At 43.8% G+C, this 230,686-nt stretch carries 219 protein-coding genes, 2 tRNA genes and 6 pseudogenes (1 of these 227 cut by a window edge); 98 read left to right on the forward strand and 129 right to left on the reverse strand.

Annotation, left to right across the window (positions count from 1 at the left end):
• Positions 1–126: 126 nt before the first annotated feature.
• Positions 127–615: pseudogene (locus VME0621_RS06020) on the forward strand (IS630 family transposase); the annotation flags it as partial.
• A 198-nt stretch (positions 616–813) separates the two neighbouring features.
• Here the strand turns inward: VME0621_RS06020 and VME0621_RS06025 are convergent.
• Positions 814–1,929: a TDT family transporter gene (locus VME0621_RS06025; protein ID WP_062457701.1), complete on the reverse strand. Its 1,116-nt coding sequence runs from the start codon at positions 1,927–1,929 to the stop codon at positions 814–816.
• Positions 1,930–2,016: 87 nt separating this feature from the next.
• Between VME0621_RS06025 and VME0621_RS06030 the strand changes: the two genes are divergently transcribed.
• From VME0621_RS06030 to VME0621_RS06040, 5 genes and pseudogenes are all read left to right on the forward strand, one after another.
• Positions 2,017–2,715 carry a sigma-70 family RNA polymerase sigma factor gene (locus VME0621_RS06030; RefSeq protein ID WP_062457698.1) on the forward strand — a complete coding sequence of 233 codons (699 nt, stop codon included), beginning with the start codon at positions 2,017–2,019 and terminating at the stop codon, positions 2,713–2,715.
• 80 nt (positions 2,716–2,795) lie between these two features.
• A pseudogene (locus tag VME0621_RS06035) lies at positions 2,796–3,095 on the forward strand (transposase family protein); the annotation flags it as partial.
• 348 nt (positions 3,096–3,443) lie between these two features.
• Positions 3,444–3,569 carry a hypothetical protein gene (locus VME0621_RS26975; protein WP_256200712.1) on the forward strand — a complete coding sequence of 42 codons (126 nt, stop codon included), beginning with the start codon at positions 3,444–3,446 and terminating at the stop codon, positions 3,567–3,569.
• Positions 3,566–3,718, forward strand: a complete 153-nt coding sequence (locus VME0621_RS26545) for a hypothetical protein (protein ID WP_156750260.1) — start codon at positions 3,566–3,568, stop codon at positions 3,716–3,718. Before VME0621_RS26975 ends, VME0621_RS26545 begins: the two co-directional genes overlap by 4 nt.
• A 42-nt stretch (positions 3,719–3,760) precedes the next feature.
• Entirely contained in the window at positions 3,761–4,138 is a 378-nt protein-coding gene (locus VME0621_RS06040) for a DUF4345 domain-containing protein (RefSeq protein WP_062457695.1), read from the forward strand.
• 159 nt (positions 4,139–4,297) lie between these two features.
• Here the strand turns inward: VME0621_RS06040 and VME0621_RS06045 are convergent, their stop codons facing one another.
• A complete protein-coding gene (locus VME0621_RS06045) occupies positions 4,298–4,522 on the reverse strand; it encodes a hypothetical protein (protein ID WP_062457692.1) in 225 nt (74 codons plus the stop codon).
• Between the two features lie 300 nt (positions 4,523–4,822).
• Here VME0621_RS06045 and VME0621_RS06050 point away from each other — a divergent pair, with 300 nt between their 5' ends.
• The gene (locus tag VME0621_RS06050) at positions 4,823–5,098 is read left to right on the forward strand and encodes a hypothetical protein (RefSeq protein WP_062457689.1); all 276 of its coding nucleotides are present in this window, start codon (positions 4,823–4,825) and stop codon (positions 5,096–5,098) included.
• Positions 5,099–5,161: 63 nt separating this feature from the next.
• Positions 5,162–6,442 carry a H(+)/Cl(-) exchange transporter ClcA gene (gene clcA / locus VME0621_RS06055; RefSeq protein ID WP_062457686.1) on the forward strand — a complete coding sequence of 427 codons (1,281 nt, stop codon included), beginning with the start codon at positions 5,162–5,164 and terminating at the stop codon, positions 6,440–6,442.
• Positions 6,443–6,512: 70 nt separating this feature from the next.
• Here clcA and VME0621_RS06060 read toward each other — a convergent pair whose 3' ends face one another.
• The 8 genes from VME0621_RS06060 to VME0621_RS06095 all read right to left on the reverse strand — a co-directional run bounded on the left by VME0621_RS06060 (position 6,513) and on the right by VME0621_RS06095 (position 12,100).
• A complete protein-coding gene (locus tag VME0621_RS06060; RefSeq protein ID WP_082795491.1) occupies positions 6,513–6,947 on the reverse strand; it encodes a universal stress protein in 435 nt (144 codons plus the stop codon).
• A 42-nt stretch (positions 6,948–6,989) separates the two neighbouring features.
• Positions 6,990–7,457: an HAD family hydrolase gene (locus VME0621_RS06065; protein WP_062457682.1), complete on the reverse strand. Its 468-nt coding sequence runs from the start codon at positions 7,455–7,457 to the stop codon at positions 6,990–6,992.
• Positions 7,432–8,391 carry a cation diffusion facilitator family transporter gene (locus VME0621_RS06070; protein ID WP_062457679.1) on the reverse strand — a complete coding sequence of 320 codons (960 nt, stop codon included), beginning with the start codon at positions 8,389–8,391 and terminating at the stop codon, positions 7,432–7,434. The genes VME0621_RS06065 and VME0621_RS06070 overlap by 26 nt, the downstream gene beginning before the upstream one ends.
• Before the next feature lie 2 nt (positions 8,392–8,393).
• On the reverse strand, positions 8,394–9,656 hold the full coding sequence (locus VME0621_RS06075; RefSeq protein ID WP_082795490.1) for an Nramp family divalent metal transporter: 1,263 nt from the start codon (positions 9,654–9,656) through the stop codon (positions 8,394–8,396).
• A complete protein-coding gene (locus VME0621_RS06080) occupies positions 9,653–10,504 on the reverse strand; it encodes a cation diffusion facilitator family transporter (RefSeq protein WP_062457676.1) in 852 nt (283 codons plus the stop codon). The genes VME0621_RS06075 and VME0621_RS06080 overlap by 4 nt, the downstream gene beginning before the upstream one ends.
• Before the next feature lie 70 nt (positions 10,505–10,574).
• On the reverse strand, positions 10,575–11,240 hold the full coding sequence (locus tag VME0621_RS06085; protein ID WP_062457673.1) for a ferritin family protein: 666 nt from the start codon (positions 11,238–11,240) through the stop codon (positions 10,575–10,577).
• A 27-nt stretch (positions 11,241–11,267) separates the two neighbouring features.
• Positions 11,268–11,771 (reverse strand): DUF1269 domain-containing protein, encoded by a 504-nt coding sequence (locus tag VME0621_RS06090; RefSeq protein ID WP_062457671.1) that lies wholly within the window; start codon positions 11,769–11,771, stop codon positions 11,268–11,270.
• Between the two features lie 8 nt (positions 11,772–11,779).
• On the reverse strand, positions 11,780–12,100 hold the full coding sequence (locus VME0621_RS06095) for an HPF/RaiA family ribosome-associated protein (RefSeq protein ID WP_062457667.1): 321 nt from the start codon (positions 12,098–12,100) through the stop codon (positions 11,780–11,782).
• A gap of 384 nt (positions 12,101–12,484) precedes the next feature.
• Between VME0621_RS06095 and VME0621_RS26550 the strand changes: the two genes are divergently transcribed.
• The 7 genes from VME0621_RS26550 to VME0621_RS06135 all read left to right on the forward strand — a co-directional run bounded on the left by VME0621_RS26550 (position 12,485) and on the right by VME0621_RS06135 (position 18,313).
• On the forward strand, positions 12,485–12,835 hold the full coding sequence (locus VME0621_RS26550; RefSeq protein WP_062457664.1) for a hypothetical protein: 351 nt from the start codon (positions 12,485–12,487) through the stop codon (positions 12,833–12,835).
• 31 nt (positions 12,836–12,866) lie between these two features.
• Positions 12,867–13,949 carry a BamA/TamA family outer membrane protein gene (locus VME0621_RS06105; protein ID WP_157769569.1) on the forward strand — a complete coding sequence of 361 codons (1,083 nt, stop codon included), beginning with the start codon at positions 12,867–12,869 and terminating at the stop codon, positions 13,947–13,949.
• Positions 13,950–14,064: 115 nt separating this feature from the next.
• A complete protein-coding gene (locus tag VME0621_RS06110; protein WP_062457658.1) occupies positions 14,065–14,631 on the forward strand; it encodes a cytochrome b/b6 domain-containing protein in 567 nt (188 codons plus the stop codon).
• A gap of 619 nt (positions 14,632–15,250) precedes the next feature.
• A complete protein-coding gene (locus tag VME0621_RS06115) occupies positions 15,251–16,135 on the forward strand; it encodes a sigma-70 family RNA polymerase sigma factor (protein ID WP_062457656.1) in 885 nt (294 codons plus the stop codon).
• Between the two features lie 255 nt (positions 16,136–16,390).
• On the forward strand, positions 16,391–16,792 hold the full coding sequence (locus VME0621_RS06125) for a glycine zipper family protein (RefSeq protein ID WP_231892922.1): 402 nt from the start codon (positions 16,391–16,393) through the stop codon (positions 16,790–16,792).
• A gap of 9 nt (positions 16,793–16,801) precedes the next feature.
• Positions 16,802–17,407, forward strand: a complete 606-nt coding sequence (locus VME0621_RS06130) for an outer membrane beta-barrel protein (protein ID WP_062457649.1) — start codon at positions 16,802–16,804, stop codon at positions 17,405–17,407.
• A gap of 33 nt (positions 17,408–17,440) precedes the next feature.
• A complete protein-coding gene (locus VME0621_RS06135; protein WP_062457646.1) occupies positions 17,441–18,313 on the forward strand; it encodes a DUF302 domain-containing protein in 873 nt (290 codons plus the stop codon).
• A gap of 128 nt (positions 18,314–18,441) precedes the next feature.
• Here the strand turns inward: VME0621_RS06135 and VME0621_RS06140 are convergent, their stop codons facing one another.
• The 9 genes from VME0621_RS06140 to VME0621_RS06180 all read right to left on the reverse strand — a co-directional run bounded on the left by VME0621_RS06140 (position 18,442) and on the right by VME0621_RS06180 (position 24,931).
• A complete protein-coding gene (locus tag VME0621_RS06140) occupies positions 18,442–18,867 on the reverse strand; it encodes a universal stress protein (protein ID WP_062457643.1) in 426 nt (141 codons plus the stop codon).
• Positions 18,860–19,402 carry an HPP family protein gene (locus tag VME0621_RS06145; protein ID WP_062457638.1) on the reverse strand — a complete coding sequence of 181 codons (543 nt, stop codon included), beginning with the start codon at positions 19,400–19,402 and terminating at the stop codon, positions 18,860–18,862. Before VME0621_RS06145 ends, VME0621_RS06140 begins: the two co-directional genes overlap by 8 nt.
• Before the next feature lie 58 nt (positions 19,403–19,460).
• On the reverse strand, positions 19,461–19,880 hold the full coding sequence (locus VME0621_RS06150; protein ID WP_062457636.1) for a hypothetical protein: 420 nt from the start codon (positions 19,878–19,880) through the stop codon (positions 19,461–19,463).
• 69 nt (positions 19,881–19,949) lie between these two features.
• Positions 19,950–20,189 (reverse strand): LPP leucine zipper domain-containing protein, encoded by a 240-nt coding sequence (locus VME0621_RS06155; RefSeq protein ID WP_062457633.1) that lies wholly within the window; start codon positions 20,187–20,189, stop codon positions 19,950–19,952.
• Between the two features lie 17 nt (positions 20,190–20,206).
• The gene (locus VME0621_RS06160) at positions 20,207–20,623 is read right to left on the reverse strand and encodes a hypothetical protein (protein ID WP_062457630.1); all 417 of its coding nucleotides are present in this window, start codon (positions 20,621–20,623) and stop codon (positions 20,207–20,209) included.
• Between the two features lie 192 nt (positions 20,624–20,815).
• On the reverse strand, positions 20,816–21,586 hold the full coding sequence (locus tag VME0621_RS06165; protein WP_062457628.1) for an OmpP1/FadL family transporter: 771 nt from the start codon (positions 21,584–21,586) through the stop codon (positions 20,816–20,818).
• Positions 21,587–21,969: 383 nt separating this feature from the next.
• Entirely contained in the window at positions 21,970–23,166 is a 1,197-nt protein-coding gene (locus VME0621_RS06170; RefSeq protein ID WP_197498249.1) for an NHL repeat-containing protein, read from the reverse strand.
• A 69-nt stretch (positions 23,167–23,235) separates the two neighbouring features.
• The gene (locus VME0621_RS06175) at positions 23,236–24,207 is read right to left on the reverse strand and encodes a hypothetical protein (RefSeq protein WP_062457622.1); all 972 of its coding nucleotides are present in this window, start codon (positions 24,205–24,207) and stop codon (positions 23,236–23,238) included.
• 58 nt (positions 24,208–24,265) lie between these two features.
• A complete protein-coding gene (locus VME0621_RS06180; protein ID WP_062457619.1) occupies positions 24,266–24,931 on the reverse strand; it encodes an AbiV family abortive infection protein in 666 nt (221 codons plus the stop codon).
• Between the two features lie 199 nt (positions 24,932–25,130).
• Here VME0621_RS06180 and VME0621_RS26885 point away from each other — a divergent pair, with 199 nt between their 5' ends.
• The gene (locus VME0621_RS26885) at positions 25,131–25,346 is read left to right on the forward strand and encodes a hypothetical protein (RefSeq protein ID WP_231892923.1); all 216 of its coding nucleotides are present in this window, start codon (positions 25,131–25,133) and stop codon (positions 25,344–25,346) included.
• An 11-nt stretch (positions 25,347–25,357) separates the two neighbouring features.
• Here VME0621_RS26885 and ltrA read toward each other — a convergent pair whose 3' ends face one another.
• Together ltrA and VME0621_RS26790 are read right to left on the reverse strand one after the other, a co-directional pair.
• A complete protein-coding gene (ltrA, locus tag VME0621_RS06185; RefSeq protein ID WP_062457616.1) occupies positions 25,358–26,830 on the reverse strand; it encodes a group II intron reverse transcriptase/maturase in 1,473 nt (490 codons plus the stop codon).
• Positions 26,831–27,053: 223 nt separating this feature from the next.
• On the reverse strand, positions 27,054–27,209 hold the full coding sequence (locus tag VME0621_RS26790) for a hypothetical protein (RefSeq protein ID WP_167542826.1): 156 nt from the start codon (positions 27,207–27,209) through the stop codon (positions 27,054–27,056).
• A gap of 1,059 nt (positions 27,210–28,268) precedes the next feature.
• Between VME0621_RS26790 and VME0621_RS06190 the strand changes: the two genes are divergently transcribed.
• The 5 genes and pseudogenes from VME0621_RS06190 to VME0621_RS06210 all read left to right on the forward strand — a co-directional run bounded on the left by VME0621_RS06190 (position 28,269) and on the right by VME0621_RS06210 (position 31,528).
• Positions 28,269–28,475, forward strand: coding sequence for a MerR family transcriptional regulator (locus tag VME0621_RS06190; RefSeq protein WP_062457740.1), 207 nt, complete (start codon positions 28,269–28,271; stop codon positions 28,473–28,475).
• A gap of 2 nt (positions 28,476–28,477) precedes the next feature.
• Positions 28,478–29,704 carry a site-specific integrase gene (locus VME0621_RS06195; protein ID WP_065311671.1) on the forward strand — a complete coding sequence of 409 codons (1,227 nt, stop codon included), beginning with the start codon at positions 28,478–28,480 and terminating at the stop codon, positions 29,702–29,704.
• 580 nt (positions 29,705–30,284) lie between these two features.
• A complete protein-coding gene (locus tag VME0621_RS27035; RefSeq protein ID WP_062457613.1) occupies positions 30,285–30,551 on the forward strand; it encodes a hypothetical protein in 267 nt (88 codons plus the stop codon).
• Positions 30,503–31,030 (forward strand): annotated as a pseudogene (locus tag VME0621_RS26100) (molybdopterin dinucleotide binding domain-containing protein); the annotation flags it as partial. The gene VME0621_RS27035 and the pseudogene VME0621_RS26100, both read left to right, overlap by 49 nt.
• 255 nt (positions 31,031–31,285) lie before the next feature.
• On the forward strand, positions 31,286–31,528 hold the full coding sequence (locus tag VME0621_RS06210; protein WP_006071766.1) for a hypothetical protein: 243 nt from the start codon (positions 31,286–31,288) through the stop codon (positions 31,526–31,528).
• A 62-nt stretch (positions 31,529–31,590) separates the two neighbouring features.
• On the opposite strand, the gene VME0621_RS06215 is transcribed toward VME0621_RS06210, so the two are convergent.
• Entirely contained in the window at positions 31,591–32,349 is a 759-nt protein-coding gene (locus tag VME0621_RS06215) for a phytanoyl-CoA dioxygenase family protein (protein ID WP_006071768.1), read from the reverse strand.
• A gap of 204 nt (positions 32,350–32,553) precedes the next feature.
• Between VME0621_RS06215 and VME0621_RS06220 the strand changes: the two genes are divergently transcribed.
• Positions 32,554–33,414: a helix-turn-helix domain-containing protein gene (locus VME0621_RS06220; protein ID WP_006071770.1), complete on the forward strand. Its 861-nt coding sequence runs from the start codon at positions 32,554–32,556 to the stop codon at positions 33,412–33,414.
• Positions 33,415–33,416: 2 nt separating this feature from the next.
• On the opposite strand, the gene VME0621_RS06225 is transcribed toward VME0621_RS06220, so the two are convergent.
• The 7 genes from VME0621_RS06225 to VME0621_RS06255 all read right to left on the reverse strand — a co-directional run bounded on the left by VME0621_RS06225 (position 33,417) and on the right by VME0621_RS06255 (position 40,226).
• Entirely contained in the window at positions 33,417–33,752 is a 336-nt protein-coding gene (locus tag VME0621_RS06225; RefSeq protein WP_006071772.1) for a PTS fructose transporter subunit IIB, read from the reverse strand.
• A gap of 101 nt (positions 33,753–33,853) precedes the next feature.
• Positions 33,854–34,531, reverse strand: a complete 678-nt coding sequence (locus tag VME0621_RS06230) for a fructose-6-phosphate aldolase (protein WP_006071774.1) — start codon at positions 34,529–34,531, stop codon at positions 33,854–33,856.
• Positions 34,532–34,595: 64 nt separating this feature from the next.
• Positions 34,596–35,453, reverse strand: coding sequence for an SDR family oxidoreductase (locus VME0621_RS06235; RefSeq protein WP_062457608.1), 858 nt, complete (start codon positions 35,451–35,453; stop codon positions 34,596–34,598).
• Between the two features lie 2 nt (positions 35,454–35,455).
• The gene (locus VME0621_RS06240; protein WP_062457604.1) at positions 35,456–36,367 is read right to left on the reverse strand and encodes a [formate-C-acetyltransferase]-activating enzyme; all 912 of its coding nucleotides are present in this window, start codon (positions 36,365–36,367) and stop codon (positions 35,456–35,458) included.
• Positions 36,333–38,633 (reverse strand): formate C-acetyltransferase, encoded by a 2,301-nt coding sequence (locus VME0621_RS06245; RefSeq protein WP_256200711.1) that lies wholly within the window; start codon positions 38,631–38,633, stop codon positions 36,333–36,335. Before VME0621_RS06245 ends, VME0621_RS06240 begins: the two co-directional genes overlap by 35 nt.
• Before the next feature lie 132 nt (positions 38,634–38,765).
• On the reverse strand, positions 38,766–39,089 hold the full coding sequence (locus tag VME0621_RS06250; protein ID WP_062457599.1) for a PTS fructose-like transporter subunit IIB: 324 nt from the start codon (positions 39,087–39,089) through the stop codon (positions 38,766–38,768).
• A gap of 63 nt (positions 39,090–39,152) precedes the next feature.
• Positions 39,153–40,226 (reverse strand): PTS fructose transporter subunit EIIC, encoded by a 1,074-nt coding sequence (locus VME0621_RS06255; RefSeq protein ID WP_062457596.1) that lies wholly within the window; start codon positions 40,224–40,226, stop codon positions 39,153–39,155.
• 486 nt (positions 40,227–40,712) lie between these two features.
• Here VME0621_RS06255 and ptsP point away from each other — a divergent pair, with 486 nt between their 5' ends.
• The 4 genes from ptsP to VME0621_RS06275 all read left to right on the forward strand — a co-directional run bounded on the left by ptsP (position 40,713) and on the right by VME0621_RS06275 (position 47,817).
• Complete coding sequence (ptsP, locus tag VME0621_RS06260; protein WP_062457594.1) at positions 40,713–43,214, forward strand: phosphoenolpyruvate--protein phosphotransferase; 2,502 nt, start codon at positions 40,713–40,715, stop codon at positions 43,212–43,214.
• Positions 43,215–43,365: 151 nt separating this feature from the next.
• Positions 43,366–43,854 (forward strand): heme-degrading domain-containing protein, encoded by a 489-nt coding sequence (locus VME0621_RS06265; protein WP_062457591.1) that lies wholly within the window; start codon positions 43,366–43,368, stop codon positions 43,852–43,854.
• Between the two features lie 5 nt (positions 43,855–43,859).
• Positions 43,860–44,522 carry an HAD-IA family hydrolase gene (locus VME0621_RS06270; protein WP_062457588.1) on the forward strand — a complete coding sequence of 221 codons (663 nt, stop codon included), beginning with the start codon at positions 43,860–43,862 and terminating at the stop codon, positions 44,520–44,522.
• A 331-nt stretch (positions 44,523–44,853) separates the two neighbouring features.
• Positions 44,854–47,817, forward strand: coding sequence for an EAL domain-containing protein (locus VME0621_RS06275; protein WP_156750262.1), 2,964 nt, complete (start codon positions 44,854–44,856; stop codon positions 47,815–47,817).
• Positions 47,818–47,945: 128 nt separating this feature from the next.
• On the opposite strand, the gene VME0621_RS06280 is transcribed toward VME0621_RS06275, so the two are convergent.
• The 5 genes from VME0621_RS06280 to VME0621_RS06300 all read right to left on the reverse strand — a co-directional run bounded on the left by VME0621_RS06280 (position 47,946) and on the right by VME0621_RS06300 (position 55,379).
• The gene (locus tag VME0621_RS06280) at positions 47,946–48,515 is read right to left on the reverse strand and encodes an aldolase/citrate lyase/malate synthase family protein (RefSeq protein ID WP_062457582.1); all 570 of its coding nucleotides are present in this window, start codon (positions 48,513–48,515) and stop codon (positions 47,946–47,948) included.
• Positions 48,516–48,817: 302 nt separating this feature from the next.
• Complete coding sequence (locus VME0621_RS06285) at positions 48,818–49,702, reverse strand: radical SAM protein (protein WP_062457579.1); 885 nt, start codon at positions 49,700–49,702, stop codon at positions 48,818–48,820.
• Positions 49,703–49,782: 80 nt separating this feature from the next.
• Positions 49,783–51,759, reverse strand: a complete 1,977-nt coding sequence (gene uvrB, locus VME0621_RS06290; RefSeq protein ID WP_062457576.1) for an excinuclease ABC subunit UvrB — start codon at positions 51,757–51,759, stop codon at positions 49,783–49,785.
• Between the two features lie 75 nt (positions 51,760–51,834).
• Positions 51,835–53,622 (reverse strand): ABC transporter ATP-binding protein, encoded by a 1,788-nt coding sequence (locus tag VME0621_RS06295; protein ID WP_062457573.1) that lies wholly within the window; start codon positions 53,620–53,622, stop codon positions 51,835–51,837.
• The gene (locus VME0621_RS06300) at positions 53,616–55,379 is read right to left on the reverse strand and encodes an ABC transporter ATP-binding protein (RefSeq protein WP_062457570.1); all 1,764 of its coding nucleotides are present in this window, start codon (positions 55,377–55,379) and stop codon (positions 53,616–53,618) included. The genes VME0621_RS06295 and VME0621_RS06300 overlap by 7 nt, the downstream gene beginning before the upstream one ends.
• 179 nt (positions 55,380–55,558) lie before the next feature.
• Between VME0621_RS06300 and VME0621_RS26105 the strand changes: the two are divergent.
• Positions 55,559–55,950, forward strand: a pseudogene (locus tag VME0621_RS26105) (hypothetical protein); the annotation flags it as partial.
• Positions 55,951–56,405: 455 nt separating this feature from the next.
• On the opposite strand, the gene VME0621_RS06305 reads toward VME0621_RS26105, so the two are convergent.
• Positions 56,406–58,166 (reverse strand): alkyl sulfatase dimerization domain-containing protein, encoded by a 1,761-nt coding sequence (locus VME0621_RS06305; protein WP_062457568.1) that lies wholly within the window; start codon positions 58,164–58,166, stop codon positions 56,406–56,408.
• Positions 58,167–58,291: 125 nt separating this feature from the next.
• The gene (locus tag VME0621_RS06310; protein ID WP_231892924.1) at positions 58,292–58,549 is read right to left on the reverse strand and encodes a hypothetical protein; all 258 of its coding nucleotides are present in this window, start codon (positions 58,547–58,549) and stop codon (positions 58,292–58,294) included.
• Positions 58,550–58,913: 364 nt separating this feature from the next.
• On the opposite strand from VME0621_RS06310, the gene secD reads away from it, so the two are divergent.
• From secD to VME0621_RS06340, 6 genes are all read left to right on the forward strand, one after another.
• On the forward strand, positions 58,914–60,701 hold the full coding sequence (secD, locus tag VME0621_RS06315; RefSeq protein WP_062457561.1) for a protein translocase subunit SecD: 1,788 nt from the start codon (positions 58,914–58,916) through the stop codon (positions 60,699–60,701).
• Complete coding sequence (gene secF, locus VME0621_RS06320; protein WP_062457558.1) at positions 60,701–61,603, forward strand: protein translocase subunit SecF; 903 nt, start codon at positions 60,701–60,703, stop codon at positions 61,601–61,603. Before secD ends, secF begins: the two co-directional genes overlap by 1 nt.
• A 219-nt stretch (positions 61,604–61,822) precedes the next feature.
• Positions 61,823–62,914, forward strand: coding sequence for a calcium:cation antiporter (locus tag VME0621_RS06325; protein WP_062457555.1), 1,092 nt, complete (start codon positions 61,823–61,825; stop codon positions 62,912–62,914).
• A 71-nt stretch (positions 62,915–62,985) separates the two neighbouring features.
• Entirely contained in the window at positions 62,986–63,642 is a 657-nt protein-coding gene (locus tag VME0621_RS06330) for a DedA family protein (protein ID WP_062457552.1), read from the forward strand.
• A 45-nt stretch (positions 63,643–63,687) separates the two neighbouring features.
• The gene (locus VME0621_RS06335) at positions 63,688–65,079 is read left to right on the forward strand and encodes a magnesium transporter (RefSeq protein ID WP_062457549.1); all 1,392 of its coding nucleotides are present in this window, start codon (positions 63,688–63,690) and stop codon (positions 65,077–65,079) included.
• Positions 65,080–65,116: 37 nt separating this feature from the next.
• Positions 65,117–65,767: a MarC family NAAT transporter gene (locus tag VME0621_RS06340; protein WP_062457546.1), complete on the forward strand. Its 651-nt coding sequence runs from the start codon at positions 65,117–65,119 to the stop codon at positions 65,765–65,767.
• Positions 65,768–65,866: 99 nt separating this feature from the next.
• Here the strand turns inward: VME0621_RS06340 and VME0621_RS06345 are convergent, their stop codons facing one another.
• Entirely contained in the window at positions 65,867–66,541 is a 675-nt protein-coding gene (locus VME0621_RS06345) for a hypothetical protein (RefSeq protein ID WP_062457543.1), read from the reverse strand.
• 351 nt (positions 66,542–66,892) lie between these two features.
• On the opposite strand from VME0621_RS06345, the gene VME0621_RS06350 reads away from it, so the two are divergent.
• Positions 66,893–67,822, forward strand: a complete 930-nt coding sequence (locus VME0621_RS06350) for a LysR family transcriptional regulator (protein ID WP_062457541.1) — start codon at positions 66,893–66,895, stop codon at positions 67,820–67,822.
• Positions 67,823–67,927: 105 nt separating this feature from the next.
• Here VME0621_RS06350 and VME0621_RS06355 read toward each other — a convergent pair whose 3' ends face one another.
• From VME0621_RS06355 to VME0621_RS06365, 3 genes are all read right to left on the reverse strand, one after another.
• Positions 67,928–69,742 (reverse strand): mechanosensitive ion channel family protein, encoded by a 1,815-nt coding sequence (locus VME0621_RS06355; RefSeq protein ID WP_231892925.1) that lies wholly within the window; start codon positions 69,740–69,742, stop codon positions 67,928–67,930.
• A 94-nt stretch (positions 69,743–69,836) separates the two neighbouring features.
• On the reverse strand, positions 69,837–70,877 hold the full coding sequence (locus VME0621_RS06360; RefSeq protein ID WP_062457538.1) for an alpha/beta hydrolase: 1,041 nt from the start codon (positions 70,875–70,877) through the stop codon (positions 69,837–69,839).
• Between the two features lie 1,041 nt (positions 70,878–71,918).
• Positions 71,919–73,358, reverse strand: a complete 1,440-nt coding sequence (locus tag VME0621_RS06365; protein ID WP_167542825.1) for a DUF1214 domain-containing protein — start codon at positions 73,356–73,358, stop codon at positions 71,919–71,921.
• Positions 73,359–73,814: 456 nt separating this feature from the next.
• On the opposite strand from VME0621_RS06365, the gene VME0621_RS06370 reads away from it, so the two are divergent.
• From VME0621_RS06370 to VME0621_RS06380, 3 genes are all read left to right on the forward strand, one after another.
• Positions 73,815–74,573 carry a hypothetical protein gene (locus VME0621_RS06370; RefSeq protein WP_062457532.1) on the forward strand — a complete coding sequence of 253 codons (759 nt, stop codon included), beginning with the start codon at positions 73,815–73,817 and terminating at the stop codon, positions 74,571–74,573.
• Positions 74,574–74,583: 10 nt separating this feature from the next.
• The gene (locus tag VME0621_RS06375) at positions 74,584–75,360 is read left to right on the forward strand and encodes a hypothetical protein (RefSeq protein ID WP_062457529.1); all 777 of its coding nucleotides are present in this window, start codon (positions 74,584–74,586) and stop codon (positions 75,358–75,360) included.
• A 145-nt stretch (positions 75,361–75,505) separates the two neighbouring features.
• Positions 75,506–76,432: a LysR family transcriptional regulator gene (locus VME0621_RS06380; RefSeq protein WP_062457526.1), complete on the forward strand. Its 927-nt coding sequence runs from the start codon at positions 75,506–75,508 to the stop codon at positions 76,430–76,432.
• A 281-nt stretch (positions 76,433–76,713) separates the two neighbouring features.
• Here the strand turns inward: VME0621_RS06380 and VME0621_RS06385 are convergent, their stop codons facing one another.
• The gene (locus VME0621_RS06385) at positions 76,714–77,628 is read right to left on the reverse strand and encodes a hypothetical protein (RefSeq protein WP_062457523.1); all 915 of its coding nucleotides are present in this window, start codon (positions 77,626–77,628) and stop codon (positions 76,714–76,716) included.
• Between the two features lie 770 nt (positions 77,629–78,398).
• Between VME0621_RS06385 and VME0621_RS06390 the strand changes: the two genes are divergently transcribed.
• On the forward strand, positions 78,399–78,653 hold the full coding sequence (locus tag VME0621_RS06390) for a hypothetical protein (RefSeq protein ID WP_006071801.1): 255 nt from the start codon (positions 78,399–78,401) through the stop codon (positions 78,651–78,653).
• A 59-nt stretch (positions 78,654–78,712) separates the two neighbouring features.
• Here VME0621_RS06390 and VME0621_RS06395 read toward each other — a convergent pair whose 3' ends face one another.
• From VME0621_RS06395 to VME0621_RS06460, 14 genes are all read right to left on the reverse strand, one after another.
• Positions 78,713–79,711 carry a succinylglutamate desuccinylase/aspartoacylase family protein gene (locus VME0621_RS06395; protein ID WP_062457519.1) on the reverse strand — a complete coding sequence of 333 codons (999 nt, stop codon included), beginning with the start codon at positions 79,709–79,711 and terminating at the stop codon, positions 78,713–78,715.
• A gap of 194 nt (positions 79,712–79,905) precedes the next feature.
• Positions 79,906–80,892 (reverse strand): murein tripeptide/oligopeptide ABC transporter ATP binding protein OppF, encoded by a 987-nt coding sequence (oppF, locus tag VME0621_RS06400; protein ID WP_062457732.1) that lies wholly within the window; start codon positions 80,890–80,892, stop codon positions 79,906–79,908.
• Positions 80,893–80,897: 5 nt separating this feature from the next.
• Entirely contained in the window at positions 80,898–81,869 is a 972-nt protein-coding gene (locus VME0621_RS06405) for an ABC transporter ATP-binding protein (RefSeq protein WP_062457516.1), read from the reverse strand.
• Between the two features lie 19 nt (positions 81,870–81,888).
• A complete protein-coding gene (gene oppC / locus VME0621_RS06410; protein ID WP_062457513.1) occupies positions 81,889–82,791 on the reverse strand; it encodes an oligopeptide ABC transporter permease OppC in 903 nt (300 codons plus the stop codon).
• Positions 82,792–82,802: 11 nt separating this feature from the next.
• Positions 82,803–83,723 carry an oligopeptide ABC transporter permease OppB gene (gene oppB, locus VME0621_RS06415; RefSeq protein WP_031495785.1) on the reverse strand — a complete coding sequence of 307 codons (921 nt, stop codon included), beginning with the start codon at positions 83,721–83,723 and terminating at the stop codon, positions 82,803–82,805.
• Positions 83,724–83,810: 87 nt separating this feature from the next.
• Positions 83,811–85,445, reverse strand: coding sequence for an ABC transporter substrate-binding protein (locus tag VME0621_RS06420; protein WP_062457510.1), 1,635 nt, complete (start codon positions 85,443–85,445; stop codon positions 83,811–83,813).
• A gap of 185 nt (positions 85,446–85,630) precedes the next feature.
• A complete protein-coding gene (locus VME0621_RS06425; protein ID WP_088877549.1) occupies positions 85,631–85,924 on the reverse strand; it encodes a hypothetical protein in 294 nt (97 codons plus the stop codon).
• Positions 85,925–86,307: 383 nt separating this feature from the next.
• The gene (tkt, locus tag VME0621_RS06430; RefSeq protein ID WP_062457505.1) at positions 86,308–88,311 is read right to left on the reverse strand and encodes a transketolase; all 2,004 of its coding nucleotides are present in this window, start codon (positions 88,309–88,311) and stop codon (positions 86,308–86,310) included.
• A 15-nt stretch (positions 88,312–88,326) separates the two neighbouring features.
• The gene (locus VME0621_RS06435) at positions 88,327–89,073 is read right to left on the reverse strand and encodes a phosphatase (RefSeq protein WP_062457502.1); all 747 of its coding nucleotides are present in this window, start codon (positions 89,071–89,073) and stop codon (positions 88,327–88,329) included.
• 19 nt (positions 89,074–89,092) lie between these two features.
• Complete coding sequence (locus VME0621_RS06440) at positions 89,093–89,824, reverse strand: nucleoside/nucleotide kinase family protein (RefSeq protein WP_062457499.1); 732 nt, start codon at positions 89,822–89,824, stop codon at positions 89,093–89,095.
• Positions 89,825–89,833: 9 nt separating this feature from the next.
• A complete protein-coding gene (locus VME0621_RS06445; protein WP_006071819.1) occupies positions 89,834–90,352 on the reverse strand; it encodes an MltR family transcriptional regulator in 519 nt (172 codons plus the stop codon).
• Positions 90,353–90,410: 58 nt separating this feature from the next.
• Positions 90,411–91,682 carry a zinc-binding dehydrogenase gene (locus tag VME0621_RS06450; protein ID WP_006071821.1) on the reverse strand — a complete coding sequence of 424 codons (1,272 nt, stop codon included), beginning with the start codon at positions 91,680–91,682 and terminating at the stop codon, positions 90,411–90,413.
• A 48-nt stretch (positions 91,683–91,730) separates the two neighbouring features.
• Positions 91,731–93,134, reverse strand: coding sequence for a PTS mannitol transporter subunit IIBC (locus VME0621_RS06455; RefSeq protein WP_096443658.1), 1,404 nt, complete (start codon positions 93,132–93,134; stop codon positions 91,731–91,733).
• A 13-nt stretch (positions 93,135–93,147) separates the two neighbouring features.
• Positions 93,148–93,591 carry a PTS sugar transporter subunit IIA gene (locus tag VME0621_RS06460; RefSeq protein ID WP_038222468.1) on the reverse strand — a complete coding sequence of 148 codons (444 nt, stop codon included), beginning with the start codon at positions 93,589–93,591 and terminating at the stop codon, positions 93,148–93,150.
• Between the two features lie 611 nt (positions 93,592–94,202).
• Between VME0621_RS06460 and VME0621_RS06465 the strand changes: the two genes are divergently transcribed.
• Positions 94,203–94,574, forward strand: coding sequence for a c-type cytochrome (locus VME0621_RS06465; protein WP_062457496.1), 372 nt, complete (start codon positions 94,203–94,205; stop codon positions 94,572–94,574).
• Positions 94,575–94,638: 64 nt separating this feature from the next.
• On the opposite strand, the gene cyoE is transcribed toward VME0621_RS06465, so the two are convergent.
• The 6 genes from cyoE to VME0621_RS06495 all read right to left on the reverse strand — a co-directional run bounded on the left by cyoE (position 94,639) and on the right by VME0621_RS06495 (position 100,676).
• Positions 94,639–95,505 carry a heme o synthase gene (gene cyoE, locus VME0621_RS06470; protein WP_062457493.1) on the reverse strand — a complete coding sequence of 289 codons (867 nt, stop codon included), beginning with the start codon at positions 95,503–95,505 and terminating at the stop codon, positions 94,639–94,641.
• 7 nt (positions 95,506–95,512) lie between these two features.
• Positions 95,513–95,824: a cytochrome o ubiquinol oxidase subunit IV gene (cyoD, locus tag VME0621_RS06475; protein ID WP_006071828.1), complete on the reverse strand. Its 312-nt coding sequence runs from the start codon at positions 95,822–95,824 to the stop codon at positions 95,513–95,515.
• Positions 95,821–96,420 carry a cytochrome o ubiquinol oxidase subunit III gene (gene cyoC / locus VME0621_RS06480; protein WP_062457490.1) on the reverse strand — a complete coding sequence of 200 codons (600 nt, stop codon included), beginning with the start codon at positions 96,418–96,420 and terminating at the stop codon, positions 95,821–95,823. Before cyoC ends, cyoD begins: the two co-directional genes overlap by 4 nt.
• Complete coding sequence (gene cyoB / locus VME0621_RS06485) at positions 96,410–98,446, reverse strand: cytochrome o ubiquinol oxidase subunit I (RefSeq protein WP_062457487.1); 2,037 nt, start codon at positions 98,444–98,446, stop codon at positions 96,410–96,412. The genes cyoC and cyoB overlap by 11 nt, the downstream gene beginning before the upstream one ends.
• A gap of 5 nt (positions 98,447–98,451) precedes the next feature.
• On the reverse strand, positions 98,452–99,333 hold the full coding sequence (gene cyoA / locus VME0621_RS06490; protein WP_062457483.1) for a ubiquinol oxidase subunit II: 882 nt from the start codon (positions 99,331–99,333) through the stop codon (positions 98,452–98,454).
• Between the two features lie 476 nt (positions 99,334–99,809).
• Positions 99,810–100,676: a LysR family transcriptional regulator gene (locus VME0621_RS06495; protein WP_006071838.1), complete on the reverse strand. Its 867-nt coding sequence runs from the start codon at positions 100,674–100,676 to the stop codon at positions 99,810–99,812.
• Positions 100,677–100,823: 147 nt separating this feature from the next.
• Here VME0621_RS06495 and VME0621_RS06500 point away from each other — a divergent pair, with 147 nt between their 5' ends.
• Complete coding sequence (locus VME0621_RS06500; RefSeq protein ID WP_062457480.1) at positions 100,824–102,083, forward strand: adenylosuccinate synthase; 1,260 nt, start codon at positions 100,824–100,826, stop codon at positions 102,081–102,083.
• A 95-nt stretch (positions 102,084–102,178) separates the two neighbouring features.
• Here VME0621_RS06500 and VME0621_RS06505 read toward each other — a convergent pair whose 3' ends face one another.
• Positions 102,179–103,249 (reverse strand): class I SAM-dependent methyltransferase, encoded by a 1,071-nt coding sequence (locus tag VME0621_RS06505; RefSeq protein ID WP_006071841.1) that lies wholly within the window; start codon positions 103,247–103,249, stop codon positions 102,179–102,181.
• Positions 103,250–103,277: 28 nt separating this feature from the next.
• Positions 103,278–103,670 (reverse strand): hypothetical protein, encoded by a 393-nt coding sequence (locus VME0621_RS06510; protein ID WP_062457477.1) that lies wholly within the window; start codon positions 103,668–103,670, stop codon positions 103,278–103,280.
• A gap of 70 nt (positions 103,671–103,740) precedes the next feature.
• On the opposite strand from VME0621_RS06510, the gene VME0621_RS06515 reads away from it, so the two are divergent.
• The 22 genes from VME0621_RS06515 to VME0621_RS06620 all read left to right on the forward strand — a co-directional run bounded on the left by VME0621_RS06515 (position 103,741) and on the right by VME0621_RS06620 (position 128,435).
• Entirely contained in the window at positions 103,741–104,409 is a 669-nt protein-coding gene (locus VME0621_RS06515; RefSeq protein WP_062457474.1) for a beta-ketoacyl synthase chain length factor, read from the forward strand.
• A gap of 15 nt (positions 104,410–104,424) precedes the next feature.
• Complete coding sequence (locus VME0621_RS06520; protein ID WP_062457471.1) at positions 104,425–105,213, forward strand: lysophospholipid acyltransferase family protein; 789 nt, start codon at positions 104,425–104,427, stop codon at positions 105,211–105,213.
• Positions 105,214–105,223: 10 nt separating this feature from the next.
• Positions 105,224–105,484 (forward strand): phosphopantetheine-binding protein, encoded by a 261-nt coding sequence (locus VME0621_RS06525; protein ID WP_006071847.1) that lies wholly within the window; start codon positions 105,224–105,226, stop codon positions 105,482–105,484.
• 15 nt (positions 105,485–105,499) lie between these two features.
• Positions 105,500–105,757 carry an acyl carrier protein gene (locus VME0621_RS06530; protein ID WP_006071849.1) on the forward strand — a complete coding sequence of 86 codons (258 nt, stop codon included), beginning with the start codon at positions 105,500–105,502 and terminating at the stop codon, positions 105,755–105,757.
• On the forward strand, positions 105,757–106,314 hold the full coding sequence (locus tag VME0621_RS06535; RefSeq protein ID WP_062457468.1) for a COG4648 family protein: 558 nt from the start codon (positions 105,757–105,759) through the stop codon (positions 106,312–106,314). Before VME0621_RS06530 ends, VME0621_RS06535 begins: the two co-directional genes overlap by 1 nt.
• Before the next feature lie 24 nt (positions 106,315–106,338).
• On the forward strand, positions 106,339–107,718 hold the full coding sequence (locus VME0621_RS06540; RefSeq protein ID WP_062457729.1) for an AMP-binding protein: 1,380 nt from the start codon (positions 106,339–106,341) through the stop codon (positions 107,716–107,718).
• A gap of 70 nt (positions 107,719–107,788) precedes the next feature.
• Complete coding sequence (locus tag VME0621_RS06545; protein ID WP_062457465.1) at positions 107,789–108,157, forward strand: ApeI family dehydratase; 369 nt, start codon at positions 107,789–107,791, stop codon at positions 108,155–108,157.
• On the forward strand, positions 108,150–109,928 hold the full coding sequence (locus tag VME0621_RS06550; protein WP_062457462.1) for a glycosyltransferase family 2 protein: 1,779 nt from the start codon (positions 108,150–108,152) through the stop codon (positions 109,926–109,928). Before VME0621_RS06545 ends, VME0621_RS06550 begins: the two co-directional genes overlap by 8 nt.
• Positions 109,912–111,450 carry an HAL/PAL/TAL family ammonia-lyase gene (locus VME0621_RS06555; RefSeq protein WP_062457460.1) on the forward strand — a complete coding sequence of 513 codons (1,539 nt, stop codon included), beginning with the start codon at positions 109,912–109,914 and terminating at the stop codon, positions 111,448–111,450. Before VME0621_RS06550 ends, VME0621_RS06555 begins: the two co-directional genes overlap by 17 nt.
• Positions 111,451–111,535: 85 nt before the next feature.
• Positions 111,536–111,988, forward strand: a complete 453-nt coding sequence (locus VME0621_RS06560) for an acyl-CoA thioesterase (RefSeq protein ID WP_062457457.1) — start codon at positions 111,536–111,538, stop codon at positions 111,986–111,988.
• Entirely contained in the window at positions 111,978–112,631 is a 654-nt protein-coding gene (locus VME0621_RS06565) for an outer membrane lipoprotein carrier protein LolA (RefSeq protein WP_231892926.1), read from the forward strand. The genes VME0621_RS06560 and VME0621_RS06565 overlap by 11 nt, the downstream gene beginning before the upstream one ends.
• Entirely contained in the window at positions 112,603–114,975 is a 2,373-nt protein-coding gene (locus tag VME0621_RS06570; RefSeq protein ID WP_062457454.1) for an MMPL family transporter, read from the forward strand. Before VME0621_RS06565 ends, VME0621_RS06570 begins: the two co-directional genes overlap by 29 nt.
• Complete coding sequence (locus tag VME0621_RS06575) at positions 114,972–115,643, forward strand: DUF3261 domain-containing protein (protein WP_096443682.1); 672 nt, start codon at positions 114,972–114,974, stop codon at positions 115,641–115,643. Before VME0621_RS06570 ends, VME0621_RS06575 begins: the two co-directional genes overlap by 4 nt.
• A 9-nt stretch (positions 115,644–115,652) precedes the next feature.
• Positions 115,653–116,858 (forward strand): beta-ketoacyl-[acyl-carrier-protein] synthase family protein, encoded by a 1,206-nt coding sequence (locus VME0621_RS06580; protein WP_062457451.1) that lies wholly within the window; start codon positions 115,653–115,655, stop codon positions 116,856–116,858.
• A complete protein-coding gene (locus VME0621_RS06585; RefSeq protein ID WP_062457448.1) occupies positions 116,851–117,315 on the forward strand; it encodes a hotdog family protein in 465 nt (154 codons plus the stop codon). The genes VME0621_RS06580 and VME0621_RS06585 overlap by 8 nt, the downstream gene beginning before the upstream one ends.
• Positions 117,312–118,037 carry a 3-ketoacyl-ACP reductase FabG2 gene (locus VME0621_RS06590; RefSeq protein WP_062457445.1) on the forward strand — a complete coding sequence of 242 codons (726 nt, stop codon included), beginning with the start codon at positions 117,312–117,314 and terminating at the stop codon, positions 118,035–118,037. The genes VME0621_RS06585 and VME0621_RS06590 overlap by 4 nt, the downstream gene beginning before the upstream one ends.
• Positions 118,034–119,260: a beta-ketoacyl-ACP synthase gene (locus VME0621_RS06595; RefSeq protein WP_062457442.1), complete on the forward strand. Its 1,227-nt coding sequence runs from the start codon at positions 118,034–118,036 to the stop codon at positions 119,258–119,260. The genes VME0621_RS06590 and VME0621_RS06595 overlap by 4 nt, the downstream gene beginning before the upstream one ends.
• Positions 119,261–119,523: 263 nt before the next feature.
• Complete coding sequence (locus tag VME0621_RS06600) at positions 119,524–121,518, forward strand: alkyl/aryl-sulfatase (RefSeq protein ID WP_062457439.1); 1,995 nt, start codon at positions 119,524–119,526, stop codon at positions 121,516–121,518.
• Between the two features lie 270 nt (positions 121,519–121,788).
• Entirely contained in the window at positions 121,789–122,679 is an 891-nt protein-coding gene (locus VME0621_RS06605) for a LysR family transcriptional regulator (protein ID WP_038225694.1), read from the forward strand.
• An 87-nt stretch (positions 122,680–122,766) separates the two neighbouring features.
• Positions 122,767–123,849: an efflux RND transporter periplasmic adaptor subunit gene (locus VME0621_RS06610; protein WP_062457436.1), complete on the forward strand. Its 1,083-nt coding sequence runs from the start codon at positions 122,767–122,769 to the stop codon at positions 123,847–123,849.
• An 11-nt stretch (positions 123,850–123,860) separates the two neighbouring features.
• Complete coding sequence (locus VME0621_RS06615; RefSeq protein ID WP_062457433.1) at positions 123,861–126,935, forward strand: efflux RND transporter permease subunit; 3,075 nt, start codon at positions 123,861–123,863, stop codon at positions 126,933–126,935.
• 3 nt (positions 126,936–126,938) lie between these two features.
• Positions 126,939–128,435, forward strand: coding sequence for an efflux transporter outer membrane subunit (locus tag VME0621_RS06620; RefSeq protein ID WP_062457430.1), 1,497 nt, complete (start codon positions 126,939–126,941; stop codon positions 128,433–128,435).
• Positions 128,436–128,517: 82 nt separating this feature from the next.
• On the opposite strand, the gene VME0621_RS06625 is transcribed toward VME0621_RS06620, so the two are convergent.
• The 8 genes from VME0621_RS06625 to VME0621_RS06660 form a co-directional block, all read right to left on the reverse strand.
• The gene (locus tag VME0621_RS06625) at positions 128,518–129,906 is read right to left on the reverse strand and encodes a DUF1501 domain-containing protein (protein ID WP_503169818.1); all 1,389 of its coding nucleotides are present in this window, start codon (positions 129,904–129,906) and stop codon (positions 128,518–128,520) included.
• A 375-nt stretch (positions 129,907–130,281) separates the two neighbouring features.
• On the reverse strand, positions 130,282–131,778 hold the full coding sequence (locus tag VME0621_RS06630) for a DUF1800 family protein (protein WP_062457425.1): 1,497 nt from the start codon (positions 131,776–131,778) through the stop codon (positions 130,282–130,284).
• A gap of 327 nt (positions 131,779–132,105) precedes the next feature.
• Positions 132,106–132,489, reverse strand: a complete 384-nt coding sequence (locus VME0621_RS06635; RefSeq protein WP_038225699.1) for a hypothetical protein — start codon at positions 132,487–132,489, stop codon at positions 132,106–132,108.
• A 184-nt stretch (positions 132,490–132,673) separates the two neighbouring features.
• Entirely contained in the window at positions 132,674–133,018 is a 345-nt protein-coding gene (locus tag VME0621_RS26795) for a hypothetical protein (protein WP_160171207.1), read from the reverse strand.
• Positions 133,019–133,373: 355 nt separating this feature from the next.
• Positions 133,374–133,742 carry a winged helix-turn-helix domain-containing protein gene (locus VME0621_RS27040; protein WP_038225702.1) on the reverse strand — a complete coding sequence of 123 codons (369 nt, stop codon included), beginning with the start codon at positions 133,740–133,742 and terminating at the stop codon, positions 133,374–133,376.
• Between the two features lie 633 nt (positions 133,743–134,375).
• Positions 134,376–134,452: transfer RNA gene (locus tag VME0621_RS06650), tRNA-Val, on the reverse strand.
• A gap of 40 nt (positions 134,453–134,492) precedes the next feature.
• Positions 134,493–134,569: transfer RNA gene (locus tag VME0621_RS06655), tRNA-Val, on the reverse strand.
• A gap of 171 nt (positions 134,570–134,740) precedes the next feature.
• Complete coding sequence (locus VME0621_RS06660) at positions 134,741–135,400, reverse strand: DUF2726 domain-containing protein (RefSeq protein WP_062457419.1); 660 nt, start codon at positions 135,398–135,400, stop codon at positions 134,741–134,743.
• Positions 135,401–135,547: 147 nt separating this feature from the next.
• On the opposite strand from VME0621_RS06660, the gene VME0621_RS06665 reads away from it, so the two are divergent.
• Positions 135,548–136,087: a lipocalin family protein gene (locus VME0621_RS06665; RefSeq protein ID WP_062457416.1), complete on the forward strand. Its 540-nt coding sequence runs from the start codon at positions 135,548–135,550 to the stop codon at positions 136,085–136,087.
• Here VME0621_RS06665 and VME0621_RS06670 read toward each other — a convergent pair.
• The gene (locus VME0621_RS06670) at positions 136,084–136,845 is read right to left on the reverse strand and encodes an MBL fold metallo-hydrolase (protein WP_062457413.1); all 762 of its coding nucleotides are present in this window, start codon (positions 136,843–136,845) and stop codon (positions 136,084–136,086) included. The genes VME0621_RS06665 and VME0621_RS06670 overlap by 4 nt on opposite strands.
• Positions 136,846–136,954: 109 nt before the next feature.
• Between VME0621_RS06670 and VME0621_RS06675 the strand changes: the two genes are divergently transcribed.
• Positions 136,955–137,671: a glycerophosphodiester phosphodiesterase family protein gene (locus VME0621_RS06675; protein WP_062457410.1), complete on the forward strand. Its 717-nt coding sequence runs from the start codon at positions 136,955–136,957 to the stop codon at positions 137,669–137,671.
• On the opposite strand, the gene VME0621_RS06680 is transcribed toward VME0621_RS06675, so the two are convergent.
• On the reverse strand, positions 137,655–138,581 hold the full coding sequence (locus VME0621_RS06680) for a LysR family transcriptional regulator (protein ID WP_062457409.1): 927 nt from the start codon (positions 138,579–138,581) through the stop codon (positions 137,655–137,657). The two genes, VME0621_RS06675 and VME0621_RS06680, sit on opposite strands and share 17 nt — an antisense overlap.
• Before the next feature lie 102 nt (positions 138,582–138,683).
• On the opposite strand from VME0621_RS06680, the gene VME0621_RS06685 reads away from it, so the two are divergent.
• Positions 138,684–139,616: a DMT family transporter gene (locus tag VME0621_RS06685; protein WP_062457406.1), complete on the forward strand. Its 933-nt coding sequence runs from the start codon at positions 138,684–138,686 to the stop codon at positions 139,614–139,616.
• Positions 139,617–139,726: 110 nt separating this feature from the next.
• The gene (locus VME0621_RS06690) at positions 139,727–140,833 is read left to right on the forward strand and encodes a M20/M25/M40 family metallo-hydrolase (RefSeq protein WP_062457403.1); all 1,107 of its coding nucleotides are present in this window, start codon (positions 139,727–139,729) and stop codon (positions 140,831–140,833) included.
• A 53-nt stretch (positions 140,834–140,886) separates the two neighbouring features.
• Here the strand turns inward: VME0621_RS06690 and VME0621_RS06695 are convergent, their stop codons facing one another.
• The 3 genes from VME0621_RS06695 to VME0621_RS06705 form a co-directional block, all read right to left on the reverse strand.
• Positions 140,887–141,240, reverse strand: a complete 354-nt coding sequence (locus VME0621_RS06695; RefSeq protein ID WP_062457400.1) for a ribosome recycling factor family protein — start codon at positions 141,238–141,240, stop codon at positions 140,887–140,889.
• Complete coding sequence (locus VME0621_RS06700) at positions 141,219–141,656, reverse strand: DUF3859 domain-containing protein (protein WP_062457397.1); 438 nt, start codon at positions 141,654–141,656, stop codon at positions 141,219–141,221. Before VME0621_RS06700 ends, VME0621_RS06695 begins: the two co-directional genes overlap by 22 nt.
• 76 nt (positions 141,657–141,732) lie before the next feature.
• Positions 141,733–142,101, reverse strand: coding sequence for an ATP-binding protein (locus tag VME0621_RS06705; RefSeq protein WP_062457393.1), 369 nt, complete (start codon positions 142,099–142,101; stop codon positions 141,733–141,735).
• A 182-nt stretch (positions 142,102–142,283) separates the two neighbouring features.
• On the opposite strand from VME0621_RS06705, the gene metA reads away from it, so the two are divergent.
• Positions 142,284–143,225, forward strand: coding sequence for a homoserine O-acetyltransferase MetA (metA, locus tag VME0621_RS06710; protein WP_062457390.1), 942 nt, complete (start codon positions 142,284–142,286; stop codon positions 143,223–143,225).
• A gap of 93 nt (positions 143,226–143,318) precedes the next feature.
• On the opposite strand, the gene VME0621_RS06715 is transcribed toward metA, so the two are convergent.
• Positions 143,319–143,570, reverse strand: coding sequence for a DUF3081 domain-containing protein (locus VME0621_RS06715; protein WP_006073778.1), 252 nt, complete (start codon positions 143,568–143,570; stop codon positions 143,319–143,321).
• A gap of 94 nt (positions 143,571–143,664) precedes the next feature.
• Positions 143,665–145,332 carry an AMP-binding protein gene (locus tag VME0621_RS06720; protein ID WP_062457387.1) on the reverse strand — a complete coding sequence of 556 codons (1,668 nt, stop codon included), beginning with the start codon at positions 145,330–145,332 and terminating at the stop codon, positions 143,665–143,667.
• Between the two features lie 250 nt (positions 145,333–145,582).
• Here VME0621_RS06720 and pilW point away from each other — a divergent pair, with 250 nt between their 5' ends.
• Positions 145,583–146,308 (forward strand): type IV pilus biogenesis/stability protein PilW, encoded by a 726-nt coding sequence (gene pilW, locus VME0621_RS06725; RefSeq protein WP_062457384.1) that lies wholly within the window; start codon positions 145,583–145,585, stop codon positions 146,306–146,308.
• Here pilW and rlmF read toward each other — a convergent pair.
• The 13 genes from rlmF to rpiB form a co-directional block, all read right to left on the reverse strand.
• Positions 146,300–147,358, reverse strand: a complete 1,059-nt coding sequence (gene rlmF / locus VME0621_RS06730) for a 23S rRNA (adenine(1618)-N(6))-methyltransferase RlmF (protein WP_062457381.1) — start codon at positions 147,356–147,358, stop codon at positions 146,300–146,302. The two genes, pilW and rlmF, sit on opposite strands and share 9 nt — an antisense overlap.
• On the reverse strand, positions 147,342–147,851 hold the full coding sequence (locus VME0621_RS06735) for a M48 metallopeptidase family protein (RefSeq protein ID WP_062457378.1): 510 nt from the start codon (positions 147,849–147,851) through the stop codon (positions 147,342–147,344). The genes rlmF and VME0621_RS06735 overlap by 17 nt, the downstream gene beginning before the upstream one ends.
• 155 nt (positions 147,852–148,006) lie before the next feature.
• On the reverse strand, positions 148,007–149,119 hold the full coding sequence (gene ribB / locus VME0621_RS06740) for a 3,4-dihydroxy-2-butanone-4-phosphate synthase (RefSeq protein WP_062457375.1): 1,113 nt from the start codon (positions 149,117–149,119) through the stop codon (positions 148,007–148,009).
• Positions 149,120–149,132: 13 nt separating this feature from the next.
• A complete protein-coding gene (locus tag VME0621_RS06745) occupies positions 149,133–149,975 on the reverse strand; it encodes a sugar phosphate isomerase/epimerase family protein (RefSeq protein ID WP_006073790.1) in 843 nt (280 codons plus the stop codon).
• A 16-nt stretch (positions 149,976–149,991) separates the two neighbouring features.
• Positions 149,992–150,900 carry an AEC family transporter gene (locus VME0621_RS06750; RefSeq protein ID WP_062457372.1) on the reverse strand — a complete coding sequence of 303 codons (909 nt, stop codon included), beginning with the start codon at positions 150,898–150,900 and terminating at the stop codon, positions 149,992–149,994.
• A gap of 2 nt (positions 150,901–150,902) precedes the next feature.
• On the reverse strand, positions 150,903–151,679 hold the full coding sequence (locus VME0621_RS06755; protein ID WP_062457369.1) for a triose-phosphate isomerase: 777 nt from the start codon (positions 151,677–151,679) through the stop codon (positions 150,903–150,905).
• Positions 151,676–152,308, reverse strand: a complete 633-nt coding sequence (gene dhaL, locus VME0621_RS06760; protein ID WP_062457366.1) for a dihydroxyacetone kinase subunit DhaL — start codon at positions 152,306–152,308, stop codon at positions 151,676–151,678. Before dhaL ends, VME0621_RS06755 begins: the two co-directional genes overlap by 4 nt.
• Positions 152,309–152,310: 2 nt before the next feature.
• Positions 152,311–153,312 (reverse strand): dihydroxyacetone kinase subunit DhaK, encoded by a 1,002-nt coding sequence (locus VME0621_RS06765; RefSeq protein ID WP_062457364.1) that lies wholly within the window; start codon positions 153,310–153,312, stop codon positions 152,311–152,313.
• A 17-nt stretch (positions 153,313–153,329) separates the two neighbouring features.
• Positions 153,330–154,340, reverse strand: a complete 1,011-nt coding sequence (locus VME0621_RS06770; RefSeq protein WP_062457361.1) for a 4-hydroxythreonine-4-phosphate dehydrogenase PdxA — start codon at positions 154,338–154,340, stop codon at positions 153,330–153,332.
• An 18-nt stretch (positions 154,341–154,358) separates the two neighbouring features.
• Positions 154,359–155,642 carry a TRAP transporter large permease gene (locus tag VME0621_RS06775; RefSeq protein ID WP_006073799.1) on the reverse strand — a complete coding sequence of 428 codons (1,284 nt, stop codon included), beginning with the start codon at positions 155,640–155,642 and terminating at the stop codon, positions 154,359–154,361.
• Positions 155,639–156,214, reverse strand: coding sequence for a TRAP transporter small permease (locus VME0621_RS06780; protein WP_231892927.1), 576 nt, complete (start codon positions 156,212–156,214; stop codon positions 155,639–155,641). Before VME0621_RS06780 ends, VME0621_RS06775 begins: the two co-directional genes overlap by 4 nt.
• A gap of 56 nt (positions 156,215–156,270) precedes the next feature.
• Entirely contained in the window at positions 156,271–157,254 is a 984-nt protein-coding gene (locus VME0621_RS06785) for a TRAP transporter substrate-binding protein (RefSeq protein ID WP_006073802.1), read from the reverse strand.
• A 39-nt stretch (positions 157,255–157,293) separates the two neighbouring features.
• A complete protein-coding gene (gene rpiB, locus VME0621_RS06790; RefSeq protein WP_006073804.1) occupies positions 157,294–157,740 on the reverse strand; it encodes a ribose 5-phosphate isomerase B in 447 nt (148 codons plus the stop codon).
• 432 nt (positions 157,741–158,172) lie between these two features.
• Between rpiB and glpX the strand changes: the two genes are divergently transcribed.
• From glpX to VME0621_RS06805, 3 genes are all read left to right on the forward strand, one after another.
• A complete protein-coding gene (glpX, locus tag VME0621_RS06795; RefSeq protein WP_062457358.1) occupies positions 158,173–159,180 on the forward strand; it encodes a class II fructose-bisphosphatase in 1,008 nt (335 codons plus the stop codon).
• A gap of 40 nt (positions 159,181–159,220) precedes the next feature.
• A complete protein-coding gene (locus VME0621_RS06800) occupies positions 159,221–160,195 on the forward strand; it encodes a sugar-binding transcriptional regulator (protein WP_062457356.1) in 975 nt (324 codons plus the stop codon).
• 176 nt (positions 160,196–160,371) lie between these two features.
• Positions 160,372–160,620, forward strand: coding sequence for a hypothetical protein (locus VME0621_RS06805; RefSeq protein ID WP_006073808.1), 249 nt, complete (start codon positions 160,372–160,374; stop codon positions 160,618–160,620).
• Between the two features lie 94 nt (positions 160,621–160,714).
• Here the strand turns inward: VME0621_RS06805 and VME0621_RS06810 are convergent, their stop codons facing one another.
• Positions 160,715–161,899, reverse strand: coding sequence for a D-alanyl-D-alanine carboxypeptidase family protein (locus tag VME0621_RS06810; RefSeq protein ID WP_038225797.1), 1,185 nt, complete (start codon positions 161,897–161,899; stop codon positions 160,715–160,717).
• A gap of 394 nt (positions 161,900–162,293) precedes the next feature.
• Complete coding sequence (locus VME0621_RS06815) at positions 162,294–163,571, reverse strand: sensor domain-containing diguanylate cyclase (protein ID WP_062457354.1); 1,278 nt, start codon at positions 163,569–163,571, stop codon at positions 162,294–162,296.
• A gap of 273 nt (positions 163,572–163,844) precedes the next feature.
• Here VME0621_RS06815 and VME0621_RS06820 point away from each other — a divergent pair, with 273 nt between their 5' ends.
• The 6 genes from VME0621_RS06820 to VME0621_RS06850 all read left to right on the forward strand — a co-directional run bounded on the left by VME0621_RS06820 (position 163,845) and on the right by VME0621_RS06850 (position 169,233).
• A complete protein-coding gene (locus VME0621_RS06820; protein ID WP_038225800.1) occupies positions 163,845–164,129 on the forward strand; it encodes a hypothetical protein in 285 nt (94 codons plus the stop codon).
• A 551-nt stretch (positions 164,130–164,680) separates the two neighbouring features.
• Positions 164,681–165,859: an ABC transporter substrate-binding protein gene (locus VME0621_RS06830; protein ID WP_062457348.1), complete on the forward strand. Its 1,179-nt coding sequence runs from the start codon at positions 164,681–164,683 to the stop codon at positions 165,857–165,859.
• A 22-nt stretch (positions 165,860–165,881) separates the two neighbouring features.
• Positions 165,882–167,588 (forward strand): ABC transporter permease, encoded by a 1,707-nt coding sequence (locus VME0621_RS06835; RefSeq protein ID WP_062457345.1) that lies wholly within the window; start codon positions 165,882–165,884, stop codon positions 167,586–167,588.
• Positions 167,554–168,201 (forward strand): ATP-binding cassette domain-containing protein, encoded by a 648-nt coding sequence (locus VME0621_RS06840; RefSeq protein ID WP_038225808.1) that lies wholly within the window; start codon positions 167,554–167,556, stop codon positions 168,199–168,201. The genes VME0621_RS06835 and VME0621_RS06840 overlap by 35 nt, the downstream gene beginning before the upstream one ends.
• Positions 168,195–168,800: a CDP-alcohol phosphatidyltransferase family protein gene (locus VME0621_RS06845; protein ID WP_062457342.1), complete on the forward strand. Its 606-nt coding sequence runs from the start codon at positions 168,195–168,197 to the stop codon at positions 168,798–168,800. The genes VME0621_RS06840 and VME0621_RS06845 overlap by 7 nt, the downstream gene beginning before the upstream one ends.
• 85 nt (positions 168,801–168,885) lie before the next feature.
• Positions 168,886–169,233, forward strand: a complete 348-nt coding sequence (locus tag VME0621_RS06850; protein WP_006073826.1) for a YajD family HNH nuclease — start codon at positions 168,886–168,888, stop codon at positions 169,231–169,233.
• Positions 169,234–169,291: 58 nt separating this feature from the next.
• Here the strand turns inward: VME0621_RS06850 and dkgB are convergent, their stop codons facing one another.
• The 3 genes from dkgB to zwf all read right to left on the reverse strand — a co-directional run bounded on the left by dkgB (position 169,292) and on the right by zwf (position 173,335).
• Positions 169,292–170,098, reverse strand: coding sequence for a 2,5-didehydrogluconate reductase DkgB (dkgB, locus tag VME0621_RS06855; protein ID WP_062457339.1), 807 nt, complete (start codon positions 170,096–170,098; stop codon positions 169,292–169,294).
• A gap of 190 nt (positions 170,099–170,288) precedes the next feature.
• Positions 170,289–171,737: a decarboxylating NADP(+)-dependent phosphogluconate dehydrogenase gene (gene gnd / locus VME0621_RS06860; protein ID WP_006073836.1), complete on the reverse strand. Its 1,449-nt coding sequence runs from the start codon at positions 171,735–171,737 to the stop codon at positions 170,289–170,291.
• A gap of 95 nt (positions 171,738–171,832) precedes the next feature.
• Complete coding sequence (gene zwf, locus VME0621_RS06865; protein ID WP_006073838.1) at positions 171,833–173,335, reverse strand: glucose-6-phosphate dehydrogenase; 1,503 nt, start codon at positions 173,333–173,335, stop codon at positions 171,833–171,835.
• A 355-nt stretch (positions 173,336–173,690) separates the two neighbouring features.
• Here zwf and VME0621_RS06870 point away from each other — a divergent pair, with 355 nt between their 5' ends.
• Positions 173,691–175,061, forward strand: a complete 1,371-nt coding sequence (locus VME0621_RS06870; protein ID WP_062457336.1) for an L-serine ammonia-lyase — start codon at positions 173,691–173,693, stop codon at positions 175,059–175,061.
• 63 nt (positions 175,062–175,124) lie between these two features.
• Here the strand turns inward: VME0621_RS06870 and VME0621_RS06875 are convergent, their stop codons facing one another.
• From VME0621_RS06875 to VME0621_RS06900, 6 genes are all read right to left on the reverse strand, one after another.
• The gene (locus tag VME0621_RS06875) at positions 175,125–176,843 is read right to left on the reverse strand and encodes an ABC transporter substrate-binding protein (RefSeq protein ID WP_062457334.1); all 1,719 of its coding nucleotides are present in this window, start codon (positions 176,841–176,843) and stop codon (positions 175,125–175,127) included.
• Positions 176,844–176,971: 128 nt separating this feature from the next.
• The gene (locus VME0621_RS06880) at positions 176,972–177,244 is read right to left on the reverse strand and encodes a DUF2160 domain-containing protein (RefSeq protein WP_006073669.1); all 273 of its coding nucleotides are present in this window, start codon (positions 177,242–177,244) and stop codon (positions 176,972–176,974) included.
• An 11-nt stretch (positions 177,245–177,255) separates the two neighbouring features.
• Entirely contained in the window at positions 177,256–178,074 is an 819-nt protein-coding gene (locus tag VME0621_RS06885) for a carbohydrate ABC transporter permease (RefSeq protein ID WP_006073671.1), read from the reverse strand.
• Positions 178,075–178,086: 12 nt separating this feature from the next.
• A complete protein-coding gene (locus VME0621_RS06890) occupies positions 178,087–178,950 on the reverse strand; it encodes a carbohydrate ABC transporter permease (RefSeq protein ID WP_062457331.1) in 864 nt (287 codons plus the stop codon).
• Positions 178,950–180,050, reverse strand: coding sequence for an ABC transporter ATP-binding protein (locus tag VME0621_RS06895; RefSeq protein WP_006073674.1), 1,101 nt, complete (start codon positions 180,048–180,050; stop codon positions 178,950–178,952). Before VME0621_RS06895 ends, VME0621_RS06890 begins: the two co-directional genes overlap by 1 nt.
• Positions 180,051–180,056: 6 nt before the next feature.
• Positions 180,057–181,145: an ABC transporter ATP-binding protein gene (locus tag VME0621_RS06900; protein WP_062457328.1), complete on the reverse strand. Its 1,089-nt coding sequence runs from the start codon at positions 181,143–181,145 to the stop codon at positions 180,057–180,059.
• Positions 181,146–181,461: 316 nt separating this feature from the next.
• Between VME0621_RS06900 and VME0621_RS06905 the strand changes: the two genes are divergently transcribed.
• On the forward strand, positions 181,462–183,357 hold the full coding sequence (locus tag VME0621_RS06905) for a sigma-54-dependent Fis family transcriptional regulator (protein ID WP_062457325.1): 1,896 nt from the start codon (positions 181,462–181,464) through the stop codon (positions 183,355–183,357).
• Positions 183,358–183,388: 31 nt separating this feature from the next.
• Here VME0621_RS06905 and VME0621_RS06910 read toward each other — a convergent pair whose 3' ends face one another.
• Positions 183,389–184,345, reverse strand: a complete 957-nt coding sequence (locus VME0621_RS06910; RefSeq protein ID WP_062457322.1) for an NAD(P)H-dependent oxidoreductase — start codon at positions 184,343–184,345, stop codon at positions 183,389–183,391.
• Positions 184,346–184,471: 126 nt separating this feature from the next.
• On the opposite strand from VME0621_RS06910, the gene VME0621_RS06915 reads away from it, so the two are divergent.
• Positions 184,472–185,374 (forward strand): LysR family transcriptional regulator, encoded by a 903-nt coding sequence (locus VME0621_RS06915; RefSeq protein WP_062457319.1) that lies wholly within the window; start codon positions 184,472–184,474, stop codon positions 185,372–185,374.
• Positions 185,375–185,426: 52 nt separating this feature from the next.
• A complete protein-coding gene (locus VME0621_RS06920) occupies positions 185,427–186,047 on the forward strand; it encodes an HAD family hydrolase (RefSeq protein WP_062457719.1) in 621 nt (206 codons plus the stop codon).
• Between the two features lie 69 nt (positions 186,048–186,116).
• On the opposite strand, the gene VME0621_RS06925 is transcribed toward VME0621_RS06920, so the two are convergent.
• The 4 genes from VME0621_RS06925 to VME0621_RS06940 form a co-directional block, all read right to left on the reverse strand.
• Positions 186,117–187,136, reverse strand: coding sequence for a YcjF family protein (locus VME0621_RS06925; RefSeq protein ID WP_062457315.1), 1,020 nt, complete (start codon positions 187,134–187,136; stop codon positions 186,117–186,119).
• Positions 187,133–188,506, reverse strand: a complete 1,374-nt coding sequence (locus VME0621_RS06930) for a YcjX family GTP-binding protein (protein WP_062457312.1) — start codon at positions 188,504–188,506, stop codon at positions 187,133–187,135. The genes VME0621_RS06925 and VME0621_RS06930 overlap by 4 nt, the downstream gene beginning before the upstream one ends.
• Before the next feature lie 114 nt (positions 188,507–188,620).
• A complete protein-coding gene (locus VME0621_RS06935) occupies positions 188,621–188,806 on the reverse strand; it encodes a hypothetical protein (protein ID WP_006073687.1) in 186 nt (61 codons plus the stop codon).
• Between the two features lie 107 nt (positions 188,807–188,913).
• Positions 188,914–190,434, reverse strand: coding sequence for a fumarate hydratase (locus tag VME0621_RS06940; protein ID WP_038225844.1), 1,521 nt, complete (start codon positions 190,432–190,434; stop codon positions 188,914–188,916).
• 178 nt (positions 190,435–190,612) lie between these two features.
• Between VME0621_RS06940 and pabB the strand changes: the two genes are divergently transcribed.
• Positions 190,613–191,983 carry an aminodeoxychorismate synthase component I gene (gene pabB / locus VME0621_RS06945; RefSeq protein ID WP_062457716.1) on the forward strand — a complete coding sequence of 457 codons (1,371 nt, stop codon included), beginning with the start codon at positions 190,613–190,615 and terminating at the stop codon, positions 191,981–191,983.
• On the opposite strand, the gene VME0621_RS06950 is transcribed toward pabB, so the two are convergent.
• The 4 genes from VME0621_RS06950 to VME0621_RS06965 form a co-directional block, all read right to left on the reverse strand.
• Positions 191,984–193,690 (reverse strand): ATP-binding protein, encoded by a 1,707-nt coding sequence (locus VME0621_RS06950; RefSeq protein WP_062457310.1) that lies wholly within the window; start codon positions 193,688–193,690, stop codon positions 191,984–191,986.
• Positions 193,691–193,697: 7 nt separating this feature from the next.
• Positions 193,698–194,237, reverse strand: coding sequence for a heme NO-binding domain-containing protein (locus VME0621_RS06955; RefSeq protein WP_062457307.1), 540 nt, complete (start codon positions 194,235–194,237; stop codon positions 193,698–193,700).
• A 155-nt stretch (positions 194,238–194,392) separates the two neighbouring features.
• Complete coding sequence (locus VME0621_RS06960; RefSeq protein ID WP_197498250.1) at positions 194,393–195,829, reverse strand: hypothetical protein; 1,437 nt, start codon at positions 195,827–195,829, stop codon at positions 194,393–194,395.
• 24 nt (positions 195,830–195,853) lie between these two features.
• Positions 195,854–197,827, reverse strand: coding sequence for an EAL domain-containing protein (locus VME0621_RS06965; protein WP_062457302.1), 1,974 nt, complete (start codon positions 197,825–197,827; stop codon positions 195,854–195,856).
• A 159-nt stretch (positions 197,828–197,986) separates the two neighbouring features.
• Between VME0621_RS06965 and VME0621_RS06970 the strand changes: the two genes are divergently transcribed.
• Both VME0621_RS06970 and VME0621_RS06975 read left to right on the forward strand, forming a co-directional pair.
• The gene (locus tag VME0621_RS06970) at positions 197,987–198,340 is read left to right on the forward strand and encodes a hypothetical protein (RefSeq protein ID WP_062457299.1); all 354 of its coding nucleotides are present in this window, start codon (positions 197,987–197,989) and stop codon (positions 198,338–198,340) included.
• 108 nt (positions 198,341–198,448) lie between these two features.
• Positions 198,449–198,829 carry a hypothetical protein gene (locus VME0621_RS06975; RefSeq protein ID WP_062457296.1) on the forward strand — a complete coding sequence of 127 codons (381 nt, stop codon included), beginning with the start codon at positions 198,449–198,451 and terminating at the stop codon, positions 198,827–198,829.
• Positions 198,830–198,843: 14 nt separating this feature from the next.
• Here the strand turns inward: VME0621_RS06975 and VME0621_RS06980 are convergent, their stop codons facing one another.
• Positions 198,844–199,713: a sigma-70 family RNA polymerase sigma factor gene (locus VME0621_RS06980; protein WP_038225860.1), complete on the reverse strand. Its 870-nt coding sequence runs from the start codon at positions 199,711–199,713 to the stop codon at positions 198,844–198,846.
• Between the two features lie 309 nt (positions 199,714–200,022).
• Here VME0621_RS06980 and VME0621_RS06985 point away from each other — a divergent pair, with 309 nt between their 5' ends.
• From VME0621_RS06985 to VME0621_RS07000, 4 genes are all read left to right on the forward strand, one after another.
• Positions 200,023–200,358 carry an Hpt domain-containing protein gene (locus VME0621_RS06985; RefSeq protein WP_062457293.1) on the forward strand — a complete coding sequence of 112 codons (336 nt, stop codon included), beginning with the start codon at positions 200,023–200,025 and terminating at the stop codon, positions 200,356–200,358.
• Between the two features lie 18 nt (positions 200,359–200,376).
• Positions 200,377–200,970 carry a CoA pyrophosphatase gene (locus VME0621_RS06990; RefSeq protein WP_062457290.1) on the forward strand — a complete coding sequence of 198 codons (594 nt, stop codon included), beginning with the start codon at positions 200,377–200,379 and terminating at the stop codon, positions 200,968–200,970.
• A gap of 227 nt (positions 200,971–201,197) precedes the next feature.
• Positions 201,198–202,448, forward strand: coding sequence for an aromatic amino acid transport family protein (locus tag VME0621_RS06995; protein ID WP_062457288.1), 1,251 nt, complete (start codon positions 201,198–201,200; stop codon positions 202,446–202,448).
• Between the two features lie 89 nt (positions 202,449–202,537).
• A complete protein-coding gene (locus tag VME0621_RS07000) occupies positions 202,538–203,899 on the forward strand; it encodes an L-serine ammonia-lyase (RefSeq protein WP_006073710.1) in 1,362 nt (453 codons plus the stop codon).
• Positions 203,900–203,980: 81 nt separating this feature from the next.
• Here the strand turns inward: VME0621_RS07000 and queD are convergent, their stop codons facing one another.
• From queD to VME0621_RS07020, 4 genes are read right to left on the reverse strand one after another with little or no spacing between them, the layout of a single operon-like run.
• The gene (gene queD / locus VME0621_RS07005; RefSeq protein ID WP_006073712.1) at positions 203,981–204,343 is read right to left on the reverse strand and encodes a 6-carboxytetrahydropterin synthase QueD; all 363 of its coding nucleotides are present in this window, start codon (positions 204,341–204,343) and stop codon (positions 203,981–203,983) included.
• Positions 204,344–204,402: 59 nt separating this feature from the next.
• On the reverse strand, positions 204,403–205,536 hold the full coding sequence (locus tag VME0621_RS07010) for a hypothetical protein (protein ID WP_062457285.1): 1,134 nt from the start codon (positions 205,534–205,536) through the stop codon (positions 204,403–204,405).
• Positions 205,529–206,554 (reverse strand): glycosyltransferase family 2 protein, encoded by a 1,026-nt coding sequence (locus VME0621_RS07015; protein WP_031494411.1) that lies wholly within the window; start codon positions 206,552–206,554, stop codon positions 205,529–205,531. The genes VME0621_RS07010 and VME0621_RS07015 overlap by 8 nt, the downstream gene beginning before the upstream one ends.
• Positions 206,544–207,131, reverse strand: coding sequence for a hypothetical protein (locus VME0621_RS07020; RefSeq protein ID WP_197498251.1), 588 nt, complete (start codon positions 207,129–207,131; stop codon positions 206,544–206,546). Before VME0621_RS07020 ends, VME0621_RS07015 begins: the two co-directional genes overlap by 11 nt.
• A gap of 361 nt (positions 207,132–207,492) precedes the next feature.
• Between VME0621_RS07020 and VME0621_RS07025 the strand changes: the two genes are divergently transcribed.
• The 7 genes from VME0621_RS07025 to VME0621_RS07055 all read left to right on the forward strand — a co-directional run bounded on the left by VME0621_RS07025 (position 207,493) and on the right by VME0621_RS07055 (position 215,862).
• A complete protein-coding gene (locus VME0621_RS07025) occupies positions 207,493–209,112 on the forward strand; it encodes a methyl-accepting chemotaxis protein (protein WP_062457280.1) in 1,620 nt (539 codons plus the stop codon).
• Positions 209,113–209,236: 124 nt separating this feature from the next.
• Positions 209,237–210,637, forward strand: a complete 1,401-nt coding sequence (asnS, locus tag VME0621_RS07030; protein ID WP_006073720.1) for an asparagine--tRNA ligase — start codon at positions 209,237–209,239, stop codon at positions 210,635–210,637.
• A 207-nt stretch (positions 210,638–210,844) separates the two neighbouring features.
• Positions 210,845–211,153, forward strand: coding sequence for a hypothetical protein (locus VME0621_RS07035; protein WP_038226055.1), 309 nt, complete (start codon positions 210,845–210,847; stop codon positions 211,151–211,153).
• A 275-nt stretch (positions 211,154–211,428) separates the two neighbouring features.
• Positions 211,429–211,635: a hypothetical protein gene (locus VME0621_RS07040; RefSeq protein WP_062457277.1), complete on the forward strand. Its 207-nt coding sequence runs from the start codon at positions 211,429–211,431 to the stop codon at positions 211,633–211,635.
• Between the two features lie 286 nt (positions 211,636–211,921).
• On the forward strand, positions 211,922–213,112 hold the full coding sequence (locus VME0621_RS07045; RefSeq protein ID WP_062457275.1) for an amino acid aminotransferase: 1,191 nt from the start codon (positions 211,922–211,924) through the stop codon (positions 213,110–213,112).
• Between the two features lie 134 nt (positions 213,113–213,246).
• A complete protein-coding gene (locus VME0621_RS07050) occupies positions 213,247–215,136 on the forward strand; it encodes a putative nucleotidyltransferase substrate binding domain-containing protein (protein WP_038225878.1) in 1,890 nt (629 codons plus the stop codon).
• A 9-nt stretch (positions 215,137–215,145) separates the two neighbouring features.
• Complete coding sequence (locus VME0621_RS07055; protein ID WP_038222837.1) at positions 215,146–215,862, forward strand: 3'-5' exonuclease; 717 nt, start codon at positions 215,146–215,148, stop codon at positions 215,860–215,862.
• A 45-nt stretch (positions 215,863–215,907) separates the two neighbouring features.
• Here VME0621_RS07055 and VME0621_RS27045 read toward each other — a convergent pair.
• Positions 215,908–217,080, reverse strand: a pseudogene (locus tag VME0621_RS27045) (methyl-accepting chemotaxis protein); the annotation flags it as partial.
• Positions 217,063–217,791, reverse strand: a pseudogene (locus VME0621_RS27050) (cache domain-containing protein); the annotation flags it as partial. The pseudogenes VME0621_RS27045 and VME0621_RS27050, both read right to left, overlap by 18 nt.
• Positions 217,792–218,194: 403 nt before the next feature.
• Between VME0621_RS27050 and VME0621_RS07065 the strand changes: the two are divergent.
• Positions 218,195–218,827: a CatB-related O-acetyltransferase gene (locus tag VME0621_RS07065; protein WP_062457269.1), complete on the forward strand. Its 633-nt coding sequence runs from the start codon at positions 218,195–218,197 to the stop codon at positions 218,825–218,827.
• Between the two features lie 77 nt (positions 218,828–218,904).
• Here VME0621_RS07065 and VME0621_RS07070 read toward each other — a convergent pair whose 3' ends face one another.
• From VME0621_RS07070 to VME0621_RS07105, 8 genes are all read right to left on the reverse strand, one after another.
• Complete coding sequence (locus tag VME0621_RS07070) at positions 218,905–220,476, reverse strand: BCCT family transporter (RefSeq protein WP_006073732.1); 1,572 nt, start codon at positions 220,474–220,476, stop codon at positions 218,905–218,907.
• 295 nt (positions 220,477–220,771) lie between these two features.
• A complete protein-coding gene (locus VME0621_RS07075) occupies positions 220,772–221,248 on the reverse strand; it encodes a MarR family winged helix-turn-helix transcriptional regulator (RefSeq protein WP_006073734.1) in 477 nt (158 codons plus the stop codon).
• Between the two features lie 194 nt (positions 221,249–221,442).
• Positions 221,443–222,078 carry a response regulator transcription factor gene (locus VME0621_RS07080; RefSeq protein ID WP_062457266.1) on the reverse strand — a complete coding sequence of 212 codons (636 nt, stop codon included), beginning with the start codon at positions 222,076–222,078 and terminating at the stop codon, positions 221,443–221,445.
• Positions 222,078–223,427: a cache domain-containing protein gene (locus VME0621_RS07085; protein WP_062457263.1), complete on the reverse strand. Its 1,350-nt coding sequence runs from the start codon at positions 223,425–223,427 to the stop codon at positions 222,078–222,080. The genes VME0621_RS07080 and VME0621_RS07085 overlap by 1 nt, the downstream gene beginning before the upstream one ends.
• Positions 223,428–223,537: 110 nt before the next feature.
• Complete coding sequence (locus tag VME0621_RS07090) at positions 223,538–224,821, reverse strand: TRAP transporter large permease (protein WP_006073742.1); 1,284 nt, start codon at positions 224,819–224,821, stop codon at positions 223,538–223,540.
• Between the two features lie 10 nt (positions 224,822–224,831).
• Entirely contained in the window at positions 224,832–225,374 is a 543-nt protein-coding gene (locus tag VME0621_RS07095; protein ID WP_062457260.1) for a TRAP transporter small permease subunit, read from the reverse strand.
• A 107-nt stretch (positions 225,375–225,481) separates the two neighbouring features.
• Positions 225,482–226,576 carry a TRAP transporter substrate-binding protein gene (locus tag VME0621_RS07100; RefSeq protein WP_006073745.1) on the reverse strand — a complete coding sequence of 365 codons (1,095 nt, stop codon included), beginning with the start codon at positions 226,574–226,576 and terminating at the stop codon, positions 225,482–225,484.
• A gap of 388 nt (positions 226,577–226,964) precedes the next feature.
• Positions 226,965–227,327, reverse strand: coding sequence for a MarR family transcriptional regulator (locus tag VME0621_RS07105; RefSeq protein ID WP_038225886.1), 363 nt, complete (start codon positions 227,325–227,327; stop codon positions 226,965–226,967).
• Between the two features lie 211 nt (positions 227,328–227,538).
• Between VME0621_RS07105 and VME0621_RS07110 the strand changes: the two genes are divergently transcribed.
• A complete protein-coding gene (locus tag VME0621_RS07110) occupies positions 227,539–228,210 on the forward strand; it encodes a DUF2982 domain-containing protein (protein ID WP_062457256.1) in 672 nt (223 codons plus the stop codon).
• Positions 228,211–228,262: 52 nt separating this feature from the next.
• Here the strand turns inward: VME0621_RS07110 and VME0621_RS07115 are convergent, their stop codons facing one another.
• Both VME0621_RS07115 and mepK read right to left on the reverse strand, forming a co-directional pair.
• The gene (locus VME0621_RS07115; RefSeq protein WP_062457254.1) at positions 228,263–228,916 is read right to left on the reverse strand and encodes an MBL fold metallo-hydrolase; all 654 of its coding nucleotides are present in this window, start codon (positions 228,914–228,916) and stop codon (positions 228,263–228,265) included.
• A 63-nt stretch (positions 228,917–228,979) separates the two neighbouring features.
• Complete coding sequence (gene mepK / locus VME0621_RS07120; protein ID WP_231892932.1) at positions 228,980–229,456, reverse strand: peptidoglycan L,D-endopeptidase MepK; 477 nt, start codon at positions 229,454–229,456, stop codon at positions 228,980–228,982.
• On the opposite strand from mepK, the gene VME0621_RS26890 reads away from it, so the two are divergent.
• Entirely contained in the window at positions 229,389–229,646 is a 258-nt protein-coding gene (locus VME0621_RS26890) for a hypothetical protein (protein WP_231892934.1), read from the forward strand. The genes mepK and VME0621_RS26890 overlap by 68 nt on opposite strands.
• Positions 229,647–229,680: 34 nt before the next feature.
• On the opposite strand, the gene VME0621_RS07125 is transcribed toward VME0621_RS26890, so the two are convergent.
• Positions 229,681–230,686: the 3' portion of a L,D-transpeptidase family protein gene (locus VME0621_RS07125; protein WP_062457249.1), read on the reverse strand. It continues 641 nt past the right edge of the window; 1,006 of the gene's 1,647 nt are visible here — the last part of the coding sequence; its start codon lies off the right edge, out of view; its stop codon occupies positions 229,681–229,683.

The following is a 230,686-nucleotide window of genomic DNA, read 5'->3' on the forward strand; positions in this document are numbered from 1 at the left end:
TGTTGTACTTGCGCCAGTTGGTGGTTTTATAGCGAGGCTTCGGCATGAAATCAAAGTCAGTAAATGAATGTCTCTGATCTGATCGTAAGATTGTGATTTAGTTCATTCGATTTCGGCAACAAAGCCGGTTGGATACGAACTGGCCACGATAAAGTGATTGAAACAACGGGAAATCGTAGCCGATTAAACATTATTGGCGCACTGAACCTGTCGGATATTGGGGCGACCATTGTTCATGATTATGAGAGCATTAACAGTGAAACGATTGTTCACTTCTTCTGTAAGTTAAGAGAGAGTTATCCGTTAGCTCATAAGCTTCATATCATTTTAGATGGTGCGGGATATCACCGCAGTGACTTAGTCAGAGATGCGGCGTTTGTCCTTAATATTGAACTGCATTATCTTCCACCTTACAGCCCAAACCTGAATCCAATAGAGCGACTATGGAAAGTAATGAATGAGAAATCGAGGAACAACATTTACTTCAAAAGCAAACGGGATTTCAAGGTGGCAATAGACCAATTTTTTGCTGTGACTCTTCCTGAGATCGCAGGCTCTTTGGCATCTCGAATTAATGACAATTTTCAGGTGCTCAAGCCTGCATCTTCAAGTTGATTCGGTATATTGTTTCGCTTCAGAATTTATTACGCCCTATCGGCAACGAACCTAGCAAAGCTGCAGGATTCCCACGGCTGTCAAACATCCGCTAAACTTCAAGTGATGGGTTTGGGCTGCCGCTCTACAATCTGTATAGTTTTCGATGATTCACAACATGTCCCCCTGATAAACTATAGGCTAAGTATTAACAGAAGCTTATTTTTTCTCATGTTGCTTGCGTGCCACAACTGGTAAAAGGCCTGTTGCAGGCTTCAACATGGATCCTTTTTGATAGTCTCGTACGGTTCCAACGGCCGCTGTAAACCAAGCAACAACTAATAGTGTGAATAATCCTATGGCGAAAAAGGTAAAGAGATCTAGTTGAGTATGTAATGCCAGTTGAATAGTTCCTGTTACACATGTCCCTACAGGGAAAGTAAATGCCCACCAGGTTAAACTAAACGGCATTCGCAAACGAATCGCCTTCACTGTTAACATTAGTGCAATTGACATCCAGTACATAGCAAAACCCCATACAGGTACACCGAATACCGAAGAAATCGCATTTAGAAACTCTGCGCGTGGAGGTTCAAGGACGTGAGAGGACATGACCCCAAGTGTTCCCATCGCGGTTATTGACTGACCGAGTGGCCCAAGAACTACCCATAAGGTCGGGACGCGAGCACCACCTGAGGTCCCATAATGAGAGAGGCGACGCCAGATCAAGGTAATAATAATTAAAGCGGGAAAAATACTGACACCAAAAAAGATATAACAAAGATAAAGCAGTAATTTGGCGTCTTCGAGAGATGACATGTGGGGAATATACAGTGCTCCTATTGCAGCAGAGACCATCGGAGACACCACTGGCATTAGCCATCCCCCAAAAGCACCATCTTCACTGATTTCGTGCTGAGTGAATTGGAGGTACGGAACAAATACGGCAAAAATTACGCCAGACACGGTACCAATAAACCATAGCCACCAACCAATAGTAATGATGATCTCCGGCGGAAAATAATGGATACCAATCAGAGCACAACCCCCTGAGATAGTAAGGAAAGCCATTGGAGGAGCCCCGAAAAATTGGGACATGATAGGATCAAGCAGCTGACGTTTAACTACCTCAGGTCGAATCACAGCTTGCACAACCTTGAGGATGGTCAGAATGGTTAACCAAATCGAGGCACTGATCCAAACAACAAAAGCAAAAGGCTCTAAATCCACCCCTATTTTAGGAAGTGAAACTGCCGCATTAGCGATAATCCCTGTTCCCATCACTGATGCAAACAGGTTAGGGGCAATCTCGCGCTTATGATTCTTTATTTCCATATATAAGAACTTCCACTCTGATTTTATTTCAAAGTATAGCAGCATCCCAAAGTTCAGGCTCTGTCGCAAATTCTAATAAATACGTGATTGATCTCCCAAACCAAGGCAAAAGAATATATAGATAATAGCTATTTTTCAGATATTTCAATTTATTCTTTGTTATCACAACAAGAGGAGCAAGAGTTAGCATATAGGGTAAAGAGTGGGTGTGCAGACGCACGAGCACAATTTATTCACAGTAACCTCAGATTGGTCATTAAAATCGCAAAACTGTTTCAAGGTAGAGGTGTTGAATTTCTTGACTTAATCAATGAGGGAAATATTGGCTTAATGCAAGCCGTAGACAAGTTTGACCCTGATTTAGGTTATCGATTCTCAACCTATGCGGTTTGGTGGATCAAACAATCCATAGATCGTGCAATTATGAATCAGGGAAGAACCATTCGTATCCCTGTTCATGTGATTAAGAAAGTAAGGACATGTGAGAGAGCCACAAAATCTCTCAGAGAGGCTAGAGGCTATGAGCCTCACGTCAAAGACATTGCAGAAGAAATAGGCACTTCAATTGAAGAAGTCAGTAAACTCAAAAAATTAACCGAACATTCTTATTCTTTAGAGCATGGCTGGGAAGACAGCTCCAGAACAGAGCAACTAACAGCGATAGACGACGATGTTTTTGAGGTGCCAGAGAATCTAATCGTTCGAGATGATTTGCAACAAGAAATCATTAGGTGGCATCTTGATTGGAAAAAGCAACCTCTTTACTTAGCGCAGCCCAAGCCCTAAGGCAAGATCATTATGAATTTTGAACTTATCCCAATTTGACGGATCAGATCTGGTATCTACCACCTCTTAGAGCCTTTTCCATGTCTGATTCGTTTCTAGAGCACTTCGAAAGCATGGCTGACCCTCGTATTGAGCGTTGTAAAAAGCACCAACTCTTAGATATTCTCTTGCTTGCTATTAGCGCTGAGGGTTGGGAAGACATCGAAGATTTTGGCTATAACCGTTTAGATTGGCTTCGCAAATATCACCCATTCCTTAATGGCATCCCACATCACGATACAATTGCAAGGGTCATCACTCAACTGAAAGCAGGTGAGATTGAGCAAGCGTTTCAGTCTTGGATGAAGACTCTAGTTCAAACTACAGGTACCGATGTCATTGACCCAATCTATCAATACTTACATCACAAATTGTTCCTCTTTACAAAACTGGCCCCGTGTGATTAAGCCCTAAATACTGTCGAGCATTCATTTACTAGCTCATTATTTACAATTGACAAGATAATTTTTTAGAAAAATTATCTTGTCTGAGAGCGCATTTAGCCTTTACTTAAAGCAAGGTACTCAAGGCCTTGGGTGACATGAGACATATCATTGAAATGCAAACTATCGAGTTATCGTCATGCGCACTTGTATACGCTTTTTGGTCTGATGGCCTGGTTGAAAAAGCGATAACTAAGAATAAACGAGTGATCTATTACACGGCAAGGAAGGCACCTAGGAGTCATTATGGAAAAAAAGAGTGTACCATTGTTCCAAGCGGTAATTGAAATTGACGGCTGTTTTTATGTATCGGCAGAAGCAGCTTTCAAAGAACTCAATGAGGGAACAGATAGAGAAAAGGGTGAAGTATGATTTCTGGTAATCAATTAATTATTGCTCTGTTATTGATCATGATTAGCGTATTTTTACTTGCTCCAGAAATCGTGGAACAATTGTACCAACATAGCGTACAAATCATGCTTCAAGCGACAGGACAAGTGCTGCCCTCAGAGCCCTATTAATTTGCTATTTGTCAAACTATTACTTAGTAAAATGGAGTTTCAATGACCCTCGAACAAACATTTCTCGCTCTCACCGCAGTAGGGTTAATACCCGTTGCACTCAGTTACGGCGCCTCCCCTTTTAAAATGACTAAATTGTTATACAAAGCCGATATTAATGACAATATAGCGCATATTTTCCGAGGGATCATGGGAATATATTTGGCTATGATTACAGCTTGGTTGCTCGGAACCTTCAGTTCAACCTTTACTCTGCCAGCCCTTTTTACCTTGGTCTTTTTCATGTATGGTGTAGCATTTGGTCGAATCATTAGTTTTGTTCAAGAAAAACGTGTCCACGCTTTGTTTTATCTCTACTTGATTTTAGAAATCATCCTAGGCTCAATTGGTCTCTACTTATTAGTAACTCAAGGGCGTTAATTGGGCTTCTCATATCAAATGAAGGGGCTGTGACGTTTTGAAGTTACAGCCCCTTCGAGTTTAGCTCACAAAACAACATCTGATTCAACGTGTTTGGAATACACTACCGACTCATTCGTCAACTTCCCAAGTCAGCTGCTGCCTATCAGACTCAAAGAATTAATAGGCATCTTGGTGGTCTTGAAAATACTCCGTTGCATCCATCTTTCGACCGTCTTCAAGTACACATTGATTGGAATAAGCCATATAGGTACCACCGTTTGCCACACAAAAGCGGCCAGATTCATTTTCAGTGGCTATAGGAGCTTGTGTTTTGGTTGAATTTGAACACCCCACTAGAAGCATTGCGATGAATGCAGTGACGGTAACAATTGATTTTTTCATAAAACAAACCTCTTTCAATGACTGCCATAACTAAGTTTAAATACAACATATAATAATGTCATAAGCGGATTAAAAACTTCTTTCCCAACGAATGACTCAGAAAAAAAGCCAAACCTATATAACTCGCAAGAAGCTTCCATAGATGCTTTTCAAAATCACAGAACTTTTAAGCTTTCTGTTTACTTAAACTAGTGAACTTCCGTCGAACATTCAAGAATTAATCTTATTTGGTGGCTTGCGTCTGTGAGCATTTGGTCTAGTCTTCAAATTAGGCAAGGCCATCACAGAGGTAACCAATCTATGTCAGGAAATAAGCAAAAAACCAAACATGCAACAGAAGAAAAAATGCATCGTAAATACGGGGAAGATATTGAACACAAGCACAACAAAGACCACCTAGAGTTTCACGATAAAGAACAGAGCCACCCTCATTCCAAACATGGTGGTAACAACGAAGGTCATAAACATACCGTCAACCATCACCCAGATGGCAAGCATGACAAGCACCATCATGACAAAAAACACGACCACAAACAGAGCGCCCGCAATCACCACAAAACAGGGCATAATGAGTAATACCTCTTCCCTAGCGTGATTCCATAGATAAGTAGGCTAGGGTCACATGAGACAAAATACACCATGATAGCATTGAGACTTTATGGCTTAGCTTTATTGGTCGGTACGAGCGCAGGGCTCTTGTCTGTTGGCTTTGAAGCCAGCATAGAGGCCCTGATTCACTTTAAAACAATCTTGTTTGATTCTCAGGACCAACTCACCCTTGACTCTTTTACCATCGCTTTTTTCACGAGCGCCCTACTCGCCATTGGAAGCTTAGTTTTCATACAAAAGCTCGCCCCTGAAGCCGCTGGCTCAGGCATTCCAGAAGTAGAACGCGCCATGTTAGGAAAAGCCCCTTTACGATGGCATCGTATCTTGCCCGCAAAGTTTTTCGGTGGCATAGGAGCACTAGGCTCAGGCATGGTACTTGGCCAAGAGGGCCCTGTCGTTCAAATGGGAGGGGCCATTGGTGCAATGGTCAGCCGTTTTTTTCATTTGGACACCCAAAAAGCCAATAACACTTTATTAGCCAGTGGCGCCGCGGCGGGTCTCGCCGCGGCTTTCAATGCGCCACTTGCCGCAATTCTGTTTGTTGTTGAAGAGATGCGTCCTCAGTTCCGCTATTCAAGTTTTTCTATTAAAGCCGTCTTCATTGCTACCATTGCGTCAGTCATGGTTTGTCGCACGTTTAAGGGACAGCATCCTTTGCTGCCCTTACCAGACTACCACACCCCCACACTCGACTCTTTAACCAGCTTTTTAATACTTGGTCTTATCATGGGCATCATAGGCGTGGGGTTTAATCGTGCACTTTTTCATACTTTTGCAATTCAAAAAAAAATCCACAAAGGCAAACCTTGGCGACAACGACTCTGGGTTGGCTTGATAGGCGGTACATTGGGCAGTCTTGCTCTGACAGTCCCTCAAGCAACCTCAAGCGGAATGGCATTAATACCTGACATTATCGCTCACCACCCAAGTATCACCGCTCTATTGCTTCTCTTGATAGTGCGCTTTGGCGGGACGTTACTTTGTTTTACTTCAGGTGTCCCTGGAGGCGTTTTTGCTCCTATGCTTGCTCTTGGCACCTTGATTGGACTGATATATGGCCACGGCGTTACGGTCATCTTTCCACACCTCATTCAAGACAGTGCACTTTTTGCGGTGGCAGGCATGAGCGCTCTCTTTGCTGCCAGTGTCAGAGCGCCGTTAACGGGCATTTTATTGGTGGTTGAAATGACAGGAACCTATCATCTTATTCTACCTTTGATGTTCACCTGTTTAACCGCCGTCATCACAGCTCAATGGCTTGGAGGCAAGCCTCTCTATGAAGCGCTTAGGGCCTATAAATACTCAGATTAAACGCTGCACTCAGGGTCGTTTATAATTAAGCGGCAACGTCAATCATAAAGTCTATGACTCACCGCCGCTGTTAACGATAATCCACAACAAGCACATCTAAAGGCGTTTCTGTTTTGATACGCTGCTCTAAATGCGCCCCTAAGTGTGCCTTTCTCGTATGCCCGCCAATAATGAGCAAATCAGCATTAATGCCTTCAACGATTTGTTTTAACTCAGTGACAACCTGGCCGCCCCGAGTAAGGATGTGTGCCTTATCAATAGGGTATGCACTGCGTATGAACGCCAAGTCTTGGCTACACTCGTCAATTTTATGACGTCGGTAGTAATCACGATAAGTCTGAGACCAAGACGCTAAAGAGAAGAAGGAATGGCTTTTATCTGGGTATACATAGGCAAGATAGATATCCGCATTGAATACCTTAGCAATCTCCACCGCATGTTTGATTAACTCCGCGTCGGTCTTTTCCACATCAACGGCGACCAGTACAGTTTGGTATATCATCATAATACTCCTGCTAAAAGGGACTCTCACCAGTCAGGCATAACACTAACCACGGCACCCTGCCACAATGCGGTTAGGGTGAAGCAATAAATCCAGTGCATCCACTGGAGAGCCAACAAGCAAATCGGCGTGCATTAATGCCTTCGGGTGAGTACCTTCTGCGGTATTGACAACAATACTCATGGCTGCTTTTTGAAGCATCAACACATCATTGAGCCCGTTACCAACGACAGCATTTTGTCTTGGCGGCGTGATGATATGCTCAGACTTTTGCCTTTGTATATTTTCGCCGTCCAGCACTAAAAACTTTACTGGGAGTTTTGATAGCTGGTCTCGCACTGTGCCAAAGGTATCGGCCGTAAATACGTAGATATCTGCGAGTTTTGCTAAGTCATGCAGCCTTTCTTTTACTCCTTCCACGAGTTGACCATCGACCGCCAACGTGCCATTAAAATCGAAATATACGGTCTCTATTGTGATGGACCGACTAGGTATTGGTATACGAATGCTCATTGGTGCTCTCCTTTAAGGGAATAGGCGGTTTTATATAAGGCCGAGAAAAAAGGCCACTGTCTTTACCCTGCTCGCTGGAGCAGAAGTTCATTGACCGCTCGATTTGAATCGTGCTTTCAGTGATGGAATAAGGTTTAAGCACTCTCTGTATAGCGACCAATAGATGGTCGTCATATAGAGGCGGTCTATCCGTCGTGATATGTACGGTCAAGGCCGTTTCAGTCGTACTCACTGCCCACACGTGCAAACGATGAAAGCCAGTGACGCCATCGACCTTTAACAGAGACTGAGCAAGTAACGTCATGTCAATCGACTCAGGAACCCCATCTACGGCAAGGTGGCACGATTGTTTTGTCAACGACCAGGTCTCTTTCAGCACAACAATGACAATACATAAACTGGTAATAGAGTCCACCCAGTGCCAACCTGTCATCATAATGGTCAGGCTCGAGACAATAACGCCAACAGACACTCCCGTATCCGCCATCATATGGACAAACATTCCTTTCATATTGAGGTCATCCTGACGAGATTTTGCAAACATCCACGCGGTGATACCGTTGACGCCAACACCGACAGCGGCGATTGCCATTATGGCTGAGCTGGAGACCTCAGGCTGGTCACTGAAACGCCGCAACGCTTCCCAAGCAACACTTCCCAAGGCAAGATACAAAACCACGGCACTCAAGATCGCCGAAAAGATAGTCAGCTTGCGCCAACCAAAGGTGCGAGTGTTGGACACTGACTTTTGCGCAAGGAGGACGCTCCCCCATGCAATAGCAAGGGAGAACACGTCACTTAAGTTGTGCCCAGCATCGGCAAGTAAGGCTAACGAATGAGACCAGTAGCCAACCCCAGCCTCGACGATAATATAGAGGACATTCAAAGTTATCCCAGTGGCAAATACACGATTGTATTGTGGTGAATGCTGCATGTCTAAACTGTGCTCCACAGCAGAAACACATTGAGCATCACAATGACGAGTACCGTAAACCACCCTAGCATTTTAACCATTCGATTGACCACAAACTGCCCCATAATGGCTGAACTTGAGCAAAACCAAAGGAGCGGGATGACCGCAAGTGCAATCCCAAAACTGAGCACCACTTGAGACATCACCAACACTTGAGTGACGTTGAAACCATAATAAATCACAACAAAGGATGGCAGCATAGTGACAAAACGTCGTAGACTGAGAGGGATTTTAAAGAGCACAAAATCTTGCATCATCTCCTGCCCTGCCAGTGTTCCCACTACTGTAGAGGCCACACCTGCAACAATAAGCGAGAGCCCAAACACCAAACTGGCTGATTCCCCTAAAATGGGGCTGAGCGTTTGATATGCCTTGGTTAAATCGGCATTGGCGGCGGCGTCGGGCAGCCCAAAAAACACGGCCGCCGCCATCGCTAGCATGGCCAAGTTAACAAAGCTCGCTATGCACATGGCAATAGCCACATCCCAATAACTGGCTTTAATGGCCATGGAACGCTCTTCATCCGTCAGCCTCTCACCGTCTTGTTTGGTCATGGCAGAGTGCAGATAAATAACATGAGGCATAATAGTCGCCCCCAAAATACCCGCAGATAGATACAGTGCATTCATGTCGGGTATGGAAGGGATCAACATCCCCTCAACGACTTGAGTTGGAGAAGGGTGAGCAAATACCAGTTCGGCGATATACATCACGCACACCACAACCAACATAACGCCAATTGTCATCTCAAGTTTTTTTAAACCTTGTGATTGCAACAACAAAATTATCCAACTTAACACCGCCGTACATAAGGCACCTTGCATCAAGCTAATCCCAAGCACCAAATGAAAGCCTAATGATGCGCCGACAAACTCAGCTAAGTCGGTGGCCATGGCGGTCAATTCCGCTTGAAGCCAATACGCATACTTCACAGGTGACGACACATGGTCACGAATGTGATTAGCCAAACTTTTCCCTGTCACCAAGCCTAATTTGGAGGATAAGTACTGTATCAAGGCGGCCATTAAGTTAGCCGCGACCACTACCCATAGCAGCGCGTAGCCATATTGAGCGCCAGCCTGAATATTAGTCGCATAATTACCTGGATCAATGTATCCGATAGCAGCGACGAAAGCGGGCCCCAAGTATAGCCACATCCGCTTTCGATGTGCAGGGTGCGTTTGCTCGTATTTGTGTTTTTGTGCTGCTTTATGAAACAGTTTCATGAGGACTCTTCTACAATATTGATTTGAATTTGAATATGCTCGGGCACGACAGGATGGTGTGAGAGGTAATACTTCAGTTTTTTGCACTCAAGCCAGCACCGTCCTAACAACAGCACGGAAGGAAACGAAACACTAAGAAGACATGTTGTTTGTTCCTCATTCTTGTCATAGCTCACCTGAACTAAAGTAGCATCAAGTGAAAGTTTTCTGATTGCTGACTCAATATGCTCACGTTCAATGGCTTCTTCTTGGCCGTCCATCAGCACAAAGGAAGCGGAGTGAATCACATTCCACGCCCCATACAAAACAAACCCACTGACCAATAAAGTAGCAAAGGCATCCACGTTGTGGTGAATTGGCATATAGTATTCAACCAAAATGGACAACAAAGGTACCACGCTGCTTATCACATCCACCTTGTGGTCGGTGGCGTTCGCCAACAGCATAGTAGAGGACCATTTTTTGGCTCGACCATTCACCCAAACATAGAGCCCGCCCTTTACCAACAGGACAATAAGTATGACCCAGAGCGCAATGGGTTCGACCGTTGATGTTTTTGGTGTCGCTTCCATCAGCGTCACCAGTGCCTCGTGAGCCAGTGTCAGACCTGTAAAAGCAATGGCGGCGCCAACAAGAAGACTAATGACTTGCTCTAGTTTTTGATGGCCGTTAGGGTGGTCACTATCCGCAGGCTTATTCCAATATCTAACCCCCACCAAGGCAGATAAATCCACAAACGCATCCGACAGTGACAAAAGACCATCTGCAAACAGGGCTTGAGAATGGCCAAGCTTGCCCGCTGTCATTTTCAAAGCCGCCAGCGAGACGTTGGCGAACAAACTGACCAAGCTGGTATTTTTAATGACGGCATTTCGCCTTATTTACGTTCAAAAAGAGTGAACTATCACATCCACCCTCTTACAACACTACAAGGTTGTGACTGGTCGAGAGGTATCGTGCTTGATACGACTTGGGGTGTTTACACACAGGACAGCTTTCAAGCGCTTCATGCCCAACATGCACATGCCCACATTCCTCACACACCCATTCCACCGCTCGAGTACTATGGAACTCCATGTTGGATTCTATTCGGTACAATAAATCTCGGAACATGTCAGCATGACGATGCTCTATCGTGCCAATGCCCATAAACAACGCTTCGACCTCACGCTGACTCTCTTGACGGGCAACATCCGCGAAGTCTGGGTACATCACAATATCTTCGTAACTTTCGCCATCAATGGCGGTTTTCAAGGCCCACTCAGTATTCATTGGCTCACTACCTTGCACTGCTTGCAAAGCGCGAAAAAACAGTTTTGCATGGACTTTTTCGTTCCCTGACGCGGTTCTAAAATGACGCGCCACGTCTCGGTAGCCTTCTTTTTCTGCGAGCCTAGCAAACAACTCGTATTTAGTATGAGCAACACACTCTCCAACGAAGGCTTTAGCAAGGTTGGCTTGTGTTAGGTTATCGGTCATGCAAGCCATTTCTACTCCGCAGCAAGACAGCGCACCTCCGCCAACCTTTTGGACTTCCACATGATTACCGCAAACATCGCATCGATACACTTCATTTTTATTCATGATAGTCTCCTAGAGTTATGCCCGTTATTACAAAGGAAATACGTCGATATAGTGGTCAACTAGCAAGGCTTGAATTCTTTCGACATCGTCTTCATCACCGTCATACAACACCAAGAACTTGTCTGCTTTTAATGCCGTTTCATACTTAATCACGCTGTCTTTAGGAATGCCTAGGCTGGCTAATGCTCCGCCAACGGCCGACAAGCCGCCAGCAAGCGCTGCCCCCTCGACGGCGGCAACCAATGACGTAACAAAAGGCCCAGCAGCCAGCACCGCGCCAATCCCTGGCAACCAGAACAATCCAGAGCCCAGTAACGCCCCCCAAACGCCCCCCCATAAAGCGCCCGTTTTGCCCCAAGACTTCGCTCTGTCTGACACATTATAAAAACCCGTTGCATGCTCTTCTGTGTGGTACCCTTTACCGAAAATGGACAACTTTGTGACATCTTCTCCTTCTTTACTCAGGATATTGATGATGTTTTCAGCCGCAACATGGCTATCAACAGTGGTGATACAAACATTTCGACTCATGTGATGACCTATTTCTCTACGTTGATTGCATTATGATTTTGATGCTTTTTTGAATGTTGTGTTTTTTGTTTCTCAAGCTGATGAGCCATAGCCGCACAGGTATGAGATAATGTTTGTTTAAAATCGGTGCCACGCTCTTTGGCGAACAGCTCCTTTTTTTCATGATGGACAAAAAGCTCGCATTCAAACTCTTGATAACTGTCGTGATAAATAATATGACAGCGCACGTTATCCAATGTAGGCGCATGAGACGCCAAATGGGCGACACGCTCTGATACAAGCTCTTCCATCGATTCAGTCAGTGTGACGCCTTTTGATGTAATGTTCATGTTTCCAAAACCTCATTCTTAATGTATTGCGCTATCTCTGCACAATAATATTGATGTCTAATACGGTACAAACAAATAAAGTCTACAGACTTACTCCGTCGCCGTGGGTGAGTTGATTGTGAAAGATTAGGCCTTATTTCTCACCACCACTATTGAACATTCTTAAATTGTGTTCTTAATGTGGCTAAATTGAGTGTCACTATGGCGTTCAAAATACCAACTTAACGCCATGGTTAATTCGCTTCTTTGATAAAAGTAATAGTCACTATTTGTTACTCTTCAAGCTTTTTTAAGTTGCCATAGACCATTAAAAAAAAGAAACAAGCTGGAAATTTCAGTCATTTTTCTTAACCTTAGGTTAAGCATCGAAAACGAGAACAGGCCATGCATAAAAAAATGCTGATACGTGACTTACATGCGTTTTACCGTAATGTCATCGTAAAAACAGCGCATGAATTGGGTTTAGAAAATGTCGACTTCAAATCAAGCGTGGAGCTCACATTGGAGATTGAACAGGTCAGTCGTGATGTCTACTTCAAGTTAGACGATTTCATTTGCGCTTATGAGGATTGGTTTACGCAATATATGCATTGTCGTAACGCCTCCCAGAATATGAATACACACAATATTGATTCTCTTAAAGAAGCAGAGCAAGTGCGCAATGAGGTGCGATTGCAGCTCATCAATAGTCTGCGAGAAATACGACTTCTACTATCAAAAGACGGCCATCGATAGAGGGCCTAGATTGGTCACTGTACGGAAGGATATGGAAATTATGACACCATCAAGGATGCTCCCTCTCGCATTGTCTATTGCCTCCCTATCAGTGCAAGCTTCAGAGGCTCATAACCATGATACTCAACAAAAACCCGTGTTAGAGGGACGTTGGTTGCCAGCCCCGCAGCTCAGCAATGGCCCTAAACTCGGTTTATCTCTAGGTGCTAGTCTTAACTACTTAAAGCAGTTTGACACAATTTCCCCGACCTCTATTACAGGCGTGAGTGGCACTTACTCTGATACTCAATCGTGGGTGGCTCTGCTTTATAACCGTTCTTATTGGGATAGTGATCAACAGCGTTTCACGGGCGTCCTAGGCCTTGCGGAAATCAACAATGACTATGACGACTATTTGGGGCAAGGGCCCGCTTCCGTTACTACCAACTTTCATCTTTATTACTTACGTTATCAACATAGATGGCACCAATCAGATTGGTTTATAGGGGGCAGCTATGTTTATACCAATATCAACCCGCAAGCCAGCGACGATGTGGCCTATTTAATCATGACTGAGTATCAAATCAGCGAGGAGTATAACGCAGGACTTGGCATCAATATTACCTACGACTCCAGAGACAATGTCATGAACCCAACAACAGGGGGACACCTGGAGTTTTCGAGCACGGCTTATCAACAGGCTTTTGGCGGAGATAACAACTACTGGGCATTTAATACGCAGTATTCGTACTTTCAATCCCTAGATAAAGATTGGGTCGTTGCCTACAACACATCTCTGCTCTCCACACCAAATGCTCCTGAAGCGTCAAAGGCGACACTGCGGCGTTATCGTGCTTATACCCCTGGTGAAAACAGCGCAGACAATGCCTTTGTTGCGCAAATTGAAACGCGGTACGCTTTCAAGCTGCGATGGTCGGTCGCGGGATTTATAGGTGGCGCCTCTCTCTTTGATGAAAACCAACCGATAGAAGAGCGTCAAAACTGGTATCCAATAGGCGGTGTCGGTGCACGCTACATTATGGATGTGAAAAGCCAAGCGTTAATTCGCCTTGATGCGGCGCTGGGGAAAGCAGGCAATCACGCCATCTACCTTCAACTTGGACAAGCTTTCTAATTGACACGTTCTTAAGCTTATAGGTTTAATGCTGACGAACGAAAGACACACAAGTACTCGCCCACTTTTTTAAGTGTACGAGAGAAAACGCAAACCATAAATTGAGAGGCAACTGATGAGCTCAAAGCTAAAGCAAGGGTTACACGCCATATTTTCCACTTTGCCCGTCATGGAGCGCTATTTGCACGCTATCGTCCTGTTTGGAGTCCTGTGGCAATTGCTCTCCAGTGGCGTTATGCATGTGCATGGTGACACACCATTACTGGATGTTTCAGGCATCTCTTTTTTTCACATTTATGGCGGATTGATTTTAATCCCATGGGCGTTGCTTTTTACTTTAAAAGTGATGACTCGACGGCAGTTTGTTGACCTCTATCCTTGGTTTTATGGCCGATTTGATATCCTCAAACAAGACCTAGACTCCCTCCTAAAATTAAAGCTGCCAGAAACAAAACCGTCTGGCCTAGCCGCTTGTATTGAAGGGCTTGGGTTATTAGCACTGCTATTGGCTTTGTTAACAGGTGGAGTGTGGTATTGGTTTTTAAGCTCAAACGGCCCCAACGACCTCTTACTTTCCGTTCACAAATTGTCCGTAACGTTTATCCAAATCTATTTTTTTGGTCATGGCACTGCTGCCCTATTGCACCTCATCAAATGGTGGCATACACAATCAACCCACTAGTATGCATTAAATGACTCTAGTCTCCTTGAGGCTGCTCCCTTGAATAATCACCAAGGTGATTATTCAAGGCTCGTTTGATGAGAGACGTAGACAATAGGGCTCTAAAAGCCCCTAAAGCCATTGTATTATCCCTTTGCCGATAAGATTGACACTCCTCACTTTCACTTGATAAATGTGTTGTTCAACCATAGAGCTTGAACCTTACAATATCCTTCCTATACTAAGAAAAGGAAACAGGGCTTCTTATAGGCATTAATTTCCTTGAGCACTCCGTTTGGGCATCAAACATTACCGTTGACAATCCTGTACAATGATGCCAACCCAACCTACTCTTTGTGGGTTTCTTTTTGTCTCAAACGATACGCTTTCGTGCCTCTATCTCTATTCGACTATTTCACCTCTTACCTTGAGCCTCCCCTTTCGGAGTAGCGCTTCAACGTAATGGCATACAAAAGCAAATCACATCATAGGCTCTTTTCCCTTCTAAGCCCTGAAACATCAAGGTTTTCCTGCGCCATGTTGTTGAAATGTAAAAAATACCAACTATCACTTATATAGAAGAGGGCCATTTTTCTTAGACGAGTTAGGTCAAACTAGTAAATAGCACAAGGATGATGTTATGAGAGCGATGAGTACAGAGAATCAAACACCCATACCTAAGCCGTCATTGGCTCCTTTCGATATTGGCTCTGCCTATTTCAAAGAAATCTCTCATTTCTCTTTGTTAACTCCAGAGCAGGAGCAATGCCTTGCAAAACGAATGAAAGACGGAGACACCACAGCGCGTGATGAATTCTTCCATGCAAACTTAAGACTGGTTGTCAAAATAGCGAAGCAGTTTTCAGGGCGTGGTGTGGGTTTATTAGATCTGATCAATGAAGGGAATATTGGCCTGATACAAGCTATTGATAAGTTTGAGCCTGAATACGGTTATCGATTTTCAACCTATGGCACATGGTGGATAAAGCAAGCCATAGACCGAGCGCTGATGAACCAAGCAAGAACCATTCGAGTCCCTGTTCATGTTATGAGAAAGCTCAGAGCTTGTGACAAAGCAGCGAGACAAATACGTGACACAGAGCACCGCGAAGCAACAGTGAGTGAAATATCAAAGCAGACAGGTTACCCACCTCCTGAAGTGAGCAGGCTTCAAAAGCTTGCTGAGCACGCTTATTCCCTCGAACATGGCTGGGATGAAGATGACTCTAGAAGAGAGCAGCTCTCCACTATCGACGACGATGATATTTATGAAGTACCAGAAGAGATGTTGTTAAAAGACAACTTGAACACACGACTCATTGAGCAGGTCAATACACTCCCTACTGTACAAAAAGAGATACTCTACCATCGATTTGGACTGCTAGGCAGTGAATCAAAAACACTAGATCAAGTGAGCGACATAGTTGGGCTTACCCGAGAGCGTATTCGACAAATTCAAAATCAGGCATTGCAATCGCTTCGTGATAAATTAATGAGACAAGATCTTAATAGTAGTGATATTTGAGGTAATCGAGACGCGATACGTTTTCAAGCACCGCTGGTCGGGCGGGGGCGGTGCTCGTTATATTGTGGATGTGAAAAGCCAACCGTTAATTCGGCTAGATGCGGCGCTTGGGAAAGCAGGCAGTTACGCCATCTACCTTCAACTTGGTCAAGCATTTGAATTTATTCACAACGAGCGCTCACACTTACTTATAAAACGTCCTATGTTTATAAATATCCGAGTTTTTTATTTTAACACTCAACAGGAGAACAACCTATGAAAATGAACACACTATGCTGGGTAACGTTGTGGACTGTAAGTAGCGTGGCGACCGCCAATGTGATTGTCGATACCAAAGGTGTAGATATGGAAAAGTACCACGCCGATATGTATGAGTGTCAGCAACTAGCTGGACAAGTTCAGCAAGGCGAATCTGGTAGTGTTGCAGGCGCAGCGGTCGGCACGGCAGCTCGCGGGGCCGCCCTAGGCGCAGCAGGTACAGCCATCGCGGGTGGGCATGGTAGTGAAGGCGCCAAAGTTGGCGCGGGAGTTGGCTTAGTTGGCGGCATGTTGGGACACCGACGTGAAGAAGCTGAGAACGAGGCGGAATACCAGCAAGAAAGCCAAAAAGTCGTACGTAACTGCCTCACTGAACGCGGCTACACGGTCTTAAATTAAGGAGCTCATATGCCAAACCAGTCTTCTACCACTGGCAGGGCCATACAAAGGTTGTCCTTAATAGTCGGCAGTATTGCAGTGGTTCCCGTTTCCATCGCTGCTGGAAATCAAGCCTACATAGGTGGGCTTGTTGGTGTCGTAGACTCTACGTTTGTATCGGGCTATAACATTGATACAAAAGGGGGGGCTTCTTATAGCATCCTCGGGGGTTATGATTTTTCAGTTCACGAGCATATTGTTATAGGCACTGAGCTCGAATATCGCTCTATCCGCGATGGTACCATCTCCGACGGAGATGAAGATATCGTCGACTATAGTGCCTATGGCGTATCTATTAATGTGAAACCTAAATATTACTTTGATAACCCCCAATATTACCTTGCTGGAATGATCGGGATGGGATACTACAACATTGATGTCACCCAACGTCCAGAGGATGCTTTGTCCGACAGTGATAATGATAAACAGCTTGGTCTTCAAGCGGCAATAGAGTTCGGCACAGAGCTTAAATCTGGTTTAGGTTTCGCACTAGGCATCAGCACGTTAAATCTAGAAGTGTCGGAGGTAGAGTTTGGTTACAACATGACCTATCTAAAAGCGGACTATCACTTTTGAACATCGTGTAAGTACTAGCCAAGGACAGTTAACATGAACCTAACCACATTAGTAATATCCGCCTTTGCAACAACTGTACTGCTTGGCTGTCAACAAGAGAGCATTAGTATTGAACGATATATTCCCATTGATAGCACAGCCCAAAATATTGAAAATAACATCCAAGCTTCGCCTGAACTCACCTCGATCATTTCCATTGACCATTCACGTCTCGCTAGTGCCGCTGGTAAGCCTTTCCCCCCTACCAAAGTGGTAATGTTTCAGGACCGTGTATTAGAAGCTCACTTATTGGCCCTTGACTTACGGCTAGCACTGAACCTCCCACTCAAGGTACTCGTCTACGAAAACGAGGAGCATGGAGCTTCGGTGGTTTGGAACAGCCCTGATTATTTAGAGCATCGCTTTAATGTGCATTTCTCTCGTGAAGAAGAAGCGCGTTTTCATTATGCCATAGCGTCAGCTCTTGAGGGGGTTCCACCCGAACAAAAGCGTATGCTAACCGAGCCCTCGGACGATACAGGTATTATCACCATACCAAGTAATTTAACTTTTGAACAAACTGAGAAAAAAGCCCTCGACATCATTCGCTCAAATCAGGATGTCACTGTCTTCGATATTATTGATTACCAAACGTTAGCCAAAAGCCAACAGGTTATCATTCCGAAAACCACTCTTATCATGTATGGTGCCCCTGCCCCAGGAGGTGCAGCAATGAAAGGCGCACAAACTCTAGGCCTTGATGCCTTTCCTCAAAAGTTTCTTATTTGGCAAAATAAAAATGGAAGCACCTTTGTAAGCTACAACGATATCGCTGCCCTTGCAGACAGGCAAGGTGTCCACAAGTCACTGGGGCTTTATCTGATTAAGTTTAGAATTGGCTGGTCGTTTTACCATGCCTTTGATTAGATTTTTCAAAAGAGCGCAGGGCTAACCTTTGAGTATTCGAGTGGACGTTGGGCAAAATCACGCTTCATGATCATCGAAGCCTTATCTTCGAATGGGCTGTTCTCAACCTATAAGCCTTTATAGTCTTATTAAGCCTCAACATTCATCACATACACATCGCAATGACTTCGAGATTCAATGTCTCTTTGATGATCTGCCCACTTAAGGTACTTATGATGAGTTTTTGACACAATGATGAGTTGAGCCGATACTTTTTCAGCTAGCTCATTAATCGTAAGTGCTATAGGCCCGTTAAGGATATATACATCTTCACATTGCAAACTTGCCTTATCTATCATTGCATGTATCTTCGCTTTTAACTCACTATGCTTTTTGTTGACATAAGCTTGTGCATCGACCTCTCCAAAATACTCCGTGTCATCTTCTAGCTCTTCTTCCAAATCCGTCACATAACACACATAGAAAGGACCTTCAAACCGCCTTGCGATTGATGCCGCCCTTTTCAAGGATTGTGGAGAGTGCAGATTTAATGCATAAATCACAGGGTTACTCATCAGATATTATTTCCTTGACGGGGTTATAGCCTGCGTACTCGAGGCGAGAGATGAAACGGTGATAAAACAAAGCAAAACCGACAATAAGAAGACTCCCGACAAACACGGGGTACAAAACAAACAAGAAACTAGAATGACCTCCTAACATAATCAAAATAGGGTTCCCACCCGCAGGCGGGTGTGTGACTCGCAACACTATCATGCCGAACACCCCTAACCCGACCGCTAAGCCTACAGACCAAAAGGTAACTGGCAAAAATGATAAACACGTAACGCCAATAATCGCGGTAAGCACATGACCCAAAATGACATTTTTAGGTTGAGCAAGGGGGCTTTTGGGCAGACCAAACACGAGTACCATGGACGCGCCGAACGGCGCAATCAAAGCGTAGTCACCCTTTAAAATATCATCCAACCAAGCTAGGAGACCTATACAAGCGCCAGACCCGACTGCTGCAACCAAAGCCACGAACACTCTTGATTCAGCAGGGTGAGTGACAATGTAATGAAATGTTGTTTTAGAACCTTCTACCACAGTCTCACCCCCTAATCCAAAAAAAACGCATCGTATCTCGCGCCACAATGCCAAGCGTTTATTGATATTCGATAACCTTCGCCACGAATTGCTCTACGTCTTCATCACCAACATAATTTTTGTATAAATCGACAGAGAAATATTCAGGGTTATCCGTCTTGATGTGCTTTACAAGCTTTTCATCAAGTTGTTTGATATTGAGAAACGCATAAACATAAAATGTTTTCGTTGCGGTCAGCCCTTTTCTCTTGGCCTCTTCGCTAGTCAAATACACATCACTATCAGTGAGGCTCAGTGCATCCACTAACGCCGCATCGTGAACGAAGTCACCGTCCCCTGTCGCTATATAGAGTTTTTCATCCCCTGACACTTGTTCGAGACCACCCATGTCTTTATTAACGATGTCTAAATCGCTGTCAGCGACAACACTGCCACTACCAAGTAACACAGACAACACTATTACTGAACGAACTTTCATCTTTTCTCCCACCCTGAACTGGTATAAAAAGAGCCGACTTTTTAGCGGCTCACTTTGGCTTATGCTTGTCTATTTTTGATAAGTGGCGACGATACCATCCACTCGCTGATTGGTGGCCTCTGATTGATTCAACGCCGCACTGGAGTTGGCTTTTGCCTCTAACATATCCGATTCTAAAGCAGCAACACTCGCCTGCAGCTCTGCCACTTGACTGTCTAGCATAGCAATTTTTTCTGACGTTTCTGTGGTCGCACAGCCAGACAACGCAAGTATCCCTACTATTGAAAGCACTTTAATACTATTTCCCATGATTAACCTTCCTTGTTTTAGTCTACGTAGTAGCGCACACGCGCCACAAATTCATCGGTGTTGTTTTCTGACGCAGGAAGCCCTTTAAATAGCCTCACTGAGAAAAATTCAGGACTATCCGCCTCCACTCTCATCGCAATGTTGTCGATTAACGTATCGATATTACGGAACGTGTAAACATAAAAGTGTTTCACTTGATTGAGTTTTAAGTCCTTAGCTTTGAACTCATCTACATATAGTTTTGACGCGGTGATCTTTGTTTTCGCAACTGCGCTCGTCACATCGGAATATGAATTACTGTCTGTCACCACATACATAGCTGTATCACTATCTATACTGCCTAGCTGCATCATATCTTGGTTAAGAATATCGAGATTATTAGCGTGTGCGCTGCCTGCTAAAAAAAGTAGGCTCAAGGCAATGGATTTTTTCATCTGTCTTCCTCTTGTCTGCATAAGTTCTGTGCTCATTCTATTGAGTTTGGATGTTCACCGTACTATCAAGGACAGTACATCCCTCCTCTTCATTGCAATTAACTAGATAAACCTTTTTCTTGCCACAACCTTTGGCTCCAATTTGATATTGAGGCCTTTCAATGCGAAACGTCTCTATCCTCTTTTCAGAAATCAACGTCGTTGAAACATCTTTACAGTCAAACTCAAATTCGGCTTTACGTTTTGAGGCCGCTTCAGCTTCAGCTTGTTCCAGGCTAAATCAAATTGTTTTGTGAGCTTATGGAAGCCAGATAAGTCTAATTGAGCCGCATTAGGTATATTGAGCCCAACTGAGCCTGACCCTCCATTTATCAAAGAGTAATCACCACTCAAATCGTGTTTGATTTCAGAGCGGTATGACAACCCAATATGGTCACGCTCTGTTGGACGATACATAAATCCGACATTAAACCCTGTTGACCAGTCATCAGCATTAATGTCAATGCGCTTACGAAAGACATGCTCTTCAACTGTCATATACTCAATGGCAATCCCCAACCCCAATGACCATTGAGCGTTGATTTGGTAAGAAAAGGAAGGATTAAGCTGTATGCTTGTCAAACTAACATCATTCAGTTGGTCTTTGCCTTCCCAATTTGTACCGTAGTCTAGAGATACACCACCTGGCGCGGTTAAGGTAAAACCCAAAGCCATATCATTTGGCAATTGCTTTACAATAAAAAAGTTGCCATAGCCCATTGTAGACCCTGAGTTGGGTGCACTCTCACCGCTAAAAGAGGTGTAGTCGGAGTCATAAGTCATCACTCCTACCGAGCCTGACAGTGAATCTTTGCCGAGCACTGTCATCCCCGCTGGGTTGGTGTAGGCGATCGTCGCGTTATCTGCAATCGCAGCCGCTCCTGCGCCTGAGAGCGCTAAGTTACCATCGCTTAACGCAGGCACCAAGATGACTGCGCCTGTGACGTGCTAACCATGCTAAGCCCCAAAACCACTGGGTAGAACAGTCCTTGTTTCATAACTTATACTCTGTTGAATTTCCTTATATTTATACAGTAGTACACCTCAATGCATTTTCAAGGAAATAGTCAATGTATAGTCAAAGTTAACCAAAAAAGGTCTGAGAGAGGAGTTTCGATTGACGGCGACTCTTTACTTGTCTTAAGGCTGGGTATCAACTCAGGGAGGCGAACGAAGAGAAGAGAAGAGAAGAGAAGAGAAGAGAAGAGAAGAGAAGAGAATTTGAATGAAGAGAACACCTGATTCAAGCGTACAAAATGACCGCTCCTAACATGGAGCGGCCTTGCTCATATTAACTCACAAACCCGCTATGGTTTTCTCACCTGTCCAATAAGAGGGTTCTTGACTGGCGCTGCAATACCATAAATCACGACTATACCAGTACCGCCACCACGTGTTGCTGTTCTTCTGTCAGGGTTAGCGTCAAGCAATGCAGGTATAACATCCCAGTTATTGGCCATCCATGCGTTGCCCGCATCATCTATCATGATGTCCGTGGATTCCTGAAGTACGCCTGATTGGTACAGGTGAATCAAATCCCCTGTCGTTTTTCCTGCAGGACACTTAGACGTATCAGTACCACATACCTGCACAAAGCCAGTACCGAGGAAGTTGCCTGCATAGACATTATCGTTACCATCGATGCTAACCCCCCACATCGCATATACAGTACCGTCAAGAATCCCTTTCTTAATGACCTTGCCAGATGCATCAATCAAAGTGAGATTACCTGTTGTGTTAATGCCTTTTGTCTCGTTGCTTAGCACCTTCTCTATATTCAGCTTGAACTCTTCTATAATATTGGCTCCCTCAGGTACTTTGGCAAGTGGGTAACCCATTGAAAAGTTGTTACCAACCCAAACATGCCCTGTAGAGTCAATGGCTAGCCCTCTCGGCGCCATCGCACCAAGCGGAATTTGTTGAGCCTGCTCAGGTGCATCGGCAGGGAAACGAGTCACCGTCACATAGCCATTATTGGTCACCCAGACATGATTGGTGTTATCGACTGCAATAGCAAAAGGTCGTTTCAAGCCAGGCACTTTAACCACTTCACCTTTGGTGAAATCGCCTTTCGGGAAATGCAGTACTTGGTTATATTGATTGTCTGCTATCCAAACGTCACCATTTGGTGCCGTCGCCAAACCCTGCAAAGCGCCATGCTTGCCATTAACGGTTGCAGGCCCAAGAGCATTACCGTCTAAATCCAGCACGCCAACCTTAGCATTGAAGCTGCTGACCCAAACCTTGTCTTCAGTGACCGTAGTTCCCCACCCGATACCATCAAGGCCTTGACGGTTATACCCCGTTAACCTAGGAGAGATGGCCCTACCACTAGCATCAAGTCTTGACACTCCCCCTCCTATAGCAGATGAGAGATTAGCTTGGTTACCAGGCATCCAGTTTTGACCCGACCACAACTGACCTCGGTTATCAAACATCATTCGTCCTGGTGAATACACACCGCCGCCAGTTAAACGCACCATCAGGGCAAAATCTTTAGACAAAAATTGTTGGCTGTAATTTTGTGCGGAACGAACAGTAGCCAACTGTTTTTGTTCCGTTAAAAGTGCTTGTTAAACGTCTGGTTCGTGAAACTCTAAGCCAGAATTCCTAAAATACCTATAAAGTGTTTCTTGTGAATCAAATAACTCAGCAATTTTATAATCATATGGCTCGACAGCAATTAATTCACCTTTAGAGCTTAGGTTTCTAGGTAATGGTAACAAAGCCATACCACCATCGACTGATACAAGTACTGTTCTATCTATATGGGTTTGACCATAATAAATATCACACCAATAACCTGTAGCATTTGAGTTTTGAAAAGAATTTGCCCATGCTTCTTTAAAGTCAGAACATTGGGTACCATCTTCCGTATAGTTAATTTCAATTCGTAAGTTTACATTTTGACCATAAATTGAAGTACTTTTTGAATCAATCGAGTGTAGACTCCAATCCTTTTTTGAATCAGAAGATAAAATATGGTGTCGAATGCTATCAATTGATGGGTCATCAACTAAAGGCTTAAGAGAGGTTGCATCTTCTCTTATATTTAAAATTGGCTTGATGGCTTCAATTAAAACTTTAACGAGTTCTTCTCTGACTTTAGCCTTATCTGAATAATTTTCTTCATTTAAATGATATTGAATAGGCCATCGTTTGTGGTTTAAGTCAAAAGGAAGGTTTCCTTCTGCTTTGCCATAAGCAGTGTTCATTATATTTACAATGCATAAGTCTGTTAGGCTTGATAAGGCATACCCTAATTCGATCATCACATTAGGATTGGAGCATAACTTTTTATCTTCACTCCCCGCTATAAAAGTTACATCGCCGATAAAAATAACACTATTTCGTATTTTTTCAAAAATTGTGTTGGCTATATCAGGAGTCCCTGCTATCCCTTTTGTGTCTTGATCGAGCCTCACAGCTTCATTTAAAAGAAGGTCCTTATTCAATGTTTTAATAGCACGTTCTAAACAATCTTTTATAAAATTTCGATTGTATTTAGACTCTATATCACTTTGCCATGAGTAAAATATTTTCATTTTGGATTATGACTTCCTTGAATAAGTAAAAGACGTTTAACGCCGCGTTATAACTCATTTAGACGATAAACTCTTCGAAGGGAATATCAGATTCTTTCGCTAAACCTTCATCGATCATCTCGTTGAACCATGCCTTTAAGGCTATTTGCATTTCTCGCATTGAAGATTTCCACACAGGTTTAATGTGTTTAACCCAAAGCTCAATCTCTTTTTGTGTATATGTTTGGTGCTCACACAGAATACGAGCAATTCTCAGAATATCATCAGCAGTTTCTTTGTCGATTACTTGACTAGGCACTGACCAATGTTTTTGACCTAAGCAATCTGTGTAAAATCCGATTTGCTTTAGATCGTCTAATAGCGCTGGAAAATCGCTTTTCTCGGAGTAAATACCATCGAAGTCACGCAGTTTTGTACAGCCATTTGCAACCAAATAAGGAAATACATACATCACATTCTTTTTTGTATGAGTGCGATAAGCTTTCCAAGCGTCTTTGACGTCATTGCCATCTCTTGCTACGGCTAACTCACGTAAGATTGAGATTTTACCCGCCTCTTCAATTGCTAATACAGCTATCGAATAAGCAGTCGGATAGCTTTCAATTTCAAACAGTTTTTCAGCGTCTCTCAATAGTCGATTAGCGTTTTGTTGAGCAAAGTTCATCCCATCAGCAATTTCGCTTGCACTGAGTGTATTTTTCCACTGTTTCAAATTTTTACTCACGATCACTCCTATGAGTTATAACGCTCTATATATGGCAAGTTGCGGTCTATCCTGCCGATGCTTTGCCGTATATATAACCAGCAACAAGATTAACTTTAAGTCAGCTACCGCTACAAATCAATGGCTTACTGAATATTTACGTCTGTGACAAAGTAGGATAAATGACCTTTGCAATCTATCCTGACTTAGTATTTGCTTAATGAATAGACTTAAGAATTGGCAAGGTCTGGAACCTATCGACATCCGAAGATTAGAAGAGGTATGTCATCACGTTGATTGGAACTTGCTATTGATAGTATTAACTAAAACGCCTTGGTCGGGTAGACGCCACTTGTTACCAAGTGCCGTCCCCCTAAGAACCCAGCGTGCAACTTTCACTGCACTAGGCTCAAGCCTTCACGAAGGCATCGTTTGATACCCAGCAACTTATAAAGCAGCGAGAGTAGGCTCCTTCCAAGAGTTGCGAGCTTGCCTTTTTGACTTTCTCTTAGCCAAGTATTCTTGGTGTTGAGAGTCATATGGTGTCGCTGCACTTCGGATTTTTACATGCCTCTCGATCGGTACTTTGGCTATTTGGAAGAGATTGAATTGGCAATCCATATCCATGATCTTCTGCCTACCATGAAAATGCCATTGGCCTTTTCGGTTGACGAAGTATTTAAGGGCCACCCAAGTTTTGGATTTTGTCGGATGACTCCTCACTGCCCAGTGCCATAATGCAAGAAATAGCTTATGACCAACATATCCGAATACCTGTTTAGCCACGCAATGGCGATAATAATTAGCCCAACCCCTTAATTTCGGATTTATCAGTTTGATAAGATCGTTTACAGAAGTTGTTGCATGCTTTTTGATGAGTTCGCGCAGATTACTCAAGAACAGCAATGTGTTCGATTTACTCGGTTTAATGAGCAATTTCCCTTTGTACTTTCTGTGATTGAACCCTAGAAAGTTAAAGCCGTTATCGATGTGTGTAATGTGCGTTTTCTCTTCGGATAATGTTAATCCTCTTTCCGCTAAAAAATCAGCGATCAACGGTTTGATATCGTTCTCCAACACTTCCTTTGAAGCGCAGGTGACGACGAAATCGTCGGCGTATCCAATGAAATTGGCTCTACTACCCTTTTTGAGGGCCGTAGACTTAATATGCTGCTCAAGTCCAGCAAGAGTCATTAGCATCAAGGTTGGTGATATTATCCCACCTTGTGGTGTTCCCTCATCGGTGCGATAAAACAGACCTTTGTCCATAAAGCCAGATTTTAGCCATTGTTCCAACATTCTCTTATCAATAGCGATGTTATCAAGAAGCCATTGATGGCCGATCTTGTCGAAACAAGCTTTAATATCCCCTTCAAGTACCCATTTGGCTGATTTCTTTAATGCCAAACATTTGAAACACTGCCCAACTGCATCGGCAGTACTGCGATTTGGCCTAAATCCATAACTATTGGGGTCAGCAAGCGTTTCCGATATAGGCTCTAATGCAAGAAGATGGAGGGCTTGTTGCGCTCTGTCTATCATGCATGGGATTCCCAATGGTCTGAGCTTGCCGTTCTTTTTGGGGATGTAGATACGCTTGAGCGGTTGGGCTTTGTACGCCTTTCGACTCAATTGATTAACTGCTTTTATGCGGCGTGCATCTGTGTTCCAGATGACACCATCTATTCCAGGCGTTTTACTACCTTTATTTTGAGATACTCGCCTTACCGCAAGAAGCTTGGCTGAGCGAGAATGAGTTAGTATCCACTGCAAGGCTTTCGCTTTACCGTGTTTACCTTCTCTAGTTGCCTTTGCGATACGCATCTGAAGCTTTAATACATGCGATTCAATAGGTTTCCAGTCGATAGACTGCCATTGAGCGCTGTCAGGAGAGGCACTAATCTCTTTAGAAATCATCATTTGCGTTTCTCCTTAAATAAAGTTCTTCAAACTTTCTCGCAACGAAAGACCAGTCGGAAGTGGGCTCACTTTCGTGACCAGACACGAGTCTGTATCTGCATCGTTACAATGCAGCCTTAGCTTTCTCCGACCTCCTTTACCCGCATCGCTATCGGCCACAAGGGCTTTCCCATAGGGAGCGATACAGGCTTACCCTGTTCCGTATGTTACGTAAAATGTCAACTTAGATGCCCACTCTAGTGCGGAGAGTACTTTGATCACGAAAGGCCAATGCCCAACTCCTTTCCGACTCTCGTTGCCGTTTTGGCCACAGCGTATTAACCACTTCCGCTGCTTCATCATATAACGCACCTTTAATGGATTCACATACGTTCATCATATTGACTCCCTAGCACTTACCCGAATTGTGGTTTTCAGGAGGAACATCCTCTCACGATTTTGTTCCCACTCAGCCTAACGGCTAAGTTTCGTTACATTGTCAGATCCGCTGCTTTATTCAGGATCCTAGGGTCATCTGGTGATACAGATGGTTCACTCTTGTCGTGGTGAACAACGCTTCATACGACTTCAGGTCGCACGGGCAATTTTGAGTTACGAAGCGTCGACTTCCAAGGTTCCTCGTCAGCATTTCTGGTAGTGGCTTGCGGTTGCTACGTTTCAATGCGGTAATGATCTTACTAACAGCAGCACCAATGCAATATCTACCAATGAACTAGAATGCGAAACAGCTTATTGCTCAATTCCGTCTTTATACAAATTAATATCCAGAGACTGTCTGGATTCATTTTGCTTTGCTTACGATAGGTCAAGCATGCTGGCACGCCACGAGCATCACTCACACTATGCTATAGGTGGTCAGCATGCTTGTTTATTAAGTGAGGTTTATGACGAGGATGAAGAACAATTTTTAGATCGTCTCCAGATTAAAGTCGATACGCCTGCAAGAGCATAGGCTTTGGTTTGTGGCAGGTTGTATTCGTTAATGTACTAAGTGCTCAACAAAATGACCCAGCGAGTTTGAAAAGTCGCTTGTGTATTGAACTCTTATGATTTGGGAAAAGTAACACAGCTCGAATAGACGTACATTTATCCTCCAACGGAAAATAAGCAATCGCTATCACAGTAATACGTAATCCCTTACGTTTAACAAGACAAGCTTAAAGGATATGACGCCATGTGCTTAAAGTGGAATTCGAAATCTCACATAACTGATTATGTATATCTTCTTGTTTAAATCTGGGAGATAACTCCACAAATTTCTTTCTTATAGTATCTTTTGATCGCATTTTGACCATACCTAAACCTTCACAATTTAGGCTTCATTTCAAACCTGAATTAATTGTTGTGGAGATATCTCGACACATTAATTTCTCTCTATTGCGCAGCCAAGGTCTTCAAGTATCGTTACTTTAAGTTTGACAACGGTGAGAGTGAAGGCTTGAGAAAGTTAAAACCAAGACAATTTATTCAAGAAAATTATCCAGACTCTGGCATCTGTACTGCAACGGTTAAGAACTGGATAAAGTCAGGGAAAATCAAAGGTGAAAGAACACCAACTGGACGATATCTTGTCGTGATTGACCCCGAAGAACAAACTCGTAATGAACAAGAAGTCATTGATTTACTTCATATCCTAGAGGCATGACAATGGCAAATCGAAGAAGAAAAGCTGAAACGTCTGATTTACCTCCCTACCTATGGGAGGTAAATCATCGTGGTCAAAAACGACTTAGGTTTCAACGAATAGACGGTAGTCTCACTTTAATTGACAGCGATGTGTCTCGCCATAGCGCCGTACAGGCAGCAATCATGTACAACAACAAACATCGTCCTCAGCTCAACACATTGTCAGTCATCGAAAAACAACGACCGCAACTACATGATGATTTTAATAAGCCACTGAAAATTTGGATTTCTGAGATTATTAAGAGAGTTGAATCTGAGGAAGGGTTAGCTACTGGGACGCTGGATAAGTTTCGCAATCAGATGGATAAGCTATCAAGAGATTTAGGTGAAAGACTCACTAAAACTCTCACATTGGAGGATATGAATAAGTTTATTAAAAATCACTTCTCTCAGAATAAAAAAACCACTTACAACGACAAAATAAACAATCTCAAAAAGCTATTTTCGTATTTGGCTGATGAAGGCGCTATTGAGGTCAACTTTATGAAAAACAAAAAACTAAAACGAGTAACAAAGCTTGATAAACAGAAAGGGCGTAAGAATTTAACCATCCATGACTACAAACTGATTTACGAGGCTGCACCACTATTCTTAAAAGTCGCCATGTCGTTGTCGCTACAAACTACCCACGCAGTTCGTGAGATTTACCGTATTAAACATTCAATCACTAAACCCGAGTCTGGCGTTTGTGGGATCGTCTGGTATGACGAAGCGAAGATAGACGACATTACAAAATCACCGATCTATGGCATTTTGTATATTCACAGGCAAAAAACCAATACAAATGAGGCATCTCGTGTTGCCATTCCTGTGACACAAGCTATCAAAGATACGATTGATTTATCAGAAACAAGCGGTCTGTCCTGTCCGTATGTTGTACATAGAAAACCCATTCAGGCAACGAGAGGAATCGCAAAAGACTGTGATCACAAATTCCAAGTTCACCATACAAAAATCAGCAAGACTTTTTCAAAAGTGAGGGATGAATTAGGACTTTATCGTGAACTACCAATAAAAGACCGACCCAGTTATCATGAAATCCGAGGACTAGCCGCTCGATTGATTGAAAGCAAAGGAACAAAAGCTACAAAGCGTATGGCTCATGCAAGTCGTAAAGCAACTAAAAGCTACACTCAAGAAGAAGACAATTGGCATTTAGTTTCCCCGATAGACATACAGCTCGATTAATAAATTTTCTCCCCTTCAAAGTACTATTGATCGGCGATGTTGCATAAAACCAACGCCTAGTGGACATCATCGTCAGATCACTTCCCTTGGCTCTACACCAATATTTTCACGGCTTACATACCTATTTGTTAAGTGTGGCGTCCGCCACTGAACCACCAGTCTTCATACTCGAATACCAGTCAAACTAAACTGCATAATCAGCCAATAAACCACTGTATTACCTGTTACTTGCAGCGACATTCTGAAAGCCTCTTGGGTGTAGTTATACAGTAGTCCTATGTATACTAACTCTCTGATTTCATTAACCCCTCTTTTTAACTTTTTTGTAATTTTAACAGACGACAAAATCCACACAAAACAAACCTAACCTTCTGTTTATTATAGACAAAAAATCACAACCAGTCCCTAAAACCATGAAACTACCAACATCGGGGTTTCACCGTTTTTAAGTAACTAAGATAATAAACAAAAGCTGACTGTTCCAACTTCTATGGTTACTTCTTCCCTCTATCGGTCTCTATGTGAGCCTCGAAAACCTTATTAGAATCATCATAAAAAAGCGAAAGCCTCGGATACAGCGATGGTGGCCATTCCTGTCACAGAAGCCATCAAAGAAATTGTCGATCTTTCCAAAACCGACCGCCTTCATTGCCCATATATTGTTCACAGAAAAACACTTCAGGCGACCCGAGGCGTCGCCAAGGAATGCCAACCCCCCTATCAGGTACACTACAACCTTATCAGTCGAGAATTTAGTGAAGTGAGGGACAAGCTCGGTTTGTATGAGCACTTAGATAAACCGGTGAATACTACAGTGGCTGCCCGACATGGCACCCGCAGAAGCTAGCAGATGAAACACCATTAGAAGATCGCTATCCAAAAGACAAATGGCCATTTAGCTTAACAAACTTTAAATCCAATATTCATAGTGCGGTCTCCAACCTTTCACCAAGGTTAAACTCAATTAAGGGTATCAATCCGGTCTACATTCACCCAGATGATGCCAGCAGCGTAGGAATTAAAACAGGTGATGAGTTCATCATCGAAACGCCAGGAGCAAGCACCACGGCCCTTGCGATGGTTGTGCCAGGAATCCTTCAAGGCACACTTGGATTCGAGCATGGTTTTGGGCATACCGAATTAGGACAACGAGCTCACTGGATTGGTGACAAGCAGCAACCTATCAAAAGTCGTCAAATGGATGGAGTAAATATCAATGACATCGGCTTAACTGACCCTACCCGAGAGGGTAAAGGCGTCATGCTGGATTGGGTTGTTGGCGCTGCTGCCCGTCAATCATTACCCGCGAAGATTCACAAAGCGTAGTCTACCTCGACTATTTCTTTAGGGCTTCTTTCAGCTTTAGAAAGAAGCCTTTTTTATCATTATTTGCGCTCAAGCCATCAACACAATCACACACATACGAGTCTTATTGACATATTTTCAATCTTATCTTTTTGACAAAACAAAAATCAAAAAAAACTATAACCAACTGTAATAAAACAAAAATAAAACGTGGCACAGAAAATGAATTAAGTAAGAGTAGTATCAAATAAAAACAATACCCTAGTGAGGTAACTTATGACTGCTCAACATAATAAATTTAACTTCCACCACCTACTCACTTTCTCAAACATCGCATTAGTGGCCACCTTTATTGCCATGATCGTGAGTATTCTGGTGTCTTACCCCTATGCACACCTGTTTACGCTACCTCAACAAATCGCTGCGCACATTAGTACAATCGTCATCGCGGGCTTGCTGAAAGTGAGTTATGTTACCCGCTGTCTCGCTCAGTACAATTTAGGATTAGAAGTTCGCTAAGGAGACGAAAAGTTGGCGTTGAATACTTAGCGCCAACTTATTTACCCAACACACCCGTTAACTTAAACATCCAACAGTCGACGTTGCGACTGATTAAGTCTCATTGAGGTTTCTGCCGTTAACCATTTCTTCTGATCTTGCTGCTGAACCCCGTCTTTAGCGACATACAACCCATGCAATACACGGCGACGCGTGCCTAGCGTGTTGACCGTACCTCCGTGCCAGGTGTGGGCATTAAAAATCATAATACTGCCAGCAGGACACTCAAGGTAGACTTCATCTGGATGCGTTGCTTCGGTATCTTCTAAAACATCTTCTGGTAACTCTGGACGTAAATGAGTGCCCGGAATAATCCGAGGGGCGCCATTGTCTCTGCAAAGATCATCAAGTGCCCATATAGAATTCACTAAATGCACTTTGGGGAAATCGGGCCTTGGTTTCTTCCAATCGCCATGCAGCGGTTGCAAGCCACCACCAGGGTGAGCCTCGCGGCCATTCAAGCTCGACAGTTTGAACTCGCCATTAAAGATATGCTCACAGGCATCAAGCACTAATGGATGACACCAGATTTTTTCCCAGACGGTGCCCTTATTAATCAAATTGGCAATTCGAGTCACCGTCTCTTCTTGGTGGTGCTCAATGGCTAAGTTATCTCCCTCTTTCTCTACAAGGTAGTCAAACTTTGCTCTGAGTTCTTGAAGCCACTCCGGGTCAATCACATCATGAATGATGGTGAAGCCATGAGTGTCTAAGTCATCATATTGATGCGGTGTTAATCCCTCTAAAGAGTAGAGGCTAGTTATTGTAGATTCGTGACTCATTTTATTATCCTTCTCGGCTGACTTTTCCCCTATCAATCTACTGTTAAAGCCGTAATAATCCTGTAGGCAATATCTACGATAAACTGGATATTTGTAAGATCGTTTACTAAATGTGAAGCAACGCAAATAGACCAATTAAGCTTGTCGCGTATACTGGATTCTTATTTAGTTCCGCCTCCACCACCTAGAAGAATGTTATAAAGCATGTTAGATAGAACCTACCTCATCGAAGCCTTAGAACACTACGCAACGCATACGGAGCAAATCCACTCATTGCTGTTTGCAGGTAACCTACCAAGTCCACCGCCGCTTGCGTATCAAGTTCACTTTCCTCGTATTGAAATGGTGTTAATTGGTGAACTGGAAATGGACGTTGGTAATAGCATAGGAACAGATACGGAGGTCACTCTCAAACAAGGTGATGTTCTCTACTTACCAGCCGAAAGTTGGAATAAACCTAATTGGGATAAACCTGTGGTCACCATGTCAGTCCTTGTCGGTAAGCAAAGTTTTGGGATGAGTCTTTTGAGTTGGGATGGTGAAAAGTTCGATTCGGCAATAAAAGAGAACGTCGCAAGGCGCGGACCGAGAACAGGCTCCTTCATTCTTCAAGCCATTGAGGAATTATCATGGCACTCTCAAGACCAGAATACGTTGCACCTTTTGGCTAGCAGCCTCTTTAGTCATATCCATGACCTGATCCATAACCCACCCGAAACGCCGTCTAAGAGTAAGGCGTTGTTCGATGCAGTAAGAGATTACTTGGAGCAGAACTATCATGAGCCATTGACGCGAGAGTCAGTCGCTAAACATTTCTACGTCTCACCGAACTACCTGTCGCAACTTTTTAACAAAGAGGGAAAAGTGAAGTTCAATGAGTATTTAACGCATATTCGCTTAGAGAGGGCAAAGTACTTACTCAAACAGTATGACACCAAAGTGAAAGAGATTGCGCATCGCTGCGGATTCAACGACAGCAACTACTTCTGCCGAGTATTTAAACAGCAGACAGACCGCTCCCCTTCTGAATATCGGGCGCATTACCAAAGCGGAACGATAGAATAAAGCTAAACGCTTATAACAGTCCCTGCTGGGGCTACTTTAGCGCGCTCGATAGCGTTAATCGCCAGCTCTGGACTACGCAAAAAATCTGAAATCGACATCTTGATTAAGCGTGATTGCTCGAACCTCTCAGCCCCTTCAATGTTGATCTCTGAAATGATAAATGCGACGTCCGCGGCATCAATTGCTGCTTGCTCTAAGGAATTCTCAGCGCCTAATGCTCCCTGTGTCTCCACCTGGATTTTATAACCTGCTTTTTTGGCTGCTTTCTCCAGCAACTCCGCTGCCATATAGGTATGCGCAACGCCACTGATACAAGCCGTGACTCCAACTAACTTCATTATTACCCTAAGATCTTCCTATAGCAAAAAGCCTAGTGAGTATAATCTCACTAGGCATCCGTGTCTTTGTCTATCCTAGCTAAACTTGTTTTTAATCATGTTCATAATAGATCAAGAACCGTTTTGCCTTCACCGTAAGCGCCATGCCAATCACTCATAAAGCCAGCGACACCAGAATCGGTTAACGGATGAACAAGCAATTGGTCAAACACATCTGGTGCAATCGTAACGGACTGAACCCCTGCTTTTGCCACTTCATGGACTTGTTGAACATTTTTAAATGAAGCAGCAAGTACTTTTGCATCTAGATTATAGACATCAATTAGGTGGGCCATTTCAGCCGCAACCAACGTGCCATCACCACAGATGTTGTCCAAGCGGTTCACATAAGGAGCAAGGAATTCAGCACCTGCCATAGCGGCCATCAATGCTTGCTGCGGAGTCAAAATCGCCGTTGCAGTAATTCGAATACCTTCAGCGCTGATCAGCTTCATCGCTTTAATACCTTGCGGTGTCACCGGCACTTTAATAATGATTTCAGGGTCAAGCTTACGCAGTGCCTTTGCTTCTTCCAGCATCACCTCTGCAGTGTCACCTACCACCTGAGCATGAAGCATACGCTCAGAGCCAATTAACTCACGAATATCCAAAATGATATCGCGCAGTGAACGGTTTTCTTTTGCGATGATCGTTGGATTGGTCGTCACACCCGCAATCGGATACAGGTCTACCGCTTTCTTAATCGCATCTAAATTGGCGGTATCTAACATATAAATCATGGTACATCTCCAATAACTTTCACTAGTCACGACGCTCTCTCATTTCGGTTCGTCGTTTACTTTTTTAATAACCAAATTCTTTTAAACACTGAGTAATGGCTTGTTTACTCTCAGTAAAGCAGATGCCCTGTGCCGCGAGCTTACTCGTGTCTAAACGAACATCACGTGTCTTAGGCGCATCGCATTGCACCAATATGTCCGGCAAACGCTGCTCTAATTTGAGTTCCGTCAGAATATGCTCGGCAATGTCATAACGACTCGCGTCATTGTGCGCGCCGGTATGATAGGTGCCATAAGGGATGTCAAAGATCTTAGTAAACTGCTCGATAAGCTCGTGCACATAGGTTAAACCTCGGAACTCATTACCACGTTCGTACATCACTCCCCCTTTGAATAAGGTTTGAATGGCATTCCAAACCACATTAGGATTGATCGTGGTGTTTCTTTCAGGCAACCCAAACAACCACGTGAACCTCAACACCCACATTTCTGGCAGAATGCTCGCTAACTCTCGCTCTGCTTCCAGTTTGTTCTGACCATAAACGGTGTCAGGAACCGGGATTGATTGTTCTGTGTAAGGACCCGCTTCAGAGTTACCATTGAAAACTTGCTCAGTAGATATGAATACCAGCTTCGCGCCAACTTGCTTACATGCTTTGGCGACATTGATTGCACCTTGGACATTCACTTTATGAGCAACTTCAGGATGCTCATTACAAAAATCCGTTACAGCAATAGCAGCAGCGTGAATCACGAAATCAGGCTGAAATTCGGTAAATATCTGGTTAACGGCGCTGTTATCAGTGATATCCAGTTGCGCAACGTCCGTCCCTTTAATCTCAAATTCACCTTGGTAACGATTTATAAATCGAGTACCAAAAAAACCACCCGCTCCTGTAATCAAAATTCGTTTCTTGCTCATGTCTAGCCTCCTATGACGACGTTATATCCATGCGCTTCGACATGGCGCTGAATCGCATCAATTTCTTGTTTTGTCGGTACTGGGGTGTCTTTCATGGTGTAGTGCATCCCCAATGTGTCGTATTTATTTGAGCCAAATTGATGAAATGGCAATAAGTGGACCTCTTCAATATCGTAAGGAGCAATAAAGCCAAGTACCCTATCAACATTAATGAGATCCAGGGTGTAGCCTGGTATTAGCGGTAATCTGGGGATGACCTTGCAAGGTTTGGCCATTAACGTCTTGAAGCTTTCGAGCACCTTATCCAGATTAATGCCGATGATCTCCTTAGCTCTGACCTCATCCATCAACTTGAAATCAAACAGAATTTCATCGCAATATTGAGCCATATCGCTCAACTGCTTACTATTTCCATGTCCTGAGGTTTCAATCGCCGTTTTGTATCCCAGTCTTCTTAGCTGCTTTAGAAGTTCGATGCAAAATCTGCCATGCACCAGAATCTCACCACCAGACAAGGTGACGCCACCGCCTGATGTTTGATAGAACACATCATCTTTAGCAATTTCTTTTACCAGCTCTTCAATAGTGACGTCATAACCTACTTGTTCAAACGCACCACTTGGACACTCATCCGCGTCCTGCTCGCAAACATCACAGTGTAAGCACTTGGCTTCCCTGCGAATGTTTACCAAATCAATCGAACGTGACTCTGGGTTAGCACACCAAGGACATTTCAAAGGACAGCCTTTAAAAAAGACCACGGTACGAATACCTTCACCATCATTTAACGAGTATCGCTGGATGTTAAATACTCGCGCTTTGAGCTGGGGCGCACTAAACTCCCCAGATTCTGAACAACCCGTTTCGCTCGTTTGGCAATTACAGCTCATGAGCGGTTCTTCGGATAATGTCATCTTGAATTTCTTTCGATAGTTCAACGAAGAAAGCGCTATAACCGGCTACTCGCACCACCAATCCTGCGTAATCTTCGGGCTTTTCTTGCGCCTTACGTAACGTGTCTGCATTCAATACATTGAACTGAATGTGTTGCAGCTTGAGCTTCATAAATGCTCGTAAGAAATCCCCTAACTTGGTAATGCCCTGCTCTCCCTCTAGGGTTGATGGCGTGAACTTCACATTGAGCAAGCTACCATTCGACAGTAAGTAGTTATCCAGCTTACTGACCGATTTCAGTACCGCAGTCGGGCCTTGCTGATCTTTGCCCAACATAGGAGATAGGCCACCATCAGCCAATTGCTCACCAGCCAATCTTCCATCTGGTGTCGCACCAACCACAGCACCAAGAGGAACATGAGCAGATACCGTGTATGACCCCGGAGTAAAATAGCCACCACGAGGGTTTTGGTAAGTTTCGACTTCTTTACAGAACAGTCTTAACAAGTCAGCACCCAACGCATCCACTTCATCGATATCGTTGCCATATTTTTCGTAGCGGTTCATCAGACGAGCACGAACTCGTTCGCCCTCCTTACCTTCGAAGTTAGATTCAAGAACCGCGATAAACTCCGCAAAGTTCATGCGATTTTCTTCAAATACAAAACGCTTTAACGCCATTAACGAATCAGAAAGGTTGGCAATCCCAATCCCTTGCACACCAGAGAAATTATAACGACCACCACCATAGGTAATGTCCTTCCCATTCTTGATACAGTCGCTAATGAACGAGGACAATAGTGGAACAGGAGCCCAGTCACGATGCCCCACATCACAGATGTTTGACCCTTCAACCATTAGCTGCACATACTGGCAAATGTCGGTGCGAATCTCAGCGAGTAATGTTTCAAAACTGACGTCTTGATTGCCCTTATTGCGCTTAAGTACCAATTCCATGACCTTAAGCAGGTTAAACATCGCTATGTCATGCAGCCCATAGGTTTTCCCCGGAATCGACAGCTCCACACAGCCCACGACAGAATAATCACGCGCATCTTCCAAAGAGACACCACGATTCAAAAACGCCGGCACCACTACTTCATCATTGAATATTTGCGGAATACCTGTGCCTAAACGAATGGTTTCTGCGGTTTTATTGAGAAACGCACGGTCAATGAATTCGTTAACTCGAACACCAAGGTTTGGCTGCGGTAGTTGCACGCTTTGGTACGCATCAAGGCAGAGTGTTGACAGTGTATTAACTGCGCTACGCCCATTTTCAGTCAGACCGCCGAGCAAGATGGTATAACCGGTTGGAAAGCCAGCAAAAAACTTAGCACTGCTGGATGAACGCAGTAGGACAATGTCGTTTGTTTTGACCCACAAACTCTCAAGCAGCTCTTGCAAAAACGCAGGAGATTCACCGTTGGCGATAGAGTCCTGATAAAACGGCATCATATATTGATCAAAACGCCCAAGAGATAGTGAACTCGCATTCGACTCATACTGAAGAATGATATTCATATACCAGAACAGCTGACACGCCTCATAAAAACCTTGCGGTTTTTGTGTGGCGACTTTGCCAGAGATACCTGCAATACGAATTAACTCTGCCGCCCTAACGGGACACTCGCACTCAGCGGCCATCTGTTTGGCTAACGCTTCGTAACGACGAATATGTCTAGTTGAGGCTTGCAGTAGAATCAGTACCGATTGATAAAACTCGTTGTCACTATTAACGGTTGCTAGCGTAGACATGTCATCGGTCAATGCACCTAACCCGTTTTCAAGTAAGCGATCAAAGTCGATAATGATGTGGCCTTGACCTTTATCGGTTTGGTTAACACTGAATACTTTCTCGGACACCGCTTGTTTGACGTTTTCAGGAATCTGAGCGTTGATAAAATCTTTCATAGAACGCTCGGACCAGTAACTCAGCAGCTTCTTTTTATAGACTACTTTATCTTCTTCAGAGATATAGAACTTATCCTGTGGGCGTGATTCAAAGACATCTAACTCTTTATCAATCCAATAAGGATCCATTTCTGGTGAGACAATACCAGAACGCGGCTTGATGGTGCGGTTTCCGGCAATCAGTTCATCATCACGAATCGATATCGCAACATTATCCAAAACGTGTGCTGTTGCCTTTGCTCGGCGGATAAGCGTATGTTCCCCTTCCGTCTGCTGGTGGCTCTCGGTATACAGTAGCGCACGTTCTAGAGAGATTTCACGTTGAGCTTCAAACAGGGCGGACTTTAATCGAGTAATTCTTTCGGTGCTCACAATAGGCTCCATTATTATTGTCTATTGCCACTGATGGGCATTTTCTTGATTCATAACAGAGTCACTTTCGATAACGCTTGAAGAAAGTAACTGTGCTATGAAGGCTCCCTCGTGTTAAGGGAACCTGACTGGTTATGCTGTCGCTTTCTCTAAGTGAGCTTCAATCTTGCTCATCACAGCATCTGCACGCTTGACGGCATCACTCACGCCGATACGAACAATAGTTTTGCCCTTGAATCGATCCTCATTCTTGATACCGATATCCTTAGTTAGAATCACGATGTCAGCTTGAGCGACCTCTTCTGCTGTCAGCTCATTTTCAATACCAATTGATCCCTGAGTTTCAACTTTGCAATTCCAACCTTTTGCTTTTGCTGCTGACTCTACGGCTTCCGCCGCCATGTAGGTATGCGCTACGCCAGATGGGCACGCTGTAACTGCTACGATATTAGTCATAATTTTCACCTTTATTTTAATGTTCTGTTTTTATTGGATAATATTTAATTCAAAGACTTAGAGTTAACCGATTGAGATGTCTAGGTCTAAATCATCAGATTCTTCTTTCTGCGGCTGTTCTACTTTACGACGAGCTTTAAGAAAGTTAACCAGTAGTGCAGTCACTAAAGAGCCAACACCAAGTGCAATTAGGAAACCAAATCGTCCGTCTACAACTGGTAGTACAATCAAACCACCCCATGCTGCGAAACACTCAACACCAAGAATCGCTGCAGTTGATGCGCCTACGGCAGTACCAATCATGATGGAAGGAAGCACACGAAGTGGATCAGCTGCCGCAAATGGAATAGCACCTTCAGTAATGCCCATTGTTCCCATTAGAATGGACGCACGGCCAGCTTCCTGTTCATCAGCGGCGTAAAGCTTCTTGTTCAAGAATGTCGCAAGCCCCATGCCCACAGACGGTGTTGCTACCGCAACCGCACTAATACCCGCGACGTTGTAAATGCCTTCACCCACACAAAGGATGACGAATGCATACGCAACTTTGTTAACTGGACCACCCATATCAAAGGCAATCATTAGGCCCATGATGATAGCGAGTACAACGATACTTGAGTCCTGCATACCTTTTAGGAAACCAGTAAGCGCTTCTGTTGCCGCGCCAATTGGCTCACCGATACCCCAAACAATGGCACCTGCGGTAATAAATGTACCTATAATTGGAATCACGAAGATTGGCATAATTGAACGAGCAAACGCTGGCACTTTTATCTTCTTCAGATAGAAAACAACAATGCCGCCTAATAGACCCGCGAAGATCGCACCGAAGAAACCAGTGTTGTACATGTTTGCGCCAATGAACGCTGCAATTGCAGAAGGCGCAAGCGCTGAGCGGTCAGCAATCGAATAACCGATGTAAGCAGCTAGAATGGGAACCATAAGTTGGAAGCCAGCTACACCGATAAAGAATAGGTCGTGCAGCCACGTTCCTTCTTCAGGCACAGCACCTTCCCCATATAACATGACGGAAGCCGCCAGTAGGATCCCCCCCGCAACTACGAAAGGAATCATGTGAGATACACCTGTCATTAGATGTTGTCTCGTATTTTTAAGAATTGAGATTAAGTCATTCATTGACCTCTCCTTTGAGTACATAAGTATTAAAATTTTTATTAAAGGAAGTACTTCTTTTGTATTTATTGGCTCACGTTTCTGATTAAGCTTCAGAGAAACTCCATCTCTACAGCACAGGGTTATAATAGTGAGCAAATGTGCTAACCAGTTAGAGGACAAAACTGCTTTTTACTGGATATTTGTTAGATGCAGCGTGAATATTGATCTTGAGCACACTTTACTAGCACTTTTATCAAAAGATCCAAAGAAACAATATAAACAACTGTTATTAAAAGATTAGTTAGACATAAAACACTGGCGTGCCTTTTATAAAGCTTGATTAAAGTCACATACTAAACTGTATTTTTGAACGGTATCACAAACAGCCCATCACCTTACAAATATCCAGTTTTTAGCACTTTTATCCAATAGTCCACACGGTGCTTTTTGTTAAAGTTGTAGACATAAATGACTAATAACAAATTCGAAACTAAGGACTAAACCCCTATGAGAAGTTTTACCTTTTCTTGTGAGCTACCCAATGGTGTTCACGCAAGACCAGCGGGTCATGTAGAAACCCTTTGTAATCAATACCTATCTAACATTGAGTGGCAGAACGAACGTACTGGTCTATCTGGAAATGCAAAAAGTGTGTTGTCTTTAATAGGGACAGACACACTACTCGGTGACACATGTATGATCACCATAGACGGCGAGGATGAGGAGTCTGCTCTGGAAGCTATACAGAACTTTATTGCGAATGAGTTTCCACATTGCGATTCTCCACTAGAACAAACACACGCTAATGAAGAACAGCAACCACTACCACGTAACTTATCCAACCTCACGGAAGGAGCGATTCGTGCAACTTCCGTGAGCAGTGGGATTGGCCGTGGCGTCGTGGTTAAAGTAGGTGCAATCAACTTTGATCAACTGCCCTACCTTCCTGAAACAAGAGCACTTGAAGAAGAAAAGTCTGAACTAAAAAGCGGTCTCGCTCAGCTTTCTAAGGCCATTGAAGTGCAAGCCAACACATCAGTAGATACGGAAAGCGAAGTGCTTGCCGCGCATCTATCTATATTGAGGGATGAGTTTTTCGCACAACAACTGAATACTAATCTCGTAGAAGGAAGAAGCTGCGCCCAGGCAGTGGTCGCTACCGCAAAACACTATGCAGAGCAACTACAGAAATCTTCCAGCCAGTACCTTCGTGAGCGTGAACTCGACATTCGAGATGTTTGCTTCCAATTACTGCAAACAATCTACGGTGACGAACATTACACCAGCCAACTCACGCTGACTGAACCCTCTATCTGTATGGCTGAGGACCTCACCCCTAGTCAGTTCTTAGAGCTGGATAAGTCACTGTTAAAAGGTTTGGTTTTGACCCATGGTGGCAGCACATCTCACACGGTTATTCTTGCTCGCTCTTTTGGTATTCCAACAGTTGTTGGAATGAAAGATGGTGCGTTGGAGGCCGAGATCGGCCAAGAGGTTTATCTTGATGCCAATTTAGGTGCAATCGTCACCGACCTAACTGAACCTGTGGTTCGTTACTACGAACAAGAAAACCGAATCATCAATACGGTTCGAGAGCGCCAGGCTGCGTTCAAAGATACACAGGGTATGACACAAGATGGAAAAAAACTTGAAGTTGCAGCGAACATCGCCCATTCCGTAGAAGCAAAATCAGCATTTGACTCGGGAGCAGAAGCCATCGGTTTATTCCGTACCGAGATGCTATACATGGATCGCAAAAGTGCGCCGAAAGAAGATGAGCTCTACAACATATTCTGCCAAGCACTGGATGCAGCTTCAGGTCGTGCGATCATCGTTCGTACTATCGACATCGGCGGCGATAAACCAGTTGACTACCTCAATATCCCTAGAGAAAACAACCCATTCCTTGGCTACCGCGCTGTACGTATCTACGAAGAGTTTATTGACCTATTTAAAACCCAACTAAGAGCTATTCTGCGTGCGTCGGCACATGGTCCGCTAAAGATAATGATTCCAATGATTTCTTCGATGGAGGAGATTTTATGGGTCAAAGACATTCTTGCTGAGATTCGCCAAGAACTCCGTAAAGAACAGGTTCCGTTCGATGAAAAAATCCCGCTTGGCATTATGATGGAAGTTCCTTCTGTAGCCTTTATCATCGATCAATGTTGTGAAGAAGTGGATTTCTTCTCCATCGGCTCTAACGACCTAACTCAATATTTGATGGCCGTTGATCGTGACAATGAAAAAGTAACGAAACACTACAACAGTCTAAATCCAGCATTCTTGAGAACGCTAGACCACGTCGTCAATGAAGTGCATCGTCATGGTAAATGGATTGGACTGTGTGGGGAGCTTGGCGCTAAAGGCTCAGTATTGCCCCTACTCGTTGGTCTAGGGCTTGATGAAATCAGCATGAGCGCACCAAGCATTGCTGCGACCAAGGAACGCATTTCCAAACTAGATAGCCGAGAATGTCGACAGTTGTTAAACAAAGCAATGCAATGCCGTACGCCATTGGAAGTAGAGCATCTACTTGCGCAGTTCCGTATGGCACAAACCGAAGCGCCACTGATTTCAGAAGATTGTATCAAGCTTGATCTCGACCTGCGTAGCAAAGAGGAAGTGATTAAGACACTCGCTGACAATCTATTCCTAACAGGACGTTGCCGTTATCCGAATAAATTGGCGGACGATCTTTGGGCTCGAGAAGATGTGTTCTCAACCGGTCTAGGCTTTGGCTTTGCTATCCCTCATACCAAGAGTGAACACATTGAGCAATCAGCGGTGAGCGTATGCCGTCTAGCGAAGCCTATTCAATGGGGCGATGAAGAGGCGCAATTTGTCATCATGTTGACGCTGAACAAACACGCAGCCGGCGACCAACATATGAAGATCTTCTCTAAGTTGGCACGTAAAATTATGCATGCCGAATTTCGTGATGCCTTGTTTAACGCCCAATCGAGCAGTGAAATAGAACAGAAACTCATGACGGAGCTAGAGCTATAGTCCCCAATTCCAAATGGAAGTAAGAAGGATTCAAAACCTTCTCACCTCGGACTTGGGCTGACTACTTGTTCGGTTCCAAGTTTTTGGCGAAGTAACCATCATTCGTGTCCAGTGTTACTTCGCCCTTTTTCGTTTTAGAAAGGAGCGGAATATGCCCGCCACTACGACATCAAACACTCAAACAAGACTCGACACCCTTATTGCGGAAGAAAACCTGTTGCAGTTCCCCTATTTCAATCAGCAAGTCGCTTGGGATATCGGTAGTGAACTACGTGCCAACGCCATCGAAAAGCACGCTAAGATTGCCATCAATATTTCGGTTGGCGAGCAGTGCCTTTTCCACTGTGCACTTGACGGAGCAACGTTAGACAATCAAGAATGGGTGAGAAGAAAATCAAACGTTACCAAGCATTTTCAGCGCAGTTCTTGGTATATGAAGCATTACCTAGAAATGAAGGGAAAGAATATAGAACAAGCTTCCTTCATTGATGAGAAAGATTACAGCCCATTTGGCGGTTCTTTTCCTGTTCGAGTTAAAAACACAGGTATGATAGGAACGATTACGGTTTCAGGTTTGCCTCAACACGAAGACCACCAGCTAATCGTAGATGTGCTCTCACAGTATTTGAAAAAGGAATAGTTATCGTGACGACGCTTTCATTTAAAGGTCTGTTATTCGACCTAGACGGTACATTAGTCGACTCAATCCCAGCAGTGACACGTGCATGGTCACGCTGGGGAGAATCTAAAGGTCTCGAGCCTAGCTACGTGATGTCGAGGATTCACGGAAGGCCTGCTATCGAATCAATCGCTGAGCTGCTTAATGCATCAGTCGATACACTAGAAGTTCAAGCCGAATTTGACTATCTAGAACGCTATGAAGCCACCCACACCGAAGGCACCACTGCACTACCTGGCGCCGTTGAGCTACTAAACAGCTTAAATGAGCTCGGTATCCCGTGGGCTATCGTTACCTCCGGCACATTGCCAGTAGCAACAGCTAGAATGAAAGCCGCAAACCTCCCTCTGCCCAAAATCCTTGTTACACCCGAGTTGCTCTCCCAAGGCAAACCACACCCCGAGCCTTATTTGAGAGGAGCGAAAGAACTGAACCTGAATCCTGAAGAATGCATATGCTTTGAAGATGCGGTCGCTGGCCTCAACTCAGGGATCGCAGCAGGTTGCCAGAGCATTGCGGTGCTCAGTCATAGCTCAAGAAGTGAATTGCCTGACGCGGATGGCTATATATTCAAGCCTTCTGATATTCAGATTGAAAAGACAGAACACGGATTTACCCTGACGTTGTAAGCCGAAAAGGAGGCATACGCCTAGCCTGTTCAGAAATTGTCTATTAGTGCTTCTATGTATAGGAAACCTATACCATTGAGCAACCTAGAGTCTGGCAACTCACCATATCGCACCGATGCCCTTTGCTCCTTTGGGGCATTAGTGTTAGCTTCAAACGTATTGAATAGCGCTGGTTCTGCTTCTGTACCTCTCGCCACCTAAGACGCTGTCCGCACAACATCAATAGTTCAACTGATCATCAACAAACATACCATTCCCTGTTCTCTTTACTACACTACTATAAGCAACTCCAACTAGTGACACATTTGTTAATAGCACTGGAAGAGATCATTTGAACAATAATAATAGATCAGTTACCACTGATTCCCTCAGCAAACAAGGCCGTCCATTATCGTCCTTTGATTTACGCTATGTGAGTTTGTTTTTTCTATACATAGTATCTTCATTTCTTTTCTCAATGCTCAGCCCTCAAACTTTAGTTGCATCATTGTGGCCATCAGCTGGTATTGCACTTGCGGGTTGTTTTTTATGGCAGAGACACTTCTTACCTGCAATCTTAGCTGGCTCACTAATATTTAGTATTGGGATTCAATTATTCGATGGGAATGCAATTGACCTCTCTTTAATAGTAACGTCAATTGGAATCAGCTTCGCTTCTACAGTTCAAGCTTGGATAAATTACCGCGTTTTAAGACATCTCTCCCTAAATGTCATTAGCTTAGCCAGCTTTACCAAAGTGACTCTATTTATAGGAGTAGCATTTATATGCTCTCTAATCGGTAGTTTGATAGCAAACCTGCTCATAGAGCCCGCTCATATATTACGCTTTAGCGGGAGCTACTGGGCAAATGTTGTCATTCAATGCGTAGGTGACTTTTTAGGTATTATCATTATTACACCTATCGTTGTTATCTTATTTAAATCGCGCGACCGACTAGCCAACAGACTAAAGCACTCTAGGGCCCTAATATTTCCACTTTCTATTGTTTTTATTACACTTATTATCATTCAAAATTACAGTGATAGAACGCTCAAATCCGACAGCCTCAATGAGGTCCAAGTCCGTTCTCAATTGATTGAAAAAAACCTTAATCATCAAGTAGAAAACTATTTAAAGTCTTTATCAACTCTAGCTAGAAGTCTTTCTGGGAATGGCGACATTACACAAGAAGAGTTTAGAGAGATAACCTTGCCCCTTATCGACAAAACTCCTGGGATTCGAGGGTTTTCTTGGAATCCACTTGTAGAGCAGCGCCATGTAAGTAAGTTTGAAATAGAGACCAATAACCAAAGCTCTTCGATGTTTAAAGTTCGGGGCATCCCATTGAATGAGTATGATCCTCTCGTTGTTGTAAAATGGATCGAGCCATTTCATTCCAATGAAAAAGCATTTGGCTTCAATGTGTTCTCTAATGCAGCACGGCGAGAAGCAATGATTCTCGCGCAGAACAATAACTATCCAGTCGCTACAGAAATTATTCAACTTGTCCAACTTGAGACCAAAGAGCCTGGATTTTTAATATTTACTCCGATAAATGATGGACCTTCTCTTGATACCTCAGTTATTACGCGCTCTTTCAATCTATCTGGTTTTGCCGTTGGCGTTTTTGTCGTTGGGGATATTGTTAAAGCAAGTGTGAACAATAGCTCTGCACACTATATGGACGTAGAAATTCTCGACTCTAGTGCTGGAGATGAAGTGATTTACCACTACTTCTCACCAGACAATTTAGCCCCATCTGAGGGCGCAGTAGAGTTTTCTTTTTCTCAACAAGTGACTACTCGAGAGTGGACCGTCGTTTTATCTGTATCACAACAAGTACTCCTTTCTTTAACCGCTCAAAAATCCGTAACATTTCTCATTTATGAGTCTGTGTTTGGTGCTTTAAGTGTACTGCTTATCATGACGGTGTTTAACAATCATAAGGTCTTATTAAGGCGTGTAAAAAGTCGAACTAAAGAACTGGAAGCGTCAAGAGATCAGCTTAAGCATTACGCGTTTAATGATGCACTAACCAACTTACCTAACAGACGCATGTTTATCGAGCAAACTAACCATGCTTTGAGATTGGCCGAACGGAATCGTTCGATCACAGCCGTTCTTTTTCTTGACCTCAATCGTTTTAAACACGTAAACGATAGCCTAGGGCATGACTTTGGCGACAAGTTACTCGTCGAAGTTTCTAAAAGGTTAAGTGGTTGCTTGAGAAGTAGCGACGTATTAGCTCGTTTTGGCGGTGACGAGTTCACAATTCTTATCGAAAACCTTACCAACATAGAACAAGCAATCGCTCTATCCAAAAAGATCATTAATGGGTTGCGAAAGCCCATTCAAATTGGGAGAGAATCCCTAACGATTTCAACTAGTATAGGCATTGCCGCTTACCCTAAAGATGGGCAAAATGTCGACGATCTTCTTCGAGCCGCCGATACCGCCATGTATAAAGCAAAAGAGTCATCGGTTGGTTATTTTTGTTACGCGAACACTTTAAGAAAACAAGCACAACACAAACTATTTATTGAATCAGAACTGCCGCGAGCCTTGGAGAAAGGACAATTTGAATTATACTACCAACCTATTATCGAGCTACGCTCTGGGAAGCATCTTGGTTGCGAGTGCTTGCTAAGATGGAACCACCCTACCTATGGAGTAATTTCACCCGATTCATTTATACCTATTGCGGAGGTCTCTGGAGAGATCATTCCTATTGGCGCGTGGGTCATCGAGCAAGCCTGCAAACAGATCAGAGTGTGGCAAGACCACAATATTTACCATAAAAAAGTATCAGTAAACGTATCAGTAGTGCAGCTAGTTTCGGGTCAACTAATTGACGATGTGGTGGATCCACTTCAACGCTACGGGATTTCACCTGAAGCCCTTGAACTTGAAATTACTGAGAGTGTATTAGTACAAAATATGGGCCAAGCCATCAGGTTCATCACAGAGTTGAAGAAGATTGGGGTAAATATAGCTATCGACGACTATGGAACCGGCTATTCCTCGTTAAGTTATTTGAAGCAACTTCCTGTTGATAGCTTAAAAATCGACAGAATTTTCATAGACCAACTTCACCCAGAAGACATGACGATAGTAAGTTCGACGTTACAAATGGCTAATGAGCTTGGTATTAATGTCATTGCGGAAGGGATACAAACCGCAGAACAAATGAAAATCTTGATAGATCACGATTGTCAGTGGGGTCAAGGTTTTCTATTTAGCAAACCACTCCCCCAATCATCCTACACAGCGTTCTGCCAAAACAGCAAACTTAGCCGTTCAGCTCGCTCCAATTGACTCTAGGTCCATTTTAGACACTAAAATCACACAACCGAAGACTAGCGACCGATCGATGATTAAATAGAAAAACCGCGCATACACAGCGCGGTTTTATTTTTTAGCAGTTTGTAAGTGAGCTAGCCAAGCTAATAAGCGAAACAAAAACCTAATTTGTAATCTTCACCACTCTTCGCTGTATATTCCTTGTCTTCATTACTCGCCGTTGGGCGACATTTTTCATCGCCTTTCACCAAGCTTACCCAGTGACGAAGACCCGTGGTTTGATGGCCTTCAGACTGACCAAACGTAGTACACGTTTCTAATTGAATGTCAGCAATTTGAACCAACTGTAGAAACCCGTTGCCTTGACGGCGAGCGAACGTAACTTCTACGTGAGTGCCACTTTCGTCGCGGAATAGAATCGAATCCGGAGAACACTTGTCGCCAGTATAAGCAACAAACTGTTTGGCATGGCGCAGGCCGCTATGTTGACCATTTTTGAAGTACGCTTGAACGTGGCGATAGTCAATTTCATAGCTTACTACATCTTCGTGAGAACCATTCTCTAGCGGGAACAAGGTATCAAGAAGTTGCTTAGTCATTTGTTGTTTTTGAGTTGGCTTATCAGCGTTGACCATTTCCACGGCAAACACGGCTTCAGCGATAAAATTTTGTGGGTTATGTAGTTCTGTTTTATCGAATGTCTGCATATTCATAGTCTATTCCTTCAGAGGCAATTAATAACAGCTTAAGCAAATACCCTTAACACCTTGTTGGTTTGTCTCGTTATTGCTTGATTATTAGAATAGCGCTTTTTTGACAACAATTTCACAACGAAATTTTCACACTGTCAATTTTACAAAATCACTCTTTGTAAAAATCGATAAAGCACTCTTGGAAATCATATTTATTCTCAATTTTTCAATACGTTAATAAAATCAGACATGCAAAAAACACAAAACCCGCTAAAAGCGAGTTTTGTAAAATTCACTGTGTGAACGAGTAAAAAAGGGGATTTTTACAAACCTCTTTGCCACTCTTGGCGGAGCGAAATTTGCTCTGGATGATGAATTGCCAGCTCAACTTGTTGCAATAATGCCTCTTTATCTTTACCCAGTACTCCCTTGAGCACTAGATAGTTGGAAGCATGATCTGAGCGGAATATTGTCTTGTCTAACTGTAAGTGTTCAAGCAATAATTTTATTTCTTTGAATAACTCGGGTTGAGTCAATTGGCGAAAGTCACCGTTATATTCAGTCGCGACGCGCTCTTCACCAAATGGAAAAGACACTACTAAGGTTGAGAGATAGTCTGGCTGAGCGGCATTCATTAGCTTGGCCGAATTCAGTGCATGCTGCTCACTCAAAATAGGGCCGCCTAGACCATTTAGGATCATGACAGAACTTTTCATGCCTGCCGCTTTTATCTTGTTTAGCGCGGCCAACGATGATTCAAATGTCTCACCTTTTTTCACTTTAGCTAGTACTTCGTCATCTCCGCTTTCACAACCGATATACATCAAACTCAACCCAAGCTCTCTAAGCTCTGCGAGTTGCTCCGATGTCTTGTTGGTTAAATTTCGTGGCAAACAGTAGCTTGAGATACGTTGAATGTTGGGAAGGTAGCGATGAATTAACTCACAGATCGCTTTAAGACGATGAAATGGTAATGTCATCGCATCACCATCCGCAAGGAAAACTCGGTGAACTCGTGCACCAGACGCGGCCACTTGCTGCAATTCTTGCTCTAGTTCTTCTAGCTTCTTAGGACGAAACTTCTTCTGAGACTGAGTATACATATCGCAGAAAGTGCATTGATTATGGCTACAACCATTGGTTACTTGTAATATCAGCGACTTCCACTCTGACGGTGGTCTAAAAACCGGTTCAATGTAATTGAGCATCCGATATCCTGTTAAGTAAGTGCGTTAGCGAAATCGTAACGCACTTTGACCTCTCGTCCAACGAACAAGGTGAGCTAGAACTACATAAATATGAACTGCCTATATAAACTATCCAGTTCCGCTCGCATTTGACGAATTTGCGCATCATTTTGCGCAGAGACCGCTTCAAGCAGTCCTTTCTCGCGCGCGGTGATTTGTTGACAAAGGCTAGCAAGACTGTCGCAAAACGCGACATTATGACAAGCCTGCTGCTGCGCCTCTTCCATTGCTGATGCTACTTTACGACGCGATGTAGCGGGCACAATCGCATTTGCTTGATTATAAACTTGTTGTCTTTTTCGTCTTTGTAGCGATTCGTCTATCGCTTGCTTCATGGCGGGTGTGATTCTATCGGCATACAAAATCGCCTTACCATTGGCATTTCGTGCTGCTCGACCAATGATCTGAATCAGCGCTTCTACCGAACGTAGAAATCCTGCGTGGTCCGCGTCGAGAATGGCAACCAAGGAAGCTTCGGGAATATCCAGTCCTTCTCTGAGTAGGTTGATACCAATCAAGACATCGAACTCCCCAGCCCTTAATCCATTGATAATACCAACTCTTTCTGAGGTTTTAATATCGGAATGTAAGTAACGAACGCGTATTCCCTGCTCCGCCATATAGTCGTTTAACGACTCCGCACTTACCTTAGTTAAAGTGGTCACGAGCACTCGTTCATTATTACTGGTACGCTGACGTATCTCCTTTAACAGGTCTTCCATATTGTTAGCTGATGGGCGCACCTCAACCTCAGGGTCAAGCAAACCTGTTGGTCGAATAATTTGTTCAACCACCACTCCACCTGAACGCTGAACTTCGTATTTTCCTGGCGTCGCAGAAACAAAAATGGTCTGCGGTTTTGCCTTTTCAAATTCACTGAACGTCAGTGGACGATTATTTAAAGCTGAAGGAAGACGAAACCCGTAATCAATAAGGGTATCTTTACGACTTCGGTCTGATTTCGACATTGCTGAAATCTGAGGAACCATCACGTGAGACTCGTCGATAAACACCAGCCCATCCTTAGGTAGGTAATCCATTAATGTCGTCGGCGGTAGCTCAGGATCTCGTTCATTAAGATAGCAGGCATAGTTTTCGATCCCGGAGCAATAACCGTATTGCTGCATCATTTCAATATCATGCATACACCGTTCGTAAAGCCTTGCCGCCTCGGTTAATCGGTTTTCTTCGTTGAGCTCTCTAACTCTTTGTTCCATTTCAATACGGATCAACTCACTGGCTTTACGGACTTTTTGTGGTGACGACGCATAGAGTGTTTTAGGTGAAATCTTGTACTCTGTGCAAGATTTTAAGAGTGTACCCGCGATAGGGTCGACCCAATCAAGATGCTGAATAACTCCGTTATTTAAAGTAATGCGAATAGCATCTTGGGCAGAATCAGCTGGAAACACATCTATTTCGTCGCCACGAATGCGAAAACCAGCGCGCTCTAATTTGGGCTCGGTAAGAGTATATTGTAAGCGTGCTAATCGTTCAGTTAAATCAGCTTTATCTAGTGCCTCACCTACTGCGAGCGATATTTGTAAGTCTCGATAAGCTTGCGGATCGCCTAACCCGTAGACAGAAGAAACGGAAGCCACCACGATAACGTCTCTTCTCTCAATCAGTGACTTGGTTGCCGAGAGCCTTAGTCGCTCTAGCTGTTCGTTAATCGCGGAGTCTTTGCGGATAAAACGGTCGCTACCGGGAATGTAGACTTCTGGCTGAAAGTAATCGTAATAGGAAACAAAATACTCAACGGCATTCTCAGGAAAGAAGTGACACATCTCGCTATATAACTGGGAAGCTAATGTTTTGTTATGAGCAAGAATCAACGTGGGTCGTTTCAAGCGATGGATAATATTCGCCATCGTGAATGTTTTACCCGACCCCGTTACACCTTGTAGTGTTTGATGGCTTTTGCCAGCTTCGATGCCTGAGATTAAACGAGCGATGGCTTCAGGTTGGTCTCCTGAAGGTGGGTATGCGGAATGAAGGATAAATTTGTTTTTAGACATATACTCGCCCTCTGAAGAACAGTACTAAAGTATATGCCTATAATCGTCAAAGTGACTAAGCGAAGCTTGCTTGAATCATATAGCTTCTGCAGAATCGATCTCACTTGTGCCCCCTGTCGACTCACTTAACAACCCTGCATAGATGCCATTAATAGACACCAATTGTCGATGGTTGCCCTGTTCGACTATTCGACCCTTTTCTAATACTAAAATTTGATCCGAGTGTTTGATGGTACTTAAACGGTGAGCAATAGCGATAACCGTTTTTTCCTCAAATAAACGCTGCATGGCTTTCTGAATAAGATCTTCAGTAATCGAATCTACAGAGCTTGTCGCTTCATCAAGCATCATAATCTGCCCACCTTGAGCAACTGCTCGAGCAAACGAGATAAGCTGCGTCTGCCCCACCGATAAGTTCGAACCATTCTTATCTAAAACCGAGTCATAATTTCGAGGTAACTGTTCTATAAATCGATCTGCATAGACATAGCGTGCGGCTTGCTCGACTTGTTCACGGTCAATCCCCGGTTTACCAAGGGCGATATTGAACTCGATACTTTCTTCAAACAAATGAACATCTTGCATCATCATCGAAAATAGGTGTGCCGAGTCATCCACTGAAATCTTCGATAACTCAATGCCATTTAACAGAATACTGCCCTCATAATCTTGATAGGTTTTTGAAATCAATCTCATGATGGTTGATTTTCCAGAGCCAGTAGAACCTACCAAGGCAATTTGATGGCCTTTTTTAAGTACGAAAGAAATGTCTTTCAGTACATACGGAGCATCTTGTTTATATCGAAAACTAACATTAATGAACTCTAAGCTCACAAACTCTTGCAATGGTTGTTGGACCTGATGACTCGGTAACAAGGTTCGACCTTGTTCCTCCGTCGGCTCAACAAAGAGTTCTTCGATATGATCAAACGCCGCAAACGAGCTTTGAATAGAGGCAATTTGAGAGGTGAAATCACGAATCGGCACAAACACTTTTTCTAGCGTATTAATAAAGGCAATCAGTACACCTAAAGTCAGCGTTCCGGCTAGCACTTGTTCAGAGCCATACCAAATCATGAGACCAATGGTTACCGACGTCACACCTGAAATGAAAGAGAATAAGATGGCGTCATACTTATTGATTTTCTTTTGAGCAACCAAAAACTCATCAATATGCCCATTGTATTTCGCTTCTACTTTCTCTTCAGCGCGGTACATTTGAACGGTACTCATACCGAACAACAATTCTTGTAGATAACCGATACCTCTTGCCAAGGATGCGCGCGTTATCTTATGTAAAGCTCTTAGACGATTACGTACATACACCGTTAAATACATAACAGGAGGCATGACTACTAATACGATCAAAGTCAGCTTCCAATCGATAAATAGCATCATTACCAACAAGGCAATGGTGTTTATTGAATCCTTTACCAACCCGACAACTGATTGCACAAACGTTTCACCGATAGTCTCTAAATCACTCGTCAAACGTGACAACGTGACGCCTGCTGGCGTATTGTCGAAATAGCTGCGCGGAAGTCTGAGTACGCGTTCAAACAACACTGCGCGCATGTCGGTAATCGTTAGTTGACCAGTTTTTCTTAAATTGTAAGCATAAGTGGTGTCCACCACGTACCCTGCAATAAGGACTAGGACCAAATACACCACATATTGCATTAACCCAGCGAAGTCATTTTGTCCCAACTGAACGTCAATAACTTGGATAATTAACCAAGGGAATAACAAGCTGGTTGCGACCGACAAAGGAAGCATAGCAATACCAATCAGAGCGGTTTTCTTGTATTTCTTAGCGAACTTAAAGAAGTGCTTGAGATACTTTACGTCGACACCTTTTAACATGCGCTCGCCTCCGCTTCATTTTGCTGAAGCTGCCACGTTTCCAAATAGTACGGGCATGTTTTCAGTAACGTTTTATGGTCACCTTTCGCAATTATCTTGCCTTCATTAAGTACGATGATCTCATCCATATATTCTAAAGCGTTAACACGGTGCGATACCACGAGCACCGATTGGTGTTTGAGTCGCTCAAATAACCCATTCAATATTTTACGTTCGGTTTCGTAATCAACCGCAGAGAGTACGTTATCCATAATGACAAGGTCTGCAGGCTCTAAGAGTGCTCGTGCAATGCTCAACCTCTGCTTTTGCCCACCAGAGAGCATAATGCCTTTTTCACCTACCAGAGTTTGATCACCATCCTCAAACCTAGCCACATCGTTTGCGAGCTGGCTCAGCGAGAGCACTTCGTCCACTTGCTCCTTCGTGGCATCATTGTTGGCACTACCGAATCGAATATTCTCTTCTACCGTGGCCGAGAACAGATAAGGATCTTGGGTGACGGTTTTAACATAGCGACGCAAGTCACTGCGGGCAAAATCCGTAATGTCTTTACCACCTAAGAAAATCGCATTAGTGGGAACATCTAAATGATGATTCAGGCAGTTCACCAAAGTTGTTTTGCCTGAGCCGATTCCACCAAGTACCCCTACTTTTTTCCCCGCAGGAATGTCAAAGCTGATATTGTCCAAAATCAGCCGTTCATCATTTGGATAATGAAAACTCAAATTTCTTACCGATAACGACTCCCCTTTCAACTGTTCAACATCTTCATCAGCGAGACGAGTTTGATCAGTTTCAGGGATTTTAGCATTGAGGATAGTTTGAGCACTTTGAATACCAACAATACCTCGCTGGTAGATAGTCGCGATTCGACCAAGCTGCATCAATGGCATAGCCAGTAACACAGAATAAGTAAGAAATGCGGTAATTTCGCCAAGAGTTAGCTCTTGATTCATCAGCATGTAACCACCTAGACCTAGAATTAATATCTTCATTAGGTCATTGGCGTAATCAAGTACCGGTAAAAAGAACACCTGGATTCGAGTAATCTGCATTCGGCAACGCAGCAGTTGCTGATTGAGCTTCTCTATTTCTGTAGTTACCCAAGGTGACATGCGTTGATTCTTAATCAAGTCGATGCCTGACAAGTAGCTCATAAGCTGAGCAGACAAGCTTTGTAGGCGATTCATATGCTCAGTGTGCAACACTTTCATTCGCTTAAATCCAATGCGGAAAATCACAAAAGCAATGGAGATTGGAATGACTGAATACATGGTCAGTTCTGGAGAGATACGCCACATCCAAATTGGTGTCAGAGAAAGAGCAAACATAGTGTTAAAGAACTGGAGAAAGCCAATCCCAAACATCAGTCGAACCCCCATCACATCGTTGTTCATGATAGAAATGAGTCGACCTGATGCAAACTTCTCGTGGTAGCTATTTGGTAGCCGATTGAGCTGTTTTAACAGTCTATTTTTAAGTGCAGCTTCTGCAATCCTTCCGGGGTTAAGCGCATACACTCGAGACAGAATACGCACCACAACCATAGCTACAGACATGCCCACTACAATGGCGACATAAGTTTGCAATTGTTGATGACCGTCATTCGACGCATCATCAATCAGATCTATCGCCAGTTGGATATAGCGTGGAATTTCTACTTGCAGCCAGTTAACGAGAAAAATAAAAATGATCGCGAAAATATAGGATTTGCGATTCATATACAAATAGTGCGAAATCAACTGCCTAGTGTTCATAAAGCTCTTTATTTGGAAAGATTTAGGGGCGTACTAGTCGATGCTGATATGACCAGATTGTGTCAGTAGCATAGGATTAGCTTTAGAATATGGTTGATAATATCAACTTTAATTAGTCTTGTGAATGGATTCATTAAAATTATCCCGAACTAAACTCACTAATATTTGTTCTACTCCTTCTAAGTTGTAATCTAGTAATGCTAGCCAACTCAACACTGAACGTTCTTTTGACGCTTCTTGTAATGGAGCATCATCTAATAACACCCCCTTAGTTAGAAAAATGGGACTTATTTGATGTAAATGGAAATATGGTTGGCTATCAGCAAGTTGGTAATCAACACATTGCTGTCAGTTACAAATCACGCAAAGGAACGGCCAATGCGCTGCAAGAAGTAGTGCTCAATGAGTTTTCTAAATTATAGTTGAGTTCTTGTTACAGCATACACGCATGAGCCGTGAACACCTGAAGCAAAAAGAGAGTGTGGATTGGCTTCAAGATAAAACACTCTTTGATAAGAGCAGGGATATCACCTTGAAAGATGCCAAAGCCATTTCTGACATTCATTCACTATGATCAGTTAGACGACATGAATTTTGGCAGTCACATTTAGTAGGGGCCACAGTATGGGTCAGGATGAGCTGAAACGTCGGTGGACAAAAATAGTCTACATCTGCTCGTATTCTCCGTGCCCCAACTGGCCGTCATCCTCACGAAAGTGAGGATCTCCTACCGCGTGTAGGCAACTGAAAACCTTCGACTAAGTCACGTAAATCAGCTTCGCGACGCGCTGAATGAGATCCCCTTTTTCAAGGGGATGACAGTAATGTTTGGGGATGGTGTGAAACACAAAAAGAGGCAGAGACGAGCTAGAAAATGCCATGGGTAAAAATTCAGCCCGTGAAGGTTTTGGACGAGAACTGTTTAGATCTCATACCCTAAACGATTTACCAAAAATTAGAAAACATAAAAATGGTGGCTCAAATATTCGCCACCATTGAATAAGCTATAAACACAAAAGCATTATGTTAGTGAGTGGTGATAGTCAGCGCGGTATCAAAGTCTGCCAACGAGGCATTTAATTGCTTAAACTCTGTCTCGCCTAATAACACTTCACTCCACTCAGAGTGGGATAGATTAACGGTAATCCCTGAATTTAATTGAGAACTAATTTGAACAATGCCATTTCGAAGCTGAATACCGAACGTGTGCTCACTATCACTCATGTTTAGATTGAACTGAGAAGACAAACCCTCCGCTTTACGTGTATCAACCAAATAACGGATGTACTCGACATTATTTTCTATCGGAGAGGCCTCTAACTTTTCACTGGTGATTGCCCCAAGTAGTTGGGTTAGAGATTGATAGTTATCCAATTGATGTTCACCGAATGAAAGTTTCCCTTCATGAAGTAATGCTTCAGAAATATAGAATCCACGAGCATTGGCTGAGCTGGTACGTTGCCCAAGTGCACGAGCAGCTTCTGCGCGCGACAGTTTAGCTTCTTCGTTATTTGGCTCTATTTCAAGTATTTGGGACGTTAAGTATAGCGACCACTGCCACCCTTCCAAGGTTTGCTTCTGATTTGATTGCTTGACCATTTTATTGGCCAACTCAACTCCACCTAAACTCCCAATAAATTGATGAGCAAAGGTCTGTGTCGGCAAAGGGTTGATGTCGTAAACGTCCCAACCGTTCCAGCCCATTACACCGTTATAGACCTGCTTAGCATGACTTTCGACTTGCCCATAGGTTTCTTTATCCAATCGTAGGTTTTCTGGCATATAAACAAATTCAGCAGCACCCTGAGCATCATTTCCAAGCTTTATTGCTCTTATGGTTTGGTCATGTATCAGCTGCATCGAATCACGGAACTCATAAATGACATCTTTAGCTGATTCTTTGGTTACATTGGCAGCACCATGTATATCAACGTGATAGTCAAAGTCATAAGAAAGCACCAGATCTGCCGCATCAACAAGTCGAATAGGGTCACGATACCTATCTCCGCGCAAAGTATAGAGATTGAAAATTGAGCCTGCATTCATTGCATTGGTCACCATAAGGCTCTTTTCGGGAAAGTAGTAAGCGACACTGTCTGTCACATCCGTAGGGCTAGGTAAAACAATCACCTCCATCCCCGCAATTGTGTGAGTTTCAACTTGATTGTGCTCAAAAGTAACGGTCGGAGATTGGTAGCCTTTTTCGCCCTCTAGCTTGTCTAGCGTGAAACCAAGTTTATTAGGAAACGCGTCTGGGCCGCTTTCAGGGTGTAACAACCCAAATTGAATAGCGACTCGAGAAGAAAATATTCCAGCTAGAGGGCTCACACCATTGTCTGCAAACAGGTGTTTCTCCATCCACTCATGTGCGTAAATAGCTGTGTCATCATTACTCCACGCTTGTGTACCCCATACATAATGCGAATGGGTATAAAGAACAGCGCTAACATCAATCTCTCTATTCAGCTTTTCCTCTAACCGTTTACGTTGCTCTTGCGCTACTTTTAAATCATCTCCCGTATCAACGATGATCCAGCCTTCAGGAGCCTCGACCGCAATCACGTTACCGATACCCCACCCAGCAATACGATAGACACCATCTGTTATCTGAGTGATTGATTGCACGTCTACATCCCACAATTGGTCGACCATAGCCGCGGGTTTTGTAGTAACAATCCCTCTATCCGTAACAATAGGGTCATACTTAATAGAAAGGTTGTATTGGTCGGCAACCACGCCAAATGAGGTAGAGAGTAAAAGAGCAGTGCTGAGAATTGTCTTTCGCATAATATCGTTCTTCTAGTTAATGAAATAATTTAGGGTTAGCCCCTTTCGATGACACCATTACACTCAATCTCAATAATTAAATCGATGAATTAGAGAAAGTCATATTTGGCTAATCAGCATTGGATTTAAATAGGAGATACTGAGGTACACCCCAGAAATATCTCTTGACCTGTATCGGTTTTAATTTCAAAGTCATCAAGCCAATAGATGTCAGTTAACAAGCGAATATCTGTGATTAACTCGCAGCGATCCTTTTCGTACAGTGTGTCGATTTCACCACTCCAACATGTTGATATATCGATGACTATCATTCTTTCTATCTCAAGAAACTGATGGCTAAAGTGCTCATGTAATAACTCTATCCCTTCTGCGTAACTCAGCACTAGAGTGCATCTCCCTTCACCAATATCACAAATTCTATATTTTCGGTCGTTTAAATATATTGTGCAATCCACGTAGATTCATCCTCAATCATTAATTCAGATTTCATTGTTTTAAATAAATCAAATCTCTACGAGGAATTAGAGAAATTCATATATGACAAGTTGAAAAAACCAAATATGAATTTCTCTAACCCATAGTTCTATTGAGTCAAAAAACTAAGATAGCTCTGTATCCAAGAGTTAGGTTTATCGAAAACCTTTCAGGCCCCTTAGTTTCAACTCATACATGATTAATACCGCTGTTTATTTAATAAATAAGCTTGGTGCTATTTAGGTATGCGTTAATCAATAAGATGCAACCAAAATGAAGTTAAAGCGCTCAAACACACCCATAAATTATTCAGCGAAATGGAAGGTCATCGTTCTCGTGCTGTCTGTGGTACTGATGCTTCTCAGTGCCCTAACCTCTGCATTTGGTGAACGTGAAGCTTTGCACATTTCAAACCAAACACATTCGGCACAGGCTGATGACGTCTATCGTTATCTTTTAGACAACAACATTGATGTTCACAGTGTGAACGAAAACAACGATAGGTTAGTTGTGACGTTTGCTTCTAACGGACAGCAAGCCGCCGCACAAGCTCTGATGTCCGAGTTTATCCAACCATCAGAGACCGTTGCCCTCACACTCGAACCTTCAGCCCCTTCTTGGCTAACCTCGCTGGGCTTTCAGCCGATTAAATTTGGATTAGATCTACGTGGTGGTGTGCAATTTCTGTTAGACGTTGATCTAACCCCTGTCTTTAATGCTCACGCGCAATCAGTGATCGACGACCTACGTCAGGAGTTTCGTGTACGCGGTCGTGTAGAAAACGGTGAAGTGGTCATTGCTCGATATAACGAAGCACTGCTTGGTGATATTAGACACCACTTAAGAACACAGTATCCAAGTTGGACTATGAGCCTATCTGGTGAGCGCTTAATAATCTCAATGGATGAGGAAGAAAAACGTGCGATTCAAACTTTGACTGTGACACAAAATCTTCAAACAATGCGAGGCCGCATAGAAGAACTTGGAATCACGGAAGCCGCGGTCCAACGCCAAGGTGAAAATCGAATTCGTATCGAACTGCCAGGCGTGCAAGATCCGACATCCGCAAAGAACATTATCGGCGCCACTGCATCACTAGCGTTTTACCATGCGAAGGCCGATGCTAACGCACGAACAAAATCCATCAATGATCAAGATGGTAGACCTGTCATTCTGCATAGAAACAGTATCTTAGGGGGTGAGCATATTATCGATGCACGCGCTAGCCTAGGAGAAATGGGGATGCCCGAAGTCAACATCACTCTTGATAGCACGGGTGGGCGACTGATGAGCAATCACTCACGCAGCAATATCGGAAACCCGATGGCGACTGTCTACAGTGAATACAGTCAATCAGAAACAGGACAATCCATTGAGCAAAGCGAAGTTATAAGCGTAGCGACAATTCAATCAACGTTGGGGAACCGTTTTCGCATCACCGGCGCAGGATCAATGGCAGACGCTCAAAACCTTGCTCTTTTATTGAGGGCTGGCTCGCTCACCGCTCCTGTCACCATTGTCGAAGAACGTACAATCGGGCCAACTCTTGGTGCTGAAAACGTCAAAAATGGCTTTGCGGCACTCGCCTTGGGACTTGGTTTTACGTTGGTATTTATCGCTTGTTGGTATCGACGCCTTGGCTGGGTTGCAAATGCTGCACTGACTATCAACTTAGTGTGTCTGTTTGGTCTATTGGCGCTTATCCCTGGCGCTGTACTAACGCTTCCAGGCATCGCTGGGCTTGTGCTAACTGTGGGGATGGCTGTCGATACCAACGTGCTTATCTTTGAACGCATCAAAGACAAAATGCGTGAAGGCAGAAACTTTTCCCAAGCCATAGATCGAGGCTTCGATAGTGCATTCTCTTCCATTTTCGATGCCAACCTCACCACTATGATCGTCGCCATCGCTTTGTATGCAATAGGTAACGGTCCAATTCAAGGCTTTGCTATCACACTCGGATTAGGCCTACTGACTAGCTTATTTACCGGCGTATTTGCGTCTCGAATTCTTATTAATTATTTGTGGGGAAGAAATACCTCACATGAGGTAAAACTGTAATGTTCAAAGCAATTAGCGTCACCAAAATACGTCAATTGATGACGATGATATCCTTGATTCTATTGACACTTTCCATTGCCTCTATCGTCGCAAAAGGCTTCAACTGGGGATTAGATTTTACGGGCGGTGTCGTCGCTGATATTCAAACAACACCAGATCTAACTCAAGTTCTGCTCAAATCTCACCTCGATTCGGCACTAAGCCAAGACGTTCAGGTGACGGCAGCAGGTAGCGAAGGAGGTTGGCAACTGCGCTTCAATGATACAGACCTCAATTTGCGAGAAGCGCTAACCCGAGCGCTGTTGCCGATAGACAGCAACTTTCAAGTTACCAACAGCAGCGTAATTGGCCCTCAGGTTGGGCTAGAAATGATCGAACAAGGTGCCTTGGCGATTTTGGTTTGTTTCGTTCTTACCTTGCTGTACTTGAGTTACCGATTTGAATGGCGATTGGCACTTGGTTCAATTACAGCGCTAGTTTACGACATTGTCATTGTGCTAGGGCTCTTTGCGGTGACTCAAATTGAATTCAACCTAACCGTGTTGGCCGCTTTACTGGCAGTGATGGGCTATTCCTTGAATGATTCGATCATCATTTCAGATCGCATCCGTGAGGTATTTCGCGCGAAGCCAGACGGTGAAACCGATGCCCTTCTCGATCAGTCCATCGTGTCAACGTTGTCACGAACGCTTGTCACATCAGGCACTACCTTGGTCACAGTCTCAGCATTGTGGTTGTTAGGAGGGAGTGCATTGGAAGGTTTCGCCATTGCATTGTGTGTCGGGATTTTAAGTGGGACATGGTCTTCTATCTCTATTGGCACACTCTTGCCAACTCGTGTTGGCTTGAAACCAATCCACTATAAACCAGAAGAAACTGAATCCCTTGAAAGCATGCCTTAGCTTTTACTTACTGCTTACTTAGCATGCTATTAGGCGACAGTCGGTCGCCCAATAGCATCAAAGAATTTCTCTAATTCATAGCCTGAATCATCGGCTCACCTTAAATTAGAAACATAACTTAAAGCGCTCCGTCTACTGCACAGGAAATTGTAGTATTCACCCGATTTACTCTCGTTAAAGGACATTAGCGAGCCTTCGGTTACTCAATAAAGGCTCAACATGCTCAACGTACTCAAACAAGAATACAAACTGCCACTTGGCATCGTTGCCGTTCTATTTTTCAAACTGATTGGCGACAACTTACTCACAGGGGAGCTATCACAGTTCGCCTATATAATGATTACTGCAGTACTGTTTTACGCGGTAATGAGCGCTATTTTCTCCGTTGTTCGTCACTCAGATGCGCTGGCGATTAAGCTTGGCGATCCATACGGAACGCTTATATTAACCCTATCTGTTGTATTGCTCGAAGTCATTATGGTTTCTTCCGTTATGTTAACAGGAGAATCCAACCCCTTCTTAGCGCGTGACACCATGTTTGCTGTCGTGATGGCGGTGCTTAATGGCTTTGTTGGTATCACCTTGCTAATCGGTGGTATGAAATATCATACCCAAACCTATAACCTTGATGGAATAAAAGCGTACTTGGTCGCCATTATTCCACTTTCATTGCTGTGCTTGGTGCTACCTAATTTCACCAGTATGGACTCGTTAGGCAACATGTCGACCAGCCTAACCTGGACTCTGGTTCTCGCTTCAATCGCCTTGTATGCCGTATTCCTTTTCATCCAAACACGCAGCCATACAAACTACTTCATTGATGGTGACAATGAAGACCACCATGAACATCATGGTCCGCTACACAGCAATATCTTCCATACCATTATGCTGGTGAGCTATTTGATGGTGGTGATTTTATTAGCGAAAAGCCTCGCGATTCCAATTAATGATGGCATTACGGAAATGGGCGCACCTGCAGCTCTAGGTGGTTTGATTGTTGCCCTGATTATTCTCGCCCCTGAAGCGGTTGGCGCCATTAAAGCCGCGGTAACCAATCAATTACAGCGTGCGATGAATCTCTTCTTTGGCTCGGTTCTCGCCACTATTGCACTAACCGTTCCTGCTGTTCTGCTGATTTCAGGGGTAATGAACGAGCCCATCCAACTCGGTCTCGCCCCGGCAGAGATGGTGTTATTAGGCGCAACGCTATTAATGACCAGCGTGAGCTTTAGCAGCGGGAGAACCAACTCGCTCAATGGCGCGACCCACCTCATCCTGTTCTTTGCCTACATCATCTTGATGTTTGATTAAAACGTACGTTGGGCTTTGGCTGCCAGCTGCCAGCTGCCAGCTGCCAGAGCCCACATTAACTTGGAGTTTCCATGCAAGAAATTATTTCCGCAATTTGGCTGCAAGACTTTGATTCATTACTCGAGTTAAATTCACTGCACGTATTATTGCTTTTACTTGGTGTCGTGCTTTTTCTTGAGTCGAGTTTCGTATTCTTACCACTACCTGGCGACGGTCTGGTGTTGTTTGTCGGAGGCATGGTGGGCTTGGGCGCGATTGATTTTTCCAGTGCTCTAGTACTTCTCACCTGCGCCTCTTTTTTGGGCAGTCTCATTGCGTATCTTCAAGGACGTTGGCTGCACAATACTTCGTTCATGCGAAAAGCTGAACAGACACTGCCAGATGAATCGTTACCCAAGGCTAGAAGACTATTAAACCGATACGGATTTCTGTCCTTATTCGTTTCACGGTTTGTCCCATTTGTTCGTGTACTAACTCCGATGTTGATGGGCGTTGCACAACTTAGTGCAATTAGAACACTTATTGTTAGCTTCACTAGCTCGATTACATGGGTCTTTAGTTTGTTGCTGGCAGGAAAGTGGATCATGCGACACCCTTTCGTTTCTCAATATCAAGAGTTCATTACAAAGTGGTTCTTAATGGGCAGTTTAATTTTGATGGTCACCGCATTTATCGCCCTCTTTATTCGGCTTTCAACTAGAAAGCCACAACCACAAACATCCGAATAAAAATCGCTTCAATCGCATTATCACTTATTGTCTAAGGTCAAACAGATGACATTAATCACATCAGCTTTTCCATCGGAAGGGGCGGAAAAGCTACATCTTAAAATATTGGAGTGTCTAACTCTAAGAAAGCCTAGGAGGCTGAATCAAATCCTTCTAGAAGCAGAACCCATTGAACTTCCATCAGTATTGAGGAAGCTCTCTGATCAGCAACGTATCCTCACTTGGACTCTACTAAGCGAAGTAAACCCAAGTCTTGCGGCCAACATACTTGATCACTTCTCTGATCCCGAGCTTTTGTGGCTATTCAGTCAATTACCTGAAAGCAGCACCATGATGCTATTTCAGTATTTGCACTCCGCCGACCGTAGACTGCTGCTTAATGAACTACCAAGCGATCTACGAAAACGTCTTAGGCAAGTACTACCTTCAACATGGAAAAACGAAGAGCGTGCAGCCTTACTCTACCCACCAGACTCTGCCGGACGGATTTGTAAAAGCGAAATCCTAAAACTAGCCGCAGACGCTACCACTGACACGTTGAGCGCAATATTAAGCGCAGAAGAACACAATTTAGATCGACTAGAGTGGCGCTACGTTTACTTGCGTGACAATGAAGGCTGCTATGTAGGTGGGGTGAAAATCCGAGATGTTCTGCTACTACCACGTGGAACGTCATTAAAGGAATACATTGATGCCACAGTGCCCGTTATTAACCCTCACACAGATCTAAATACAATTAAAAGTACGCTGGACACTACTTTGCACCCAGTCGTTCCTATCGTTGATGAACAGGGTTTCCAAATAGGTGTCGTCGGCTTTAAGCATCTCAATGAAGCTTTATACCAACGTTCGAAGCAGCAAATGCTGGAGCAATCTGGTGTATTTGGAGGTGATGAGTCTCGCACAATGCCTGTCGTAAAACGAAATCTACGTCGACTCGCCTTTTTACTACCTTCCGTCGCCTTAAGTTATGCCGCAATTTCAATCATTGCTATCTACGAGCCCATTATTGAACAAATTGCCGTCCTAGCCGCGGTGCTTCCGCTTGTCGCCAACCTTTCTGGTGCGGCGGGGAATCAATCCGTTGCAGTATCGATACGTGAATTATCCATGGGACAGATATCAGTCAAAGATCTGCTGTATGTGGTGGCGAAAGAGATTCCAATTGGTGCTATCAATGGAGTGATAATTGGCGGCGTTTTAGCTCTACTTACGCTGCTCACCCTTGGCGGAGAACACTCAGGATTACCATTGGTTATTGCCATCGGATACACACTTTCTTCCACTCTTGCTGTCGTGATCGGAGGGACATTACCCTTGTTACTAAAACGGCTCCACTTCGATCCAGCAATGCTATCGAGCCCAATGCTGACAACCTTTACCGACGCTATTTCATTCTTCAGCGTTCTGTATTTAGCGCACAGTTTTTTGCTGTGATTTAACGTTTTCTTCCACTAATAAATTGGAGCCCCCTATGCATTTAGAAACTTTGTTCACCTATATGACACTCACGGTCCTTGGCCTGTTACCCATCATGAACCCACCCGCAGCAGCAACGGTTCTGCTCGGTTTGAGTAAGGGACGAAACAAGAGCTATATTGTATCGCAAGCCAAAACGACTGGAGTCTATCTTTTCATTGCCTTGTGCATCACGTTCTTCATTGGTGCGTCGGTACTCGAACTCTTCAGTATTTCAATACCAAGCTTGCGTTTAGGTGGTGGCATCATCATCGTTGCGATTGGCTTTAATATGCTATTTCCTCGTCCCGACACTGGAGCTGCTCCCTCAGGGCAAGATTCAATCGCACTCGTCCCTTTGACCATTCCTTCACTATGTGGTCCAGGTTCCATGGCGATGATCATCAGCCTGGCCGCTCAAATTGCGAGCTATGAGAACCACATGAGCATGACTAGCGTTTATGGTGGTGTAGTCGCAGGGCTTGCTGTCGTTGCACTTATTGCTACCTTTACATTGACCATGGCCTACCCTTTGCTAAAAGCACTTGGTCAAAATGGTATCAATGCATTTACTCGAATCATGGGTTTTCTGTTGATCTGTATGGGCGTGCAGTTCTTTACGCTTGGTATTCAAGAAATTGTTGTCGAAATTCATACGCTGTTGTAGCGCGGTTGCCGCAAAAGGATACTGTAATTCTCTACGTCATCGCAGAGAGGACATTGATCGAAATACAAATGGGCCCGCACTAAGCGGGCCACAAATAAACTAAAAACCAATTCTGTAGGAAATTAGGGAAAGGTGATCCCCTTTATCGTATTGATAGGTGTAAACCAAACTTTGGTTGTTATTAATCTTATATCCCGCATCTGCAATAAGATCCCAGCTTCTAAAGCTTGAGCGACGACCATTGTCTTCCTTTAGATCATTGAAACTATAGGTATATTCAGGTGTAACACTAAACCAGATGTTGTTATGTGTATTGTAAACCATGCTAAGTGACAACTGCGTATAGTATGCATTGTTCGACATATCTTTATGTTCGAATGAGCCTAGCGCTAGCTCTGGAACCAGGCGAATTTCCTTGTTGAGCGGCACATTGACGTGCACCCCAAGTTCACCGGTGTTCGCTCGGATACCCCTATTGTCGAAGTTTGAATCGTAGTTATAACCGACAAAATAACCCACACCTGTATTGTGAATTACATTAAGTCTTAGATCGTGATTATCAAAGTTTCCGTCACTATGATACGTTCCCAATAGATTCCAATGGTTATTAACTTGGCTAGAAAATTGACCACTTACATCAAAATCATTACTACCATAACCAACAGACAGGCCATTGTACAATGCATACGGATTTGAGAAATCGATATTATTTGCCAGAACCGATGTAGAAGATAGAGCTGTTAAAATCACCCCAATAGTTGCTACTTTTTTCATTGATACTCTCTGTATTACTCTATGTTTAACTCATCCTTAAAATAGTGGGCAGTCCATCGTCTGTGTGTCGTTTTAATAGCACTACTTTAAGTTTTGTGGTTGATGTTTACGATGAATTAGAGAAATTCAAATCAGGGTTTCTACATACCAGCTCTCCGTAGTTTCCTAATAAGCTACCACCCTTAAGAACGGTATCTACAACGTTAAGGGGCACTGACCCCTCTTGTTCCATTAGTTGCAAGAGGCAGTATCAAATACTCATAACGCGCTTTAGTCTTAACCTATTGAAAAGTTGACATTTACCTTTATTCTTAAAGAACGCCCTCGAATATCGATACGAAAAGGTAACCCATGAAAGAACTTCAAGACTTAGACTTAAATCTGCTCAAGTTACTCAAAGCGGTTGTCGAAACTCGTAATACTCACGCAGCAGCAGACAAACTTGGCATATCGCAAACTAGTGTCAGTAGAGGGATGGCGAAGTTAAGGGACACTTTTGGGGACCAACTTTTTCTCCGCAAAGCACATGGAGTAGAGCCTTCAGAACTGGCAGAGAAACTCGCCGAAGCGGCCGATGAGATGTACTTTCCTTTGATTAAGGTCGTTGAGTCCTACCACAATTTTGATCCAAAAATGTTTACCGGTGAAATCACCATCGCTTTGAACATCTTTCTGATTGAACAGTACGGAGAAGGTATTTATGAGGTTCTACATGAAGCACTCCCACAAGCGAGCTTAAAGTTAGTCTACTGGCAAGAACAAAGCTTGGCAGAAATGCTAAATGGACAAGTCGATTACTTGTTGCAACTTTCAGGATTCCCATTGCCCCAAGATATCTACCAACACAAGCTCACAGAAGTGAAATTGAGCCTCATTGCACGCAAAGAACATCCTGTACTAAGTAAGAGCACTGAATGGGAAGATATTCATCACCTACCAATCACAAGAATCTTGATCGATGGTATCAACACCAAGCGAACTCCAGTTGAAGATCTCTATAAATCAAAAGGCTACGCCGCGAATATTGTATTGGCGACACATAGCCTGAAAGTACTGCGAAACAAACTTAGAAATTCAGACGCTTTCTCTTTTGGTAGCAGTTATATGACCGAAAATGATCCTGAGCTAAGCTGTTACCCATTACCCCACATCCCAAAAGAAATGCGCCAAATTGGCGTAGAGGGTGGATACCTGCGATCCAAGCGAGGCTTTCCACTTCATCAGCTGTTGCATCAAACCATGCAGAGTTACTTTGACAGTGTAATCCAACCAGAAGTTTGATAACGATGCCCTCTGCATTAAAAATGAAAAATTATCAACTAAACCCAGACCTTAAAGTGATTATTCATCACTTTAGGGCCTGGATATCTATCGAATGAATTACCTTTAAGTAGAAGATGGACGCACAGCGGAGGTTACTGATGGGTACATAATGGTATTTTTAATTTCGTATTTGTATTCGTAACTGAAATCTGGGAACGGGAAAGCGTGTTCTTCATGCCACTGCGCAACAACCTGTTCAGCTCTTCGTTTTTGTTCCTCATTGTCATTTGCACTAACATCCACAAGTTGATATTGCGTAGAATGAGCTATTTTCGCACCGACACTCTCTACCTGAGTCAGCATTGAAAACAGAATATCCTCTTGAACCGCCATGAACTCTTCGTTGTCTCGGCAACTAATGTAGGCCATCATATTGATATTAATCGAGTATTCCCCTACTCCCATCAATCGAACCCGAACCGGTTCTTCTTCGATCATAGGGTGCTGCAATAACAAACGGCGAATATTTACAACGACGACCCTTAACTGCTCAAGAGTCGTTTCTGAACGCAGCCGAATGATATGATCCATACGTCGTTTATCGCGTCGCTCTAAGTTATCAATCTCCATATTGGCGAATTCAGAGTTAGGGATGGTAATCAAAGAGCGCTCTAGTGTTCGAACACGCGTTGAGCGTAAACCAATACTCTCTATGGTCCCAAGCTTATCCCCATAACGACAAAATTCACCAATCTTTACCCCTCCGTCAGCATAGAGTGTAAGTCCATTAATTACGTTCTCCAATATAGGGCGAATAGCCAGTGCAACTGCTAAACCACCCACACCCAGGCCGGCGAGTATTGGCGAAATTGAAAACCCCATAAATTCGATGACATAAATGCCAAGAATTGCGATCGTCAATCCCCCAAAGATACGTGCTAAAACGGTTATCAAAGACGAGTCTACGTGTTTTCCATTATGCTTCTTGAAAACATAGATATCCGCAAAGTAGTTGAAAATAGCCATAATGAGCCACGAGACGAAGAAGAACTGAGCGAGCAAGAAGACAGTGGTGAACAACTGGTAAACGCCACCAGTAATCCATATCCCATCATCAATCACCCATCTTGCAAAAAACAGCAGATTCACTATACCCACCAGCGACAGCAGTCGACCTGCCCGCCATTTCAAGCCTTTACTTTCCCAACGAATGTCCCAACGCTCACCAAGCAAAAAGCTAATTTTTATCAGAACCTTACAAAACAACAAAACACCTGTAAGCGCTAGCCATTGCCATAAAGGAAGTGGCCCATAAAGTTGAGTAAAAGACGAAGGTAAAGAAAGAACAAATTGCTTGGAGAACAGAGGGCCAGGGCTAATCAGAAATTCCTGATAATAGTCTGAGCGCGCTTCATTGTAGTAAGGTAGAACTGACATGGTTCTATACCAACGAGAAAGGCTTTGAATGGTATTGGAACTAAAAAGGAACTGATCGGTTCTATCGCCCAGTGTTTGGCGAGACAATACGATCTCAGTGTTACCTAGTCGCCAGTGGTCAATCTCCTCTCCTTTTATTTGCTCGATAGTTGGCACTAACTGATGAGTACCTTGATCAATTCGATCCAACAATTCACGAAGAAGAATAATCTTCTCCATCACGACCACTGTTCGACTGCGATTGGGAACCATAGACAAATCCATGGTTCTGATTACTTGTGAATAAGCATGCTGCGCTTCTTTAAGATGCAGTGTTTCATTTTGCCAATGCTCAATAACCGCACTTGAATCCCTAATGAAGCTTGAAAGGGTATGTTTCGGGCTTGACGTATCGGCGAGTTCAAGGGCGACATTTGGCATCGCTAGCGCATGAGGTATGGTAAAACATACGGGGATTGTTAGAAAAATGGCTACTAACATCGAATAAAAACGTCTTATCACAACGAACTCCGGTTATTATTGATTCAGTCTAACCATTGAGATAAAAAACAAACACCCACATCCATGTGGCTTAGTGTTGATAAGCTGAAATAGATTAGTTGATATGTTTATTGAAGAACGATCCTAGTTCATTGATAGCGTCTTCAGACTCTGGCATATCGAACAATATACCATTCAAGTAATCCGCATGAGATTGACCATCATAGATATGCAGATCTGTGTCCACATCTGCGCTACGCAATAGTCGATGCATACGAACCGTATCACTTAACAAGAGATCACGAGTACCTGAAATGAACATCGTTGGTGGGAATTCATCAATCTCAGCGTATATTGGTGAGATAAGAGGGTTATCCAATGCCTCTCCGTAAGCATATATGCCGAATGCACCTTCAATAAGCCCTTCTCGCTGACCGAGAGGATCTAAGCCTCGCAACGTTAACCATGAATCTGATGTCTCTTTAAGATCGACGGCAGGTGTCCCGACAAACAGTGCTCCCGGTGTGGGAAGGCCGAGTTCCTTGAGTTTAAGTGTCGTTGCCAGCGTTAAGTTTCCGCCTGCAGATGTGCCAAAGATCGCTGTCGATTCCGGTGACTGTGTTTTTATTAACTCTTCCCACACTGCAACGGCATCGTCAATTGCGGCTGGAAATGGGTGTAATGGTGGTTGACGATAGTCTACAGAGATCACTTGAGCACCAAGCCCGTTGGCAACCCAAATCGCTTCTCGCAATGCTGATTCCCCTCCACCAAATACAAATGCCCCACCATGGATATGCACTAGCCATTTATCTCTATATTCAGGCGCGATATTTTTCGGCGTAACAAAGAACGTATCAACTCCTGCAAACTGCTTTGCTTCATAAGTAACCTCTAAACGCTCAAGCGCTTGTTGAGCCATATTAATACCCGCCACATCAAACTGAGCTTGTAGCGACAACCACTCTGCCGTGTTATTGGGTACAGGAAGTGCCGGTGGAACAACTCTGTTCTCAAATAACTGAGCAAACTCTGTCGATATTCCTACTGGGGTCGGTATGGTTCGTTCTTGCAGTTCCATCCCGGAAAACGCTGCTGTACTCGACAAGCTAAGTAACAATGCTGGGACAACTAAACGTAGTGATTTGTTTTTCATAGTAACTCCGGTAATGAATCTAAAAGCCGTGATTGGCGAACTGAGGCTATTATTCACGTCCGAATCCATTAGCACTATGAATTAGAGAAATTCAGTTTTGGTTGTAAATAAGTAGCAATAATGAATTTCTCCAATTCCTACTCCATATTCACAGCACTATTCATAATCAACTTATTAACAGTGAGGATTGATAATGAAATATTTACCTGTAAGCATGATATTTATAAGTTACTTAGCCTTCTTTTTCTTCTTAGTTATCAGGCTAAATAGTTAGCATTACGATATTATAGGAAAGGCAAACTGACCTTTAAAAAATGAGTTTATATTGGTTACCAACATTAGAAAATGTAGGTCAATGTGAGCATAATTGTTGAGCGATAGTAACTACTCTAACAAGCTTTGGGGCAAAGGTGTGTTTGTCGTGATCGACTTCAGCACACCTCTGGACAGAAGCCATCTACGCAAAATCAAATATTAGCAATTAATAACTACAGGGATATTAAATAGCCAAACTGACGTCCTGGACGCACCGGTTCAGGCAGAAATCTCTACCCTACAGTGACGTCACTCATCTTAAGAAACACACCTGTGCTCACCATCGCTGTAGCAAGGTGTCTGAGTTTTTCAAAGCAGTTTAGCTCTTGTAAGGGAACCCCAATCCCCCCGTTGACCTGCGCAGTGCGTCATTAGGGTCATAGTATCTACGACCCATATCAGTTTGAAAATCTCCAATAAAGATTCGTTCGTTGTATGTACACGTTATTATCTTGGGTGAACTTGAGTACACTGCTGCTACAGCTCTCCACGACCAAATCTATAAATGAGCTTTCCTGTTGTCACTTTATCATTAACACTCTCTCTTGTTCCCTTGGCATAACGCCAATCTGTTTGAATCGCCCAATTGTTATTAATCTTGTAGTGAAGGCCTAGACCTCCGTTAACTTGGAGAGACTTCCATGTTCAAGAATTGTTGAACAATATAGCGCCTTGGAATATAGGCACCATATCGCTCATACAATTATATAAATGGTATGGGAACGTTTATTTAGCTTCCGAACATTCAACTTTTTCGATATTTGGAATTACCCAGCTATTGTCATACCACATGTCAGTAGGACCGTAGATTCTAAAGTATGGGAAGAACCCTTCATTTGAATTGGTTTGAATTGAATTATCGTTATTGTCTACATTAGGTCCCCAATAAATGCTGTAAGACCCATCTGCATTCTGCTCTAGTCCTTCTTGGTAGCTATTTATTCCCCAAGTAAAATGATCATTCTGAATCATTGAACGCTCTGGCGCGTTATAAGTCACCAGAGACCAGAAGTTGCTATAAGGAACGTCTGCTGGAATGTCTAGCTGATAACAATTTGAACCATTCAAATAATTTCCATCGCTATCAACATAAGTAGACACGTAGACAGCACCTGTACCTCTAGGAGGCCGAGTCATAGCCGCTGCGGTAAAAGTCGCTTGATGAGCCCAAACAACCTGAGCGACTGGGTCTACAACATCGAAGTCCCGATGCGTCCAGTTTTCATCCGCCGTAGTATTGGGTAACACCCACAGGCTTTGCTCTTGCCCCCACTTGTAGGCATTTTTCTCTCGGTTAGAAAACGTTAATGTAAGCACACGTTCCCAGGCTAAGTCCTTTGCTTTTTCTAGCATATTTGGATCAATTGAATTATCAAAGAAGCCAGCGTGATATAAGTGTGCAGTATTATAACTGTGCTTCTCTGCATCATATCCATTTAATAGATAGTACTGTTGAATCAACGCAGGAATATCCTGCTTATGAAACAGCATATCTTGATACCCGCCATCAGCGTATACCGGTGCAGAAGTATTGTAGAAAGTAGTTTTAGGTGGCTTATTTGCGTCAGCTAGAGAATAGGTTTTTAAACCACTTTTTAATGTGTTAACTGCCCCTGGCATTCCCTCTTCACCTTGAAAAGCTCTAATTAGCCAGACAATAGTATTAGTCGGCGAAGGTGCGTGAATCATGTCTGACGGTACTTCACCCTCCCATCCAGGAGCGGTAAGTAAATAGATCCCCCCTTTGCCTCGATCAGGTCCCGTCAATCCAAAGTCTGCAAAAGACGTCCATCCAGGGCCATTTGCCATTCCCATCACGCCCGGTGGCACCTCTAGTACCACAGCTCCTCCTTGTACTTCCAAGTTTACTGGGTGAACGGCATAAACAGTTTCCGAATTTGCGGTAAGGACAATTTGTCTTGGATCTACCGACGTTTCCATAATGCCAATATTCTGCTCTGTTGAACCAGCATCAAAATAGGAGTGATATAGCGACATAAAGGCCGCTTCAGGTTGTAGGTCGACAAACGCTCTTGTTAGATTCTCAAGATCCATTTGTTGGTAGACGTCTTCGCTATTAAGTACCGGATAACCAGATGGAACCTCGCTCGCTATGCTAGTAAAAGCGGCTGTTGCCAATGCCAAAGCAATCATTGATTTTTTCATAATATTAAGCTCACTCATGGAGTTAGTTTTCAGGTATAGCGCAATGCAATCGCAAAAATACAGTCAACTTTGCAATATAGCTATCGTGCTTACTCTAAAAGAGAAACCAAGACATTCCATAGTCAGTATTTCTTAAATATAAGATGATTGCTCCCACATCATCAATCCACGTTAATATTAGCGATTAATTTATCTAATAAGAAATAACAATTATTACATTAAGAAATAACTTGAAATCATATCATCGTATTAATATTTACGTAGGAGACTTTTAGATATAACCAATTGTAATAGCATGAAATAACCATATTCATTTCTTACACTGAAAAACTGAACATAGAATTTACGACATAGCAAAGACATCTGTTTTTACGTCTCTGTAATATCGCATGACGGCCTAATTGGAACTGGCCTTAAACACTCACCAGGGAGGGTATATAAAAAGTAAGAGTTATTATGAAAACAATCAATTCAGTTAAAGTAGCAACTATCGCATCCATTCTATCTCTAGCATTTAATACTGCGGTCGCTGAAGAATATCAAGATATGTCAGACCCACTTGCAGTCTATTCACAAGCAGGAGTTGGGGTCACAAACAAAGGCCTAAACTTCAAGTTCGGCCAGGCTTATGACACCAACAACGAATCCACAATGGCAATGCATGTCCTTGAAGCAAAAGGGTTTGCTGCTGATACCCTTGGATTAAAAGGAAATGATAGCTTCGATTCTCTTCGTTATCGCCACTTTAATGTCAATATGCAAAACGGCATTGGCTCTCAAGTGGACATAAACTGGGACTTCAATCAAAAGCTAGGCTCAGCCTCATACTCCATGATTCAAGCACTCCCTGCTATGGGAGCGATTCAGGTCTACCCCTTAGCAGGCATCGGAGTGAATATTGCGGACGTTGATTCGGCTCTATTAGTCGATGAAAGAGAACCTTTCGGATCAATAGGTTATGCTATCCCGTCTAGTTTTGGTTTGCTAGGCTTCTATTCGAAAATAGAGATATCCGACCAAGTCTGGTTGAACTACAACCCTATGTACACAACTCAATTGGGTGGTATTGAAGCATTAAGCAGTTTATATGGTTGGCAGCATGAAGTTGCCGCAAGCTATCAAATAGACACTCAAAGCAATATCCGAGCATTTTGGAATTTTGGTGAAGCAATAAACGGCACTGATTTCAGAGTCGAATATAACTATCAATTTTAGGGTTATCGCCATGGACGGCGAACATATCAGAAGTATCAATCCTAAAAAAACCGATTATAAATATATTGGAAAACTAAATATGATATTTAAAAAGACACTTGCTTCTCTCTTATTTTCCATCATAGCGCTGCAGGTAGCGGCCTATGAACTAGTTGATGAAGAGAAAAACCAAGAAGACCCTACTAAAATAGTGACAAGAGTTGGCGCTGGCTATAACGGAGAGTTAACACTTAGTGGTTCGTTGGGGTTGGATGAAGCCAGAATGATCAGCGGTAATATTAATTCCGATGCTAGTGAATGGCGCATAGGCGGATCTTGGCTGTTTAGCAAGGGGATCGTGAACTTCAACTTCAAGAAAAATCAGTATGATAGCGGCGGTGATAGTACGAGCTACAACTTAGGTACATTCGTGCCTCTCAGCGTTTTCGGTGTGAAGCCTGCTGGCTGGCAACTTTTTCCGGCCTTTGGGTATAACTACACAGAGGGACGCACGGCAGTTCCTACTACTCACTCATACCAAAGTCAGTTATTAATGGTACCAATAGAAAGTCATGGTGCGTATTTAGGAATGCTCGCTCTTAAGCCAATAAGTAATGGCTTAACACTGATGTTAGGTGGCGGAGGAAGCGCAGGTAGTAATAACACGAATAATGGTTATCTTGGTGGTGGCGTGAGCTATCGAATCGATGATAACCAATCAATAAACAGCTTTGGCATTGTCAGTAATAGCTCACAGTTTGGTTCAAAAAGCACCCTGTCAATTAACTATCGATACGAGTTCAATTAGTTAGTCAACCTCTATACTCTATCGCTCTATGGTACACACAAAGGTTACTCTCCTTTATCCAACCAATCGCTACTTTATTGGACTCTGTGCAATACGTTTAACTTCATGATAACCTGACATAGTTATCATGAAGCAAGGATTGCCTATGAAAGAGTCGGAGATGTTAAAACTCGACTTTAATTCTCTAAAGTTGCTCAAAATACTGGGCGAAGAGAAGAATACCAAACGAGCCGGCGAGCGACTTTTTATCAGTCAACCTGCAGTAAGCAAGTCACTAAGAAAGCTTAGAGAGCAGTTCAACGATCAACTGTTTTTGAGACAAAAGCATGGGTTAGAGCCGACCCCCAAATGTGATCAGTTGCTTAGGCAACTTCCCGATGTCTTATCAAGACTGGAAGCGATATTTGAACAAGGTAGTAGTTTCAACCCGGAGGACTACTCTGGTGAAATCAATATTCACATCAACACTGTACTCTGCTACCCACTAATGGAGCCCTTATTCAAAGCTCTCACTAAAACCGCACCCAATGCAACGATCGTCATCCAAAACTGGTCTCACGATACCGAAGTTAAAATCAAAACCAACCAAGTAGACCTAGGTATTAATTTTATGCCTTTAGGTATTACTAAAGAGATCGTGCAACAACATGTTGTTGCCGCTCAGTTTAAGCTTTGTTGCTCTACCGAACACCCAATGAGTAGAAAAGGAAGCATAACCCCACAAGATGTCGGAAGCATGCCGTTAGCATTAATGTTAATGCCTGATTACCACCAAGGGGAAACATTTGCAGAAACCTATTTGAGAGCGCGGGACATTGAGCCTAGAGTATTATTACGAACAGACAAAATAGGTCTATGCTATCAAGCAGTACGTAAACACCACTGTCTTTTTCCTGTCAGCCATATTGTTAGACACTCTATTCCAGAAAATATGACGCTACTTGATATAGAGCATTTTGAAGATGGACCAGAATTCTCCATTGGTGGTTTTTTTGCTCATCGCTCCCGACATTCACCGTATCTAACTTGGTTAAAAGGGCTTGTTTTCGACACGATAAACCACCTAAGCTAACGACCGTACAACATGCCCCTCCTTCTGTGAAGAAAGGACAAAGCACACGTATCTTTCCAGAAAGACCTTCATGGACTTAGAGCACAAACCGAGCTCATTTAAAATGATGTCAACAGGGTTCGCACATCATTAGTCGCATTAAATATGTAGGTTACGATGTTTATGGACATAAACAATTTAGATTAGGTAATACCATGGTTAATGCATTGCGCACCTGCCAATGTAGAGGCATGACGCGCCGTAACATTGGCCTGGTTTTGCGAATTATTAGAGTCGATTGTTCACGAGTCGTTTCTCGTCATATTTGGCATCTGGCCCAACATACCAGACTTCCCAAAATGGAATGTCTCAAGCTGGGCTCTCGGGGTTGAACTGGACTTGATCGAGCTTGTATGCAAAGCATCATCTTTCGTGCTGGCGGCGTAAAGCTGACCCGAGAATGGGATGCTTGTGTCGTAGTTTTCAAACCACCTCCCCATCGCTTCCGTCAACTCTTTATCTGATTTATCTACATGCGCCAAAAATGCGCTATGGTTTGCAAAGAGTCTTAAGTCATGGACTAAATTCGGGGTCTTTTCATCAGGAAATGCAGCGGCCATTAAGATCCCTGGAATTTTTTCATACCATAAATTACATACAGTCTGAAAAGAAGTCCCCAACTCTTTCATCTGGCCTGGTTTAACATAGCGCATTGTAAATCCAAATAATGCAGGGCCCTCTTCTCCTCCGCCATCAGCTTTAATAAAACCAGCCATGCTTTTCTTAAAATCGTAACGCACACATGGAATATTCTGAGTCTCAGCAAGTGTATCCTTATCCCAACCACCATACACAATCAGTGTATCAGGATCTTCTGCTGTGCTTTTATAAGTAGCCCATAACGGTTCACTCTCAGTTGGTCGGCCCCAATCGTTAGCGAAAGCATTTGCACTCTTAACCCAGATAACATGCCAGTAAACCAATGGTTCTTCTTTGTCAGGAAATGCAAAGATAGCCTTAACGTCTGGATTGCTCTCGTAGACAGACTTGGAAAACGCTTGATACTGGAGCTTAAACTCTTCTAACATGCCATCCTTGATACGACGCTTGCCGTAAATGATGACTGGCGTTGTTTCAGCTGCACCAGAAGGAGCCTTTGCTTCACCACGCACCTGCGGAGCCGAGTTATCCATCTTTTCATTTTTTGCTAATTTCATATCTGCTCCAAGTAAAGCTTGTCTATTCTGTTCAACTCAGAAAATTTTGATTTTCACTAATTAAATTAGAATTTTAGGTATAAAAAAACCCTCTGGCAATTTCGCTCAGAGGTTTTTTTAAAGACGCAAAAAGCTACCCCCCGAAATCTATCGTGGTGGTAGTGGTCGTGTTAATTGCGTTTACATAAATTCGTTTCATATTTTATGAATAACAAATCTTTTATAACACAGCAAGCTTTCTTCAAAAAATTGTACTTTATTTTTGAGTATGGCGGTGAGTCATAGGGTATGAAGTCTAATGGGACAGAGATACTCTGCATCCCTTCATTTCTAACATGCCCCCAATAGCCGTCATCCTCACGAAAGTGAGGAGCTCCTACCGCGTGTAGGCAACTGAAAACCTTCGACTAAGTCACGTAAATCAGCTTCGCGACGCGCTGAATGAGATCCCCTTTTTCAAAGGGATGACTGTAATTTTTGGGGATGCTGTGAACACGAAAAGGGGCATAACTGTTTTAGCTGGGAGTTCCGCTAGCACCTGAAGCAATGCGCTCCACTAACTCGGACAACAATCACAACATTCAAAGCCCTAAATTGACAACGTTTGTTACTTAAAATCGATATTAGAAAAGCAGTGTGTTTATACGTCGTCCTGCCTAAAATCAAACAAGACATGATCTTAATCATAAGAAACTCACTTTTTATCCAGTATCATCGAGACGCACTGGACTTACTTTTTTCTAGTAAAAACTATATAAGTGACCTATCCGATGACACAAAATATAAACTCTATTACCTTCGATATGGTCGACACAGCAATCACAAGAGTAGAACACGCTAACCATATCAATTTGGAAGCACTCAAAAACACACTGAGTGTTAACCCTGATCAGGCAGTAGAGATGTTCAACTCTTTGGTTTGCATAGACTCTATCGATGACAAATTTAAGCAAATCATGAATAGCTACCCACAGCTACTAGATAACGCTCAGCACCTTTTAGAAACCTCTATTTTGCTGAGTTAGTCAATTTGTCGTTTGAAATCATGAAAAAGCTCTCTTTTTAGAGAGCTTTTTTGTGGCCGTTATTTAATTAACCGAACAAGTAGTGAACCCGGTGCTCTTACCGACTCTACGTTGTGACTGATCACCACGCCGTCTGAAGGTGACAAGTACTCTTCGATAACATCACCAAAACTGTTGTATTGTGTCGCTATTTTTTGACCCTCTGATATCTTATCGAGCAACTCAACATGGCTGATCACAAACCCACCTTGATTCGCTCGAATACTTACAATTTGCTCGCCCTCTGTACAAGGTAGAGTTTGCGGCACCACTTCACCATCAATTAACTGATACGATCGCAGAATATTCAGCACCCCATCTACCGCACGTTGCACCATGTCTAGGTCAGAATAGCGCCCGACGCCAACTTCAATCGTAATTGAGGGAATGTCTGCTCGGTTATACACAGTTTCAAGAATGCCTGGGTCTCCTGGGTCGTTTAAAATCACATCGGGGTTCAGCAGACGCGCCATTCGAATGGCGTCATCAAGTCGATAATCGGCAAAGACATACAGTGGATACGCCGCGCCCGAAGTTTGGGAATGCAGATCAATGGCCAGATCGGCGTTGGGCTGAAGAAGGTTGGTCCAAAGGCTGTGCGCAAAACGATTCGCATCATCGCCATCTGGGCTGCCGGGAAAAACACGATTCAAATTCGAGGTGGAACTATCCGGAGCAGCGGAGTGGTAATCACGACTGTGGCGCGCGATCCCAGACAGGTTCACTGTCGGCACAATGGTGACCGTACCGGCATTCGTTTTACCAATCAGCTCTCTAGCCAATTGCTGAGCCGTTAGGATCCCATTTTGCTCATCACCATGGATACCAGCGGTAATCATAATCCGTTTTCCAGAGCGAGAGCCCTTGAACACACGAACGGGCAACGTCTGGGGATGACCTATAGCGTCGGTGGCAACCGCAAACCAAAATTTATGCTCACCCGGCTCTAAACCTTCCACATCCAGGGCCTGTATCGTTGGATACATAGGCACAATACATTGGTTGAGTGGTTTAGACATAGTAACTCCGACGCTGGCACAAAGCATCATCATAACATTGATATAACACCAGTACAGTGCTGAATCACCGACTTACATCCCCCCTTACTATTGGAACCATGGTGGCAGAACTGGTTGATAAGACTGAGTTTAAGTTACGGAAGGAGGCGATAAAAACGTTGCATAAAGGCGGCAGAGTCACTGCCGCCGTTTTATTATGCTAACAGGCAAGATACCGAGTGCGCTTCGTCACCAGTTAGTATCGGCTTTTCCTTGGCGCAGGTTTCATTGGCTAGTGGGCAGCGAGTACGGAAAACACAACCTGAAGGTGGATTGATTGGAGAAGGCAAATCCCCTTCCAACATCTCGATGGTTTTCGAGCGCTCAATGTGAGGATCTGGTATTGGTACCGCTGACATCAAAGCTCGAGTATAAGGGTGCTTTGGCTCAGCAAACAACGCCTCTGACTCTCCCAACTCTACCGCGCTTCCTAAATACATCACCAACACTCGGTCTGATATGTGTTTGACTACCGACAGATCGTGAGCAATAAAGACCAAACTCAGTCCTAGTTCCTTTTGTAGTGCTTTCAATAAATTCACTACCTGTGCTTGAATCGATACATCCAATGCTGATACTGGCTCATCGCAGATGATCATCTTGGGACGCAGAATCAGTGCTCGGGCAATACCGATACGCTGACACTGACCACCAGAAAACTCATGGGGGTAGCGGTTAATCACATTAGGTAATAAACCGACTTTCGCCATCATTTCTTTAACGCGTTGCTTCACTTCTTGTTTGCCAAGCTCTGGATAAAATGTCTCTAGGGGCTCAGCAATGATATCTCCTACTGTCATGCGAGGATTGAGAGACGCCAGCGGATCTTGGAAAATCATCTGGATGTCCTTACGCGTCTCCCTGCGCTGCACAGAGTGCATTTTAGTAAGATCATTCCCAAGCCAGACCACCTCACCATCGGTGGCTTCAACTAAACCAATTATCGCACGTGCAAATGTGGATTTACCGCAACCTGACTCACCTACTACTCCGAGTGTTTCTCCTTCATAAAGACGGACATTGACTCCATCGACCGCTTTCAACTCAGAAGCTTTACTCCAAGGCCATGCGGATTTCGAAGCAATGCTGAAGTGTACTTTGAGCTGTTTTACATCTAACAGCAGGTTTTTGTTATCTTTCATAGCATTCATTTGGTCCAAGTCTCCCAATCAGAGAAGCAGGCTCGCTGGCGATTATCAGCAAAGTTCTCTAACGCCGGCGCCGTAACGCTGCACTGTGGAATAGCACGATGGCAACGTTCTTGATAAGGACAGCCCGGTGGTAAGCGAAGCAAGTTAGGTGGATTGCCGGGAATAGTAGGGAGTATCTCCCCTTCCGTGTCCAATCGAGGAATAGCCTTGAGCAGGCCCTCTGCATAAGGATGACTTGGGTTATAAAAAATATCATCCACAGTTCCATACTCCATGGTACGGCCTGCATACATAACCAATACCTTGTCGCAGGAACCAGCGACTACACCCAAATCATGGGTAATCATAATGATCGCCGTATTGAACTCAGTTTTCAGCTCATTCAATAGGTCCATGATCTGCGCCTGAACTGTAACGTCCAACGCAGTGGTGGGCTCATCGGCGATCAACAGCTTAGGGCGACACAACAGAGCCATGGCGATCATCACGCGTTGGCGCATACCTCCTGAAAATTCATGAGGGTACATCGAGATACGCTTACGGGCTTCAGGAATCTTCACCGCCTCTAGCATGCGCACAGATTCTTCAAGCGCCTCCGTTTTACCCATCCCTTTGTGCAGCATCAGGACTTCCATCAATTGGTCACTGACCTTCATGTATGGATTGAGAGAAGTCATTGGGTCTTGGAAGATCATTGCAATCTGTTCTGCACGAACTTTATTCAGTTCTTTTTCAGACAGATTAAGAATTTCACGACCTTCAAATTTAGCACTACCAGAGACAATGCCATTTTTTGCCAGTAAACCCATAATCGAGAAAACGGTTTGTGACTTACCGGAACCAGACTCGCCGACGATCCCCAACGTTTCGCCTTGGTTTAACGCGAAGTTGAGGTCATTCACTGCCGTCACTAAGCCATCCTGCGTCTTAAACTCAACTCGCAGATCTTTTACATCTAATAAACTCATTATTTTTCCTTAGTCACGACTATCTGTCTTTTGGATCCAGCGCGTCACGAAGACCATCGCCAACGTAGTTAAAGCAAAATAGTGTGACCACCATGAAAATAGCAGGGAAAGCCAGTTGCCAAATAGCCACTTCCATTGTCTGAGACCCTTCCTGCAGCAGCGCGCCCCAACTTGTCATTGGCTCTTGCACGCCTAATCCAAGGAACGATAGGAACGACTCGGTTAAAATCATGCTCGGAATAAGTAGTGTCGAATAAACCGCAACAATACCCAATACATTCGGCACAATATGGCGTGTAATGATTCGCCAGTTGCTCACACCACTGACATGAGCTGCCTCGATAAACTCTTTACTACGAAGACTTAACGTTTGACCACGTACTATTCGGGCCATGTCCAACCAGGCAATTGCGCCGATAGCGACGAAAATCAACACGATGTTGCGACCAAAGAAGGTTACTAACACGATCACCAGAAACATAAATGGCACTGCATAGAGAATTTCAAGCACACGCATCATCACGCGGTCCACTCTGCCTCCGATAAATCCAGAGGTCGCCCCATACAAGGTCCCAATAAGCACAGCAACCAGAGCACCGAGCACACCAACCATCAATGAAATACGTCCACCGATTAGCGTTCGCACATAGAGATCTCGTCCTAAGCTATCCGTCCCAAACCAGTGATCTGCACTTGGTGCAGCGTGCATGGCATACCAATCCGTATCATCAAAGGTGTAACTTGCAACCATAGGAAGGAAAATCACTGCCATGGTCATTACAAACAGAATCAACAAACTCACCATCGCAGCTTTGTTTCGCATAAAACGAATTCGCGCGTCTTGCCACAAGCTTCGACCTTCAATTTCTAAACTTTCTGAAAACTTCTCGACAGCTTCCAAGTTTTCTTTTTTCGTTAGCATCACTCACTTCCTCAGTAACGAATTTTCGGGTCGATCATCGCAAGCAAAATATCCACGATGGCGTTGAATAGAATGAAGAGGAAACCAATCAGAATGGTCACTCCCATCACTAACGAATAGTCTCGGTTAAAAGCCGCGTTAACAAACAGCTTGCCGATACCCGGTAAGCCAAAAATAGTTTCGATAACAACGGAGCCAGTAATAATGCCGACAAAAGCAGGCCCCATATACGACACTACAGGCAGTAAAGCAGGCTTTAACGCATGCTTAAGAACGATGTAGGAATAACTCAGCCCTTTGGCTCGCGCTGTACGAATGAAATTACTGTTGAGCGTTTCTATCATGCTGCCTCTAGTGATACGAGCGAAAGTCGCCACATACAAAAGCGACATCCCGATAACGGGTAGTACAATGTACTTCAGACCACCGTCGTGCCACCCCCCTGCTGGAAACAGGTGCCAGTGCAGTGAGAACAAGTAAATCAGTGCCGGAGCTAACACGAAGGATGGCATCACGACACCTAACATCGCGGTCGACATAATGGTGTAATCGACCCAGGTATTTTGCTTTAAGGCGGCAATCGTACCGACTGTGACTCCCATAATGAGGGTAAAGATAAATGCGACTAACCCCACTTTCGCCGATACCGGCAGTGCCACAGCGATCAATTCGTTAACCGTGTAATCTTGATACTTGAATGAGGGACCAAAATCTCCATGGAGGACGTTAGATAGGTAGGTCGTGTACTGCTCAAATACTGGCTTGTCTAGGCCATATTTAGCTTCAATATTTGCCATGACTTCAGGGGGAAGTGGGCGTTCACTTGAAAAAGGGTTACCCGGTGCAAAACGCATCAGAAAAAAAGATACGGTGATCAACACCAATAACGTTGGTATTGCTTCCAATATCCGCTTCATGATGAACTTAATCATAAACGTGTCCAGTTTGAAATTATGAATAACAGAAGGACACTGCATGTACGATCACATACAGAGTCCTTGCTGACTTTTTAACACTGATTACTTAGCTTTGATGTAAAGGTCTTTTGCGTAGATCTTGTCTTCCGCGTTCCCTTCGGGATAACCGCCAAGTTGAGGTGAAACGAGACGTGTCGTCACGTATTGATAGATTGGAGCTAAAGGCATGTCTTTCGACAGTTGTGCCTCTGCGTCATAGTAGAGCTGAGTGCGCTCAGACTCGGATTTTGAGTTGAGGGCTTTGTCGATAATGGCATCATAAGCTGGACTCTTATAATGAACACCACCATTGACGTTATCGCTCATCATCAAAGTTAAGAAGGTCGATGCTTCGTTGTAGTCTCCACACCACGCAGCACGCGTGACGTCAAAGTTGCCTTGGTCCCTACTCGCTAGGTAAGACTTCCATTCTTGGTTCTCCAGGTGAACATTAACCCCGAGTTTTTTCTTCCACATCGACGAAATAGCTACCGCAATTTTCTTGTGATTTCCCGACGTGTTATACAGCAGGCTGAAATCTAGCGGGTGGTCTTTATCGTAACCAGCCTCTGCCAGCAACGCCCGCGCTTTCTCATCTCTTTGTTTTTGCGTTAGCTTGCCGTATTCCGGCAATTGTGGCGAAAATCCCGCGGTGATTTCTGGCGTTAGGAAGTAAGCGGGTTTCTGTCCCTGCCCTAAAATGGCTTTAGTAATAATGTCACGGTCAATAGCATAAGACAGTGCTTTGCGGACTCTTACATCATTAAACGGTGCTTTCATTGCGTTGAACTGATAGTAATAGCTGCATAAGTTGCCCTTGATGGCGACATCCTGCGGATACTCTTTTTGAAGGCGATGGAAATGCTCGTTTGGCACTTCGTTGGTCATCTGAATTTCACCCGACAGGAAACGGTTCATTTCAGCGACTTGATCCTCAATAGGCAAGAAAGTGACTTTGTTGATCACTGTGTGTTCATTATCCCAGTAATTAGGATTTCGCTTCAGCTCTAATCGCTCATTCACCACCCACTTTTCCGGAAGGTATGCGCCATTACCAACAAAGTGCTCCGGTTTGGTCCACTTCTCGCCCCATTTTTCAATTGTCGCTTTATGTACAGGCATCATAGTGGTGTGAGCCAACATCTTAACGAAATAAGGTACTTCGGTATCCAATGTGACTTTAAGTGTGTAGTCGTCAACGGCCTCAACACCTAATTCAGATATATCTTTCTTACCTTCGATAATATCTTGCGCGTTTTTCATCTTGGTTGAGGAAAGATACCAAGCGTAAGGTGACGCAGTTTTCGGATCCACTGCTCGGCGGAAACTGTAGACGAAATCTCCCGCGGTCACAGGATCGCCATTGGACCATTTAGCATTGTGACGGAGGTGGAAAGTGAAGGTCTTATTGTCAGGAGTATCCCAAGATTCGGCCACACCCGGAATGGTTTGACCATTGGCATCCTGTGTCACCAGACCTTCCAACAAATCACGGATGACGTTTGACTCTGGAACACCTTCTGACTTTTGAGGGTCAATGGTTGCCACTTCGGTACCGTTACCTCGTACAAATTCTTGTTTTTTTGCTAGTTTAGTTCCGGCTGGAACGTTAGCTGCATAGGATGACTGAATAATAGTAGAGCTAAGTATGCCCGTACTAATTAGTAGTGCTATTTTCGTTTTATTAATAGTTAACATGTTGTGCCTGCATCTTTTATTGTGATTAAACTGGAGAATTAACTCCGTTTGATTCAAAAGTATTTTTTACGCAAAGATGTAACACAAAAAGATAATTCTTATTCACATTAAGGAAATTTGATAGATAGGTAACGTTTTTATCACATTATATTAATGTCAAGCAGCACCTATAAATCATTCGATTATCATAGAAATTGTTTTACTTTATCTATATCTGCTTGGAATGTATCAGCGCCGATAATAGTGACTACTTGCTCAATAACTTTGATTTCTTCAGGGTCAAATGTATGGTGTGGATCGACTAAGTTCCATACATGAAGAGGACTTGGAGACCATCGCTTGAACAAGCAGTCTAGAGCTTGCTCTTGGCTTCGGGCGAGTTGTTTATGTATATTTTTGGCACCTTTGTGCCTCAAAGGGCCGTTAATGTAGACATCTGCCATATGAAGCATCAATCTTATTCGTGTTGTTTCGAACATTATTTCTAATTTCCTGCAGTGCTCTACGACTTATTACACACAACAAAATATCCGTTATTGTCCATTTATAATGAGTAATGTCTAGATAACATACTTTCTCAAAAGGTTAATGTGAATCGTGGATAAATTATTCGCTGTTATTTTCTGATATATTGCTTTTAATTAGGCAAGAGATAAGATATTTCCATCGAAAGATAATATTATTTAGAAACTGATCATTCTAGGCATACACTAGCAGTTAAATAATATTAACACTATGAAGGTAAATGTGGCTCAAAAAATCACATTCATAAGAGTGTTGATGAGAGGGATGACTGTCGATTCTTGAGGCAGGTTGTACGGCATAAGAGAAACATCTCACTTCTTATACCGTACAAAAGCACTTACGCCAGTAGCGATTTCGCAGTCGCTACAACGTTTTCAGTTGTGAAGCCAAACATCTTAAACAGCTCACCCGCTGGCGCAGATTCACCGAATGTTGTCATGCCGATGATCTTGCCACCGAAACCAACATACTTGTACCAGTAATCCGCAATACCTGCTTCAACAGCAATACGCTTAGTCACTGCCGCAGGAAGAACCGCTTCACGGTATGCTTCATCTTGCGCATCAAATACGTCAGTAGAAGGAAGAGACACTACACGTACCTTCTTACCTTCAGCCGTCAGTTCAGCGTAAGCGTTTGTTGCTAGCTCAACTTCAGAGCCTGTCGCAATAAAGATTAGCTCAGGCGTGCCTTCGCAATCTTTCAGGATGTAACCACCCTTAGCAACGTTTGCTAGCTGCTCAGCGTCACGATATTGCTGTGTTAGGTTTTGACGAGAGAAGATAAGCGATGTTGGGCCGTCTTTACGTTCAATTGCGTATTTCCAAGCCACCGCAGACTCTACTTGGTCACATGGGCGCCATGTACTCATGTTTGGCGTTACGCGTAGTGATGCGATTTGCTCAACCGGTTGGTGCGTCGGACCATCTTCACCCAGACCGATAGAGTCGTGAGTGTAAACTTGGATGTTTTGCACTTTCATCAGTGCAGCCATGCGCATTGCGTTACGAGCGTATTCCATGAACATTAGGAAGGTTGCACCGTAAGGGACGAAACCACCATGCAGAGCGATACCATTGATGATCGCCGTCATACCGAATTCACGTACACCGTAGTGGATGTAGTTACCAGACGCATCGTCAGCCGTCAGCGACTGAGAGCCAGACCACATGGTGAGGTTTGATGGTGCTAGGTCAGCAGAGCCGCCCATGAATTCTGGAAGCATCTTACCGAACGCTTCTAGAGCATTTTGAGACGCTTTACGAGATGCAATGTTTGCTGGGTTAGCTTGAAGATCAGCAATGATCTTGCTTGCTTCTTGTTCCCACTGAGCTGGAAGCTCACCGTTCACACGACGCTTAAACTCAGCTGCTAGCTCTGGGTAAGCCGCTTCATAAGCCGCTAGCTTCTCGTTCCAAGCTGCTTCTTTTGCGCTACCCGCTTCGTTTGCATCCCACTCTGCTTTGATGTCAGCAGGGATTTCGAATGGACCGTGTTCCCAACCCAGGAATTCACGTGCTGCTGCAATTTCGTCGTGACCTAGTGGTGCACCGTGACAGTCGTGAGAGCCCGCTTTGTTTGGTGAACCAAAACCGATGATGGTTTTAGTACAGATAAGTGTTGGACGTGGATCCGCTTTTGCCGCTTCAATCGCTGCATTGATCGCGTCAGCATCGTGACCGTCTACTGCAGGAATTACGTGCCAGCCGTATGCTTCGAAGCGCTTAGGTGTATCGTCAGAGAACCAACCTTCGACTTCACCATCGATAGAAATACCGTTGTCATCCCAGAAAGCAATCAGCTTACCTAGACCTAGCGTACCTGCTAGAGAACATGCTTCGTGAGAGATACCTTCCATCAGACAGCCGTCACCCATGAAGACATAAGTGAAGTGGTCAACGATGTCGTGACCTTCTTTGTTGAATTGTGCTGCAAGAGATTTCTCAGCAATCGCCATACCAACCGCGTTGGTAATGCCTTGACCTAGAGGACCAGTCGTCGTCTCGATACCTGGTGCATAGCCGTACTCTGGGTGACCTGGTGTTTTTGAGTGCAGTTGACGGAAGTTTTTCAAATCGTCAATTGATAGCTCGTAGCCGCTTAGGTGAAGCAGAGAGTAAATCAGCATTGAGCCGTGGCCGTTTGACAGTACGAAACGGTCGCGGTCAGCCCATTCTGGGTTTGACGGGTTGTGATTTAGGTGAGAACGCCAAAGAACTTCAGCGATATCAGCCATACCCATTGGTGCACCTGGGTGACCTGAGTTAGCTTGTTGAACACCATCCATGCTTAGCGCGCGGATTGCATTAGCGAGTTTTTTTCTGTTGTTTGTTTCAGTCATTTTAACTCTCGAAAATTAATATAAATGTTCAAATTCTTGGATTGTTGCTTTGCCGCGTAGACGCAGGAAATTTAGAAAGCGGCTCGACGATGTCGATACAATTCTCTCTTTCGGTACTTGGTGTTTAGTGAGCAGGTCTATGGCTTTGTCGAGTTTTGAAATTTCCTCACAAAAGTGCGCGTCTGAACCCGTGGTGAAATACACACCTATTTCATTTCCTAGACGGACAATTTCGTCACAACGCTTGTCACTGCCCTTACGGCTTTTACCAGTTAGTGAGGTGTTGTTTACTTCGACAACAATGTTTAAGTCTTTCGCGCACTGTAAAACTCTGCGCATATCAAACGGGTAGTTAGGGTTCCCTGTATGCCCTAACACATCAATTCGGCCACTTTGCATAGCGTTGATCAGCGCTTCTGTGTGCGCTTCTTCCGTGGACGGTGAAAACACGGGTTCATGAAAGCTGGCAATAACCCAGTCCAAATGTTGGTCACTGGAGTTAGGAAGATCAATTTCCCCCTTTGTATTTAGAATGTTGGCTTCGACACCACGCAAGATGCCGACATCATGGAGAAATCGGGGCAGAATCCTTTGATTGTTAAAATACCAGTAATGGGGGGCACCTGGCATTTCAGGAGCATGATCCGTAATACAAAGAAGCTCCAGCCCCTTATTTTTTGCTGCTAACGCATTCTCTAAGACCGTACTGTAAGCATGGCCGCTAGCGATAGTATGAGTATGGGTATCAATGACTATTTTCATGACTCTCGTCCTCTATCGCTTAAATCTTGAAGGAACCATCTTGGTTTAGATATAGGTTCAAGTCTGCTTTTTGAGAGTTGTTCAGTACGTTATCGACGTTGATAGCATCTGACTTGTAGTAGAAGTCCAAGGCATCTTCCTCGGATGTACCACCGCGAATCTTACGGTTCACCAAACGATCTTGTAAGAACTGAGGGTCGGTATCGATGAACACCGTGAAATCAGCAAAATTCTTTAACCCATTCCAAACCGGTTGATCTAGCAATAAATAGTTTCCTTCGATAACTACAATGTTCTTATCGACAATCAATGCATCGTCCACGGGATCGTGAAGATTTCGGTCGTAATAAGGCCATTTAGGCGCAGGGTCTTTTAACTGTCTTAGTTTTCTGACCAGTTCAGTCAGATTGAAGGTTTCATAAGCACCCTTTATTGAGCGAAGTAATACTTCTTTACCATTTCGAGTCGTGCTATTGCTGTCTAAGATTTCATTTGGAAAGTGAAAGCCATCAAACGGTAATACTTGCAAGGTTTCTAGGGCTTCGTCTTGCTCTGACAGATGTTCCCAAAATGCTGCAAGTGTGGATTTTCCACTGCCTGGAGGCGCAGCAAGAAAGATAATGACTCGGTCTTGTTTTTCTTTGTAGAGTTTGGAGAATTTTCCGACTAGGGGTTTATGGATTTGTTCAACGTCGCTATTGGGAAATTCAGCTTGGGTTTCAAAGCCGCTAACGTTTAAATTCACTTTCATAGTGACACCTTACTGATGGATCTCCTCTTCTATTTTTTGAATGAGCATTTCACAAGACAGTTTAAGGACTGTGATGATGAGAGATTCGTATCTCATCTGTGAAAACGTCTCAAATGAAGAGAACTTAAGTTGTTTTAGAGATTCAATATAAAAGCTATCTTGTTGCGAAGATAAAATGGCTTGATTCTCGATAAAGTCATAAATCATGTCATCACTAAACGACACTTTTTCTGGCCTAGACAAGGCGTACTCCAGCACTTGGTCGTAAAGGCCGATATCCGAATAGGTTTCTAGCGAAATCTTACCCATTGCGAATACTAACTTTGACACCACATCTGTGGTCACGAGAGGCCCATCTTCTTTCAGCAACGGGTCCACAGCATACTCCTTCACTAGTTCGTCTTGGACGAATACCGATGGAAGTATGGCTTTTAACTTGAGGTTTATAATTTTGTTTGAAACTTGAAGAAAAGCGGTAGCGTTATCGCACTCATCCAATTTCTCCAATAAATCTTCAATTCGTGACAAAGTTTCTAACCTTTTGATTATGTGGTAACCGTGAGGCTACCACATAAATAAGCTTCGACTAAACCGTCAAACTCACGTCATAAAACTCCAGTAACGCTTTTTCTGCTTCTGCATTCCAAACATAGTTATTTTGCTGCAAAATCGCGTCCAATTCCCCAAAGAATGGGTCACTGTCTTCTAGAGTCTTAAACTGGTCGATTGCTGTTAAAGGCAGGTCGATATGAGGGTAAATCAGCTTCTTACCACCCGGAATATCGAGCTGGTTCAGAATCGTATCTGGTGCTGCTTGTAGGCCGCCTACATGGGTAATCATGAACGATGGATTAATCTTCCCTTTTGCAGAGAGGTCTAGAGACTCAATCATGTCTCCGGTAGAGCCACCTGACGTCCCGACAATGTGAGTCGCTTCGTAGTGCACATTATAGAAGTTAAACGGTACTTTGAATTTCTTATCTGTAGGACCAGCAAAGAAGTTTAAACAGCCGTCGTTACCCAGCAACTCATCCGCTTGCTCTAATACTTGTGATACAGCAGCGTAGACCATAACGTCATCGTAACCTAATCCGCCGTTCAGTGATTTAAGGTACTCAACCGGATCTTCCACATTCGCCGTATTCACATAGTGAAGCTCAACACCATTCTCCGCCGCTGTGCTTACTGGAATTAAGCTCTCGGCGCGTGCGAGACGTTCTGCATCAATGTCAGTAACAACCAGTAGTTTAGGTTTTACTGGACCATTGATCGCGTAGTCGATAGCACCGATACCCATTGGACCAGCACAAGCGAGAAGCGCGAGTGACCCGCCCTCTTTGATACCCATATCATGTTCATACACGTAAGGAGTTGTATGGTAGCTCGCGTGATAGGCGCCAATAATGCACGACATTGGTTCTGCTAGCGAAGCGTCAGCAAAGTAGTTCCCTTCATAAGGAAGTACACAGCCAAGGTCGATAGCGATTTTCGGGATAATTGAATAAGTAGCGTTACCACCAAATGTCTCGTAGCTGTAGCCGGCAGAATAACCCGATGGTAAGCCCATTGCTGGTTGAAGCACAAAAGAGTCACCCGGCTTGAACTTGTCTTTTAGGTTGTCTCCAACTTCAACAATGATACCGGCGTACTCGTGACCTGTGATAACTGGTGTTTCTGCAATATCTTCTGGTACACGCTTATGTTTGCTACCTAGAAGCGCTGCTTTATACGTTGATAAACAAACGCTGTTAGAAATATTTTTGACCAGTAGTTCATCCGCCGAAATAGCTGGTAGGTCAAAAGTGCGAAGTTGAATGTTCTTTTCTCCGCAGATAACAGCTGCCGTAGTTTCAACCATGTTCTCTCTCCTCATAGGGGCGCTGAGACGCCCCCGAAATAATAGTTATTAAGCTTGTTGTTCGATAGTCACCAGCAGCTCATCTAGCGCTGGGTCATTGATAAAGTTTTTGATGGTAATGACCGGTAGTCCTGTTGCTTTCACTGCGCGACTTTCTAGACTCTCATGAGTCACAACTATATCTGCGTCGCTAGGTACTTTTTCGATAGCGAAGTTCTTCACTTCGACATCGTAGCCCGCTTGTGTCAGCTTTCTCTTGAAGGTAGACGCTCCCATAGCACTTGAGCCCATACCAGCATCACAAGCAAATGCAACGAACTTGATGTTTTTGCCTTCAGCCGTAGCTTGAGTTGCAGCCACTGTGTTGATAGCACCTTCCGCTTTCATGTCCTTCATATTGGTGACTGATTGCTCGAAGTCTTCTTCAGACTCTGTGCTCTTGGACATTTTCAGAATGGCACTCGCTACCAAGAAAGAAACAATTGTTGCTGTTGTCACACCAGCGATAGTAGCTAGGAAGCTTCCTTTCGGCGTTAGCGCCAAGTAAGAGAAGATAGAACCTGGACTTGGACCCGCTACTAGACCTGCATCAAGTAGATTGAAGGTTGCGATACCTGTCGCTGCACCAGCAATCATTGCTACGATCATGATTGGCTTCATCAAAACATATGGGAAGTAAAGCTCGTGGATACCTCCGAAGAAGTGGATGATGATGGCACTTGGCGCTGAACGCTTCGACAAACCTTCACCAAATTTTGCATACGCAAGTAGCATACCTAGACCAGGGCCTGGGTTAGACGCCACCATAAAGAAGATGGATTTACCAGTTTCAGCCGCAGCTTGAAGACCTAGAGGGTAATAAATGCCTTGGTCGATTGCATTGTTTAGGAACAATACTTTTGCTGGCTCATTGATAATCGCAAGTAGAGGTAAGAAACCTGTTGCTACCAAAGCTTCAATGCCTGATTTAACGAACAAGTTTGCAGCAGTCACAGCAGGACCAACAATCTCATAAGCAAATAGGCACAAAAGCATACCTACGATACCCAGTGAGAAGTTGTTCACGACCATCTCAAAGCCAGACGGGATACGGTGTTGGATTCGCTTATCCATTTGCACCACAACCCATGCACTAAGTGGGCCCATAATCATTGCACCAACAAACATTGGAATGTCAGCACCTACGATGACACCCATAGTAGCGATAGCACCCGCTACTGCACCACGCTTGTCACCAACAAGTTGACCACCTGTGTAACCGATTAACAGCGGTAACAAGTAAGTGATCATTGGGCCAACAATGCTGCCAAACGCTTCGTTAGGCATCCAGCCTGTTGGGATAAATAGCGCAGTGATAAAACCCCACGCAATAAATGCGCCTATATTGGGCAATACCATGGCGGTAAGATGTCCGCCAAATGATTGCACTTTCGCTCTCATATTTGTAGTCACGTTACATTCCTTATTAGCAGGTTTTTATAATATCCAATACTTCTGTTTTCGATTTTGCTGCTGCGAGCTTCTCTATATTTGTCTCGTCGACAAGCATTTCACTTAAAGATTGGATTACTTGAATGTGAGTATCTGAATCCTTGGCAGCTAAGGTTAGCAGTACGTTAGCGGGGCCAAGATCTGAACCAAAGTCTACTGGTTCAGGGAAGATGTGAATGCCTAAACCGGTTTTTAATACACCGGCCTCAGGGCGAGCATGCGGCATCGCGATGCCCGGGCACAAAACGTAGTAAGGACCATTGTCGATGGTAGACTGAATAATGGCATCAGCGTAATTCGACGTCACATAGCCCTTCTCTTCGAGGTATTGTGTTGTCGTTCTTACAGCCTGTTCCCATGATGTGTTATCATGTTCTACAACGTCTACTAGGTCATGGTCGATTAAGTCATACAGCATTGTCTTGTCCCATAATGAATGTCGTTTCGTTGAGTTCATTATGAGTTCTTTTCCTGGGGACATGCAATTCCGCACAAATTGTGACGTAAATCACCAAAAATAACCTGTCAACAGGCAAGCAATGATCAAGTTAACAAATTACAATTGAAAGTTTTGGTAAAAATTTTATTTTAATTACAAGTCAATAGAACAAAGTTGATGCACGCATCATTTTTGGACATTTCTTAAATTACATAAATATTGAACTGAATCACATTATTCATATTGACGATCGCTTTTATGTGATATTGAGATCATTAATTATAAGCACTTTAAAGCCTATTCCAGTCACTAGTAGCACACTTTTCACCAAATTAACAAAAGCAACAATAATTTGTTTCTCAGTTTCAGGTAACTTTACACTTCACTTTATTCTTCCACGATTGTGTTTGCTGATTTCTTTATTCTTGGAAGTAATAAGCCGCGTCTCAACCCTTCTGCTTTTTGATTGCTAGTCTATCCACTGAGAATATTCACATAACTAACTGATGAATATAAATATAACTTTATATTCACCCACTATTCATTCTTATGTCGTTAGGATTCGAGAAAACACATAGGAAGTACACAATATGAAGATCAAATTGAAATTACTCATCGCAACATTATTAGGTGCAATGGCGCTTTTCATTGGCAGTTTCACTTTCGTTTCAGCAGCGAAGCCACCTATTGACGGCAATGTCGCTAATGGAAAACAAAAATACGAGGCGCTGTGTATCTCTTGTCATGGTTCTAAGGGGCATGGTGATGGTGCAGCGGCTAACGCTCTGCCAAATGAACCAGCCGATATCGCTCAGAAGATCAACAAACCTTTCAAAACACCCACCCAAATTGCGAATAAAGTGTTAGCGGGAAAAATAGACGAAGGTATGCCTGCTTTTAAGGGAGTACTTACCGAGAAAGATGCTATTGATATCTTGGCGTATGTGCAGTCCATTCAATAAACAATCTGAAAAGTTTAAGGATAAAAGGTTCACGAATCGTCAATCACGACTGTGAACCTGTCGATTAAAAATGAAGGGGTAGTAGCTCTAGTCCTAGCACTCCGCTGAAACTTGTCACCACCAGCAACGAAACTTTAAATACCGCTTTGGACCAATCAATATAATTGCTGCTATTCATATCGCGGAATGTAACTCGAGCCCAGAACGCACTCATCGCTCCTACTACAATCAGATATTCGTAGTTCGCCTCACCAACAAAGAAAAGTGCGGCAGCAACCGCGCAAAATGCCAACACATAGTGTCGAATATGTTGGTTCGCTTTATTCAGGCCTTCCTTAACAGGTAAAACAGGAATACCTGCTTGACGATAATCTTCCATTCGAAAAATCGCAATAGCGTAAGAGTGTGGCATTTGCCAAAGGCAGAACAACAGGAACAATAAGACAGATTCAACGCTCAAATAATTGGTGACCGCTAGGTAACCGACAAGTGGAGGTACTGCTCCTGAGATACTTCCGATCAAGGTTCCATAAACTGAATGCCGCTTGTACCACATGGTGTAAAAGAACACGTAGAAGACATAGCCGATGAGCACAACAACCGCAGATAGTGGATTGGTCATCTGATATAACAACGCTGTGCCAACAAGCAAGAGGAATAGCGCGTAGACAAACGCGACATCCATATTGACATAACCCTGAACTAAATCACGATATTTAGTTCGCTCCATCTTCTGGTCAATATCTCTATCGAAAATATTGTTTACAACACAACCTGACGCTATGACTAGCCCCACACCAACGAGTGCTGCAAAGAACAAGGTAATATCGACATGCTCACTTTTAGCGGCAAGGAAAAACCCTGCCGCTGTTGAGACCATGTTGCCAAAAATAATACCTGGTTTTGTAATCGTCAGATAATTTTTGAGCATACTGCCTCTACATCATCATGTTCATATTCATGTTGTACATTATCCACAGCGACCCAGCGATGAGGATAAACACCACAACGATGGTGAATAGCAACGAAACCAAATTCCACTGCCCATCAGAGGTCTTCGCTTCCATATGTAGGAAGTATTTGAAGTGAACAAACACCTGAACAATCGCGCAAGCAAATAAAACAAAATACGTTGTACTCGCTGGCAGAGATTGTGCCCAAACCAAATAGAACGGTACTACAGTCAGTACCAAAGCCGCACAAAACCCTTTGATGTAGTCTGATGCAGCTATATCTGTATTACTGCTCATGACATGACTCCCAGTAAATAAACGATGGTAAATACACAGATCCAAACAATATCTAAGAAGTGCCAGAACAGGCTTAAACAACTAAAACGCATCGACATGTTGCTGTTTAACCCTTTCTTCGACAGCTGGTGATAACACACCGCCATCCAGATCAAGCCAAATGTCACATGAAGGCCGTGAGTCCCAACTAAAGTAAAGAATGCTGACAAGAAAGCATTGGTTTGAGGTCCATATCCTTCAACTATCAGGTGATGAAACTCATACACTTCCATGCCAATAAACCCTAGCCCGAGCAGAAAGGTTACTTTCATCCACAACTTGAGGTTGGTAATATCCTGACGCTTCATCGCAATCATGCCAAAACCAAACGTGATACTACTCAGTAGCAGCAACATGGTTTCGACAAAGACAAACGGCAACTCAAACAGTTCTCTCGCTAATGATCCCGTCATAGGGTTACTAGCAAGTACCGCATAAGTAGCAAACAGCGTTGCGAAAAGCACGCAGTCACTCATCAGGTAAATCCAGAAACCAAACAGCTTGTTATCACTATGATCGTGGCGATCATGAACTGGTGCACTCACACTACCCTGCATAATTCACCTCCATATCGTCCTTCTTATTTCCGTCGGCATGAGTGTGTTGCTTAGCTAGTTCAAGCTGCTGTCGTCTAGCGTTTTCGATGGCTTCGATTTCCTCAACCTCGACGTAATAATCCACATCATCGTTGTAACTATGTTTGATACAACTTACGACAATGCCAACGAAACTAATGGCCGCTAACCACCACATGTACCAAATCATTCCAAAGCCAAAGGCCAGTGCCCAAGCTGAAATATAGATACCTGTCGGCGTATTTCTCGGCATATGAATACGTTGATATTCCACTTTCTTCATTGGATCAAACTCACCGCTTTCTTTCTGATACCAAAATGCATCAATTTGGTCGCCTTTTGGTAAATGTGCAAAGTTATAGAACGGCGGAGGTGACGAGGTTGCCCATTCAAAGGTACGGCCGCCCCATGGGTCTCCAGTGAGATCGAGGTGCGCTTTTCTATCACGAACACTGACATAGATTTGAATGAACTGGCACACAACACCGAGTGCAATTACGGCGGTTCCTGCTGCTGCAACAGCAAGTAATGGGAAGTACTCAGGGTTGATATCTTGACTAAGACGTCGCGTCATCCCCATAAAGCCCAGCGCATACAAAGGTAAGAACGCCATCAAGAAGCCAATAATCCAGAGATAGAATGCTCGTTTGCCCCACGTCTCATTCATCATGAAACCTGTTGCCTTCGGGAACCAGTAAGTGATAGCAGCAAAGCAACCAAACACCACACCACCAATAATCACATTATGGAAGTGCGCCACTAGGAAGACCGAGTTGTGTAGTACGAAATCAGCTCCCGGTACCGCCATCAATACACCAGTCATCCCGCCGACCGAGAAGGTAATCAAGAAACCTAGTGTCCATAACATTGGCGTGGTAAAGCGTACTCGTCCCTTGTACATAGTGAACAACCAGTTAAAGATCTTCACCCCTGTAGGGATAGAGATAATCATGGTTGCAATGCCGAAGAATGCATTGACGTTTGCACCAGATCCCATGGTAAAGAAGTGATGTAACCAAACGACAAACGCCAAGATGGTGATCGCAATGGTGGCCCAAACTAGTGAGGTATAGCCAAACAGTTTTTTGCGTGAGAAGGTCGCTGTGACTTCCGAAAACACACCAAAAATCGGCAGTACTAGGATGTACACCTCTGGATGTCCCCATGCCCAAATCAAGTTGACGTACATCATCATATTGCCGCCAAAATCATTGGTGAAGAAATGCATTCCTAAGTAACGGTCTAAAGTCAGCAGCGCAATGGTGACCGCCAAGATGGGGAATGAAATAATAATCAGAATATTGGCGCACAAAGATGCCCAAGTGAATACCGGCATTTTCATTAACGGCATGGATGGAGTTCGCATGCGCAATATAGTGGCAAAGAAGTTCACACCAGTTAAGGTTGTTCCGACACCAGATATTTGTAACGCCCATATCCAATAATCGACCCCGACCCCGGGGCTTGCATCAATCCCTGACAATGGTGGGTACGCCAACCAACCTGTTCGGCCAAATTCACCGACACCAAGCGATAGGTTGGTGAGTATCACGCCAACAATAAACAGCCAAAAACTGAGGTTATTTAGATAAGGAAAGGCGACATCTCGCGCTCCTATTTGCAAAGGAACGACGATATTCATAAGACCAATCACAAGTGGCATGGCAACGAAAAATATCATGATCACGCCGTGTGCAGTAAAAATCTGGTCATAGTGGTGAGGTGGCAAGTACCCGGCTTCACCAGCAGACGACAGCAGTTGTTGGCTGCGCATCATCACCGCATCAGAGAAGCCCCGAATCAACATCACCATTGCCACAGCGATGTACATGAATCCCAGTTTTTTATGGTCAACTGTGGTAAACCATTCATTCCAAAGATATTGCCACTTTTTAGCTTTAGTAATGGCCGTGACTAATGCTAATCCAGCAAGCGCAATCACGACTAAAGTGACAACAATAATCGGCTCATGGTATGGAATCGAATTGAGCGATAATCTTCCAAACATAACGTTTATCCTTCGTGTTCGGGTAAACGGTTCATTGAACCTGGATACTGAGTTACAACATCATTAAACAGCGCGGGAGGGACACTCGAATAAAGACTGACAGGATCAGCCACACTCGGTTCTGCCAGCGCTCGATATTGCTGCCAGTTTTCGATCTGTTTTGGACTGTGTTTCACTTTGTCCACCCATTGAGAAAAGGCCTGTTTGTTTTCCAAAGCGGCGGCAGTGAACTTCATTTCGGAGAACCCTTTACCGCTGTAGCTAGAAGCAAAGCCTTTGTAATCTCCTTGATGGTTCGCAATCAGATTCAGTCGCGTCACCATGCCGGGCATCGCGTAGATCTGAGACCCGAGCCTCGGGATAAAGAACGCATTCATAATGTTGTCAGAAGTGATTTTGAATGTGACCGGAACATCCTTAGGAAAGGCTACATAGTTAACCGTTGCTATCCCTTGTTCTGGGTAGATAAACAGCCACTTCCAATCGAGTGAAACCACTTCGATTGTTAAAGGTTTTTCTGGATGTGCGATGGGTTTAGATGGCTCTAAAGCGTGAGTAGAACGCCAAGTGATAACCGCCAAAATCGCGATAATAATAATCGGGATAGTCCAAACCACCACCTCAATTTTGGTCGAGTGAGCCCAGTCTGGAGCGTACTCTTCTTCGGTGTTAGTTGAACGATACCGATAAGCAAAATAAACCGTCATCAGAATCACAGGAATGACAACTATCAACATCAGCAAAAGAGCAGTGATGATCAGCTCTTTTTCTTGAACGCCAATTGCACCTTTGGGGTCAAGTAAAGCAGAACTGCATCCAGAAAGAGTAAGTATGGCAGTCGCCACACCTCCCCTAAGCAAGATGCTTTGATATCTTGAGGCTTTCATTAACTTTCTCGAGTATATTCGGGCTTGACTACATTGTCGGAACTCGTTGTCAAAACCCATTAGTTAGAATTATGTTTTTGTTGAGCGTGTGTAAGCAAAATCATCAAGGTGAAGCGTAAAACCCATGCTTCAAACATGGATTTATTGTTACACTTTGAAATACATTGTTACAGCAAGTGCATTATGCGTAGATAAAATGTGAAGCACATCTGTCGTATTTGAAATCTAAGCTTGCGTGAATCAAGTTAGACAACGGGATGTGATAGTAAGAACTGAGGCGAGATAGTATTACTATCTAATTGATATTAAATAATTAAAAAGGTACTTGAATGTATATTTACGTTGTTATCAAATGCGTTCAATAACACGTCATTTGTTGCATTATTGTTATCACCACAACAATAAAAATGTGATTTTATTCATGAATTTAGGATCTCAAGTTAACATATAAATTACACTACAATTCACATAAACCCCTATTTCTGTAAAATAATCATCTCATCTCCGACCCATTGAAGTAATTGTTTAGTCGCTTTAGACAAGATTTGATTCTGACGAACAATGTAGCCAAGGTTCGTTGTCGGGAAATCAGATAACGGCGTAACATCTGTCTGGATATTTCTTTTTGTTGACAGCGCAAACTCAGGGATAATTGCCACCCCAAAACCAGCTTCAGCCCAATCAATTTGTGCATCAACGCTCCCTACTTCCATCACACGATAATTTGATAGATTTAATCTAGGTAACGCGTCATCAATTAGATCCCGCGTTCGGGTGTCATGGCCAAGCAGAATCAAGGTAATTTCGCTTTGATTGGCGATAGCTTGTTGAAACCCTTCACCAAACGCCACCCATTTGACCTGTTGTAACTCTACAAAGTGCAACGGCTGAGATTGCTGTTGGGAAATAACAAACCCCACATCAGCCTCAGCCTTTTTAACTAAATCTGCTGCTTGAGATGACGTGGTATTTAAAAGCACGATATCCATTCCAGGGTAAGCATTTCTGAACAGTTTAAACGCACCAATAAGTAGCATACGTGAAATAATATCGCTTGCTGCAACGGTGATGGTTCCCTTGTCTAACTCATTAAGTGCATTCAGATCGGATTGACACACCTGTAATTCTTCCAAGGTCTTGATACTGCTTTGTAGTAAACGCTCACCCGCTTGCGTGAGATGAAAAGGATTACGATCTAACAGCTTCACACCTGTTGTTTGCTCTAGCTGTTTTAACTGTAAGCTCACGTTAGGCTGAGTCATGTGCAACGCATTGGCCGCTTTACCAAAATGTTTGTATTCAGCCAGTGTTACAAACGTCTTCAACCAATGAATATCTAACATTTTTTCTTCCCTCTTAATGCGTGAGTTAGTCAATAGAATAACCATAGTGCCGATATGATTTTCTTATTGACTTAATAATTATAATTAATTTTTCTTATTCACACTACAGGGTTAAGCTGACTCCCTAATCAATTAGGAGAACTTATTATGTCGTCTATCGTTGTCTTAGGTGCTAACTGGGGTGATGAAGGCAAAGGCCGCATCGTTGACTTTCTAGCTGCAGACGCGTCTGCAAGCATTCGCTTTCAAGGTGGAAACAATGCGGGTCACACTGTAGTCAATGACTTCGGTACCTTCAAACTGCACCAACTTCCTAGTGGCATTTTTAATCCTGATTGTACCGCTGTGCTTGGCCCGGGTATGGTCATCAGCCCTGCCGCACTAAGTGAAGAAATTGCTGAGGTCGAATCAGCAGGCGTTAAAATTAATCTATGTATTTCAGACCGTGCGACATTATGTCTGCCTCTTCACGCTCTTGAGGATACTTTAGAAGAGCAACGTCTAGGCGATGCCGCTTACGGTTCAACTCGACAAGGTATCGCACCAGCTTACGGCGATCGTGTGATGAAAAAAGGTATTTTAGTTGGTTGGTTACAGCAGCCTGAAGTCCTAGAGCAGCGCCTCCAATTTATGCTCGATTGGAAAATGCCTCAGCTAAAAGCGCTTTATCCACAATGTGACTATTCACAAAGCGCAAAAGAAATCACTGAATGGCTACTAGAAGTGACCAAATCTTGGCGTCCATTTATTTGTAATGTCACCGAGCCACTAAAAGCATTGCAAGCTAAAGATGCGAACTTGTTGTTTGAAGCACAGTTAGGTGCAGGTCGCGACCTTGTATACGGTGAGTACCCTTGGACAACGTCATCTAACGTAACAGCCGCTTATGCTGGTATCGGCAGTGGTCTACCAGCACTTAGACCTGAACGCGTGATCGCGGTAGCTAAGGCATTTAGCTCATCTGTTGGGACAGGTACATTGGTTACTGCGATGGAAGAACAAGATAACTTCCGTGAAAGCGCTAACGAATTCGGTGCGACAACGGGTCGCCCACGTGACATGGGTTTCTTTGATGCCGTAGCCACCAAAAATGGCGTTGAGCTACAAGCGGCCACTGAAATTGCACTGACAAAAATCGACTGTTTGACGGGCTTAAAAGATTTAAAAATCTGCGTCGCATACGATGGCGAACATACTGAAAACCCTATTTGGCCTCAAACTGCTGCACTGGCACCAGTCTACGAGCAAATGGAAGGGTGGGATGAAGACATCACCGGCTGTCGTAGTTTCGAGGAGTTGCCAAAAGCAGCTCAAGACTATGTGGCACGTATCGAAAGCTTAATGGGTGTGCCTGTACGCATGGTATCCGTGGGTCCAGAGCGTGACCAGATGATCATTCGCGATTAACAGCAGCGAATTTAACAGATAAAAAAGCCCAGCTCGATAGCTGGGCTTGTTGCATTTTATAACTTTAAAAGTTGGTGCAAATGAATCACGTACTATTACGACTTTATTTTTAATTTCAGTAAAGTATGGCCTAAACCAATATCGTCGGTACGTTCTACCACTTCTAATCCGGACTCTTCGACAATTTCTAAAAAGTCTTCACTGCGATAGAAACGACTATTACCGTTTGCTAGACAGGTGAAATACAAAGACGTCGCGTTCAAACTAAACGACGCCGCATCGTATTTCTGTGCATCCCAAAATAGCTCAAGAATATAGACCGTTGAATCGGGAGTCAGCTGAGAACGAACATTTCTTAAAATCGTTAGAATCTCCATTGGAGAGAAACAATCTAAGAACTGGCTCATCCACCAGACATCTGCTTTCTCAGGTAAGGCTTGAGACTTGTCCAGCATGTTAGCAGGGAAAGGATGTACACGCTGTGCAAAGCCATTGTCTGCCACATTCTTCATTGCCACATTAAGCTGTTGAGGCAAATCGACTATTGTTACTTCAACATCGCTATTGTAGCCACAACATTGCATCGCCCATTTACCGGTGTTACCACCAATGTCCACAATATGCTTCGGCTCTTGGCTAAACACTTCTTTCAATAAAATAGGAAACGATCTGTCCGAGTAGAAATGATCAAACTTGAACCAACTCTCTTTTGCTTTCTCTGGCAACTGAGACAGGCCTTGATATATGGTTTCCCATTCACCAAGTTCCTTTAAACCCGCTGGTTTGCCTTCTTTAATCGATTCCGTCAAATGCATCATAGCGGCGTAACAAACATCAGCTGTGAAATCCATATTCGCCTGAGTCATACCATCATGAAGCAAAAAGAAGCCCATATTAGCTAGCGAATAGTTGGGTTTGTTCCACAATACGATATGGGCACTGATTGCCATGTCGAGTAGCACTTTGACACCATACTCAGAGACACCAGTTGCTTGGGCAATTTCAGGAGCACTTAGTCCCTGCTCTCCCGCTTTATCGAGCTCAGCTAAAATACCTAGGTCTCGTAAAGTGCGAGCGGCTTGAAATACAATTGGGGCAAAAGACAGCTCTTGAGCCGCTGTCTTTGCTTCAAAAGCATTGTATGGATCAATATTTTGTTTTGACACATCAATTCCTGGTGGTTGTTCTGTTCAATTATTTTGCTGCTGCGATAGCGGCAAGTTGCTTTCTTATATCAGTATTCAAATTGTTGATCCAGCGATTGTAATTTCTATGAATTTCGCCGTCTGCAGCTTTTAGGTTCTTAGAGCTTACATAAGTAATTGAATAGAATTTATTAGTGTAAGGAATTTTAGCTTCAGCTTCATGGCTACGAACCAAAATTGCTGCTTTTAAAACGCCCTCTTCAGGTTCAGTGATCACCCAACCGCGATTCGTCGCAGCTTCGGTAATCGCTGACTTGACTTCTGCTGCGGTCAAATCATATGTTACCGGCTCATTGTCAAAATTCAGTACAGGTTGGACTCTTCCACAACCTACTACAACCAATGCTACAACAACTGCCATCGCGAACTTTAACGCTTTCATATTAATTCCTTACATTTTAGTTTATAAAACGATATAATTATCCAGTCGTATCTAAATAAATCAATACCTTATGTCAAATTCAACTCCATTAATTTCCTTTCACCTTGACGCATGGAGTGCAAAATCAAACGGTCTGCATACTATTTCTGATTGGCAAGATTGGTACCACACAGGCAACTGCCCTAGCGAAGGCGCGTTGGAAGTGAACCGCATACCTGCCATGATGCGCCGTCGTATGAGTACATTAAGTAAACTGGCTGTCCAATGTGCACTTGAGCTTATGGAAGAACAGCGTATTGATTATATTGTTTTTTCTAGTAGACATGGTGAACTACGCCGCAGTTCCGAATTAATTAAAACTATTGTCATTGGTGACGATGCGTCTCCAATGGCTTTTTCTCAGTCTGTACACAATACGGCAGCCGGACTCACTACCATTGCAGCAAAGAAGGCCATCCCAGTCACTTCCATTGCAGCATCGAACAATACGTTTAATAGTGCATTAATTGAAGCGTGGAGTTACTTAGAAGAAAACCCTGAACATCGAGTCTTGGTTGTAGATTTTGATGAGCCTCTACCTGAGATTTATCAACAATTCAAAGATCAAGAGTTTTGCGGCTATAGCCTTGGTTTGGTATTGTCTCGCGGAAATTCGATGCAAGTCCCTCCAGTAACGGCGTCTAATCAACCGCAAGCTTTGGACTTTCTTCGACATCTTTTAGCCTCAACCCAGTCATAACCTAATAATAATCGCATGATAGTGAAGTCTCTATATCTAAAAGTGAATCAGATCTGGCGCATTGCTGCGACAGGTTTTTGCTTTGGTGTGTTTGGCATTGGGGGGTTAGTGCTCAGTTTTGTGCTAATTCCGTTCATTATCCGAACCACATCTGAGACAGAACTAAGAGAACATCGCGTACAGGCATTGATTCAATCTTCTTTCCATGTATTTTGTCGGTTAATGAAATTTACTGGTGCTATCGATTACAAGATAACTGGCGCTGATGTGTTAGAAAACGACCGCAATTGCCTAATTGTGGCTAATCACCCAAGTCTAATTGATTACGTTTTGATTGCCTCGCAACTTAAGCAATGTGATTGCTTAGTGAAAAGTGCAATATGGCGTAACCCGTTTATGAAGCACATCGTCCAAGCGGCAGGCTATATTCCTAATGAAGCCCCAGATGATGTTATTACAATTTGCGAGCAACGATTTGATCAAGGCAACGTGTTACTCGTTTTCCCTGAAGGAACACGCACCACTCCTGGTGTCGAATCAAAGCTACAACGAGGTGCGGCTCAAATTGCCGTGCGTACTCAGCGTGATTTGCGGGTAGTTCACATTACTGTAACTCCCTCTTTTCTCACGAAACAAAAAAAGTGGTACCAAGTTCCAGAGACCAAGCCCTTTTTCCATGTCGAAATAAAGGGTAAGATTGAAATCACGCCCTTTATTGAGCAAACTAATTCTCCGACTTTAGCGGCAAGAAAACTAAACCGTTATTTGGCCGAAGCGATTTTCCCCGAAAATGAACACCAATAAGTAGGACCCTGTGGAAGCACTACAAAACCAAATCAAACAACTAATTATTGACGCCCTAAACCTTGAAGATATTACTATTGACGATATCGAAACTGATGCACCATTGTTCGGTGATGGTCTGGGCCTAGATTCCATTGATGCTCTTGAACTCGGCTTAGCCATTAAGAAAACGTTCAATATCGTAATTGACGCGGACGATACCAATACACGTGAACACTTTGCATCTGTAGCAAACCTTGCAAAGTACATTTCGTCTCAAACTAGCAACTAATCGATAGATATCAGCATGACAGAATTAAACCAACAGCAAGTATTTGACCAAGTAAAAGACGCTCTCGTGGAGCTGTTTGAAATTGACGAAGCGGATATTCAACCTGAAGCTCACCTTTATCAAGATCTTGATTTAGATAGCATTGATGCTGTTGATCTAGTAGTTCACTTGCAAAAAGTAACGGGCAAAAAAATCAAGCCTGAAGAGTTCAAAGCTGTACGCACCGTTAATGACGTTGTGGTCTCTGTGACTGAGCTATTGAAAGATAAATAATGCGAGCTTTGCTGACCATACTGTCTGCAATAGTAATTTTTGCCTATCCTTTTGCCGTCTACTTCGGTGCAGAACGATTCGGTCTCCAAGCTATCAGTCTGATTCTTATCACAGTATTTGTGGTAAGAATCATTTCTAGCAAACAGGCAAAATTCAAAGAACTCAAGCAGCTTGCATTGATCAGTGGTCTCACAGGAATCACGCTTAGTGTATTAGGTGCTTTATTTAAACAGCACGGATGGCTAACCTTTTATCCCGTCGTCGTTAATCTTTGTATGCTGAGCGTTTTCGCCATCAGCTTAAAGCAGCCACAATCCATCATCGAGCGTTTCGCTCGTCTTCAGGAACCGGACTTACCCGCAAGTGCCATTTCTTATACTCGAAATGTCACCAAAGTATGGTGTGCCTTTTTTATTATCAACGCGGGCATTGCTCTCTACACTTGCTTTCAAACACTAGAGGTTTGGACTTTGTACAACGGATTGATTAGCTATCTAGCAGCCGGAAGTCTTTTTGCAGGTGAGTGGATAATCAGACAATTTGTACGCAAGGATTAATTCAATATGGCAAATGTTGATCACATGAACCGCCCGAACAACAAACACCGGACGCTTGCGCACTTACTCTGCACCTCTAAAATCGGTGAAGACACTGTCGCGTTTGATATCGAGAAACAGTGGACGTGGCAGCAATTTTTATACGACATTCGTGCCACGAGTGACATGCTCGAACACTCGACCTCACAGCGCGTTGCAGTGTGCACACTAGATAGTTATCAATTTGCAGTTGGGTTCTTAGCCTGCTGCCATGCAGGAAAAAGTGTGGTCCTTCCTGGTAACTACCAAAATGCGGCGTTGACTGAACTTTCCTCCCAGTTCGATTTATTAATCCATGACGCTGGTGTAGAACCCATTGCGACCAGACCATGCGAAAGGATCACTATTGACTCTCACTTTGAGAACCTAAAGCCGTTTCACATCCTCGATTTAAAGCAAGTTGAAATCATCTTATTTACTTCTGGTTCGAGTGGAGCACCAAAAGCTATTGTTAAGACACTCGAGCACTTAGACACAGAAATTGCCATCCTAGAGTCTATTTGGGGCGTTCTGCTAGGCAATGCCCTCATCGAAAGCACGGTCTCTCATCAACATATCTACGGGTTGCTGTTTCGCGTACTTTGGCCACTATGCACTGGCCGTGCATTCGCTTGCCGAAACCTAGAGTATCCTGAGCAAGTGATGAGTCATGCATCGGCCAATCGTGTGCTAGTGAGCAGCCCTGCTCTGCTCAAGCGGTTATCTACCCAGACAGATTCTGCTGAGATACGCGCCTTGTTCTCGTCAGGAGGGCCGTTACCTTGCGAAGCCGCGAAACACGCGCACGAACTTTTTGGACAATTACCTATCGAGGTCTACGGAAGCACGGAAACTGGCGGTATTGCCTACAAGCAACAATACAGTCCAAGTGAATTTTGGCGACTATTTCCCGGCATCGAAGCTGAGCTAAATCACGAACAATGTTTAAAGCTCAAATCACCACATATTGATGCTGACAACTGGTACCAAACTGCGGATGCTTGTGTATTTCATGATGCACAACGCTTTGAATTAAAAGGACGAACCGACCGTATTGTCAAAATAGAAGAAAAGCGCATTTCGTTAGTTGAGGTTGAAAAACGTCTCGATCAGCTAGACTGGGTTTACGAAAGTGCCGTATTCTGCTGTCACGATCAACAACGCTTGTCACTCAATGCTGCTATCGTACTCACGCCCGCGGGTCTTGATAAGCTTAAATCCCTAGGGAAAGGCAAATTTTGGCTACTGCTGCGCGCGGAATTGAGGCAATGGATTGAGCCAATCGCGGTTCCACGACGTTTTCGAGTCGTTGCAGAAATACCATTGAACAGCCAAGGTAAAAGGCAAGTATCTGAACTCGAGAAGCTTTTTGCCGACTCGCTATAGTTCGTTTATCTCAAAGAACACTGCTTACATTTACACGACTTACATTTAAAAGACTAAGACCGACACGACCATGACAAAAAGAAAACCGACCGTACTAAATTCTGATATACAATCAGCGTCTGCAACGCTTTGTATTCAAGCAGACGCCGATATTCTGGATTTTTGCGGTCACTTTAATCACTTCCCTTTACTTCCTGGTGTAACTCAAATTGATTGGGCACTCCACTACGCTGTTGAGTACCTTAATGTTCCTTCTGCATTTAAAGGAATGGAAGTGATTAAATTTCAAGAGCCTATTCTGCCTGATGCAATCATCACACTGACTCTGAATTGGAATGAAGAGACGCAAAAGTTAGCGTTTAAATATACGTCAATATCTGGAGAAGACATCGTCGTGCATTCCTCCGGTAAAATGAAACTAGGTAGTTCGAGTGAGTAACAACAAAGAACGTGGACACGCAGAGAGCATCCAAAAACAAGACGGTCAGTATCAGCCTTGCTTTCTCATACCATGTTTTAATCATGGCTCTACTGTCGAAAGTGTAGTGAAATCGTTAAAGCCATATGGCTTTGCAATCATCCTTATCGACGACGGCAGTAACCAGACTACAAAAGCAGCGCTTAACGCCGTGGCTATCGCTCATGACGTGCACCTTATTACCCTTGAACAAAATCAAGGGAAAGGTGGCGCCGTGATGGCAGGTATTCGTCATGCAAGTTCGCTTGGCTTCACTCACGCCATACAAATTGACTCTGATGGTCAGCACGATCTAGAGTCACTACCTGTCTTAATCGAAACATCACAAAACCAGCCATATTCGCTTATTTCAGGCAAACCGGTTTATGACAGTAGCGTCCCCAAATCCCGATTGTATGGGCGCTATATCACACACTTTTGGGTTTGGGTTGAAACACTTTCGCTGTCAATAAAAGACAGCATGTGTGGCTTTAGAGCCTATCCAGTTGAGGCTACTATCAACGTTCTCAATCAATACGACATCGGTACTCGAATGGATTTTGATATCGAGATCTTGGTTCGTATGTATTGGGAAGGTTGTGACATTCAATTTATTGATACCCGCGTTATGTACCCAGAGGGTGGCATCTCTCACTTTGATGCCTTGTGGGACAACGTAAAGATCAGCACGATGCATACGAAGTTGTTCTTTGGCATGTTACCGCGCAGCCCTAAGTTGATCGCCCGCCATTTTCAAAACCAAAATGTGAACACGCCTCATGGCTCTTCAGAGAAATCTGGTGCTCATTGGTCAACGCAAAAAGAACGTGGCACCATTGTCGGCATCAAAACCTTGCTTTGGGTATACCGTTTGCTGGGGCGTCGAGCTTTCAATCTCGTTTTACCCATGGTTATTGGTTACTACCATTTAACCAATGCCCGAGCGCGTAATGCTTCGCAGCAATACCTCGACAATTTAAGGCACTACGCGGAACGTCGCAACATTGCTTTGCCCGATGATTTAACCAGTCAGAAACACCTATTGTCGTTCGGTCATACCATGCTCGACAAACTGGCAGCATGGCAAGGGGATTTCTCTCTAGATAATCTAACGATTCATGGCCAAGAGCAGTTTCAGCCTTTGATTGATAGCCAACGGGGTGTTTTATTACTGGGCTCTCATCTTGGTAATATTGAGTTGTGCCGTGCTCTCAGCCAGCGCTATTCTCATATCACAATTAATGCCTTAGTTTTCACAGAACACGCCGAGCAATTTAACTCAGTAATGAGAACCATTAATCCAAACTCTGACCTTAACCTAATTCAGGTCAGTCAGATGGGCCCAGATACGGCGATCATGCTGCAACAAAAAATCGAGCAAGGCGAATGGGTCGTTATTGTTGGCGATAGAACATCGACGAGCAAAGAACAACGCTGCGTCTGGGCCGACTTCTTAGATAGAGCCGCTCCTTTTCCTCAAGGGCCGTTTATGTTGGCGTCGGTACTCAAAGCTCCAGTCTATCTAATTTTTGGCTTTCGAGACGATAACCACAAAGAACCACATTTTAATGTCTATTTTGAGCATTTTAGTGACAAAATAGCCTTGCCACGTAACAATCGACAAGACGCTTTGGAACACGTTGTCCAGCGGTATGCGAACCGCCTAGAGCACTATGCCGTAAAGTCGCCACTACAGTGGTACAACTTTTTCAACTTTTGGACGTTAAGTAAGCACAATGACCAAGAAAAATAACATCACCTTCGGCGCAGAGCGCCTTTCTATCGAAGACGTCGTCGCCATTTCTGCTGGCGCAACGGCTAGTATGAATAGCGCTCCTGAGTATGTTGCCAAAATTGACCGCAGTGTGGCTTTTTTAGAACGTCTTCTTAAAGAAGAAGGTGTTATTTACGGTGTAACCACAGGGTATGGCGACTCATGTACTATTGCTATTCCACCAAACCTTGTCGATGAGCTGCCACTTCATTTAACTCGTTTTCACGGCTGTGGTTTGGGCGACATACTCACTCACGAACAATCTCGCGCAGTTCTTGCGACCCGTTTATGCTCGCTAGCACAGGGGATGTCTGGCGTTTCTCACGATCTACTCAACCAAATTACAACGCTGATTAATCACGATATAGCACCAAGAATTCCTCAAGAAGGTTCTGTAGGTGCCAGTGGTGACTTAACACCGCTGTCTTACCTTGCCGCGGCCCTTATCGGTGAACGAGATGTACTGTATAAAGGCGAGATTCGTGAGACTAAAGACGTCTTTGACGAACTGAACATCAAGCCTATCACGCTGCGGCCAAAAGAAGGCTTGGCACTCATGAACGGCACCTCTGTGATGACTGCTCTCGCTTGTTTGGCGTATAAGCGTGCAGAATACCTTGCACAACTGTGCACCAAGATCACTGCGATGGTTTCAGTGGGGATCCACGGCAATGACTTCCACTTTGATGAAGCACTATTTGCTGTAAAACCGCACCCAGGTCAGCAGCAAATTGCAGCGTGGCTACGTGATGATCTTCAGGCTGAGCGACCGCCTCGTAACAGTGACCGTCTGCAAGACCGCTATTCATTGCGCTGCGCACCGCATGTCATTGGTGTTGTTCAAGACTCTCTGCCTTGGTTACGACAGCTGATTGAAAACGAGCTTAACAGCGCCAACGATAACCCGATCATTGACGGTGATAACGAACGCATACTGCACGGAGGTCATTTCTATGGCGGACATATAGCTATGGCAATGGACACGCTCAAGACGGGTGTTGCCAACCTCGCCGACTTACTTGATCGTCAAATGGCACAGTTAATGGATTACAAGTTCAACAATGGCTTACCGTATAACCTAACGGGCGCTGAAGGTGAACGTAAGCCTATTAACCACGGCTTTAAAGCGGTACAAATCGGTATCTCGGCTTGGACAGCTGAAGCTCTAAAACACACGATGCCAGCGAGTGTTTTCTCTCGCTCTACCGAGTGTCACAACCAAGATAAAGTCAGCATGGGTACCATTGCTGCTCGTGATTGTTTACGCGTGTTAGAGCTCACTGAGCAAGTTGCCGCGGCTTCTTTGTTAGCTGGTATTCAAGCCATAGAACTCAGAAAACGCCAAAATGAGTTAGATGAACATCATATGAGCGAAAATCTGAAGGCAATTCGAGACTCCATATTAAGTGAGTTTGAAATGGTCATTGAAGATCGTCCTTTAGAAGCGGAATTGCGCCATTTCATGCAGCGCATACAACAGCGCCACTGGTCTCTTTATTAAGCTAAATTTACCGTTACAACTTAAATCATTCTCTGGTTAAATTGTTTAGTTAACCCCATGGGTTTATACAGTATTAGGAATCGTTATGACTGATATTCAACATCCGCTTACGGCTGAGGTCAACATTATTACCTCTTTTCAAGATGCGGATCCTATGGGCGTTATCTATCACGGGAATTTCTTTCGATTTTTCGAAGAAGCCCGCCGAGTTTTGATGAGTAAAATCAGCTACGATTATCGTGCCATGCAAACCTCTGGCTATGCGTGGCCGATCATTGATACCCGAGTGAAGTACGTTAAAGCCATTCCCTTCAATCATGAGATCCGAGTAACGGCTGAGTTAACTGAGTGGGAAAACCGTCTGAGAGTCGACTACGTGATTTACGATGCACAAACTGGTGCTCGTATGTGTAAAGCGCACACCACACAGGTTGCGGTAGCAATTGAAACTGAAGAGATGTGTTTCGTCTCTCCAACTATTTTCACCGATAAAGTTGAGCAATGGCATAAACAAGGGCATTTCAATAATGAAAATTAGACAAAATATCCACGTTAGACGCTATTGTTCGGTCATAAGAACTATAACCACAGTGATACTGCTTATTGCTTCTCCTTTTGCGTTGGCCCAAGTCAACACAATGGAAGAGTTGCAACAACAACTCGCTCAACATCCTATCGTACGTGGCGATTTTGAACAGAAGCGCACGCTCGCAATGTTTGACCGACCTTTAACTTCAACGGGTCAATTTACACTAGATAAAACGCACGGTTTATTATGGCGGCAAGATGTGCCCTTTACGGTGCAGTTAGTGTTAACAAAAGACAAGTTACGCCAGACTTTCGCGGACCAACCTGCACAAGTTATCACAGCAAAGGATAATCCGATGGCATTTTACTTTAGCCATATATTCCTAGCCGTGTTTCATGGTGATACCGACCAGCTTAAGCAGCAATTTGATATGACGTTTAAAGCCGACAATGGTCAATGGACCTTAGCTTTAACGCCTAAAGCCGCACCACTTAATGCCGTTTTTGATACCATCACACTAGGTGGAAAAAGCGACCTTGAGCGCTTAACGCTACAAGAGATCCGTGGCGATAAAACCGACATCCTTTTCAGCAACCAAAGCTACCAACCTGAAAGCTTAACGGATGCCGAACAAGCTCAATTCAAGTTCTAACATTATGCGCCGCCTACAGTTCACTCAAACACGTTGTTATCAACTGGCCACATTGTGGGCTGGCATCGTTGTATTTGCTATTTTCTTACTGATCAAGCAATGGGGATTCTCAGCGACCTCACCAATTGAGACTGACATTCTAAAGCTACTCCCCGTCAACCAGCAAAACCCTATCGCGGAAAGTGCATTTAATAAAGTGACAGCCAGTATGAGTGACAAAGTGGTGTTTGTGCTATCGACTGACGGTAACTCACAAGAGCACTCAACTCTCTTCAACGCTGCAAACGCTTTTGCTAAACAACTGAAAGACAGTCCCTATTTTGCTTCGGTCACTGCGAAAATATCACAAGACCAACAAAAGCAATGGGCTCAATATTACTTTCAACACCGCTGGCAGCAACTGACCAAAGATCAAAGAGAGCGACTAACCACTAACCCTAGCGCCCAAACACAACGAGTGATTCAAGCGATTTACAACCCATTTTCTGGCGTTACAGGTAGCGAATTGGAGAATGACCCTTTTCTACTATTTCGCGACTATTTGAGTCAAGTGAGTCACTCTTCTTCAGCGTTCCAATTGCTGAACGGTTTCCTAACCACAGAGTATCAAGGCAAAACCTATTTACTGGTGACGGCTGAACTTAATGACTCGCCTTATAGTATGAAGGCGCAGAAAGCCGTGCCTGACATCGAGCACTGGCAGCAGCAACTCAAGCACAAGTTTGACGTTGATGTTGCACATACTGGTGTACTTTTTTATGCCGATTTCGGTACTCGCAGTGCTAAGTCCGAAATCAGTACAATTGGCGTATTTTCGCTCGTTGGCGTAGTGCTATTAATTGTTCTCGTTTTTCGAAGTGTCGTGCCACTTGCTCTAGCACTTATCTCAGTATCCATAGGGTTGTTGGTTGCTTTAGCAGTGACCACAGCGATATTTGGACAGGTCCATCTATTTAGCTTAGTGTTTGGCGCTAGCTTAATTGGTGTGTCTATTGATTATGCCTTTCACTTTCTTACTGACCGTTTAGCTGCGGGTAATAATTGGAACAGCCTTAAAGGGTTGCAACATATTTTTGTAGCGATCACTTTTGGACTACTCACTAGTCTAATTGGTTACTTAGGTTTATTAATTGCCCCTTTCCCCGGCTTACAACAGTTGGCATTGTTCTCGGCAATTGGACTGATCTCGGCCTATGTCACTGTAGTCGCGTGGTACCCAATTTTAGCAAAAGCACCAAGTCAGCCGCGTGTTCTACCGGGTCAGAAGTTGAGTCAGCTGTGGCTTGGCTATTGGCAGAAGCGAAGTGTCTGGTTGGGCCTACCTCTGGTTGTTTTGCTGTTAAGCGCTATCGCTGTCACCAAAGTACGCTATAACGATGACATCCATCAGTTGCAGGCGATGCCAGCAGACTTGAAACAGCAAGAATCTACTATTTCTGGTTTAACCGGAATGCAATCTTCTCAGCAGATGTTAGTGGTTACCGCTCAGAACAATGAAGCGCTGATGCAAACTTTAGAATCGCTAGAGCCCCAATTAGACTCGTGGCAACACAATCAAGTGATTACCGGTTACCAAAGTCTAAGCCGCTACCTTCCTTCGCAGAAAAGACAAGCGCAAGATTTTAAGTTAATTCAGAATTTATACGCAGATCAAGCCGAGCCATTAAAAGCGGCGCTGCAAATAAGTCAGTTGCCGCCTATGGCGAAACAGCCTCAATTAGTCACGTTAACTGACTACCTTAAACAAGCGGTATCAGAGCCCATCCGTTTCTTATACCTCGGCGATATCGAAGGTAAAGTCGCCTCGGTGATTTTACTAAAAGATGTGTCTAGCGCTGAAAGTATTAAACAGCTAGCCCACCAGCATAACAACATCACCTACCTGAACAAGGCAGAAGAAGTGTCTGATCTTTTTGCTCAATACCGAGTCAAGATTATGGAGTTGTTGGGTTTTGCCATTGCAGTTATCGCCGCCGTTTTAGTGTGGCGCTATGGTCTGGCTCACAGCATACGAATCCTGTTGCCCTCACTCATCGCATGTGTTGCAGGGTTGGCCGTGACAGTGTTGTCTGGTGGAGAATTAAACCTGTTTAACCTACTGGCACTGATTCTAATCATTGGTATTGGCATCGATTACACCTTGTTTTTTGCTGAACAACAGCGATGCCAAAGTACCTTACTAGCGATCACGCTTTCTGCTATCACGACATTATTGTCATTCGGTTTGCTGTCTTTGAGCCAAACACACGCTATTCACAGCTTCGGAATTACCGTATTAGTCGGTATTTTCGTGGCTTGGCTGCTCTCGCCTTTAGCCATTGTTGATAATAAGGAAATGAAATGACCTTAACCTTCTCTCCTACTCTGGCTCACACACCGATAAAGATTATTAATAGGCTAAAGCAACGTATCGGTACGTTGATCGCAACGCTCTTCCTCCTAGTGACGACAGGCTGTGCTTTACAACCACAAGATGCTTCTACACAAGTGCAATTAAACCCAAACACATCGGTTGAACTGCCGACTCCAGCTCAGCTAGGGTATCAGCTAAGCGCCAGTCAACTGATCAGTGCGACCTGGCAAACTCCAAAAGGACCAGAGTCCTCACAACTGCCAGTGCAGCTGCAAGTGGGTAAAGACAAACTTGTACTCGCAGGGTTCTCTTCTTGGGGAACACGCATTATGTCTCTGAGTTATCAGAATAACGATATCGAGGCGAACGTACTGAACGGTTTGGAGAATACAGTTCCTGAGCCGGAGCAAATTTTGTTTAATCTCATGATGACGATCTGGCCAAAGAGCGCTTGGGAAGCCCCACTTAGCACAATAGGTTGGCGAATCAAAGATTCCACGCAACAACGTCAGCTCATCGATGAGACGGGGGCTACGGTAATCACAATCCGTTACAGCAACCCAGATCCACTTCGTGGTAAAATTTACTTTGAGCACCAACAATTGGGGTACTCAATCGTAATCCAGACGCTCAACTTTCAACTCAACGGCAGTAAATAATAGATAGGTATGAAGCAAAGCATTCCCCCAATACCCATTTTCATCCAAGATTGCGGGTTCCACTCAGCTCTAGGACATACACCTGAAGGTGTAAGACGGAGCTTGTCTCAAGGTTATTGCAACCATATGGAACACGACCATGGATTGTTGAATTCGGGAAAAGAGACTGTCGTAGGACGCGTTAAAGAAGCACTACCTGAGCTTCCCGCCGAGCTTAGCCGCTACGATTCAAGAAACAATCGATTGGCGCTTTCTGCATTGCAACAAATAGAAGACAATGTGCGAGCCGCCATTAATCGTTATGGTTCAGAGCGCGTCGCCGTCATTGTAGGGACCAGCACATCTGGGATTTCCGACGGTGAAGTGGCTTACACTGAAGTACTGGCTACAGGCCAATTTCCAAAAGAATATCACTACACCAAACAAGAGTTGGGTAACTGTAGTGACTTTATTGCTAAGTATTTTGGCATCAAAGGCCCGTGCTATGCAATTTCAACAGCCTGCTCTTCCAGTGGACGCGTATTCATCACAGCGAAACGGCTACTCAAGTCAGGGCTGGTAGATGCGGTTATTGTAGGCGGCGCAGATACGCTATGTGCACTAACACTGAACGGATTCAATAGCTTAGAAGCGCTATCCAATACGCTTTGTCGTCCATTCGATGCAGATCGAGATGGAATCAATATTGGTGAGTCCGCCGCCTTTATGCTGCTTGGTCATCAGCCATTAGACACCGATAACAAGCCAATCGCTTTGCTAGGGGCTGGGGACAGTTCTGATGCCCATCATATCTCAGCGCCTCACCCGGAAGGTCGTGGTGCGGAAGAAGCAATGCAAAAAGCCCTAGCAGATGCTCAATTAAGCCCTGCAGATATTGGCTATATTAATGCCCATGGAACCGCGACACCGTTAAACGATAGTATGGAAAGCAAAGCTATTGCTCGTGTTTTTGGTACTAACGTGCCAGTTAGCTCCACCAAACCATTTACTGGCCATACACTTGGCGCAGCCAGTGCAACAGAAGCAGCTATTGCTTACCACATACTCAAATCTGACTTGTCTTTGCCTAAACAATCCTGCAAAAACAAAGCATCCGACATCGAAATTAGCCTTGTGGAGACTGACCTCAAACTCAATGGAAAAGCAATATTGAGTAACTCATTTGCCTTTGGCGGCAACAACATCAGTCTTATTTTTGGAGAATGGAATGACTAATTTTCCAGACATCGCCGAATTGCTTCCTCATGATGCACCAATGATTTTGGTGGACCGTTTGATTGATGTACAAGAAGAATCAGTGCATTGCCAAGTGGATATTGGTGAGCACCAATTGTTTTTTGATAACGAATCTAAGACCACTCCTGCATACGTTGGTATTGAGTTCATGGCACAATCTATCGCTGCTTGGTCAGGGTTTCATTCCAAACAAAAAGGTGAGACACCGCCCATCGGTTTTTTATTAGGTAGCCGACGTTACCAGGTTGATTGTGACCGTTTTGAACAGGGACAAACTCTCGATGTCTATGCTGAGAAAGTGATTGAAGATAGTGGAATGGCGGTATTTTCTGCCCGGCTTGAGCTTGATGGAGTACAAATTGCTTCATGCCAACTCAATGTTTACGTGCCATCTGAACAAAAATTAGAAGAAATGAAAAATAGGAACTCCCAATGAGCCGACAAGTTTTAGTCACTGGTGCCAGTAAAGGTATTGGTAAAGCCATTGCTATACAACTCGCTAATGATGGTTTTACCGTCGCCGTGCATTACATGGGCGATAAACAAGGCGCTCAAGCAACGTTATCAACCATCGAAGCCAATGGCGGCAAGGGTCGATTGATTCAGTTTGATATCAGCAATCGTGCACAATGTCGTGAGCAAATTGAGGCGGATATTACAGAGCATGGTGCGTACTACGGCGTGGTCAACAACGCGGGAATTACTAGAGATACCGCATTTCCGGCTATGACAGAACAAGAATGGGACGGGGTTATTCATACTAACCTAGACAGTTTTTATAACGTACTTCACCCTTGTGTAATGCCAATGGTTCAAAAACGCAAAGGCGGCAGAATCGTCACTCTTGCCTCGGTATCAGGAATCATGGGTAACCGCGGGCAAACGAACTACAGTGCTGCAAAAGCTGGAGTCATTGGTGCAACAAAGTCGCTTGCTCTAGAACTGGCTAAGCGCAAGATCACTGTGAACTGCGTAGCACCTGGTTTGATTGACACTGGAATGGTGGACGAACACGTGAAAGAGCACGCGATGCCACAAATTCCACTCCGAAGAATGGGTGAGCCTGAAGAAGTGGCTGGTCTGGTAAGCTATCTGATGTCTGATATTGCCTCTTATGTCACCCGCCAAGTTATCTCTGTTAACGGAGGCCTAGTATGAGTCGCCGTGTTGTTGTGACAGGAATGTCTGGCGTTACTGCTTTTGGCAACGACTGGGCGGCGGTTGAGCCGAAGCTTCGCGCCTGTGAAAACGCAACTCAATATATGCCGAGTTACGAGCAATATGACGGGTTGAATACTAAATTAGCCGCACCAATTGATCAGTTCGAACTGCCTAAGCATTATAAACGTAAGCAAGTGCGCGGTATGGGGCGTGTTTCTAAGCTCGCTACTGTTGCTACTGAAAATGCATTATTGCAATCAGGACTTATTGGCAACGACATTCTGACTAACGGGCAAACTGGTATTGCTTACGGTTCTTCTACCGGAAGTACCGATGCCATTGGTGCGTTTGGTGTGATGCTCAATGAAAAAAGTACTAAAGCTATCACCGCAACCACTTATGTTCAGATGATGCCCCACACTACCGCGGTCAATGTAGGCCTCTTCTTCGGCCTTAAAGGTCGCGTCATTCCTACCAGTAGTGCTTGTACATCAGGAAGTCAGGCGATTGGCTATGCTTTTGAAGCTGTAAAACATGGCTATCAAACGGTGATGGTTGCAGGCGGTGGTGAAGAGCTCTGCCCAACAGAATCGGCCGTCTTCGATACGCTATTTGCCACCAGCTTAAAAAACGATGATCCAAAGTCTACGCCGAGTCCTTACGACTCAAGCAGAGACGGCTTAGTCATTGGCGAAGGCGCTGGGACATTGATCCTTGAAGATTACGAACACGCCGTTGCTAGAGGTGCTACTATTTACGCCGAGATCATCGGTTTTGCCAGTAACTGCGATGCTGCACATGTAACACAGCCTCAAATGGAGACCATGCAAATCTGTATGGAGATGGCGTTACGAGATGCCGGTATCACCGCCGATAAGATCGGCTACGTTTCTGCCCATGGAACCGCTACAGAGCGTGGTGATATCGCGGAAAGTAACGCAACAGCCAATGTCTTTGGCAACATTCCTATCAGTTCTCTTAAGAGCTATTTTGGTCATACCTTAGGGGCTTGTGGCGCTATTGAAGCCTGGCTTAGTTTAGAGATGATGAACTCTGGCTGGTTTAGCCCGACGTTAAACCTGAACAGCCTTGATAAAGAATGTGGTGCATTAGATTACATCACCGGCGAAGGACGCAATATCGACGCTGAATACATCATGAGCAATAACTTTGCTTTTGGTGGAATCAATACATCGATTATTTTTAAGAAATATAAGTAGACGTTCTACGCGTCATACATACAATTATGTCGCCATTTACCTCCGCTCAGTTCATTGAGTGGAGGTTTGTTGTTTTTAGTCCTCATACACTCTCTTGCTTCCCATAACCATTAGTCCCACCTGACATCATTATTCTGTCACAAATAGACATATTGATATTTATCGCTGTGATATCAGCTATCGCTCCCACTTCATTGTTGGTCCTTAGCTCGCTATCTACAATGCGCCTCAGACACTAAAAGCCCACAAATAATGAGGCCATTATGAAAAAATCCATTCTAGCTGTTTCGGTATTATCTATCGTTTCTGCACATGCATTTGCAGATTACGAGTCAGTAGAGACTTACCAAGGTAAACCAGCAACTTCACACACTATCGAAGCCAACAATGCGCTCGCCAAAACACTTCCATGGAAAGATACCACCGCGTTTGATCGTTCTAAGCGAGGTTTAATAGCCGAGTTTGGTAACCATCGTGCAGGAGAGCTAAAAAACCGCATGGCTCACTTAGATAATGATGAAATCCCGGCCTCGGTTAACCCTTCGATTTGGCGACAAGCACAGATGAACTTTACGTCAGGTGGTCTGTATCAAGTCACTGAAGGTGTGTATCAGATTCGTGGTGCAGACCTTTCAAACATGACTATCTACAAAGCAAAAACAGGCTACATAATTCACGACCCTATGGTAACGGCTGAAACCGCACTAGCAGGTTGGGAGTTTGCGAAAAAGCATCTTCCGAAAATCAACGGCAAGCATAACATCGTAGGTATGATTTACTCGCATACGCACGTTGACCACTTCGGCGGCTCGCGTGGTATTTACGAGTCAGGTGACTTTGTAGAAGGTGCTCCTATTATCGCACCGGTAGATTTCATCCGTGAAATGGCGGACGAAAATGTATTAGCGGGCAACGCAATGGGACGTCGTTCAGCTTATCAATACGGCTCAGAACTGGGTAACGATGTCACTGGTATTGTTGATAATGCACTGGGCATGGGCTTATCAAAAGGTAATGTTACGCTCGTAGCGCCAACTCAGTACATTGAAGAAAGAGAAGAAACCGTTGATATTGGTGGGCTAGAGTTCCACTTTATCAATATGCCAGGAGCAGAAGCACCCGCAGAGATTGTTCATTACATCCCAGAATACCGCACACTGCATACTGCAGAACTGACCTATGACGGCCAACACAATATCTATACCTTCCGCGGTGCGAAAGTCCGTGACTCGTTAATCTGGACTAAGTACCTGACAGAGCTAAAAATGCGATTTGTAGACTCTGGATTAGTCGACAGTATTCACGCGGCTCACTCTGCTCCGGTGTGGAATGATAAAGGGAACGAAATTTCCGACTACATTACCCTTCAGCGCGATAACTATGGATTTGTCCACAATCAGTCGCTGCGCCTTGCTAACCACGGTGTCACCATTAATGATGTTGGACGTGAGATCGACAAGATCATTCCGAAAACGCAGCAAAACAACTGGGCTTCAAGAGGTTACCACGGGTCCTACTCGCATAATGCTCGTGCTGTTGTGAACATGTATTTAGGTTATTACGACATGAATCCAGTTAACACCAATCCACTGACTACAGTTGATAAGTCATGTACCTATGTTAACGCTGCTGGTATCGATACCTTCATGAAAGTCGGCCAAGAACATTTTGCAGCGGGCGAGTATCAACAAGCCTCTCAACTGCTCAATGATGTTGTCATGTGTAATCCCGATAACAAACAAGCACGCGAGTTGTTAGCTGACAGCTTTGAGCAGCAAGGCTATCAGTCAGAAACCATGGCGTGGCGTAATAGCTATTTACAAGCTGCGGTTGAGCTTCGTACCAACCAAATCGGTGAAGGAACTAAAGTAGCATCGGCGGATGTTATCGCCAACACTCCAACTTCGAGTTTCCTAGATTTCATCGCCGTGCGCCTCAATGCTCCTAAAGCGGAAACACTAGGTTTAGAATTCAATATGAATGTGGTTCATCCTGACGTTCAAGAAACCTATTACGTTGAAGTGTCTAACGCCAATATGGCAAGCTTTGAAGTCGATGAAATAGTGAAAGATACCGATACCACCCTACGCATCAACAAATCCGATTTGACCAAGGTGGTGTTAGGTCAAACTACGCTTGATGAGTTGATTAAGTCCAACAAAGCTCAAGTTGAAGGTGATGCGAACACGCTCAAAGATTTGGCTAGTTCGCTAGATAGCTTTAAACAAGGTTTTGAGATAATGCCTTTGGCCAAATAAACCTTTTAAAATAACACCTTAAAAATAAACGGTAGTATGTGACCAGCGTACACGACAATAGCAGCCAAACATACTGCCGTTTTTTAAATTAGCTATCTTACTTTCACAACGCTCTTTGCTCTTCCTTCTTTTAGGTAATATCAATCTCTTCATAAACCCTCGATTAATGAGGTAATCAATCCTCTCCTCTCATGCCAGCCAATTGTTGAATTACCATCATACCCTAGACAATTCCGTCTTCTGTTCCTTATTATCGCCAACAACTCAGATATGAAAATTGCAGACCTAAAGCTGTTCATTAAAGTCGTGGAGTTAGGTAGTTTTACTGCCGCCGCCAATGCACTTGATCTTCCCAGAGCCAACGTCAGCAGACGAATCAATGACCTAGAGAAATCTGTGGGGTCTCAGTTATTCCACCGAACGACGCGTAATCTGTCATTGACGAATAGTGGCAGCACGTACTTTGACGAAATAACTCAAGCCATAGAGTTATTCGATCGAGCACAACAATCTCTTTCTAGTTCTAGAGATATGCTTACAGGAAAAATAAAGCTAGGCGTACTCCCTGAAACCTATGATCTGCTGCAGCCTATTTTGTTCGAATTTCATGACAAATACCCAGAAATTCAACTCGATATTCGTAGTATCAGTAATGGCTTTAACGAGATTTTCCAACAAGGATTAGATATAGCCATTCATGGTGGGCCCATCTTTGACTCAGATATTGTCGCCCGAAAAGTGATTCAATATCGCCGTGCGTTAGTCGCCTCTCCAAGCTATATCGAAGAATACGGTCCTCTAGATTCCTTAGAAGACCTCCACAACCATAAGTGCATTTGTTTTCGTTGGCCTAATGGTGACATCGATAGTCACTGGCACTTTGATTCAGGAACGGCCTCTGTTAAAGCGAGTTTGATAGCAAACAGTGTAGGTTTTATTAAAGGAGCAGCAATAAGGGGCAGAGGCATTAGCTTTCTGCCAACCATGATGATTAAAAGAGAGTTGAAGCAAGGCTCACTAGTGTCGTTGCTGACACAGGAAACGGCAATCAGCGAAGATGGTTGGCTGCTTTACCCTCAACCTAAAACACTGAATAAAGCTAGCAAAGTTCTCATTGAGCACCTTTCGTTAGAAATACCTCGCCTAAATCGATTGTCATAATTTTCGTGACAGTAAGTCTCGCCAGAGACGGATTATTTGAACACTGTTCGATATTAAGATAGCTCCACTATAACGGAGCTATCTACTATGAATAAACTAAACACACTAACACTTTGTATCGCGGCTTCAGTTGCGCTATCAGGGTGCAACCAAGCCAAGGTTTTAGAACAACCGGCACCAAAGCAAACCACATTGCAAGTGATTAAACTTGATAGCCAAGAGGACAACACCACCAAGCACTTTAGTGGTGTTGTACGTGCTCATGAAACAGCAAATTTAGCCTTTAGGATTCCCGGCACAATAAACCAAGTCCACGTAAAAGCGGGAGACACAGTAAACAAAGGCGATGTAATTGCCCAGCTGGATCCTCATGATTATCAAGTTGTACTTGAAGAGCTGGAAGCAAAAATGCTTGAAGCACAGTCTGCGCATAAACTCGCTAAAGCTGAGCTCAATCGAGTTAAGCAGGCAACTCAAGACAACGCTATCGCCAGCGTGAACTTAGACCGTGCTACCAGCGGTTACGAGCGCAGCCTTTCAGCGGTGAAAGTTGTAGATAAGAACATTCAACGTGCTAAAGATACACTGCGCTATACGCAATTAATCGCGCCTTTTGATGGCGTGATTGCCACCGTTGATTTTGAAGCTCACGAACAAGTGCTTCCTGGTATAGCCGTTGCAACTATGCAAGATAGCTCCACACTAGATGTAGAGATCGATGTTCCTGAGAACATGATCGAACAGTTTAATATCAATGAGGTTGGAACCGTTTCTTGGTACCAATCGGAAACTCCGATTAATGCTCATGTTTCCGAAATTGCCCCACTACCGCATTTGATAAAACAGACCTATACCGTGACTTACACACTGGATAATGAAGATAAACACCTGTTCCCAGGTAAGTCCGTAACCGTCTCTTCAAAGACCAGCACACCTATGGATTCATTTTGTATTCCCTACTCTGCTTTAGTTGGAGAAAAAGAGGAAATGCACATCAACATTGTTCGCGACAACCAAGTCATTGCTACTCCTGTTGAGCTTCGATCATTGGATGCTTACCAAGCATGTATTTCTGGGAATGTTCGAGGTGATGACTATGTAGTTGTTAGCGGTTCTTTCTATCTAAAAGATGGCGATATCGCTGACAAACTAGTACTAAGAGATTTGTAGGAAAATAGACAATGATTAAACTCGCCGAATTCGCCATTCGTCAAAGAACATTCCTGTTGTTTTTTACGGTACTAAGCATAATTGCGGGCATCTACTCTTACTTTGATCTTGGTAAGCTAGAAGATCCAAGCTTTACCGTAAAAACTGCGGTCGTTGTAACCTTGTACCCTGGTGCATCCGCTGAACAAGTCGAAAAACAAGTCACCGACACAGTAGAAACCAAACTGCAAGAGATGGGAGAGTTGAATCGACTACGCTCCTTATCTCGTCCTGGTATGTCTATGGTTTTTGTGGATTTAAAGGAAAGCCTTAATTCTAAAGCTTTACCTCAGCAATGGGACATATTGCGCAGAAAAGTACAAGACGTAAAGTTGCAACTTCCTACGACAGCGCAAATCAGCTTAGTCCAAGATGAGTTCTCAGAAGTCTACGGTATGTTATTTGCCATTCACAGCAAAGATGCAAAGCCTGAAGAACTGAGAGGCTACTCTGAAGAGCTTCAACGACGAATAAAGGCGGTTGATGGTATTAAGAAGATTGAGCTTCATGGTGTAAAACCTCGTGTGGTTTATATCGATCTTCCTGATGAGCGATTAGCGCAGTATGGACTGTCTGTCGCCCAAGTCTGGAGTCAATTGAACAGCACAAATACCACATTTGAGGCAGGCAAATTTGATGCGGGTTCAGAGCGTATTCGTATTCACCAAGGTAGTGAATTTCAGTCTCTGGCAGACATTCGAAATTTAGTCATTAAAGGCGGCATTAGTGAACTTGGAAGCGGACTGATTCGCTTAGGTGATATAGCTGATGTTTCCATGGGATATCAAACTCCGGCACTCACTGAGAACCGCTTTAACGGCGAACCTTCAGTGACGTTAGCTGTCAGTCCGGTACCAGGTATTAATGTCGTATCACTCGGCGACACCATCCAGGACATCATCGACGAATATCAGGCGAGTCTTCCTATTGGCGTTGATATCTCCACAATCGCGTTTCAGCCTAACGAAGTACAGAAATCTATTGATAATTTCGTAGGCAACCTAATGGAAAGTGTTGGTATTGTCTTTATCGTCCTGTTGATTTTCATGGGCTTCAAGAGTGCAACAATTGTTGGTAGTAGTCTTATTCTAACAATCTTGCTCACGCTGATTTACATGAACATCTACGACATCGATTTACATCGTGTTTCACTAGGCACGTTTATCTTGGCATTGGGTATGTTGGTGGACAATGCGATTGTTATCACTGATATGATGATTGCCAAACTCAATAAGGGAGTTGAAAGAACTGAGGCTGCGCTGGAATCCGTTTTGGAAACTGGTATCCCACTGTTGGGAGCGACGGTCATCGCAATCATGGGAGCGAGTCCAGTACTATTTTCTAAGACAGACGCTGCAGAATTTGCAGGCTCTGTATTCTATATTATTGCATCATCATTGCTGCTTTCTTGGTTAGTAGCGATGACGTTTACTACTCTGATGTGCTGGCTGTTTATCAAACCAAGCTCAGAGACCAGCGATGAAAAACTTACTCGTTACAAGAAGTGTGTCAGTTGGACCGTAGATAACCCTAAAAAGGCACTGGCGGCATTGATACCTTTGATTGTTGTTACGGTAGTAGCGATCCCTTCCGTTGCTATTAACTTTATTCCTCAATCAGACAGACCAATCGTGTTTTTCGATTACTGGCTACCGAATGGCGCCAAAGTAGAACAAACCTCTGTCGACATGCAGAAGATGGAGCAATGGCTTCTCGCGCAACCTGAAGTTGATAGTATTGCTACAGCCATTGGTAGCAGTGTGCCTCGATTCTCTGTAACAGTAGAGCCTGAGCCATTTGATCCGGCATATGGTCAAATCTTGATTAATACCAAAGATTACCACTCTATCTCTACGCTAGTAGCTAGAGGTGATGCATGGATAAGGGAAGAATTTCCAAATGCTGAACCAAGATTCCGTGCATTGAAACTGGCTACGGCCGACAAATACGCGGTTGAAGCACGTTTCTCAGGTCCTGACGAGGCGGTATTGCACCATCTCTCAGATCAAGCTAAAGCAATCATGGCTCAGCATCCAGAAGCAAAATACGTAAGAGACGACTGGCGCCAACAAAGTAAAGTGCTAACTCCAATCATTAACCAAGATAAGGCTCGTCGAGCTGGTATCAATCGTACCGACATTGCTTTTGCAATGAAACGAGCCTCTGATGGAATGCCTCTAGGTCAAATGAACTTGAACGATGAGTTAATTGCAATTCAGCTTCGTGGTTCTGAGCAAACCATGGCTTCATTAGAAACATTGCCAGTGAAATCGATCCTCGGTTTACACAGTGTTCCTTTGGGGCAAGTGGTAGACGGATTTGAACTTAAGTCGGAAGAAAGCATGATATGGCGTCGTGATCGCGTTAAAACCATTACCGCTCAAGCTGGTGTAGAACGAACGAGTACTCCCGCAAGAGTAAGAAATGCTATTAAAGATCAAATTGAAGCTATCGAACTTCCACCAGGCTACTCAATGGAATGGGGGGGAGAATACTACGATGAGCACAAAGCGGTTTCAGATATCTTAAAGCAGCTACCAAAAGCTCTGATCATCATGGTAATCATACTTGTAGCAATGTTTAATGCCTTCAAGCAACCGGTGATTATTCTTTCAACCATCCCGCTAGCAGCTACAGGAGCAACATTTGCTCTACTTGCTTTCGACAAACCATTTGGGTTCATGGCACTCATCGGAGCAATCACCCTTATGGGCATGATCATCAAGAACGGTATTGTTCTGATGGATCAAATAGAACTAGAAAGAAAAAATGGGATGGATCTTTCTGATGCGATTAAGTCGGCAACAATCAACCGTACTATGGCTATTTCAATGGGAGCTTTAACCACAGCACTTGGGATGATTCCTTTGCTTAGCGATCTTCTGTTTGATCAGATGGCCGCTACCATCATTGGGGGTCTTGCTGCTGCAACAGTGTTGTCATTATTTGTTATGCCGGCTCTTTATCGATTGGCTTATAAAGAGAAACCTGCAACAGATAAATTATCAACACAAGAAGTACTTACCACCTCACAACAAAAGGCATAAAGCATGAAGACGCATCACTCACGTAAATGCCTGCTAAAGGCGTTAAAACTTGCTCCCTTGGCTCTAGCAATAACATTGGCTGGTTGCGCCGTTGGTCCAGATTACACTGAACCAACGACGACACTGTCGAATGCATACTTACATAGTAGCGGCACACAACTAGCTGAAGACGATTATTGGTGGACCAGCTTTAACGACTCTTCACTTAATCAAATGGTGCAAGACGTACAACGTCAAAACATTCCGCTAAAGATGGCTGCGGAGCGGATAAAAATGGCGAACAGCTATCAATCAGTAGTGAGCTCATTCAAGGTGCCTACAGTTAACATTGGCGCAGGTTATTTCAACTACCAACTGAGTAAAAATGACTCATTGTTGGGACCAGCGTTGAATCCTATTGGAGATTCATTACCTACTGGTACACCTCTGGATTCTGCAACGCTATTGGATAATCAACATGATGGCGTATTCGCAGGGGCAAGCATTGCTTGGGAAATGGATTTGTTTGGTCGTCTCGATAGGCAGTCTAACGCTGCCAAGATTCGTGTAGAACAAGCAGAAATCTACCGTAGCGGGCTCAACACTTTGATCACGGCAGACTTGGTGCACAACTATCTACAATACCGTGGTGCTCAAGAAAGAATGACATTAGTTCAGGCTAATCTTGTCGACCAAGCTAAGACATTAGAGCTGGTTAAAAAGCTGGTGAAAAGTGGTTACGGTTCTGAGCTCGACTTAGCACAAGCTCAAACCATGCTTGCAGCAACTGAATCCGTTATTCCGCAATTGGAAATCGCTCAACAGGTTCATAAACAACGAATAGCTACTCTGTTAGGAGAGCCTCTGACTAAGGTAGATATCCGTCTTGCCAGTAGTGCAAACCTGCCAAATCTGGAGGGAGTAATTCCTGTTGGATTACCATCTGATTTGCTAACGCGTCGTCCGGATATTCGCATTGCAGAACGTGAAATGGCAGCGATAAATGAAGAGGTGGCAGCTAGTATAGCCAACCGTTATCCTAAGTTCTTCTTGACCGGGACACCGGGTGTCTCTGCAAGTAGCTTTGACGACCTATTTGACTCCGATTCAGTGGGATGGGCAGCCGCAGTTGGCGTAAACTGGAACGTGTTTGATGGAGGTAGAGGTGAAGCGCTAGTCGAGCTAAACGAAGCACGATTTGACGCCGCCGCGCTTGGCTACGAGCACGCCGTTAATTCAGCGATTACCGAAGTTGACTCAATGCTGTTTGCTTATGGTCGAAGCCAGCAAAATGAACAGCGGATTGAAAAGGCCTTAACGGCTTCAGAAAATGCACTGGGTAAAGCCCAATCGCTCTATAACGCGGGTCTGATTAATCATCTTGCATTACTTGATGCGCAACGTCAGCAACGTATAATGGAAGATCGATTATTGGCAGCAAGGTTACAAACAGCTCAAGTCACCGTCAGTGTCTTCAAGTCGCTGGGAGGAGATTGGCAACTTCCCGAGACAGATTCATAACAAGCTAACACAAACAACAAGAACGCTATAGCGGTACCTATAGCGTTCTTTTGTTTGAGTAACCTGTAAGTCGGCTACCCTCCTAACGGCCTATCACTTCAATATGTTTGAAGTTGTTCCATTCTTGCAACGAACCATCGACATCATTGTTTCCTTCGCATTTAAAGCGAATATATTTTCCTTCTACCACAGCTAACGAATATTCGGCCATCTCCTCAGTAGTACCGCTCGTTGTGATCTTTCTAGCGTGAACAAAGTTCACCCCATCTGTGCTGGTTTCAATCTCCATAAAGTACTGACGTTCATTACCCTTGGCTTGGGCAAACCTAACACTATGAATCTCCGATAAAGCCGCAAGTTCTATGGTGTAAAACACTCTGAACCCTTTTGCAGACCATTTAGTCGAGAAATTACCATCAATTGCATGCTCAACTTTATCAATACCATTTGGGTTAGTGGCACTGGCGCTCGCATTGCGAATAGCAAGTACGCTGTCTCCGCCAGTGTCGCAGCTATGAAAGATGGGCAGTGCTTTCTGTTCAAAGTCCTGAAGTGTTGGAAATAGGCATTCAATACCACTTCTCCTCACTCCTATCCACTTTAGTAGGGATGCATGAAACAAATCCACACTCAAACTTGGTATTACTCGCCCTCTAGTTAACAAATCGTCACTATTTGACGCTAAGTTAGGCCACTCTCCGAGCACTCTTCCACCAATGACATCTCCACCAATAACCATCTGACAGTTTCCCCAACCATGGTCAGTGCCAGAACCATTAGGCTCAAGAGTTCGCCCAAATTCAGAGAAGGTGAATGTGGTCACAGACTCTATTAAGTTATGCTGTTCAAGGCATTGGTAAAAAATAGATACTTGAGAGGCTAGCAAACGAAGTAAAGCACCTTGTTCTGCTTCTTGTGCACTATGTGTGTCGAAGCCTCCCAAGGTAACAGAGAAGAATTGAGCAGGCTGCTGAAACTCATCACGAGCACGTAACAATAAGAAAACTACCCTCAGTTGCTTGCCAATTGAAGTATCTAAGTCAAAACCATAATCGTCATCATCTTCAAAAATAGCCCTGAACTCGACAAACTTGTCTTCGGCATCAACACACAGCTCTGAGTAATACTCTTTATAGAGCGAACCTTCCGTTAACGAACTCTCTCTAAATGCCTCATAAAGCGATCTACCTTGGCTCTTTAATACCATATCGTCTGGCATGGACGTACCAATTCGATTTGCCGACTTGGGAATACTGTTGGTCCATACTGTCTGAGAGCCGACTTCAAATAAAGGAGGCAGTTCCTCAAGCCCAAATGCGTTTTCGAGCAAATTAGCGGACAATCCTCCCCACCCCTGGTTGGTAATCTGTTCAGAAGTATGAGTTTGTGTAACTGCACTTTGGTGATTATGAGAGAATAGATGTATTGGCTTTAGTTCATCGACCTCCTGCTCCTTAACTCGTTCCATCATTAATGGCCCCACATTGAGGACTGGCAATGCCATTTTCCTCTCAAATAGCCATTCCAACTCCTTAAGCTCTGATGAAAGCCCTAGCTTAAGCGAATTATCATCTAAACCAAGTTCGATGATATCATCGCGCTTAATCGCTAAATGAGAACGAAGCTTTGCATACTCAGGGTACTGCTTAGTATCTTTGGGAACAAAACAATTAAAACCGTCATTTCCTCCAGCGAGATTGATCCCAACAAGTGCCTTATAGGGCATATTATCATTGCATTCTTGACCAAAGGCGTGTGCTATTGGTGAGCTTAGATTTAACGCAGCAACCCCTACTCCCGACAAACCACCTTTAAGAAATACGCGTCTCGACATTTTCATTGTGATTTACCCCTGAGTAATAAAGTCTGGCGACATGATTATTTGAATAAGTAACGCTCTGAGATAGTTAGTGTTATGCCGAGGTGCATCGACCAAGAAGTCTCGAATGATAACTTCCATTTCACTACTCATATTGGAAGCAAATAGATGGATATTTAGTTCTTCAATTAATAGGTCAATACTATTTTCATTTTGCTCCTCTAAATAGAACCTAATTATCCGATCCCGTTTCATATACGTTGTTACATTAGCGTCAGTTTCTATTTGGACCGCCAGATCGGATATTTGCCTAAAGTAATGGTATATATCATCCCAGTTATACAATTTAAATTCTGCTGCCGAATAGCCAACGAACCGGTCATCACTTGGTGCTTCCTCCGGTTGATAATAATAAAAAACACTAGGGCCGTGTAGGATGGTTCGTCTATTCTTCCAAGAGTATTTGTCAGGTAGCATTGTAACTCCGGGCATTAAAGTAATATTAAGTGCTCTCATTGCGTGAGATAAAACAATTAGCGGATCCCTTACTAAACCATCCTCCTTTTTACCACGGCTATACTCTGCCTCATCGTCTGTTAATATTGCCTTAATTAAAACGAGCATATCCAGTCCACTGTTCTGAAACTGCCTTGAAACTCGGGCAATATACTCAGGCGATGGATTTGAGGACACCATCTTTTGGATAAAGAACTTAGAAATGAAAGGGGCGATGTTTGGATGGGAACATAACGTACTGACAAATTGATCTAAATCTTGTTCTGCATTCTGCCCCGCTGCAAACTCCACACCCAAGATTGTTTTTGATTCGCTATTGTGAGCACCTTCTTTCTCACACATTGGCTTTAGCCAATCACCGTTATCAAGCCCCCAGCCTGTCATAACTTTTGCACCATTCTCTATATCATCTTGGCTATAAGAAGGGACAGGTCTGTCATCTGAGTCCGTCACTACAGAACCATCCATGTTAAGCATCGCAGGACCTATAGAAAACAATTGCATTATCTCTCTGGCAAAATTTTCGTCGGGTGATACACCGTTTCGATGGTCATTATCTAAATAGGTTAAGTACTGCCCCATCACGGGAGAAGTTGCCGCTGTTTTCAACAGTTCACCAAATGTTGAAAAACACGCCTCTGAAAGATTGTCGTAGTACTTTGCAAACGCAATTCGTCGATGATATTGATTTAGGTTCGGCGCATTTTTACTCACGACAAACAGCTGTGTGAGGATGTAACTGATACGATATCGCAAAATGTCATTACGCTTTAAGAGTCTATCTGTATAGGCAATATTAAAATGAACATCTGTCCATTTTTTCTTATGATGCCGACTTTGCATTTCCTCTTGCCAACGTTTCAAAGAAGCGTGATCCATTTTAGATTGGTCTTCTATCCAATTTTCGATACTACCAGCTTCAAATACCCTATTTACATCACTGCTTTTGAAGCCCATTGAGGCTTGCAAAAGAAGTTGATGCACTCTTTTATTAGTAATGGTTTGCATATGACTTCCTTAGTGAACTAAACATCACGTGGAAATATACTTATTAGCCAAAGAATTATGATTATTACGAGTCAAATAATGAAGCAAGGTTAAATTAACCAATCGACTAACAAGAAAATAAAGCAGCTAGATTGACAAGAACCTACACGAGTATTTAATTTGACATAGCCACCTTCCTTAAATGACACGTCAGGTTTTGGACAAATATTTTTTAGGACTTAACTAAATTAATCTTCTAAATTAAGCGGGTACCATTAATTCAAGGTTATTTTTGTAACAAAAAGCCCGCAAAGTACACTGTACCTCACGAGCTTTATGACTATCGGGTTAACCTATTTGGTTTTGCTCTTTTAATCTCTTTAATTGGTTAATAGCACTGAACTTAGCACGCGTCTGCACATACTTAGATAAAGCTCTCTCCTGGATATGTGCCACCCTGATCGCACCGAGTACATTTACCTCCAATGGCGCATCGATCGAAAAAACCATCGTTGGAATATCTGATACAAGGTTGTGATAGCCTTTGTTAGCTAAGATATCACACTCGTAACTCTTACTTATCAGGTTACAAGATATACAGATATTTACATATTTGAGTTTTCCTATGATGAAGAAGTTAGAGTCGTCACTCCCACGCTGAACTTCAGTGAACCCAAACTCCTGCAAAGAAGCGGTAATCGTTTCGGTATGCCGTTCAACGAAGAAACTCATAACCTTTCCCTTTGCTTAGTGCAAAATCGATACCTAATTTGATACCACGCTATATCCTGGCGAGCAGTGGCTTACTCTACAGCCTTCTTCCAGTAAATAGAAGCTTCATTATACTGACGCTGTCTCTCCAACTTTGAAGCGGTCTCTGCGTATTTCTCAATATCAGTCAAAATTAAACCCTCAGCTAAATATAGATTGGGGTACCTTTGTCAAAGCAGTAGCCTTGATACCCCCAAAAGAATCGATTTAAGCCAACTAACATTTTGAATATCGACGTAGACTCAACATGTTCCATGATTATTTTTTCAGGCCTTACCTGTGCGAAGGTCTCTAGCATATCCACTTCTCTTGCTGAGCTAGGAGATTGGATTTTTATGAACTCGTATAAGTTCATGTCCAATTCATTAGCACGAAAGTCCGAATGGTAAATATCGTAGTCATCAGCTGCCGTCACTACGCCATTCTGTTTTAGTAGAGTAAGCCCCTCTATGATTCGTACACAGCTACCGCATACATTTCGTTCAGTCATTTCCACTACAAGCCCAATTTGTTTTTCTAATAGATAGCTATTTAACTCAATGAGTCTCGCTAACAAGGTAATATCACAGAGATTACTTCGCTCAATGTTGAGAAAGATATACTTCCCAGACCAATCACATTCAAACCTACCATTCTCAACAGCGACTTTTATCCTTTCGAGTAAATAATTGGCTGATGATGAAAATGTTAAGTCACTATGAACATTGGGACCAAGCAAGGTTTCTCGACTTCTTATTTGATCAATTAGAACCTCATATCCTATACATTGCCCACTTGCACTATATATACCTTGCATTTTGTATTGGTAATTTGCGCTACTTTGCTTGTTCCCCTTAATAAACCTGTCAATTTGCACACACATAAATGGCATTCTCCCCTTCTACGAGTGCGTAACCTACGCCTCGTATACTTATTATCCTTATATTTTTATCTGCCAGATTCCTTCTTGTGCAGTACACCAACTGGAGCAAACTACTTTCGCTTATTGGTTCTCCGTCCCAAACAAAATCAACAATCTCATTTTTCGATAGAACCACACCTTGAGGTGTTTGGTTTAAGCAGCAAAGCATTCTTAAACATGTCTCACTCCATACTCGATTGCTTTTTCGGTCTATTACTTTGTTCTTTCTCTTCTCTAGTTGAAGATCAAACCGGCACTCAATATTCTTAATTCGAATACAGTTAAAACATTCAAGACTTTTAAGACATTCCATTAGTTACTCCCCCGTAAGCGAAAATGCTAACAAACAGACCAACTGACATGACGTTTAATGATTATTATTATTTAGAGCACAAATTCTATTTTAGGGTGGAAGTAAAGTGCGAACCAATAACCAATGTAGATCACATAAAACAATCACACTAATAATAGTAGAATCAATAGTAACCTAAATTTCAATGGTTATAAGATGTAGAGTAATGAAGTGTCGGAATAAGTAACGTTTCGTAGGAATAACCCATCAAATATCCGTACGCAATCCCAATTAATTATATGTAATAATTCCATTAATGAGAAAAAACAAATATTATCAATTGGCTAACATCGACGAAAATTAGGCGTTATATAAAACAACACCTCTTATAAACCGCATGTCATGAGATATAAATAATGTACGCTCTTCATCACAATGGGGTTACTCTTGGTATCAGATATCTACGTACAATAAATTATCTGATCAACATGACTTATTCTTGGTGAATAGAGCTTGAAAAATGAAATTACATTAACGAGCCAACAACTGTACTCGTTTACTTTTTGTTGGATATACTATTGGTAACTCTGGAAGTGAATATGTTTTTTACACATACGAAAAAGCCCGCTTCAGAGAAGCGGGCTTTCGAAAATTTGGTGGGTCCGGGCGAACTCGAATCGCCGACCCCTACCATGTCAAGGTAGTACTCTAACCAACTGAGCTACGGACCCAAATTTTGTGTTCCTTTTGAATCGTGATTCAAAGTGAGGATGGTGGGTCCGGGCGAACTCGAATCGCCGACCCCTACCATGTCAAGGTAGTACTCTAACCAACTGAGCTACGGACCCATCGTCTTTGGAACGAGATGGATATTAACGAGAGATACCAAGCTGTGCAAGTAGATTTTTGTGTTTTTGGTATCGTTTGGCTTAGAAGCCATCAATTCGACTCTTTTTTATGCTTTTAACCAGTAAAAATGTGAATTACATCAGTTTGTTGAACCTAATGGTATTACGTATTTATTCCTCATCATCGAAAACGACATTGTAGTTTTCGGTGTATTGACATAATGGTTGGCGACTACAAGTGAAGAAGCGTCGTCCTTTGAAATCGCCCTGCGTTGCCGTCTTTATCGTCATAGGGCTACCACAACGTTTACAGAAACGGACTTCTTTTTCGGGTTCAATAAGATCAATATGTGCAGCAAGCAAACGTCTTATCTTACTGACTTGGTAGCTCAGCTTAACCGATGCGCCTATTAGTGGGATATTTGCAGATTTACACACTTGCATAATCAGCTTTTGACGTTCGACTTTGCCTTTATCCAACTTTTGACCGTTGTCGTACTCGATCACGACTCTGGGCTGCATCGTTCTCGGATCGCAAATAACAAAATCGAAATAACTTTTGGCAATCACGTTGTTAGCTATGAACCATTGCTTCTTATTACTCGTTTTCTGAGGAGTCACTACATTAGCCATGCTAACCTTAGTTAAGATGACACCATGCTCCCCTACGGCTTCTTTTAATGCATTATAGAAAGCCGTTTGTGCCGAAGAGAGAATTGGTCCCTTCACTTTGTACTGATACGATCTTGTGTCTTCCTGCTTTACAAAGTACTTCTGAGCAACAAGGAACAACCCCACCAGTAACGCTAATACAATGAATATCTCAAACATTGACGCAGTAATACCTAGAATTAATGAACATGTTCGATTCCAGAGTATTCGCAATAGGATATAGATGCAATCATTGTAAGCTGAACTCTGATTTTTGTCGTATATTCTATTTAGAAATAGTCAGTTAGGTAATAAAAGGAGTCTGCCTTGATAAAAACAATTCTTCGCTATTTTGTGGTTAGCTTGCCACTGTTGTTACTCGGCTGTACTGGCATTCCCGACAAAGTGCAGCCCGTTACAGGTTTCGATCTCGACCGCTATCTTGGTAAATGGTACGAAGTGGCTCGACTGGACCATAGTTTCGAACGAGGTCTAGATAATGTGACAGCTACCTATTCAATAAATGATGATGGCTCTGTAAAAGTACTGAATCGCGGTTGGGACACAAAAGATCAGGAATGGTCGGAAGCGGAAGGCAAAGCAAAATTTGTTTCGTCACCTGATATAGCTCATCTTAAAGTGTCTTTCTTCGGACCTTTTTACGGTAGCTATGTGGTCTATTACTTAGAGTCAGATTACTCTGCGGCACTAATTAGTGGCTACAATTCCGATTACTTTTGGATTTTATCGAGAACACCGACCATACAGGAAGCAAAGCTAGACCAATATTTGAAAGTCGCTTTTGAAGCTGGATTCGACACATCAGCACTTATCTTCCCTAAACACGATAGGTCTGAGCAAGATTAACGCGCAGTCAGTACGGACCTAAATACCCCTTTAAGTTTAATTTTCGTTACCCGCCAATGAGTCACTGGTCTCATTGGCGCGGTATCAAGAATATGTTCTTTTGCTCGCTCGTCAAAAACCACAGGGCCTCGGTGCGCCAAGAGAATCTGCTCGGCGTTTAAGTTGTACACTTTCTCCACTGATCTTCGATACTGATTGGGATGAAATATAGGAAATGGTGCGATGAGATGCTGCTTTACTTGCACCATTAAGTCCGCAACATAGACAATCGATTCATCGGGGTTATAGACCGAGATATCTCGGTCTGTGTGACCCGGCGTGTCAAGTATTTGCCAATCATCAAATAGCGGTACAGTATCACCATCAATCAGTTGGTAATCCGCATTTAATGCCTTCTTGTACCATAGGTTTTTTCTAGGTTGCCCTAGGCGCTTTGCCATATACCACGCCAACACTAAGTCTGTAACATGCATCAGAAAGCCATCGATCCCGGAATACCAATCACGCTCTTTGGCCGCAGAGACAATTTTAGCCCCTGTAATGGCTTTAAGCCGATGGGCAGCTCCAGCGTGATCTGGATGCATATGGGTCACGACGATAACTTTTAAATCAGAAACTTGCCTCTGTAAATCATTGGTGATAAAACGCAGAATTGTACCCACGTCAGCACGGCTTGCACCGTCTAACAAGAGCAATTTATCTGGGTACTCAACCAAATAGATTTGTTGTATATATCCTTTGATATGATGAATCTTCATCTTTTACTGACTGGTCTGATGTCTTTTCACCAAGATAGCCTTCAGGTAACATTTTTGCAACATAAACATCATTCATCTATGTTGAATTGATGAGTCTCTAGGAATATATATGAGCACATTAATTGCAGGTCATCGCGGTGTTGCTGGAACCCATCCGGAAAACACCTTAGTGAGTATTCAAGCAGCAAAAAAAGCGGGCCTAACTTGGGTAGAAGTAGATATTCAACCGACTAGAGATGACATTCTAGTAGTTTGTCACGACCATACTATTAACCGATGCAGTAATGGCACTGGCAGAATAGATGAATTAACATTCGAGCAACTTAGTCAGTTCGACTTTGGGTCATGGAAAGCGCCACAGTTTGCTGGTGAGCGACTAATGGCGTTCGATGAATTACTCAATTACTGCCAAACTAACCAACTAAGCATCAATATTGAGGTCAAGGTCGATAAACATGATGCAGAGCACGTCGTTGCTCTACTTGCAGAACGGCTCAATGCCAGTGAGATAGACCGAAATCAGTTGCTTATCTCAAGTTTTAGTCGTGAGGTCATGCTTGCAGTGTATGAAGCAAAACTTGGCGTGCGCCTAGGCGTGCTGGGTAACAGACTTAATAACCGTCTTTTAAAAACTATTGATGAGGTCGAAGCATTCAGCTGCCATCTCAACTATCGTTGGCTTACTCAAAAGCACATTAGAACGTTGCGAGAACATGGCTTGCAGATCTGGTGCTATACCGTTAATAACCCGAAATCTTTTAAGCATTTACAACAAGTTGATGCAATTTTCAGTGACTACCCGCAGCGATTTATGAACTTACTTTAGTGGGCTTCATTGACGCAACCATATAGTCAATAAATGCTCGTCTTCGGGCGGGCATAAACTTTGACTGGGGAAATTGCATCACTATTTCCCCTTGATACCGAGAATTAATATGCCATTCCGGTAACACCTGTAAGACGTCACCTTCTCTCAAAGCTTTTTCCACCACAAATTCTGGGAAGATACCAATACCAATTCCACTTTTGACTGCATTTAACCGCATCTCGGAGTGGTTAACTGAGTAACGGCCGTCAACTTGAACTTTAACGTTTTCCCCATCCTTATTGAAAAGCCATACATTATCGTTTGGTTGTTCATTGAGAAATAAGCAATTGTGATTCAATAAGTTATTTGGATGGAACGGAATACCATGCTCTTGAAGGTATGATTTGCTTGCACACAGCACGGCTTTGATTTCACCAAGTGTTTTTGCTACCAAATTTTCTCTTGGGAAGTGTGTCAGCTCGAAAACGATATCTAGGTTGTGACCAAAAGGGTCAACGAACTCATCACTAACCAATAGGCGAAGTTTTACCTTCGGGTACAAATCGAGAAACGGCAGCATTAATGGCTCTAAAATGTGGCGACTGAAAGCTTTGGGAGCTGAAATCCTTAGTTCGCCTTGGGCTTCTCCCCCTTCCTGACTGGCAATATTGGCGATATCAGAAGCAGACTCCATGATTTTCTTACTGAACTCGTACACTACCTTGCCAGTGTCTGTTGTTACCTGTTTTCTCGTTGTTCGTTCAAGTAGGTCAGCATTAAGCGCAGCCTCAAGTCGACTTATTTGGCGGCTTACTCCTGATGGCGTCATACCCAACCTCTGCGAGGCGGCGGTGAAGCTCCCAGCTTCAACAACTGTCACAAACGCAGCAATATCCGGCAAAAGTGCCATGAGTTTATTTGTGTCCATCAGTCATAAGTCCTATGCATTTCGGAAGTATTATCACTTTGTTATTCATAAGTTAGCATATCGATAGAATTATTCACAAAAAATATTTAAGAGCAATTACAAATGGATAGGAATTACGCACAAAGTTTCACAGTGAATTGGGCGGTTATAGGGTTACTCGCGGTATCAATCGTCTGGGGTACCAGTTACGGAACGTCAAAACAGGTTCTTCAAACACTTAGTGTCCCACAACTATTGTTCGCCCGTTTCGCTTTAAGCTGTGCCGTACTAGTCGTAATCCTATATAAGAAAAAGCTCTTCATTGAATTTACTAACAACGCAATTGGCTATTTAAAAGTAGGATTACTTACTGGCGCTATCTTGAGCAGCATATTCATTACCGAAACATGGGCTGTGATGCTCGCTCAAGCAGGACAAGTTGCTGTCCTCATCAGTCTCTGTATCCTGTTCACTCCATTCTTGGAAAAGGTATGGCTTAAGGTTTCATTGCCTAAAGGCTTGGTAGGATACTGTTTTATAGGGGTGGTAGGTGTCGCTTTGCTTTCCAACGTGACTCAACAGGACTTTACCTTCAATTTGGGAGTCGCATTAGTTCTAATCGCGGCCGTACTCAGAGCGATCATGGTTGTTACCTGCCGAAAAGCCTTTACGGGACACGAGTTGAATACCGAATTGATTACTTTTATTCAACTCTCGGTTGTTACTGTCGTAAGCTTGTTATTAATGTTCAAAGAAGGGTCGGCTACCCAGTTTACAACAACTATGATGCAACTTGATTGGGTCACCTCGAGTTGCTTAATATATCTTGCTTTAGGTTGTACCCTTGTGGCGTTTTTCCTGCAGAACTACGCCGTCAAGTTTCTTCACGCAAGTCAAGCATCACTTTTGATGGGCACAGAGCCACTATTTGGGTTGATTTTCGCGGCAATTTTCTTGCAAGAGCAACTTACAAACCTTCAATGGTTGGGTAGTTTTCTTATCATTTCCACCACTGTTGCAGCTTGTTACCAATTTTCTAAGCACAAACAGCCTTGATGTCAGTCGATTTACCTAAAATGCGGCACTTTTTTTGATTTACCTCAGGTCTAGCACGTAAACATAGGGTGTAAAGTGAGTGTCCCTGTTTCATAACGTGAAGTAATCCTATGACACTAGTAAATACCGACCGCCTTGTTAACCACTTCTTTGATCTTGTTAAAATCGACAGCGAATCTGGCAATGAAAAAGCCATTGCTGAAGCTATTGCTGAACAGCTGGGTGAGCTAGGTTTCGCCGTAAGCAAACTTCCTGTACCAGAACAGTATACCAATGGGTTTAATGTATATGGTCGCCTTGAAGGTACGCTTGACGGTAGCATTGTATTCAGTGCTCACATGGACACAGTAACTCCAGGTATTGGCATCGAGCCAATCATTGAAGACGGTATTATTCGCTCAAAGGGCGATACGATTCTTGGTGGAGACGACAAGTCTGGTATTGCAGCAGTAATGGAAGCGGTACGTTGTCTTAAAGAGCAAAACCGTGAACATAAAACTATCGAAGTTGCTTTCACCGTTCACGAAGAAGGTGGCCTGTTCGGTTCGGAACACTTCGATATGTCCTACATCCAATCAAACAACGCGATAGTACTTGATACTGGTGGCCCAATCGGAACCATCGTAACGGGTGCTCCGGGCCAACAAAAAATTGTTGCTAAAATCAAAGGTCGCCCAGCTCACGCAGGTCTAGCTCCCGAAGAAGGCATCAGCGCAGCAATGGTTGCCGCAGATGCTATCGCAAACATGAAGCTGCTTCGCATCGATTCAGAAACTACAGCAAACATCGGTTCTGTTAACGGTGGCCAAGCAACTAACATCGTAATGCCAGAGCTAACTGTGGTTGCCGAAGCACGTTCACTAAACAGCGACAAGCTAACCGCTCAAGTTAAGCATATGGTTGATACTTTCCAAGCGTCGGCTGAGAAATTCGGTGCAGAAGTCGAGATCGAATCTACACGTGCCTACGACGCTTTTGTTATCGCAGAAGACGACGCACACGTTCTGAAGGTTAAACAAGTCTTTGAAGCAAACGGCATCGAAGCCAACACAAAACACACTGGTGGTGGTAGTGACGCGAACAACTTCAACGGTAAAGGTCTAACAACTGTAAACCTTTCTACTGGTATGGCAAAAGTTCATACTACTGAAGAGTACATCGCTATTGACGATATGGTGAAAATCACTGACTTCGTTATTGGCTACGTAACGGCTTAAATCTAGCAATAGAACTTAGCGCTGCATTTCACCCCTGTGGAATGCAGCGTTTTTTATAGCCCCTCATATTCATCAATGGCGGCACGAGCTTCCACTAAAGTACAACCCGACTCATGCATCAATTCTGCAATGGTTACTTCAGGGTTTCGCTCTAATACTTGTTGAATGGGTGACTTATACTCCGATAACACTTTCTCTATCGCAACCGATATCCAACCTACACTGGCATCTAATGCGAACGACGCCAGTTGTTCTTTGCGACCAGTAACGAGCCAATTGCGTGAGCGGCGGATGCGTTTGAGCGTGCATCCGGATTGGGAAGCCCTTGCGATAACCTGTGCTTTATCCTCAACTCGATGGACGAAGCTATTAAGACGAACTGATATTAAAAGCCGCGATTTTTCCAAAACTGACCTTCATCTCTTGCTGTTACTTTGAACTTCTTCTCCGCAACCACACGTCCTTGCATTTCAAGCACCATGCGCCACTCCCCTAGATTGCTTTCAAAGCCATCGATAGGGTGAAGCAGCTGAATGGTGTCACCCAGATAGAAGTCCCAATCATTACTGCCGATATGCTCTTCACCATCAAAAGGTTCCAACACCTGCCCTTTCTTGCCAAGGATGCCGGGATGGTAAATGCAGTATCGAACGCGCTCCCCTTTGGCTTTTTTGATATTAACAATAAAGCCAAATTCAATGTGCTCATCAGCTGGCACTATGGTGGTGAAATCTTGAATTTGAGGCAGCTCTTTAGAGCCTGAATCCCAAGTTGAATAAATACCATAAGACGTCATCTCGATGACGGGTGAACGTTTAGCCATTGTCCCATTGAGCCTTTTATTTGATGAGCATTATTTGATACGCCATTAGCGTGACACAGCGCTGTATATAGTGCATTCAGTCTTGCCAGCGAGCACGCATTTTAGCAATGACAGCATCACTAACTCCATGGATATTTTGGTATTTACCGTTACAAACGATAATTTCCAAATCCGCATTGAATTGCTGCGCTAGCGTTTTATACGCCTTCATTTCCCAACGTCGGACAAAGGTATTTGCCACTACTACATTTTCACCTTTGGCAAGAGCCTGTTTGACCTGCTTCTGGCACCACAAATGTGCTTGTTCAATCAAGCTCGGATCATAGCAGTAGTCTCCGTGAACATTAACAAAATACATGTCTGCTTCGAAATGTTGTGCATCATACGTCTTTGCTAATGTTGTTTTTCCTGAGCCAGGTAAGCCACGGATAAGCGTCAATTTCAATTGCTGGTACCTTCAAACGTATAAAGCCATGCATTGTACCCAATTTCAGGTTCAGTACACGGTTTGATTCTTTGGTCATACTCGAATTGAACTAAAATTAACTATCGACAAGCAAAAACGTTTGCGTTAACTTTAGATGTATAGACGTCCAGATGACCAAACAATAGCTTAGGGAGAAAGCTGTGCCAATTAAGATTCCCGATCAACTGCCTGCATCCAACGTATTGAGAAACGAAAATATCTTCGTGATGTCGGAGACGCGTGCTGCCACGCAGGAAATTCGACCACTCAAAGTACTGATCCTCAATTTGATGCCAAAGAAAATTGAAACGGAAACCCAGTTCCTAAGATTGCTTTCTAATAGTCCACTACAAGTTGATGTCGAGCTGCTGCGCATTGATGACAGACCAAGCAAGAACACACCAACGGAACACCTAGATACCTTCTACCGTCAGTTTGAAACGATCAAAGATCGTAACTTCGATGGACTTATTATTACCGGAGCACCACTCGGTCTAGTTCAATTTGAAGACGTGATTTACTGGGAACATCTGCAAACCATTATGAATTGGGCCAACCAGCACGTGACCTCTACCTTGTATGTGTGCTGGGCGGCTCAAGCGGGACTGAAGCTGTTATTCGATCTGCCGAAAAGAACTCGCAAAGAGAAACTGTCGGGCGTTTACCACCATACTATTCAGCATCAATACCACCCGCTACTGCGTGGTTTTGATGATTCTTTCCTTGCCCCCCATTCGCGCTATGCGGATTTCTCGCCCGAGTATCTGGATTCACATACCGATCTAGATATCCTAGCGACCTCAGATGTAGCAGGTGTCTACCTTGCGGCAACCAAGGACAAACGAAATGTATTTGTGACAGGTCACCCTGAGTACGACTCACACACTCTACACGGCGAGTATGTCCGTGACCTTGGTGAAGGTATGGAGCCCGCAATTCCGGTCAATTATTATCCGAACAACAACCCTGATAATAAACCTATCGCGAGCTGGCGTAGTCATGGGCACTTATTGTTTGCCAACTGGCTCAACTACTGTGTATACCAGCAAACGCCTTACGATTTGGAACACTTCAGTGCAGATGCGTTTACCACCGACGAGTAAGACTCTCTCGCTACCTACTTTCTAAATCCTATTGCGGCAATATCTACCTATCTCCCCAGCTATTGGGGAGATATCATCTGCTTTCCTACGATTTTACTTCGCCAATAACGCTACTTTTTTCAAAAAGCTATCACGCAAGTGTTCTTGGTCGTATTCCAAATGATAGGTATTGTGAAAGCCCACTTTCAGCTCTACACCATTACCTCTCATATACACGTTATAACCATCATAATCTGAGAACGCTTCAACACCGCCATAGATCTTGCCAAACTCTGTATCAGCGCCATGTTCCATTATGTTGTCGTAGGCTTGAAGTACTTTTCCGGGATCCAGTTCGTTTTTCATCGCTGCCTCCTAATTAACAAAGCCACACTAAAAGTGTGGCTTATGAATATGCAGAGCGCCAATTTTCTCCGACTATTGCGTGAGCTGTCCGATCTTATTCATCACGTAGAACTCGACGTAATATTTTACCCACGTTGGTTTTTGGCAGCTCATCTCTAAACTCAATTACTTTAGGGATCTTGTATCCTGTGAGATGTTGACGGCAGTGCTTTTTAATGTCATCAACGGTAACTGGACCACTAGTCACTACGATTAACTTGACGCGTTCCCCAGCTACATCATCAGGCACGCCTACCGCTGCAGCCTCAACAATTTTCGGGTGTAGCGTCGCTACCTCTTCAATTTCCGTTGGGAACACATTGAATCCAGAGACCAAAATCATATCTTTCTTACGGTCTTCGATATAAAAGATACCGTCTTCGTCCATACGACCAATATCGCCCGAATACAACCAGCCATCTTTGGTTAAGATAGCGTTGGTTTCCGCTTCTTGCTTCCAATAGCCTTTCATTACTTGGTCACCACGGATTTGAATCTCTCCGACTTCATTTACACCCAGTGGCTGACCGTTTTCATCTACGATACGCAGTTCGGTACTTGGCAAGGGCACTCCTACCGCAGGCACGTAGGACTGCTGCGTATGAACACCACCTGCGACTACAGGCGAGCATTCCGTCAAACCGTAGCCTTCAATGATTGGCATCCCTGTAATCTTTTGCCATTCGTCTGCGATGTGTTTTTGAGTAGCCATGCCACCAGCAATGGTGAACTCAGCATTGGAGAAATCCAACTCTCTAAATTTGGCGTGATTGTTCAATGCAGCAAATAACGTATTAAGACCAAATATCATCGTGAACGGATATTTACTTAAGTCATTGACAAAGCTATTCAAATCACGAGGATTCGTAATCAAGAGGTTGCTCCCCCCCATGTACATCATCAACATCATACTGACTGAATTAGCGAAGATGTGATAAAGCGGTAATGGAGTCACCGCACGCTCTTTGTCTTTCGAAGTTCTAGGACCGAAATGGCCATAGACTTGCAGCACGTTCGCAATGATGTTTCTATGAGTCAGCATCGCACCTTTCGCAAGACCTGTGGTGCCGCCAGTGTACTGCAGATAAGCAAGATCACTGCTTTCAATTACTGGAGGGTTAAAGTCCATACGTTTACCGTCAGTAAGCGCACGTCTTAATGAAATCGCCCCTGGCAAATGGTACTTAGGCACCATTTTTTTCACGTACTTAACCACAAAGTTCACTAGCGTTCGTTTATGTGGCGCAAGTTCATCACCAATGCTCGTCAAGATGACATGCTTAATGCTGGTCTTAGCAATGACCTGTTGTAAGCTGTTGCCAAAGTTAGTCACTGCCACAATGATCGTCGCACCCGAGTCACGCAACTGGTGCTCTAGCTCTCGTGGCGTGTATAGAGGATTGACATTAACCACAACAAGCCCGGCCTTCAACGCACCAAGAATGGTGATCGGATATTGCAGTAAGTTCGGCATCATCAGCGCAATTCTATCGCCCTTTTTCGCCTTTAGTTCGTTCTGAAGATAGGCAGCAAAAGCATCACTTTTCTCGTTTAAATCGCGATATGTGAGTGAATGTCCCATGTTGACAAACGCCGTGTTATCCGCGAACTGCTCGAACGGCTTAACGAACATCTCATTGATGTTGGTGTATTGGTCGATGTCGACAAACTCAGGAACATCATCGGGGTACGTTTTTAACCAAGGTTTGTTATTTGCGCTCATTGCTATTACACCTATTTATTTTGTCTCGAGTACTCTAACGAAGTTCACACAATAGATATAGATTAGAGTCATTATTCTATCTTAAATGGCTACTTTATAAGCAAAATGATTTGCACGCACTTCACAACCATCATTGAGTTTTGACGATTCGCTCGCACAGTTACCCTGTTTTCCTACGTTAGTTCCGGCATCTACTTATGATGATCGGAACAAAATCACAGTATGACATTTAGGAATTTGGGACAGAACTATGAAAATCCATACTCATATCGTAACGCTCGCCTCGATGACATTAAGTGGCTGTGTTACCGTTCAAGAGGATAATACCAATGCTCAACACAGCCCAATAGATATGGCTGATACACGTATTGCTTTAGGTCTTAACTACATCAAACTTGAACAGTATTCCAAAGCACGTCAAAGCTTAGAAAAAGCCATGAAATATGCACCTCATTACTACAAAAGCAGTTTGTCTTTAGCGTACTATTTCGATGTGGTAGGAGAAGTTGATAAGACGACAAAGCTATACAAGAAAGCGCTTAAGGAACACCCAAACAACGGCAATGTTTACAATAACTATGGTACGTTTCTGTGTAAGCAAGGGGAGTTTCAAAGGGCAGATGTCTTATTTAAACAAGCGATAGACAAGCCTAACTATTATGCTGTCGCCGAAACCTATGAAAATGCGGGGTTATGCGCTCTCAAAGCGCAAAAAAGTCATCAAGCCAAATACTATTTCAACAAGTCCGTTGAACACCAGCCGCTGCGTCCAATCTCCAGTTTGCAATTAGCGGCGTTAGAAATAGAACAGGACCAATTGCATCTAGCTCGATTGAGATTGCTCGACTTTAGCCAACGTTATGGTTATCAGCGAAACAACCTCGTGTTATTAATCGAGCTTGAGCGAAAATCGGAGAACTGGATGTTAGTCAACAAGTACCAAACCCTGCTTGAGCAAGTTAACGTATCAAAGTAGTGCTTTGACCTTATCTTGTCTTTCTTCTGCCGACATAAACGTCCATGCCAAGAAACGACTTTTCTTCTGCCCTTGGGCCATTTCTTGAATCACAATTTCAGAGACACCTAGTTTTTCTAGACGCTTTCTAAGTGTGCGAATATTGTCTTTTTTGGACAGTAAGGTGCTAAACCAAATCACTTGTGATGCAAAGTCTTTACTTTCCTGAGCCATATTAAGGACAAATGCTTCCTCTCCTCCGGGGCACCATAGTTCTGCATTTTGTCCGCCAAAATTGAGCTTCCCATTTAACTTGGTTGCACCGGCCTGACCACGCGACTTTTGGTTTTTCGAGAGATTGTTGTTTTTTCGCTCTGTGCCTTTTTGCGCGTCTTCCATCGATTTATGGAAAGGCGGATTGCAAGTAGTCGCGACGAAGAAATCATCAGGTGCAATCACACCAGCAAAGATATGATTGCTGTTTTGTTGATGACGAATCTCAATTTTCCGCGCCAGTTTGTCGTTATTATTGACGATCTCTTTGGCACAACTCACCGAGACTGGGTCGATATCCGACCCTATCCAATTCCAGTGATGACGTGTCGCACCAACAATCGGATAGATACAGTTTGCGCCAGTGCCAATATCAAGCGCTTTAACCTTAAGACGAGCTTTCTCAGACTGCTCTCGCATTAAGTCATATTGCAGCCACTCATTAAGGCGATGAACATAATCCGCTCTGCCGGGGATAGGAGGACACAAATAACTCTCAGGAATGTCCCAAAAGTTTATACCATAGTAGGCCTTGAGCAGAGCGCGATTGAGGAGCTTAACCGAAGCAGGATCGGAGAACATAATCGTCGCCTCCCCTTTAGGATTATTGATAACACAGTCCTTCAGTTCAGGGAGTGCTTGCGTGAGCTTTACAAAATCGTAGCGTCCATGGTGTAAATTGTCTTGGTGAAGACCCTCAGCATGACGCTTAACTAGCGTGGTTTCTGAGCTGACCTTTTTGTTCTTCTTAGTGTGACCCGATTTGCTCTGAGCACGTTTATTATTTTCGGGCTTCATGCTTAAGTTCCTGATAGATCATAAATAGGCGTGCATCGAACTCTAACTGGTGATAGTCAGGCTCCATATGACAGCATAATTGGTAAAACGATTTGTCGTGCTCTTTTTCTTTGATATGAGCAAGTTCGTGCACCACTAGCATCCGCAATAACGGCTCCGGCGCATGCTTAAACACGCTAGCAATGCGAATTTCGTTCTTAGATTTTAGCTTGCCGCCATGAGAGCGGGACACATAGGTGTGCAAACCAAGCGCGTTATTTATCAAGTGAATTTTGTTGTCCCAAATGACTTTTGAAATCGGCGCTGTTTTTTTCATGTAGCGCTGCTTGATATCCATGGTGTAGTCGAATAAGGCTTTTTCACTTTGGATTTGATGACGTTCGGGATAACGCTTGTCAAACCACGTGACAAAACGTCCGCTTTCTATTAGTGAAGATACTTGTTCAATAAGGTTTTGCGGATACCCCGCAATGTATTTGAGACTACTATTCATCCGCTTTTAGCGCATCCTAGGTTAAGTTTGTCGCCATTCTATAGAAGTCCCTTTTTGAAAGCCATAAGATGGTTCTGCCAATCTAACTGCTCTAAACCAACAAGCAAAAAAGCAGCCGAAAGCTGCTTTTTGATTATTAGTGTCATGGTTAACGATTAAATGGGTTCAATATAATCCACAACCTCCAGACCAAAGCCAGACAGCGAGTGGTATTTTTTGTCTGCCGAAGACAGGAGATTCATCTTGGAGACACCGAGGTCAGCAAGGATCTGGGAACCAACTCCTACCTGTCGTGATGTGCTGGTTTTCTTGCTTTGTGGGTAGTTTTCCCCTTGGTCTAACGCCTGATAACGTTTTACTTTTGCTATCTGCGACTCGGTACTATCCTGCCCTTCTAGGATCACCAATACCCCTCCTCGATCAGCAATGGTGGCCATGGCTTTGTTTAGTGTCCATGATGATTGAGATTCGCGAGTAGAAAACAGCACATCTTGGAAAGTGTCTTTCACATGAACTCGAACGTTAGTCGGCTGCTCATCAATACTCCCCTTCACCATGGCGTGATGAATTTGGTTATCCACGGTATCTTTATAAGTCACCATTGAGAACTCACCAAGTTCTGTTGGGATCTGACAGCTTGCAACGCGTTCAATGGTCGTTTCTGTCGCGTTTCGGTATTCGATAAGATCGGCAATCGTCCCTAGTTTAATGCCGTGCTTTTCAGCAAACACTTCCAATTGCGGACGTCGAGCCATGGTGCCGTCGTCATTGAGGATTTCAACGATAACTGAAGCTGGCTCGTGACCAGCTAATCTCGCTAAATCGCAGCCTGCCTCTGTATGCCCAGCGCGAACCAACACCCCGCCATCTTTGGCCGCCAACGGGAAAATATGCCCCGGTTGTACTAAGTCTTGAGGTTGCGCACCTTTGGCAACAGCAGCCTGCACAGTCACTGCTCGGTCCTCAGCAGAAATACCAGTCGTGACACCTTGCGCTGCTTCAATCGATACGGTAAACGCGGTTGCCCAAGGCTCAGTAGGATTTTGAACCATAGGGAACAAATTTAACTCTTGGCAACGCTGCTGCGTTAATGTGAGACAAATCAGCCCTCGACCATGGGTTGCCATAAAGTTGATATCTTGGGCTGAGATACACTCAGCCGCCATCATAATATCGCCTTCATTTTCACGATCTTCATCATCCATTAGGATGACCATTTTTCCTTGTTTATAGTCTTCAATGACATCTTTGATACAGCTAATTGGCATAAGAAAACCTATGTTATTGTTCGGCAAGTTGTTGAATGTAGGACACGCTAGATTGTAGTGCTGCTACAATGTTTTCCATACTTTCTGGCGAGCGCCCACGAATTGGGAAGGTGTCTTTGCGTCGATACATACGCAGGGGCTTTTCAATACTGAATGGCAGTTGACGGTTAGCAAGCGTCTGGATAATTGGCTCAAAGTTAATTACCCCCTGCCCTAGCGCTGGGAACGTAAACTTGTCATCATGAATTTGCACATCTTTAATGTGGAAATGCTGACAGAAAGGCAACGCCATCTTAGCTTCTTCACTCGGGCTTAAATTGGGTACAAGAGAGACTGAGTTACCCGGGTCGAAATTTAGCGCTAACGCATCATGGTTAACTTCTGAAAGCATTCGAACACCATCGTGGGCCGTAGCAAACGCATTAAAGTTATGATCACCACCATTCTCAATGCAGATGACACAGCCCTTGTCTTTGGCGTATTCCGATAACACTTTAAGATTGGCGATAATGGTTGCACGATCGGCAATGGGACCAGTACAGGTATTAAGGTAAGTCACTCCTAGATGATGCGCAAAATCGATTCTCATCATAAAGTCATCTATCGCACTCGGTGCCGCCAAATTCATGGTACAGCCCAGCGCATCTGATTTAAGTTGCTCTTTCTCTAAAAGAGACAATAAGTATTGAGCATGGCTCTCGGAGAACATGTCACTATCAAGTTGACCAACATAGCCTTGGTTGAAGGCAAATTCGACTTTACCTAAGCCCAATTGACTGATTGTTTTCAACGACGTTTTTAAATCATGTCCATCAAAAATCGCCGTATTGATGGCTAATCTATCTAATATTCCCATCACATTAATCCCTTAATTATGTTACTTGGAGCACCTTTTCCCATGTCACTAGCGACACCAACGAGAGCATAGTGGTGAACAGTATCACGCTCGCCGTTGCTTCTTTTGCCACCTGGTATCGCTCAGACAATAAGTACACGTTAATACCCGTTGGTAGACTGGCTAGAATCACCAGGACTTGAACTTCTATTTGAGAAAGTTTAAATACCAAGCTTGCGAAGAGCAGCATTGTTAGTGGAAATACGACGATTTTCACAACAAGAAGAAGTAACACTTTCTCTTGCATCAATGAGCGGAACGGATAGCAACTTAGGCTTGCACCAAGAATAAATAAAATAACCGGAAGAGCGGCCCAGCCAATAAGCGCTAAGCCATCAACAACTGCCGGGTAGAGAGTAATGCCCCATACATTAATCAATAACCCAGTGGCAATTGCGAGTAGAATCGGGTCAGTCACGACTTTTTTATAAGAGTAGAAACCCGGCTCCCCCGAACGAATCATAAGTATGTTGACCATGGGCAACACCACAACCAAATTGGTCACGATAATTCCCATCAAGATCAATTCAGCTTCTGGACCATACAGTGAGAACACCAATGGCACCCCAATACCAACGGCGTTAGGGTACAGCGCAGAAATCGATTTGATCGTCGCCGCCGCAGCAGTGTCATTGCCTTTGACGGAGAGCCAAAAACGGACGGCGAAAAATAAACCTCCCAATCCCAAACCATAGGTAGCTAGTAGCTTTGGTGAAGGAAGTTGAGAGAGGTCAGCGTGAACAAGTGAAGTAAAGAACAAACAAGGCGTGAGATAACTGAAAGCCACATTTCTACTCCAATCAATGCGACTTTTGGTCATGATTGGTAACGTTTTGGCGACTAACAGTCCAAACACAATGAGTGATAGTAACTTCACTTGCTCCATCGTTAGTGCTCCAACTTGCTATTGGCAATACTGAGTAGCTCAACGTAGCCTTCGGCATTCCATGCCGTACGACCAACAAACACGCCATCAATATTGGCTTGGTCTAGTAGCTCTGAGGCATTAGTTAGATTGACGCTGCCACCGTATAGAAGTACCACATTATCCGCGACCTCTTGACCATAGCACTCCACCAGTGCATCACGGATTGCGCAATGTACCTTTTCGGCTTCTTCTTTGGTTGCCGGAGTGCCTCCTTCCCCGATTGCCCATACAGGCTCATAAGCGAGAACAACGTTGGCTACTTTGTCTAGAGGAACGTCATACAACGCAATTTTAACCTGACGCACAACAGACTCTACTGATACGCCCCACATCTTTTCATCTGCGGTGTCACCGACACAAACCAGTGGCGTTAGGCCATGCTTTAAAGCCGCGAGCACTTTAAGATTGACGGTTTTGTCCGTCTCGCCGAACATGGCGCGTCGCTCAGAATGACCGATCTCCACAATAGAGACACCACAATCTTTCAGCATCAATGGTGACACTTCACCGGTAAATGCTCCGCTGTCTTGCCAGCACATATTCTGTGCGCCAAGTTTGATCGCATCTGCATTTATCGTTTGTGCCATTTGAGAAAGGTAAGGGAATGGCGGAATAACAAAAGGTTGAATTCGGCCATCTGACCGTTCGACCGCCTGTTCCACTGCCGCTGCCCATGACGCTGCCGAGGCAGCGTCTTTGTTCATCTTCCAGCTTGTGCCGACCCAGATTTTCTTCATGCTGGAACCTGCTCGCACGCATACTCAGACATGAACTGTAAGATAAGAGACATAGAAACCGCGCCTGGGTCTGGATGACCCAGTGAACGCTCGCCAAGAGTTTTCGCTTTACCAGTTGTGGCAATCATATCTTTAGTTGCTTCAACACCTTGCTTGGAGGCAGCAGCAATTGCAGGTAGGTTTTTCGTCAAGTCACCAGAAAGTTTTTCAGATGCTTCAACAGCTGCTACTAGGGCATCAATCATCGTCTTGTCCCCTGGTTTTGCACCACCACGGTCATAAACACCTTGCAAGCCGCCGGCTAAGAATGTCGCCAGTGTTTCGGTATCTAGTTGCTCTGCACCTTTGATGGACTTAGCACCGCTACGGAACAAGGTACCGAAGATCGCCCCAGAAGCCCCGCCCATGGTAGCCATCATAGTAGAGCCAATTTTCAGCATCAGCTTACTGACATCTTCTGGTTGAAATTCGTCCGTCAGCAGCGTCTGAACGGCTAGAAAGCCTCGCTCCATACCTATGCCGTGGTCACCATCACCAATCGCTTGATCATACTTAGTCAGCATAGGTTCGCTATCGACCATGTTCTTTGCCACATAAGCCATCATGTTTTTCGCTGTTAATACATCCATTGTTATTTCCTCAAAGCAAATGATTCACAAGGTAGGTCGTAGAGCGCTTTCAGCTCATCATCCAGTTTTAATAAAGTAATTGAGTAGCCAGACATTTCCTGAGACGTACAGTAGTTACCGACTAACGTGTCATGAACAGTGATGCCGCGCTCTGCCAGAAGCGCATGCGCTTGCTTGGTAGCAATAAGAAGTTCCATATAAGTCGATGCGCCTAGGTTATTAACCAAAAGACACACTTCATCGCCAGATTGATACGGAAGGTCAGTGCACAGATCATTAATGAGACGGGTGACGACTTCGTCAGCAGAGGTCATTTTCTCGCGGGATACGCCCGGTTCACCATGCAACCCCATACCAATTTCTAGCTCATCATCTGGCAGTTCAAAGTTAAAGGTATTGGTTTGTGGTACTGAGCCCGCCGACAATGCCACGCCAATTGAGCGGGTGTAGTCGCGAGCGCGTTCAGTCACTGCCACAATTTGGTCAAAGTCATCGTATTTTTCAGACGCTGCACCCGCGATTTTTAGCACGTATAAATCACCCGCTGTACCGCGTCTTTCTTCGATTTTTTCTAGCGGTGCAGAAGCCACATCATCCCAAACACGAATGGTGTGAGTTTTGATGTCATCATCGTCCGCAAGTTCGGCAGCAATATCGAAATTCATATTGTCGCCCGCATAGTTACCGTAAATGTAAATCACGCCTTTGCCATTGTTGACCGCTTCAGTCGTCTGCAAAATCACGTTAGGAGCAGGAGCGGCGAAAATATCACCCAGAGCCGCGGCATCCGCGAGCCCCTTGCCGACGTAGCCTGCAAATAATGGCTCGTGACCTGCACCACCACCTGTCACGATAGCGACTTTATCCTGAGGAAAATCGGTACGCATTGCTGCGGTAATACCCGGTAAGCCTTCCAGCTTGCCATTCATCGCAACTAAGAGACCATCAAATTGCTCTCTTGCCACCGCCATTGGATCATTAATCAGTTTTTTTGGCTTTCTCATGGGGTTCACCATTTGATTTATTGTTGTTTTAGTTGATAACTAGTCGCCATTCTTGTGGTCAGCTTCAGCGCATTTTCCATTGCAGGCGTTGAGGCAACATTCTTGCCGTAAATATCAAAGGCAGAGCCGTGGTTAGCGGTTGCGATTGGAATTGGGATTCCTCCCTGAACTGTTACACCGCGGTCAAAGCCCATCATTTTCAGCGCTGTCGCGCCTTGGTCGTGGTACATAGAAACAATCGAATTCATCGATTCTTTCTCTACAACCCACATAGTCGTGTCACCAGGGAATGGCCCGAATGCTTCGATGCCTTTCTGCTTCGCTTTTTCAATTGCCGGTGTAATAGTGGTAATTTCCTCATCACCGAACAGTCCACCTTCCCCACCGTGTGGGTTAAGAGCTTGAACGGCAATTCGTGGAGACTCAAAACCTGCAGATCGCAATGTTTTGTCCATCAGCTCAATGGTTTCCAAAACCGAATCAACCGTGAGGTTATCGACAACATGCTTGAATGGAATATGAGAGGTAACGCGACCAGCCCAAATGTCGTCAACAACGTTGACTTCACAACCAAATCCTTGATACCCAGTTAGCTCTGCAAACCACGACAGTTCATCACGGTGAGCCAAACCTGCCATGCTCATCGCCTGCTTATTCAAAGGCGCAAAGCAAATACCGTGGGTTTTATGGGCTAGGGTTAAATCAACCGCTATCTTGAGTGTTTCAAGCACATAAGTTCCGCCTTGCGCCGTGGCTTTACCGTACTCAATAGGCTCGGCATGAGAGCTGCTAAATTTCAGTAGAACAGGCTTATTGTCGACAAAATTGGCTTGCTCGAATGAATCCACCACATCGTAATCAAATGTCACCTGCGCAATATCCATGCCTTTGCGAAGTTCGTATTCATCAGCAATGATAAGAATATTGGCTTGCTGTCTGTTTGCCTCGTCAGCGAGCACCTTAACCGCAACTTCAGGGCCAATTCCGGAAGGGTCACCTAATACAAGAGCAATAGTCGGTTTAGTCATGTTTTAATTCCTTGAAAGTTATTTATAAATGAAGTCCACAAAACCTACAGAGAGCGCGGGTACGTACGTTGCCAGCAGCAGTACAAAGAACAGTACTCCAATGAACAGTGCGTTGACTTTTGTTACCTGCCAAATGTCTCGTTTCGCAATAGAGCAGGCCGTGATAAGAACACTTGCCACAGGCGGCGTTTGCTGACCGATAGAGATGTTGAGTGCCAGCATAATTCCGAAGTGAATTGGGTCGATACCTAATTCATGAATAAGTGGGAGTACGATAGGTACAGTTAGAATGATGGCCGCAGCGCCGTGCAAGAATACACCAACAATTAAAAGCATCACGTTAAGCATCATGAGAACAACGTACTTGTTTTCAGAGATACTTAAGATGCCAGCTGCCATTTGTTGCGGTACTTCTTGCTCGGTTAGGAACAGACCAAGTACTGCCGAGGTTGCGACAAGAAGCATGACTACTGATGTACCTGTCACCCCTTCCATCATCGCTTTATAGAACAGCTTTAGATCCATCTCACGGTAGATAAAGATACTGATCACTAACGCTAGTAACACCGCGATGCCCGCAGCTTCCGTCGCGGTCATAAAGCCTGAAAGGATGCCACCAAGAATAGCGAACGGTAGCGTTAGCGCCCAAAATGCATCTTTAAATGCTACCCAAAGCTTACGAAGGCTAAACGACTCTTCTCTTGGCAAGTTGTATTTGACTGCGTAGTAGTAACACACTCCAAACATGCCAGCCGCGCCTAGGAGACCCGACACGATGCCTGCCACAAACAGCTGTGAAATCGACACATCTGCCATTGCACCGTAAATAATCATTGGTAACGATGGTGGAATGATCACCGCTAGAGAAGCTGAAGACGATGTGACCGCCGCAGAAAAGCTTCCTGAGTAACCACGCTTTTTCATCGCTGGAATCAAGATAGAACCTAGCGCGGCAACGTCGGCCACTGCCGAGCCAGAAATCTCAGCAAAAATCATCGAGACACCAACGTTTACCATAGATAGGCCGCCACGAACGAAGCCTACAATAGCGTTAACGAAATTGATCAATCGAAGAGAAATACCGCCAGTGTTCATTAGTGCACCAGCAAAGACAAATAATGGAATAGACAGTAGCGTGAATTTAGAGCCACCCTCAAACATTGCCAGCGCGGCGTTGTAAATTGCGTCAATGCCTGACGTAGCAACCATCCCAACAATAGCGACCGCTCCGATAGCAACACCAATTGGTACATTAATCATTACTAAAGCGATCAAACAAAACAAAACGACTAACGCACTCATTTCACAGCCTCCATTGCTTCTGACATATCCTTTTTGGCATCACGAATTGCTTCTTTTATTTCTTCGTCTTCTTGCGTTGAACCATCACAGAGTAAGTTCCATGCTTTTGGCAATGAGCAGATTTGTGCCACGATAAACAGCACCGCTCCAATAGGTAACGCGGATTGAGCAAAGGAAAGCGTAATAAAGTCGAGACTCGTTAATGTCTCTTCCCCAAAAATCTCCAAGATGTAGTAACTGGCCCAAGCAATCACTGCAAAGAATCCAATCACCACCAGTTCACTAAATAAGAACAGCGCTTTACGTAATGGCAACGTCATGCTCGCCACTAAACCGCCAAAGCCCATATGAGATCGTTTGATTGCACAAAGCGCTGAACCATAGAAGGTCAACCAAGCCAACAAAATAGCGGAGACTTCGTCGTACCAATAAAGAGAAGCACCACTAAAGCGTGAAAAAACCGCAACAATGATAATGGTGCTGAGTGCGAGTAAGATCGTCATTGAAATAGCGATCAACACTTTTTCTAGAACGCTAGAAACTCTATTTAACACAGCTAGAAAAGACATCATAAACCCTCGCGAAAAACACATGAGTGGCTGCACCCAAGGTGCAGCCAAGGAACTTCTTAGTTAGCTGTTGCCATTGCTTTATTTAGCATGACTTCGCCGTTGTTTACGTTTTTCACAAAATCGTCGTAGATAGGTTGGCTTGCATCTACGAAGGCTTGACGGTTCGCTACGTTAAGCTTCATACCACCAGCAACCAGCTTATCTTTCAGTTCGCCTTCTAGCTTCGCGGCTTCTTGATAGCCCCACTGCTGTGCTTGCTTAGCAGAGTCTTCAAGCACTGCTCGAACTTCATCAGGGAATTTCCCATAGTGGCGTGCACCTGCAGTTAGGTATGCTGGTGTGTACACGTGGTTTGTCACACTCAAGTAGCCTTGCACTTCATGTAATTTCGCTGCATAGATGTTGGTATACGGGTTTTCTTGCCCATCGATAACACCAGTTTGTAGACCAATGAATACCTCACTGAAGCTCATAGGCGTTGGGTTCGCCCCCCAGTTTTTGAACATCTTCACGCGCCATGAACTGTTTGGTGTGCGAATTTTCAAACCATCAAGATCTTCTGGTGTGTTAACCGGGCGCTGCGCATTAGTGATGTTTCTAAAGCCGTTTTCCCAAAAACCGATGACTTTATAACCTTTCTTTTCAGCAGCCGGCGCGATATATGGCCAGAATACTTGCTCCTCGATCTTAGCGACATGGTCACGATCTGAGACTAAAAATGGTAGTTCAAACAACGCCATTTCTGATACATGCGTTGGTAGTGTTGAAGTGAGTAGAGCCAAGTCTACCGTGCCAAGCTTCAACTTCTGCTGCACATCTTTATCTTTACCTAATTGAGCTGCACCAAAGAACTTAAGGTTGTAGTCAATACCTTGTTTTTTGAATTCTTCGTTTGCCACTTCAGTAAAATATTGTGTCGTGTTGTATTGAAGTGAACCTACCTGCGCGCTAGTCGCCACTTTTAGGTCTTTGGCAAATGCCGCTGAAGAAAGAACAGCAGACACAGCGAGTGCAGTAAAAGTAAGTGTTGTTTTTTTCATTTTAGTTTCCACGTTATTCCATTAAACATTGAGGGAGGGTTATCCAATAAATTCTTTCTCTATCTCCTTAATTCTATTTACCTTAGGGGTCGAGGGTCCGTCAGAAAACTCTGAATCTAACCATGTATCTAATATCGCTTTTGCGAGCTCAGAACCAATCACGCGAGAACCCATAGTGATAATTTGCGCGTCGTTGCTCTTACGAGCTCGCTCAGCAGAAAACGTATCGTGGCAAAGTGCAGCTCTAATACCTGGTACTTTATTTGCCACAATAGATACACCGATTCCGGTACCACAAAGAATGATGCCGCGTTCATGCTTTCCAGCACTCACTGCTAAGCTGACTTCTTTGGCAATATCCGGATATAGTGATGCGTTCTCTGGGTCGATTCCGTAGTCGACATACTCAATACCTTTCGCAGCTAAATGAGCTTTCAAGCACTCCTTCAAATCTACTGCTGCGTCATCACATCCAATTGCAATCATGTCGCCTTCCTTTATGTTCATTTGTCCAAACAGATTACAAATGATATTGAACTTTTATTCAAAAAAGTTACAGATGAACATCTTTTAAATGAGATACCAGTCACCAAAACAATACAATTTATTAACATTATCGTGATCAAACAAACCTAAATGCCAATTTAATAAACGGATATGACTTTTATAAAACAGAACAAGATTGAGATCACAAAAACACAACAAATTCATTTAATACAACAACTTAATAAGAGCCAATAGCTTTTTTAACACCATTTAAATAGAGCTTTAACTCTACTCAATGACAGCTAAAACACCCGGTTTGATAGTTTGTTCAGATAAACAAAGAAATTAGAACATAAATATTCTAAACATATTGTTCAGATGTTATATTTGATGAACATATGAACAACGCCAATAACAAAAGGACTTACTAAAATGCACAACGAATTAGGTTTAACACTTTCTCAAGTAACTGAGTCAGCAGCACTAGCTGGATACAAATGGCTGGGGCGTGGGGATAAGAACAAAGCTGACGACGCAGCAGTGGCTGCAATGAGGCACCAGCTTAACGATTCACATGTCGACGCGACGATTGTCATAGGGGAAGGGGAAATTGACGATGCTCCCATGCTGTATATTGGCGAACAGTTAGGGAAAGGTGGACCTGCTATTGACATTGCGGTCGACCCTATTGAAGGGACACGAATGACGGCAATGGGACAATCAAATGCTCTAGCGGTGTTAGCAGCCGCTGAAAAAGGCACATTACTTCAAGCTCCCGATATGTATATGGAAAAATTAGTTGTCGGCCCAGCAGCGAAAAGTGCGTTAGATTTAACGCTCTCTATTGAAGAAAATATTCTCGCTATCGCTAAGAAACTCGATAAACCGGTAAAAGATATCGTTGTGGCAACGCTCGCTAAACCGAGACACGATGCCATCATTCACACCATGCAATCGATGGGAGTAAGAGTCTATGCTTTCCCAGATGGGGATGTCGCCGCCTCTCTGCTGACATGCATGCCAGAAAGTGATGTTGATATGATGTACTGTATTGGCGGAGCACCAGAAGGTGTAGTAACAGCAGCAGTAATTCGTGCATTAGATGGAGACATGCAGGCACGATTATTAACGCGTGATGTAGTTAAAGGTGAAACCTTAGCCAATATCAAACATGCCGAATCAGAGCGCCAACGCTGTGAGGAGATGGGGGTAAGAGAAAATGTTATCTTATCGCTCAATGACATGGTGAAAACCGATAATATTGTATTCTGCGCAACGGGTATTACCAAAGGTGACCTCCTCGATGGTGTACAAAAACATGGGTCGTACCTCACAACTGAAACCTTACTTATACAAGGTCACAACAGAACGATTAGAATGATAAAGTCTAATCATGACCTAAATAAAACTAATAAAGAACTACTTAAGCTTATTGCTTAGCAATCTATTGCTTGCAGTGATACGCCTTTAAAGGAACAGAATGGACTTAACCAACATTGAACAAACAGAGGAAACCAATCTTCTGACTGAAATTGCAGTGGCCTATTATCAGGATGGTGCAACACAAGAAGAAATATCAAAACGTTTTGGTCTGTCACGTGTCAAAATAGGACGCTTGCTCAAACGAGCTCGAGATCAAGGCATTGTCGAAATTAAAGTCAAGTATCACCCTGTTTTTGGCGCTAAGCTCGAGGAGCAACTCAAAGAACGCTTTGGTTTAAAGCGAGCTTTAATAGCACTCGACCAACCAACCGAAGATGAGCAGCGCGCACTATTAGCCGGTGTCGTTTCTACTTACCTTTCCGCAACGTTAAAGGACGGCATGATTGTCTCCATTGGCCAGGGGCGTAACGTCTCATCTGTCTCTGAGCATATCGGCGTCGTTAACCCGAAAAAATGTACATTCGTGTCTAGTATTGGAGGTATTCATCCCCGTGGTGGCATGCTCAATGCGGACCATATCTCGCGCCGTTTTGCCAAAACTTTCGGTGGAGTCAGTGAAACCTTGTACGCTCCGGCTTATGTTCGTAACCCCGATCTACGTAGAGCCTTGCTTGAAGATGAAACCGTTCAGCAAACAATGGACATTGCAAAAAAAGCGGATGTGGCATTAGTCGGAATTGGTGACTTGAATGAAAGTAGCTATATGGTGAACCTAGGCTGGTTTTCAGTTCAGGAAATGGTCGAAGCACGAATCCAGCAAGGTGTAGTCGGTGAAGTCGGCGGTTATGATTTTTACGATATCAAAGGCAACGTCCAAGATACCAAAATGAGTAACCGTGTAATCGGACTAACCATCGCTGACTACCAAAAAATCCCACAGGTAATCGCCATTGCTGCAGAAAGCAGCAAACCACTGTCAATTGTTGGAGCTTTGCGTACGGGAGCGGTAGACATACTAGCGACTAGCGTCGCCAACGCGATCACCATTCTTAATTTAGACGCTCAGCAATAAAATAGCCGTGCAATGTAACAACTAGTGCATTGCACGGCTTCAACTTATTGTTCCCGTTTACTTCACATTTCTCTCAGTTGACAGGAAAAGTCGTGTTTTCTCTCTTATCCTAAACAAGACGCCATAGTGACATTGTTGTCATTATGACTTATCAAGTAATGATTCTAGGAGCTTCTATGGGAAAACTGATGCTAAAAGTTATTGTGCCAGCTCAAATGCATACAGGGATGACAATGGTGCCTGACCCAATGCCACAGTATATTGGAGCAGAATCACTTCTACCTAACGGGTTGCTACCACCAATGATAGCTGGAGCGACGGTTATTGGAGGCCAAAAGGTCGGGAGCAAATGGATGGGGTGTACTTACATGAAAGCTCCGTATGTGATTCCAGGATTTGCCGAAGTTGAGGAAACCCCTTTTTAGGCAGCAATGACCTATTTGCCTACCTATTTCATTCCGGTACCTACCTATTCAAAAAGTAAGTACCGGAACTTGTGTTCAAACTAATCCCAAAGAATTAACTCTCCCAAAGTCCTTTTGTATCAGAGAACAACGACTTAAACCAAAGAACAACTGAGTCCCATGCTCGTTTAAAAATAGAGCCTTGCTCTACATTAGACATGGCAATCAGAGGCTCCGAGGCAATTTCATCATTACCAACACTCCAAGTGACATTACCAATGATATCCCCCTGTTTCACGGGAGCAACCAACGGTGCGTAGATTTCGGTTTCCTTCGTCACTCCACGGCTGTTACCGCGCAGGTAAGTCGCATAAACATCATGGTCAAACCCCACGTCAATATTGGCGTTTTTCCCTTTCCAAACTCTAATCGTCGCTTCACTTTCGTCCGCTACGGCAAGTTGGTCTGTTTCATAAAAACGGAAACCGTAATTGAGTAGCTGTCTTGATGCTTCCACGCGAGTTTGCGTACTCGGTGTCCCCATAACTACGGAAATCAGACGCATCTGCCCTTGTGTCGCTGAACTAACTAAGCTATACCCTGCATCTGAGGTATATCCGGTTTTTCCACCGTCGACATTAAGAGAGTTATCCCATAGTAGTCGATTACGGTTGTATTGCTTAATATCCGCCCAAACAAAGCGTTTTTCAGAGTATATTTCATAAACCTCAGGCACATCTTCGATGATCTTTCTCATCAATATAGCCATATCGTTTGGCGTAGTGTGAATCCCCTGCCCATCTAAGCCATGAGCGTTAATGAACTGAGTACTGTTCATACCCAAGTTCACTGCCCATTGATTCATCAAGGCAACGAAACCACTTTCCGTCCCGGCTACATGTTCGGCAAGTGCGACCGCGGCATCATTTCCTGATTGAACAATCAAACCACGTAGTAAGTCCGACACCGTGACGTTGTCACCCGGCTTAATGAACATTTTGGAAGAATCTGGAAATTTAACTGACCATGCGTTCTCACTTACCGCTACTTTGCTATCCCAAGAAGTGCGGCCGTTTTCGATTTCTTTACCAACTACATAAGCAGTCATCAATTTTGTTAAACTGGCAGGCGCTAAAGCGGCATCTTGGTTGCCTCCCACGAGTATAGCTCCGGACTGATAGTCCATGAGAACGTAGCCTTTGGCATTAAGTGTGGGTGGGTTTGGTGTCACCAACGCCGCGACAGACACCGATGAACTCAAGGCTAAAGACGCAAACAGCAGTGACATAGTTTTATTCATCTCACGGACTCCTTATTCTGTGAGCACTCCATTGAACCACCGATTTAGGGAATCTTGACTACAACTCGTCATTTGAAACATCGGTGTCAACACGGAGCAGAAAGGTTTCTTTCCCCCTACCCACAAACTAGAATAATATTCGCAAGTTAGCTCAGAATTTTTGTAAAATTTATTACCTGCCCTCAGTTTTAAATCCAGTATGATTTTTAGCTCACCAAAACGCCTAAAGCGCTAAGAAGCCGCCCACAAGATATATCATTCCAGCAATCACCAGTCTTCATTGACATAGATATGAAGATAGTTTTTACAAAAACTACATACTCATGACATAGACAGCTTCTTCTCTCATCAAAGCAGAAGACACATTAGATTGGAGTAAAATACTTTGTAACAATCAGAACGGGTAATTCTTCGAGCTTATGTAGTGGCTAGATGAACCAGCTTGCTTTTTCGCTTGATACATCGCCTTGTCCGCAGTAGAAATAGCATCTGATAAATCTAAATCAAAACTGAAGCATAGTGTGGCGCCTAAACTCAATGCGGGTTGTATCTCTTCACCGCTAGGCAACAAAATAGTATGAGAAACCACCTGAAGAATGTGATTCGCTATACCCAAAACGTGCTCTTGACTATTCAGACCAGGAAGTACTATCAAAAATTCGTCTCCTCCTAATCGAGCAACCAAATCTGACTGGCGTGTAAAGTCTCTGAGCCTACTGGCCAAACAAACCAAAACTTGATCGCCAGCTGCATGCCCATAATGATCATTCAGCTGTTTGAAATTGTCTATGTCGAGGTACATAAACGCTAATTTCTCAAGCCGTTTACTGGATTCCGATACTACAGATTCGAGTTTGGCATTCAACAACCTACGATTTGGAAGATTAGTGAGCGGGTCCAAGTTTTGAGCTTCAATTACCTGTTGCTCCCTAGCCTTGCGCTCTGATATGTCCCGAACTATGGCCAATAGATAGTACTCGCCATTAAATTCGACCATACTGACATTAGCCTCAATAGGCAGTTCACTACCGTCCTTGCGCCGATGTGTGGCCTCAACAAACTGATGAGGGGACTGTTTCATGTTCCTAACGTGCTCTCCCCACGTCAGATTTTTACTGAACATCGGGTTGATATCAGGAACCGTTAACTTTAGTAACTCTTGCTTAGTGTACCCGAGTCGCTTATATCCCAATTCATTGCAATTTAAAATCTGTCCAGACTCTCTATCAACAACATAAATCGCATCATGGGACTTCTGAACTAGTTGGTCTAACAGTAACTCAGCAGCCTGAGATTGACGGACTCCAGATAAATCTACTATCTGTGATAAAAAGCGGCAGGCATTTCCATATTCATCGACCTCGGCAGCCATATTCAGTAAAGCGGGAATAGAATGTCCGTCTTTGTGGAGGTAACGTTTGTGTACTTGGACCGACTGCGTCGGATTTTCCACCAATTGGGCCCGTACCTTCTTGTTAATGTGCAAGTCTTCAGGATGAGTTATGACGACTTCAGACGACATAAGCTCTTTCCGGCTATAACCAAGAAATGCATGCAAAGCAGGGTTTGTATACTCCAACCCACCATCTACCGATGTCACTACCGTGGGTATTGGGGTGATATCAAAAAGACGATGAATCGATTGATCAAATTTAGCGGAATATCTATCCATACCATTCTCGCTTTAAATCAAGCAGTTATATAAAACAAAGCAAGCCAATGACAAAAAAGCACTGACGGGTGACAAGCTACTCTGTTATTTTTATTAGTCATTTAATACTGAATCAAACTAGTTCAATTCACTGCGCTTACAAACCCATTATTAACCAATTACTCAAAAATGAGACACTAATATACACCCGTATGAATTAACCCCTTAGTAGGATGTTGTCATTCGAATTGCTCAATTATGATGCCTACTTGTCCCGCCTTTTAGTTCTGTGAAATGCTCGTAAAACCATCCTTGACTGAAGCAACTCAACAATTGATTCAAGCCGTAAAAGAAGAACTTCCCCTTTATGCTGAAGACACTTTCGTCTGTGGCCCAGAGAATTCCTGTATTGGCTGCCCGAAAAAGCTTATGGAACTAGTGGAAACTGAAGTTAGTTACTGGGAATCCTCTCTAAATCGTGGCATAGCTCCTAATTTTGAGGAACTTCGTCGATTCGGCAAACTTTGCCAAAGCGTTAAGCGAGGTTTAATTCGAAACGGAGTGATCAATAAAAAGTAACGCCCTACGTAAAATTTGTATGAAAGGAATTCCAACTACTGACGGTCATGTAGATATTCCTGAGTTAAAAACAAGCAGGCGTATGGATATGTCAACTCAATTAAGGTTATTTAACGACCTAGAAGAAACGCCCTTTGCACAAGTTGAAGTAGAGTTTTACCACGTAAATATGATCATGGATGAGATTCGGTGCTTTCATTCCTGTCTACAGTGCCCCCATGTGCGTATCGATGTATTGGAAAGTGGCCAGCTTGTTCATTCGTGTAGAGCTCCATTTACGACGGAGCTACAACAGCTACTCGATCAATTTTGACACTATACTCAAGATAGTTGGTGGACATAGCAACGACATCTCTAATTACTTGGAATTAACTTTATTAATCGCGCTGAAATTTCTTTCCTTTCTGTTCGGTCTTATGCGGCTGATGGTTTTTTCAAGGCTCACCTCTATAGATGTTAATAAGGCTATTGATTATCACAGGCCAACCTTTAGTATCATTTATTAACAACTAGGCAAGGTTCGCCGCAAACAATATTAAATGGATAACAGAATGAATAATAAAAGATTTAAATCCGCAGTACTTCCTACTCTCGCGCTTTCCATCTCAGCTTTATCGTTTCCCGTTTTGAGTGCAAACCAAACCAATATGGACTGGAATAGCATACTGGACGATGCTAATGGTCAAACCGTTTATTTTCACGCATGGGGAGGTAGCCAAGAAATTAACCGTTACCTCCAGTGGGCAGGTAAAGAACTTAAAGACCAATATGGCGTTAACTTTAATCACGTAAAAGTCACCGACATCGCCGAAACTGGCTCTCGTTTACTCGCTGAAAAAGCAGCAGGAAAAAATGATGGTGGCAGTGTCGATATGGTGTGGATTAATGGTGAGAACTTCAAATCCATGAAGGACAACGCCCTACTTTATGGACCTTTTGTATCCAATCTTCCGAACTGGCAATACGTCGATAAATCGCTTCCCGTTGACAGCGACTTCTCAGAACCAACAGGGGGGCTTGAAGCGCCTTGGGGAGTGGGTCAACTCGTGTTTATTCACGATACACAAACTCTAAATAACCCACCGACGTCTTATATGGAGATGCTCAACTACGCTAAAGCGTTTCCGAATAAGTTAAGCTACCCTAAACCGCCCGAGTTTCATGGTACTAGCTTCTTGAAATCTCTGTTAATTGACCTTACAGATAACGATCCTGCGTTAGCAAAACCCGTTTCAGAAGCTGACTTTCAAGGCGTCACCAAGCCGCTTTGGGATTATCTGGATGAGTTTCATAAGGTTGCATGGCGTGGTGGTAAACAATTCCCTGCCGGAACCGCTGAAACAATCCAATTACTAGACGATGGTCAGCTTGATCTAGCTATTACTTTCAATCCAAATGCTGTCTACTCTGCTCAAGCGAATGGTAACCTTAGCGATACTACTACCGTTTATGCAATGGACAGTGGCGCATTGTCCAACATCCATTTTCTTGCAATCCCTTGGAATGCTAATGCTAAAGCGGGGGCTCTAGTCGCTATTAACTTCCTACTAAGTCCAGAAGCGCAATCGCGAAAAGGTGATATCGCAATTTGGGGTGACCCTTCGGTACTCAGCAAAGAATATCTCACTGGCAGTGCGGCGAAAACTCAACAATTTAAGTCTGTCGCCGAACCTCACCCAAGCTGGCAGAGCGCTCTTGAGCAAGAGTGGCTCAAGCGCTACGGCAGCTAACGGCTTACGAGATAATAAGATTATGCTTAGACTGTTGTACGTCTGTTTAGTCGTTGTCTGCATTTTCCCTACAGTACCTGGTTTACTTGGGGTGGTGGTATCCTCTTTGGGTTATATCCCCCCTTTAGGTCTACATCATTTTGATTTAGCCGGATTCAATCAGGTCTTTGCATGGCAGGGCGTAGAAACTTCTATTTTGCTGACATTTAGCTCCGCAATACTGAGCAGCTATCTCGCCTGCTTCTTATCCTTTGCCATTATTGCCTCTTGTTGGAACAGTAGATGGTGGAAGCGAATCGAACTATCGCTATCTCCTTTACTTGCTCTGCCTCACGTCGCCTTTGCTATTGGTTTTGCTTTTCTGTTTTCTCCTACCGGATTTGGCGCGAGAGCCTTCGTTGACCTTTTTGGAATGGACCTAAACGGAAACTCTGCCAGTTCAGCTTGGCTAGTCAAGGATCCTTATGGCGTTGGCTTGACGTTGATGCTAGCCCTCAAAGAAGTGTCGTTTATACTGCTGATGAGCATCCCAATACTACGACAACTTAGAGTCCGTGAATCACTGCGTATCGCTGCATCACTAGGATACACAGAAAGTGCAGCTTGGTGGAAAATCATACTTCCACAATGGTTTACTAAAATTCGATTCCCGATGCTCGCAGTGATTGCGTACAGTTTATCCGTCGTCGACGTTGCTTTAATTATCGGACCAACTAACCCGCCAACCTTCGCGGTCTTAGTTTGGCAATGGTTCAATGACCCCGACCTGAGCTTGCTTCCCCGCGCCAGTGCTGGTGCTGTTGTGCTGTTTGCTATTGCCTCAATATTGATTGGTATCGCTCGTCTTATCGAGCATCTCGTCGTTACCGTTTGCAATCAATGGCAATATTCAGGTCGTACATCGCTGCATATTCCTGGCAAACCAATATTCACCGTACTTGTATCCATTGTTGCCGCCATGATACCGCTGACGGTCGTTTGGACATTTGCGCAGCGCTGGCGTTTTCCGGACGTCTTACCAAGCCGTTATACAATGCGTTTCTGGGAATACGAATGGGACGGTATTTTTGAAGTGATGGCACAGAGCTTAACCATCGCGCTTATCTCGGCAACGATTGCTCTCATACTTGCTGTTGTAGGACATGAGTATCGCAATAAATATCGCTTACATATCCCAGGTTACGTCATTGCGATTCCCATGCTATTGCCGCAATTAAGTATCCTGTTCGGATTGCAAGTTACCACGCTATTGCTTAGTGATTCGAGTTATTTGCTTTGGGTTTGTTGGTCACATGTATTCTTCGCCTTCCCGTTTGTTTTCCTTGCACTAGATGGGCCATGGCGCGGCTTCAATAGTAAGTTTACCCAAGTATCACTGAGCCTTGGGAAGAGCCCTATTCATACTTGGCTGCATGTCAAATTGCCGCTTCTTTTCCCTGCAATGGTATTTGCATGGGCGGTAGGCATTAGTGTGAGTCTTGCTCAATACTTACCTACGCTGGTATTAGGAGCGGGTCGAGTTGCCACTATTACAACCGAAGCGGTAGCCCTATCGAGTGGATTCGATCGCAGAGTCACCGCCATCTATGCACTCTTCCAAGCCTTATTACCACTACTATTTTTCTCTGTTGCCGTATTGGTTAATCGCATTCACTCTCGTTATCGACGAATTAAGATCAAAGGACTTTTATTTAATGACACTATCGCTGGTAAACCTCACCATCCGTAAGAAGGAAGGCGAGGTGCTGTTTTCTGACTGCAGTTTCAACATAAAACAGGGCGAAATATTGACGCTAATGGGCCCAAGTGGTTGTGGAAAATCCACGCTACTTGACGTCGTTGCGGGTCATCTGTCGTCAGAGTTTGTCTACCAAGGACAAGTTCTACTCGAAGACAAACGTATCGACATGCTAGAACCACACAAGAGACAAGTCGGAATTTTGTTTCAAGATGACCTGCTGTTTCCTCATCTCAATGTATGGGAGAACCTTGCCTTCGCCTTGCCTAATCGAATTAAAGGAGCTGAACGACAAGAACATGCAATGAACGCTCTTGCTAGTATTCAACTCAATGGTGTGGCTAATCATTACCCAGAGCAATTATCCGGAGGACAACGTGCCCGCATCAGCTTAACACGAATGCTGCTCGCTGAACCAAAGGCCGCCCTACTTGATGAGCCATTCAGTAAACTCGATAAAGAGCTGCGGGTTCAGTTCAGAGATTGGGTTGTGGAACAGCTTCGCAGTGCCAATATTCCCGCTTTAATGGTCACACATGATGAGGATGATATTCCTGATGGCAGCCAAGTCCTTAAATGGCCTTGGGAGAGTGCAGCATGTTAGACAGCATTAGTATCAAAGTTATTCGCTGGCCGTTATCTCAATCGGCACGTGTGCTTAACCGATTAGGGATAACAGCCAATCAAACTACACTATTTGGCTTCGCTTTGGGTTGCCTTGCTTTTCCTGCTTTAGCGTTTGAGCATTATTCCATCGCCCTGATATTTATTTTGTTAAACCGAATTTGCGACGGTCTTGATGGCGCTCTAGCACGTATTCAAGGGATTTCAGATGCCGGAGGTTTTTTAGATATAAGCTTGGATTTCTTATTCTACTCACTGATACCGTTTGGTTTTGTTATTGCCAACCCTGAGCAGAATGCCATTGCTGGCGCTTTTTTGATTTTCTCTTTTATCGGCACAGGAACTAGCTTTTTGGCATTCGCTGTGATGGCAGGTAAACGCGGTATTGAGAATCCAGTTTATCGTCATAAATCTTTGTACTATATGAGTGGCCTTACCGAAGGCACCGAGACCATTGGTTGCTTTGTTCTTTTATGCTTATTACCTGAACATTTTGCTACCATTGCGTTCGTCTTCGGAGCTGCGTGCTGGTTTACAACGTTCACTCGCATTTATTCAGGGTTTCACACATTGCGATAAACGCTACCGAAATCAAGTTAGAACCCACTTTTGTTGTGGTACATTCAGCATTAGTTGTTTCGGTTAATACGATGAAAGGATCGATATGTCTTCAGACTACTTTGGAACCAGTGCAGCCTACGCACGAAAAGAGAGCGATTACCGTGAGAAAGCCCTTAAGCTTTATCCGTGGGTATGTGGAAGCTGCGCTAGGGAGTTTGTTTATTCAAACCTGAGAGAGCTAACGGTCCATCACAAAGATCATGACCACACGAATAACCCCGATGACGGAAGTAATTGGGAACTTCTATGTTTGTACTGCCATGATCATGAGCACTCAAAATATACTGAGCACGATTTATACGGTAGCGAAGTAAAACCAGGAGAAGATAACCATCAGGCCGCTACGCATAATCCGTTTGCAGACTTAGCAAATATGATGAAGAAAAAGTAAACGCGTTAAACGAAAAACGTCAGGGCTTACCCTGACGTTTGTTTCACCCAGTCGAAACTTAGTCCCACTCAGGAGCGAAGTCTGGATTGGCTAATCGATGACCTCTATCCAGTTTCGAAATACTCTCCATATCTTCATCGTCTAATTTAACGTGAACATACGCTAAATTACTCTCGATATTCGTTTGCTTAGTCGATGATGGAATCGTCACAAATCCGCATTTAGCCATCCAAGCCAATACGATTTGAGCAGGCGTCGCTCGATGTTTTTCAGCAATATGTTTAATTGAACCATCTTTAAGTACATCCCCATACGCAAAAGGCATGTAACCAGTCACAATCATCTTGTGTTGACGGCAGTAATCCACTACGCGTTGGTTCTGCAGGTATGGGTGCACTTCGACCTGATTGGTATAAAGCACATTGTCACCTAAGATCTCAATTGCTTTCTCCATTTGCGCAACAGTGAAATTAGACACGCCAATATGACGAGCGAGTCCATCGTCTTGAGCTTGCTTAAGTTGTTGCAAATACTCAGCCATTGGCACTGCTTCATCTTTAAGTGGCCAATGAATAAGAAGCAGATCCACATAGTTTACCTGAAGATCTTTCAAGCTCTCATGCAAACTAGGTAGAAAAGACGCTTTCCCTAGCTTATCCATCCAGATTTTGGTCGTTACAAAAAGCTCCTGACGAGGAATTCCAGAATCCGCTATCGCTTGCCCCACTTCTTTTTCGTTGCCGTAAATTTGAGCGGTGTCGATGTGGCGATAGCCAGCATTCAAAGCCATTTCAACGGACTTATAAGCATCGTCGCCCTTTAAGCGAAAAGTACCGGCGCCAAGAGTTGGAATAGAAAGAGACATAGCTTCTCCTTTGAGTTGGTTATGCATTTAATTACAGTACTAATTACAGTACTAATTACAAGGTACTACAAATAAAAAAGCAGAGTGTGCGCCAACTCTAAAACTATATAGTTATAATATTATCGAAAATCTATTGGAACAAAAAAAGCCTCGCAAACTGTGCGAGGCTTTTTGTTAGTTTAATAACGAATTACACGTCGTAAGTCGTTGAAGCCGTGTTACCGCCTGTACCAGTCCAGTTTGTGTGGAAGAACTCACCACGTGGACGGTCAGTACGCTCATAAGTGTGAGCACCAAAGTAGTCACGTTGAGCTTGAAGCAGGTTAGCTGGTAAACGTGCTGTTGTGTAACCGTCTAGGAAAGATAGCGCTGAAATTGTACATGGCATTGGGATGCCCGCTTCTAGAGATTTCGCTGCTACTTTACGCCATGCCGCTAGGCTGCTTTGTAGGATGTTTTTGAAGTAATCATCTGAGCCTAGGAATGCGATATCTGGGTTCGCTTCGTAAGCATCACGAATATTACCTAGGAATGCAGAACGGATGATACAACCACCACGCCACATTAATGCTACGTTACCGTAGTTTAGATCCCAACCGTTCTCGTTTGACGCTTCACGCATTAGCATGAAACCTTGAGCGTAAGAGATGATCTTAGATGCAAGTAGTGCTTGGCGCAGTGCATCAACCCACTCTTGCTTATCGCCTTCTACTGGAGTAATGGTCTTACCGAATAGAGATTCAGCTTCAACACGTTGGTCTTTAAGAGCTGATAGACAACGAGAGAATACAGACTCAGAGATAAGCGTTAGAGGAATACCAAGGTCTAGTGCGTTGATACCTGTCCATTTACCCGTACCTTTTTGGCCCGCAGTATCAAGGATCTTCTCTACTAGTGGCTCACCGTCTTCATCTTTGTAACCAAGAATATCAGCGGTGATTTCTACTAGGTAGCTGTCTAGTTCTGTCTTGTTCCAATCTGCAAATACAGCCTGCATTTCATCTGCAGACATACCTAGACCGTCTTTCATGAACTGGTACGCTTCAGTAATCAACTGCATGTCGCCGTATTCGATGCCGTTGTGAACCATCTTAACGAAGTGACCTGCACCATCGTTACCAACCCAGTCACAGCAAGGCTCGCCAGCATCAGTTTTCGCAGAGATACCTTGGAAGATAGGCTTAACTGCTTCCCAAGCTTCAACTGCGCCGCCTGGCATGATTGAAGGTCCAAAACGAGCGCCTTCTTCACCACCAGAAACGCCAGTACCGATAAAGTGGATACCTTTTTCACGTAGCTCAGCAACGCGACGGTTTGTGTCTGGGTAGTTTGTGTTACCGCCATCAATGATGATGTCGCCTTTGTCTAGTAGTGGTACTAGCGCTTCGATGAACTTATCTACAACATCACCAGCACGTACCATTAGCATCACTTTGCGTGGCGTTTCTAGCTTCTCAACGAGTTCTTCTAGCGAGTATGCACCAACAATGTTCGTGCCTTTTGCTGGACCTTCCAGAAACTCGTCAACTTTTGCAGCAGTACGGTTGTGAGCCACTACTTTAAAGCCGTGGTCATTCATGTTTAGGATAAGGTTCTGACCCATTACCGCCAGACCAATTACACCAATATCACCTTTCATTGTTCTCTCCATCAATTCGGCAACTTAACTTGCTGCTTTGAAATCTTTTCGTCGAGCCAAGTTGTGCAGCTCTCCTAGCTCGACATTATTTGTGATTACAGTTCGCAGTAATCGGTATCAGTCAGGTTTTTACATGGGAAGCGCCACGCGCGACCATCATTATGTAGTAGCTGATCTGACTCTTGTGGACCCCAAGTACCACACGCATAACCAAACAGGGATTGCGGATCTTGCTTGTAGTCCAGAATTGGTTGAACAAATTCCCAACATGCCTCAACTGCATCGCTACGTGCGAACAGCGTAGCATCACCATTAAGTGCATCAAGTAATAGACGCTCATAAGCTGTAAGCATCTGTGTCTCTTGCAGTGATGCGTAATGGAAATTCATTTTTACTTCTTTTGCATTGAAACCAGCACCTGGTTCTTTCAAACCAAAGCTCATTTGAATGCCCTCATCCGGTTGAATACGGATGATCAGCTTATTCTCTGGCGCATCTTTACCAAACACTGGGTGCGGCGTTTGTTTAAAGTGAATCACTACCTCTGTCACACGTGTCGGCAATCGTTTACCTGTACGAACATAAAAAGGAACACCGTTCCAACGCCAGTTGTCGATAAACATTTTCAAGCCAACGTAAGTCTCTGTGCGAGAGTCGTCAGCAACACCATGCTCGTTGCGATAGCCTGGTAGGAATTGACCACGTACGTTAGATTCCGTGTACTGCCCGAGTACAAGGTTGTTACGCAGGTCTTCATCAGAAAGAGGACGCAAACACTGCAGCACTTTAACTACTTCGTTACGAATAGCGTCAGCGTTAATTTGAGCTGGAGATTCCATACCGACCATTGCTAACACTTGCAATAAGTGGTTTTGGAACATATCACGTACCGCGCCAGAGCCATCGTAGTAGCCACCGCGCTCTTCCACACCAAGGAACTCTGCACCTGTGATCTCAACATAGTCGACATACTGGTGATTCCAAAGCGGCTCGAACATGGCATTTGAGAAACGTAAAACCAATAGGTTCTGAACCGTTTCTTTACCCAGATAATGGTCGATACGATAGATTTGATGCTCTTGGAAATGCTCGTGAATTTCTTTGTCCAATTGACGCGCAGACGCTAGGTCATAACCAAATGGTTTTTCGATGATCAAACGCTTCCAGCCATCAGCTTCATCATTGAGACCGTGAGCAGCAAGACTTGCAGGAATAATGCTATAAAGGCTTGGCGGTGTCGCCAAATAGAAAAGCGTATTGCGTTGCTCGAAACCATATTGGTTAGCAACATCATCAAGGCGGGTTGCCAGTTTCGCGTAGTCTTGAGTATCAGAAGTATCAATGGCTTGATAGTGAAGATGATTACAGAAGGCTTCTAGTGTTTCAGGTTCTGTTTTTTCCATCTCCTGAAGGGAGTGTTTTAGCTTTTCTCGGTATGATTCGTCGCTGTATTGAGTGCGGCTTACACCAAGAATTGCGAAAGATTTAGGTAGCTGGTCGCTAGCATACAAATGGTAAAGTGCAGGGATCAACTTACGATAAGTAAGGTCGCCTGAAGCACCAAAAATCACGATGCTGCTGTTTTCAGGTATTACCATCTTTTTTCCTTAGACAATGGGGGCAATTGTTTAGCGGACGCAATGTTAACAGCGTGCTAGAGAAAAAGAAAATAAGTTTTGCCTATAAGAAAGATAGGTAAATTCGTTGGATATATGACATCTGACCAGCCATATAATTTACCAACCCTATTTTAAGAAAACTAGCGCATATAAAGTTTCTTCTACCAGTCAATTATCGCAGAATCTTCTAGCTTGGTTACAAAATTGGACCACATAACTTCATTAGTTATGGCACAATCCAATATAATGTAAACATAACGTTAAAAAATACGCTTTTGTTCTCGACATAATCGTCAACCAACACTCAAAGCGACCAATAGAAGAGAATGTGTGCATGCTTTCAATATTTGAGATTTACAAAATCGGGGTTGGCCCTTCCAGCTCCCATACCAATGGTCCAATGATCGCTGGGCATAGTTTCACTGAGTTAATCGCAGACCAACTGACTAAAGTGAACCGGATTCAAGTCGATCTCTACGGCTCCCTGTCGCTGACAGGCATCGGTCACCACACCGATCGTGCCACTATTTTAGGCTTATTGGGCAACAAACCCGACACTATTAAGATTTCGAGCGCAAACCAAGCGATGAGAAATGCTATCGAAGATGGCGTATTACCTCTCTCAGGCACTCACCATATTCCGTTTAACTACAAAACGGACATGCTGTTTCATGAAGACAATCTGCCTCTACATGAAAATGGCATGACCATCTCTGCGTTTGATAAACAAGGTGAGCGCATTGGCTTTGAGACTTACTATTCCATCGGCGGCGGCTTTATTGCCACAGAATATGAATTGCAAAACGGTAAAGACGAAGAAGACGTCAGTGTCGAATTCCCGTTTAGCAGCGCTGACGAAATGTTAGAGCTAGCAGAAGAACACGGCATGAGCCTCGGTGGTATGGTACTTCGCAATGAATTAGCGTTCAAAGATCTTGAAGACATCAATGATAAAGCCGAGCAGATTTGGCGAGTCATGTTGCGTTGTATGGAGCGTGGTTTTGAAACTGAAGGTATCTTGGATGGCGGGCTAAACGTCACCCGTCGTGCTCCTAATCTACTGAAAAAGCTGGAAGCAAACGCCGCCATCGAAAATGATCCGATGGAAATTATGGATTGGATCAACTTATTTGCCTTTGCCGTAAGTGAAGAGAATGCGGCGGGCGGTCAAGTGGTCACCTCTCCGACAAACGGGGCTGCGGGGGTTATTCCAGCCGTATTAATGTACTACCATCGTTTTATTAAAGAGCTTGATACCAAACAGCTCAAAGACTTTTTAGCGGTTTCCGGAGCCATCGGTATCCTCTACAAAACCAACGCCTCCATTTCCGGTGCTGAAGTGGGCTGTCAAGGTGAGGTAGGCGTATCATCATCCATGGCAGCGGCTGGCCTAACCGCACTACGAGGTGGTAGTAACGAGCAAATGTGTATCGCAGCAGAGATTGCCATGGAGCACTCACTCGGTATGACCTGCGACCCTATCGGCGGTTTGGTTCAAGTCCCTTGTATCGAACGCAATGCCATGGGTGCAATGAAGGCAATCAATGCTTCGCGCATGGCGCTTAAGCGAACCAGTAAGTGTCTCATCTCTTTAGATAAAGTCATCGATACTATGTATCAGACAGGCAAAGATATGAATAAGAAGTACCGTGAAACCTCGCAAGGTGGGTTGGCGCTAATTCATTTGGCTCCGCCTTGTGAATAAATGTGCAAGTAAACAAATAAAGGCGACCAGAGGTCGCCTTTTTTGAGGAACAACTTAACGAAATTACTGCGCGATTAAGTCTTTGTAAGCGATAGTCTTGCCTTGAGGTTTCTCATTAGCAAGCTTAGCTTTAGGTGCACCTGGTTGTGATAACCAATATTCTGGATCCTTCTTAGGATTCAGTTTTGGACCACAGTCACCCTGAGCGCCACTTCTTTCTAGACGCTTAAGCACTTTGTCTTGAGCTGCTGCTAGGCCGTCCAGAGCTTCTTGTGGTGTTTTTTCTCCACTTGCCGCTTCAGAAACATATTGCCACCATAGCTGTGCAAGTTTTGGATAGTCTGGCACGTTGGTACCAGTTGGGGTCCACTGTTTACGTGCATCACTGCGGTAGAACTCAACCAAACCACCCAGCTTAGGAGCCGCATCTGTCATCGCTTGAGAGTTAATGTCTGACTCACGAATTGGCGTCAAACCAACCAGTGTTTTCTTCAAGCTCACAGACTTAGACACGACAAACTGAGCATACAACCAAGCGGCTTGACGACGATCCACTGGCGTACTGTTTAGGAATGTCCACGAGCCCGCATCTTGATAACCAAGCTTCATGCCATCTTCCCAGTATGGGCCACGAGGTGATGGAGCCATACGCCATTTCGGTGTGCCATCTTCATTAACCACAGGTAGCCCTGGCTTGGTCATGTCAGCAGTAAACGCGGTATACCAAAAGATCTGCTGCGCGATAGAACCTTGTGCGGGAACCGGACCTGCTTCGCCAAACGTCATCCCTTGGGCTTCAGGTGGCGCATATTGTTTTAGCCAATCCACATACTTGGTGGTCGCATACACCGCCGCTGGACCATTTGTCGCACCGCCGCGAGCCACATCGGAACCGACAGGGCTACAGCCTTCTACACGAATCCCCCACTCATCAACTGGTAAACCATTAGGAATCCCTTTATCACCCGCACCAGCCATGGAGAACCACGAGTCAGTGAAACGCCAACCTAGTGATGGATCTTTTTTGCCGTAGTCCATATGACCGTAGACACGTTCGCCATCGATCATTTTCACCTTCTCACTAAAGAATTCTGCAATGTCTTCGTATGCAGACCAGTTAAGTGGCACTCCTAGCTCGTAACCGTATTCCTTCTTAAACTTGGTTTTAAGATCGTCGCGCTCAAACCAGTCTGCACGGAACCAATATAGGTTCGCAAACTGCTGATCTGGCAGCTGGTAAATCTTACCATCAGGACCTGTGGTAAAATCCAAGCCAATGAAGTCGGGAAGATCCAAATATGGGTTAGTCACACTCTTACCGTCACCTTCAATAAAGTCAGAGATTGGTACCACTTTTCCGTATCGAATGTGGGTACCGATCAAGTCTGAGTCATTGATATAGCCATCATAGATATTGCGACCTGTCTGCATTTGCGTTTGCAGCTTTTCTACCACGTCACCTTCTTGAATCAAATCGTGATTCACTTTGATGCCGGTTATCTCATAGAACGCTTTAGCAAGAACTTTTGCTTCATATTCGTGGGTAGTGATGGTTTCCGAAGCAACGTTGATTTCCATGCCTTTGAAAGGTTTGGCAGCATCAATAAACCACTGCATCTCTTTCGCTTGCTCATCAGCGGTCAACGTCGTCGGAGTGAACTCTTCACTCATCCACTTTTTAGCCGCGTCCATATCGGCAAACGCGTTTGGCGAGAGTGCTGCGAATGCAATAGACAAAGCAACGCAGCGGGTAAGATAAGACTTCTTCATATCCTTTTTCATTATTGTTTTACTCCAATTATGAGTGTTTTGTTTCGTACGTTATTAGTCACACCTAAGCGAGCCCTATGGCATTGAAGCCAAATACAACATGTTGAGCATGGTTAGGCACTTATCGGTGAAAGTTGTTATTACCCCCATTTTAAAACGGTCAAAATCCAAACCGTGGAAATCGCAAACGGCACCCAAATAGAGAGCTCCGTTAGTCCCACAAACCCAAGGTGTATATAGGCTGAACTCAGCAAGCCAATAAACAGTCGGTCTCCCCGTGTTGTACTGATTGGGAGAAACCCTTTGCGCTCAATACATGGCGCTTTAATTTCAGCAATGGTCATCGTTAACAAAATCAGTGCGATGCCAATAAAAAACAGTGCAGACGGAGTCGTCCATGCCATCCAAGCCATAATGTGTCTCCTTAAACTCGACCCAGTGCAAAACCTTTCGCAACGTGGTTGCGAACAAACCAAATGACAAGAATGCCCGGTACGATAGTCAGTACCCCAGCCGCAGCTAACACGCCCCAATCTATTCCCGAGGCACTGACGGTTCGCGTCATCACCGCAGAAATAGGCTTAGCATCAACTGATGTAAGTGTTCGAGCAAGCAGCAACTCAACCCAGCTGAACATGAAGCAGAAGAACGCCGTCACACCAATACCTGAGCGGATCATTGGCAGAAATATCTTCATAAAGAACTTTGGAAAGCTGTAACCATCGATATAGGCGGTTTCATCGATTTCCCTTGGAACACCTGACATAAAGCCTTCAAGGATCCATACCGCCAACGGCACGTTAAACAAGCAGTGAGCAAGCGCGACCGCAATATGGGTGTCGAACAGGCCTACTGATGAATACAACTGGAAGAACGGCAACAGAAATACTGCAGGCGGTGACATTCGGTTGGTCAGCAGCCAGAAAAACAAGTGTTTATCGCCGACAAATTTGTAGCGTGAAAAGGCGTACGCTGCAGGCAGTGCCACTGCTAACGTAATACACATATTCATGACCACATAGATGATGGAATTGACGTATCCCATATACCAACTTGGGTCGGAGAAAATGGTCTGATAGTTTTTAAATGTCCAGTTTTCTGGCCAGAAGCTTAGGCTTCCCAATATCTCTTGGTTTTCTTTAAACGACATATTGAGCAGCCAATAAATCGGCAGCATCAAGCAGATGATATAAAGTGCTAAGCCGACAATTTGGGTATAGCGTGTGTATTTTGACTTCGTCATGGTTAAATCCCTTTATTTATTCTCACCGTGCGTCATCGCGGTATAGAACACCCAACTGACGAGTAATATGATCAAGAAGTAAATGATGGAGAAAGCCGCAGCAGGACCAATATCAAATTGTCCGATGGCCATCTTGGTTAAGGTTTGGCTTAAGAACGTGGTTGAGTTACCTGGCCCCCCTCCAGTAAGCACAAAGGGTTCGGTGTAAATCATAAAGCTGTCCATGAAGCGCACTAACACACCAATCAATAACACACTCTTCAACTTTGGAAGCTGAATGTAACGGATGATTGACCATGTAGAGGCGCGATCAATATTGGCCGCTTGATAGTAGGCATCCGGAATAGCGCGCAAACCTGAATAACACAGCAAGGCGATGAGTGACGTCCAGTGCCATACGTCCATCAGAATCACAGTAAACCAAGCATCGACCGGATTACCTGCATAGTTATAATCAACGCCAAGCCCGTTTAGAGCCCAGCCAAATAAGCCAATATCCGCACGACCAAAGATCTGCCAGATAGTACCTACGACGTTAAGTGGGATAAGCAATGGAATAGCTAATACGATTAGGCAAAACACCGACCACTTACCTTTGGTTGGCATGGTGAGTGCCACAATAATCCCAAGGGGAACTTCAATCATCAGCACCGTAAATGTAAATCCAAACTGACGCAGTAACGCACCGTGTAGTCGTTCATCATTTAACGTTTCTCGATACCACTCCGTTCCAACGAAGTAGGCGGTATTAGCGTCAAAGATATCTTGTAGCGAGTAGTTCACTACCGTCATCAATGGCACGATGGCACTGAAGGCCACCAAGGCGAAAACCGGAAGAACTAGAAACCATGCCTTGTTGTTGACTGCCTTGTCCATTAGTGGCCTCCTACATTAACTAAGAATTCATCGACATAGAGCATTGTCCATTGCTCTGGAAAGCTGATGTACGCGACACTTTTCGGTACATGTTGGTCTTCTTGAAGGCGTGCTTTGATGTGCTGTTCACCCAACTTTAAAGTGAGAATTTTGTAGGTACCCAAATCTTCAACATGTAATACCTGTGCTTTTAAAGCAGAAGGGTTCTCTTTCTCCCATACATGAACAAATTCCGGTCTTATTCCAATCTTGATATTGTTACTCGATGCCTTTGCAATAGCGTCTCGATAACTTGACGACAACGGCACATCGACATCATCAAATCGCACGCCAACCTCAGTTGGTGTCACTTCCATTAGATTCATTCCAGGACTGCCAATGAAGTAACCGACAAAGGTGTGATTAGGGGTTTCGAACAGCTCTCTTGGTGTACCGAATTGCACAATTTGCCCGTTGTACATAACCGCAATTTCGTCTGCGAAGGTCGACGCTTCCAATTGGTCATGGGTCACGTAAATCATGGTGATATTGAACTGTTGATGGATCTGCTTAAGCTTGCGTCTTAGTTTCCACTTCAGTTGCGGGTCGATAACCGTTAGTGGTTCGTCAAATAGAATCGCCGAGACATCATCACGAACCAGCCCTCTTCCCATCGACACCTTTTGCTTTTCATCCGCAGTAAGGTGTTTTGCTTTTTTGTTCAGCACGGCGGTCAGCTCGAGAATTTCGGCAATTTCCGTCACTTTGGAATGAATTTTAGCTTTGTGTACCTTCATATTTCGCAGCGGAAACGCTAAGTTGTCGTACACCGTCATAGTGTCGTATATCACCGGAAACTGGAAAACCTGCGCAATATTTCTATCCTGAGGGCGCAGTTCATTCACTTTCATGTCATCGAAAAGCACTTCACCTTGCGAAGGACTCATGAGCCCAGAAATAATGTTGAGTAGTGTCGATTTTCCGCAGCCCGATGGACCTAATAACGCGTATGCTCCACCTTGTTTCCAAACGTGGTTCATTTCTTTAATGGCATACAGCGACGACTCGCTTGGCTGTTTGTCATAAGTATGAGCCAGTGAATTGAGTGTAATTTGGACCATGACTGACTAACCTCTCACATCATTAATCGGAGCATGAATCAGTTTTTCGTCCATACCGAATACATAGAATTTGTGGATTGGAATGTAGATTTTGATGGTTTCGTCCACTTCATAGCTGTGAACGCCAGCCAAGTGAAGCACCAACTCAAAATGCGCATTACGAACATGAAGAAATGTCTCTGAGCCACTAATTTCGGCCACTTCCACTTGAACCGTCAGCTCAACATCGTCGTCGTTTTTCGGTAACAAGCTAAGATGACTAGGTCGAATACCAAACTTGTAGCTACCCTTTTCAAGCTTGCTTAACGACTGGTTAAGCGGGAAGTGAGCACTTTGATCAAACGTGACTTCACTTTCAGTAACGTCACCTTTTAGTAAGTTAATAGGAGGCTCACTAAACAGAGTGGCTGAGGTCACGCAATCTGGGGTGTGATACACCTCTGCGGTCGGGCCTGACTGAATGACCTTTCCTTCGTGGAGAATGGTTGTCGTTCCGCTAAGTGCTAGAGCTTCGTTAGGCTCTGTAGTAGCGTAGATAGCGATCGTGTGACGGGTTTTGAACAACTCACGCATTTCCTGACGCAGTTCCTCGCGAAGCTTGTAGTCTAAGTTCACCAGAGGCTCATCGAACAAGATAATTTCAGCATCTTTGACCAATGCTCTAGCCATTGCGGTTCTTTGCTGCTGACCACCAGAAAGTTCTAATGGGTGCTTTTTTAGATGTTCAGTAATGCGAAGCATGTCTGCTGTTGCGTGCACACGCTCGATGATTTCTTTTTCAGGTGTGCCAGCAAGTCGCAGTGGAGAAGCGACGTTTTCAAATACCGTTAGATTCGGATAATTGATAAATTGCTGGTATACCATCGAGATGTTTCGCTCTCTTACCGAAACCCCTGTTACATCAACGCCGTTAACCAGAATTCGTCCTGACGTAGGTTTATCCAAACCTGCTATCAATCTCATCAATGAGGTTTTACCTGCGAGTGTTCGCCCAAGCAAAACGTTAAACGATCCTGCTTCAAAGGTGAGGTTCACGTCGGATATGTGATGCTCGCCGTCGACTACTTTGCTTACCTGCTCAAGTGTTAATGACACTAAAAACTCCTTTCATCTCGAACAATGTCGTTTTCGATATTGCTCATGATTGCTAGAGTCATGCCAACTTACGAAAATTGTAACAATTTAATTACAAGACATGCGATAAACTATTGAATGAGCGTAGTTTTAAACGCTAAACCCATATAAAGAAAGCACTTATCCTACAAAAACGTTTTATGATCCAAGTAACATTTGTTAACTAAATGTGTTCAAACTGTTCAGAGCAGTGATATGTTTATTGAGCAATTGGTGAACAATCTTTGTTCGCAAACGCGCTTTTAGTATTTTGACTCTAATTTGGCTGGTCGTAGAAATGAACAGTAAACACAGCACGATCATTAAAAACTCTTGGCAACGATGTAGAGAAGCTGGGTTGTCACACAGCAGTGCTCCCATTATAGAGATGGAGACAGGCTCCTCACTGGCGAGAACAACAGAAGAGCACTCCGGTTTAATAGAAACTACCCAACAAAAAGTGTTGCCGTTCTACGACAGTTTATTGGCAAACAGTAACTGCCTCATTACCTTGGCAAATACTAAAGGCCAGGTCTTGAATAGCTGGGGAGAACAACGTTTTTTTACCCAACATCAACCACAAGTCTTTCAAAATGGCGTGCAATGGAAGGAACAGTTAATTGGCACGAACGCCATAGGCACTGCTCTAGAAACGGGCTCCATTGTGCAAGTTTTTCACGATGAACACTTTCTTAGTTCAAACCGATTTATGGCGGGTTCCGCAGCACCTTTGTTTGATGCAGACAGAAGAATGACGGGCGTTTTGTCGATATCAAGTGACGCTTATATGCCCTCTTCTCATACACTTGGCATGGTAAAACTGATGTCACAGGCCATTGAGAACCAATTAATATCTAGTCGATTTCAAACGACTCATCACCTATTTTGGTTCAACACTTCTCCTGAAAACATTGATAGTCAATGGTCTTCATTGTTGGTGTTTAACGATGAAGGCATTATTGTTTCAGCCAATCGTCGCGCTGAAGTGGTACTTGGTCAGAATCTTGCGCTGCAGCGTTTGGAACAATTGTTCGATGTAAAGATGGAGCAAGTGCTATCGCATCCTCCTTTTACGCCATTTGCTCTAACTTCTCGTAGCCAGTCTAATTACTTTGGCTTGACCATGCCTCCAACGATTCCAAAAGGTCGTCAACTCGATTTTAGGTTAGCACCACAAACCACAGATATAGCTGCGCCTACGGACAGACCACTTGATTTAGAACAGTTGAATACCGGTGACCCAAGATTGGCGAAAGCGATTAATCAAGCAAGTCGAATCCTTGATACCGATATACCCATTTTGATCCATGGCGAAACTGGGGTGGGTAAAGAAGTTTTTGTTAACGCACTGCACCAATCAAGTAGACGCAGTCACGCCCCACTCATTGCAGTAAACTGTGCCGCTATTCCGTCTGAACTGGTTGAATCCGAGCTGTTTGGATACGAGAAAGGGGCATTTACCGGTGCTCATACTAAAGGCTATGTGGGATTAATTAGAAAAGCCGATAAAGGAACACTGTTTCTCGATGAACTTGGCGACATGCCGATAAATGTTCAAGCTCGACTGCTTCGAGTACTACAAGAGCGCAAGGTGACGCCACTTGGCTCCACAACCTCTTACCCAGTTGATTTTAAGTTAGTTTCCGCAACCAACCGGAACCTAAAAGCTGACGTAGAGCGCGGCACGTTTCGCCAAGATCTCTATTATCGAGTAACAGGTCTTAACATCACGCTCCCTGCTTTGAGGGAACGAACGGATAAAGAGGCTCTGATCCGGTTCATTCTAAGAAAATACGCATACGGCAACGATATACCAAATCTAAGCGTGGAAGTATTGGCGATGTTCAAACAACACCCTTGGCCCGGCAATATCAGACAAATGGTTAGCGTGATTCAAATTGCAGCCGCCATGGCGGGCGATGAAACCATCACCTCAGAACATTTACCTGATGACTTCATAAATGACCTCAAACCTTATGAAAGTGCGCCGATTCAACCTATATTGGGCGCTACCGCATCAGACTTAGCAGCCGTCCCAAATTTGGTTGAACAGGTCACAGAGCCAGTATCAAACAATCAAGAGTGGCTTGATATTTATGAGGAACATGGAAGGAATATTTCGGCAACTGCAAAGGCACTAAATGTCAGTCGCAATACATTGTACAAGCGCCTAAGGGAGCAAGGATTAAGATAAGCCTCCCTGCTCCACTTGGATTGTTTTTATACTAAATTACTGGATCGACGTGATAGTCATGAATAGTGGTTCTGGTGCCGTCCAAGCTTACTTTCCAAACTTCGTTAACCAGCAAGTTAATGCTTTCACCACGCAGCGTTGACTCGGAATAGGTGTCTGCAAGTAAGCGTATTCTGAGTTCGACTGCGTAATGATTGCCTTCTCTACGGACTTCTATTTGCTCGATTTGATGATGGCAATCCGGTTTAAAGGTGCGCTTAACGATGGAATACCAATCTCTAAATCCATCATGACCAGAGAATGTTCCTTCTGGCGCTGACCATTTGATATCCGCGCTTAAATAACGCGTAAAATCATCAGTCGAGTCAGGAAGTTCATCAAACTGGGCGAACCATTGAGTCACAAACTTACTAATACGGTTTTCTGGTGCTTGGATAAGGTCTTCAATCCTCGTTTGCAAGCGGTCCGCATGACTCCTAGCACGAGCTTCTACCTCCTCCAGTGTGTTGTACACGCCTGCAATGTAAACCATGCTATGAGTGTAAACTGGCTTAACGTAATTCATTCCTGCAAGATAAGCGGTTTGCTCTAAAGGTTTGAGCAACTCTTCAATTGAGAAATGGTTATAGCCAAGCGGGTTATAAGACTCCTCAGGACCACCGATTGTGAACGATAGCACCAAGTCTTTGCCTTTTAACTTGTCGCCTTTAGCACCATAAGCAAAGTTATAGCTGAATACATCATCAATCCATTTTTTCAGCAATGCAGGAATGGAGTACCAGTAGAACGGAAACTGCAGTACAACAACGTCAGCTTTTACTAAAGCCGCTTGCTCTGCCTCTACATCGATCTGATAGTTAGGGTATAAACGGTCTAGTTGACGCACTTCAATGTCAGCAAAATGATCACTTAGTTGGTTCAAAATAACTTTGTTGGTATTTGACGCGTCCAAATTTGGATGACCTGAAATAACTAAAACCTGACTCATAATGACTTTCTCATCGGTTACTGACTTAACATGTGAATAGTGTAATTAGCATCATTGATAATTTTTAGATGACTTTTAGCTAAATAATTATTAGTTTAAAGCTAACAATAGTATTAGGTCCTAATCATGAACGGAACAATATTCAACCAACTGATTATATTTAATACGATCGTTCAGGAAGGTAGTATTACCAGAGCGGCTAAGAAGCTCGAAATGGCACCTCCTTCAGTCAGCAATGCGTTGAAAGCTTTAGAGCAAGAATTAGGTCTACCGTTGTTTACACGTACAACACGACGCATTGAAGTCACTGAAGCAGGTAGATTACTGCATGAACGCACCTTGCATTCTATTTCCGAGTTGAGTTTGGCTTTCGAAAGTGTCAGCGATTTAAGCCGAGAACCCACTGGCACGGTTCGCGTCACCATGCCACGCTTTGTCTATCAGTATTTAATCGAGCCCATTTACGCGGAATTCTGTCAGCAATACCCTCATATACAACTAGAAATTTCAGTTTCTGACGCCACAATCGACATACTTAACGAGAACTTTGATCTTGGCATCCGCTTTGGTGATAAAGTGGAAGAAGGCATGGTCGCTCGACCACTTACGACTTCTATGAAAGAAGCCTTTTTTGCGTCCCCTGCCTATATAGAACACTATGGACAACCATCATGCCCAGATGATTTGAAACATCACAAGCTGATACAGTATCGATTCATCTCATCAAACAAAATTGCACCTCTATTGCTAAACAAACAGGGAGAGATGCTTTCGGTGGAGATGCCTACCTCCATGGTTGTTAATGACACGAACTTAATGGTAGATGCTGCCATAAAAGGTTTGGGAATAGGCAGACTTGTCGAACCTATGATTCAATCACATATCGCCCAAAAGCAACTAGTACCAATTTTAGAAGACTATTGGTACCCATATTCTGGACTTTATGTCTACTTTCATAAAAACACACAAAAGGCTAAACGTGTCCGTGTATTGATTGATTTTTTGATAGAAAAAACCAAGCAGCTATAACTAAATGGCGGCTCTTTTCATGGATACATTGTCCCTACTACGAGGTATCAAATTGAACACAAGTAAAATTCGCAACGTGGTCTTCGACGTTGGCAACGTGATTGTTCGCTGGTCTCCCATTGAGATCGTCCGACTAACATTTGGGTATAGTGCTCATGAAGCAGAGCAAAAGGCTAAAGCTATTTTTCAACATGATATATGGATGGCACTTAACAAGGGTCTATTGACCGAACATCAAGCACAAGAAGAATACCAAACTGCATTGGGGCTATCTGAGGCTGAGTGTGAGAGACTCTTCTACTACATCAAAGAAACCCAAATTCAGATTTTTGGTACGGTCGATCTCATTAAGCGCCTGAAACAAGCCAGCTACAACATTTATGCATTAACGGATAACGTCCATGAAATTGTCGAGCACTTAAAGCATCGTTATGACTTCTGGCCACTATTCGAAGCTGCTACCGTATCAGCTGAGTTGGGTGTACTCAAACCCTCTGCTGGCATTTATCAGTCGCTACTCAACAGCAACAATCTTATAGCGGAAGAGACCGTATTTTTGGATGACATGCCATACAACGTCGACGGCGCAGTGCAATGTGGACTGCATGCCATTCAGTTCAGCGACGCACTACAAGCAGAGAATGCACTTCGAGAATTGGGCTTAGAGTTTTAAGACGATTAACGGCAGTTCTCGTGACAAGAACTGCCATTACTATTTTAGTTGATTCAAATGAACAAACGCTTAACTAAGCTTGCTCTTCAAACTTTCCAATACAGACTTACGAATTGAACCCAGTTTTGGACGCTCCTCATTTGGAAACGGGATTGGTCGCATTAGACTGATCGTTTTCAAACCCAAACGAGCTGTTAGCAGCCCCACACCAAGGCCTTGTCCAGCTCGGGCTGAAAGTTTTTCTGCCAAGTTCATCGACAATATATCCGCACTTGATTCAATGGCAAGTTCACTGGCACCCGCTAATGCTATGTTCATTAATACGAGTTTGAACAACTTAAGTCTTGACCAGTAACCTAACTCTACGCCGTATACCTCTGATAATTTGTCGATCATTCGGAAATTACGCCAAGCGATGAGAAGCATGTCAGCAATAGCCAATGGACTCAGAGCCACCAAAATTGCCGCTTCCCCCGATAACTTCGACACTGCGGCCAGTGCTTGCTTATCTTGCTCTTTCAGTACCATGGACTGGTACATATTTAGTACTTCAGCATCACTATGCGCACTGTGAATACTGTTCTTCCAGCGGTCAAACAATGGGTTTTCAGGTTGTATCCCCGCCTCATCAGCTAGCTTTTGACAGAATTTCTCACCCTGCCCCACTCCATCGTTGGCAATCAGTGCTTCGGCCTGTTCCTGAACCGAAAAGTGGTCTTTCAGTTTGCGAAGCTTATACAGCTCCTTACCAAACGCCCCAATACCCATTGCCGCTACTGCGGTAATCAAGCCTGACCAACCTAGAGACAACCAGTCTCCGGTATTGGCAGCAGTCACGACGTTATCTATCGCTTGCCAACCAACTAAGCCCGCAAATGCCGTTAATAAAGTAGTGGCAATCCAGCCTTTTTTGCTGCTTCCTTTGACTACTCTTTCAAGCTCTAGCTCGTCCTGTTGATCATTTGCTTCATGTTCAACAGGTATGAACGCCTGTTCCGGTTCAAACAGCTTTTGGCTGTTTATATCCACTGAAGATTCTATTTCAGAAGTATCCTCAGTGAAGACTTTTCTACCTTTGATATCACTCATCGAAGTTTATCTCCAATCAAATACTGCAGAGCTTTATCAAGTCGAATATGCCCGCAAGGTTCGTCAACCGCCGTTTCAAGCGGTCTAAATGAGGTAAACTCAAACTGATTGTTTTTCCAATACTCAGTCTTTGGGAGACGGGCTGGCACATCACCGGGGTACAAGGTCATGGTTTCATTATCCAAGGTCGTTCCTCTTAACGCAGCACTGCTCTCATTTCCCTTACCTACAAACCCTGCTTCAGTCGCTCTGATGGAAGCGACGCTCATGCAGCTCATTTCTATATTTTCGAACGCAGTGTCTTGCCACGCTGGATGTACCATTTGCTGTAACAAGCTCACCAAGTTGTTGTGCTGATCTGGCGTGACATGATCAGCCTTTGTGGCGGCAAACAGAATTTTATCTATTCGTGAAGAGAACAAGCGACGTAGTAAGCTAGATTGTCCATAACGGAAACTCTTCATAATTTGTTGCAGCGCATCTTTCATATCATGAAACGCTTCTGAGCCTGCCATTAATGGCTGTAAACAATCCACCAGCACAATCTGACGATCAAATGTCGCAAAGTGATTCTTGTAGAATTGCTTCACCACTTTGGTTTGATACTCTTCATAGCGGCGCTTAAGCATCGCATAGCCGCTCGTTTTCGTGACTTTGTCTGACGGAGCCTGACAAGGGAAGAACTGCAGTACCGGTGCGCCTTTTAATTCACCAGGAAGAACAAAGCGTCCCGGTTGCACCCAATGTAATCCACGCTCTTTGCAGGCATACAGATATTGAGTAAAGCTCTCCGAAATGTCGGCTATTTGCTTTTCGTTTTCTTCTCCAGTGGCATCAAACTGCTCAAGTTTAGTCAGCCAGTCTTGAGCACATTCGCGGCGAACGCCCGTTAGATTCTCAAACTGCAACTCACTCCACTGCTCAAAGGTCAAATCGAGTAGTGGCAAATCAAGTAACCACTCTCCCGGATAATCAATGACATCAATATACAGAGTCGACGTTTTGCTGATTAAGCGTTTCGCCCCTTTTGCCGGCTTATACTTAACTGCTAATCGTATCTCACTTACATCGCGCGTTGGCTCAGGCCAACTTGGTGGCATAGCATGCAGTTGACTCATCGCGTCATCATAAGCAAAACGTGGAACCATTAAGTTAGACTGCGGGACACGCTTGGCACCGATCAATCGTCCATCTCTAGCACAGTCCAACAGAGGTAAATTCTCGTGCGTAGAGGTATGCAACAGTTGATTAACCAGTGAAGTGATGAACGCCGTTTTACCTGCTCGCGACAAACCTGTCACGGCAATTCGAACATGAGAGTCCATACTACGATGCAGAAGATCAGATACTTCTTGACCAATTCGGCTCATTTAACGTACTCCAATAAAACTAATGGGCTAAGTTTGCACTATACGAGATTAACGAAACATGAACAAAAAACCCCTGAAAATATTCAGGGGTTTACGTGAAACTTTGAGAGCGTCCTAATCGTCTTCAATTAACTTATAAATGACGAACAGTGCGATTTCCAACAGAACCGTCAGCACACAAGCCATGGTGACGTATTTTTCATTAAAGATGCTGATACCGTGCAGTATTAAATCGTAGCCAACGAAAAATCCCACTACTAGCAATAACGCAATTTGTAATATTTGTATGAATCGAGGCATTGTTGCTCTCTCCTTGGTTCTTTTTCTAGTATGTTTTTTAGTATACGCCTGAATTATAGATAAAAAAAAGTGAGTATGCGTTCACACACCCACTTTTTCTAAGCGGATTAAGAAACTTTTTCTGCTTCCGCTATCTTAACTTTCCACGTATCTGGACCAATTTGGTGAGCATTCGCTCCGCTTGAATCTACCGCGACAGTCACAGGCATATCTTCTACTTCAAACTCGTAAATAGCTTCCATACCTAAGTCTTCAAACGCAACCACTTTGGCTTTCTTAATCGCCTTAGCTACCAAATATGCCGCACCGCCGACAGCCATTAAGTACACAGCCTTGTGCTCTTTGATAGACTCAATCGCCGCAGGACCACGCTCCGCTTTACCAATCATGCCAGTTAGTCCAGTTTCAGACAGCATCATGTCAGTAAATTTATCCATACGAGTTGATGTTGTTGGGCCAGCTGGTCCTACTGCTTCGTCGCCAACGGCGTCTACTGGACCTACGTAGTAGATAAATTTGCCTTTAAAGTCGACACCTTTTGGCAAACCTTCACCACTCTCCAACATCCCTTGAATACGTTTGTGCGCTGCATCACGACCTGTCAGAATTTTCCCAGAGAGCAATAGAGTCTCACCTGTTTTCCACTCTTGAACGTCTTCTTTGGTGATAGTGTCAAGATTCACTCGACGAGTATTTTCGCCAGCTTCCCATGTAATATCTGGCCACTCTTCCAATTTTGGTGGCGTAAGCTCTGCAGGGCCAGTTCCATCGAGAGTGAAGTGAACGTGACGGGTTGCCGCACAGTTTGGAATCATACACACAGGCTTAGAAGCTGCGTGAGTTGGTGCGGTTTTGATTTTAACATCGACAACGGTCGTTAAGCCGCCCAAACCCTGAGCACCAATGCCCAGTTTGTTGACACGGTTAAAGATATCAAGGCGAAGCTCTTCTTCTGCATTAGAAGGACCACGTTCGATAAGCTCTTGAATATCGATATGCTCCATCAAAGATTCTTTTGCAAGTACTGCCGCTTTCTCAGCCGTACCGCCAATACCTATACCCAACATACCTGGTGGACACCAACCTGCCCCCATAGTAGGTAAGGTTTTCTCTACCCATTCTGCGATGTCGTCAGATGGATTAAGCATGACCATTTTGGTTTTATTTTCAGAACCACCGCCTTTTGCTGCGATTTGAATTTCAACTTTATCCCCTGGCACCATATTGATATGAACCACAGCTGGCGTATTGTCTTTGGTGTTAATACGCTTACCTGCTGGATCTTTTAGCACAGATGCACGCAACGGATTATCAGGGTTGGTATAACCCTGACGAACGCCTTCATCGATCATCTCTTGAACAGTTAGATCAGAGTCCCATTGGACATTCATACCAATGTTCACAAAGCAGGTAACGATACCTGTATCTTGGCAAATTGGTCGATGACCTTCTGCGGACATGCGCGAGTTAATGAGAATTTGCGCGATGGCATCTTTTGCCGCTTGGCTTTCTTCCTTTTGATAAGCTTTATCTAGGGCTTGAACAAAGTCGAGGGGATGGTAATACGAGATGTATTGCAATGCATCAGCAACACTACTGATCACATCTTCTTTACGAATAACCGCCATTGAATACCTCTTTATAATTTTAGCTTCCAGAATTACGAACTTTCTTTGAACCTGTACCACGCCTTAACCCGCAGTATTTTCAGGGATAATTGTCCGACTTTTTATTGTGAAAATATGATACTCTTGCTTTCCACTATGCGCCATGAGTGCGACAACGTTTCTGTCACAATTTAAGCAAATGAACACAAAAGAAAGACTATCTATTCAATTCGTTGACCTTCCTTATTACCAAGACCTAGCCCGAGACAAGTTTGCTGAGATTGAGCAACTTCCTTGGTCAATGCTACTGAAATCGTCAGACGCCAGTCATGAGAACAGCCGATTTGATATTTTGGTTTCTCAACCGGTCGCAACCGTCGAAACGTTTGGGGCTATCACCAAGGTTATGGTTGGAGACGAAGTGTCAGAAAGTGACCAAGATCCATTTGCCATCGTTAATGATTTGATAGAGACCTTGGTTGGCTTCAGAAAAGATTCTACCAACTGGCCATTCATTGGAGGTGCGGTTGGTTACTTTGCGTATGATCTAGGACGCAGAGTGGAACGTCTGCCAATAAAAGCAGAAAACGACATCCAAGCCGCCGATATGTCTATTGGTATTTACGATTGGGCATTAGTCGTTGACCATCAAGAACAGCGAGCTGCCATCGTAGGTAGCAACCCTGAATTTCATAAGCAATGGTTAGAGCGCCAAGTCTCCCTTCAAGAGAATCCGTTTACGTTGGTGTCGAATTGGCAGTCCAACATGACCAAGCAACAGTACCAAGACAAATTTCTTTCAGTACAAAACTACCTCTCTGCTGGAGACTGCTATCAGATTAACTTAGCGCAACGACACCAAGCTCAATATACTGGTAGTGAGTGGCAGGCATTTAATCTGTTGGACAACCAGAATCAAGCACCGTTTAGTGCCTTTATCCGAACCAACGATAGCGCGATAATCAGTGTTTCCCCTGAGCGTTTCTTACAGCTTCATCAAAACTGTATTGAAACCAAACCAATTAAAGGTACTCGACCGAGAGCAGTCGATGTGGAACAAGATAAAGCGTACGCAGAAGAGCTACAAGCAGCGACCAAAGATCAGGCAGAAAATTTGATGATTGTGGATTTGCTTCGCAATGATATCGGACGAGTAGCAACTCCAGGCAGTGTTAAAGTGCCTAAGCTTTTTGATATCGAAAGCTTCCCTGCTGTTCATCATTTGGTAAGTACAGTAACTGGTGAATTGGCTCCAGAATACTGCGCTACAGACCTTCTTAGAGCTTGTTTCCCTGGGGGTTCAATAACTGGCGCACCTAAAATACGAGCCATGGAAATCATTGAGGAACTAGAACCTCACACTCGCAGTGTATATTGCGGTAGCATTGGCTACATCAGTGCTCATGGCGTTATGGACACTAGTATTACCATTCGAACACTCATCGCAAAACAAGGTCAAATCTATGCTTGGGCCGGTGGCGGTATAGTAGCCGACAGTGAATGTGATGCGGAGTATCAAGAAACCTTCGATAAATTAGGTAGAATTTTGCCAACCCTTGGCAACCTTTAGTCAGAGCGCATCTAAACCAGAGCTTGGCCCCCATTTGGAGAGTGTGAGGGTCAAGTCTTTTGCGGTATAAGGTTTGGATAAGATGTCATCCATACCCACATCATAACAAGTTTGTCGTTCTTCTCGTGTTGTGCCTGCGGTTAGTGCCACGATGGGTTTGGCGTAGCTTGCATCTCGTAGTCGTTTCGTTGCTTCAAATCCATCCATCACTGGCATTCGACAATCCATGAATATGATGTCGTATTGCTGATTGGTCGCATGTTCAACCGCTTCAAGGCCATTAACAGCAAGATCAGGTGTGATACCGACTTTGCTCAGCATTTTAGTAATCACGACCTGATTCATTTTGATGTCATCAACGACAAGCACTTTGAGTGCTGAGAAGTCTTGCGCGATGATATCGAGATTTTGTTGCACGCGTTCCTTCTCATCTACTTCTTCAATACCTACTGGCAAAAAGCCAAAGAAAGTCGTTCCTTCGCCTACTTCACTTTTGAGTGAGATAGAGCCACCCATTAGCTCAACAAGCCTTTTACAAATGGCTAAACCCAAACCAGTACCTTCGTAATTTCGTGAACTCGAACGATCTGCTTGAGTAAAAGGTTGAAACAGTTTCTTTTGAGCTGATCGGCTAATACCAATTCCGGTATCGACCACTGAAAAGTCAAACCCTTTGTCTTTTAAGCTTACGGTGACCTTAACACTACCTTCATCGGTAAACTTGATCGCATTACCAATAAGGTTTACAAATATCTGAGTCAGACGTTCTAGGTCACCTTTTAGTCTCTTATTTTCGAACCCCTCCGAGCAAACAGTGAATCCAATTTGCTTCTCTGCAGCTTTATGTTCAAAGATGCTGCACAACGTTGACTGAAGATTGGTCCACTTGAACGTAGAATCTATTAACTCCAACATACCAGCATCAATTTTACTAAAGTCCAGCAAATCATTGATGATCGACCTGAGTAATTGACCTGATTGACTCAAGTTAGTGTGCAACTCCTGTTGAGCTCCTTTTAAGTCAGTATCAGCAAGCAGTTCAACACTACCGAGTAACCCATTTAGTGGCGTTCTTAACTCATGATTGATCATTGCAAGAAATTCACGGGTAGAACGCTCAGACGCTTCTGCACGCTCTTTCGACTTAACTAATCTAAGGTTAATCAGTTGCCGTGTAATCGAACTCGATAACAGCTCACAAACCAACGACATTTGGCTCTCAATAAACGCGAGGTCAAAATCTTCCCCGACGAGCCTTACTTCCAGTTTTCCAACGTTTTTCTGCTCCACTTGAATCGGAATAGAAGCTTTCAACATCGGAATATCACTGTCTTCATCGTTCTGAATTGACGATTTGAAGCGATTATTGGTGAGCGTAGGAGTCAAATCATCAGTCAGTTCAATGTGATAACAGATGCCCTCAGCGGCTTCACTTAGTTGCTTGATCAAATCTGAGAGCAACACATCATCAAGGTTGCTGCGCAGAAAGGTCCTTCCAAAATGAATAAGAATACGTTCAATGTGCTGTTGAAATTCAAGTCGCTTAAAGCTTGCTTCAGAACGCTGCTCAACCTGCTTCAACGCTACTTCTAATTGTTGGTTAGCGTTAAACAATTCTAAACTCTTTGCTTCAAGCAAACTCTCAGCCGCTTTCCTCGCGGCTATCTCACGTTTAAGCTTTCTTTCAATCGCTGAACTACTTGTCATTATTTCTTTACACTAAAGATAGACTAAACCGAACGACGCTTCCGTCTTCTGTTTGAGGGCTCATTTTGACCTCCAATGTTTCTCCAAAATAGGTGGCGCAGCCTTCAATTAAACCCAAGCATACGTTAGACATACAGCGGGCGCTTTGATAATCCATGACCATTTCAGTTTCTGTCTCACTAATGAAATGAAATTTTGGAGGTTCTGCATCGGCATAGAGTTTTTTCACCTCAACATGAATATAATCCTCTACATGGCGGATAAATTGAAATGTTGATGCACTTTGGCCAATGCTGGCGCCTTCAGGTATAGATGCGAGTAACGCTTTGAACACTGTTTGTCCAAATACCTGCTGTAGGGTGTCAGGTGCAATATCTGTCTTTTTACTTAGGTTAACAATAAGCTTTACTAGGTCTCGATGATCGTAGCTACCTACTGCGGTATAAACACCTTCATCTCCCGACATTTCAAGTACTTCGTCCAACACGTCTAAACCGAACTTTTCTTCAACGAGCTCCATAAATTCGGTAAAAATGATTCCTTTCATAGCCAATCTCCCCAAGGTTGAGAGGTCAAATTCTCTCTTGCCGATATTGAGCCTTATCTTTGCTAGACTCGATGAGTATTTCGTTTCCTTTATTAAGTTCTAGAACATTATTCATACTAAATCCAAGTTAATCGTGTTCACAATCAATAACCTAGTTAAATAGTGATTGATGAAAAACCTAATGTTCCATCATCAAAACTCAATGTTAAATTCAGCTGTGTTTGCGCTTTGCGGTTCACAGCCCATAACGTAAAGGTGTTCATGTTGTTTGCTGTGACTAACCCATCACTACAATTAACATCGATATGTGCGATACGTTTATGAACTCGCCTACTCAAAAGAGCTTTAATCTCTCGAGTCGACACTTCCCAATAGTTACCAGTTTTAGTTTGAATACAATTATCGAAAATTAGGTTGGGCATAAAGATCAGATCAAAAGTTAAATAGCCGTCACTACTATCTCCATCCTCGCCAGAGAGAGAAAGTTTGCCGAGGCCTTTACTACGATTGACAGAAGACAACGTCAAATCCCCTTCGCTTTCTGACTTTACTTGAACCAAATCAGAGTGCTCGAATACTAACTGGTGAAGGGATTTTGCACATTGATTGCTCACAGAGGTGGAGATCAAATCCCTTTTATTGACTTCAATGTCACACCATTTGTTCGACGCTTTCAGGCTCGTTTGCATCGGCACTGCTTGCATGTGTGTTATGAAAATTCCAGTCGCAATATATTCCACCGCGTCAGACAACAAATAAATATATCCTTTTGACTCACTCTTAGGTTGACTGAAAGACCCATCTGGCAAGCGACGTAAGTAGCTCTCGTTGGAAAACGAATATACAGAGTCGGCGTAGACTATCGGACTTGCAAATTGCGAAGGAGAGCCAACTAGGTCTATCTGCTCTAACGCATTTCTTGAATGCATAGTATTTTCTGTTTTTACAATTAAGTTCTTTAACAGAATAAAATCAAGAGTTAGGACTAGCTCAAAACGCTGTTCATTAAATAGATTGAACGCTTCGACGATGAGAACACAAGACAAGGGCTGAGCACTGTTTATCGAATGCGGATGCGGTGATGAAACGAAACAAAACTCCTTGGTCAGTTTGCATTGATAGTTTAACGTGTCGGTTGAGACTGCTCTAACTTCGATTGCAATTCTAGAACTCCTCCTCCCTGCCTGGCCAAGTTTCTCATTCACAAGATGGACAAGCGCATCTCGACTGATAGCGATGGTTCCATCCGAAAGGATTGAGTAACCAATGGGGCTATTCTCAGGCCGCACTAGTTGAAATTGTTCAGGGACCACAATATGGGGCTCTGATAGTAGATTACATTGCACTTGCAGTGGCACACCTTCTATCAGGCATCGAAGTGACAACACTCCACCGAATTCCTTCTTCGGTAAGTAAGCATAAACTCCATTGCCATAATCCCTAAAGATCCCTTCACCACTTTCACAAAGTACTTGCTCAGGCGATAAGCCATTGAGCTTTTCAACATGCTCAACGAGGTAATCTCGCGAAAAAACGAGTAAACCAGATTGGAACTCAACAACTTGATGTCGATAGCTATCTACACTCATCATATACTCTAGTAAGTCTGGGAAAATTTAGTGTCGCTTAGTGTCAGAAGCATACTTAAGAACGTCTCGTACCTGACTTGATGTCAAGGGGCGATAAAAGAAGTAGCCCTGGATATAGTCCACGTCAATGGACTTTAACGTCTCCAATTCCGACACTTTTTCTACACCTTCAGCGACGACTTTAATATTCAAGTCGTGTGAGAGCTGACGCAACATATTAACGGCAAAGTATTTCTGCTTAACCTCATTGATATTGGTGATGAACTTGCGGTCGATTTTAAGTTCATCAAAATGAAAGTCGTTGAAGTATGAGAATGAAGAGCTACCCGTCCCAAAGTCATCAACCGCTATCTTGATTCCAGCTGAACGAATTTTCTCTAGCAAGTTGGCGTTATAGGCATTGTTTTCGAAATAGGCAGTTTCTGTAATTTCAATAGTCACATCGTCATTGGCTACTGGCGATCGTTGAATAAGCTCAAATAACTCCGCTAAATGAATCGAAGGCTGGCCTGATTCGGCAATTGAACAATTTAGTGACAACGAGAGCTTTTTAGAGATACCAGAAGTAATACCCACAAATTCTTCAATCGCCCGCTCTGCCACCATCAAATCAAGAGCCGATATCAGATTAAGCTCTTCTGCTAGGTGTATCATCTCTTGAACCGTGTAAGACATATCCTGAAAGCGAAATCGACACAGCGCCTCCAGTTTTACGATCTCTCCAGTATGGGTATCAACTATTGGTTGAAAGTTGACGTCAATGGATTTATTGCGGATCGCGTCAATCAGTAGCTGCTCCAAACGCTTTCTGCGTATATTGCCTTGAACCAGTTTTTCATCATAGAAATTGACGCTACTCACTTTAGAATCATGGACAAACATCGCTTGTACCGACTGCGATATCACTTCGTCGATACCACAACCATTAAAGCCATGAAGGGCAACGCCAACTTGACCATCAGCAATATCATTCACTAAATGGTCATCTAAGTACTTTCGCATACCCTTAAAAAACTGCTTAATACACGTGTTAATAGTGGCCAAGTCTTCAACATCACTTTCACGTATTTTTACCAGTGCTACGAAAGTATTGCGCCCTAAATAGCCGGAACTTGCTTTATCGTGTGACGACTTCAATGCTGCGAGGACCTTGCCACGTGATTCTTTTTCCAGCTCACTGTAGAAATGAGGCTTAAAGCTGATCACTATATGCTTGCCATTCTTCTTTGACAGCTCTGCTGCACTTTTTCTAAAAGACGCTTCATCCTGTGCTGTCTCTTCCTGAAAGTTCGTATTTACCGAGCTGTTGGCCGTATTTTCAGAAAAATTTTCACCGAAGAAAATGTAGACAAAAATATGTTTACCATCAGACAACTCAACTTTCTTTACACTGATTGTTTCTAGCCGAACTTGAGAGTCTCTCGCTCGGGTGATAACGGCTCCTTGCCATCGATTGGTTAGAGATATTCTTCCTTTGAATACGTCCATATGGTTAGCATCACTTTGCAGCAGTTGAATATCCGCTATGTTTCTGCCCAAAACGCTGATAGGAGAAATATTGTGCTCGTAGCACAATCGGTTGTTTGTGAAGAGCACATTATGGTTTTGATCGGTCACTAACACACCTCGATGCGGGTCGTCGAGCAAGTGTTCAATCATGGAAAATAAGCTTATTTGGGCTTGAGATTGAGATAGAAGCTCAACACTTCCTTTTACTTTGTTGTCCAAAATTAGATAGATTTCGAACTTAACAATAAACAAATCTTCTGAGGTAGTCTCAAGGGCAATGGGAACGGCCGCAGGTAGACCATTGAACTGGACATCCCTAATCAACAATAGAATTTGGTTTATATAGTCAATTGATGGTGGCTGCACTGTGGTTCGTTTTGTCTCACAATGCAAAACCTTCTGCCAGAACTCTCCTTTAGAAATTACCGAGGTAATCTCAGAGAGATCTTCCGACCAAAAAGTTTTCTTTTCGTCATGCATGGTAGAAAGCATTCGCTTCTCACTTTTATAATTATCTGCCAACAACGTGTTCAAAAGTAAACTAGGTAATAGGAATATGAAATCAAGTTAACTTAGGTGATGAATTAAAAGTTGAATACACCAAATTTATTCCTAGCTTGTTCACTAGATCTGAGAGAAAAGGAGCAAGTCATGCAGTACGTTTATGTCAATGACGTGTACGATGAACAATATCGGATAACGCCTCCTCTTCAAGGACAATTGGTGAGCGGCGATATTCCGGAGGAAGAGCTCGAAATAAGAGAAATACTTCGATGTTGGATTGATACTGGTTTGAGGCCGTTTCAAACTGCTAAAAAGTCGAAATTAGACTTCTGGTGGCACGCCAACAACTTTTCTCGGCTTAGTGTCATCTTGAACACATTGCTCAAACACAAAGCCTACTACTTCGCAGCAAAGCGGGTTGCCTCATTGTGGCGGTTTGGTTCAATTGAGAAAGCCTACCTGGAATACTTGCTAACAAAACATGTAGGCGTAAAGTCATAGGATTAATCAACCACCAAATGGAATTGCTTTTAATTTTCATTTAGCTAGATTATATTTAATATTGTCAATAGATAGCGGACGTTAGCCATACTGCTACCGTAGATAGGTATGTATAAGTATATAAACGATATTTTCGATACGGAGTATAACCAATCACTTCCTGAGCGAGTGGACTTTACCGAAAGTGAATTACCACTCGAAGAAATAGAAGTTAGGGAAATGGTCGAAGCTTGGTATCTATCAGGATATGCGCCGTGCTTTGAAAAGCACAAATCAAGTCTATCCAGCAAATTCGATGAACTTTCATTTGACACTGGCGAGAGTGCCGCTCGTTTGAAAAAGTTAGAAACGACTCTGATGCTTGTTATTAAGAATCAAGTATACAGAGCCGCGTTCAAACGTTTAATGACGACAATGAAGCCATCAAGCTCCAAAGCGAGATTAACGCTCTTATTAAAACAAGTAGAAAATGATTTAAAGATTCACTAACTATGCTACTTGAACTAGTTGATCCAGCCATCAAATTTTAGTTTGTTCTGTAATTTTTGAATCCCTTCTTGCTGCAACTGACGAACTCGCTCTTTCGACAGTCCAAACATTTCTCCCAGATTATCCAATGTAAGTACTTCCTTGCCAAATAAACCAAAGCGGTGAATCACGATATCACGGTATTTTTCTGGCAGAGAAAGTACAACGCTTTCCAGACTCTTCAACAATTTTTCATTGTGGCATAAGTCATAAGGTTCTGGGATAGCTTCAGAACGACAAGTTTCTAAACTTTGAAACTCTTTATCTATAGTGTCAACTGACGAACTGGATTCTATAAATCCGCTCATATGGATCAAGTCACTCACTTGTGCCTGAGATTTCAGCGTTTTATCAGCAATCTCCTTCACTGAAGGAGGACGTTGAAGGTCGGCAATAATCTCATTTGTCTGTTTCGACAGTCGATTGATTTCCTTGATAACATGCACGGGTAAGCGAACTGTTCGTCCCGTGTTCATCAACGACGACTCAATACTCTCTCGAATCCACCAGACCGCGTAGGTACTAAAACGAAATCCTTTCTCGGGTTCAAATTTATCAATTGCTTTAATCAGTCCTAAATTGCCTTCTTCGATGAGATCAAGAATAGTATGATTACTCAGCCCCCTCTTCGTATAATTTCTGGCAATTTTCACAACTAAACGTAAATTGGATTCAATTAAAACGTCTCGAGCAGCCTTGTCACCTCTGCGCGCTAACGTCGCATAGTGATACTCTTGTTCCGGTGATAGCAGATCAATACCCACAACGTCATGGATATATTTTGAGTAGAAGTCCGAACCACGCTCTTCATATTGCTTGCTAAGCCTTTCTGTCCTTGTGCTCATGATTAGCTCCTTTGTATGGCGCTGCTCCTAGCCAATTAATTATTATTGATGTGATCTAAGTCGCACGAATAAGCATAGACGCGTTTATGCTATGCATCAAAATTTAGTCCTATCGAATAAGCATAATTTCCTTAAAAATAGTAGAAAAGTATTAGAAATTTGGTTTTGTGGTCATTCAAGTTTAGATCTCTTGTTTCTGCAGATTTTAATTTTCTATGAACTATACTATTTTTGTAACTATCTGAAGTTGGTAGGTAATCTACTGAGGAACATCACTTATTCATTCTTTACAACAACAGGGACGCTACAATGATAGATTTTGAGGTCTTGCGCGGCTACATGGATAATGACGACGATATCATCGCCGCTGTATTCATGGCTTTTATGGAAGAACACGAAGATGGTGCGGAAAAAATCCAAACTTTGTTCAACGAACAAAATTGGAGTGAGTTATTTATTACCGCCCATTCATTGAAAGGCATACTAGCTAGTTTTGGTGAAACTAAGGCCGTCGAAAAACTCGAAGCTATAGAAGGTTTAACCAGAAACAGTGATGCTCCTAACAGCGAAGATATTCAGTTTGTTGTTCAAGAGCTCGATGTTATCAAGGGACAAATCAACGAATATCTCGCTTCCGCCGTATAACTAAGCAGTAAGGCACCAATGACTAAGCACGAATTTTTAGAACGATTTCAGTTACATCAGTTAGCGGGCTATCATGCTGGTTCTAAATCGAGGACGGAACATCTTGATCAATCAGCGCTCAGGGAAGCGAGCGTTCTTATCGGCTTAGTTGAAAGAAATCAGCGTCTTCATGTCATATTGACGAAACGCGCAAGCCATTTGAAGCATCATCCGGGACAAATTAGTTTTCCGGGAGGAAAAGTTGAAGCAGATGACCTAAACGCAACCTTCACAGCTCTTCGCGAGGCTGAAGAGGAAATAGGCGTGCGCTATGACGAAGTATCCGTCATCGGTCATCTCCCTCGCTTGGTCACCGTTACCCAGTTTAACGTGACACCCGTTCTTGCATTTGTGGACAGTAATTACCGCCCATCGATAGATGCTAATGAAGTGGATTTTCTATTTGAGGTACCACTTGAGTTTCTCGCTCACCCAGAAAACATGTCAACAATGCAGTTTATTGTGCGTGGAAAATCACACCGCGTTCTCTCTATTCCATATAAAGAGCACTTCATCTGGGGAGTGACCGCACAAATAATTGAAAGTTTACAAACACAGCTGCAACTTAGTTAACAGACCACCAACACCAGCCAATCGATTGCGTTATTTAGCATTAGTTTTACTAATGCATTGCAATAGTCAATCTAATCTCTGGCACGTAAAAAACGTGACCCAAATAACGAATCCATCATTAGTATCAATATCCCGCTACAAATCATGACCTAGATCTAATTTTCACGTGAGAAAAGCATGCAAAATGCCCCCGACTTATTTCCTGTTCCCAAAATGAGTAACAAACTATGACTACCACAACTACTGCGGCAACTAGCCGTTCTTCGTCTAAGTGGACCTATAAGGATTTCACCTGGGCTCTTTCTCTATTCGGTACAGCGGTTGGTGCTGGTGTACTTTTCCTTCCAATCAAAGCAGGTGCTGGCGGTTTTTGGCCATTAGTTATCCTAGCCCTAATTGCAGCACCAATGACTTGGTTTGCACACAAAAGCTTAGCTCGCTTCGTTCTTTCTGCTAAGAACCCAGAAGCAGATATTACCGACACAGTAGAAGAACACTTTGGTAAAACTGGTGCGAACCTCATCACTTTTGCATACTTCTTCGCTATCTATCCAATCGTTCTAATCTACGGTGTAGGTATCACAAACACAGTTGATTCATTCCTAGTGAACCAAATGGGTATGGAATCTATCCCACGCTGGTTGCTTTCAGGCTGTCTGATTGCAGCAATGACTTGTGGTGTAGTATTCGGGAAAGAGCTTATGCTGAAAGCGACTTCCGCGATGGTTTACCCACTAGTATTCATCCTACTTGCTCTATCTGTATACCTAATCCCAGATTGGAATACTTCAATGATGAGCGTTAGCCCTGACTGGGGTTCAATGCCAGCAGTTATCTGGCTAGCAATTCCAATCATTGTTTTCTCTTTCAACCACAGCCCAATTATCAGCCAGTTCTCTAAAGAACAGCGTCGTGTATACGGTGAAGATGCAGTTAAGAAGACTGACATGATCACTGGCGGTGCAGCGATGATGCTAATGGGTTTTGTAATGTTCTTCGTATTCTCTGTTGTTCTATCTCTATCTCCAGAGCAACTAGCGATTGCACAAGAGCAAAACATTTCTGTTCTTTCTTACTTAGCTAACGTTCACGAGTCTCCACTGATTTCTATCCTTGGTCCTGTTGTTGCGTTCGCCGCAATCACTTCAAGCTACTTTGGTCACTTCCTAGGTGCACACGAAGGTCTTGTAGGTCTAGGTAAGTCTCGTTCTAAAGCACCAGTTTCTAAGATCGAGAAAGCATCTCTACTATTTATCGTTATTACTACTTGGATTGTTTCTATCATCAACCCAAGCATCCTAGGCATGATTGAAACAATGGGCGCGCCAATGATTGCGGCAATCCTATTCCTAATGCCTGTATACGCAATGAAGAAAGTACCGGCTATGGCTAAGTTCCAAACTTCAGCACCTGTACAAATCTTTACAGCAATCTGTGGTATTGCAGCGATTACTTCTGTAATCTACGGCGCTTTTTAATTGACTTCGTCAGTTGAACATCTCGGTTAAACAATAACGATAATATAAGCCTCCATGTACTTTGGGGGCTTTTCTAGAGGTAAATCAGTATGATCAGTGTTTTTGATATCTACAAAATTGGTGTTGGACCTTCAAGCTCTCACACCGTAGGCCCGATGAAAGCTGGTAAAGAGTTCATCGACGACCTACGTTCAATGGGTAAGCTAAGAGACATCACCAAGATCACTGTAGATGTTTATGGATCACTATCACTGACAGGGAAAGGTCACCACACAGATATCGCAATCATTATGGGTTTGGCTGGTAACTCACCAGAAAAAGTCGACATCGACTCCATCCCAAGTTTCATTGCCCGTGTTGAAGAAACAGAGCGTCTTCCAGTTGGCATGCACTGTCACACCGTTTCATTTCCTCGTGACGGCGGCATGAACTTCCACTCCACTAATTTAGAGCTTCACGAAAACGGCATGCAGATCCACGCTTGGATCGATGACGAAAAAGCGTATTCAAAAACTTACTACTCTATTGGTGGCGGCTTTATTGTTGATGAAGAGCACTTCGGGAAAGAAGAAGTATCAGCATTAAAAGCTCCTTATGAGTTCAACTCAGCGGAAGAACTGGTAGAGCTGTGTAAAGAAAATGGCCTATCAATCAGCACACTGGTTATGGCTAATGAGCACGCTGTACACTCAGATGAAGAGACTCGTACGTACTTCGCTAATATTTGGAAAACAATGCGTGAGTGTATGGAACGCGGCATGAGCACTGAAGGCATTCTGCCTGGTCCACTGCGTGTTCCACGTCGTGCAGCAGCACTTCGCCAACAATTGATCACATCAGAAAAAACCACAACTGACCCTATGTCAGTAGTTGACTGGGTGAATATGTTTGCTTTTGCTGTAAACGAAGAAAACGCAGCAGGTGGTCGCGTTGTTACCGCTCCGACCAATGGTGCTTGTGGCATCATTCCAGCGGTACTTGCTTACTACGACAAGTTTATCCAAACCGTGACTGAAAAAGACTACATCCGCTACTTCGCTGCATCGGGCGCAATTGGTGGATTGTACAAACAAAATGCATCGATTTCTGGTGCAGAGGTAGGTTGTCAGGGTGAAGTTGGTGTTGCTTGTTCTATGGCGGCGGCAGGTCTTGCTGAACTTATGGGTGGAAGCCCTGAACAAGTTTGTATGGCAGCTGAAATCGCAATGGAACACAACCTCGGTCTAACTTGTGACCCAGTTGCTGGACAAGTTCAAGTACCTTGTATCGAGCGTAATGGTATTGCAGCGGTTAAGGCTATTAACTCGACTCGAATGGCGCTTCGCCGTGCTTCAGCACCTCGTGTGTCATTGGATAAAGTTATCGAAACTATGCTTGAAACGGGTAAAGACATGAATGCTAAATACCGTGAAACCTCTCAAGGTGGTTTGGCAATCAAGGTTGTTTGCTAATAGACAAATTCCAATAACAAAAAAACCGAAGCCTGAGCTTCGGTTTTTTTATGGTCATAGTAACGTTTAGCAGCTAGCGGTTTATTCGCCTTTGTAGATACAACCTGCAGTACACGTTTCTTTGATCTCTACTTTACTCAATAGCGGTAGGTTAGGCTTAAGCTGCCCCCAAATCCATTTGGCCAGTACTTCACTGGTAGGGTTCTCTAATCCCTCAATATCGTTCAAGTAGTAGTGGTCTAAACGATCGTAAATTGGTTTGAATGCTGCTTTGATCTCTGCAAAATCGACTACCCAACCAGTATGCGGATCGACTTCACCTTCAACATAGAGACGTACTAAAAAAGAGTGTCCATGCAGACGACCACACTTATGGCCCTCTGGCACATGCGGAAGATGATGCGCAGCTTCGAACATGAACTCTTTATACAACTCAGTTTTCATAGGATATCTCTGTTAAAAAATGACACGCAATCCTACTGAAAACCGAGCTCTATCTCAAGCTATACCGTAAAGAACGACGACGAGAAAAACCCGATAGATATAAATGTCGACATGGCTGCACCGCACAACAGCACTGGCATTTTTGCTCTTGGGTAAGATTCAAGCAGCAAGATAATCGCCAGATAAGTAGGATACAAACCAAAGATATAACGCGGCATCGCATTGACACCCGATGATAAAGGTATCACTAAGTTGATAAACATAAATAGCGCTTCAGCATAACGTTTTTTGTAGATTAGATAGCCGTTAAGTGCGAAGCCAAGTAAAGAAACAATGGTGAGATAGAGCTTTGGACCACCTCTTTCAAATCCATATTCCAACCAAACAAATGGATTACTAAAGGTTCTGCCCCACGCCACTTGAATATGACCGAATGCCAATGCATCTCCCATATGGAAGTACAAATAAGCCATGTAAGTAAAGAAGCCTAATGGGATGACCCAAATAGCCGCAATAACCGCCAAACCGCGAGTTTTAAATCGATAAAAACTACTTAACCCATAGTGCTGGATGCCAATAATGAGTACAGAGAATACTAACATCACACCTAGATTTCGCGTCACTGCAGCTAACATCCCTAATACAGCGACCAATAACCAATTCTGGCGATAACAAGCAATGAAGAGTCCTGCTACCAAGGCAATATACAGCGGCTCAGAATAGCCCGCTAATGAATAAACCGTATAAGGCGAGAAGCACATTAACCATATTGCCGTATCTTGCGCATTATTGCTGAGTTTCATCTGTTTCAATGCCATCACTAAAGCAGCAGTGCCAGCAATGAGGGTCACATTAGACACTAAGACCAATGACAGGTTGATGTTATTAACGACGTAATTCACTGTTTTCGCGAGATAGGGGGACATGGGCATAAACGCCCAGTTAGCTCCGTTGCTTTGCCTCATATAGCTAGGCACTAGCGCGTAACCATCTTCCGCTATTCGCCTAAACCATACACAGTCAAAGCGACACATTTGATGCCAAATATCGATGTCCTTGATCGCTTCAGGGTTGAATGAGTACGTTCCTATTAAACCAAAAGCGGCAAAAACGATACGACTAGTGATCACTGCCAGCAAGAGTGTTATCCATTGGTTTTTGGTTAACATTATTGAAGAGTTTGGATTATGCATGGACTGAACTCACTTTCTCGACTTGCTGCGTCCCGGATAGAGGGGGTTGTTCTGGGTTATTTCTCTTGTCATATTGACCATATATTCCTTCTACAAGGTAAATTGGTCTCTGTTTCATTTCACGATACATTCTGCTGATATAGCCGCCGATAATGCCAAGCGAGATCAACTGAATGCCACCTAAGAAAAGTACAACACTAATAGTCGAGGCATATCCCGGAGTCTTAATATCAAAGAAGGTTGCGCCAATCACTATCTTTAGCATAAACAGAAAAGCGAGTAGAGAAATCACACACCCTACAAATCCCCATATTCGCAACGGCCATGCAGTAAAACTCAGTAAACCGTCTACTGCAAAATTCCACAACTTCCAGTAATTAAATTTGGTTTCACCAACATGTCTTTCAGGACGCTTAAAAGTAATCCCTTTAGAACGAAATGCCCCCCAAGCCAATAAGCCTTTCATAAAGCGATTTCTCTCCGGTAGTTGACGCATCGCCTCTATCACTACTCGATCAATCAAACGAAAGTCACCTGCATTTTCCGGCAAGGTTGTTTCTGATGCGAGCCAGTTGAAGACTCGATAAAAGCCACCAGCAGAGACTCGTTTCATCCACGTGTCTTTGCTTCTATCTTCGCGCACGCCATAAACAGTGTCCCACTCACCTGTCTGCCACTCTTTAACAAACTCTAATATGAGTTCAGGAGGGTCTTGAAGGTCAACATCCATAATGACACACGCATCACCTCTAACATGATCAAGACCTGCTGTCATCGCCGCTTCTTTACCGAAATTTCGGGCCAAATTCACTAAAGTGACCCGTTTATCTTTGCCTATCAATTCTTCAATAACCGTACGAGTTCGATCAGAGCTACCATCATTGACGAAAACAATATCTAATTGATGACGCATTCCATTGAGGGCATTATCCAGCGCATCAATAAACGGTATGATCGACTCTTCTTCATTAAACACGGGAACTAATATGGATAAACTAAACTCGTTGCTACTTTTCATCAGCCCCGTCCTTAATCGTTATTTTGGTGACCGTTAGACTCGCCGGAGTTTCAAATTGCATATATTGGATGGGACGCGCCGCATCGATATTTGCTGCGGGCAATGTAGCTGCAAGAGACAGCTGACCGATAGGCTCCAATCGTGTCTTATGTTCACCATCGATGGAAACGTAAACGGGCTCAGTAATGCTTTTCGCTAGATCAATTTTTACATACACGGAACGAGTTGGATTTTGGTCAAAGTTAAAATACACACCGCCAGAATGAACCAGTCTCCTACCTTCGTTTTTATTACGCTCAAGCTCGGTGTGTAAATCGTAGTTCCAGCCTTCACGACTAATAAATGGGGACTGTTCTCCGGGCTCAATAATCCCTGACAAAGGCAGCACTAAGTTGTTATTATCCTTGCCCCAAAAAAGCGTCGCTTTATCAATGTAATACGTTTGATAACCTACCGTTACATTAGGTGTTGCCGCTAAATATAAAACCCACAAATAGTAGCCAGACAACGTAATCAGAATGGCAATTAGACCTATTCTAAGTCGACACTCTTTACCTTTAACATTGCCTCTAGACATTGTGTTTTCGAGATTTTGTTCGGTCATAATTAATTTACAACTAGTTACATTTTATGATGTTTTACTCCTGCACCACGACTAGACTGTCAACATATAGTCAGAAGCTTATTAAGATTTGATTAACCGATAATTGAGCATAGGGTACAAACTACCATTCATCCGTGCTTTCTATTTCACCGCCAATTTAAATTCATACGGACATATACCAACTCAACTTATATTTGTCTCATTTCTCAATTCCAAGATTAGTTGCATAAAAAACCATGAGCTTTTCGAGGTTTTACCAACAAATGCCTTCCAGAGCACCGGTAAGTTAACTTAATATTCACTCTGTCAGCCCATATCATTAACAATAAAAACTATGCGTCTAACAATTACAAATAAACTTTTAATAGCGCTTATATTGGTCTTTGGAACAGTGGTTATTATCTCGACAACTTATCAATATAACCAACAAAGGGATCTCATCTATTCAGTCCTCAGTGAACAACTTCATGACAAAGCAAGTAACTATTTCGATAGCTTAAACATGATGATGCTCACAGGTACCATGTCTCAAAAAGAAACGCTGAGAAATAAAGCACTAGCTCAGGAGAATATTGAAAACGTTCGTGTTCTTAGAGGAGATGCTGTTTCCAAGCTATATGTACAAGGTTTAGAAAACCAAGTGGCGGTCGATGACATCGATAAACGTGCCCTCAATGGCGAAACGGTTATAGAGCCGTTCAAAGCAGATTGGGGAAGCGGCCTAGTCGTTGCCCTGCCAATGGAAGCAAGTACCAACTATCGAGGTACAAATTGCGTTACCTGCCACATGACAAAAGAAGGCGAAGTATTGGGTGCCATTCGCATCGAATACAACCTGAATCAAGTCAATGGATTCATCAATAAGCGAACCGCTATTGCTGTCGCGATTATGGCTGCCATCGCATTTCTTGGTTACTTAGCAACGATATTTATTGCTCGTCGATTTATTGTTGGGCCAGTCCAGACAACATCCAAATTTATGACTCGTGTAAGTGGCAGCAAAGATCTGTCCATTAGGTTATCGCAAAAACAAAATGATGAAGTCGGTGATTTAACTAATGACATCAATGCATTTCTAGACACGGTCTCAGATAGCCTGACTAAAGTGCAATCTACGGCGCAAACTGTCAGTTCAAATGCAGACAAACTAACAAGCATTGCCGAAAATAACGAATCTATCGCCAAACGTCAGCTTGATGAAACCGCGGCAGTAGAATCCAACATGCAGATGCTGAAACAGCAACAGGCCACTGTTAGTGACGCAACCGAACGCGCATCGCAGTTGATGCAAGAGACGTGTGAACTGACAAAAGCGAGCAGCACCGAAGCTCAATCTGCAAGTAATGATATCGAATCGTTGGTACAAGATATTACCCAAGTCTCCTCTCATATCTCTGAGCTTAATGAACAGACAGAGCAAGTCTCAGCAATTCTGTCGACAATCAAAGGAATCGCAGACCAAACAAACTTGCTTGCACTAAACGCTGCTATTGAAGCTGCGCGAGCTGGAGAGCAAGGGCGTGGTTTTGCGGTTGTAGCAGATGAAGTTCGCTCTCTGGCTAGCAGAACCACGCAAGCGACTAATGATATTGAAGATATCATTGCCAAATTCCAACAAGGCAGTAGCCATTCCGTTCAAGCGGTTCGAAACGTCTCCGAAACAGCTCACCAAAGAGCGGATGAGGTTCAAGCACTTGCAGATAAAATGCAGACCGTTGTATCTCAAATTGAGGCTACGACTGACATCGCTAGTCAAGTGCAAGAGCAAATACAAGCTAACCGAGAAACCAGCGAAAACGTTGGTCAAAAAACCGTCGTAATTAGTGAGCATGCCAATGAAGCCTCGGACTCGGCGACTCAAACTCACCAAATTAGCATGGATTTGCAGCAACTCTCCCACCAACTCGATACGTTACTGAATCAATTTATGCTGAATAACCACAATAAAGGTTGAACCGTAAAAATTGACAGGTAATATGTCCCTTTGAAAAGAAATTTAGTAGCAACCCAATGAATTGGCTAAATGTTAGCCAAAGTCATTGGGTTGTATTGTTACCTCCATGGAGAAGATTAATAACATGACTTACGCGCCTGTAACTGACGTACTAAGCGGTAAGCTAGCTGTTGACAGTGAAGTCACTGTACGCGGCTGGATCCGTTCACGTCGTGATTCCAAAGCTGGAATCTCTTTCCTTGCCATCTACGACGGCTCTTGTTTCGACCCGATTCAGGCCGTGGTCCCTAATAATCTTAATAATTACGAGAATGAAGTACTGAAGCTAACAACAGGCTGCTCTGTTGAAGTAACAGGTACCATCGTAGAGTCTCCAGCAAAAGGTCAAGACTTCGAACTTGCAGCGACAGACGTTAAGGTTGTTGGTTGGGTTGAAGATGCTGATACTTATCCGATGGCGAAAACACGTCACTCAATCGAGTATCTGCGTGAAGTTGCTCACCTGCGTCCACGTACCAATGTTATTGGTGCTGTTGCGCGTGTACGTAACTGCCTATCTCAAGCTATCCATCGCTTTTATCACGAGCAAGGCTATTTCTGGATGTCTGCACCACTTATCACGGCTTCTGATGCAGAAGGTGCTGGTGAGATGTTCCGCGTTTCTACGCTAGATATGGCGAACCTGCCATTGACAGAGCAAGGCGATGTAGACTTCAACGAAGATTTCTTCGGTAAAGAAACATTCCTGACGGTATCTGGTCAACTTAACGCTGAAGCATATGCTTGTGCTTTAAGCAAAGTGTACACATTCGGCCCAACTTTCCGTGCTGAAAACTCAAATACTAGCCGTCACCTAGCGGAATTCTGGATGGTTGAGCCTGAAGTCGCGTTTGCAGACCTTGATGACGCAGCGAAACTGGCTGAAGATATGCTGAAATATGTGTTCAAAGCGGTATTGGAAGAACGTCGTGATGATCTTGAGTTCTTTGCTCAACGCATCAACAAAGAAGCGATTACTCGTTTAGAGAAGTTTGTAGAATCTGACTTCGCGCAAGTAGACTACACTGACGCAATTCAAATCCTGCTTGATTCAGGTAAAGAGTTCGAGTTCCCTGTTGAATGGGGTATCGATATGTCTTCTGAGCATGAGCGCTACCTAGCGGAAGAGCACTTCAACGCACCAGTTGTTGTTAAGAATTACCCGAAAGACATCAAAGCGTTCTACATGCGTATGAACGATGACGGTAAAACAGTAGCGGCTATGGACGTACTGGCACCGGGCATTGGTGAAATCATCGGTGGTTCTCAACGTGAAGAACGTCTAGAACTTCTAGACAAGCGTATGGTAGAAATGGGTATCGACCCTGAGCACATGAGCTGGTACCGCGATCTTCGCCGCTATGGCACAGTACCTCACTCAGGATTTGGTCTAGGCTTTGAACGTCTAGTATCTTACGTGACTGGCATGGCAAACATCCGCGATGTGATTCCGTTCCCACGTGCACCACGCAGCGCGAACTTCTAATTCTTACTCATTTTGCTCTTACGAGCTGAGATAGAATCCAATTTAAAGACCACCTCTTTTGGTGGTCTTTTTTGTTTCATCACATGCCAATTCAAGAGCAGATAATTGAATGCTTAATTTGCAAATTCGAATCGAATATTCAGTTGGTAATTCATCCTATTAGCACTACATTTAAAGTGTAAACTTTATATAGAACGAGGGCTCATGATGGGAAAATTTACAGTAAAAGACATTGAATACTATGGTGAATCAGACGGCGTTCATAAATGGCAAGCTTCAAGTGGTCAACCATATTACTGGCATCCTGATTGGCTACATGTTGCCGAAGATGAAACCGGATTGCACCCAAAACAAGCGCTAGAAGTGGATGACAATGAAAGCGCAACAAAAGAGCATGCAACAACCGCTATTGTTAAGCATCTTAACGAATGGCTAAAAGACAAGCTAACGCAAAATCCAGATCTAGAAACTCAAGCTGTTGAATCGGAACATGAACTTAAAGGTCATGATGACTAATTCGACTTCTTAAGCAGCTAACATATCGATGAAAGTATATCACTCGGTATGTTAGTTCTCCTCGGCCTCATCCAAGTACACGTTCTTTTCATTGCAAGTCGCTATAATCTGCATTCAGGCTTTACCCATCCACCCCTCCAAAATATTCTTTCCACCACAAATTATCGATTATCAATATGATGTCATGTTATCAATAAAGGTTACGAATAATTTCCAAATCAAACCTTTGGATATGTATAGTAGATATGAACATTGTGGCCCTAACAGGAGGTTTTATGAGTCGCGAATCTGCTAGACACGGTATGCATTATTTTGGTCAGTCATACATCAACCAAGGTTGGGGAAGATGTTTTAGCCAACCATGTTATCTCAGTGGCAACTGGAATCAGATTGCAGAAAGTACTTTAGGTATCTCATATACAGAACTGTGTGAACCCAACTACGTAGATGTTCCAACAGAGAAAATAAAAGTAGATAAATAGAGTTAGATATCACTTCTGAGTTAGAAGGTACATTTCCTACAATAAGTGTACCTTCTTTATATGAAAGCCAGCCTTAACGTTAGTTACCCTTCCTTTAACCTCAACTCTTAGACCACTTAACTCATCAAAATAATGAATTAGAGTCCTTTTCTGTTTCAAATCAAAATAATTTTCTGTTTTCTTCTTTAATGTAGTTGTCTCCTATAGCCTTGAAAGGTATAAATAGGCTGTTGTCGTTTGTTAACAAACGTTTTGATTGCCCCTTCAATTAACATGGATGAAGAATATGTTTGAAAAAGTTGTTGCAGCACCCGCCGATCCAATCCTTGGTCTTACAGAAGAGTTTAAAAAAGACACTCGCGCAGAGAAAATTAACCTAGGTGTTGGTATCTATAAGAATGAACAAGGTGAAACTCCCGTTCTAGCGACTGTTAAGAAAGCAGAAGCGGCACTGCTGGAGACTGAGAAAACCAAATCTTATCTAACGATTGAAGGGACAGCTGAATACGGTCTAGCTGTTCAAAAACTGCTTTTCGGCGCTGATTCAGAGATCGTTGCCGAAAAACGTGCCAAAACAGCTCAAGCTCCAGGTGGTACTGGCGCACTTCGTGTTGCTGGTGAGTTCATCAAGCGTCAGCTTGGTGAAGTGAAGATTTGGATCAGCAACCCTACTTGGGCGAACCATAATGGCGTATTTAGCGCTGCAGGTATCGAAACCGCTCAATATCGTTACTACGACGCTGAAACTAAAGATAAAGACTTTGCAGGCATGGTTGCAGATCTTGAACAAGCGTCAGCTGGCGACATTGTGTTGCTACACGGTTGCTGCCATAACCCAACAGGCATCGATCCTACTGCCGATGAGTGGGACCAATTAGCTAAACTTGTTGCAGAAAAAGGCTTAATCCCATTATTTGACTTTGCTTATCAAGGCTTTGCTAAAGGTGTAGAAGAAGACGCTCAAGGTCTACGTGCGTTCGCTAAACACAACAAAGAGATTCTAGTGGCAAGCTCTTTCTCTAAGAACTTTGGTCTATATAACGAGCGTGTTGGTGCGTTCACATTGGTTGCGACTTCAGAAGAAGTAGCAACTACGGCTTTCTCTCAAGTTAAGAGCATCATTCGTTCAATCTACTCTAACCCACCAGCGCACGGTTCTGCAGTAGTCACTCACATTCTAAATGACCAAGCATTGCGCGCAGAATGGGAACAAGAAGTGGCAGAAATGCGCGACCGTATCCAAGAAATGCGTGAACTATTCGTTGAAACTCTTAAAGCTGAAGGCGTAGATGCAGACTTTAGCTTCATCGAGCGCCAAAATGGCATGTTCTCTTTCTCAGGCTTGACTAAAGAGCAAGTTAACCGCTTAAAAGAAGAGTTCGGTATTTACATCGTTGGTTCTGGACGTATCAGTGTTGCTGGTATGACAAAGTCAAACATGGGTCCACTATGTAAAGGTATCGCCGCAGTTCTATAAGCTCTAGCTCATAGAATCAAGACGTTAGCATTGAACAAATGCAGCTATAAGGCATAAATAATAGGTCAGCTTCGGCTGACCTTTTTTGTATCTGCGTGTAGTATTAAAGCATTGACCGACAGCTAAGGCCGCACATGGACGCAGAAATCTTGGAAATTCAAAACTTCCTAGCCTCCCACCCTCCTTTTGACGAACTTCCAGAAGAGACCGTACTTTATGTCTCTCAACATATGGAAATCGCTTACTACCGACAAGATACCCCCATCATCCACTTTGGTGATGATATTCACGACCTTTATATGGTTCGCAGCGGTGTGGTTGAAATCTACCGTCGAAAAGGAGAGCTCTACAATCGCCTAGATGAGGGAGACCTATTTGGGCAGATGGGACTGCTAACCAACAACAAAGTCCGTTTTCCTGCAAAAGCTGTCGAAGACACGTTAGTTTACTGCTTGTCAGCCGAGATCTTCCAAGAGCTCTATGACGGCTTCGACTCATTTGCTGATTTTGTAGAAGTAGAGGATACGGTACGTCTACGCCAAGCGGTATCCAACAACACCAATGAGAATGACCTGACCACATCCAAAGTAAGAACTTTACTAACGCGTGACGCTCCAACTATTGAGCGTTCCAGTACCATTCAAAACGCTGCACGATTAATGGCGGACGAACAAGTATCATCGTTACTGATCATTGACCCAGAAATTGTAGACAATGATGAGGAAGACACTTCTCCGGTCCTCGGTATTATCACTGATCGGGACCTATGTACTCGTGTGCTAGCAGAGAGCCTTGACCCACAAGATGAAGTGGGTAGCGTGATGTCTACAGATGTGATTTCTCTCGACCACAATGCTTATGTTTACGAAGCCATGCTTACCATGCTTCGTTATAACGTGCATCACTTACCGGTACTCAAAAACAAACAGCCTATCGGCATCATAGAAACTACCGATATCGTCCGTTACGAATCGCAGAACTCGTTACTACTGGTAAGCAGTATTTTCCAACAACAGTCCGTTGAAGAGCTTAAATCGCTCTCCGAACAAGTTGGAGACAGCTTTGTCCGTTTAGTTAACGAAGATGCTAATGCTCACATGGTAGGAACCGCCATGTCGGTCATTGGCCGAAGCTTTAAGCAGCGCATAATTGAACTTGCAGAAGAAGAACTCGGAAGTGCGCCTATCCCATACTGCTTCTTAGCACTTGGCTCAATGGGACGAGACGAACAACTTGTCGTCACAGACCAGGATAACGCCATTATTCTTGATGACAGCTACGATGAGAAGAAACATGGGAAGTACTTCGAAGCCTTTGCTAAGTTCATTTGTGATGCTCTGGCAGACTGTGGGTACAGTTACTGCACGGGTGACATCATGGCCACCAATCCGGAATGGCGCATGACTCGCAAAGAGTGGGAAGCGTGTTTCTCTGATTGGATTGATGATCCTAACCCGAAAGCCCTGTTGAATGCATCGATCTTCTTTGACCTCGATGGTGTGTACGGCAAGTTGAAATGGGCCGAGCAACTAAATAGCTTTATTGTCCGTCGTGCCCGTCGTAACAACCGATTCCTTGCTTGTTTGGCACGAAATGCCTTAAACCGAAAACCACCTCTCGGTTTCTTTAAAGATTTTGTGATGGAAAAAGATGGTCAACATAACAACTCCATCAACCTCAAACGTCGTGGTACTGCACCTTTGGTCGACCTAATTCGAGTACACGCGTTGGCGGTAGGTTCTCGCTCTACTAATTCATTTGAACGACTGGACGACATTCATGAAGCGGGAATATTACCCAAAGGCCGTGCCCGAGATCTCAAAGACGCGCTTGAGTTTATCTCTATGGTACGCATTAGCCACCAAGCTATCGACGTAGAGCAAGGAATAGAACCAGATAACAATATCGAGCCTGAAAATCTTTCTGACTTTGAGCGTCGAAACTTAAAAGACGCGTTCCAAATCTTAAGTAACGGTCAAAATTTCCTCAAATTCCGTTACCAAGCAAATAACGCGTTAAAGTAGGTTCAAATGATTAAGAAATTACTTCAGCCCCCTTCCGTTCAATGGGCAAACAAATTTGCGACCTTGGCAGAACGAGTTAATGATGAGCGCCTACGCGCATTTTACTCTGCCGGACTGCCTGCTGCAGACACGCCATTGAATGAGTTAGAGTTCGTTGCATTGGATTTCGAAACCACTGGACTAAATCCGGACAAAGACGGAATTCTCTCGATCGGTTTAGTGCCGTTTAACGCGTCTCGTATTCGTCTCAAGCAAGCAGCGCATTGGACCATCAGACCCAAAGCTAAGCTTGAGGAAGAATCCGTTGTCATTCACGGGATTACTCACAACGACATTCTTGATGCCCCAACATTGGATGAAGTATTGGGCGATGTCCTTTCAGCGCTAGCGGGAAAAATTATCGTGGTCCATTATCGACCCATTGAGAGAGGCTTTCTAAATAGTGCGCTTAAGCGAATGATTGGAGAAGGCATTGAGTTTCCGGTTGTCGATACCATGCAAATCGAATCGGATTATCAATCGCGCCTGACCGGAGGCATTATTAATAAACTGAAAGGGAAACGAGCAGACTCTGTGAGACTTGGTCAAAGCCGACGTCGATATGGTTTACCTGATTACCCACCTCATCATGCGCTGACCGATGCCATCGCGACAGCAGAACTTTTGCAAGCTCAGCTTGCTTATCATTTCGAAGGCAAACATACGATTAGCGAGATTTGGCTATAACTTTGCATTCCCCTCTGACCACGTTTGGTCAGAGGGGAAATAAGATTAGATCTTAAAGCGACCAATCTCTTTCTCTAGTTTCTGAGATAAATTAGATAGGTCAACGGCTTGCTGTGCAGCTTCCTGAGCTTCTTCAGCTAACTCATCAGACACATCACGTATACCTTGGGTATTTCGAGTGATTTCAGAGGTCACAGACGCTTGTTCTTCCGCTGCCGTAGCTATTTGAGCAGCCATATCACTGATTTGTTCAACAGCCGCATGAATTTGCGTTAGGCTCGCTGCAGCACAGTTCGCATCGTCAACACTAGTGTCAGCCAGTTTTCGACTATCGTTCATAATACCCACCGCTTTTGCAGTGGTTGCTTGCAAGGTTTCAATCGTACTTTGAATTTCTTGAGTCGACGCATGAGTACGCTGACTAAGCACACGAACCTCATCCGCAACAACCGCAAAACCACGACCCTGCTCTCCTGCACGTGCTGCTTCAATTGCTGCATTAAGAGCGAGCAAGTTCGTTTGTTCAGCGATGTCTTGAATAGTCGAAAGAATGGTATTGATGCTATTACCGTGCGTCTCAAGCTCTTGAATTACGCCTGTCGCCACTTGAACTTCTGCCGCCAGATTTTGAATAGAGCCTTGAGTTTGAGAAACTTGGCCAGCACCGTGATTACTCGCACCAACCGCTTCTGACGAATTAGATGCTGTCATGTCGGCATTACTTGCGATTTCTTGAGTGGCCGCAGCCATCTCGTTAATCGCTGTCGCAACCATGTTGATTTCATCTTGCTGTGTTTGAATACGCTGGCTACGCACTCGGGCATGCGTTGCCGTATCTTTAGCTTGCTCCGATAGAGCCAATGATACATCTTTCAGGTGCATGACCGTTTCATGCATATAGCTGACGAACGTATTGAAGTTTCTCGCCAACTGCCCTACTTCATCTTTACTACGTGGTTCTAAACGCTGAGTTAGGTCACCTTCACCAGAAGCAATCTCTTTCAATGCTTTTGACACGCGCGCGAGGTCATTCACTAAGAAACTCATCAACCACGACGCTACAATACCCACCAGAATAAGAATAATCAGAGAGGTAATAACCAGTTGAGTTAATGCCGTTTTGTGACCCGCTAGTTCTGTCGCCTTATCAAGTTCCACCGCAAACACCCAGTTTGTTCCGGGAACCTTCGAGAAGAACATCAACTTCTCTGTACCGTTTAGTTTAAGCTCCAACATTGAGTTATCGGACGCTTTTTGCTGAATAGTTTGGATATTAAAACTCTGACCCAATGCCGTCACAGGCTTTAGAAGTAGCGATTTGTTAGGGTGCGCTAAGAAAGTGCCATTAGTCAGATCAATGAGCATTGCTGTCGCATTATTACCGACGTTTAAGCTGATTACATCGTTAACTAATTGGTCAATGAGAACATCAGCCCCAACGACCCCCATAAGTTGGCCGTGCTGTTTTACTGGCTCTGCAATTGTCACCAATAGTGCATTGGTAATGGCATCTTGATAGGCCTCAGTAATAATCTGTTTATTCGCAGCTTGAGCCTCTTGATACCAAGGACGGGTGCGAGGATCGTAATCAGCACGATTACGCTCAGGGTGAGAGCGGAACATTTCGCCAGTTGGAGTGCCAAAGAAAATGTCGTCAAAGCCACCCGCGATGCGAGCTTGCTGTAAATATGGAACTTTATCCTCTTGATCAACAAAACCGTTGAACGCAGTGGCGATAGTTTTGCGAATATCGACCCAGTTTTTAATGCCTTCTACAGCAGCGTATGAGACGTTGTTCGCACGTGCACTGATTGCAGCATTAGTTTGCGAGGATAATTGATTAGCGGCAAGAATGGTCAACGCGACCGCCATGAGCACCACCGCACTGAGTGTGGCAGCAATAAGCTTTTGTCTTAATGATAAGTTCATAGTTTATTATTCTGTCTTTTTCGGATTTTGGTTGTTATTTTTATTGTTAACCACTACGTGGCGTGCGAATAATATACATATTCAGCAGCAAAATCGAGCGCCAATATATTGACTTATAAGCATTTTGTAGTGACATTTCATTGACCCCACTAATTTTACAAACAATGTTTTTATTTGTATTATGCTGGAGATTTAATCAACTCCACTATAATCGGCTGATCACTCCATTTCTTTAGGGCTCGACATGTTAAAGATCTACCAAAGACAATATGCAGTTGTCGAGGCCATTGCCTACTTGAAGCAACCTCACATTCATTAGCTAATGTTGACTTTTGTGCTGACAGCACTCAAAAACTCGCGAGAATTTCTCAACATTCACTTTGGCTAATTTTAGAGGTTCACTATGAACTCCAAACATTGGACTCGGTTTGAACTACTCCATCAAACTGTGACTAACCCTAATATCCACGTTAAAGGTACGCATAGTTATTACAGCGACGCTTACGACAATGGTTTCGAGTCGTCTGTCGTCCGCTACCTGCATGGCGACGAGCAAACTCGACATAAGTCGCCGCCATGGGACATTGACCAACTATATATAGGCGATTATGTCTGTATCGGAGCGGAAGCAGTAATACTTATGGGTGGCAACCACACTCATCGACTCGATTGGTTTTCACTCTATCCATTTTTGGACAATGTCGAACAAGCTTATCAATCGAAAGGCGATACCATTATTTCTGATGGTGCATGGATTGGCATGCGAGCGATGCTCATGCCAGGAGTGTCTATTGGTGAAGGTGCAGTAGTTGCGGCGAATAGCGTGGTGACGAAAGATGTAGCGCCTTATTCCATTGTTGGCGGTAACCCAGCAAAGGTCATTAAGCATAGGTTTGATGCCGACAGCATAAAGCGTTTGCTAACACTCAATATCTATCAATGGAGTGAAGAAAAATTCGAGGCGCTACGACACCTCATTAGCGCCAGCGATATCGATGCACTTGAAAGTGCTCACACACTCTATGAAAGCCGTTAATAGCAATCATAATTTGAACATCGATAAACAAAAAGAGCGGCTAATTAGCCGCTCTTTCTTATCTGCTCAGATTGCAATCAGTATTTTTCAGTTCTCATACCAAGCAATAGGCTCACACACATCATCAGCAAAATGATGGTGAACGGTAATGCAGATGAAATCGCACCGGCTTGCAGTGCTGCAATCGCCTCATTACCACCAATCCAAAGTAGCGCAACTGCGATAGCACCTTCCATAAACGCCCAGAATACGCGCTGAATAACTGGTGCATCGACTTTACCGCCCGCTGTAATACTATCGATTACCAAAGAGCCTGAGTCTGACGACGTAATAAAGAACACCAAAACAAGCACAACAGCAACGATAGAGAGCATCGTACCCATAGGCAATTCATCGAACATTTCAAACATCGCCAATGGAACATCACCTAAGCCATTGGTACCCAGTGAGCCAACTTGATTAATCACTTGATCAATAGCCATGCCACCAAATACTGACATCCACACCACGGTCACTGCGGTCGGTACGATAAGTACAGCTGTAATAAATTGGCGAACAGTACGACCTTTAGATACACGCGCGATAAACATACCTACGAATGGGGACCATGAAATCCACCACGCCCAGTAGAACACAGTCCAACCGTGCATCCATACTTCATCTTCGCGTCCATGAGGGTTGCTTAGTGGAATAATGTTCTTAATATACGCAAACAACGTCTCAGGAATCGCGGCAAATGTAACGGCATAACCAATAAAAGCAACTAATATAAGCAACAAGAAGGCGATGATCATGTTGATATTACTAATAACCTTAACACCGCCATCAATACCGCGTAATACGGAAACAACCGCTAATAATGTTACGACCGCAATAACGACTATTTGCAAAGTCATTCCTGACTCAACACCAAACACGTGATGAATACCGCTCGCTGCTTGTTGCGCACCTAAACCAAGAGATGTTGCTAAGCCGAACAATGTCGCCAATACCGCAAGAATATCAACGATGTGACCTGCCCAACCCCAAGCTCTGTCGCCAAGAATCGGATAGAAAATTGAACGCATCGACAAAGGTAAACCTTTGTTGTAGGCAAAAAAGGCAAGTGAAAGAGCAACAACGCCGTAGATTGCCCATGGGTGTAGACCCCAATGGAACATAGTAGCACCCATTGCAAGCTCTCTTGCCGCCGCAGTGTTTGGCTCTACACCTAGTGGAGTTTCAAACCAGCCAGTAAAGTAAGCCACGGGCTCAGCTACACTCCAGAACATTAAACCAATACCCATACCAGCAGCGAACAACATGGCAAGCCATGACATAAACGAATAATCCGCGACCGCATCTTTACCACCAAGGCGGATTTTACCGTATGGAGACACTATCAATGCTAGGCAGAAAACAACAAATATGTTCCCAGACCACATGAATAGCCAATCAAATTTATCAATGATTGCTAGTTTGATACCATCAAGAGCAGATTTTGCCGTATCCGCATCAACAATGACGGTTAGTAAGAGAAGCAGTGCAATAAATCCCGCACTAATCCCGAAGACAGGGTTGTGAACATCAAACCCCCATTTCTGGACATTATCTTGCCCAATAGTGTAGTCAGTACTATCAATACTGTACTTATCAATACCCTTTGTCATTAATCCTCTCTATGACCCATTCCTTTCAACTCAAAGCATTTTAGGTCAAAACTATGAATGCTGGACTACAACGAACAGCTGACCCTTAACGATATCTGCTTTGCAAACGCTGTATTTTACCAAATTATAAGCGGAATTTCACAAAATGTTAGGAAAGTCAGACAATTCGTACCAAATAGAACTGAGACAATTAACAATTAGAACTCGAATTAAATCGGAGTGAGCGGGAGTTTAAGGGCCAAAATAGGAGAGACATATGGCCCCAAATTGATGAGGCCACTATTCCAATAAAATACTAGTTCTTTGAAATATTACTATCGAGTTGTAGAACTGGAGACGCGTCAATATCGTCGGCATTCATCATCAACGAAATACGCTGGATCGACGACAGCAATAAAGTTTGCTCCCAACTTTCTAGACGCTGAAATTTCTGAACGAAGCTATCCTGAAGTGGTAAAGGCGAATCTTTCAATACTTCCTCTCCTTTCTCAGTCAGTGTTGCGTGCACTTTGCGTTTGTCTTGCTGACTCCGAATACGTTGGACATAATCTTGAGCTTCAAGACGGTCGATGATCGTCGTTGCCGTGGCTTGGCTGATATTGGTTGAGTTTGAAAGTTCACGAATTGTCACATCACCCATATCTTTGATAGCTTTCATCAAAATAAGCTGAGGCCCCGTCAAGCCGCACTCTTTCTTAAGCTTTTTAGAGTGTAGGTCAATCGCGCGGATAATCTGGCGTAACGCCACCAATACTTCTTCGTGTTTTTCCAATTTCCAATCCAGTCTTTCAAAGAGTTAGCGCGCTCTTTATAACAGAACGCGAAACAGAATGCGTCGTGATTTTAGTAAAAGTCTCAATTGATCACAGCTTTTGTCCACTTAAACAACCTAAACCCTCGCTAAATCTAGCTTCACGCCTATTTTATGCTCGTTAGGAGCATATTAAACCAAGTCGTTTAAGCACCCTACGACAAACCATTTTCTAGAGCGTATTTTGCCAACTCTGCCGTCGAATGTAGATCCAGTTTATGTTTGATGTTTTGACGGTGAGTCTCCACCGTTCGATAGGAGATGTCTAACATCTGAGCTATTTTCTTACTACTACAACCTTGAGCTACTAGCTTGAGCACAGACTCTTCACGTCGACTCAATGGGTTGGACTTCGCTACGACAGGGGTAATCTCTTGAGAGAATAATGTTTGGGTGACTGACTCACAAAAGTAGGTCGACCCTTGATGCACAGTCTTAATTGCCTGCACCATTTTCTCTGCGGAGATTTCCTTTAGCATGTAACCTACCGCTCCTGCCTGCATTACCTTCATAATGTATTCACGATTATCATGCATCGTTAACATTAGAACTCGGATATTGGGAAGCTCTTCTTTAAGCATTTGCGTGGACTCAATGCCGTTCATTATCGGCATACTTACATCCATTAAGACCACATCCGGCAAAGTGCTTTTGACAACCTCAATAGCTTCTACACCATTGCTTGCAGTTGCAACCACATCGATTTCCGGTTCCCGCTCTAGCCTAGCCATAAAACCTTCAAGAACAACCTGATGATCATCGACAATGACGACTCGGATCTTGGCATCCATTACACTGCCTCCTCTACCTTTAACAACACGGTAATTTCTGTTCCCTTTCCATATTCACTAATCAGCTCGAACTCTCCCCCGATGAATTCCACTCGTTCGCGCATGTTTCTTAATCCAATCCCACGGCTATTCATCGCATTTCCAACATCAAATCCAACTCCATCATCGGTGACGATCAACTGTAGTACACCGCCAAATTGCTTCAAGAACACGGTGACCTTGGTCGCCTGAGCATGCTTTTCGATATTATTAAGAGACTCTTGAACCACTCTATAGAGTGTAGTCGCCACTTCAGATTTGAGTTTCGAGGCATTGGAGTCTAAAACCAGTTCAGTACTTGCCATGGAGTAAGTTTTAAAATCTTGCAAGAGAGTGGTAATCGCTGCTTCCAAACCTATATCATCCAAAGCACTAGGACGTAAGTGATGGGAAATTCGACGAACTTCCATTATTGCTTCTGACAATGAAGATTGAGATTGCTGTAAGTGCCCCATAGAACGATCATCAACGCTTCTCGTGTCCATCAACTCAAGATGACATTTACTCGACACCAGCAATTGATTTACCCCATCATGAAGCTCTCTGGCTAAATGCTTACGTTCATCCTCCTGAAACATCACCGTTTTATGGGCGAGCTCTTTTAGATTTTTATCAGCTAATTTATGTTCGTGCCAATTAACCGCTAAAGTCAGTACAATAATCACCGCTACTGTTACTGCGAAAATTGTCACGATAGAAAATATCGTGGTCTCGATATTGTTATCAATGGCGGCCCTCAATATTGCCACTTCTTGCGCCACATCTTCGATATACAGCCCGGTCCCTATCATCCAGTCCCACTTATCCAGCCAAGCTGCATAACTAAGTTTGGTGACCGTTTCTCCAGTAGAAGGTTTTTGCCATAAGTACTGGTGATAGCCCCCTCCTGATTGAGCTTGAAACAACAGAGCTTCAATCAGGTAATCACCATCTTGGTCTTGAAGTTTTAACAAGTTTCGACCGACAAGCTGCGGAAGAATTGGGTGGACAAGGTTGGTACCGTTTTTGTCGTAGGCAAAAAAGTAGCCATCGGTTCCATAACGTAGACGATTGAGCGTTTCTTTGACCTGGCTTTTGGCTTCAGTTTCAGTTAATGAGGAGTTGTTATAGACTTGCTCAATAGCATCAAAGGCCATTTCGACGCTATCTTTAAGAGCAGATTCTTTTGAGCGAATAAGGCTCTCTCGGAAAATGTTAATTTCATTTTCTCCGAGGGCTTTTGCTTGATGAAGAGTTATCCAACTAACACTCGCCGTCACAATGATAAGTGGGATGAGTGTCAGTAAGATAAGTTTTGCTTTGAGCGGCATAGAAGTCCTTTTTCTAAGCTGCATTGGATGTAGCTTATTGTTTCCTATTGTAAACAGTAGCAATGTCTAAAATAGAAATGAACCACTATGCCGAGCTAACGCAGCTCCGATCACATTCCATAAAATTCTGGGAACATAAGTATCGACGCTAAGACGACTATTTGTATCGCAATAAATGGCATTACACCTCGGTAAATATCTCTTGTGGTCACGCCATTAGGGGCTACGCCTTTCAAATAAAACAAGCTAAAGCCGAATGGTGGGGTTAAGAACGATGTTTGCAGGTTCATCGCAATCAAAATAGCAAACCACGTCATATTGATACCCATTAGCTCTGCCACAGGGGCAATCATCGGTACGATAATGAAACAGATTTCTACGAAGTCGATAAAGAAACCAAGAATCAATATCACCACCATGGTAATGATTAGGAAGCCCCATTTCTCACCAGGCAGTTCAAGCATCCACTCCTCTACCAGCATATCACCACCAGTATAAGTAAACGCCATTGAGAACGCCGTTGCACCAAGTAGAATCGCAAATACCATTGCCGTCACTTTCACCGTCTCTTTGGACGCATCATAGAGCATGCCCCAACTGAATTGGCGATACATAAGTGATAGAACAATAGCACCCGCACCACCGAGAGCAGCAGACTCCGTTGGCGTCGCAATACCGGCAAAGATAGAGCCTAATACCACAACAATCAGTGCTAGCGGTGGAATAATCGCTTTCAGCGCCGTTTTTACTTCTTCTGAGCGTGAAATAGTTTCATCTCTTGGAATCGGTTGGGCACTCTCTGGGTTTAGCTTTGCATAAATGAGTATGTAAGCGACATAAGCGCCAACTAAGACAAAGCCCGGCCATAACGCCGCTTGGAATAAATCCCCTACTGGTACACCTAACACGTCACCCAAAAGAATAAGCACGATGGATGGTGGAATGATTTGCCCTAGAGTACCCGACGCACAAATAGTGCCGCAGGCCAACCCTTTATCATAGTTGTACTTGAGCATCACTGGCAGTGAGATAAGCCCCATGGCGACGACCGATGCTCCTACAACACCCGTAGATGCTGCAAGCAATGCACCCACGAGTACCGTTGAAATAGCAATACCACCACGAACACCACCAAACAAACGACCCATCGACTCAAGAAGCTGTTCAGCTAGTCGAGTCTTTTGTAAAACTAACCCCATAAAAACAAACAGAGGTACAGCCATTAATACTGTGTTTTCCATAATGGACTGTATCCGATATGGCATAAACGCAAACATTTCTATCCCTTCCGCCCACACACCGAAGATCAGCGCAATGCCGCCAAAAGTGAAAGCAACAGGAAAGCCGAGTAGTAGCGCGAATAAGGCTACAAAAAACATCACAATACCGATCATGAGAATGTCCTTATTCGTTTGAGCCGGAAGACTTAGCGTAAATGAGGTGTGGATTGAACAGTTTGTTCAATGAGTGCAGAACCAAGCCAACACCAGCAATCGCCATAAAGAAGAATGAAAGAGGAATCATCGCTTTGATGATCCAGCGGTAAGGTAAGCCACCAGGGTCACCAGAGGTCTCTCCTAGCGCGTAACTTTCTTTGGCAAAATCGATACCGAACCAAGCGACCAATAAGCAAAATGGGAAAAGAAAAACAAAAGTGCCTAGTAGGTCGATGATGGCTTGAGCTTTAATAGATAAACGCTCGTAGAACACGTCTACTCGTACATGTCCGCCCGCTTTAATTGCGTATGGGACACCCAGTAAAAACACCGCCGAGAATAAATGCCATTCCATTTCTTGGAAGGCGATAGAAACATCATTAAATACGTAGCGCATCACTACGTCATAAACAACATTCACCAATAAGAGCAAAAACAAAATACTGGATAACCAGCCTAGCAAATCCGCTACCTTGTTAAACAGTCTTTCAATGTAAATTAAACTACGCATACAACTTTCCGCCTATCCGCCATATTTAGTTCATTGTTTTAGTTAAGGGCGTATGACCATTTTTTGGGAAAAAGTGGCGCAGGAGCCGCGCCACTTAAAGGGGGGTATTAATTGTCGAACTTGTTTAGGTAAGCTTTAGACGCAATATCGGTCCAAGAGCGTACTTGCTGTAGATAAGCGGCTTGAGAAGCTTGGATTTCTTTTGCCATCTCATCTTTAGCTGCGTGCTCTTTTAGCAATTTGTCATTCGCATCACGCAGTGCATCCATTACTTCGCGTGGGAAGTCTTTAACTTTCACGTCTGGGTAATCTGTTTGGATAGTCGCCCAGTTTTTGCCACTTTCGTGAGTCGATTGGATGTACATGTCGTACGCTGCTGTCTTCATAGCGATTTGTAGAATTGCTTTCAAATCGTCAGGAAGTTTGTTCCAAGTACGTTTGTTTACTAGGAATTGCAGCTCTGTTGCTGGCTCATGCCAACCGGTGTAGTAATAAGGCGCAATTTTGTGGAAGCCCATACGAAGGTCTAGTGATGGTCCCACCCACTCAAGTGCATCGATGGTACGACGTTCTAAAGAGGTATACAGTTCACCTGAAGCGATGTTTGTTGGCTTAGCACCAACCTCTGCTAGGATTTCGCCCGCAAAACCTGGAATACGCATTTTCAGACCTTGTAGGTCATCGACACTGTTGATTTCTTTTTGGAACCATCCGCCCATCTGAACATCAGTGTTACCACCAGGGAAAGACATCATGTTATGCGGCGCATACACTTTCTCCATTAGTTCCATACCACCACCGTGATAGAACCAAGCGTACTGTTCTGGTGCCGTCATACCAAAAGGCATTGTCGTAAAGTAGAGGGTATTTGGCACTTTACCTTTCCAGTAATACGACGCTGAGTGCCCCATGTCATATTGACCAGATTTAACCATATCAAACACACCGAAAGGCGCTTTGTGCTTGTTCGAAGAGTCAATGCGGATTTGCAAACGACCGTTTGACATTTCTTCTGCCATTTTCGCCATGTTCTTCGTTGCGTCACCAAAGATAGGGAAGTTTGGCCCCCATGTTTCGGCTAACTTTAGACGATAAACTTTATCGGCTGCATTTGCGGTACCTGCAACAAACGCTAAACACGTTGCTGCAACAATCGCCGTGCTCTTCATGACACGTGTTACTGATTTCTTGATTAGACTCATTATTCAGTTCCTTGAGTAGGTTCCCTGTTGAAGTCACTGTCGCGACTCCAAGTTTCACATTCCACACAACTATGGATGCAATTCTGAATAACGGGTATTAGTGAGAGCACGCAGTGATAAAACCATTAATTAGCGTTATCAGACCTTGGTATTACGTAGAAATACGTAGGAAATAACCGCAGAAAAAACCTTAATGTCGATAAATCAATAATTTAAGAATGTAGGGTTTAAAAGGAAATAGTAAAAGTACTTAGGCATTTATTATCAGGCACCAATTACACAATCGCTACTTTTGTGACATCAGTCGCTAACATTAGTGCATTTTAGTCTTCTGGATCAAAAAGACCCCTAAATAAGGGGTCTTTTTGAGAATGGGTAAAGTGAACGCTTAAAGCGCTTTATAGATAACTTTATTGCCCGCAAGCTGTTCTTTAGCCACTAAGCCTTCTTCTAGAAGCTTCTTAAGTGCGCCAGTCGCCCAAGATGCTGCTTTCGCTTCTTCTTGGCCAGCTTCTAGGCCGATGCCTTTTGGATTGATACCGTCAGCATTTTTAGCAACGATGTCTAGCACTTGTTGCTGCTTAGGAGTTAAGGCTACATCAACTTTTTTTGTCGCAGTTGCGGTTTCAACTACAGGCGCTTTCGCTACAACAGGCTTTTCTGTTTTTGTTGCAGCTGCTGTGTTGGCAACTACCGCTTTAACGCGCTTTTGCAACTTAGATTGCACTTTGCGCTTATGAGCAAGTCTCATTTAGTTTTCTCTCCAATTCACTGCACCAAGACAGTGGTCAAAATTCGAAGCGCGTTTTATACCAAAATTTTGATAGCTTTTGTAGAGGATTGACACAAAGTGGCGTCAAAAATGCAGACCTAGGACGTTTATGGCTATTATTTAAACAATAAACTTTATTATCGCTTCATCGGTATAAAGAACCAAATAGGGTAAAAAATTAGTCGTCACTATGGATACATTACATTTCAGCAATCATAACTACACATGGCAATCTCCGACCATTAAAGTCGTTGCAGCAGTTGGGGGACTAGCCTGTTTTAGTTTTCTTCTACTTTCCCCCAATTGGCAGCAAGCACTGGTGTTTATTACGCTCGTCGCTGCAGTCATGACCTTTGCTTACTTTATGCTTATCAAAAGTCGTGTCACCTTCACACTGACAGCGACTCATTTCCAGCAACACGTATTTAAAGGGGGCTGGGTCGTTAAATGGAGTAATATCGAACGAATAGGCGTATGCACTCACCACCAAGAAGGTTGGCATAAACCGTTACCTTGGATCGGAATCAGACTTAAACACTATCAACCTTACTTAGATGGCATCTGTCCTAGAGTGGCAACCGACCTTTTGCTAAGCCAACGTGCATTGCTTTATTTGGGTGCTCAGCAAACCTCACCAGCACTTAATTTTGAAGACATAGTGTTGGACTCTGAGGCTTACGTTACCAATGAAGGAAAAGAGTACAGAGGACTTCTCGCCATGTTGGCAAATCGAATGCGTTATCAGCGAGAATTTTATGGATTCGATGTATTTGTAGCCGAGGCCGACTTAGACAGGTCTGCAGACGAGTTTGTGGGTCTTACCCGCCGCTATTTGGCTGCGGCGGATAGAGAGTTATCCTAGAGAAGCGTTACTTTTAATCGCTTACTGTCAGTACGCTTCTCTTAGACGTCTGTTAGTAGAGCGGAATCTCATCGGCAACAAACGGATTGGATGCTCTCTCATGACCAAAGGTAGACTGTGGGCCGTGACCCGGTACAAATGTTACGTCATTACCCAGCGGCCACAACTTTGTCTTAATCGAGTTAATCAAAGTAGCGTAGTCACCTTGAGGGAAATCTGTGCGTCCAATACCACCATTAAAGAGAACATCACCAACAAAGGCGACTTTTGATTCCTCATTAAACAGCACTACGTGACCTGGAGTGTGACCCGGAGTATGAATAACATTAAGAGTTTGATTACCAAACTCTACGGTATCACCATCATCTAACCATTGATTGGGTTCAAACGCTTTAGTTAAAGGAAAACCAAACATTTGGCTTTGGTTTTCTAAGCCTTGTAGCCAAAAGTTATCAGCTTTATGAGGACCAACAATGTTGGCATCAAGCGCCTCTGCAAGTGGCTCAGTTCCGCCAACGTGATCTAAATGCCCATGGGTCAGTACCAGCTGTTCAACTTGGACTCCAAGTTCTTTGATCAACATTTCTAGCTGTTTTACATCACCGCCAGGATCAACAACCACACCTTTCATGGTTTCGTCACACCAAACGATAGAACAGTTTTGCGCAAATGAAGTGACAGGCACTACTTGATATTGAAGACTCATCATAAATCCTATTAATTTTGCAATTAGCGGGACTATGACATCACGCTAGCGGAATGACAAGTGTTACCAGTTTCTCACAGGACCCGTATCAATATGGACGAACTGGCTTCTTGGGTAATACCCCACTCCACCAGCCTTTATGGTTAGCGCCGCCTCATGAAGATGACTGAGTTTTACTCCATCTAATCTAAAGTCGATAGCCTGACCTAACATATGAAGACTTTTTTTCGCTACTCCATTTGAGCCCGAACGCAATGAAGCATTGGTTTCTGGAGATCGGTAGCCAGAAATGATCAACACCTCTGATTTAACGCCTAGTAGGCTCTGAATCTCTGATATCTGGTCGAACAAACGCTTATCCATGTTATGGGTTTCATTACGTCGATGATCACGACAAAGTGTATTGAGGCGAGCGAGTTCAGATTGAATATACTTAGCACCGTCAAAGTAGCGACTTTCTAGACTCTCTCCCGTGTGTAAGTTATTCATTGCTAATGTTCTTGGTGCAGAGGAAGGCATTGCAAAAGATAGCGAAGGCACCAATGACGCAGTTGCGCCACACAATGCAAGTTTGAGGGCGTCTCGTCTAGAAATATTTGTTTGGATCATACTACTCAAAGAAAGGAAACTACTGAATTGCGGCGCAAGATACGTGTTTCTCAAGCCTAGTTCAAATGCAGAAATGAGCAAAATGCGCTTATTTTTGCAGCTAGCAACGGTTAACCTTTGAGCAGAAAGCGTTTTTTAGATTGTTCAAATTTGTGTCAATTTTTTGAAAAAGCCGCACTGTTCATACTTTCTCGTTTCGCATCGTATTGGTATACGTCGCCACGGAAGTGTGCCTTTCCATCAGACATCCAAGCGGTTTGATAAATGATATGTACTGGAATTCGCTGTTTAAGGGCTATCGCTTTATTTGGGCGATCCGTTGCGACATCTTCTAGTGTTTTCCCTTGTGCTTCGAGTAACACTTGAGCGAACTGGTCAGCGTGTTCTACTCTCACACAACCAGAGCTGAACGCACGTAAACTCTCATCAAAGAGATGTTTACTAGGTGTATCGTGTAGAAATATGGCCTGCGCGTTGGGTGTGTTGAACTTGTACTGACCCAGCGCGTTTAACTCCCCAGCTTGTTGACGCATACGATACGGGAAGCGCCGCGCATTAACCTCCTGCCAATTAATCATCGTAGGGTCGATACGAGCCTGATTGTTCCAATCTTCTAAAATTTCAATTCGCTGCGAAAATAAGTAAGTGGGATTTTGTTTTACTTTAGGAATGATGTCTTTAACCATAATTTTCCAAGGCACATTCCAAGTAGGATTTAGGATAAGCGAATCCATATTAGTTTCCAGTAGAGGCGTTTGACGCGAGGTTCTGCCTACAATTACGCGAGACTCAAATCGTTCCTCTCCTTCATCCCAATATTCAAGCTGAAAATTCGGCACATTGACGACAATGATGTTTTCGCGCTGCTGTGGCCACAAGCGAGAACGTTCCGAATTGAGTGCCAAGATACGCAGTTTATCGGACGCGGACTTGTTCAACCATTCAATGGTATTGGGACCGATAATACCGTCATCGTTTAACCCGTAAATGGTCTGGAACTCTCGAATAGCAAGGTCGAGTGATTCATCGAAATACTGGTCTTCCCTTGCGGTTATAAAGACATTTGATTCGGACAGTCTTTCAAGAAGAATTAAATATGCTTCTTTAGGTAACGTATCACCGAGTCTCGTGAGTCCAACTTGCTGGTACTCTATTTTGGTC

It is taken from the genome of Vibrio mediterranei (assembly GCF_900088415.1).
Lineage (GTDB): Bacteria > Pseudomonadota > Gammaproteobacteria > Enterobacterales > Vibrionaceae > Vibrio > Vibrio mediterranei.

Coding starts and splice junctions, on each gene's coding strand:
- VME0621_RS06265 (WP_062457591.1), top strand. CDS start 43,366: ATGCCCGCCACTACGACATCAAACACTCAAACAAGACTCGACACCCTT.
- VME0621_RS07000 (WP_006073710.1), top strand. CDS start 202,538: ATGATCAGTGTTTTTGATATCTACAAAATTGGTGTTGGACCTTCAAGC.
- VME0621_RS26885 (WP_231892923.1), top strand. CDS start 25,131: ATGAATAGACTTAAGAATTGGCAAGGTCTGGAACCTATCGACATCCGA.
- VME0621_RS06975 (WP_062457296.1), top strand. CDS start 198,449: ATGTATAAGTATATAAACGATATTTTCGATACGGAGTATAACCAATCA.
- VME0621_RS06800 (WP_062457356.1), top strand. CDS start 159,221: ATGGACTTAACCAACATTGAACAAACAGAGGAAACCAATCTTCTGACT.
- VME0621_RS06500 (WP_062457480.1), top strand. CDS start 100,824: ATGTCGTCTATCGTTGTCTTAGGTGCTAACTGGGGTGATGAAGGCAAA.
- VME0621_RS06770 (WP_062457361.1), bottom strand. CDS start 154,340: ATGACTAAACCGACTATTGCTCTTGTATTAGGTGACCCTTCCGGAATT.
- VME0621_RS06240 (WP_062457604.1), bottom strand. CDS start 36,367: ATGACATTATCCGAAGAACCGCTCATGAGCTGTAATTGCCAAACGAGC.
- VME0621_RS07050 (WP_038225878.1), top strand. CDS start 213,247: ATGGACGCAGAAATCTTGGAAATTCAAAACTTCCTAGCCTCCCACCCT.
- VME0621_RS06625 (WP_503169818.1), bottom strand. CDS start 129,906: ATGATGGAACGAGTTAAGGAGCAGGAGGTCGATGAACTAAAGCCAATA.
- asnS (WP_006073720.1), top strand. CDS start 209,237: ATGACTTACGCGCCTGTAACTGACGTACTAAGCGGTAAGCTAGCTGTT.
- VME0621_RS06150 (WP_062457636.1), bottom strand. CDS start 19,880: ATGAAAGTTCGTTCAGTAATAGTGTTGTCTGTGTTACTTGGTAGTGGC.
- VME0621_RS06385 (WP_062457523.1), bottom strand. CDS start 77,628: ATGAAATTAGCAAAAAATGAAAAGATGGATAACTCGGCTCCGCAGGTG.
- VME0621_RS06085 (WP_062457673.1), bottom strand. CDS start 11,240: ATGAATAAAAATGAAGTGTATCGATGCGATGTTTGCGGTAATCATGTG.
- VME0621_RS06615 (WP_062457433.1), top strand. CDS start 123,861: ATGATTAAACTCGCCGAATTCGCCATTCGTCAAAGAACATTCCTGTTG.
- VME0621_RS06340 (WP_062457546.1), top strand. CDS start 65,117: ATGCATTTAGAAACTTTGTTCACCTATATGACACTCACGGTCCTTGGC.
- VME0621_RS06395 (WP_062457519.1), bottom strand. CDS start 79,711: ATGTCTAAACCACTCAACCAATGTATTGTGCCTATGTATCCAACGATA.
- VME0621_RS06495 (WP_006071838.1), bottom strand. CDS start 100,676: ATGTTAGATATTCATTGGTTGAAGACGTTTGTAACACTGGCTGAATAC.
- VME0621_RS06535 (WP_062457468.1), top strand. CDS start 105,757: ATGCGAGCTTTGCTGACCATACTGTCTGCAATAGTAATTTTTGCCTAT.
- VME0621_RS06720 (WP_062457387.1), bottom strand. CDS start 145,332: ATGAGCGCAAATAACAAACCTTGGTTAAAAACGTACCCCGATGATGTT.
- VME0621_RS06565 (WP_231892926.1), top strand. CDS start 111,978: ATGAAAATTAGACAAAATATCCACGTTAGACGCTATTGTTCGGTCATA.
- VME0621_RS06540 (WP_062457729.1), top strand. CDS start 106,339: ATGAACCGCCCGAACAACAAACACCGGACGCTTGCGCACTTACTCTGC.
- VME0621_RS07085 (WP_062457263.1), bottom strand. CDS start 223,427: ATGCCGCTCAAAGCAAAACTTATCTTACTGACACTCATCCCACTTATC.
- VME0621_RS06175 (WP_062457622.1), bottom strand. CDS start 24,207: ATGAAAATATTTTACTCATGGCAAAGTGATATAGAGTCTAAATACAAT.
- VME0621_RS06990 (WP_062457290.1), top strand. CDS start 200,377: ATGACTAAGCACGAATTTTTAGAACGATTTCAGTTACATCAGTTAGCG.
- VME0621_RS06780 (WP_231892927.1), bottom strand. CDS start 156,214: ATGATGTCTTTTCTAGCTGTGTTAAATAGAGTTTCTAGCGTTCTAGAA.
- VME0621_RS06375 (WP_062457529.1), top strand. CDS start 74,584: ATGGACGGCGAACATATCAGAAGTATCAATCCTAAAAAAACCGATTAT.
- VME0621_RS27035 (WP_062457613.1), top strand. CDS start 30,285: ATGGTGGCCATTCCTGTCACAGAAGCCATCAAAGAAATTGTCGATCTT.
- VME0621_RS06930 (WP_062457312.1), bottom strand. CDS start 188,506: ATGAGCCGAATTGGTCAAGAAGTATCTGATCTTCTGCATCGTAGTATG.
- VME0621_RS26795 (WP_160171207.1), bottom strand. CDS start 133,018: ATGACTGAACGAAATGTATGCGGTAGCTGTGTACGAATCATAGAGGGG.
- VME0621_RS06365 (WP_167542825.1), bottom strand. CDS start 73,358: ATGAAAAAATCAATGATTGCTTTGGCATTGGCAACAGCCGCTTTTACT.
- VME0621_RS06215 (WP_006071768.1), bottom strand. CDS start 32,349: ATGAGTCACGAATCTACAATAACTAGCCTCTACTCTTTAGAGGGATTA.
- VME0621_RS06370 (WP_062457532.1), top strand. CDS start 73,815: ATGAAAACAATCAATTCAGTTAAAGTAGCAACTATCGCATCCATTCTA.
- oppC (WP_062457513.1), bottom strand. CDS start 82,791: ATGCTAACGAAAAAAGAAAACTTGGAAGCTGTCGAGAAGTTTTCAGAA.
- VME0621_RS06045 (WP_062457692.1), bottom strand. CDS start 4,522: ATGAAAAAATCAATTGTTACCGTCACTGCATTCATCGCAATGCTTCTA.
- cyoA (WP_062457483.1), bottom strand. CDS start 99,333: ATGAAAGCCTCAAGATATCAAAGCATCTTGCTTAGGGGAGGTGTGGCG.
- VME0621_RS06670 (WP_062457413.1), bottom strand. CDS start 136,845: ATGAAGATTCATCATATCAAAGGATATATACAACAAATCTATTTGGTT.
- VME0621_RS06435 (WP_062457502.1), bottom strand. CDS start 89,073: ATGAAAATAGTCATTGATACCCATACTCATACTATCGCTAGCGGCCAT.
- oppB (WP_031495785.1), bottom strand. CDS start 83,723: ATGATTAAGTTCATCATGAAGCGGATATTGGAAGCAATACCAACGTTA.
- VME0621_RS06905 (WP_062457325.1), top strand. CDS start 181,462: ATGAACAGTAAACACAGCACGATCATTAAAAACTCTTGGCAACGATGT.
- VME0621_RS07100 (WP_006073745.1), bottom strand. CDS start 226,576: ATGAGTCTAATCAAGAAATCAGTAACACGTGTCATGAAGAGCACGGCG.
- VME0621_RS06965 (WP_062457302.1), bottom strand. CDS start 197,827: ATGCTTTCTACCATGCATGACGAAAAGAAAACTTTTTGGTCGGAAGAT.
- cyoB (WP_062457487.1), bottom strand. CDS start 98,446: ATGTTTGGAAGATTATCGCTCAATTCGATTCCATACCATGAGCCGATT.
- VME0621_RS06065 (WP_062457682.1), bottom strand. CDS start 7,457: ATGAGCATTCGTATACCAATACCTAGTCGGTCCATCACAATAGAGACC.
- VME0621_RS06360 (WP_062457538.1), bottom strand. CDS start 70,877: ATGAAAAACAAATCACTACGTTTAGTTGTCCCAGCATTGTTACTTAGC.
- VME0621_RS06810 (WP_038225797.1), bottom strand. CDS start 161,899: ATGAATAAAACTATGTCACTGCTGTTTGCGTCTTTAGCCTTGAGTTCA.
- gnd (WP_006073836.1), bottom strand. CDS start 171,737: ATGAAAGGTGATATTGGTGTAATTGGTCTGGCGGTAATGGGTCAGAAC.
- VME0621_RS06850 (WP_006073826.1), top strand. CDS start 168,886: ATGTCTTCAGACTACTTTGGAACCAGTGCAGCCTACGCACGAAAAGAG.
- VME0621_RS06935 (WP_006073687.1), bottom strand. CDS start 188,806: ATGCCTCGATTCATACAAATATTACAAATTGCGTTATTGCTAGTAGTG.
- VME0621_RS06985 (WP_062457293.1), top strand. CDS start 200,023: ATGATAGATTTTGAGGTCTTGCGCGGCTACATGGATAATGACGACGAT.
- VME0621_RS26975 (WP_256200712.1), top strand. CDS start 3,444: ATGGAAAAAAAGAGTGTACCATTGTTCCAAGCGGTAATTGAAATTGAC.
- VME0621_RS26550 (WP_062457664.1), top strand. CDS start 12,485: ATGCATAAAAAAATGCTGATACGTGACTTACATGCGTTTTACCGTAAT.
- tkt (WP_062457505.1), bottom strand. CDS start 88,311: ATGACTGAAACAAACAACAGAAAAAAACTCGCTAATGCAATCCGCGCG.
- VME0621_RS06775 (WP_006073799.1), bottom strand. CDS start 155,642: ATGAGTGCGTTAGTCGTTTTGTTTTGTTTGATCGCTTTAGTAATGATT.
- VME0621_RS07010 (WP_062457285.1), bottom strand. CDS start 205,536: ATGCATAATCCAAACTCTTCAATAATGTTAACCAAAAACCAATGGATA.
- VME0621_RS06110 (WP_062457658.1), top strand. CDS start 14,065: ATGAGCTCAAAGCTAAAGCAAGGGTTACACGCCATATTTTCCACTTTG.
- VME0621_RS06225 (WP_006071772.1), bottom strand. CDS start 33,752: ATGAAGTTAGTTGGAGTCACGGCTTGTATCAGTGGCGTTGCGCATACC.
- VME0621_RS06220 (WP_006071770.1), top strand. CDS start 32,554: ATGTTAGATAGAACCTACCTCATCGAAGCCTTAGAACACTACGCAACG.
- VME0621_RS06075 (WP_082795490.1), bottom strand. CDS start 9,656: ATGAAACTGTTTCATAAAGCAGCACAAAAACACAAATACGAGCAAACG.
- pilW (WP_062457384.1), top strand. CDS start 145,583: ATGAAAATCCATACTCATATCGTAACGCTCGCCTCGATGACATTAAGT.
- VME0621_RS06820 (WP_038225800.1), top strand. CDS start 163,845: ATGCTCGTAAAACCATCCTTGACTGAAGCAACTCAACAATTGATTCAA.
- VME0621_RS06590 (WP_062457445.1), top strand. CDS start 117,312: ATGAGCCGACAAGTTTTAGTCACTGGTGCCAGTAAAGGTATTGGTAAA.
- cyoD (WP_006071828.1), bottom strand. CDS start 95,824: ATGAGCAGTAATACAGATATAGCTGCATCAGACTACATCAAAGGGTTT.
- VME0621_RS07015 (WP_031494411.1), bottom strand. CDS start 206,554: ATGAAAAGTAGCAACGAGTTTAGTTTATCCATATTAGTTCCCGTGTTT.
- VME0621_RS06690 (WP_062457403.1), top strand. CDS start 139,727: ATGACACTAGTAAATACCGACCGCCTTGTTAACCACTTCTTTGATCTT.
- VME0621_RS07070 (WP_006073732.1), bottom strand. CDS start 220,476: ATGACAAAGGGTATTGATAAGTACAGTATTGATAGTACTGACTACACT.
- VME0621_RS06425 (WP_088877549.1), bottom strand. CDS start 85,924: ATGTTCGAAACAACACGAATAAGATTGATGCTTCATATGGCAGATGTC.
- VME0621_RS06555 (WP_062457460.1), top strand. CDS start 109,912: ATGACCAAGAAAAATAACATCACCTTCGGCGCAGAGCGCCTTTCTATC.
- VME0621_RS06735 (WP_062457378.1), bottom strand. CDS start 147,851: ATGAATAGTAGTCTCAAATACATTGCGGGGTATCCGCAAAACCTTATT.
- VME0621_RS06380 (WP_062457526.1), top strand. CDS start 75,506: ATGAAAGAGTCGGAGATGTTAAAACTCGACTTTAATTCTCTAAAGTTG.
- VME0621_RS07090 (WP_006073742.1), bottom strand. CDS start 224,821: ATGATCGGTATTGTGATGTTTTTTGTAGCCTTATTCGCGCTACTACTC.
- pabB (WP_062457716.1), top strand. CDS start 190,613: ATGAACACAAAAGAAAGACTATCTATTCAATTCGTTGACCTTCCTTAT.
- VME0621_RS06980 (WP_038225860.1), bottom strand. CDS start 199,713: ATGAGCACAAGGACAGAAAGGCTTAGCAAGCAATATGAAGAGCGTGGT.
- VME0621_RS06545 (WP_062457465.1), top strand. CDS start 107,789: ATGACAAAAAGAAAACCGACCGTACTAAATTCTGATATACAATCAGCG.
- VME0621_RS06675 (WP_062457410.1), top strand. CDS start 136,955: ATGAGCACATTAATTGCAGGTCATCGCGGTGTTGCTGGAACCCATCCG.
- VME0621_RS06815 (WP_062457354.1), bottom strand. CDS start 163,571: ATGGATAGATATTCCGCTAAATTTGATCAATCGATTCATCGTCTTTTT.
- VME0621_RS06250 (WP_062457599.1), bottom strand. CDS start 39,089: ATGACTAATATCGTAGCAGTTACAGCGTGCCCATCTGGCGTAGCGCAT.
- clcA (WP_062457686.1), top strand. CDS start 5,162: ATGATAGCATTGAGACTTTATGGCTTAGCTTTATTGGTCGGTACGAGC.
- VME0621_RS06875 (WP_062457334.1), bottom strand. CDS start 176,843: ATGAAAAAGGATATGAAGAAGTCTTATCTTACCCGCTGCGTTGCTTTG.
- VME0621_RS06600 (WP_062457439.1), top strand. CDS start 119,524: ATGAAAAAATCCATTCTAGCTGTTTCGGTATTATCTATCGTTTCTGCA.
- VME0621_RS06155 (WP_062457633.1), bottom strand. CDS start 20,189: ATGGGAAATAGTATTAAAGTGCTTTCAATAGTAGGGATACTTGCGTTG.
- VME0621_RS07040 (WP_062457277.1), top strand. CDS start 211,429: ATGAGTCGCGAATCTGCTAGACACGGTATGCATTATTTTGGTCAGTCA.
- VME0621_RS06880 (WP_006073669.1), bottom strand. CDS start 177,244: ATGGCTTGGATGGCATGGACGACTCCGTCTGCACTGTTTTTTATTGGC.
- VME0621_RS06715 (WP_006073778.1), bottom strand. CDS start 143,570: ATGAAAAACGAACTGGATCCCGGAAAAGTACTTCAAGCCTACGACAAC.
- VME0621_RS06135 (WP_062457646.1), top strand. CDS start 17,441: ATGAACCTAACCACATTAGTAATATCCGCCTTTGCAACAACTGTACTG.
- VME0621_RS06195 (WP_065311671.1), top strand. CDS start 28,478: ATGGCAAATCGAAGAAGAAAAGCTGAAACGTCTGATTTACCTCCCTAC.
- VME0621_RS06530 (WP_006071849.1), top strand. CDS start 105,500: ATGACAGAATTAAACCAACAGCAAGTATTTGACCAAGTAAAAGACGCT.
- VME0621_RS07020 (WP_197498251.1), bottom strand. CDS start 207,131: ATGTCTAGAGGCAATGTTAAAGGTAAAGAGTGTCGACTTAGAATAGGT.
- zwf (WP_006073838.1), bottom strand. CDS start 173,335: ATGGTAATACCTGAAAACAGCAGCATCGTGATTTTTGGTGCTTCAGGC.
- VME0621_RS06950 (WP_062457310.1), bottom strand. CDS start 193,690: ATGACAAGTAGTTCAGCGATTGAAAGAAAGCTTAAACGTGAGATAGCC.
- dhaL (WP_062457366.1), bottom strand. CDS start 152,308: ATGGATGTATTAACAGCGAAAAACATGATGGCTTATGTGGCAAAGAAC.
- VME0621_RS06060 (WP_082795491.1), bottom strand. CDS start 6,947: ATGATGATATACCAAACTGTACTGGTCGCCGTTGATGTGGAAAAGACC.
- VME0621_RS06510 (WP_062457477.1), bottom strand. CDS start 103,670: ATGAAAGCGTTAAAGTTCGCGATGGCAGTTGTTGTAGCATTGGTTGTA.
- VME0621_RS26545 (WP_156750260.1), top strand. CDS start 3,566: ATGATTTCTGGTAATCAATTAATTATTGCTCTGTTATTGATCATGATT.
- VME0621_RS06105 (WP_157769569.1), top strand. CDS start 12,867: ATGGAAATTATGACACCATCAAGGATGCTCCCTCTCGCATTGTCTATT.
- VME0621_RS06050 (WP_062457689.1), top strand. CDS start 4,823: ATGTCAGGAAATAAGCAAAAAACCAAACATGCAACAGAAGAAAAAATG.
- VME0621_RS07035 (WP_038226055.1), top strand. CDS start 210,845: ATGGGAAAATTTACAGTAAAAGACATTGAATACTATGGTGAATCAGAC.
- VME0621_RS06915 (WP_062457319.1), top strand. CDS start 184,472: ATGAACGGAACAATATTCAACCAACTGATTATATTTAATACGATCGTT.
- VME0621_RS06685 (WP_062457406.1), top strand. CDS start 138,684: ATGGATAGGAATTACGCACAAAGTTTCACAGTGAATTGGGCGGTTATA.
- VME0621_RS06765 (WP_062457364.1), bottom strand. CDS start 153,312: ATGAGAAAGCCAAAAAAACTGATTAATGATCCAATGGCGGTGGCAAGA.
- VME0621_RS06895 (WP_006073674.1), bottom strand. CDS start 180,050: ATGGTCCAAATTACACTCAATTCACTGGCTCATACTTATGACAAACAG.
- VME0621_RS06405 (WP_062457516.1), bottom strand. CDS start 81,869: ATGAGTTTATTAGATGTAAAAGATCTGCGAGTTGAGTTTAAGACGCAG.
- queD (WP_006073712.1), bottom strand. CDS start 204,343: ATGAAAACTGAGTTGTATAAAGAGTTCATGTTCGAAGCTGCGCATCAT.
- cyoE (WP_062457493.1), bottom strand. CDS start 95,505: ATGCTCAAAAATTATCTGACGATTACAAAACCAGGTATTATTTTTGGC.
- VME0621_RS06520 (WP_062457471.1), top strand. CDS start 104,425: ATGATAGTGAAGTCTCTATATCTAAAAGTGAATCAGATCTGGCGCATT.
- VME0621_RS06925 (WP_062457315.1), bottom strand. CDS start 187,136: ATGAGTGATATCAAAGGTAGAAAAGTCTTCACTGAGGATACTTCTGAA.
- VME0621_RS06210 (WP_006071766.1), top strand. CDS start 31,286: ATGACTGCTCAACATAATAAATTTAACTTCCACCACCTACTCACTTTC.
- VME0621_RS06635 (WP_038225699.1), bottom strand. CDS start 132,489: ATGAGTTTCTTCGTTGAACGGCATACCGAAACGATTACCGCTTCTTTG.
- VME0621_RS06835 (WP_062457345.1), top strand. CDS start 165,882: ATGCTTAGACTGTTGTACGTCTGTTTAGTCGTTGTCTGCATTTTCCCT.
- VME0621_RS06300 (WP_062457570.1), bottom strand. CDS start 55,379: ATGAACACTAGGCAGTTGATTTCGCACTATTTGTATATGAATCGCAAA.
- VME0621_RS06910 (WP_062457322.1), bottom strand. CDS start 184,345: ATGAGTCAGGTTTTAGTTATTTCAGGTCATCCAAATTTGGACGCGTCA.
- ltrA (WP_062457616.1), bottom strand. CDS start 26,830: ATGATGATTTCTAAAGAGATTAGTGCCTCTCCTGACAGCGCTCAATGG.
- VME0621_RS06575 (WP_096443682.1), top strand. CDS start 114,972: ATGACCTTAACCTTCTCTCCTACTCTGGCTCACACACCGATAAAGATT.
- VME0621_RS06460 (WP_038222468.1), bottom strand. CDS start 93,591: ATGCTGTATGACTTAATCGACCATGACCTAGTAGACGTTGTAGAACAT.
- VME0621_RS06620 (WP_062457430.1), top strand. CDS start 126,939: ATGAAGACGCATCACTCACGTAAATGCCTGCTAAAGGCGTTAAAACTT.
- VME0621_RS06955 (WP_062457307.1), bottom strand. CDS start 194,237: ATGAAAGGAATCATTTTTACCGAATTTATGGAGCTCGTTGAAGAAAAG.
- VME0621_RS06465 (WP_062457496.1), top strand. CDS start 94,203: ATGAAGATCAAATTGAAATTACTCATCGCAACATTATTAGGTGCAATG.
- VME0621_RS06940 (WP_038225844.1), bottom strand. CDS start 190,434: ATGGCGGTTATTCGTAAAGAAGATGTGATCAGTAGTGTTGCTGATGCA.
- VME0621_RS06595 (WP_062457442.1), top strand. CDS start 118,034: ATGAGTCGCCGTGTTGTTGTGACAGGAATGTCTGGCGTTACTGCTTTT.
- VME0621_RS06845 (WP_062457342.1), top strand. CDS start 168,195: ATGTTAGACAGCATTAGTATCAAAGTTATTCGCTGGCCGTTATCTCAA.
- ribB (WP_062457375.1), bottom strand. CDS start 149,119: ATGCCAATTAGCTGTATCAAAGATGTCATTGAAGACTATAAACAAGGA.
- VME0621_RS06515 (WP_062457474.1), top strand. CDS start 103,741: ATGTCAAATTCAACTCCATTAATTTCCTTTCACCTTGACGCATGGAGT.
- VME0621_RS06230 (WP_006071774.1), bottom strand. CDS start 34,531: ATGATTTATATGTTAGATACCGCCAATTTAGATGCGATTAAGAAAGCG.
- VME0621_RS06785 (WP_006073802.1), bottom strand. CDS start 157,254: ATGAAAAAAACAACACTTACTTTTACTGCACTCGCTGTGTCTGCTGTT.
- VME0621_RS06330 (WP_062457552.1), top strand. CDS start 62,986: ATGCAAGAAATTATTTCCGCAATTTGGCTGCAAGACTTTGATTCATTA.
- VME0621_RS07065 (WP_062457269.1), top strand. CDS start 218,195: ATGAACTCCAAACATTGGACTCGGTTTGAACTACTCCATCAAACTGTG.
- VME0621_RS07095 (WP_062457260.1), bottom strand. CDS start 225,374: ATGCGTAGTTTAATTTACATTGAAAGACTGTTTAACAAGGTAGCGGAT.
- VME0621_RS06830 (WP_062457348.1), top strand. CDS start 164,681: ATGAATAATAAAAGATTTAAATCCGCAGTACTTCCTACTCTCGCGCTT.
- VME0621_RS06335 (WP_062457549.1), top strand. CDS start 63,688: ATGACATTAATCACATCAGCTTTTCCATCGGAAGGGGCGGAAAAGCTA.
- VME0621_RS06870 (WP_062457336.1), top strand. CDS start 173,691: ATGCTTTCAATATTTGAGATTTACAAAATCGGGGTTGGCCCTTCCAGC.
- VME0621_RS06745 (WP_006073790.1), bottom strand. CDS start 149,975: ATGGGAATATTAGATAGATTAGCCATCAATACGGCGATTTTTGATGGA.
- VME0621_RS06115 (WP_062457656.1), top strand. CDS start 15,251: ATGAGAGCGATGAGTACAGAGAATCAAACACCCATACCTAAGCCGTCA.
- VME0621_RS06570 (WP_062457454.1), top strand. CDS start 112,603: ATGCCGAACAAGCTCAATTCAAGTTCTAACATTATGCGCCGCCTACAG.
- VME0621_RS06840 (WP_038225808.1), top strand. CDS start 167,554: ATGACACTATCGCTGGTAAACCTCACCATCCGTAAGAAGGAAGGCGAG.
- VME0621_RS06450 (WP_006071821.1), bottom strand. CDS start 91,682: ATGGTTGAAACTACGGCAGCTGTTATCTGCGGAGAAAAGAACATTCAA.
- rpiB (WP_006073804.1), bottom strand. CDS start 157,740: ATGATTGCAATTGGATGTGATGACGCAGCAGTAGATTTGAAGGAGTGC.
- VME0621_RS06070 (WP_062457679.1), bottom strand. CDS start 8,391: ATGCAGCATTCACCACAATACAATCGTGTATTTGCCACTGGGATAACT.
- VME0621_RS06390 (WP_006071801.1), top strand. CDS start 78,399: ATGACACAAAATATAAACTCTATTACCTTCGATATGGTCGACACAGCA.
- VME0621_RS06305 (WP_062457568.1), bottom strand. CDS start 58,166: ATGCGAAAGACAATTCTCAGCACTGCTCTTTTACTCTCTACCTCATTT.
- VME0621_RS06630 (WP_062457425.1), bottom strand. CDS start 131,778: ATGCAAACCATTACTAATAAAAGAGTGCATCAACTTCTTTTGCAAGCC.
- glpX (WP_062457358.1), top strand. CDS start 158,173: ATGCACAACGAATTAGGTTTAACACTTTCTCAAGTAACTGAGTCAGCA.
- oppF (WP_062457732.1), bottom strand. CDS start 80,892: ATGAAAGATAACAAAAACCTGCTGTTAGATGTAAAACAGCTCAAAGTA.
- VME0621_RS06805 (WP_006073808.1), top strand. CDS start 160,372: ATGGGAAAACTGATGCTAAAAGTTATTGTGCCAGCTCAAATGCATACA.
- VME0621_RS06325 (WP_062457555.1), top strand. CDS start 61,823: ATGCTCAACGTACTCAAACAAGAATACAAACTGCCACTTGGCATCGTT.
- VME0621_RS06160 (WP_062457630.1), bottom strand. CDS start 20,623: ATGAAAAAATCCATTGCCTTGAGCCTACTTTTTTTAGCAGGCAGCGCA.
- VME0621_RS06970 (WP_062457299.1), top strand. CDS start 197,987: ATGCAGTACGTTTATGTCAATGACGTGTACGATGAACAATATCGGATA.
- VME0621_RS07045 (WP_062457275.1), top strand. CDS start 211,922: ATGTTTGAAAAAGTTGTTGCAGCACCCGCCGATCCAATCCTTGGTCTT.
- VME0621_RS06125 (WP_231892922.1), top strand. CDS start 16,391: ATGAAAATGAACACACTATGCTGGGTAACGTTGTGGACTGTAAGTAGC.
- VME0621_RS06750 (WP_062457372.1), bottom strand. CDS start 150,900: ATGGAGCAAGTGAAGTTACTATCACTCATTGTGTTTGGACTGTTAGTC.
- VME0621_RS06610 (WP_062457436.1), top strand. CDS start 122,767: ATGAATAAACTAAACACACTAACACTTTGTATCGCGGCTTCAGTTGCG.
- VME0621_RS06885 (WP_006073671.1), bottom strand. CDS start 178,074: ATGACGAAGTCAAAATACACACGCTATACCCAAATTGTCGGCTTAGCA.
- VME0621_RS06280 (WP_062457582.1), bottom strand. CDS start 48,515: ATGAATATGCAGACATTCGATAAAACAGAACTACATAACCCACAAAAT.
- VME0621_RS06040 (WP_062457695.1), top strand. CDS start 3,761: ATGACCCTCGAACAAACATTTCTCGCTCTCACCGCAGTAGGGTTAATA.
- VME0621_RS06560 (WP_062457457.1), top strand. CDS start 111,536: ATGACTGATATTCAACATCCGCTTACGGCTGAGGTCAACATTATTACC.
- VME0621_RS06295 (WP_062457573.1), bottom strand. CDS start 53,622: ATGTTAAAAGGTGTCGACGTAAAGTATCTCAAGCACTTCTTTAAGTTC.
- VME0621_RS06585 (WP_062457448.1), top strand. CDS start 116,851: ATGACTAATTTTCCAGACATCGCCGAATTGCTTCCTCATGATGCACCA.
- VME0621_RS06420 (WP_062457510.1), bottom strand. CDS start 85,445: ATGTTAACTATTAATAAAACGAAAATAGCACTACTAATTAGTACGGGC.
- VME0621_RS07025 (WP_062457280.1), top strand. CDS start 207,493: ATGCGTCTAACAATTACAAATAAACTTTTAATAGCGCTTATATTGGTC.
- VME0621_RS06605 (WP_038225694.1), top strand. CDS start 121,789: ATGAAAATTGCAGACCTAAAGCTGTTCATTAAAGTCGTGGAGTTAGGT.
- VME0621_RS06755 (WP_062457369.1), bottom strand. CDS start 151,679: ATGAAGAAAATCTGGGTCGGCACAAGCTGGAAGATGAACAAAGACGCT.
- VME0621_RS06130 (WP_062457649.1), top strand. CDS start 16,802: ATGCCAAACCAGTCTTCTACCACTGGCAGGGCCATACAAAGGTTGTCC.
- VME0621_RS06090 (WP_062457671.1), bottom strand. CDS start 11,771: ATGAGTCGAAATGTTTGTATCACCACTGTTGATAGCCATGTTGCGGCT.
- VME0621_RS06235 (WP_062457608.1), bottom strand. CDS start 35,453: ATGAGCAAGAAACGAATTTTGATTACAGGAGCGGGTGGTTTTTTTGGT.
- VME0621_RS06350 (WP_062457541.1), top strand. CDS start 66,893: ATGAAAGAACTTCAAGACTTAGACTTAAATCTGCTCAAGTTACTCAAA.
- VME0621_RS06700 (WP_062457397.1), bottom strand. CDS start 141,656: ATGGCTAAACGTTCACCCGTCATCGAGATGACGTCTTATGGTATTTAT.
- VME0621_RS06025 (WP_062457701.1), bottom strand. CDS start 1,929: ATGGAAATAAAGAATCATAAGCGCGAGATTGCCCCTAACCTGTTTGCA.
- VME0621_RS06440 (WP_062457499.1), bottom strand. CDS start 89,824: ATGAAAGTGAATTTAAACGTTAGCGGCTTTGAAACCCAAGCTGAATTT.
- VME0621_RS27040 (WP_038225702.1), bottom strand. CDS start 133,742: ATGGAATGTCTTAAAAGTCTTGAATGTTTTAACTGTATTCGAATTAAG.
- VME0621_RS06660 (WP_062457419.1), bottom strand. CDS start 135,400: ATGTTTGAGATATTCATTGTATTAGCGTTACTGGTGGGGTTGTTCCTT.
- VME0621_RS06285 (WP_062457579.1), bottom strand. CDS start 49,702: ATGCTCAATTACATTGAACCGGTTTTTAGACCACCGTCAGAGTGGAAG.
- VME0621_RS07105 (WP_038225886.1), bottom strand. CDS start 227,327: ATGAGACTTGCTCATAAGCGCAAAGTGCAATCTAAGTTGCAAAAGCGC.
- rlmF (WP_062457381.1), bottom strand. CDS start 147,358: ATGAAGCCCGAAAATAATAAACGTGCTCAGAGCAAATCGGGTCACACT.
- secF (WP_062457558.1), top strand. CDS start 60,701: ATGTTCAAAGCAATTAGCGTCACCAAAATACGTCAATTGATGACGATG.
- VME0621_RS06255 (WP_062457596.1), bottom strand. CDS start 40,226: ATGAATGACTTAATCTCAATTCTTAAAAATACGAGACAACATCTAATG.
- VME0621_RS06345 (WP_062457543.1), bottom strand. CDS start 66,541: ATGAAAAAAGTAGCAACTATTGGGGTGATTTTAACAGCTCTATCTTCT.
- VME0621_RS07115 (WP_062457254.1), bottom strand. CDS start 228,916: ATGAGTCTTCAATATCAAGTAGTGCCTGTCACTTCATTTGCGCAAAAC.
- uvrB (WP_062457576.1), bottom strand. CDS start 51,759: ATGTCTAAAAACAAATTTATCCTTCATTCCGCATACCCACCTTCAGGA.
- VME0621_RS07080 (WP_062457266.1), bottom strand. CDS start 222,078: ATGGATGCCAAGATCCGAGTCGTCATTGTCGATGATCATCAGGTTGTT.
- ptsP (WP_062457594.1), top strand. CDS start 40,713: ATGAGAAGTTTTACCTTTTCTTGTGAGCTACCCAATGGTGTTCACGCA.
- VME0621_RS06580 (WP_062457451.1), top strand. CDS start 115,653: ATGAAGCAAAGCATTCCCCCAATACCCATTTTCATCCAAGATTGCGGG.
- VME0621_RS06960 (WP_197498250.1), bottom strand. CDS start 195,829: ATGATGAGTGTAGATAGCTATCGACATCAAGTTGTTGAGTTCCAATCT.
- secD (WP_062457561.1), top strand. CDS start 58,914: ATGAAGTTAAAGCGCTCAAACACACCCATAAATTATTCAGCGAAATGG.
- VME0621_RS06995 (WP_062457288.1), top strand. CDS start 201,198: ATGACTACCACAACTACTGCGGCAACTAGCCGTTCTTCGTCTAAGTGG.
- VME0621_RS26790 (WP_167542826.1), bottom strand. CDS start 27,209: ATGATGAACGTATGTGAATCCATTAAAGGTGCGTTATATGATGAAGCA.
- VME0621_RS06140 (WP_062457643.1), bottom strand. CDS start 18,867: ATGAGTAACCCTGTGATTTATGCATTAAATCTGCACTCTCCACAATCC.
- dkgB (WP_062457339.1), bottom strand. CDS start 170,098: ATGTCTCTTTCTATTCCAACTCTTGGCGCCGGTACTTTTCGCTTAAAG.
- VME0621_RS06095 (WP_062457667.1), bottom strand. CDS start 12,100: ATGAACATTACATCAAAAGGCGTCACACTGACTGAATCGATGGAAGAG.
- cyoC (WP_062457490.1), bottom strand. CDS start 96,420: ATGCAGGGTAGTGTGAGTGCACCAGTTCATGATCGCCACGATCATAGT.
- VME0621_RS06890 (WP_062457331.1), bottom strand. CDS start 178,950: ATGGACAAGGCAGTCAACAACAAGGCATGGTTTCTAGTTCTTCCGGTT.
- VME0621_RS06680 (WP_062457409.1), bottom strand. CDS start 138,581: ATGGACACAAATAAACTCATGGCACTTTTGCCGGATATTGCTGCGTTT.
- VME0621_RS07110 (WP_062457256.1), top strand. CDS start 227,539: ATGGATACATTACATTTCAGCAATCATAACTACACATGGCAATCTCCG.